Source organism: Pseudoalteromonas piratica, assembly GCF_000788395.1.
Lineage (GTDB): Bacteria > Pseudomonadota > Gammaproteobacteria > Enterobacterales > Alteromonadaceae > Pseudoalteromonas > Pseudoalteromonas piratica.
Window position 1 is genome coordinate 1,384,118 of the sequence record NZ_CP009889.1, and the last position, 230,686, is coordinate 1,614,803.

Below are 230,686 nucleotides of genomic sequence, written 5' to 3' on the forward strand. Positions count from 1 at the left end.
AGTTAATAAATGAAGAGTGCATCTACACTGATCCTCAGCTTTCATTGCCACGACTCGCTAAACGTTTAGGCATACCTCATACATTGTTGTCACAATTATTGAATGACCACTATCAAATGAACTTTAAACAGTACATTAATACTCAACGCGTCACCTTTGCACAAACACTGTTACTTGCAGAGCCGAACACCAGTATTGACGATATTGCAGAGCAAAGTGGCTTTAGTTCGTCTTCAACATTTTACAGTGCCTTTAAACATAAAACAGGCATGACTCCAAACAGTTATCGCACTGCCAAATTATAATTTAGGACTACCAGAATATAACTTAGCCTATTGATTATATTGGATTTAAGTAAAATTGAGCGGGTAAATAATTATGGAGCTCAATATTATGAAACAGACGTTTAAATGGTTAATGTTACTTATTCTGGTTGTGCATTTCACAGCACAAGCTCACGCAAAAGTGGATGAACAGCGTGAAGTAAGGGCGGTAATTCACAAATACATAAATGGCACTAGCAATGGTGAACCGGAATTAATAAAAAAAGCATTTCATGAGCGTGCTTCCTTACTACTCAGCCATCCTAATAAACCGTTTTGGCAAGTATCAGCTGAAGACTATGCTAGCTGGTTTGAGTCACCCAAGGGACAACACGCTGGTGCAATTTTATCAGTCACAATAGATGGTGATATTGCAATGGCACGAGCGTTAATCACAACGGGCTCACCTGTAAAGCAATATATTGATCAGTTCTTACTTAAGCGTTTTCCAAAAGGGTGGCAAATCGTTAGTAAAACGGCAACCCAATTGGTATCACAACAAGACAATTCACAATTAAAAAGCGCAATGAATAAACGCGTTTTATTTATTACTTCAAGTGCGGATCATCATGGCGAGTCTAGTTTACCAACTGGTGTTAGTTTTTCTGAGTTAGTCGAAGCATATGAGGTGTTTATTAATGCGGGTTATCAGGTTGATGTTGTCAGTACACTAGGGGGTAAATTACCTTTGGCTTATATCAACACATCAAACGAAAAGCACAAAAAATTTATTTATAACCAGGACTTTATGTATTTATTGGCGAATACGTTAGCACCCGAGCAAGTAGATGCGAGCCAATACTTAGCGGTGCATTATGTCGGTGGTGGTAATGCTATGTATCAGGTTGCCGAAAACAAAACGTTGCAAGCAGTAACAATGGCGGTGTATGAAAAAAATAACGGCATTGTTTCATCAGTGTGTCACGGTACAGCCGGCATTATTAACCTAAAGCTTAGTAATGGCGAATATCTCGTTGCTGGTCGCAAAGTAAGTGGTTACCCCACCGCATTTGAAAAAATAGATGCGGCTTATTATCAGCAATTTCCATTTGATATTGAAAAAACCATAACACAGCGTGGCGGTAAGTTTTCTTATGGAGAGCGCAACCAATCTTACGTACAAATCGATGGCCGCATTATTACTGGTACAAATTACCAATCATCAAAAGCGGTTGCTTTGGCGATGGTAAAAATGATGAATGATATGTAATTTCTATTTTTAGCATGATGGGCCTAAATTGCTAGGCCCTTAAGCCAAATCAAGCGCCCATTCGACCAAAAGCCACGGTTCATTGGGAGGCTTTTTACACATTAACAAGCTGTGTGACTTGTTATTTGCCCACACTATTTGCAACAATGACAGAATTGCTGTGTAAGTTATCAAATGAAACCGAATAAAGTATAAGGAATAAGATGATAAGGTTCATAATTGGATTTATAGTATTAACACTTTTCACCCTATCATCAGCTAATGCGAACGAAGTCGTTATTGGCAAAAGTGAAACTCTAAACTCGCAAGTACTTAACGAAACCCGAAAGTTATTCATTAGTTTGCCAGAAAACTATGACAAAACCGGTTATAACTACCCAGTATTATATTTTTCTGATGCACATGCCCATTTTGAAATAATGGCAAGTACTGTTAATTTCTTAACTAAGGCCAACAAAATCCCACCAATGATATTGGTAGGCATAGATACAAGTGCAAACCGTGTTCGTGATTTAACACCCATTGTTTATGATGAAGAAGAAAAAAACCACCCTTGGTTCAAAAGCGTAAACTATGGGGGCGCTAGTCAGTTTGCTAATTTTATAGAGTCTGAGCTAGTTCCGCACATCAACAAAAAATACAGAACGACCGACTTTAAGGTATTTTCTGGCCATTCGTTTGGCGGTTTATTTTCATTTTATACCTATCTTAACAAACCCAACTTGTTTGATGGATATATGGCAATTAGCCCATCTTTAGGTTGGGATAAAGAACGCTTGGTGGTTGCAGCTAAACACCAAATTGAACAAAAAACACTGTCTAAAGCTGCAATGTACTTAAGTAAAGGCAATGAAAAAGGCACGACAGGCGCGAGTTACACTGCAATTACGCAAGCCTTTGAATCTGTGAATATTGATTCGGTTAGCTCACAAGAGTTCCCTGACGAAAGCCATCTCACAGTTGTTTTTGATGCTCACTATCACGGGCTAACAACACTATTTAAGGCATGGCCTTTATCCTACGCGCAAAGCGCAAAAGGATTAGATGTTGTGATAACACACATTAACAATGTGAAAGATACATTTAAGATAAATTTTTCTTCCGAACGCTGGCTAATTAACTTAGGTAATAGTGAGCACTATAAGAAAAACTATAATAATGCTATTGAAGCATACAAACACAATATAAGCTTGTTCCCTAATTCAGACTATTCTTATTTTTTATTAGCAAGAACATATGAAGCAAACGGGCAACTTAAGATTGCGTTAAAACACTATGAAAAAGCAAATCAAATGGTTGACAGTAGCCATGCAAATAAACGTCGCTACCACGATGCAATTAGTAAGCTAAAAGCGAAGCTTAAAAACTAACACGTTTTACAAATAGCGGTAATCAATGGGGTCATCCATTGATTACCGTTATCAATTACAACACGCTACCCCATGGCTTAAGTGGTAGATTAATCTCTGATGATAAGTACCATTTTAAAATCATAGGTTCGCCTGCATCCGCAAAACTTTCAGAATTAACCGGTTTGCCTGAACCTAAATTAACTTGCGCATCGGTGTTTTTATTTAGGTTTAACACAAGCACGATTTTGCTGCCCTTTTTGATAAGTTTTGAAGTAAATCGCGCATTAACAATCGGAACGCGACGTTTTTTATTGGGAATGAGCAAACGTCTTTCACTCATATCATCTGCATAACTCGCTCGACTGCGGTAGTTATTTAAATGGAAAACTTCACCTTCAGCAGTCACTTCATAGTAATTAAAACCAATATCCACATCTCTTTTATTTACTGATATATCAAAAAAACCAGATATTGCACCTGTTAGCTCCATGTCTTCGGTAAATATAGGCGTTTCAATTTGAATACCGCCTTGCTTATCAATGCTGTCTTGAATTACTGGCCATGGCGCTAGGTTGCGTTGTTCGCTTCTATCCGTCATATCAACAATCTGCTCAATATATTGATTAGTCTGCAAAGAAGGCGCTTTTGCTAACAAATAATTCTCAGCCTCATTCGGTAATGCTTGAATATAAAAAGTCACAGCTTGTTGGTTTAGCGCTTGCAATGAGTTCGCAAATCGCCATTCGTTTGCCCCCATTACTTGGTAGTTCACCTTATTTTGCACGAGTTTTGGTTTAGGCTTGCCATATAACACATGGTCAAACCACTCAAATACCAGCTCATCTGTATCTTTTTCAAGGGCAACAGGGTCTAACTTATAATTACTGTGGTGAGAACGTGGTTTATTCTGAGCTGACCAATGGTTGTAAGGGCCAATTAAGAGTGCATGATTAGCATTAGAGTTATACTTATAATGCTCATGCAAGTAGTTTAACGCTGATATCTGACCGCCCTCAAAATACCCTGTAATAGTAAGAACAGGTATATTAATGCGCTTATATTCGTCTTTATGAGGCACCATACGTTGATAGTACGACCCGTCTTCAGGGTGAGCTAACCACTTTTGAAGCCATGGACTTGGTTTTTCAGCAATTTTATCAATATCAATAATTGCTCGACCACTTTTATACAGCGTATTTACGATATGATTCGTTCGCTGCCAGTCATTATAAACACTGTTGTCTACAGTTTTGTTGTTTGTCACAAATAAAGGCCATTCAAAATTACCTGTTAAAGCAATATTGTTTTCATACGGTAGCCCTGTGATTAAATTGGCCGCCACATAAGGTGCTATCGCCTTTAACCCCTTAGGCATATGCTTTGCGGTTGCCCATTGGGTAAAGCCATTATAACTGCCACCGTACATCACAACTTTGCCATTACTCCACACCTGTTCGGTGATCCAGTTAATTAAATGCGATGCATCTTCTCCTTCGTGTTCCCAAGGTACAATCGCTTCTTTGCTCGAACGCTTACCACGCGAATTAGCCACTATGCCAATATACCCATGTGCTGCGGCATGCATCGCAGATTTAATATGTGCAGCTTCATCAGCATAAATTGTAAACTGTAACGCTGTGCTATTTGGTTTTTTAAGACCGCGACTGCGAACAAGAGTAATGGATAGCTCAACACCACTTTTTAATTTAACTAACACATCTGGTTGAATGTAAAAGCGGCGCGCTTGTTCACGTTTTACAGTTTCATTTGTAATTGGAATGATTTCTTTAAGCACATGATATAAATGGGTGTTTACCGCAATATTTATCATCTCATCACGCGATAAGCTTTGTTTGTTTTGTACTTGCTTATAGATATTAAATACATAGTCATAGGCGTTAGACACCGACCAGCCTAGTGCTAAAGTCAATTTTACAAACGCTTCATCATCCAGTTTTTCAAATGTTTGACCAATCAGCTCACGGCTTACTTCTGCAAAAGAATCACGTAACTTACTTTTATCGTTTAACACCTGATTTATTTGGTGAAATAGCTGGAAATGAGAAAACTCTAACGTATTATTTTGCTTTTCAATGTGAGTCTCTACGGATGCAAAATCGCCTCGCAATGAAAGTAATGCAATTTTATTAAACATGGGTTGTTGGTCTACTTGTGCTGGCGTTAATTTTTTTGCAAATAACGTTAGCTCTTTTTTAAAATCTGTTGATGCTAAAATTGCTTCTGCATTTTCTGCTGCACTCAATTCGGTTGCGACAATAACCGGAGGGACAGGATATTGGTTACTCTGCTCAGCATAGGTATTTTGCAAAAAGTTTAGTAAGATGATTGCCAAATAAATCACCACTGACTTTAGACTTATTTTTTTCATTTGTGCTTCCATTTTAATAATGAGACTAAATCGTGAAGCACTCTACTGAACGCCAATTTTTAAGTCCTGACAGCGTGGTGAAAAGATGTGACTTTTTATGACAGCCTTGATTTTAAAGGGCTGCGTGATAGAACAAATGGATTAATATGCGCTGGCAAATTAAAGGTTTTGAGTTTAATGAACAACAACAAACCTTAATCACTGAGCACAATAAAGTTCGACTTGAACCGAAGATGTGTGAACTTTTAGCCTATTTTTGTCAGAATCAAAACCAAGTGATTAGTAAAGAGCAATTACTTGACGATGTATGGCATGGCCGTTATGTCAGTGATAACACCGTAAGTAAGCTCATCACAAAGCTTAGAAAAGCATTGCAAGATGATGCGCGAAATCCTGAATATATAACCACAGTACCAAAACGAGGCTATCGATTTGTCGCTACGGCAACCCCCGTTTTTGAAAAAGAAGATCAATGCGTAAAAGCCAATACTGCACCAGCCAAGCGTTTGAGTCTTAAATACATTTTGCTATTGCTCTTATTCTTTATCTTGTTTGTATCTCTATGGTTGTTTAACCATCGTACTGCCCCAAATAGTATTGTTTCAGCCAAAGCAGTTACATCAGATAAAGGCAGTGAATACTTTCCTAGCTTTGCCCCTGATGGCATTAGGCTCGCGTACATGAACCATGCTGGTGAGCGCTTCAAACTCTATGTAAAAAACATTTATTCAGGTGAACAAGTTGAAATAAACCATGGAGAACAAAGTGGCGTAGGCCCTGGCGTATGGAATAATGCGGGTACTAAGCTGGTTTATTTAGTTGCTACACAAGAATCTTGCCAATACTTTATGCGCGAGTTTAATGGCCTAACGATGTCTGCGCCTAAACTAATTTATACCTGTAAAGCAGGGAGTTTTGGTCAAATAAAGTTTACCCATGATGATAATGTGCTTATTTTTTCTGAATCTCCAGGTATGGGCAAGCCTTACTCGCTCTATTCACTGCACCTAGATGCAGGTAAAACACAGTGGCTACCACAACCCGATTTGCATTTAGGTGGCAATAGTCAGTTTGATCTTCACCCAACTGACAACAAGATTCTAATTTCTTCACCGAATGAACAGCAATGGGAAGGCTTTTATCAACTTGATTTAGACACACAGCAATTAACCTTACTGTTTGAGTTAAACGCGTATATTTGTTGTGGTATTTGGTCTCATGATGGCGAGCATGTTGTTATGATGGGTGAACACCCTGCCCGTGAAATTGTGCAATTTGAGCTTGATGGAAGCAACAAGACGGTACTGTTTACGGGCCCACAACAATTAAGTCGACCAGAGCGACATAGTAATGGAGTCGATTATGCGTTTACCGCATTTAAATATGACTTAAATGTTGATGAATATAATATTGCTGACAATAAAGCGTTATCGATTTTAAACGATACCTTTGATGAACGACTTGCTGTGTTATCACCCAACAACCAGCAAATCGCATACATTAGTTTAACCTCAGGCAATGAAGAACTGTGGCTATATAACCGAGAAACCCGTAAAAAGAAAAAAATCACCCAATACGGTGATGGCCGCCATTATGTTGATTTAACTTGGTCACCTGATGCAAATAAAGTAGCAGGGCTTACATTAAACGCGATTCATATTATTGATATACCCACAGGGGTAACACAGATACTGCCATTACCCGAAAAAGAGTTTCGTGGCGTGTCATTTCGTTCTGCCAATAAAGTCGCTTTTAGTATGAAAATTGGCGCAAACTGGCAAGTGGTTGAATTTAACTTAACTGACAATTCAATGGAGCGCCTTGAGCCAAAATGGCAGAGTGTTCAATACGATAAATTTGAGCATAATTGGCTTTGGGTTGATCAAGCTGGAAACTGGTATGTTGGCCAAAATAAAACCCCTTTGACCTTACCTAATCTACCACAGAGCGCTTTTTATGGTAGGCAGTTTGCTGTTAAAAAAAGTGGCAAACGTGTTGCGTTGTTTGATTGGCATCAGAGTAGCCTTAATATTTATAATATCGATACTCTCAAGCGAGTGTTCCAATTAAATAGCCAGCTAGGTCATTTTTCACTGCGTGGCGATCTATTACTTATCAATAAACCATCATCAGAATCCAATGATAGCGACATTTACCAAACATTTAGCGTATCTACAGAATGAAAAATAGGCGTGAGTGAAAATTGAAAAACTGCTGGTTGATGCTTGAAAAAATCAGCAGTAATTAACACCGCCTAACAAATAGAGCCTCTCATCCTTAAAAAGAGTTACCTACCCTAAACATAAAAACACCCAAACTAATTCAAATTAGAGTGGGTGTCTTTGTTATTAACCAAACGAAAGTGCATGTTTTGTTATAACCCAAAGATGCACTTCCTAAATTGACAAATCAGTTCTAAAGTCATTAGCATGATGTTTGAATTCTTTTGTGTTGCACTGTACTAATGAAATTTCTCCTCATACTATTCATCGCTTTTTTCTATTCTGCCAAAAGCTGGGCGGCTCCCGCAAAGATAGAAAACACCTGTCAAATTAACCCTAAACAGTGCTTACAGTTAGTAGAAGAGCGATTAAATGAGGGTGTCGAGCCAAAAACATCCGAATGGTACCGCTTCAAGTTTTTACAAATTCAAGCTTTATTTGAACTTGAGCAAGCGCAACCACTCTCCAAAGTACTCAATGAGCTAAATTCAATTTCACCCCTACCGACTTTTTTACAGCTCAAGGTTTACATTCTAAGCGCCAAAAATGCGATGTTTAGAAATAACGTGCAAGACTTTGAACGATATAAATCAAAAACATTTACCTTAATGAAAGGGTTAAATTTGGATACACTCGATCCATATTCACTGATCGAGTACGCAAATTTTCATATTTACTTAAAAGATTACCGAACAGGCATCGAACTGCTATTACCTTTAGAAAAGAAATTTAGAGATCACCCTAATAGTGAACTTAAAAAAACGATTTACACCAATCTTGGTAATATGCATGCCCTACAGAAATCGTATAAAAACGCTTTTCCATACTTTCAGCTCGCATATGAAAATGCTCAGTTATCTTTAAATAAGCACTATGCGTTAATGACTCATTACAACGTAGCTCGCAGCCATCAAATGCTTGAAATGCACAAGGAGGCTGAGCAAATTTTCTTAGATGTATTATCCGCAGAAAAAACGATTGGCCACCCTACTATCAAAAATTTATGCCACTACCGCTTGGCTATTTTTTACAACGAGCAAAACAATCAATCAAAGCTAAAGACACACCTTAAGCAGGTTGACCCAACCAAACTTTCCACAAAGTTATTGAAGCAATATCAGCAATTACTATCTGTTAAATAAGATGACATAAGGGTGAATACCAACCCAAATCAACTATTATCACTACCACAACTAGAATTCATAAAAAAGTCAGCGCAACGTCAGGCTTTTATTTCGGTGCTTACATATATTGTTCGCAGCCTCTTGGCATTTAATCTAACTTTTATTGCTGATACCAAAACAAAGAATATTTATGAAAAACAATTTTAAATTAAATTTTGCACTCACTTTCGTATTGCTGTGTAGCCTACCTACATTTAGTGAAGAACCTCCCTCTTACTCTCTTTTATATTCATATACAGAGTCTACTAAACGCTCTTTGTATATCAGTGACGAAAATGGAGAGAATAGCTTAAAAATAGGCAGTTTTACTTTAAGCGATGGTTACCCTGCAATTTCACCAAATGGCAAACATATCGCTTTTTACGGTAAGTATGATAAGTACAAAACCTGGTCTATCCACACTGTTGATTTAGATGGCAACAACTTTAAGCGTCTTACTCAAGTCAAAAATGTTTGGGATAGTTCACCAGTTTGGTCTCCTGATGGAAAACTCATTGTCTTCGCTCGAGAATATAAAGACCAAAATGGAATTTGGCAGGAAGAAATTTGGCGCATGAACCCAGATGGTTCGAATAAAAAGCAAATCAAAGGTCTTAAAGGCCGCTCGCCTGAGTTTATGAAGGATGGCCGCCTTCTTTTTCAAACAAAAGCAAGCCCGAGCCAAATTAGTATTGCCAATCTAGATGGCAGCAATCAAATTGTGTTAACCAACGATACTACCAATAATATGTCGCCCAAGATATCTCCTGACGGTTCAAAAATTGCTTTTATATCGAGTCGAGATGGTAATCAAGAAGTTTACATAATGAATCTTGATGGTCGTAATCAAAAACGAATGACACGCAACTCTATTGATGAGTGGGGCCCTAGCTGGTCAACTGATGGCACAAAGGTACTTTTTTCATCTGAAAACGTTTACGATTCTTTAGATATATTTAGTGTGAATATAGATGATCGTTCAATTCAAGAAGTACTAAGAAAAGGATCTCAGTTAACAACTATGTACCACGTGGACAAAAAACACTTAAAAAGGCTTATGAATAAAAATAAGCAATCTAAAAAATGATTTATAAAATATCGCCCAACAAAACTAGCATTGTGCTCAAAAATCTCCAACTGTAAAAAGTTAGCTAATTTATTAGCTACCCGTTGGACTAGACTTTTTTGAGCAGAATCTTGCTTATTGCGCTTGTACCTAAAACCCATAAATTGCTCATTCTATAAAAAATCTCAGCTGAATTTTAAATTTTTAGTGTGTTCTATAACCTATGCTTCGCTGTGAATGGTTATTAAACAAGCAGAGGGAATTATGGATAGTTGCTTTAATTTTATAGCGCTCATTGAGGAATACCAAAAACATAAAGGCATAGCGCATTTGAATTGGGAGGCTGGGAACAGCTTCTCCCTCAGTAATGAAGAGTTTGAAATTAATATTGGGTTTGACGAGCAATCTCAAACTATTCTGCTCGTTAGCTACGTAGGTGTAATTAATAATAGTAATAAAGAAGACACGTACTTAAGGCTGCTATTGGAAAACTATGCAAATCGTTCTGGTAGTAATGCTTTTTGGGGATTCTACTCCGCTGACGAAGCCACACTAACAATCAAAAAACCAGCTCATCACACAGACCAACACATGTTCTCTCAGTGGATCGAGCAATTATGTTTAGACACACAAAGCGCACGTCAGCTATTAAGTGAAATAGGCGAGTCAAGTGTGAAAACGAATCATACAGACTCGAGCAAAACTATCGCACTAAACCAGTTTATTACACCTTAATTAATCGTTTTATACAAAGTGCTCAATGTGCTTTCTCTCTTCGTGATTTAAGAGCGAATTAAGAAAGCCCGCCAATTGATAATTAGATGCCTATTACAAGGAAGATACTATGACGTTTGAACTAACAACATTTAGACAAATCTCACAAAATAAAGGCCTACAAGACACCGCTAACCTGATAGACAATCATGGCGGGAAGTTCGGAGATATTTCAAAATTAGGAGCGAGTGCAACTCCTCTACGTAACGAATTTGTTAAATCATTAGACCAATCAGGCATGATGAAAGGTTTGAGCCTAGCACATCAAACATCCTTAAAAAATAGCTTAACCCCCCTCACCATAGGTGAAGTAAGAGACGCCTTTAAATCATCTACCATTGATATTCGAGGTAACGACAAAGTCGCTGCTGCAAAAGAAAGCACTATTGCTCGCCAAGGATTGGAAGGAATGGGAAGTACAGCCTTTGAAGCCGTCAAAGAACACATAAGCGGCCAATTAGACCGTATTATCGATATGGAAAATAAACTCATTAGTTACAGAGAGCATAAGGCAGCAGGTACCTTAAGCACGTCAGAATTAACACCTGAAGAACAGAAAGTATTGAAAAAAATAGATAAACTATACACCGATACACCAATCGAAAAAGCATTAGCGCACAGAAAGGCAAGACTTCTCGAGAAAATAGACACTAACAAGATAAAAATTGCAGAGATATTTGGTGATTCATATGACGACATGAAAACTCGCCTTGACGCTTTTACCAATTTTTACCTGATTTCAACCGATGCGCATAGTAAGGAACGCTATTATTCAGCCCGTGCAAATGATGTCTTCAAAGATAGAGGAAGAGGAGACGACATAGAATGGCGTGATCGCGCCCCAAGTACAAAAGACAAAAACTCAGGAATTTCTGCCCAAGAGCATCGCCGAGAGTCACAAGAAAACGTGTTTGCGAAGTCAATTTTTCATGCCAAAGGCATTCTCACAGCCGATGTCGATACTAGCAATACAGTAAAAGCTTTCCGAGAAAACGGCGCGCCATTTATTGGGGGTGTCTCAGGTTCGCTTCTGTCAGAAATATTAGACATAGAATTTGCAGCTGATGGTAAAGAACCCAAAGTTGCAGATAGTGATGGCATTAGTGCTGACGAGCTAGCCAAACGTGAGTTGTTGCTCGGCGTTAAGAGTATGGAGCTTATTGCTTTGGGCCACCATAGTTTATCTGAATGCTTGCTCGCAGCACAAACACTTGGCTATTTCCAACACATCGAAAGCCCGCTGAAGAATTATCCAAAAGCGGTCTCTCAATTTGAACAATTTATGAGTGACGCTTTAAAAGATAAACCTGAGGCAGCCCCTGATGTTGCAATGGTTGCCGCAGAACAAGCTGCGCCCCTGGGCGGCATAGCAGATGACGCTGCAGCACCAATGATTGATGAAGTTGTTGTAGCAGCAAATAATGGTAACGAGCCTGCGGTGGCTGTTGCCCCCGCAGAGCCCAAAAAGTAGATAAATAGAATGGGGTCAGCATATGAGATTTACAATCAACGACTCTGACCCCATTGATTCTTTTATGACTCGTAATGCTAGTTAGCTAAATTTGACGCTGGCATATCAATGGGCAGGCTAATAGTAACCTTAACGCCTCCAAGAGTACTACTTGATGCGGTTATGTCACCATTATGTCCCTCAACTAGGCTTTTACAAATTGATAAGCCCAAGCCACTACCACCTGATTTTCTACTGCGCGACTTATCAGAGCGATATAGTCGTTCAAAAATTTTATTCAACTCTTTCTCAGATAACCCAGGGGCAGAATCTTCAATAACGACTTTTAAATACCTATCACTCACTGATGCCAACAACCTCACTTGCCCAGGAGTATTTGTATAACGACAGGCATTGGAGAATAAATTATTAAACACCTGTCTTATACGATCACTATCTATATTAGCTTTATCGCTTTCAGAAAGCTGTATGTTGGTTTCAACAGATAAACCCTTTTCTGACGCCAAAATAGTTAAGCTGTCAACTTGCTGAGTCACAAAAGATTTTAAGTCTACAGTTTCTATAACTAACTCCAATTCACCTTGATCTTTTTGCGCTAATAATGAAATGTCATCGATAAGGTTATTAAAGCTATCTATACGATCGTGCAAAAATTTATAAGCACTTTTAGGATCATCAATAAGGTTATATTCCAGTTGCTCCATTTTTAACTTTAACACTGCCAACGGTGTTCTGAGCTCATGGGATATATCAGCAAAAAACAGTTTTTTTTCATCCAAAAGTTGCTCACTTAACTTCTTTTGATGAGCTAAATTTCGGCTTCTCTGAACAATTAGCGCTAATGCGGCAAGAAATATCAAGCTAACAACAACGAAGATAAACAAGCTTTGTCTACTCTTCTTTTGTTCGAGTAAAATGCTATTTTGCTGCAATAAGCTTTGTTCCTGTAATTTCTGAACTTTTTGCTCTTTTTGACTCACTTTATAAAGCTGGGAGTATTGGGCAATTAAAGCGTTTTTATTTTCATTTGACTGTTGGTTATGCAGCGCTATTGAGTCTAATAAAATCTTCTTTGCCTCTTCAATTTTCCCCAGCTCCGATTTAATTTTAATGGCTAAGTTTAGTGAATCTATGTAGCTATAATAATCTAAGTCAACAGACTCATCTTCAAGAGCTAAGTCGATGTTGCGCTCAGCCTCTAACCAATTATTATTCTCAACAGCATATAAAGCTCTCATATAATGAACAATACCTTGGTGTTGTTCATCAATAACACTTTGACCAATCCCCTCAAATTTTTCCATTATCACTCTTAGGAATGCGTTATCGCCCATTTTCAATGCCAGCTTAGCTTGCACAAAATAGCTGTATATTAGTTTACCCTTATTATCATGCTTGATTAATGCGTGCTCAGACAATTGAAAGTGTCGCATCGCTTTCGAGTATTCTTCCATTTCTTGATATAACTGCCCCAAACGCTGATGCGCTTCGGAATATTCTCGCGGATATGATTGCTCATATAAATTTGATAAACCAAGCAAATAATTATCTTCCGCTTGCTTAAAATCTTTCAAACGAAAAAATATTGTTCCAATATTCATCAAAGTTGTAGAGTAATTTTCTATACTTCCCATCTGTTGAAATAATGGTAAAGCTTTCTGATAATAATTTAGAGCCGCAGATAAATCGCCTAGCTCTCGATAAGCATTCCCAACGTTATTATAAATACCCCCTAGCCTATTTTCGGCATTAAGCTTTTTATACCCTTCAACCAAACTCAAATAAGCGTCTATTGCTAATACCAGCTTATCCTGCATTTGATAAACTGTTGCTTGGTAGAATAAATTCGAAATTATTAACCTTTCATGGTCTGCTTTTCTTGATGCAGCAATAGCTCTAGAAGTTAATTTTTCGGCTGTTTTTAAGTCTATTCTATCGACATATACTCTGACCAAATAGAGTAAAAGCAAGCCCTCTTCATATGGGTTGTCGTATTTATCATGAAGCTTTAACCCTTGGTTTCCGAACTCTTCCGCCAAACTTGGATTGCTTTGCCATGTTTTTTTAACAATTTGAGAATAAATAGGAAGCTTCTTTTCATCCAGCTCAGTTTGTTCAAGCTGGCTAATCAACTCTTCTAAACTAACCTCTTTTTCTGAGCTCACCGCGTTAAACCCAGTTAACAGTATCAAAAGCAATACGATATATTTCATGAAAAAAGCCCTGTGATGGATTACGAGCCGATTATAACTTTCAATGGGGTTAGAGTCGTTGATTTTCTCTTGGGATAATGCGAGGTACTCGATGCAGGCCCAAATTATTGTAATTAAACTCGCACTTTTTCATAACGCTTTAAACCTTTTTGGCAAAACGCGCGTCATAAGGAGGTATTAATAAAAATATAAAGCTTTTCATTTGTTTAGTTCTGAGACGCCACTTCATTGTTTGGTGCAGTGTTCTTTAGCACCGTTTGATAATCCGTTGAATTGCGTCTTGTTGTTTACCAATAAAAGGCAATGCACGGCAAAAAGCTTTGTGTCTTTTTTGATGTTGTGAATTGTCGATTTTTTAAGTTTTAACAGTATTTAAATTACAGTTAAAACTCATTTTTAAGGGAGTAAAGTTATGAGGCGTTGTTGGTTACCAGTATTAATTGGGTTAGGCATTTTGCTTAGTGGTTGTAAAAACAATGAAAGTTTACAGTCAGTACTTACACAACAAGTTGCGAGTAACGCAGAATCATACGGCATTAATGCTTCCTCAGTAGTTGTTGTTAAAAATGGTAAGCAACTTTATAAAGGTCACCATGGCGTAATGGCGGTCAATAGTACAGAGAAGGTTTCTGACACTAGTATTTTCCCGATTTACTCAGTGGCTAAACTGTTTGCGAGTACCCTAACTATGCAATTAGCTGAACAAGGTAAGCTGCAACTATCAGACCCTATTTCACAGCACCTAGTTGGCTTACCTAGTGCATGGCAACATATTACAATTTCACAGTTAATCAATCATGCCTCAGGGTTACCAGAGTTTTATGATGTAAAAGACGGAAAGTTTATTGGCCCCGCAACCTTGCAAGAGGTAATTGATGACAACAAGAATAAACCTTTGATGTTTGAGCCTAATACACAAACACAATACAACCAAACAGGCTACTTACTTGTCCGTATGCTGATTGAGAAAATGTACCAGAAGAGTTATGAGCAAAGTGTCAAAGACAAAATATTATCACCGCTAGGGCTTAAAAATACGTTTCTAGATTTAAACAATGTGCCTAAAGAGCGTTTGGTTGCAGCCTATCGACCTAATAGTGGTAAAACATTGAAAACCAGTGAGTTCTTTTTTCCGCTATATGGAAGCAGTGCGGGTAGTATCTATTCTTCAGCTGAAGATTTGAGCCTGTTTATCACTGCGTTAGCACAAGGTAAGCTTGTATCGCAGGATAAACTGTTAGCTTTTTGGCAGCCCCATCAGCTTCACGATGATGAGAGCTATTTTGCTTCTGGTTGGGTAATCGATAACGCTGGTAACTGGCAACATGTGGGTCACGATGGCGGCGCTTCTTTACGGGTAAGGTTACTTTACCAAGATAACTTAGATGAGTTTTTTGTCGTGGTTTATTTAACGAACGGCAACAAAGACGGTGTTTGGTCATCAACATTAACAAACTCGGTTCAGCAGCACATACTACCTGACTATTACTCTCGAATAGCAACTTGGTTTTACTAAGCTACACGTAAAACTAATAGGCAAAGCATAATGGAAGCAGATATCACTAATTCGCCCGCCCCAAGCTTTTGATTTAGTGTATTGCCAACAAAAAAGGTTAGCGAACCATTGCTAACCTTTTAAAGACCATATCAGCTGTCCCTATTGATTCCACACCATCTTCTTAAGGTTGTTTCCATTTTGCATACGTATTCAGCGTGATGTTAAATTTTTAGTCTCTATATTTGTTTGTGTTTGAAAAAAATCAAAATAATAAAATAGAGAACACATATGACAACAAAAAACCTTCGCTTACTGTGCGCTAGCACCGCGTTTTGCTTTAGCGCATTTGCCAGTAGCCAAGCAATGGCAGCTCCAACAACATTTGTGCATTTATTCGAGTGGTCTTGGCCCGATGTGGCTAAAGAATGCGAAACCTTTTTAGGACCAAAAGGCTTTGCAGCCGTGCAAGTTTCACCTCCAAATGAACACGTTGCGGGCGATCAATGGTGGACTCGCTACCAACCAGTAACGTACGAATTAAACAGTCGTGGAGGCACCAGATCGCAATTTATAGACATGGTTTCACGCTGTAAATCTGCAGGAGTAGATATATACGTTGATGCAGTAATTAATCACATGGCAGCAGGCAGTGGCCAAAGCATCACAGGCACTGCTTTTTCAACAAAACAATTTCCTATGTATAGCGCCCAGGACTTTCACGATACCTGTGCAATCAATGGCGAAGACTACGGCACCAACCCTTGGCGCGTGCAAAATTGTGAATTGGTTGGTTTACCAGATTTAAATACCAGCTCACACTACGTGCAAACTCAACTCGCAAATTACTTAAATGATTTAGTTTCAATCGGTGTGAAAGGCTTTCGCTTAGATGCTAGCAAACATATGGATACCAATGAGATTGCTACAATTTTAAACATGGTTGATGGTTCACCCTTAGTATTTCAAGAAGTCATCGATCAAGGTGGTGAAGCGGTCTTTGCGAGCGAGTATTTTGGCAATGGATTAGTAACTGAATTTAAATACACCACCAAACTGGGCGAAACGTTTAAAACTGGCAAGCTCGCTTGGCTTCGCAACTTTGGCGAAGCGTGGGGAATGATGCCTAGTTACAAAGCAGTGGTCTTTGTCGACAATCATGACAATCAACGAGGTCACGGTGGTGCTGGTAATGTCGTAACATATCAAGATGGCGCGCTATACGATTTAGCAAACGTATTTATGCTGGCTTACCCGTATGGCTACCCAAAAGTCATGTCTAGCTATGATTATCACCACGACACTGATGCAGGCGGCCCAACTTATCCAGTTCATCAAGATAATAAACTCAACTGTTTTGCTGATGGTTGGCAATGTGAACATCGCCATCAACGTATTGCTGGCGCGGTTGATTTTAGAAACAACACAAATGATGTGTGGCAAATAGCAAATTGGTGGGACAACGGAAACAATCAAATTGCATTTTCGCGCGGTTCAAGTGGCTTTGTTGCCATCAACCGAGAGTCAGGCAATCTCCAACAAACGTTACAAACAGGGTTAAGTGAAGGGCAATACTGTGATGTGTTATCTGGCGAATTAGCAACTGACAAACTAACTTGCACCGGTAAAACCATAACAATTAATAAACAAGGGTTTGCCGCAGTCAATATCGAGTCGATGAATGCGGTTGCAACGCATAAAAACGCAAAAATCGAATCGCAACAAGAGAGCGATTGGCAACGAACAATAATATTTATTCGTGCCCAAACTCAATCAGGGCAAGATATGTTTGTTCGCGGTGGTATTGATTATGACTATGCACAATCAATTGGCCGAAATTGCAATCAATCCCCTGCTCTTTGCTCATTACCCATACGTCACAATAATTTACGCAATACAACAACGCTTGCTTGGAAACAAGGCGACACCGAGCTTGATTGGCAAGGAGCAGAGGCTAATCAAGGTGCTGGGGCTGAGGGAACGGCATTAGATTGGACAACCAATTTTTGGCCTAGTGCTTGGGGCGCAAAACGAACTGTTGAAGTCGATGGATATGGTGAAACCCCATTAAACCAATGGGGCGAACATTACTGGATGCTTGATATTGATATGAACTGCGATGCCACCGTTAACGGTTGGTTCGAAGTAAAAGCCTATGTCAAAAATGGTCAAGGTTGGGAGGCAGACATACAGCAAGCCAACAGACCTTACCAATCGAATAATCACTTTGCTCAATGCGGCAAAATGAACGTTTTTGAATTTGGTAAAAATAGCGCGACGATACTCGCTTTTTAAATTTTTCAATGGGGTCAGAGTATGACCCCATTGATGCTTATAGGCTTACTGTAATCCTAATAATAATGGTGCGAGTCACAATGACATTGCGGATCATCATTTAACTCGTCAGTACTGACGGTAATTCGACGGTCGTTTTGTGCATCCCACACTGTTGCACACAGCTTTTGACTATCAATATCAACAACCGACACAGGGTGGTTTTGATATTCAACCCACTCACCTATCTTTAAATTTTTCGTTTGCATCATTAACCCTCCAAGTATTTAAACAACTAATACGTTAATGAAGTCAATAACGATTAAAAAACACCCAAACCAAATCATGTTAGAGTGGATGTCTTTGTTATTTCTTTGTTATTTACCAAGTTGCTGTAGCAGCTAATAATGGTAACGAGCCAGTGATTGCTATCGCCCCGCAGAACCTAAAAAATAAGTTAACGGAAATCAGGGCAGGTTATGAGCTTTAGAATCAACGACTCTGCCGCCACTGACTAGCTGATTTAAAACATCGTATTTGAATGAGCCATTTGCGCAGGTATTTCTTGAATAACATCCCAATGCTCAACAATTTGACCATCTTTCACGCGGAATAAGTCATAGAATGCCTGAGGTTTTCCATTCCAGCGACCTTCACTTTGGGTCAATACAAAATTACCTTCGCCAAAAATACGGTGAACTTTATGGTACTCAAACATATTGTTTTGAGATGCGAGGTAAGCAAGCGCTTCATTCAAGCCATCTAAACCGTCTTTAACCATCGTATTGTGTTGGTCATACTGCTTTGCGCTGATGTATTCGGTGATTTTTTGCGGTGCTTTACCGAAAAAAACATCTTGCATAAAGTTAGCAATAAGCTTTTTGTTAGCCTCAGTTTGATCAATGTCTTCAACCTTTGTTGGTCCATCAAACTGTGACCTACCGCTAGCGGTTTCTTTAACAATTGGCGCAATCGCATCCCAGTGCTCGGCTACTTGTCCATTTTGCATGCGCCAGATATCAAAAGTGACCACTTCTTTAGCACCAAACGCTTCTGCGTTATTGTAGGTGTTGTGCATAATGATAAATTCACCATCTTGTAACAGGCGATGGTTTGTATAAGTTGTGCCCGCCTCTTTTAATTTAGGTAAAAAACCTAACACCGGTGCTAACCCTGTGGGAACATGCGGATTATGTTGAATATAATCCTCTCGGAAGTACTTTTTAACTTCTTCTGCATTGTAATCTTTAAAAAATGCATCTTGTGCTTTAATTGCTATTGCTTTCATTGAGTTACCTTGTTTTGACAGTTCTAACGTTGTTGAATTGGCGCTAGCACTACTCAATATTGACACCGAGGTGATGATTGCAGCCAAGAACTTACTAGTTGAATGTTTGATTTTCATGATTTGCCTTAACGTGATGGCTTGTGATTTCGTAAATTTATAATAATAACTAACCAATCATTTGATTAGATGCTATTAATTGATTATTTTATTAAGCTGTACTTAATAGTTGGTCAATTTAATGAGCATTTCATCCATTAATCGCCTAAAGCAAATGGCTATTTTTTGTAAGGTTATTGAATGTGGCAGTATGCGGGCAGCATCCGAAGCACTTAGTATGACCCCTTCAGCAGTAAGCCAATACATTACCCAGTTAGAAAATGAGCTTGAAGTTGCACTAATATATCGTTCAACACGCAGGCTTAGTTTGTCTGAAGCCGGTGAGCGCTACTATCAACACGGAAAAAGAATGTTGATGGCTGCAGAAGATGCAGAAGATGCCATTTACGAAGTAAAGCACTCTTTGGAAGGTGAAATTCGTATTTCTGCAACAGTAGGCATCGCATCTCACCCTTTGGCGCAAGGCTTAAAGGAGATTCTGGATAACAATATTGGCTTATCGATTACTGTCATAGCAAATGATAAAAGTATTGATCTGGTTGCAGAGCACATTGATATTGCCGTGAGAGTAGGCGAGCCTGAAGAGTCTAACTTTATCTATCATTCACTAGGAAAATTAGCTAAAAGTATTTATGCGAGCCCTGAGTATCTACAAAAGCACAGTAACCCTGTTCTGCCAAGCGATCTGAAAAAACACTATTGGTTAAAACACCTAAGCCAAGGAAAATTTTCGGATATCAGTCTTACTCATTCAAATAACGAAACATTTCAGTATCAACCTAAATATAGAATGCGCTTTAATGATATCAATGCGCTCACCAGCCATGTGCAAGCCGGGTATGGTATGGCTATTTTGCCTGATTTAGAAGTCCAGCATTTAATCAAGGCAGGAATGCTTGTAAAAGTGTTACCAGACTGGCAATTAGATCCCCTGAATTTATATGCGTTAACCATTGATAGAAAACAATCTTACAAAGTAAAAGCTGTTCTAAAAGCACTTAAAGAGTTTTTTGCTTAAATCAAATATATCAATGGAGTCACCCATGGATTTGGTGACCCCATTGATTGTTTCTTTGTAACAAAAGAATAACAGTCCCTTGAACAGCTAAATGCAAGCAGGTATTACTAAAATAAAAACAGTACCGATATTAATAAAATATGAAAATACTAAAAATTGCATTCACCCTCGTTGCGCTCGCAGTACTCGCAACGCCTGTCGTCATCTATACCCGCTATATTAATAATTACACATCACCTTACATAGATGTTGTGATTGACTCACAGGCATTAGGTGAAAGTAGAAAAGTCTTTATTCGCTTACCCGATAATCACGATGCACAAAAAAGTTACCCGCTAGTGATTAAAACCGACGGAAATTTTAATTTAGACCGATGGGCTGAAACCGTTACAAAATACGATGACGCGATTGTTGTAGCAATACCCAATCAATTTTGGACAGACACTCGAAACCGCGATTTGGTGCCGCCATTTGCAAGAAAGGACGTGAATATAGACGCACGCCCGGCCAATGAAACAGCCAGAGAGATCTTTGGCCGTGCAGACTCGTTTTTAGCCTTTATAGAAACTGAACTCCTCCCCTATTTAGAAAGTCGTTACAAATTATCAGACGATCGTGCTCTCAGCGGTTATTCAGCAGGCGGTAGTTTTGTGTTGTATACCATGATCACCCAACCCTCGCTATTTAACGCCTATTTCGCATTTAGCCCTGCTGCATGGTACGACGATTCTGTGGTTGTTAAAGAGTTTAAAAATAATCTGTTTAAGCTTGCAGGCACTCCTAAGTTCTTTTACTTATCCTTGGGTGACCAAGAGCCTTCTATTATTACAGGCTCATTTAAAGGGCTGATAGCAGCACTCGATGAAAATGCGCCAAAGAACTTAGTTTGGGCATATCAATTTACCAAAGAGGCCGATCACGGTAGCAACCCCTACAAGTCTATTCCCACAGCAGTAGCCGAATATTCAGCGTTTAAACAACAGCTGTAACGGCTAGGTGTTTCTATTTAAGTGGGTGATGAGACAAGTCAAAAGCATCACCCATTGATTCTAGCTGATCACAAATAAACGGAATCAGAACTCAAAATCAACGACTCTGACTCTATTGATTATAAACTTTACAACTCTGGCAAATTATTTTCATAGGGTTTACCAGTAAACTCTGCCATATTTTTGCACACATTTAACGCTATACCTCGTTCTTTGTGGTTTGCCACCGCAACATGAGTGCCATTGTTTAAAACCATATAAACACGGTACGTCTGAGTTGATGCTTGAGCAGTCATTGTTCTAAAGCCCTTTATATCTGCGAGGCGATAAACACGGTCGAAAATGGTGTATAGATTACTCGCCTTAAGCTGAATTGTTTGCGAGCTTAAATTTATACGACAAATATAGCCGCCAAACACACCAATCCAGCCCAGCCAACAAAATAAACCTGACACCCAAATCGGTAATGACCTAGCAGAACCAGAACCTAACACACTTGCAATACCAACAAGTAAAAACACTAAGCTCAGCAATCTTAACAATACCTTAGCAATACCAGTAACGCGATAAACCGCTTCATCATTAGATAGTTTCTGAAAGTACATCAAAACACTCCGTACTTAACCAATGCTCCGAGCACGGTAAACAAGAAAAAGGGCAGTGAAAACTTAATGATTGATTTACGATCCCATATTTCAATATACACATCGCGTTTATTACTGAGTGTTTCAGTTTGGCCAAATGGCTTAATGTCAGCGGCCTTTATATTATCAAAGCAAAGTGGGGTTTTGTTCGGCCAATTTGAGATGTTTTCTGTTACAGGTAACTTATAGTGCGCAGACAAAAACGCCAATAAAGCGTAAGCATCTTGGTAGTCATCTAACACATATTTTTGTTCTGCCACGGTTACTTGATAAGGGCCTTTCGTTCCAAGGCTGGTTAATTCGCATGTCAGCGCATTAAAAGGCGCTATCGCACTTCGTTTTTGAAAAAAATGCCAAAGGGATGTTGATAAATAAACTTGTTGGGTGGCGCTATCAAACTCCAATATTCGCTTTCGACTGAATAGCAACAATGAAATGCTACAAAAGAATATAGCCGAAATGATAAAAGCGATTACGCTTGTTTGATTCAATGCAATTGCCATCACCATACTCGTAATACCAGGTACAAGCGCAAGCAAAGCAAATAATTTCGAGGACATTTGACGTCTTGATGGCAAGGTAACATTGCCATTTGCCGTTATTTTTAGCAAGCGTCTAACCAATTTAGGCAGAGTTTGATAGTCCATTATTTCAACCATTAAAATTGAGACGTAAGACCCTGATACTTGTCTCAAAGATAAACAGAGCCAGCTTAATACCAGCAAAGATTACCATAAACAGTGTGTTAACTGGTTAAAAAGTTGCTAAGCACAATTAACCCACCTTACACAAAGTAGGTTAAGTAATTAACTAACGCGATAATATCTCAAAATGGCTGCGTAAAAGTAAAATATTATGCTGAAATTAGGTTACTTAACCACTCACCATACAAGCGAGCGGGAAGCGTCGCCAACGCGAGTTTATTAGGAATGCAAAAACAAAGATCAGGCACCACAGGCAAAATACTAAGCTCAAAAAAATCTCCACGCGCCACATCAAATTGGAGTGGGTGTCTTTGTTATTCCTTTGTTATTCCTCGATTTATTCAAAACGTCTTATTAAATTATTAAGGCGTTGATACTCCTGCATGACACTCAAATCAGGTGATTGCTCTAAAATTTTATTTAGACAATCTTTTAGCTCAAACGGAGGTCCGAAATTAGGTTCATCACAGAGTAAAGTATCAAGGAAAACCAAAGCTTCTTTAGGGTATAATTCAATAACTTCACTTGATTTTAAACAGTGTACAATATATTCAGTATTATCAATTCTTGTTAAGTTATGTCTAATTAATTTCATAGCATCTTCAAAATATTCTTTAGCATTGATACAAAGTAATGCTAATTGATTAACAGTTTGCTCTGAAGGGTTGATTTCTTTTGGCCATATTTTAATTAGAAAGTTCTTAATACGATGGTTCCAATACTCTCTATACTTGTCACCTGAATTAGACAAGGCGTCGCTTAAGGACGAAACCACTTCATATAGTGCATTCTCTGGTAAAGAACTAAATGCTGAAGCTAATTCTTTTGTTTTAAACTCTTCATATTTTTGAAGAGCTACATAAGTCAAAAATCTTGAATATTGCTCTTTTGTTTCACCTAAATCTTCATAGAAATTAGCTGTATCCAATAGTTCTGACTTGATACTTACTAAAAACGACTTATGTAATCTTGGCGACCATAAATAACTCCTCCAAGCTAAAGTCGCAACATCCCTATTTTCCCAGTTAAATAACGGTAAGATATGTTGTTTCGACCACTCGGGTGAAACTCTGTAAAGTGACAGTGCGTTGGTTACTACAATTACCCTAGATAAATTATAAACATCGCTTTCATTAGTCACTAACATCTCAAATCGTTCACGATATTTATCTTCAAGCCCAGCATTATCGTTAGGCTTTTCTTCATACCAACGAATAAATAAGCTTTCAGTTGTGATACCTATGGGATGATTTATTGCTGCTGTAATAACGTCATTAACTTCATCATATTCAAAGTCATATGGGGCGGTTAATAATCTATCAACAAAGGAAAAATACTGCTCTTCCCTTAGAGCCCTACAGTTCGTATTGTTTTTTAACCACCGTGATAAATTCCACGCAATATCTTTTAACTTGAGCTCATCCATTTCAAGAAAAACATTCGCTAAAGATCGCCAAGCTTTAATACTTAGTCGCTTTGACTCAGTCCAAACATTTAACGCTTGTCTCCAACGTTCAGGTATCCATATATTTTCTTCTTCAAGCACCAAGAGTGCATTTTTAGCCAAAGTAAAATTATTTTTGCATCGAATTGACCAATCATCGTCATCCCAATGATCGTGATCTGGTTTAGATTTCAACCATTCTATTAGTTCAGCTTCATTTGTTGGGCTAGGCGAAGTATCTCGATAGTAACTTCCATCTCCCATCCAGAATGGGAACTCTTCTTTTTGCTCTTCGTCCAACTCCCACTGGGGGTTTTCTTGCTTAATGTTTTGATAAACTTGCTCAGCTTCTTCATCAAAGACTAAGCCTGCCTGTTTCAGCTTTTCGAGGCGCAACCATTGTTCTCTAATAACTAAATGGTCAAACTCTTCTTCTGTTAATCCCTCTTTAAACCACTCTCTCCTTGGCCCTAAACAAATATTGGCCAACAAACGACTCGTATTTACAGCATCAAAACGTTGAGCCAAGTGCGGTAGTAACTGCAAAAGTTCTCTTTGTGAAGACACACTCCAAAGCCATCTTGCATCTTCTTGTTCAAGCCAGCCATTAATCTCTGCTGCCGTAATTAAAGCAAATTTAGAAACAGCGAAAAATGCTAACCTCTTGAAAATCGGAAAAGGTGTTAACCACCAAATTGACACTATACTTTTTGCTTTGGTGGCATCCTTTTCTAGTAACGAAAGCCAAGAGTCTCTGACAAGATCAATTAAAATAGTCCAATTGTTATAATCTTTATTTTGAGGGTGTTCAGAAATTGACGGCTGATGTATGTAGGTGTAGTCAGTGTATTCGTCAACCCCACCAAGAGCTGACTTTAATTCCATCAGCTCAATCAACAATGCATTTACGTCATAAAAGATTGAAGATATATCCGAGCCCCACGTATCAACCCTTGCTATATGCTCAACAGCAGAATGTGCAAATGAGGTGCTAAGATCAACCTCCCAATCAAGATACTTTTTCAGTCCATCTCTATACTCTTCGCCCAATGAGTTTAATGGTTTTCTAAAAGTAACTACTGGAGCTAAAGCTTTTCTAAGTTTACTTTTTAATGCAGGTGTAATTCCTGTATTTTTATATTCATCAGCCCAACTATAAAGGTTGTGATGATGGGGAGAATGAGCACAGTAACCAGCTAAAACTAAATTCCAAACTGTTAACATTTCCTCACTTAAAACTGCATCACTACTTTTTCGTATTAACTCTTCAAAATATGCGTTGTTCCCATCTTTTTTCTGTTTTATTTGTTCCGATATCTCTTTTTCAATCAAAAAATGAAGTTGACTATTTAACACTCCACCTCTCTTTTGAAGAAACAAAACCAGTTCAGGATTATTAAGGTGACATACAAGCCATTTACTAAGGCCTCGCATAACATTATCCCACTGCGGCTCGATATAAGAGGAATGAGATAAAGCCATTAAAGGTGATTGCGAGCTTCTTGCTGGGCGACAAAATAAACTGAACGTTGCTTCTGGTTTGATACCAGAATCGAAGATTCCAAAACGATTTAATTCTTCACCTTTTAATTCGATAGTGTCTAAAACTGACAACCAACTTAATGGCGGTGATGGAATGAGGTTTGAAAATGTCTTTGCTGGAATACCGCTTGGATCGCTTAGGGCCCAAGCTAATTTCCTTGCATATTCATTATAGTAGTCCGAACTAGTTGGTTTAAATGGTGCAGTAGTAGCGACTATTTGTTCTTTGCCACTAAGGCCATCTTTATAAGTATTTGACCAATTTATTAACGTCTTATGTAAGTAATAATGTTTTTGAAAACTCTTATATAAAATTGGTGTAACATTTTTTGCTTTCCACTGCTTATACTCATCGTCAAATTTGCCTTTCTTAAATTCTCCAAAAGCAAACATTTCCGGTGGTGACTCACCAAGTAGCCTATCAGCAGCTAGAGCATCCATCATATAACGAAGTACCGGATCATTTAGACTATAACCAACAAAACATACGGTATAGCTACGAAATAACTCGCTCACAAATCTGGCAGCCCAACGCTCTGTCAAATAAGCTAAACCAAAATCACCACTTGAAATTACCAAATGATCTAACTCAGCGCTGTTCAATGGCTCTGGTAAAAGGCCATGTAAGTAAACTAAACCATTCCACCTATTTTTGGGCACTGGCAGCAATGGAGCTTTATACACTGGATAATTCAACTTTTCTTGCTCACCAGCCTTATCGAAAATACGATCAAAATTTGTCGTTATTAATCTAGTTTTCTTATCCTTAGTTAATGACAGTTGAAGCAGTGCCCGGTGAGTAGATGTCGCATTGGTAAGTGAGTAATCAGGCTCTAAAAGCTTAGCCATTTCCTGACGAACGTCCCTCCGCCATTCGTTAGTTTGTTTTACAGCCTCCAATAACGACACAGCTGTATCAAATTGCCCAGCTTTTAAAGCTTGTTCTTGCACAGCATCAGGAGTTACCCCCATTTTTTCATACAGCTTCCAAACTAATCCGCCAAAGCCTGGTAATCCAGCAGGGAATGAAATTCCGGCACCACAAAAAAAGACCACTTTGCCTTCTTCATGTGCTTGGAGTAATTTTTCAGGTACTTCGGGTCCATTTTTAACAAACTGCATCTAACTATAGTTCCCTCTTAAATTCATAGGTTTCATTAACAGTAAAGTAAGTCACATTACTGTTCTTCGACTCAATTAAAGCAACAGCATAATCACTCTAACTGATATACAAAAACCTAAATCTTTTCTACAACATCCTACCCCAATTCCCCAAACAAAAAAAGCAGCCATAAGGCTGCTTTTTATTACATTCTATAACTAAGTCAAAGACTTACTCATCACGATACGTATCAACCGCAGGGCATGAACAGATCAAGTTACGGTCGCCGAACACGTCATCAATACGTGTTACTGTTGGCCAGAACTTGTCTTTTGCTACCGCTGGTACTGGGAATGCCGCGTAGAAGCGGTCGTATGCACGCTCCCACTCGTTACCTAGTACGTCAGCTTGCGTGTGCGGTGCAAATACTAATGGATTGTTTTCTACTGTCCACTCGCCTGATTCAACTTTTGCAATTTCCTTACGGATTGAGATCATTGCTTCGATGAAACGATCAATCTCTACTTTGCTTTCTGATTCAGTTGGCTCAATCATTAGCGTGCCCGCTACTGGGAACGACATTGTTGGTGCGTGGAAACCGTAGTCCATTAAGCGTTTTGCTACGTCCATTTCAGAAATGCCTGAGCTTTCTTTAAGAGGGCGTAAGTCAACAATACATTCGTGTGCAACGCGGTTGTTTTGGCCGCGGTATAAAATTGGGTAATGTTCGCTTAGCTTTTCAGTTAGGTAGTTTGCACTGATTATCGCTGTTTCAGTTGCTTGCTTAAGGCCTTCCGAACCCATCATTGCAATGTATGCCCATGAAATCGGTAGAATTGCTGCAGAGCCGTAAGGTGCTGCTGATACTGCGCCGTTACCTTCAGTTGTACCCGGTACGTTAATAACACTGTGGTTAGGCATAAATGGTGCAAGGTGCGATTTAACACCGATTGGACCAACACCTGGGCCACCGCCACCGTGTGGAATACAGAATGTTTTGTGTAGGTTAAGGTGCGAAACGTCAGAACCGATAAAGCCTGGGCTAGTTACGCCAACCTGTGCGTTCATGTTCGCGCCGTCCATGTAAACTTGGCCGCCGTGCTGGTGAACGATGTCACAAATCTCTTTAATTGTATCTTCAAATACACCGTGGGTAGACGGGTAAGTGATCATGATACAAGATAGGTTTTCTGAAACTTCTTCTGCTTTTGCTTTAAGGTCAGCAACGTCAACGTTACCTTGCTTATCACACTCAACAACCACAACTTTCATGCTTGCCATTTGTGCAGATGCAGGGTTAGTACCGTGTGCAGAGCTTGGGATTAAGCACACATTACGGTGACCTTCGCCGCGTGACTCGTGGTATTTACGAATTGCGATAAGACCTGCGTATTCACCTTGCGCACCTGAGTTAGGCTGCATTGATACTGCATCGTAACCAGTTACATCAACTAACCAGTCGTGTAACTCGTTGATCATTACTTGGTAACCTTCTGCTTGGTCTAGCGGGCAGAATGGGTGCATGTTTGCAAATTCAGGCCAAGTAATTGGGATCATCTCAGCGGTCGCGTTTAGTTTCATAGTACATGAACCAAGCGAGATCATTGAGTGGTTAAGCGCTAAGTCTTTGTTTTCTAGGCGCTTGATATAACGCAGCATTTCAGTTTCGCTGTGGTAGCTGTTGAAATTAGGGTGCGTTAAGAATTCGTCATCACGTACTAGGCTTGCTGGAATACCTGTGATGTTGTCAGCTGTTACTTGTGCATCAAGTGCTGCAACGTCAAGACCGTGGCCTGCGCCTAGGATGATGTCGAATAATTCAGCAACGTCTTCACGTGTTGTCGTTTCGTTAACTGAAATTGAGAATTCACCGTCGTGGTTTTTAGCAAAGTTAATCTCTGCTGCTTCTGCACGTGCAACAACTTCATCTTTGTTGCTGGTTACTGTGATGGTGTCAAACCAAGTATCGTGCTTAAGCGTAACGCCTTTTGCTTTTAAGCCTGTTGCTAAAATGCTGGCAAAACGGTTAATGCGTGATGCGATTGTGCGTAGGCCTTCTGCACCGTGGTAAACCGCGTAGAACGCAGCCATGTTTGCAAGTAACACCTGTGCAGTACAGATATTTGAGTTCGCTTTTTCACGGCGGATGTGCTGCTCACGTGTTTGCATTGCCATACGTAGTGCATCGTTACCTAAACGGTCTTTAGAAACACCAATAATACGGCCAGGTAGTGAACGCTTGTACTTATCGCGTGTTGCGAAGAACGCCGCGTGAGGACCACCGTAACCCATAGGTACACCAAAGCGCTGTGCAGAACCTAATACTACGTCTGCGCCTAGTTTACCTGGCGCTTTAAGTAGAATAAGTGACATGATGTCTGCTGCCACGCATGCGATTGCTTTTTTGTCTTGTACGTCTGCGATTAGGTCTTGTACGTCTACAACTTCACCCGTTGTGCTCGGGTATTGGAAAAGCGCACCGAAGATTTCGTGGTTTACTGCATCTGCTGCAGGGCCAACAACTACCTCAAAACCAAACTGCTCTGCACGTGTTGCAACAACGTCGATTGTTTGCGCGTGTACGTCTTCTGCAATAAAGAAGATGTTTGCTTTTTTCGCTTTCGATACGCGCTTAGCAAGTGCCATTGCTTCTGCAGCAGCAGTTGCTTCGTCAAGTAATGACGCAGACGCAAGATCTAAACCTGTTAAATCCATTGAAAGCGTTTGGAAGTTAAGCAGTGACTCTAAACGACCTTGCGCGATTTCTGGCTGGTATGGCGTGTATGCTGTGTACCAACCTGGGTTTTCTAACACGTTACGTAAAATTACGTTAGGTGTGTGCGTTGGGTGGTAGCCCTGACCAATATAAGATTTAAAAATCTTATTTTTGCTTGCTACTGATTTTAAGTAGCTAAGCGTTTCAACTTCAGTGCGGCTTTCACCAATGCTAAGACCTTGCTCTAAACGAATACTTGCAGGCACGGTTTCGTTCATAAGCTCTTCAACACTTGATACGCCCAGCTCAGCTAGCATTGCTGAAATCTGGTTTGCGTCCGGACCGATATGGCGGCGGATAAAATCTTGCTTTTGCTCAAGTTGTTCAAGCGATTTTACGTTTGACATGTGTCTAACTTCCTATGGCATTTACATACACGACTAGCTAACAATACTGTGTGCTCAGTACGGTTAGGCAGCTTTTCATCAGCGCACTATAAATGAGCTAAATGATTGGCTTTACTAATCAAAAATTTAATAAATATTTAAAATTTTTATCTTTAAATAAAAGATTTAAATATTTACTGAGTGTAAAAACATGAAAAGCTCCAAAATTGGAGCTTTTCACTGTAATTCGTTATACGAAGAATTAGTCTTCGTCGATCGAATTTTCGTAACCTTCTGCGTCTAGTAGGTTATCAAGTTCTGACTCGTCAGATGCTTTGATTTTGAATAACCAACCGTCGCCGTAAGGGTCTGAGTTAACTGTTTCTGGAGAATCTTCTAGTTCTTCGTTGATTTCAACGATAGTACCTGAGATTGGTGCGTAAATATCAGACGCTGCTTTTACAGATTCTGCTACTGCACAGTCTTCACCTGCATCTACTTCGTCGTCTACGTCTGGTAGGTCAACGAAAACCATATCACCTAATAGCTCTTGTGCGTGCTCAGAGATACCTACTGAGTAAACACCATTACCTTCAGCGCGAACCCATTCGTGTGAAGATGCATATTTTAAATCGGCAGGGATATTGCTCATTCTTATAAATCCTTCGGTTTAATTTTGTTATACCAAAATTGGTACTAAGGGGTATTAATACCCCATATCGATTTAGATTACTGATTTACCATTGCGTACAAAGCAAGGTTTTACAACTTTTACGTCAACGTGCTTTTTACGCATTTCAACTTGTGCAGTGTCGCCAGTTGAGCGTGGCACACGCGCAAGGGCAATACTGTGGCCTAGTGTAGGTGAGAATGTACCAGAAGTAATCACACCTTCGCCACCGTCAACAATTACTTTAAGACCAGCGCGTAGTACGCCTTTTTCTTCAAGCACTAAACCAACAAGTTTGTCAGTGCTTTTTTCTTCGCGCTGCTTAGCAACCACCTCACGACCGATAAAGTCACGATCTTCAGGTTCCCAAGCCAGTGTCCAAGCCATGTTCGCTGCAAGTGGTGATACCGTTTCGTCCATATCTTGGCCGTATAGGTTCATACCTGCTTCTAAACGTAGCGTGTCACGTGCACCAAGACCTGCTGGGCGTACGCCTGCGTCTAAAAGTGCTTGCCATAACGCTTCTGCACCGTCGTTATGAACAACGATTTCATAACCGTCTTCACCAGTATAGCCAGTTGTTGCGATAAATAAATCACCCGCTTGCACACCAAAGAATGGTTTCATACCTTCAACGGCAGCTTGTTGATTTTCGTCAAGAATTGTTGCCGTTTTTGCTTTTGCATTCGGGCCTTGTACGGCAATCATTGCATACTCTGGGCGCTCAGTAACTTCTACTTTATAGTCAGCTGCAACCGCACCAATGTGTGCTAAGTCTTTTTCACGTGTTGCTGAGTTAACCACTAGGCGGTACTCAGTCTCAGTGAAGAAATAAATGATAAGGTCGTCAATTACACCGCCTTCGGCGTTAAGCATACCTGTGTATAACGCTTTACCAGCAACTTGTAGTTTTTCTACATCGTTTGCTACTAGTTTACGTAAGAAAGGTTTTGCATCTTCGCCTTTAACGTCAACAATTGTCATGTGTGACACGTCGAACATACCGGCATCTTGACGAACAGCGTGGTGCTCTTCGATTTGTGAACCATAGTTGATTGGCATTTCCCAGCCGTGGAAATCAACCATTTTTGCACCCGCTTCAAGATGCTTGGCGTGTAATACAGTTTTTGAAGTCATAATATTCCTACACTTTCAAATCTACCCGCACAAGGTGCGGCGTGGCTTCAACAGGACAATTGTCCGGTTGAGGGAATAACATGGGCGGCGATTATACCGAAACAATATGGCTTTCGCACCCAGAAAAGTTATAAGTTTTACGCATTATGTAATTAATTTATTTCAATAATTTTTATTTATTAAATTGATTACAACGCTAAATATAAAATAGCGGTCAATCTAACCGCCATTAAGTTTGTTAAGCCTTTGCTTAAACTAGTAATTCTGCTTGCTCGCTAAAGCCTAGTGCATTAAATCGACTTTGCCATTTAGCGAGTTCGTCGCTTTTTGCGACTAGCTCAAAGCCCTTGTGACTTTCTAAATGGGTTGCCGTTAAAAACACATTACCCGCTTGGCGCGCGTATCGCTGTTGCTCACCGGTTAAAATAATACCTGCGGTTAGTGAAAATTCACTTAACAAGCTCTTAAAGGCGTTATCACCACGCAGCGCTAATATGCGTAAGTCATTACGGGTGATCACATCAATATCGTGCGACTCTTCCCCTTCACTTAGCGCAGCAACTAAAGCAGGTGCAATATCGTTATCAACAAAAATACGAAACGCCAGTTCAGTAAAGTAGTAAAGCTCAAGCGCAATCTCATTGCCATTTACTTTTGCTGTGCAACGAAGCCCCATTCCCGGCACAGTTAAATGACGTACATCACTGGAAATAAGTGTTTGTAAATACGGTAACGCAGCGCTGCCCGTCACATCAATAATGGTGCGGTCGTTCATTTGCGCAAATTCGTTTGCGCCCGTGTATGCATTTTGATGGCTACCAAATAGGTGAGGCACTTGTATTGTCATGCCCAATCTCCAGTGAAAATTAACAATCAAAATTATGTTAGGCCACCTTGCAACAATCAAATTGTATTTTTTTATAAATTGATAAATAATACTAATCATTAAACAAAAATAAATTTCAAAATGTAATGTGTGGAGTGCTTTATGAAAAATATCCCAACCGATAGCTTGCGCACCTTAATCACAGTGGTTGAGGTTGGCGGTTTTGCCAAAGCCGGTGAATTGCTTGGTTTATCGCAACCTGCTGTGAGTTTGCAGATTAAGCGTTTAGAAGAGTTATTAGGTAATAAGCTGTTTAAAAAGCAAGGCCAGCGCCAAGTACTTAACCAGCACGGGGAGATTTTACTGCCGCTAGCAAAGCAACTGCTTCAAGTAAACGACACCATTTTGCAAACCTTTAGCTCTGAAGTATTAGCAGGTAAAGTGCGTTTGGGTATTCCAAGCGAATTTGCAGCAACGGTGTTGCCTGCCATTATTGGTGATTTTGTAAGCCTCTACCCTGATGTTGCCCTAGAGGTAAAGTCAGAGCTCAGTAAAAAACTACGCCACAGCGATAACCGCGAACAATACGATTTAATATTGGCACTTTTGGAAGGCCCTGAGCAGTCTAAATACCCTATTTTTATGGATGATGAGCTAGTTTGGGTAGGTGATGTAAATAACATTAATACCGAAGTGGTTAATCTGATTGCCGCAGAAGAAGGCTGTATTTATCGCCGCCGCGCTATTGAAGCACTGGAAAAAGCCGGATTAAAATGGCGTATTGTATATACCAACGCCGACCTTGCTGGCATTAGCGCTGCATTAAAAGAAAACCTTGGCATTACAGTACTTGCCAAACACACGGTACCAAACGACTTAAACTGGGCAAAATCCACCAGTCAATTACCAGAACTTGGTGAAGTAGGTATTAGCTTAATCAAACAAAGCGAAGAGTCGCACGCAGTTGATAAACTCGCTGAGTTTATTCAATTACGATTAAAGTAACGGCTAGTTACTTTAATCGCCTGAGTACTCACCTTATAAAAGTAATGCTGATGTACGGCATTACTTTTGTATATGCACTTTTAATAACCACTATTAAATAACCACTGTTGCCAACACTAATATCACTCTGCTTTACCAAACTTTAAAATAAAACGACTGGTTTTACCTCGAATACCTTTCGCGAATACCGATTGTTCCAAATCATCGTTTGGGTTTTGCAAATAAAAGGCTTCTTCTTTTAAAACAAACCCCAGTGATTGCAGCTGATACTTCACTATATTTGCGTCAATTCGGTGTAAATCATTAGCAGCGTCATAACCAGAACCCGCCTTGGCATGATGATCAATAATGATCAGCTCACCTTCTGGTTTAAGTAAGTTTTTTATATGGCTAAAAGCCTCTCGATAATCCACAATCTTATCGCGCATAATTTGCCGTTCACCATTGCGATTTCGATGGGTGAAAAATAAGTCGTGATAGTTAATGCCCATAAACGCAATATCAATGCTTGACGAAGGCAACGGAATCTCGTTTATTGCGACCTGGTCAAAACGCATCATATTTTTGAGCGTTTGGCGCTTAGAGCGCGCCAACATCTCTTTTTTGCCAAAGCGCCAAGTAAGCGTATCGTTATGTGCATAGACTTTACCTTGCTCTCCCACAGCGCGGGCGAAAAGTTCGCTGTACCAACCCCCACCAGCGTAAATATCAAGTATGTTCTGCCCGCTGGCAACGCCAACAAAACGCATTATTTGGGCTGGCTTTCTATTTGCATCGTGCTGTTTATCAACATCTGAGCGATTAGGCTCAGTTAACAGTGTTTGTAATCGAGAGAGTGAGAGCGGTTCATAAGCAATACATGAAAAACTCATACAAACCATCATCAGCATAAGGTATTTAACGTGCATCTTTTCTCCTTAAAAGTTTTTGGTTCACACTCTTTAAGCATTTGAACGGCTTGCAGCTAATGATGATAATTCAGCATTCTCTGTTTTTGATAAATCTGGATTCGCATACCCTCTTCCGAGCAAAAAACCAAAAAATGCCCAAAGTGATGCGATACACGCCCCCACCAGTGAAACTGCAAATAATCCAAGTCCTAAGCCATCGGTTAACCCCGCGAATAACATGCCACTTACCGCATCGCCGCCGCGATAAACAGCTACATCAATTACCGGTTTTGCTTTAAAGCGCTCATCTACCGTCACTTGAGTAAACAGAATTTCCCTTGCAGGTCGGGTTAGTGAGTAGTTACCTGCGCGGCGCACAATTTGAATCACCAAAATCACCATCACGCTTGGCGCAAATGCCAAAATGAATAAACCAGCCATTAACAAAAGTGGCACTAGCGCCAAAGACACACCTAGCCCCGCTTTTTTAACCAAACGCCCAGAGACAAAAAATGCCATAACAAAGGTCAGCACATTCACAAACCAATCAATGCTTGCCAATATTTGTGTGCGCTCTGCCCGCGAATACGGCGCCAGTAGTTGTTTTTGTTCAAAGTAAATAAATGAGCCTATAAATACATAGAGCAAAATAAATGCGGCAATGCCTAACAGTTTTGGATTTGAAACGAGTGATTTAAACCCGCTTGCCCAGCCTTGTGCTAATGATGAGGTTGTTGCATCAAAGCTATGCTGCGTATTGTGAAGTTGCGTATGCTTTAAACGGTAAATGTATAAAGTAAGAGGCACCACCAGCATTAAGGCCGATGCGGCAATTAACATAAGCTGCCCTTCATCTAATACACTGCCAAAAAGTGATGGAATAGACGGGCCAATAATCGCCCCAGCGCTCGCGCCCGCTGCGATTACGGGAAATAAACGCGTACTTTGTTTTTGATTAAAGGTGTCGGACATAAAGCTCCAAAACACCGAAATGTGAAATAAGCTAAATGCGCTCACCCACACATAAAAGGCCTTTTCAATCAACACAGCGGAGGAAAACAGCGGCATTAACAAATAAAACACGATAAAACTGCCTGCAAATAAGCTATAAACGGTTGGCACTATGTACTTAAACTTGAGCTTATCAATCGCAAAGCCATAAACCGAAACAATCACTAAGCTAATAACAAACTGCATATTCCATAAAAAGCTCACCTCGCTGTCGCTCCAATCGCTGGCAAGGGCGTCTCGCACTGGGCGAAGCACAAAATACGCCGCCATTAAAATAAACGCCATAATAAATGCCGCGAGTGTGGCGGTTTGCTCGTTCGATTTAACCTGCGATAAGGTGTTTAATAAACCTGAAATACTCAATTTACGTGTTTGGCTGGTCATGCTATCACTCCTTACACGCTACTGATTTGCTTTGTCTATTTCGTGCGACAGCCACGCCAACATCTGTTTTTTATCGAACGTAAACGCATGTGAGGCATTAAGCTCTGCTACTTTTTTGAGCGTGTTTTTAATTGGCAACATAGCCTCTTGCTCGTTGGGCACCACTAGGTAGCGCAAATGGGGCGTTTCATCGAATAGGGCTTTCACAACCGCATTGGCAACATCATCGGGCGCTTTAAAACGGCTACGATCAGGGTTAGTAAATTTGGCAAAACGTTTGTATTCATCCTGATAGCGCGAATTGGCAAAATGATGCCCTTGTTTTTCCAAGCGACGTTTCAGGTTTTTCATAATATTGGAATTGTAATTTCCAGGCGCAATAACACTGACTTTCACACCAAACTTACGCATTTCTGCTGAGAGCGCTTCGCTAAATGCTTCGATGGCATGCTTTGTCATGCTGTAAGGGCCGAACATGGTGCTCGACATCAACCCTGAGATAGAACCGATATTTGCAATGCGCCCTTTGTTTTCGATGATTAATGGCGCAAACGCCTTGGTGATTCGATATGGCCCCATTACATTTACGTTGTCTTGAAAATCAATGTCGCGCTCGGGGATTTCAATTAATGGGCCAAACACCGCAACCCCTGCATTATTAACAAGGCCATGAAGCTGCTTGCCCGACGCTTTAACTGTGTTTACTGCTGCATCGATATCTGACTGAATAGTTACATCTAACCGTATTGCTTGCACATTTGTCAGTTGGTTCAATGCATCAATGTCTTTTTGCTTGCGTGCGCCAGCAAATACAAAGTGTCCTTGGCGTGCTAACGTTTCAGTGATTGTTCGGCCAATGCCAGAACTTGCACCAGTCACCAAAATGGCTTTTTGGTTTTGCACGCTTGCTGCTTTTGCATGTGATGCTTCAAGGGCGGCTTGTCTGTCATCAGCAAACGCGATGTGTGTGGTTAAAATAAAAAGGGTGATGAGTAAACGCATAATAATGTCCTGCTATTAAAAGTAAGACTCAGTGTTATGGGTTTTCTTGCGCGTATGTATTTACTCGACCAATCGCTTACAACTAGCGATTAAATTGTTGAAATGAGCGTTTTTATAAAAAGCGATAGAAAAGCTATTTTCGTCGACAGTAACGATGCGTTTGTCTACACACTAGCCCTTTGATTTAGTATTGAGATATAGTGAAAGCGATACCAAGTAGATTCAGAGCTGCCAAACTAAGATGTTGAATAAACTAAATAAAGCAAGCAACTCCATAACAACGCTTACCAGCACACGTATTTGGCTGTTAGCGTTTTGGATATTGGTGTTTTTACTGAATATGGGGCCACACTGGGAAAACTACGCATCATTTAAAGAAATAATAGAAACCATCGGCAGCATTGTGTTTGCGCAAGCCGTAGTTGCATTTGTAACCTTAAAGTTCTTAGTGCCCAAACTGCTTGATAAAGACCAAACGCCCCTTTTTATCGCCGCGTTATTGGGTGTACTTTTACTTGGTGCGTACTGGGTGATTGCAGTGCGCTATTTTTATATTGAACCGAGTTACCCAGAGACCTATCAAAATTTGCTGTATGTTACGCAGGACCAAGGTATTCAGTATCGTTTATTTAGCTTTTGGGCATTGAAATACATTGTCTTTTCGAAAATGCCACAACTGTTTTTCCCAACGGCGGTATTAATGGCAAGGCAGTTTTACAAAAAGCAAAGCTATATTTTGGAGTTAAAAGAGCAGAAAAACTTAGCCGAATTAGCCGCTTTAAAAAACCAGCTAAACCCGCATTTTATTTTTAATACGCTTAACAATTTGTATTTATTGGCACTGAAAAAATCCGACCAAACACCTTTAGTAATTGAAAAGCTGGCTGATATTTTAGATTACGTGGTATATCGCTGTAACGAGCGCTATGTGTCGCTTAATAGTGAGATTACACTTATACAAAACTACCTTGATTTAGAGTGCATTCGTAAGTCAGACACGCTCAAGGTGAGCTTTTCAAGCGAGATAAATTATCCCCATACCATCGCCCCTTTGCTGTTATTAAACTTGGTAGAAAACGCTTGCAAACACAGCACCAGTAATGAGCTAAATACCGCGTTTGTCGACATTGTTTTAACTTCAAATCGTGATGCAATCACCTTTGAGGTTAAGAACTCAATTCCAGAGCACAGTAAAACCAGTAACGATTCGCCCAGTGTGGGCTTAACCAATATGACCAAGCAATTGGAAATGCTCTACCCTAACGCATTTTCACTGACCATTGAACATACCAAAAATAGCTATTTGGCTACCCTCACTCTTAACATGGAAACAAAGTAAGTATGGCAATTCAAACTCAACAAACACGCTATCGCTGCATCATTGTGGATGATGAAGCACTTGGCCGCGAACTGATTGAAATGCACTTGGCGCAGTTTGCTGAATTTGAACTCGTTGCCAGCTGCAGCAGCGCCATTGAAGCACATCAACTCTTGCAAAACCAAAGCGTTGATTTATTGTTTTTAGACATTGAAATGCCGGTATTAAAAGGCACTGACTTTTATCAAAACCTTGCGCATAAACCCTATGTGATTTTTACTACCGCGTATCGCGACTATGCTATAGAAGGCTTTGAGCTCGATGCTGTGGATTACCTATTAAAACCCATTGTATTTTCACGCTTTTTTAAAGCCATTGAAAAGTTTAAACAGCGCATAACTAACTTACATCACGCTGAACCAAATGTGCCAACGCAACAAACGCCAAATGCGATGTTTGTGCGTGAAAACCGTAAGCAAGTACGCATTGTGTTTGAAAACGTTTTGTATATAGAAGGGTTAAAAGATTATATAAAAATCTTCCTGCGTGATGGCAGCCATATTATCAAAAGCAGTATGAGCGCGTTTGAAAGCCAATTGCCTGAAAATTTTGCCCGTGTGCACCGCTCGTTTATTGTTAATGTTGATCATATTAGCGCTTATGCGCACCAGTATTTAGAGCTAAACGAGATAGAAATTCCAATTGGCGAGCAATACCGTAAACATTTGAAAAATAAACTGGGTTAGCCGACTTTATAAACTATCAAAATACATTTTTAAACGCTCTTTACAAACCATTACAAACCAACAAAATCTTTACATAACATTTACGCTGTTGAACTCCCAGCCTACTTGTCTTCTATACTCTATTGCTTAACACTTTATTAATGATTTTTTAAATTCAATACTTCAGTTTTTTGAATGCAATAACACTGAAGTTGAAATAAGGTAGGTGCGTTGTGCTTTATAAATTCAATACTCTATTCACAATAAGTTTTTTAAGCGTAACGCTTGTTGGCTGTGGCGGAGGCAGCAGCGAAAGTAATACCGATAACGACGTCACCCCGCCTGTGGTTACAAATCAAGCCCCACAATTGGCAACCGCGATTACTGATCAAACAACCAACCAATCACAGCAGTATTCATTTGATCTCTCTCAAGGGGGGCAAACCTTCACCGACCCAGACGGCGATGAACTTACTTACTCGTTTAGTACATCACCGCAAACAAATGACTTTACCTTAAACGGTACTGTGTTATCCGGCACACCGGAACAAACTGAAGCCATTACCATCACTGTAACAGCAAGTGACCCCAGTGGTTTAACGGCAAGCGATAGCTACTTACTGACCATTAATGGTGCGCCACAAACAGCCAAAAGTATTCCTGATCAGTTAATTAACCTTGGTCAAAACGTTTCACTTGATATCAGTCAAAATCGTACAACCTTTGTTGATCCTGACGGTGATGAACTCACTTATGCATTTAGCACATCACCGCAAACCAATGACTTTACATTAAACGGCAGTGTTTTATCTGGCACACCGGCGCTTGCGCAAACAATCACTTTCACCGTAACAGCGACTGATCCTAACGGGTTATCAGCAAATGATAACTTTTTGCTGAACATTAACGGTGCACCAAAACTTACCAACAGTATTAGTAATCAGTCAGTGAATATTGGTGAGAATTATAATTTCGACGTCACTCAAAACGGCACTACTTTTGAAGATCTTGATAGTGAAATACTGATTTACAGTGTGCAAATCACTCCAACTAATGATGACTTAACATTCAACGGAACGCATTTATCTGGAGTGCCAAACCAAACAGGCGAATACACCATTGCTGTCACAGCAACCGATGATGGTGGATTGTTTGATTCAACTAGTTTTGTATTGTATGTGGTTGAACCAAATGAAAATAACTCGCCGATAGTGGCAAATCCAATTGCCGATCAAAGTGCAACGTTAAACCAAAACTTTAACTTTGATATGAGCCAGAACAATACCACCTTTAGCGATCCTGATGGTGATATGCTGACTTTTCAAGTCGCGATTACGCCGACGGATTCAGGCTTAACATCTGATGGCTTAATTTTGTCTGGCAACCCAAATCAAACTGGCGAGATTAATGTCACCGTAACTGCCAGCGACCCTGCTGGGCTTTCGGTGAGCGACACGTTTTCAGTTAATGTGTCAGCGCAAGTTAATACAAACAAACCGAATGTATTACTGATCATTGCCGACGACTTGGGTCAAGATTCGTCTAACCAATACAGCTTCTCTACCGACTTACCAAGTACCCCAACTATTGATGAAATTGCAGCACAAGGCATTGTGTTTGAGAATTTGTGGGTAAACCCAGTTTGTTCACCAACTCGTTCCACCATTTTTACCGGTAAATATGGCACACGTACTCAAGTGTTAGCACCGGGTGACGAACTGAGCCTAAGTGAAACGTCACTACCACAAGCGTTAAAAAATCACCCTGATACCGCAGAGTATGCCTCGGCAAAGATTGGCAAATGGCATTTAGGTGGCGACAGCAGTCACCCAGCCGCATTTGGCCTAGATTATTACGCTGGCATTTTTAATGGCGCCGTCAGCGATTACTATAACTGGGAATTAACCACAAATGGGCAAACCCTGCCACAAACCGAATACGCCACTACCGTACTAACCGATTTGGCAATCGACTGGCTAAATCAACAAACTACCCCGTGGTTTTTATGGATGGGTTACAACGCTCCCCACACCCCCTTTCATTTACCGCCAAATGAATTACATAGCCGCAACTTGAGTGGTGATGAAGCTGATATTGAAGCTAATCCTCGCGCGTATTATCTCGCAGCAGTAGAGGCGCTAGACAGTGAAATAAACCGTTTGTTAAATAGTTTAGATCAAGCTACACGCGATAATACCGTGGTGATTTTTATTGGTGATAACGGCACACCAACACAAGCGCGCTTTAGAGGTTCAGACTTATCTGGCAGTAAAAATAATATTAGTGAAGGTGGCATCCGCGTACCTATGATAGTGTCGGGCAAAAATGTCACGCGTCAAGGCCAACGTGAAGCCAATGTATTAAACGGCACCGATTTCTTCAGCACTATTTTGGCTATAGCAGGCCAAGAAGAAGTGGCCATTCACGACAGCTTACCCTTTAACAATTTACTTAATGATGCCAACGCAACACCACTGCGTGAAACCGCTTTTTCGCAAAATGAAGAAGCCTTCACCATTCGTAATGCCCGTTATAAGCTCATTGAGTACCTTGATGGTACGCGCGCTTTTTATGACTTACAAAATGATATTTCAGAGCAAACTGACTTGATATCAGGTGGCGCATCCCTACCAACAGACTTTTTCTATTTAGACAGTCAATTAAGTGCGCTTAGTAATGACGGCTGGATTGTTAATAAACACAATGAACAATCAAGTTATATGATGGATAGTGGTGCGTTTGTAGAAGTGAATGTACTGTCTGTGCAAGACAATGGCACGTCAACAACAGTAACCACCAATGCCACTCCAAATTACAAAGTAGTTGTGACCGATGAAGTGCTGACGGTTTATCAAAGCAAACCTGCAGCGGCTTATGCCAATGGCCAAGTATTGAGCCTCAATCAGCAAATTGATTACGGCCAAGATATTGGGTTGACAGCAAATTGCGGTAACACAGGCGGCGATGGATGGTGGCCACAAGCGGGTGCTGCATGCCCTGAGTCTCAATCAGGCATGGCGCTAACCTTTCCAAATAACCCGACCCCAACACAAACAGAGTGTGAGACAGGCCTTGGCCCTGTTGGGCTCTGGGTTAACGGCGTGCCCATTTACAATTGGTCTGATGCCAGCTCTTACAACAACCAAGATATTTGGAATAACTTTGCTCTACCATTTCGCTCTGCCGCAATGGATGTATGCAATGGCCACTCAGGCAACGGCATGTACCACCACCATAGTTATAACGCGTGCTTAAAACAACAGCTCGGCGATGAAGGCAAAGGACACTCCCCGATTTATGGTTACGCAGGAGATGGTTACCCAATTCACGGCCCGTATCATAGTAAAGACGTGCTTGCGAAAAGCTGTTGGAAGAAGCGTGATTATTCAGCAAACAGTGCAACTGGCTGTGGCAGCGAGGGCCAACGTACCTGTAAATTTATTGATGAAGAAAATATCAGTTTAGGCGTTGAAAACGTGACGGCTGGCCCTGCAACATCAGACATTATTAACTTTTTCACCGCGGGCGATGGCCCTGCTGTATCAGGTATTTATTATGAAGATTACTACTATGATGCACAGTGTACAGCACAAGGTGAAGAATACCTTGATGAACACAGTGGTCATGACCATGATGGTCTAGGTTATCACTATCACACCAGTGTGGATGAAAACCTATCGCCTGTATTCCCTCTGGTTAATGGCCCCGATTACTACGGCAGCCTTAATAGCAGCTCATTCCAGTGTTTTAGAAGGGAGTTTTAATTATGATGCGGTATTTAGTTTTACTTGCAGGTCTTGCCGTAAGCTTTTTCAGCCAAGCCCATGAGGTGCATGCCAGTAATATAGATGTGACGGTTGTTGAAAATCAGGTTGAGGTATTACAAACAACATCAGTGCATGACTCACAGCTCATTGCTAAGCAGCTTGGTGCCAAGGGTGATTCTCATCAATCTACCTTGGCTGCAATGTCGACAGGTTGGCAAATTCAAAGTGAAAATGGGTTATGCAATTTGAAAAAGCAGGCGTTTCGCCTCACTCATCATGAAAGCCAGTTGCAAATGCGCTATTTGTTTAACTGTGAGCAAGATGCTGCGACATCTTTGGCATTGCCTTGGTTCAATCTCGCGCCAAATGACCATTTTATTATTATGAAACTGACAATGAACAACCAGTCAGAAACAGTTATTTTTCAAAAACAAGATTTAGTGATCGACCTTACCATATAGTCCTTTCCAACGTTTTATGTGTTGCGTTTGAGCTACACATAAAACGTCTTTCTCCTGTCAATTGTGTGCATTTAAATGTGCTAATTCCCTCTTCAAAATAATTAGAAACATAATCCAACTTGTTGTTATTTCTAGATTACAGTAAGGTCATCGTTTGTTGGCGTGATGTGTTGTTGGAATAGAAGTAAGGAGCGCTTAGTTAATGAGCAGTATCATGGTGATCGAAGATCGCAAAGAAGTCCGCTTAAGTTTAGCCATGCTATTTGAGGATGAAGGCTACCACTGCGTGGAAGTCGATAATCCACATGTTGCCCAGCTGAAACTGAAAGAATCGGATGTTTCTCTCATTTTGCTCGACATGAACTTTGCTACCGACACCACCTCAGGGCAAGAAGGATTAGCCTTTTTAACCTGGCTGCAACGTTCTGATTTTAATCATATTCCCGTTATTGCGATGACTGCTTGGTCAAATACCGAATTAGTTGTACAGGCAATGAAACTCGGTGCCAAAGACTTTGTTGAAAAACCTTGGCGCAATCAGCAGCTTTTACACATTATCAAACAACAACTCGATTTAGCCCATCTGCAAAGTCAAAACTCTCTTTTAAAGCAACAGTTTAATACCTGCAATGAGTCGACCTATCAGTGGCGTTCAAGTTGTATGACATCACTTTTGAAAAAAATAAATACGGTTGCCAGTACCGATGTCAGCATCTTGCTTACAGGCGATAACGGCACAGGTAAAAGTGAACTCGCACGTATGATCCATCATGCATCCTCTCGTAACAACGAAGCATTTGTGTCGGTTAATATGGGTGCAATCAGCGAAAACCTATTTGAAAGCGAAATGTTCGGCCATAAAAAAGGCGCGTTTACCGATGCCAAGCAAACACGCGTCGGTCGTTTTGATTTAGCCCAACATGGCACCTTGTTTCTCGATGAAATTGCCAATATTCCGCTATCGCAGCAGGCGAAGATGCTGCGCGTGTTAGAAAGTGGCGAATACGAACCACTTGGCTCAAGCACAACCCAAACAACCAACACGCGTGTTATTTCAGCGACCAATGCTAATTTTGATGAGCTTATAAACGACGGACAATTTCGTGAAGATCTTTACTATCGCTTAAATACGATTGAGCTGCATATCCCCCCATTAAAAGAGCGTAAAGAAGACATTGTTGGTTTAGCTGAGTTTTTTGTAGAAAAGTGTGCCAGTCGCTATAAATTGGTGGCCAAACCTTTCTCTGACGAGGCAAAGCAAGCAATGCAGAATTACCATTGGCCGGGTAATGTGCGCGAAATGAGTCACCTTGTTGAACGAGCCATGTTGTTAAGCGAAGACGCCGTTTTGAGCACTGCTGATTTACACTTGAAAAAACAACACACCAATGCGCAATCTAACACGGACGATTTGCCCTTTATGACTTTGCAACAAGCTGAAATCAGCCTTATAAAACAAGCACTCAATAAGACTGAGCAGCACATTCCAAAAGCTGCCGAACTACTTGGTTTAACAAAAGCTTCAATGTATCGACGACTCGAAAAACATGGCATTGAAAAAAACTAAATTTTTTCAATTATCGCTAGAAAGCTATGTCAGTATCGTGCTGGGTTTTCTTTGCACTGTGATTATCTTATTACTTGGCTTTATAAGCTGGCAGGCTGCCTTCACACCAATTTGGCAAGGCGTTTTGTTGCTGACACTGGTTTGCTACAGTGTATGGCTTATTAATCGGGTTAAACGCACAGTATCAGCATCTTTTGCCCGTGCCTGTTTGCAACTTGATGCAATTAGCCAAGAAGATTATAACCAAATTGCCAAAGCACCATTTAAAAAAGGTGTGGTTTTTGAATTTCATCAACAATTGAAGCAATTGAGTGCACAGTTGTTGGCGCAAAAATCTCATTACGACCAACAAGCATTTTTGGTCTATCAATTAATTGCTGAATTAGATACACCGGTGCTCGTTTTTAATGCAAAACACCAACTAAGTTATGGCAATGACGCATTTTCCCAGCTCTATCAACAGCCTTGGCAGTTGTTACGTCATGCGTCAGCGGCGCGGCTAGAACTAAGCCACTCAGCCCATAAATGGCAGTTCAGTAATGAGCAACAACGCAAGAAATGGCAAATCAAGCACAGTGAATTTATTGACGATGGCGAACTACACCACCTTTTAGTGTTTATTAATGTTGAACCTGTGCTCAGACAAAGTCAGCTTGCAGCATGGCAACAACTTATTCGTGTGCTTGGCCATGAAATTCGCAATTCACTGACGCCAGTTTCATCTATGGCAGAAACCTTGGCTAAAAGAGCAAGCAATGAACGGGAAAAAATGGCGCTGGATGTTATCTCCGAGCGTTGCCATCATTTACAATCCTTTGTTGAACGCTACGCCAGTGTCAGTAAGCCACTGCAAGTGAACAAGCAAACACTGTCCGTTACAGAGTTATTGAGTGCTATTGGCGAAATGTTTCCCCAGCTCAAGGTAGCCCTTGATAGCAGATGCCACAGTATCTATGCCGACCGTGCACTGTTTGAACAAGTGCTAATAAATATTTTTAAAAATGCCGTTGAGGCTGACGCAACTACACTCATGTTAACAGTGATAAAACAAGGCAGCATTAACAAAATAACGCTCGAAGATAACGGCCAAGGATTTGCTAATTTAGATAACTTATTTGTACCCCTGTACACCACTAAGCCAGGCGGCAATGGCATAGGCTTAAGCTTATGTCGCAATATTGTTGAGCAGCATGGTGGCAGCATAACGCTTGCCAATCAACAAACAACAAAAGGCGTTATCGTTACTCTAACGCTGCCGCTAACCGACTAGAATTGCACACATTTTCGCCAAGCCAGTTCCGAAATCGAACTCAAAACCAGTTCGAAAACGGACTCGAACTCAATCAACCACTAGAACCTCATTATAAGCAATTGAAATAATTGAAATAATTTTTTGGCACATTTATCGCTATTACTAAACCAAGTTAAGCATAAATTAGCACTGATAATGATGAGACTTCGTCGAAGACTTCTTCAATAACAAACAGTGCACTAGTGATGGTGAGTTTTATAAGTGGATGTATTAAAAACAAAAAAAGCGTCAGCCTTTTATACAACAGGGTGGTTTAAACTGATGGCTTTGGTATTCGTCGCAAGCGCATTACTGGGCTTTATGTACACAAACTCGCATCAGGTAACGCTTAAGAAAAATGAAATCCTGTTAAGCACAGTTCAACAAGGTGATTTAGCCGTCACTGTAGAGGGCTACGGCAAACTTACGTCAAATAGTTTGAAACTGATAACCGCCCACAGCCGCGCCACGGTAGAAGAAATAATACTTAAACCCGGCTCGCACGTAACCCGTGATACTGTGATTGTTAAACTGGCAAGCCCGGAGCTCCATCATGCACTGTTAAACGCCGAGCAAGAATTAGCGCAACTCAATGCCAACTTACGCCAACTGCGAGTAAACCAGCAGCGCGAAATGCTTAATGAGCAGGCGCTTTTAACCGCAATTGAAGCCGAGTTTGAAACCGCTAAATTGCGCCGCGAAGCCGAGTACAAATTGCTTGAAAAAGGCATTGTCGCTGAATTTACCTATAAGCAAACCGCGTTAAATGAATCACAGCTATTAAAGCGTATGAACCTCTTTAAGGCGCGCCTTTCGCAGCTTTCACACGTGCACCAAGAAGCCATTAACATTCAACAAGAACGCATCAAACAATTAGGTGGGCAACTCAATATCGCAAAGCAACGAGTTGAGCAACTCAATGTAAAAGCAGGCATTGACGGTGTTATTCAGCATTTGCCTGTGCAACTAGGGCAAAGCCTTACTGCTGGCCAGGAAGTAGCGCTTATCGGTAGCATCAGTGATTTAATTGCACTAGTTCGCGTGCCACAACATCAAGCGCCTAAGCTTAAAGTGGGTCAAAGTGTATCGGTCGATACCCGAAGTGATACGATTGCAGGCCTTGTGAGTCGCATTGATCCTGTGGTGATTGATAACACAGTTGAAGTGGAAATTTCGCTAACAGAAGCATTGAGTGCCAGTGCACGCCCCGAGCAAACGATTGACGCACAGATTACCATTGAAACACTCAGCAATGTGCTTTACATCGAACGCCCAGCAAAACTCAATGCACACACTGAAGCCAATTTATATAAGCTTGACCAAGGTGCCTTGCTGGCAGCACGCACGTCAGTTAAAACCGGCAAAAAAGCAGGCCGTTACATCGAAATTACACACGGCGCATCGCGCGGTGAACAAGTGATCATCTCTGATCTAAATAACTATAAATCACAACACATTACACTTGAATAAGGGATTGCCAAATGACATTTTCTAGCACGCAAAAAAATGAAACCGTACTCACCATGCGCAATATTGCCAAGGTATTTGAAACTGAAGCCATGGAAACCCATGCACTTAAAAGCATCAACCTTGAAATCAAAAAAGGTGATTATGTGTCTATTTCAGGCCCATCAGGCTGTGGTAAATCAACCTTGTTGTCGATCATGGGTTTATTAGATATGCCAACATCAGGCGAATACTTTATTCAAGGGCATGATGTGAGCCAACTTTCGCTAGATCAAGCGGCAGAATTAAGAAATTCGACCATCGGCTTTATTTTCCAATCGTTTAACCTAATCGACGAGCTGTCGGTGTTTGATAACGTTGCGTTGCCGCTTCGCTATCATGCGGATAAGCCAAACAAAGCAACCATAAAGCAACGTGTACTGGCGTGCCTTGAGCAAGTTGGATTAAGTCACCGTGTTGATCATAAACCAAATCAACTTTCAGGCGGTCAGCAACAGCGTGTTGCAATCGCTCGAGCCTTGGTTGCACAGCCCGCTATTTTGTTAGTGGATGAGCCAACCGGTAACCTTGATTCAAAAAGTGGTGACAAGGTAATTGAAGTACTGGCCGAGCTTCATAAAGCGGGAACCACCATTTGCATGGTGACTCACGACCCACGTTACGCAGATTTGGCTGAAACGAAAATTCAGCTACTTGATGGCATGGTGTTAGAAGCGCCAAAAGCAAAAATCGCAGTGTAACTAAGATTCAGTATTGGGAGCTTTTATATGGATTTATCATTTTATCAACTAAAACAAGCCGCACTGAATTTAAAACAAAAGCCGACTTTTGTTCTCAGTGTAGTTGCATCTCTTGGTCTGGCATTAGGGGTGCTTTTAACTGTGTTAACGCTTGTGTATGCCATGCTGGTTAAGCCTTTACCTTACCCAAGCCAAGACGCGCTTTATCAAATAGAGTTACAACAATTTGATAGCTCGGGCAAACACAATGTAAGTGGCTTTAATTACCCAAGCTTAATTGATTTCTATCAACAACAAGGCATCTTCTCAAATGCAGCGCTTGTTGACTATGGCGTATCCACAATGGTGTCGCATGATGATGAGCCATTAATAAATGCAAGTTACATTACGCCTGAGTGGTTTGATTTACTGGGCGCAACAATGGCCAAGGGGCGCTACTTTTCAAAAGAAGAAGGCTTAAACAGTCATGCCGAAGTTGCCGTGATTAGTTTTGCTACCTGGCAGCAATTATTTGCTGGTAAAGAAGATATTCTGGGCACAACAATCAGCACCCGTAACAAACACTTTAAAGTTGTTGGTGTATTGAGCAAGCGATTTGTTGAGCCAGCACTTAAAGAAGTTGGCTATCAGTCAGATGTTTTTCTACCTTGGGATGCAAACCCAAGCAGCAAACGTCAAAGAGAAACCTGGTGGAGCCGTGCACATTACCGCTCTATCATAGGTACGCTTGATAACAGTCTTAATCAGTACCAAGCTGAAGAAAAAAGCTCAAGATACATTAATACAAAATGGCGCGAACAGGTTGCCGATGCAGATTACTTTAAAGGTTGGCATGTAGAAGCCAAGCTACACTCTTTCGCAGATAAAATTATTGGTGATACAAAACGCGCTGTGTATTTATTGCTGGCGAGTGTGGTGTTTTTAGTCGTCGTTGCGTTAATGAATATCACTAACCTGCTGCTTTCTCGTTTAGCTGAGAGCCACTATACCTTGTCGATTCATGCAAGCCTTGGTGCTAAGCCTAATTCTATTTTTAAACTATTGTTTATCGACAACAGCATACTTACGGCCTTATCACTTGTGGTGGCAATTGCTGTGAGTTATTTCGGCTGTGCGCTTTTACAACAGCATTTAGCCAGTATTTTACCGCGCCTAGATGAATTAGATATTGGTGGTTTTACTTTAATCGCCGCAACAATTATTGGCTTGTTGGTTGCCTTGCTGTTTTCGTTTATTGGCACACGATCGCTTAACTATAAATCATTGAATCAAGGCCTTATCAGCAGTGGTAAAGGCAGTACAGCTCAGGTATCTCAAATCACACGAAAAGCGCTTATGATAAGCCAAATAGCCATTGCCACAGTACTTATTTTTAGTGCAAGCACCATAGGGTTACGCGCTTATCAGCAAGTCACCTATGACGATGGAATGCATGCCGATAGCCTATTGAGCTTACAACTGCTTATGTATGCCGATAACTTACCAAGCTTTGCCGAACGCGATGTGCTACTTAATCAATTAAAGCAATCTCTCGAAGAACTGCCACAAGTAGAAAAGGTCAGTCGCGCAAGTTCGCCACTTACGTTTTCGCCAAATAGCTGGTCGTTGCTTGAGCTTGATTCTTTGCAGCGTGTCACTCCTATTGGTCGCAACATCGATAGCAACTACTTTGCGATGTCGGGGCAACGCCTACTCGAGGGAGAGTTATTTAGCGAAACCATGGTGAAAGACAAAGTACAACAGTTGATTATTAATCAACAGCTTGCTGAAATGCTTGCACCAAATGGCAGTGCACTTGGTAAGCGTTTATCGTTTGGCACCGATGCCAATAGCGATCAGTTTTTTGTGGTGACAGGCGTTGTATCTAATTTAAAAATACCAGGGGAAACATCTGTGCTACCTTGGGTCTATCGTCCGCTAAACGATGCGTTTAATATGACGATACGTTTAAAAGATGGTCAGTCATTAAACAAGCAAACCCTTGTTTCCACACTTGCCAATGTGTCGCCTATTTTCAGAATTTTTAAATTTGAAAAAGTAGCTGCACTTAAACAAAAACGCTTGTTTGCTTATCAGTTAGCGCTTGTTGTAACACTCGCCATAACCTTAATTAGCGTATTGCTTACCTTTATCGGTTTGTACGGTATTTTAAGCTATGTTGGCCAAATGCGACGCAGTGAAATTGCCACCCATTTAGCAATTGGTGCCAAAGGGAAAGACATCATACGCCTGATTATTAGTGATAACGTGATGGTAATTGTATTCGGTATTTGCCTCGGATTATTGGTGCTACTAGGTATCATGATTGTGTTTAATACGAGTGTCATGCAATATTTAACTGCAGCCCTGATTGCTAATTTAATTTCCACGTTAGCCATAGTGACAGTTATTTCGCTGTTAGCCTGCTATATCCCACTTAGGCAATATATCACGCGCCCAGTGATGGCATCTCTACGCGGTGACTTTGTGTAACGCTTAGGTCCTTAGATAACCAATAATGAGGTGCATACGTACCTCATTACTCGTTTTGTAACACAATGCATTATTTCAATCTGTATTTAAATCACGAGACCAATTTGGCACGAATTGATATGTCGTTGGCACGTTATGATTAACTGTCGCTGTGCATTTTTCCCTAATATATCCCCACACCAAGCACATTCAATACAAGGGCATAACGATGAAAAACACAGTACTTATTACAGGCGCATCCAATGGCATCGGTTTAGAGCTGGCACATATTCACGCTGAGAATGGGGATGATTTAGTCATTGTGGCACGTTCTGAAAATAAACTTACAGAATTAAAGCACACTCTCGAAACGAAACATGGTGTTAGCGTTCACGTTATTAGCGCCGACTTATCATTACCTGAATCAGCACAACAAGTATTTGAACGCACAACTTCGCTTGGTTTAAACATCGATATTTTAATCAACAACGCTGGTTTTGGCGGACATGGTAAGTTTGTAGAGCGAACGCTGGCAGACGATCTCGCCATGATGCAATTAAATATGATGACACTCACCAGCTTAACCCATTTATATTTGCAAGGTATGATAGCGCGAGATAATGGTAAAATACTGAACGTATCTTCAACTGCATCGTTTATGCCTGGCCCTCTGCAAGCGGTATATTACGCAACCAAAGCCTATGTTACCTCGTTTAGCCAAGCCCTTGCTGAAGAGGTTAAACATCACAATATTACAGTCACCGCGTTATGCCCAGGCACTGTTGATACTGGCTTTGTCGCAGCGGGAAACCTTGATGGATTAGATGCTTGGAAAAATGCCAAATCAGCACGTTCTGTTGCCGAATATGGTTACAAAGGTATGCAAAAAGGCGAATTAGTCACCTTTAACGAATCGTCACTTAAGTTTTTGATAAATTGGATCATCCCATTGCTACCACGTAAAATGGTATTAAACATGTCGCGCCAATTTATGGAAAAATAAGCAATTGATGTAATTTTTATCTAGCGGATCACATTATGAAACGAGCAAGCAAATTTACCATTCCACCCAATTGGAAAGTACTATTCAATGACCTTGGTATATCTCTGCATGAAGTGCTGGCACATGCAGGCTTGCCTCAACAATTATTTGAGCAAAATAAAGTCCAACTGACACCGTCCCAGTACTTTGACTTATGGCACGGCATTGAAGCGGTGTCTAACAATGATGAAATGCCACTTAAAGTTGCGGAAGTGATCAGCCTCGAATCGTGTGACGTGCCTATTTATGCTGCATTGTGCAGTACTGATCTGAATGCTGCTCTGGCGCGTTTACGTGACTACAAACCGTTAATCGGTCCTTTAACGTTAGATATTAAACAAGATGCGTCATCAACCACGCTCACCCTAGGTTGTTACGGCCATAAGGGTGAATTACCCAAAACGCTTAATTTAGTTGAAATGATATTTTTTACGCAATTAGCGCGTCTTGCAACCCGAGAGCGAATACCCGCTCAAAAAGTAGTACTGCCTTTGCTGCCAAAATCATTAGCTAAGTATGAAGCTTTTTTTGGTTGCGAGATTTCTCAAGGTGAAAATGCACAAATTAGCTTTTCAGCAAAGGATGCCGCCACCCCCTTTCTAACCGATAATCAGGCTATGTTGGCACTGTTTGATGGTGAGCTGCAAAAGAAACTAGATGCTATACAAAGTGACGATTCACTCTCAGAAAAAGTAGCCGCTGTTTTAGTTGGCTCATTACCGCAAGGTGAAAGCAGTGCTGATTTTGTAGCAAAACATATGGCAATGAGTAAACGTACATTACAGCGCAAACTCGCAAGCGAAAATCAGAGCTTTCAATCTGTATTACAAAACGTAAGACAGGAACTTGCTGCGCACTATCTCACTCAAACCAATTTACCAATGCAAGAAGTCTCTTTTTTATTGGGTTTTCATGAATACAACTCATTTGTACGCGCATATAACAGTTGGACAGGGTGTTCGCCCTCACAGATACGAAGCACTGCAAATCACTAAAATGTGACAATTGGTGCGCTTGAGAAATAGCACTCGTTTTCGCACAAACAAACTTTTCCTGTTATGGATAAAACCCTGACATAGCGCCCTTTTGTCGTTAGAGATTTTGAGTTTTATAAAATTTAATTAACAATCACCTAGATGCAAACCGCTTACTCTGATTGAATAGAACAGTGTGCATCTAGGTACTCTTTTATAAACATTTGCAGCTTAATTGAAAGCGCTAAATCAACTGATTCACCTATCTCAAAAGGTAAAAAGTGTGCTGCGCCAAGTACAGTTTGATATGCCAATTGAGTTGCCATTTCATCTGTTAAACCTGATTTAACACCCGAGTTCACCAATTGTTCAACGAGTATAGAAAATTCGTAATCAGGCTTGTTCTGAGTGACCACAGTAAAATGGTCTTGTCCAGTTTCATTGCGCATTGTAATACTTCTCTACATTAAAATTGGGTGATTACAGTTACACCTGGTGTATTGTTCTTATCCAGTTGGGTTAACACGTCTATTGATTGTGCAAGCGTGATCGTTTTCCCTAATAGTCTCTCAGGTTGCAGCTTACCGGATAAAATCATTGCTAACATGGCATCGTAACGGTGCGCCTGCATGCCATGACTGCCAATAATCTCAAGCTCATGAGCGATCACTTTATCCATTGGAATGCTTGGGTTAGCCTGATCAGCGAGCAGCAGCCCCACCTGAATATGCTTACCGAGTGTACGTAAACTGTTAATTGAATTCACACACGTTATTGGATGACCTAATGCATCAAGCGAGACATGCACACCACCTTTGGTCAAATCTTTAATCGCTAATGGCACATCATCGACTTGATTAGCATTGATGGTTGCAACAGCACCTAGACTTCGCGCGAGTGAAAGGGCATCATCATCTATATCAACTGCAATGACATTTGCGCCAATGGCGTTTGCAATCATCACAGCCGATAACCCAACACCACCACAACCGTGCACAGCAATCCAGTTGCCAGCAGTGACTTGACCTTGATCGACTACAGCGCGAAAAGACGTGACAAAGCGACAGCCTAAACTGGCCGCAGTAACAAAATCCATGCTTTCAGGCAAAGCAACTAAGTTAACATTGGCATGATCAACTCCCACATATTCGGCAAAAGAACCCCACTGAGTAAAACCAGGCTGAGTTTGACTACTGCACACCTGTTGATTACCCGAATGACAGTGTGAGCACGCACCACACGCATATATAAAGGGTACAGTTACGCGATCGCCCACTTTAAATTGCGTGACATCTCTGCCAACGGCGGCAATAGTGCCCGCAAATTCATGACCCGGTACGTGCGGTAATTCTATCCCTGGATCATGTCCCATCCAGCCATGCCAATCACTGCGACAAACACCTGTCGCCTCTACTTTTACCACCACACCATGATTTTTTGGCGTTGGATCTGCCACATTCATTATTTGCGGCGCTTGGACAAAGTTTTCATAAACAACGGCTTTCATAATCACCTCACATTAGTTACTTGCACACTTGCTACTTTACGTAATAGCGCTGAAATTACCTTGCTATTTTGAATTGAAAAAACGCTGATTTTGAAATAGTCTTTTATTTAGACAATTGAAATAGAAAGAGTCCTCCATTGAGCGAGCTAGATAAGACAGATAAACGCATTTTGGAACTACTGCAATCAAATGGTCGGCTTTCGAGCGCTAAGATTGCTAGTACATTATCGCTAAGTGAAACCCCTTGTTGGCGACGTATAAAACGGCTAGAAGAACAGGGGTATATAGAAGATTACCAGGCAAATCTGAATCGCCGTAAAGTGGGTTTTGGTGTTATGGCGTTCGTGCAATTGACCTATATAGAACATGATGAAAAAACCACCAAAGACTTCGAACAAATGATCCTCGCCTGTGATAGTGTTCTGGCATGCTACAACATGACAGGTGATGCTGATTTTTTACTGCAAGTTGTTGCAAAGGATCTGGATGATTACAGCGCCTTCATTGATAACGTGTTGCGAAAGCTTTCAGGTGTATCGAGCATACGTTCAAGCATCTCATTAAAAGAAATAAAATCATCATCACGATTGCCCATTAACTAAAATCCGCCAACAGAGTGCTCCTTTCAATAGTGGCAATGGTCAGCTACTGCAATATCTGACCATTGCCCCCTCTATTTAGATTGTAAATCCGCATGCAGACTAAATACGTCTTAGAGCAGATGCTTTGTCTTTATGTTTAATCACTCAGTTTAAACAAGCTTACCTTTAAAAAGACTTAAAAAATGAGGTTTTGTTATCTCAACAAATACATTCATCGCCGAATAAAAAATATCGTTAATACACTTGCTATCTCATTAACTTTTAGTGTTTTACCCTGTAAATAGCTGAATTTTGTCAATTTCATTTTCGAACACGCATTCCATTTTCGCGCAAAAACACACAAAAAAGCAGTCTGTATAAAAATTAAAAGCGCATAAAAACAAACACTTAACAAATGGCATGGTTTTTGTTATTGGTTTTAATAAATACATTAACAAGGACAGCACATGGATGTTATGACGCATTCCGAAAAACCTTGGTTGAATAAACTAAAAAACACAAAGTTATTCGCTATTTTTGCCTTCGCGCTACTGACATTAATTATTTGGCTTAAATCATCCTATAACGTTGGTGTACAGCGTGATCATATCAATATTAAGTCGGTTAAACGTGGGGATTTACCGCTTGTAATCAATACATATGGCAAGCTGATTTCACAGGATACGCGTATATTGACCACGCCGGTTGCTGCTACAGTTGAGAAAATTCACCTCAAGCCCGGTGCGCAAGTGAATAAAGACAGCATCATTCTCGAACTTGTGAATCCTGAACTAAACCAGAAGGTTGAAGCTGCTCAATTAGCATTACACCAAGCCAATACGAAGTTAAAAAAACTAGAGATAGAGCTACAAGACCAACAACTCCAACATCAATCTAATATTGCGTTATTAAAAGCCGAACTTAAATCGGCGCGCTTGCAATACACGGCTGAGAAAAACCTAGAAAACAGTGGCACAATTTCAAAATTACAAATTCAAACCTCAGCAATTACGGTTGAGCAACTTGAAGTGCGTCTTGCCATTGCTGAGCAACGTATTAATCATTTAAAAGCCATTAACCAGACTCGATTATCTGTTGAAAAAGAATTAGTTAAACTTGCTCAAAGTCAGTTGAGTTTACAACTTAAAAATAAAGAATCATTAATTGTACGCTCTAACATCGACGGTGTATTACAGCGCTTACCAGTTGAGCTGGGCGAAAACATTGTCGCAGGTAGCAAACTCGCAGAAGTTGGTAGTGTGAGTAACCTTGATGCAGAGCTCAAATTACCGCAAAGCCATGCCGCCGAAATTGCATTAGGAAACCCTGTAATGTTAACCGTTGCTATGCAACCTGTTTCAGCGGTTGTCAGCCGAATTGACCCAGTTGTGACAAATGGTTATGTCACGATTGAAGCTAAAATTGAACAACCATTACCAAAAAGCGCCCGCCCAGAGATCAATATTCAAGGGTTTATCACCTCAAATGTCATCTCTGACGCATTGTATGTTGAAACACCTGCCAATATCGCCAGCCATTCAAAAGTGGACATGTTTTTAGTAGATGATGGAGAGCAAATCGCAGAGGCAACCACTGTGTCATTTGGCCGTATTGCAGGCCAGTATATTGAAGTGCTAAATGGCGTAGAAGCTAACCAACAACTGGTGATTTCCGATATGCAGCAATGGCAAAACTACAAACAAATCGCACTGATTAATTAAGGGAAGAAGATGAATAATAAAAGCGTAATTGAGTTAACGAATATTACCCGCAAGTTTATTACTCAAGATATGACCACAACCGCGGTAGATAATATTAATCTTTCAATAAACCAAGGTGATTACGTTGCGATTACTGGGCCATCGGGTTGTGGTAAGTCAACCTTGTTATCGATTTTAGGATTGATGGATAAAGCCACATCTGGCAGCTACCTACTCAATGGCATTGATGTGAATAAGCTCAATACTGATCAGCTAGCTGAGGTAAGAAATAAAGAAATTGGATTTATATTTCAGTCATTTAACCTTATTGATGAGTTAACCGTGTGGGAAAATGTTGCCCTGCCATTGTATTACAGTGCAAGCAAAGGAGCAGGTGCTAAAAAAGCAGCCGTTGAAGCGTTAGACAAAGTCGAAATGCGTCATCGACTTAATCATTTCCCAACGCAACTTTCTGGCGGGCAACAGCAACGTGTTGCGATTGCCAGAGCATTGGTTATGTCTCCTTCCATTTTATTAATTGATGAACCAACAGGGAATTTGGACTCGCACAATGGCGACATTGTGATGGCAATGCTTAGCGACTTAAACAACCAAGGCACAACCTTATGCATGGTGACGCATGATGCTCGCTATGCTAATCAAGCAAAACGCCGAATTGATTTGTTTGACGGTAAAGTTTTAGGGTCTATTCAAAATATGGAAGTTGCTTAAATGAGTGCATATTGGTTAATGGAACTGCGCGTAGCCATGCGCGCACTGACAAAACGGCCACAATTTGTATTAACCGTTGTGATTACCTTAGCCTTATCCATGGCGACTGTGATCAGTGTGTTTAGCTTAAATAGCTTGTTGTTACTACAAAGCTTGCCATTTAAAGATGCACAGCAACAATATGTTGTCGACTTTAAGTTAGACTTTGCAGGCAAAACCTTTCCTTCACTGCCCGTGTTAAAAAGACGCTTTGTGGAAAACCAAACGAGCTTTGAAAGCGCTTCTCTTTATGTCGGTGAAACCCGAACATTAGAACTGCAACACCAGTTATTTAAGTTAGAAACAGCCTTTGTATCAGCCAGCTATTTTGACCAATTAGGCCTTGCAACAACCCATGGTAGAGCCTTTAACCACAATGAAAAACTAAATAACTTTACGCCATCAACGGTATTGTCTTACCAGTTATGGCAAGAAAAATTTTCTGCTTCTCCGGCGATCATTGGCCGTCAAATCAACATTGACGGCACTTTTTTTTCTGTTGTCGGCGTACTGAAAAAAGGGGTGCTATCACCTGATAATTTAGCCTCAGAACAGCCTCAATTGTACCTTCCTCTGGATTACAGCAATGCGGATTTGTTTGGCAATAAAAACATTTCTGAAGGTGACGCCAGTATCATTGCGAAAGGGAATGCTAACAACCACACATCTTACCTTAATGACGTTCAAAGCCTTGCAAATAAATTAAAAACGGAAATAAATAATCCATTGTTAAGCTTTGGCACACTAAAAGCGCATGTTACGCCTTTGCGAGAGGCGATTATTGGCGATTCTGACCGCCTTTCTTTGCTTTTATTGTTAGGCGCATTGATGCTGTTACTGGTTGCCTGCGCAAACCTATCGAATCTATTTATTGCGCGCTCTGTCGAATCGAAACAAGACTTCGCAATTCATGTTGCTGTGGGAGCAAAACACAAGCAACTGTTTAACAAACTGCTGATGGAAAGCTCTTTGTTATCGTTTGCCTCCGGCATCATGGCGTTATTAATTGCAGTATGGGCTATCGAACTGATTAAATTTATTGGCAGTGATTCATTACCGCGTTTAAACCAACTATCCATAGACAGCTATACCTTGCTTTTCTCAATGCTAATTTGTTGTTTGTTAGCATTATTCTTTTCGTATATCCCCTTTTGGTTATCACGTAACGCCTCGCTCAACCAGCAAATGCAAACCTCAGGAAAAGGTGGCGGAAAACAAAATTCAGCGCGCTCACGAGTAGCACTGTTATTAGGGCAATCTGCACTTGTGTCGATGCTACTGTGCTTTTCATCACTCTTTTTGCAAAAGTCACTCACAGAGCTTGAAAAAGTGACCGGGTTTAACACCGAACAAAGAGCAATTCTTACACTTGAGAGAAAGAATAAGGCCTTGTCAAAAGGTGAATTGGCCAGTGCGTTGCCTGCAGTAATAGAACAAATAAGGCAATTACCTGAAGTAACTAATGTGGCTTTAAGTAATTCAAGCCCTGTTATTATGGCGGGCGTTGTTTTTCCGGTACAAAAAAGCATTGACTCAGCGGAGTATATGCTGTCTGTAAATAAAGCTCAGCCTAATTTCTTTGATGTGCTTGGTATTGAGTTTATTAAAGGCTCAACCTTTAGTCAGAACAGTGCTGAAGCAACTTATGAAGTTATTCTCAATCAAAGTAGTGCGCGTCTTTTACTCGGTGAAAACTGGGCTATTGGCGATTCTGTGTTTGTTACAGGCCGCCCTTACAAATTGGTTGGCGTGATAAAAGACACCTTTCGAGCACGTTATTTACGATCTCAATTAGGCAATGAATTGGTGATTGTTCCCTATAACAAAATCAATGGCGACATGCTGCCATCAGAGCAAATCGTATTAAATATTTATCATGGAAAGTCAAAACATTTTAATTTCAGCAATATTGATAGCATTATCAATTCACCTACCAGTGCATTTAGCATTACTTCACTACAAAGCTTACAAGACGTTTTAGAAGAAGAAGTACATTTAGCCAAGACGACAGCTATTTTGGCGGCTTCATTCTGCTTGCTAACATTGTTGTTAGCTGCGATTGGCGTGTGGGGTATCGTTAACTACAGCGCAAAAATGCGCCATTTTGAATTTGGTATTCGAATGGCACTGGGCGCCAAAAAAGTACATTTACTTAAAATGATGCTGCTTGAAAATATAAAACCGCTTTCATTTGGCATGTTTTCTGGTGTTGCTTTAGCCACCCTCATTATCCAAGCTAATGCGGCTCACTTCTCTTTATTTGGCTATTTACAGGTCGGTTATTTAGCACCAATGATTATTGCCATGATACTCACCACATTGATAGCAATTATTAAACCCGTTACTCAGGTGGTAAATGACGCACCTATGAGCGCGCTTAAACGTGAACAATAAACTCTATTTATACTTAAACGCAAAAGGAAAAAGCATGAGAACAAAGCTTATCACACTCGTAACACTGTTAATGATGACATCATTAAATGTATCTGCCGCAATCGAAAAACAAACGCTGTCGGTAGCGGAAGAAGTGTTATTTCAACGTATGTTCTTGGAAAAAACACTTTCTATGCCTCAAGTTAAAGTATTTAACAAGCAAGGCGTATTGTTATATGGCACAAATAAAGCAGATGAAGAATTAAAAGTTAATATGCTTAAAGGGTTATCAGTGATAACTAATAAAGGCGAAAATAAATTCACTAGCCACCTTAAAGGGATTACCACAGCTGATGGCGCTGCAATCAATTTAGATGACTTTAAACAGGAGATTATCGTTGTTGAAAGTTATGTAGATTGGTTTGAAGATAGTAAAAAGCAGCGCAAAGATATTGAACACGTCTTATCAAAAGTGCAAAACAAAGATGTGCTTTGGCTGGTACTGGATGTTGATCCTAAAAAAATGGCCAATGCGAATGTCACTGTAACACATATCGAATAAGCTAATTAACCTCAAGGAGTACCCCGTACTCCTTATACCAACTTAATTAATCATTTGATCATTCTAGCGAGTTAAATGACCAGCTAATTAATGCAATTGGTACTATTTATCGACTTTACTTATGTTGGCTTTTTGTTAACATTTCAGGCACATAGGAAGGAAACACTCGTTGTATGAAGAATGATGAACACGCTGTAACGCGAATATTAGTAGTTGATGACCAAATTGATATTCGTACTACGCTTCGTTATTTATTAAGTGAAAAAGGTTATGTGGTACTGGATGCCAGCAGCCCTGCCGACGCATTATTGTTGCTAAAAAACACATCTGTCGATCTCGTTTTAACCGATATGAACTTCCGTAAAGACACAACATCAGGCCAAGAAGGGCTTTCATTTGTTGCAACTTTGGGACAACTCTATCCCGAGCTAACGGTGCTAGTCATGACTGCTTGGTCTACCGTGCCATTGGCAGTACAAGCTATGCAAATTGGTGCCCGTGATTTCATAGAAAAGCCATGGGAAAACCACCAGCTTTACGACATTATTGCCACCCAGTTAAAAATTAGCAAAAGCGTAAGCCATACAAACCCTTCGTTAAACGAAAGTAATGGCATCATTTACCAATCTGCTCTTTTTGAAAACCTAATGCAGCAAATTGAGAAAGTCAGCCTGTCTCATGCAAATGTACTTTTAACGGGTGAAAATGGCACTGGCAAAAGCTTACTCGCCCATCATATTCATCAAACATCACCACGTAATGAGTTTCCGTTTGTTAGTGTTAACTTAGGTGCAGTGCCAGAGCAATTATTTGAAAGTGAATTATTTGGACATAAACGTGGAGCATTTACTGGCGCCTTTGAAGACAGAGCCGGACGTATTGCTGCCGCCGGACAGGGCACCCTATTTTTAGACGAACTTGCGACCACATGTACACAAAATCAAGCAAAACTATTACGGGTGCTGGAGTCTAAAAAGTATGAATGTATTGGCAGTAGCGATACCAATATAATGGCATGTCGAATTATTTCTGCAACCAATGCAAATATTCGCGAACTTATCGCAAGCAATGAGTTTCGAGAGGATTTATATTACCGTCTCAATACGGTAGAAATTAGAGTCCCCGCCTTGCGCGAGCGCAAAGAAGATATCTTGCCAATTGCACAGTACTACCTTGAAACAATCGGTAAAGAATATCAAAAGCCTGAATTAACATTCAGTAAACACTGCCAAGATAAGCTTATTGCACATCCTTGGCCTGGCAATACGCGAGAATTAAAACATACCATTGAGCGCGCAATTATTTTTAGCGATTCAAGTGTTATTGAATTAGATCACTTATCACAAGATTCAGCGCCAGTCGAACATTCACAACCTGTTGCGCCACTCGCACAAGTGGAAGAAGCATTAATTATTAAAGCGTTGGAGCAAGCCAATGGTAATATCAATGTATCCGCAGAATTACTGGGGATCAGCCGCAGCGCATTATATCGTAGGATAGAAAAACATGGAGTCCAATACAAAAAATACCTCTAGTTTCGAGCAGCAACTCAACTTAAGGTTTGCAAGTTTATTGGCGTTACAATTGCTGTCACTTGGCTTATTTTGTGCCGTTTCTAGCTGGTCTTTTGTGCAAAACTTAACAATTGCATTACCCATTATGGTGATTGCAATTTGGCAGAGCAAAATAACCATTGGCAAGGTGCGTTCAATCTTGAATGTACTGGTGAATAGTTTCGAACACATCAACTCAAGTAGCTTTAACACATCCCCCCATTTACCTTACAAAAAAGGGGTGTTGCACTCGCTCAACATTGAATATGACAAATTACAAAGTCAGCTTAGGCATGCCAATTTTAGCCGCCAGAAAGATGCATACATCATGTATCAACTGTTAGAGCAATTAGACACGCCGATTTTCTTATTTGATCACCGCAAGCTCTTGGTCAATGCTAATCCCAAGTCAAAGTTATTTTTAGGTAATGATTGGCGCTTATTTAAAGGTGATAGCCTGGAGCATCTTGGCTTTAGTTTGACTGAAAACAATCAAATTGTTTGCCAACAGCACAATGATACTTGGTCGGTAAAAAGTTGTGTTTCGACATCTGAAGATAACAAATTTTATCTCGTTATTTTGCAAAATATTGAACAAGCATTACGAGCTAAAGAGCTCAGCGCATGGCATCAGTTAATCAAGGTGATCGGGCATGAAGTGCGAAACTCTTTAACACCCATTTATGCTCTAAGTAATGCATTGGCTGACGATTTCAAAGACGATAAGAATAAATATGAAGCTTTATCATTAATTGCAACGCGCAGTAAAAGTTTGCAATCTTTTATCAATAGAACAACTGAATTGGCCCATATCCCAAAACCCGCAGTTGAACAAATCGATATTAAGCAAAAGTTAGAAGATGTGTGTAATTTATTACCAAACATCAATTACAGTTTAAAAATTAATGCCCCTTTTATTGATGCTGATCCTGTGCAACTAGAACAAGTACTGGTCAACCTCATCAAAAACGCAGACGAAGCAATGACAGAAAAAGACGTTATTTCGATTTTAACCTATCAAACAAATAATGGCTGTCAGATTGAAATAACCGATAAGGGAACTGGTATTTACGAACAAAACAATTTATTTGTGCCGTTCTACACAACCAAAGAATTTGGCTCTGGCATTGGCTTAGCATTAAGTAAGCAATTGATTGAAGCTCATAATGGCAAAATTAGTATTAAAAACAATGCTGACAACATAGGTGTGACCGTTTCTGTTTGGCTACCATTCACTTTAAATCCACACTAAAACGTATTCGTTTAAAAAAGTCAGAACAGATTTCATAACGTATTCACTGATAAACAGCGCATGTTTATCAGTGAATACTTTTACTTCTTAAAAAGTGATAATTAGATTTTGGTTATTTAATGCCATTACTCAACGTGTTTACTTCAAAGAAAGCAAAATTCTGAAATATTTTTATACAAAGTTAGACTTAAAACCAGTCTCTTTATTACTCAAAAATACACCCACGTTTTTATTTTCGAAATCACGCCTCATAACTGAACCACAGCATAAGCAGTGTGTTTATTTCAATCAAAAGTGAAAACGTTTGAACATGCAAGTTTACAACCGTTCGATTATGGACACAAAACCGGACAAACTCGTTAAAAATGAAAAAATAACGATAAAAATCAACACCTTGAAAAACAAAGAATTAACTTATAAATTTCAAATGTCGCGACACACAACACTAAAATCACTTAGTTCAATTAAGTGGTATTAACAATAAAAATGTTTAAAACAAGGAAAATCAAAATGTCGAAAATTAATAAATTACTAGCAGGTCTTTCAACGTCTTCAATTGCACTTTTTGCAGCGAATGCATCTGCAGCTGTTGTTGTATGTGCGTGTGGTCGTGCGGGCGACGTTATTATTTGCGTTTGCAAAGCTTTTTAATGTTTTAGCTAAACTTAAAACCACAAAATCACCTTTGATCCAAAGGTGATTTTTAATAAATAAAAACAAAAATTTTATGAAAAAAATCATTCTATCAATGCTGTTTTTAGCATCCGTTTATTATGTTTCCAGTCAGTTCAGTTCGACGAAAGCTGCCCCGGTAGTTGAAGATTTGGGCGAAGCGACTGTGCAAAAAATTCTTGATTCACGCGAAAAAACTATCGGAAAAAGTATTAACTTATCGCATACACTTATTGGGCTAGATGGCGCAGAAACAACGTTTGCAGAATTTAGCGACCAACCGCTAGTAGTGATGTTTTGGGCGACTTGGTGCAAAGCATGTGAAATGCAATTACCACAAATGATTGAGCAACAGACATTAAACCCAAATACCAAGTTTGTTTATATTGCGGTCCGCTCAAAAGATGATGAAATATTAAAAGTAAACAATGGGTTAGATAACCAATTAGCTATTTACAGAAAAGGTTGGGAGGGTCAAGAAAGCGTGTTATCAGGTACAACATTACCTTTAACCTTTGTAATAGATAAACAAGGCACCATAATCGCAGAGCGCCAAGGCTTTTCAATGGCAAATGGTGTTGAATTTATCACAAATACTTTAAATAAGTCTGCCGCGGTAAAAATATAACCAAAGCACTTAAATACCCAGTGCATTAATCCATTCCCTGTTAGCGCCGAATAGTTAAACCAATTCGGCGCTTTTATACTAAAAGTTAAGGCTTATAAATATTGAACTTTTAGACTTAGTCACTCACTCCAAAAAATTCATTGAATGGTTTAAACTTTACAGGTCTGCGTGTGGACCAAACACTTCATAATGAATACGTTCGGTGCCTACTCCCATGTTCAATAACTGTGTTTTGATAAAGCGCATAAATGCAACAGGACCACATAAGTAGAAATGGGCTTGCCCATAAGGTAAGCGTGCATCGTTTAAATCAATAAGGCCGTGTAATGTGTTTTCCGGTAATTCGTTTGCTTCATTATGTTTTTCATACCAAGTATAGGTTTGCCAGTTATTCAACTGAGCTATTTCATGGGTACGCTGCTTAAACGAATGTTGTTGCTTTGAGTTACACGCATGCAAATAATACACATCGTGTTCATAATTTAGCGCCGATAAATACTCAAGCATTGACTGCATTGGCGTGACCCCTACCCCAGCCGAAATCAGTACCACAGGTGATTGCCTGTCCTGGAAGAAAAAATCTCCAGCAGGGGCGTTAACTGCAAGGGTGTCACCCACTTCAATATGATCATGCAAGTAGTTAGAGACAATACCTTGCGGCGCTGTTGTTTCTCGCTTTACCGAAATACGATAGCTCTTCCCATTAGGCTTATTTGATAATGAGTACTGACGAATTTCAGTAAATGGGTGATTGTTTGGTTGCACTGAAATACCCAAATACTGCCCCGGCACATAATCAATTACGGCTGTACCGTCTTCTGGCGTTAAAACAAAACTCGTTACCAATTCTGATTCTTTGATTTTTTCACTCACCACAAATGGGCGGCTACCGCGCCAGCCACCTTGGCTTTTTGCGCGGTTTTCATAAAGTTCTCCCTCGCGTTGAATAAACACAGATGCCAAAAAGTCATATGCGGTTGTCCACGCTTCTTCAACGTCGGCGGTAAATAGCTCCCCAGTTAATTCACGTAAGGTTTCAGTTAGGTGATGTCCTACTATTTGGTACATTTCAGGCTGAATATTAAAACTTGTGTGTTTTTGTGCGATACGCTCAACCGCAGTTTTTAATGCCCCCACATTGTCAATGTGCTGCGCATAAGCGGCAATGGCTTCAAAAAGCGCCGCTTTTTGCCTACCAGATTCTTGATTGCTCATATTAAAAATATGTTTAAGCTCAGGGTGATGTGTAAAAAGTCTTGTATAAAAATGTTCTGTTAAAGCGGGTCCTGTTTCTGTAAGTAAAGGCACTAAACTTTTAATAATATCAATATGACGTTGTTGTAACATGGTTTACCTCGTGTGTTGCAACGTGTTGTTAAAATTAAGAAATAAATAATTAGGGTCTGTTGACCTTAGGAATTAACGAAAACTATCTTGGCGAGGCGCGATTAATACCGGGAAATAAACCCAAACAAAAATTGCAAACGCGATAATCCAACCAAGTGCGCTCACTTGCCAAGCAAAATGTGAAAGTCCCAGTGCGGGTAGCAAAGCTCGGGTCACAGCCATTAAAAAAAGCAGCAAAAATGCCACACTCATAATGGCTTTAGGCAATAACATGCGTCCTGTATGACCCAACGAAACACGACTCATCATGGATAAGATCATTAACCCCATAGCACCCACAGTGATCACATGAAGCCCAGAGCTAAAAGGAATGAGCGGCGTAAAATAGCTAGCACCAAGTAAAATAAGACCAAGGCCGAGCGCACCGTAGGCGAGATGCAACGACCATAAAAGTGAAATACCGAGCGTTTTGTGACTTTGCCAAAAGCTAAGTTTTGCAAGGTGTAAACAACCCGCTGCAATCATTAAATATGCAGGAGATAGCGGTAAAGCAATATAGAAATGACTAAAAAACACCAGCGTACCAAGCAAGGATACAACCAATAACAGCGTATCCAGGAGTGGCGGATGTGACACTTTACTAAGCTTGGCACCGTTACGAGTGAAAAATGGAATAACGCGCCCACCCACAATGCCCATTAAAATGCCAAACATCAGCACCATGGTGCGGCCAAGATGCAATGCCTGCGCAGTATCTATGGTTAATTCGCTTATCAAAAGCGCCATCTCAAGTAACGCCATTACACTGAATAATGGGATAAACAAATAATTACGGCGATTTTTGGCAGCCAAAACAAGGTGCGCGTACACAGCGATAATGCTCACCCACCACACACCTTGTAAAATGGTTGCCAAAATGACGGTTGCGGTTGAATTTATAAAAAATAAAACACGAATAATTAACCACAAACTTAACAAAGCTAATAGAGGGGTTCCCTGAATGCTTGGCCTACCTGTCCACGTTTGTACTGCGGTTAATACAAATCCAGTGGCAATGGTGGCACCAAAACCAAATAGCATTTCATGTAAATGCCACACTGTTGGCGTTAAACCCGTGGGGTTGAGTTGCCACCATGCATTTAAAAAACCAAGCCATATAACCATTGCTAAAATTGAAGCAATTGCCCCTAGAATAAAGCTTGAGCGAAATGCCAATTGAAAAAAGGCATGTTCTGAAAAGGTGCTCACAGGCATGTTATCTTGTGTTTGAGGTTCTTGAATATTTAACATCGAACCACCTACACGCGAAGGCCTAAGCCATGTTGGCCAATGCAGCGCACCACATAACCTACTTTGAATAATGCAGGAAACACCATGGTGCCTATGTGCGCCGCGATTTGCTGCGTCATTGAAAAATACTCAGCAAATGGGTAACTGATCAGCAAACAACTCAAAAACAAACTCACCGGCACCAGCATTAACCAGTTACCCACTTGCTTAGTGAGACTAAACACATTTTTATTGTTGTTTTGTTTTGGCGTTAGCGCACGCTCATGATTGATTAAAGCAGTCTGATTAATAACTTGCTGCATAATTAAGCCTTTCTACTCGGTAAACTTAACCTGATATAGCAGCAATGGTGCCAAAATCATTTTTTTGTTATTTAACAGACATTTAAATGAATTTAAGAGGTTAAAAAAGCCTATAACAAGTCAATTTGACACACAAAAAAAATAAGTCATAATGACTCAACTGTGTTTAATTATAAAAACGTATGGCAATCAATTCTCATACCCTAGTGGAATTTGCAAAGGCGCAAGTCACCAGCCTCGACAACCAAGACAGATTTGAGCAACTGTTACAGACGCTTGCGACGGTGATTGAGTGTGACGCAATCGCGCTTTTGGCACTGCGTGGCGAAGTATTAAAACCGCTTGCTATCAAAGGGCTTACACCCGACACACTCGGCAGGCGCTTTGTCATTAACGAGCATCCGCGTTTCGCAGCAATTTGTGATGCCACCGCTTCCGTGCGTTTTGCAGCATCGAGTCCCTTACCCGACCCGTATGATGGGCTAGTTGCTGATCACCCAGGTGATTTACCAATTCACGCCTGCATGGGTTTACCACTTTATTTTGCCGAGCGTTTAATTGGCATTTTGACCTTTGATTCATTGATGCCTAACGCTTTTGACGATTTAGGCCAAGACAAGCTTGATGCCTTAGCCGCCATCGCTGCAGCCACCCTAAAAATAGCCCTCACACTCGATGAATTAGAGCAACGCAATTCACGCTCGCATTTACTAATGGCGGAGCTCAGTCAAGAAGCCATCGCCCGAGATGGCAACGAATTAATTGGCGACAGCCAAGCAATAGTAACGCTTAAACAAGAAATTAATTTAGTCGCTGTATCGCCTTTTAGTGTGCTTATTCAAGGCGAAACGGGCGTAGGTAAAGAGCTTATTGCACGGCGCTTACACTTACAGTCGAGCCGCGCCGATAAACCTTTGGTGTATGTAAACTGTGCTGCCCTGCCCGAAAACTTAATTGAAAGCGAGTTATTTGGTCATGTAAAAGGCGCCTTTACAGGTGCCGATAAAAATCGCGCGGGTAAATTTGTATTGGCCGATGGCGGCACTTTATTTTTAGATGAAGTGGGCGAACTGCCACTTGCTGCGCAAAGTAAACTGCTGCGCGCACTGCAATCCAATGAAATACAACCCGTTGGTCAAGATGACATTCAGTATGTTGATGTACGCGTAATTGCCGCAACCAACCGCGATTTAGCAGACGAAGTCAGTAACGGACACTTTCGCGCCGATTTATTTCACCGTTTAAGCGTTTACCCCGTTACTATTCCACCCCTTCGCGCTCGAAATGGCGATATTGCCTTGTTGGCAGGCTATTTTGTAGAACAATCACGGCGCAAACTTGGCTTGCAACAGCTTAAAATCGCCAAAGACGTTCTGCCCTATTTAAATGCCTATCATTGGCCGGGCAATGTGCGCGAACTAGAGCATGTGATAAGTCGTGCGGCACTGAAAGCCTCAGTAAGTACTCAATCACCCATAGTAATAATTAACCCGATTGATTGTGGTGAGTTAGTCCGAGAACTTTCAATTGACGGTGCTAATAGTGATGAGCCAAAGGCTAACCCAATGCAAACGCAGCAATTTTTATTAAAACAAGACGAAAGCTTAAAACAAGCCACCGAGCGTTTTCAAAGTGAGATGATTCGAAATACCCTGTCTACCCATAATGGCAATTGGTCAGCCGCAGCACGATCACTTAACACCGACCGCGCTAACTTAACCCGCCTTGCAAAACGGTTAGGCATTAATGTGACAAAACAGATTAGTTGATTTGACGCTTATGAGCGAATTAGTATCTTTGATAACTCAATTAAACATTGACCTCCCTTTTTATCATAAAGCCCATCCATGGGCTTCATGTTACTTTTCTTTGCTTCGCCAAAGATAAAGTAACCACAAATTTATCGGGAATAAATTTGAACAGCGAAGCTGGCCCTTAGGGCGAAATACACGGATGTATTTCGTAATAGAAAGGCGACCGCACTATCAAACTTAATCCTCAAAGCAACTTTGAATTTTTAGATAAACGCCATGAATCGGCATCCATGCCTCAGCATGGCTTGCTCGACCGCTTAGCTCCCTGTCTCGCATTATCAATTCAAACTTGATTTCGGGTTTGATATAAGCGGATGGTAATCTCAGCAACAGCCTTCAAGGTCGCAATTGAGCGAAAAACGGACGTTTAGATTTTTTAAACCCTTACTTTTCAGCCTCTGAATTTAAACCTTTCCCCCATACTCAAGAAAATGCGCAAAATGCGCACTATTAAATTGTTAGCAATTTAATTTAGCATGTGGGAAATTTATTAACCCCTTTTTGTGTGTTCGTGCGTTAATAAAAAACCATAACTAAAAATTTCAGGAAGAATATGAATAACAAAATTTTTAAATCTCTCTTTATTAGTTCACTAACTTTATCTTATGCAGTAGGTGCAGCAGAGTGCAGCGATGTGTCAGAAACTATTGCAAATAAAATAGAAAACAACTACGTCATACCAAATACAGCAACCAAGCTATCTCAGTTAATACGCTCAAAGGCCTTTCTAACGGGGTGTAGTCGCCTAAAATCAGCTGAAGATATTGCTGAGTTTATGACTTTAGAATTAAACAAAATTGCTAATGATAAACACCTCTCTGTTGTGTATGACCCACAATGGGTAAATGAACTAAAAACATATCGTTCATCAGCACAAACTGAGGTCTTTACAGATAGTCGAGTCATGGAGATTCCCACTGATAACTATGGTTTTAAAAAAGTTGAAATGCTCGATGGTAACATTGGTTACCTTGACATAAGAACGTTCTCTGACAGTCATTTAGGTGGTGAAACGCTTGAAAATGCGATGAAGTTTTTACAATATTCTGATGGTATTATTATTGATTTAAGGAACAACTTTGGCGGCAGTCCTTTTATGGTAACTTCGTTGGCAAGTTACTTTTTTGACTTAGATACTGTTCATTTATCGACTTTTGAAAGTCGTGAGAATGGCGTGTTAACTAAAACACAAGATTGGACTTCTCCTTATGTTCCTGGTCCTAGGTTTAAAGATACTCCTCTTTATATTCTCACCAGCAGTAATTCTGCATCCGCTGCAGAAGGCTTTAGCTATGCAATGCAAAGTTTGACTAGAGCAACCATTGTTGGAGAGGTAACTGCTGGTGCCGCTCATGCTAGAAGTGCAGAAATAGTTAATGAAAATTATATCCTCACATTGCCATCTTCACGACCTGTAGATCCAAGAACAAATGATAACTGGGAAAGAAAAGGCGTAAAGCCGAATATTGAAACAAGCAGTGACAATGCTTTTTATGTTGCTTATGCAGAGGTTCTGAACACTTTAATAAAAAGTAAGAATAGTAACATAGCTATACATCAATGGGTCTATCCCTTGGTAAAAGCTAAATCTAATCGATACCAGCCAAATCAGAATGACATCGACCAAATAATAGGTACGTATGGTAAGCGAAAAGTTTTCCAAGAAAACGGCAAACTTTTTTATCAATATTTAGATGATCCAGCTTTTGAAATCGAATTACTTGATAAAGAGACTATTATTTTTAAAGCGTTTACTGAAGCAAGGCTGCAAGCAATATATAAAGGTAAGCAAGTCATTTCATTGAAAATGCTCTCTGTTGGCGAGGATGCAAAAGAGTTTCAGAGAACGATGTAAAAATTGCTAACAAGGTTGTTAACACGGATAAAAAACAGTTGGCTATGTTCGTACCTCACAAATTTTAGCCAACTATTTTTAGCCGGTTACAACGGCGTTATATTTTAAGGAAAGCTCGGAATCAATGGGGTCAGAGTCGTTGATTTTACCCTTTCCCAACGACAGCTTCTGGCACAAATCAGAGTTTTAGGGAAAGCAAAATGACTAAAGTATTGTTTCTGGCCTTGTTATTTAGACTGTTTTCCCTTGAAGTAGTCGCTATTGAGAAATCTGAAAAAGTAGAGATAGTCGTGCAAGAAGAACTTGAAGATACATGGAGTTACAAAGAGTTTGAAAATGCAAATAGCAAAGCTATTTCTTTGTTTAGAAAGAATTTAGGGGTTGAAAAGTTTTCTGGAAATTCAAAGTATACTGAGTTGGTATATCTAACAGTTTTTTATGAACCGTCTAATGCTCATGGTTTTCCTGGAAAAACTGAATACGAAAAAATGTCTGCATTCGAAGAAAACGATATACCTCTAATAGCGGATATTTCCGATTCTTTTCATGTTGCTAGTGTTGTTCAAAATGGAGTTATGGATTTTCTCTTCTATATCTCTGATAGTGAACTTTTTATTGACGCTGTAAACCAGAACAACCAAAAGCTCCAAGATTTCAAAGTTGAACTGGAATTGGTTGATGATCCAAACTGGGATATATATAAAGACTTCCCATAGTGATAGTCCGTTATTGGCACTTTTCTGGCACTGAAATATTTTTATATACAAATCCATAATGCTTAGCTAACTCGGTCATCCATGACCTTGGTTTGAAGTAAGGTAAAACTTACTTTTGGTTACTTATCATCTTAGGCAATTTGATTTTCTAACATTTTAATTGCTAGTTAAACATCACAAATTTCGTAAACATTTTGCTTTATTAAACCTAAAGGAATGCTGGCAAAACCTGTTTTGCAATTTGGTCAAAAATGACGTCTTCTCTATCATGACCTGTTAGTGCGATAACTAAGTCGAGATCATTCACAATGATTATGCGGTTGCCTCCTGCTCCCCACGCAAAGTTTACGTTGTAATTTTTTTTGTTTAAAACGATGTCACTCTGATACCAAAAATAGCCATAGTTAAAGCTCTCTGGTATCCAACTTTGAGTTGGTTTTGTTATCGCGCCGAATGCGGCTTTCAAATACTCTTGAGAAAGAAATTTTTCATTATTTATGTTGCCTTTTTTGGCAAGCATATTGCCAATTTTAAGCATGTCACGAGAAGTTAAATCAGCGCCACTTTCTGCTACAGGCATTCCTTGAGGATCTAATTTCCATTTATAGCTTGTTATTCCCATCTTGTTGAAGAATTCATTTTCGATAAATTCTTTAGCTGTGCCTGGTACAACAGCATTGATTACATGCATAACTAAAATAGGATCTGGTGCTTGATAGTTGTATTTCTGGCTTTGTTTATTAATAGGTTGAGTTTTTTCGAAAAAAGCTTGAATTTGTGCTGTTCCAGAGTATTTTTCGCGGTTTTCTCTAAAATCTTTTAAATGTTCATCACTAAATTGCAGACCAGAACTCATGGTCAACACATGATGCAGCGTAACGAGTTCGATACCTGAAGCCAGCTTACTTTTATCTAGACCTTCAAAAAAACTTACCAAAGGTTTATGCAAATCGGTCATGGTTAAATAGCCAAGTTGTATCGCTCTAGCCAAAATTAAACTGGTGTAACCCTTTGTTGCAGAAAATTGGAAATGGGGTAAATCGATTCGTCCATTATTATAGTATGACTCAAATACAAGCGCCCCTTTGTGGCTAATAAGTAAACTGTCATATTTTCCGTATTTATTCTCCGCAAGCTCGTTAGCAAATCCCAAAAGTCGTGTTTTGCTTCCATCATCAATGCCTAGTTTTGCTACTGTTAAGTTATCTTTTAACTTCTCAGGCGCAGGGTTGATAAAGGCAGTTTCAAGTGGTTTCATATCCCAAAACGATATTTTTTCCTCTTCTGCTGAAACGCGTGGTGCTTTAAATTCAGCTTCTTTCGTCACCCCTTCAGGTGAGGTGATTAAAAACAATGCAGTGAGTATTTTGGCTTGGTAACTTTTCAACATGCTATCTCCTTTTAAAGTCGAAAAACGTTTGTGCTTTGCCATTTGTATTTAATTTCAAAATCAGATAGCAAAGCGAAAAATAAAGTAAATACACGGTACATTTGAACCTTTATCCAGCCAACTTAAATCACCTTAAATGTTCTTAAACCTTCCTTTAACATATTAAATTTATTAAGTTTTATACCTCTAAAACAAGATGAGACAAGGCGCCAGTTATACACGATAAAAAGTAAATGTTAATTAGTAGTGTTCGGGTATAATTCATTTCAGCAGAAATAATTTTTCGGATAGGACTTTGCAAAACAGTCAGAAATATCAATTAGGACGATGGCTCATCTGTCCAATGACGAATACACTTCAAAGCACTGACGAGCAAAAATCAATTGATAATAAAAGCATGCAAGTGCTTTTACTTCTGATAGAAAACTCAGGAAATAATGTAAGCAAAGAACAGATTATTAATCATGTTTGGCAAGGGAGTGTTGTTAATGACGAAATCTTGTCTGTCTCTATCAGTAAAATTAGAAAAGCATTAGGCGATAATGCTCGGCAGCCAACATTTATTAAAACAATACCGAATGTGGGTTATTGTTTGATATCAGATGTAATACCACTTACTGAGAATACGCTATCTGACGAGCAACCTTTAAATACCGTTAACCAACAAACTAACACTCTTAAATATGTTGTAATTAGTGGCATATTGTTACTCATTACAATCATTTCCATAATAAGTTTTTACGCCAATAATCAAGAATCAAAAACTCAAAACCTTGCAAATATTAGCTCAATTGCAGTTCTTCCCTTCGAAGATTTAATAAAAAATAAAGACAACATATATTATGCAGAAGGTCTTTCAGACGCGATTATCAATCAGCTCTCCCAAGTAAAAGATTTAAAGGTTATTTCTCGTGATTCCTCTTTCAATTTTAGAGCAAATAGGGATCCATCTATCATTGGTGATTCGCTTAAAGTCGAAGCGTTACTTGATGGCAACTTGCAGCAATCTGCAGATCAACTAAGAGTAAACGTACGCATCATTAGCACATTTGATGGACGCCTACTTTGGGCTAAAAGCTTTGATAACCAAGATACCAATGTATTCTTGTTACAAGATCAAATCAGCCATGAAGTACGCAAAGCTTTTCAACCAAGCAGCGTACCTCAGATATCGGCCAGTACAAAAATCGACAGCCAAGCTTACGAATGGTTTTTAATGGCGCAATATTTTTGGCGACAACGCACACCCACTTCACTATTAAAAGCAGAGACTTATTTTAAGCATAGCCTTGAATTAGAACCTAATTATGTGGATGCGCACATAGGGTTAGCGATTACTTATGGTCAATTTCACTATTACGCTAATTGGCGTGCAAAAGAATCTGTAGATAAAGGCTTACCCCATATTAGGCAAGCACTAACATTAAAACCAAACCATCCAATGGCACTTGCAGCTAAAGGAATGCTGTTAACGCTTAAGGCTAGCTACTCTGAAAACCCGCAGCCTCTATTAGATGAAGCACAAACACTGTTTGTGCATTCATTAGAGTTAGAAGACAACGCAACGACACGCCATTGGTATAGTTCATTACTCAACCGAATGGGTAAAGAAGCGCTCGTTATAGAGAATATGGAGCATGCAATTGCATTAAACCCGCTCTCCGCTTCATTAAAAAATGTATACAGCCAATATTTAGCAATTAGAGGAAAGGTAGATACCGCGCAAAAGCTTTATAACAGAGCGCTCATTTTGGAGCCTGATAGAGCGTCACGTATTATTGAATCCACCCATATATTTCGCAACACACCCAATTCAATTAATGCGATTGCTAAATGGCATTTGAACAATCAAGGTTTTTTTGAATATTGCTCGAGTGACGAATATTGTGAACAAGTTGTTTTTGCATATTTAAGTATTGGTTTGGATAAAGAAGCCAATAAGATACTGGCTCGTATGGTATCCAAACACGATCACTTTAAGCAGTCTTTAACGTTAATAAATTACGGACGAAATAATGAATTAATGAATGCGGTATCGTTATTGAAACAACTAAGTAAAAGGTACCCCAATAACTATAAATACAAGCATGGTGTCGCGATTGCAGAATACCGTGCGGGTTTATATACGCAAGCAAAAGAGTCATTATTAGATCTTTATCCACAGTGGCAAAATGCTCATACAATTGACGTAACCACTGATAATTATTCAGCTTTAACACTCTATGGCGCAACTTTATTAAAGCTAAATAAGCAAGAATCTGCTGACCAACTTTTAAATAATGTCGCACAATTTCTTCATTTGGATAAAGTGCAAGACAAAGCCCAAGCAGAAATGGTGTTAGCACAAATATATGCTCAATTATCTAAACCAGTTGAAGCCAAAGCGCATTTAAATATTGCATTGAACCTTGGTTGGCTTGAAACATTTGATCGCGAATGGTGGACATTAAAAGACAGCCACTTATTAAAACCCATAATGAATCAAATTGACGTTAAAGAATTAGTAGCAACGCATCAAGAAAACGTAAAGCAGTTAGCAAAAACAATTAGCTTGGAGTTTTAAAGCTTAATACGTTAAAGCATTTTTTAATGTGAAATCAATTAGCTTACATCAGATGGAATTAAGCATTAGTTAGCTGCACGGAAAATAGCGTTAAGCCACTTTATACGCTTTTAAAAAGCGGGCAACCGCTTTATCAACATGTTCTTGCACTTCTTGCTCGCTAATTGGCTCATTTGGTAGCAATACCGCTTTAATGTGCAAACGCCCTTTAATCATTTCAATTAATAGCTTTGCGGCATATTCAGCGTCGTCAACATCCAGCATGTTTTGCTGGTGTAAATGGCTTAAATATTTCGCCAGCGGAATACTGCCTCTTAACGGGCCAAAGTGATAGATAAGCTCCCCTACTTCTGGCAGTTTTGGCACAATATTAGTCACTAAGCGGAACAGTTTTATCATGGTCTCAGATAAAAAGCCTTGAGCAAAACCATAACACACACGGCTTAAGGCTTGTTGCGGCGGCAAGTCGTAATCAATATTAAGTAAAGTCCCCACTTGCACTTCGGCTTGTTGGCGAATAACCGCTAGCAGCAGTTTCTCTTTATTACCAAACTCGCTGTAGATATTACGCCTCGACCCGCCCGACTCACTAATAATCATTTCAAGTGAAGTATTGTCATAACCATGTTCTAAAAATAGTGTTTGGGCTACCGCGAGAATTTTTTTTCCGCGTTCTGATAACGGCTTAGCATTTAAAATTTGTTCTAAACTCAAGACTGTACCTATTAATTGAAAAAACATGGTTGACATTGGTACTGCATGGTACCAAAATATTTGGTACTTGGTAGTACCAAATCAATGTGTGTATTTAAATTTAGCACTTATTACAGGAACCGTTATGCGTTTACTTTACGTTGTCGCGTGTCTTATCACGCTTGTTGGTTGTTCAAAAGAAATCGAACATACCGAATCACCTATCCGCCCAATCGCATGGACAGCAGTAAAAACCTCAAACTTTGAGCAAGTGCGAACGCTTTCAGGCATTGTTGCACCCGTTGAAAATGCCAACTTAAGTTTTGAAGTTAACGGGAAAGTTGAAAAGGTGTATGTAAAACTGGGCGACACCGTGGCGAAAGGCCAGCCTCTTGCCAAACTGAATCAACTGACCTTTCAATTAAGTTTTGAATCGGCATCAGCGCAAGTAAAACAAGCCGAAGCAACGCTTCAAGAAGCTCAAAATGAATATGAGCGTTACAAAACGCTGAGTGAGCAAGGCTTAGTGTCAAAATCTGGCTTTGATAACTCAAAATCAGCGTTTGAATCAGCCAAAAGTGCTGTGGATGTCGCCAATGCCCAGCTCAATATTGCCCGTAAAAATGTGCAAGACAGTGAGTTACTCGCCCCCTACGACGGCGTAATCACTAAACGCTTAATTGAACCTTCACAGCAAGTTGCCGCAGGCCAATCAGTATTTGAGATTGAAGGTCAACACGGTTTTGAAGTACGCGTAATGGTGCCAGAAAGTATAATTCACGACTTAAACAGCGATATGACCTTAAAAGTAACTTACCCTGTGATGCCTCAAATTGCGATGAAAGGGCATATTTCAGAAAAAGGCACCCGCGCAGAATCAGCCAATGCATTCCCTGTTACAGTCATTTTAGATGAAGAGAATTCAGTGTTACGTGCCGGTATGACTGCCGAAGTAGAGTTTGTTTATCAAGGAATTGGCCGCACAGGCTTTACTGGGCCAAGTATTCGTATTCCGGTGAGTAGTCTGGGGGCCGATGTAAAACAAAAATCCTATGTATTTGTTTTTGATCCAAACACCCAACTGTTAGAAAAACGTTTTGTGCAAACAGAAAATGTTATTAACAACCAAGTGATTATTTCTAAAGGCTTAAAAGACGACGAAATCATTGCCACAGCAGGTATTGCATTTTTACGCGACGGCCAAAAAGTGTCGCTGCTTGATAACGCCGTACAGCGTTTTAATTAAGGAGCGGTAATATGAATATCACCGCTTTGGCGTTTAATTACAAAAAGCCCGTGCTGCTTGTGGTGGCGCTGTTAATGCTAAACGGCATTATTGCCTACTTCACTTTGCCGGCTCAAGAAGACCCCACTATTACCATCCGAGAAGCCATCGTTAGCACGCAATTTCCGGGCATGGCACCCGACCGTGTAGAGCAATTAATCACGCGAAAATTAGAAGAAGAAATCCGCAAAATTCCGGAAGTGAAAGAGATCAAATCCTCTTCTTCTACAGGGCTTTCAACCATTCACGTAAAAATTTACGACCGTTATTTTAACCTCGATAATATTTGGCAAGATTTGCGTAATAAGGTGAATAATGCCCAAGGTAAATTACCACAAGGTACCCACCCAACTTTCGTAAATGACGAGTTTGGTGATGTGTCGGTGATCACCCTTGCGCTCACAGCCGACGGCTTTGAAATGGCCGAAATGTACGATATTGCTCAACATATTCGCGACACCCTCTACGGGGTTGAAGGCACGAAAAAAATTGAGATTTTAGGTGCGAAAGCGGAACGTATTTACCTTGAAGCATCAAATGCAAAGCTAGCACAATTAGGCATCTCGCCACTGGCATTGATTAACGAGTTGCAAAAACAAAACATTGTGCAATCAGGTGGCAGTGTTGATACTGGTAGCCGTCGCTTTATTATTGAGCCCACCGGTAACTTTAATAGCATTCCAGACATTGAAAATACGTATATTACCATTCCTGGTACCGAGGATTTCATTGCCCTGAAAGACATCGTCACCATTAAAAAAGGCTATATCGATCCACCAGACAAATTGGCGTATTTTAATGGCAAACCCGCAATTTTCTTTTCAAATGCGATGTTGCCAGAGTACAACATCTTAGAATTTGCACCGCGATTTAAAGCCAAAATTGCAGAAATTGAGCAAACGTTACCCATTGGTTATCAATTGGATATTGCTACCTATCAGGCCGACCAAGTTGAAAAAACGGTGAAAGGGGTATCAATTAATGTGCTGCAAACACTGGCAATCGTGCTTGTTGTGGTAATTCTTTTCTTAGGGCTGCGCACCGGCTTAATTGTGGGTGCTATTGTGCCGCTCGTTATGCTGGTTACCCTTGCCATTATGCAATACAGTGGCATTAAGCTAGAGCGCATGAGCTTGGCAACCCTGATTATTTCGCTTGGTTTATTAGTCGATAACGGCATTGTTATTGCCGAAGACTTTAAGCGCCGATTAGAGCAAGGCATCGACCGCTACAATGCCATGGTGCAAGGGTGTAAAGAGCTGGCTATCCCGTTACTGAGTTCGTCAGCCACCACCATTTTGTTCTTTTTACCTCTAATGTTGGCTGAACATGTCGCTGGCGAATACACACGCTCAATTTCATTGGTGATCTTAATTACCTTGTTAAGTAGTTGGGTGTTGGCTCTCACTGTTACACCTATTTTGAGCTATTACTTTATAAAAGTGCCAAAAACCAGCGCTAGCGAGCAGTCTGAATTTGGAAAACTAACACCTTACTACAACAAATATGAACAGTTTCTTCACTGGGTGCTTAAACACAAAGTACTGTTCTTGGCTGCGATGTTTATGCTGCTAATTGGTGCCGGTGCATCAATGAAGTTTGTCGCTAAGCAATTTTTCCCAAATTCAGACCGTACGCAAGTACTTGTAAATATTGACTTACCACGCGGAACATCATCACGCGAAACCAATCGTCAGATGCAAGAAATTTTTAATTGGCTTAATAACAAAGAGCAGTTTGCTTACATCGAAAGCTTCTCGGGTTATGTTGGTTTTAGCGGGCCGCGTTTTGTACTCTCGCTCAACCCCGAAGATCCCGCTGAAAACAAAGGGTTCATTGTGCTAAATGTCGCTGCTGACACCGATATTGCACACCGTGTTTTAGAACTCGATAGACAAATTGAGGCGCGCTTTCCAAACACCTCAGCCCGTGTGCGCAAAATGTTCTTAGGGCCGTCGGATTCGTCTATTTTAAAAGTGCAGGTAAAAGGCCCTGATAAAGAGGTCATTTACCAAAAAGCACAAGAAATTATGGCTGTGTTACATGCTGCACCAAATGCAATTAATGTGCGTACTGATTGGGAAAACTTGATTACCAAAATTTCGGTTAAAGTAGATCAACACCGTGCTAAACGCGCTGGGCTAACCTCAAGTGAAATTGCACAAGCCCTTGAAAGTTACTTTAGCGGCGGTGTAATTACTAACTTCCGCGATCAAGATGAGATTATTCCAATTGTGCTGCGCGCAGGTGAAAACGAGCGTAATAGTTTAGACCGATTACGTACATTAAATGTTTACTCAGAAAAATCTGGTCGCGCTATTCCGCTGTTTCAGGTTGCCGACTTTGAGCCGATTAATCAGTTTTCAATTATTCATCATGAAGATATGTTCCGCACTATTAGCATAGAAGCGCGCAACACTCAGTTGTCTGCGGAAGACTTTAAACTGCTAGTTGATGAACAAATTCAACTGTTAAAACACGATTTACCGGTTAATCATGTTATTGAATATGACGGTGTTATCAAAGAATCCGCTGAGGGGCAAAAAGCACTGAGTGCTAATATGCCGATTGTGCTTGGCTTTATTATTATTTTATTGGTGGCGCAGTTTAACTCGTTTAGAAAAGCCATGGTCATTTCACTGACCATTCCACTGTCGTTTATTGGTGCCGTGATTGGTTTATTACTAATGCAAGCGCCATTTGGCTTTATTGTCACCCTTGGTCTTTATAGCCTTGCCGGTATTATTATCAATAATGCCATTGTCTTGATTGATCGTATCGCGATTGAACAAGCAGCTGGGAAAAGTGACTATCAAGCCATAATAGATGCATGTTTAACCCGCCTACGTCCAATTGCGATGACCACTATCACTACAATTATGGGTTTATTACCTTTAATCATAGGTAAAGATCCCTTGTTTTATGGCATGGCCTGTGTAATCGCCTTTGGCTTAGGGGTGGGCACGGTTTTAACCTTAGGTGTTGTACCAGCACTTTATGCTGGATTCTACCGCGTAAAAAAACAAAGCGAGTAAGTTAGCCTGAACTCGCATAAAGAATTCTTTTTAGCAGAGAGTTTTACTTATTACTGCGATAAATTTGTTTGTAATAAACTCGACTTTTTCACCCGAGTTCAGGTTATTAAAAAAGCACAAGGGTGACCTTGTGCTTTCACTTTAGGGAAATCAGCGCAAGCGCTAATTTTAAGTGATTACTAGATTAAAATGGGCAAGCAGGATGCTGAAAGATGATTTCAGATACGGCTTGCGCCATCAATAATTGTTCGTCTGGCAACAAGCCTGATACCGGTTCCAAGCTCACTGAATCAATGCGTTGCCCCGTAATTATCTCTGCAAATACCAAAGCCGTTAAGTACTTGCCAAGGGCTGATGCATGGTTACCGTCAGTGGCATGCAGTGCGATGTGCGGCATTAACTGGAGTACCCTATCCCACACCAAACCAACCGGCGCGATACAGCTTGCTTGCTGAGCGGTAATAACTTGATGAAGGCCATAAACATACTCTGCCTCTGTGTCATCCCCTCGTTGTGGGTGCTCAGGAAACAAGATTGGCGTCACTCCTGCGTCTTTCGCACTGGCAATCCATCTTTGCGCACCAGTTGTTGAATAATTGGTGGTGCGTGACTGCGAATATTTCTGTCCTTGTAAAATGATGTGAGACCAGTTGTCGTTCGCAAGTACGTCGAGTGAGCTGGTACTTTTAACGCTAACATCTAAAAATCCATGACCAATCATTTGGCTCTCAGCTGTTTTTTCGCCTGATATTTGCTTAATGATAGATGTCACCACACCACCTAACCCTGACACATGGCTGTTTCCTGTAATCGCAATACGATAAGCACTCAGGCTTTGGTTATTAGGTACCTGCACATTACTTTTTGGCTCAACGTGCTCATTTACCTGATCCCCAATAGGTTCAAAGGTTTTCGATGGGGTTGAAGAATCAGAGCAAGCAAAACTAAATATACTTAATAAAACTACCAGTAACACACGCATAAACTTACTCCAATGCCATACTTTGTTGATAAATCAAATACAGTTTATCCGCTAAATAATCTGATTCATGCGGAACAGAAAAGAGTTTTGATGATGCCACTGGGCTGGCACAACTTTGCCAAACATTGGTCACCGTACCAGTGCTACTTGTGGTTACCCCTGGGTGATTTGTTTGCTCAAATTGCGATGCGCAACCGTTAATTGCCAGCCAGTGGTTTAGTGTATTTTCAACACTGGCTATTTTGCCGCTAGCGCGGCCATTAATCGGTACATCTGTATCGCTAGGGCTATGCAAGTGGTGAATGGCAACCGCAGTGGTCGTTGAACAAGCATTAAAATCTCCCCTAAATTGCCCAGCCAGTGCCACGATACCATCTAATTTTTCTGGAATTTGGCATGCAAGGGTATACGCCATAAAGCCACCAGCAGAGTATCCAAGTATACGAGCCTTTTCGCCCTCAATAGTATAATTAGCATGGGCGTAATCAATTAAATCTGAAATGTAATGAGTGTCATCGCTGGTATTGGTATTCGTGCTGCTATCCCACTCCCAGGCACTCCCATTGCCATCTGGACTGATTACTAAATAGCCTTTTTCCGCTAGCATCGGCGCATCAAAAATACCCGCAACTTTTGCCATGTAACCCGGTGCGCCATGTAACGTAAGAATGAGTCCTTTATAATTTTTGCCAGTGTCGCCAAAAACTAAATTGTCACGCCCTTCAAACGTTAGGCAATTAGCTCCCTCTGGAATGGCACGTATACCGCATACTGCATTGTTGTTATTTTGCTCAACTATTGGTTCGCCACCTTTACTATCACTGCCGCCACAGCCTGAAATGATGCAACTCGTCAGTATCAGTATCTGGGTTATTTTTGTCATTATTTTGATCTCTGTGTTGGTATAAAAAGCGAGATTAAAACTAACCAAAAGCTGTTATTGTGGCTTAATTAAGTTATGATAATTTGATAATGAAATTATAATAATTAGCAAAATCAAAATGATAGGAACCTCATTTAGCTTCGGTGTGATTCAAATAGATGCGCAACAAAACACATTAACTGTTGAAGGAAAGGCGGTTGAATGCGAGCCGAAGTTATTTGAATTATTAGTTTTTTTCTGCCGCAATAGCGAACGAGCACTGTCGCGAGATGAACTGATTGAACACGTTTGGCAAGGCAGAGTAGTAAGTGATGCCGCAGTCAATCGCGCCGTGAGTCAATTGAGAAAACTAATCGAGCCTAATCCATCTCAGCCGATTTATATTTTAACCGTCAGCAAAATTGGCTATCGTTTTGCAGTGACACCCATCACAAATGACAACACATCACCGTCAAACTCTGAAACGACTCAGTCTAAACCCAATTTAAATATGTTAATTGGTGTTGTAGCGGCACTTTGTGTCTTTGCCATTTTCATTCTGCTAAAGCCCGCATCAAACAAACAAATCCTTCAGTTAACAGAACGGACTATTTTAACAGAGCAACTAGGTATTACCTTTAACCCTTTTTTCGATAACACGGCTAATACCCTTTACGCATTGCATAAAGAACATAATGATGGTGTGAGTAACCCTATTAAAATACACAATGATGGCAGCATGAGTCCCCTGTTCGCAAATGATGCCTATTACACCGATGTAATCGCGCAGGGTGAAAACGTTTATTTAGCAAGATTAACCGATTTAACCTCTCGGCAATGCGAAATAGTCAAGTTTAACACTCAAACTCAGGTTGTTAGCAAGCTGCTTGATTGCGGTAACAGTGTTATTTCAAATATGGTACTAGATGACAAAAATCGGTTAGTTTACCCCTATCGTGAAAACGATTCTGCCCCTTATAAGTTGATGGTGTTTAATACGCAAACCAAACGGCAACAACAACTCACCCACCCTGACAGTGTTGGTAATACGTTGGGTCATCGCGTTTTTGCGCTGAATAATAATGAATTGGCCTACATAAATTACCATGCAACCGAACCAGATAGCTTAGTGCTAATGGATTTAACCGATCAATCTATGCGTTACAACGCCCCCTTATTAGATGATGTTATTTCCCTTACGTGGCATAACCAAGTGTTATTAATATCAGCGAAGGATGGCTTATATCAGTTTGATACAGCAAATAAAGCGCTCTCACAACTCGATTATAGCGATACTTTTTACCGCATTTTTGCCAGCAATAACGTGATGTATGCTGAGCATTATTCAGTAATATCAAATTTGTATCAGATCCCAGAAAATTCAGAAAACGCCATGCCGCAAGCGCTCACCAAGCGTCAAGCCGCTATACTGCAATTCGCCCCCGCTCCGAGTGATAATCGCATTGCATATGTTGAATCGATAAACGGTAAGCTCAGTATAAAAATTACTGATGGCGATGGTGCAAAACCATTAACTTTTGATGGTAAGATCACCTACGTTACTAATCTTGCCTGGTCCTTCGATGCGTCTAAACTGGCCGCGAATATTAATGATTCGCTCTATATTTATGACTTTGCAAGCAGACAATGGCAATCTATAGCACATCAGTTTAGTGCAATTCACTTTGTTGGTTTTGATGCGAATAACACTTTACACGTGAGTGCTGAACATCAGCAAGCATGGAATATTTGGCAGTTTAATGCAGAGTTAAAAGCACCAAAGCAAATTACATTTAATGGTGGCTATAGTTTTTACTTCGATAAAAACGCTCTTTATTTCACAAAATTCAGTGAAGACGGATTGTTTAAACGAGGAATATCTAGCAATGAATCAGTAATCATTGACGATTTTCCATTATTGCAATGGCGGAGTTGGCAGCTCGCAAATGATCAGATTATCTATCGTAAAAACAACCAGCACATCGCTTTTAATATAAATAATACATCCGTAACACCTATCCCTAATTTAGATAAATACCGTGCCAGTGATTGCCGTCAATCGCATATCAATAAGGATTTTTACTGTCGTTTGCTCGATAACCAAGTCAGTCAATTATGGCGCATCAAAATTAGTTCTCACACACAATAAAAAAAGGCAACCAATTGGTTGCCTTGCTCCATTTGAGAATGGATCTATTATGACTCGGTAGTGGGGTTATTTACACGCGCCTGCATCTTGCCATACATCCCATGGGCCTGAGTTTTGCTCAGGATTTGCACCTTGCGTCCACCATTGGGCTGTATATAAGCGACCATTGTAAGATGCCTGTTCACCGGCAAGGAAAATAGCACTTGCACTCCATGCCACAACACCATTACATCCATTGCCACCTGTATCGCTTGTCACCGTAACTGATTGACTCTTGGTGTTCGTTAGCCCTTCACTGTCGGCAACTGTTAAGCTAACAGTATAACTCCCAGCTTGTGTGTAAGAATGGCTTGGGTTTGTAGCACTGCTTGTTACACCATCACCAAAGTCCCACGCATAGCTAACAACGCCTTTATCATCGCTTGCCGATTGTGAAAATGTCACACTCAAGCCTGATGTATTAAATGTAAAGTTTGCTACAGGAGCTTGGTTTTCACCGCCACCCGAGCATGCGCCAGTACGCTTCCACACATTAGTATAGACATCAGGTTGTGCACCTGTTGACCACCAAGTAGCCTCATATTGATTGCTTTGATAAGCCACTTTATCACCTACTTGATACGCGGTTGCAGCGGACCAATTAGCTAAACCATTACAGCCGCCACTGTTACCATCACTAATAGTGACACGCTGCGTTTTGCTGTTGGTTTGCCCTTTAGTGTCGGTAACCGTCAGCGTCACATTGTAGTCTCCTGCGACACTGTAAGTGTGACTTGGGTTTTGATTTGTGCTGCTTGCTCCATCACCAAATTGCCATGCGTAGTTTGTTATGCCTTTATCATCGGTTGAGCTATCACTAAACTGCGCCGTTTTACCAGAGACTTGTACCGCAAAACTGGCGACAGGCTTTGCATCACCATTACCGCCACCACAACTGCTAGCTGCAAGGTAATCATAGGCTGCTTTTGCTTGCACAATACCGTAACCGTATGAAGTATCACGCCCAGCTGCACCTTTATCTTTTGCTGTTGTATTTAGCGCGTCACGGATTTGTTGGTTTGAGCAGTTAGGGAAATGACTCCAAACAAGGGCAGCGACGCCCGATACATGAGGCGTTGCCATTGAAGTACCACTAATGCTTTTGTAACCGCTATTGATCCAGGTTGAATTAACACTGACACCTGGCGCGGCAATTTCAACTTGGCTGTTGTATTGTGAAAAAGATGCTTTGCTTTCACTGCTATCCACCGCTGCAACTGAAACCACTGCATCATATGAAGCTGGGTAGCTCATTGAACTGTTACCGTCGTTACCCGCTGCTGCAATGTGTAACATCCCTTGTGCATAACTATTTGCAAACGCTTGGCGCTCCGCGCTTGATTGACCTGAGCCACCTAAACTCATACTCGTTACATTCGCACCCGCCTGCTGACATTGTTCAATTGCTCGAATCAGATCTGAGCCATATGCCCAACGGCCTTGGTCGTTAAATACTTTTACAATGTGCAGCCCCAATTGATTTGATGGGTTTACCCCCACCACACCTTGGCCATTTCCACCAATTGCTGCAATGGTGCCTGCTACATGGGTACCATGACCGTTGCCATCGTTGTACCAATTACCCGTATCGTTACTGCCATAACCATCATTACCCGTAATACCACTAGATGGTAAATCTGGATGCCCGAGTTGATAACCAGTATCCATGATGCACACTTTGCGATTGCCAGTTAAGTTGTCACTTAACTGATTCGCCTGCACCATACCAATGCCATAAGGTGTGCTTTCAGCCAATAAATAACGTTTAGGATCTACTTCAACTGACTGTACATCAGTGCGTTGTAATAATTCATCTCGTTGAGATTGGGTTAACGCTACTGCCACAGAATTTGAACTTGGCAGAATATGAATTGCTTCTGTAGTTACACTGCTTGCTACTGACTGCAATTTGCTTAGTTTTAAATCATGCTTTAACACAGCGTCTGCTGTCATGGGTAATTCTAAATTTAGCGAGTCCGCTTTTAATGTAACAATGAATCGTTCTGCTTTTTCCGTATCGAGTGATACTTTATCCGCCGCGGTTGCTGTGCCTGCAACGGTACTGCAAAGTAATAAAGCGAGCGTTGTTTTATTTAATTTTGCTTTCATAACTATTGCCTTTAGTTGTTGTGAAGTTGCGCAAATGATTAACAAACCATTTACACCCAACAAAAAAGCAGAATAATGACAGCGATGTCAATTTTAAATTTAATGTAAATGAATGAAAATAAGTATAAAAACTGGCATGTAAAAGCCTTTTTACAAAGACGGCTAAATCAAAATTGTACCTATAAAAGGGTTTCAAGCAGAGAGCAAATACTCTACAACAAGAAATGTAAATATTATGTTACCGCCATTTATAACCTAACAATCTTTTACATAACTTTTTGCTATAAAAATTAGAACTTATCTGGCTGTTAATCACTATTTTTGCTTTCGTACATTACTTTGATGATTTAGAAAGCCAGAGCCTCAATCTCACAGCTATTTTGTAAATTGAAATAATTAGTAAAGCGCAGGTCAACGCACATCAATCAAACAATGAAATGTTAACTTGAGTCTTAGTTAATTCTCTTAAGCCACTCAATTTCGCCGCTAACAACCCTATCTAACCGTTTTTCATTTTTTGACAATTTAGTTTTAAAGAATAATTAAGATGGAACCATCAACAGGAAGCAAACAGAGGTTGTTATGACAGATACTTATTATCAAACAGTGCAAAGTCACGTTGAATACTCAGGTTTTTTAAGACGTTTTACAGCGCTTATTATTGATGGCTTATTATTTTCATTAGTTGTTAGCGCATTCGCATTTACTTTTTTTGACGATTACCTGTCATGGAGCCCTGTTAACTTTTTCGGTTTCAAGGAATTTATGAATCATGAAATCTTACCTTTTGTTTTAACGGTAATGTTCTGGGTATATAAAGCAGCTACCCCAGGTAAAATGGCAGTCGATAGCAAAGTCATTGACGCTGAAACAGGCGCGAAGCCCAGTGTTGGACAAAGTATTGTTCGTTATATTGGCTACTACATTTCCGCTTTACCACTTGGTTTAGGCTTTATTTGGGCAGCCATTGATGAAAAAAATCGTACATGGCACGACTTAATAGCAGGCACCGTAGTGGTGAAAGATACACACTAACCTTATCGACATTTCTTCCTGATTTTAGCCCGCGTTATGCGGGCTTTTTTATGTTCTCTTGTAAAAAGCGGATAAATAAGTCGAGTTTGGACGGTAATGCGCGATTGTGACCATAAAGAGCCCAAATCCCTTCTTCTTTATCGCGATAGCTTGGTAATACCTCAACTAAATCGCCGCATTTTAGTGCCTCTCCCACATAATAGTCAGGTAATTGAGCCAGGCCTAATCCACTGATTGCAGCATCTAATAAGCTCACTCCAGAGTTACATTTTAGTCGGCCTGTGACGCGCAAATTACGTGCTTTTCCTTGATATAAAAATCGCCAATAGTTATTACTACCCACTAAACACTGATGCAGGTTTAATTCTGAGAGGGTGTGGGGTTCGCCATATTTTTCAATGTATTTAGGACTCGCACAGACAAACATTTGCCGCGTCGCTAACTTTTTAGCAATTAGATTGGAATCACTTAAGTGACCTAGACGTATCGCGATATCAATACCGCCGTCAATTAAGTCGAGTTTTTGATTTGTCAGGATCAGGTCGATTTCAATATTTGCATGCAATGCTAAAAAGGCATTTACCAGTGGCGCAATATAACGCTCGCCATAAGTGACCGGCGCGGTAACTCTAATTTGCCCAGCAATGCCATGTTGAATATTGCTCACATTAAGCTCGGCTTGAGCGAGGCCTTCGACTAACGGCTTACAATCATAATAGAATTGCTGACCCATTTCCGTGAGTGAAACTTTTCGTGTTGTGCGTTTAAGTAGTTTTACACCAAGGCGTTGCTCCAGCGCATTAACCTTGCGACTAACATAAACGACTGATACGCCTTGTTTACTTGCTGCTGCAGTAAAGCTCTGTGTTTCTGCTACTGCAACAAATTCACTCACGCCTGCCCAGTCCATTTCACACCTTCAATTTCGTATTAATTAAATCCAATTATTACATATATGAAATAATAATTTTCAAATTAATATGATTATCTTTTATTAAGAAATAAATAAACTAGATTAAACAATGTTTATTCATCAAGGTATAAAACGGTAATACTTGTGAAAAGTAGCAAATCACAGGTTAGTTTTAATCTTGTATGAAATTAGATTAATGTAACAAATGAACTAGCCTTAGTAGCTTCAGCTAGTTCGTCAAATCACTTATGGGAAACACATTATGGCGTTAGAAATTAAACCAGGCCAAACATCAATCAAATCAAAAGCAGCAGTTGCATGGGCTGCTGGCGAACCACTAAAAATGGAAGAAGTCGATGTACAGCTGCCTAAAAAAGGCGAAGTACTTGTACGTATCATTGCAACCGGTGTTTGTCATACTGATGCATTTACACTTTCAGGTGATGATCCTGAAGGGATCTTCCCATCAATTTTAGGTCACGAAGGTGGCGGTATTGTTGAAATGGTTGGGGAAGGCGTTACCAGCGTTGCGGTTGGCGACCATGTAATCCCCCTTTACACTGCTGAATGTGGTGAATGTAAATTCTGTACTTCTGGTAAAACCAACCTGTGCCAAGCGGTACGTGAAACACAAGGTAAAGGGTTGATGCCTGATGGCACTTCTCGTTTTTCACTAAACGGTGAACCAATTTATCACTATATGGGCTGTTCTACTTTCTCTGAGTACACCGTACTACCAGAAATTTCGCTGGCAAAAGTAAATAAAGAGGCACCTCTCGAAGAAGTATGTCTACTGGGTTGTGGTGTAACTACCGGTATGGGTGCTGTGCTTAATACTGCCAAAGTTGAAAAAGGCGATACTGTTGCGATTTTCGGTCTAGGTGGCATTGGTCTATCAGCGATTATTGGTGCTCGCATGGCAGGTGCAAGCCGTATTATTGGTATTGATATCAACGAGTCTAAGTTTGATTTAGCAAAACAGCTCGGTGCAACAGATGTCATTAATCCGCAAAATTATGATAAGCCAATCCAAGAAGTTATTGTTGAAATGACTGATGGCGGCGTGGATTATTCATTTGAGTGTATTGGTAATGTCAATGTGATGCGCCAAGCACTTGAGTGTTGCCACAAAGGCTGGGGTGAATCGGTGATTATTGGTGTTGCAGGTGCAGGCCAAGAAATTTCGACACGTCCATTCCAATTAGTAACAGGTCGCGTATGGCGTGGTACAGCATTTGGTGGTGTGAAAGGTCGTTCACAATTACCAGGCATTGTTGAACAATACCTCGCTGGTGAATTTGGTTTACAAGAGTTTATTACTCACACGATGGCACTTGATGAGATTAACGATGCGTTTGACCTTATGCACAAAGGTGAAAGTATTCGCTCCGTTGTACATATGGACAAATAACCTGCGATAAAGGTTTTTCTATTTTCACAACAATTTTGTTCAAGCGCCTTACTCAAATTAGGCGCTTTTATAAGGGTTCAATATGTCTTTAGAAGTGTTAAGTAAAGCAAAAGTATGTGGTGGTTGGCATAAACAATATAGCCATTCATCTTCTCGTTTGAACTGTGATATGCGCTTTGCGATATTTTTACCGCCCAATGCAACAGCAGATACGCCCGTACCGGTGCTTTATTGGCTATCAGGGCTAACCTGTACTGATGAAAACTTTATGCAAAAAGCAGGTGCCTTTGCCAAAGCTGCAGAACTTGGTATTGCCATTGTCGCACCCGATACAAGCCCACGTGGTGATGATGTGGCCGATGATGACGGTTACGATCTCGGAAAAGGAGCAGGGTTTTATCTTAATGCGACACAAGCACCTTGGTCAGCCAACTATCATATGTATGATTACATTGTGGATGAATTGCCAACACTCATTGAACAGCATTTTCCTGTAACGAAAGTTAAATCTATTTCTGGTCACAGTATGGGCGGCCATGGGGCACTTACCATTGGCCTTAAAAACCAAAATAGCTATCGTGCTATCTCAGCATTTAGCCCAATTACTAACCCAATTAATTGTCCTTGGGGGCAAAAAGCATTTACGCATTACTTAGGCTCAAATAAAGAGTTATGGCTTGATTATGATGCCTGTGAGCTGCTTAAAATGCAGGCTTCAAGCTTACCGATTTTAGTTGACCAAGGTGATGCAGATGGCTTTTTAGCTGAACAACTAAAACCGGAAAACCTGCTCGATGCGGCAAAACAAAGTAATACTGAAATAACCTTGCGCATGCAACCTGGTTACGATCACAGCTATTACTTTATTCAATCATTCATTAATGAGCATCTTGATTTTCACAGCACGCATTTATTTTCCTAGTCTTCAATTGCAGGACTTTGATACTGAAAAGGACTAATAAGAAATGCAGTAAAGCTGGTTTAACACTGCTTAAACCAGCTTTATGTTAATAGGCTAGACTAGCTTTTTTTGAGGGGTTATAACGACGCAGCTTTTCACCAAATTGAGGAAAAAACATCAACACAACCAACAATGCATCGTTAAATAAAATGGTTGCGGTATAAATCATAGCAAGCCCTTCACTCTCACTATCGCCTATCATCATGTAATAACCATTTATTAAAAAATGCGCTGCACCATTGCACAGCAAAATTATCACCATAATATCAGCTGTTGCTACAAACTTACTCGCGGAACGACATAAACGTTGCATTACCAGAAGGACCAAGATTGCAGTGATACTGTCTAATAATGTGTAACTTATCGACACTGCTCGATAATCGAATTGCTGATCAAAAAAACGATAGAAATCGTAAAAGCTAGCGATCAACAAATCTGTTGCAGCATAAGAAAGAGCGACAATCGTTATGCATAAGGTAATAAAATTTGGTAGCTGACCTTTAAAACACCTTATAATTGCAATCACAGATGCCAGTAACATCAGCCAAGAAATGACAGCAGCTATTTGACTACCAAATGCGACAAAACTTTCACCAACCCGAAAAACTGACCAATACCAGTCAACAAAAGAATCATACATAGGCGTTATTCAGCATCACTTTTTTGCCATTTAGGCCGAGTAGTAAACATCACAAACGCAATGTACCAAGCAAAAAAAGCTAACACGAACATCACAAGTAATGCGGGACTAAACGACTCTGACATAAAATTAGACACTCACTTTAAAATAACAAAAACGCATTCTAACATTGGCTGAAAAGGTTAGCTGCCCCTGTTTGTAAACGAAGTTATCAGCAGACTTCACACTCTTCAGTTGATGATAAAAAGAAAGCGATGATAAGGTTTAAAAAGCCTTAGCGCTCTATGCTGTAATTTTAGATGTATTACAAAATAACGAATTTTGTCCAATACAGGTTTAACTTTTAAAACAGGACTGATGACACAAAACAAAAGGCGCTAAGAAGTTGTTCGAGCTAACACGCTTTAACGTATTTTCTAATAGGCTCGAGTCATTGATTAAATTTAAAAATTGTTTGGGATGCTCAGTACGAGAGAGTGGCCAGAGTCTCGTGCCTGAACCACCCGCAAGAATAACCGGTAGGATCATATGCTGCGATAGTGGAGGTATTAAACACCGTGTAATTCTATCACTTCAACGACCATTAGGTAACTTGATATAAAGTGATGAAGATTAACGTGAAGCCATTACACCACTATCTACCTGCAAAACCACCACAAGCCACTTCATATCGCGTGTTATTGAACACCTCGGCTGTTTGCTGATGATCGTTAAATACGCTCACGCATAGCCCCGAGTTGTCACTCTGAGCTGCTAAGGTATATTTAAACCCCGTTTTTATTTCCAGCATTTCATCAATCATAAACAACAAGGGTAATTTTTCTGGTGCATTTGCATTAATAAAATTTCGCTGACAAGTAATTTGCCAAGTTCGCTTTAAGCTTGAATTGATTGCTTCATTAAGATGACAAGAAGTCGCCGGCATATGATGTAAAAATCGACCAAATGCCTTCTTACAAAAATGGGTGTATTCTTTGGTATCTAAAATAAACGCATGCCATGCGACATCAACAACTTTTGATGGCATAGCAACAAATTGACCCTTAGCTAAATTACAGAGCAGGAAATACTCTTTTAGTCCTGCTAAAACAAGCTCACATTGTTCATCGGAGAGATGCTCAAAACGCTCTCGCAAGGACGAGGTTATACTGTCAGGTAAGCAAGCATTTTCAATAAACGCGTGTTGGTCACTTTTATAACTAATCGCAAAAAATAAAACAGTTATAATTATCAGCAACATACTAAAAATTATAAACACAGACATAACGCCTCAAATACTACGAAAGATTTAGTAGCAAATATATTAACTTAGTTAATCAGAAAAGTAACATAAAATTTACTTTTTAATTGTAATCAACTTTTTACAATTCGTTTTCTTTTGAAAACAGGCGCTTAAAAATTTTGTGTGTGCTATATGAAATTCGTTACGGTAACCTTTTTAAGACCCTGTAAAGACCTTATTTTTAAGGCTCTGTGGAAAAGGTAATGTGCTTTAAACTTGTTTGCTAGGAAGGTTTTGCGGCATCGCATTGCCAACAAAAATCAAACGCCGCACCATTTTGTTCATCGCAATTTTTGCAATGCCAATCAGGTTGCTGCTCTTGTGACATAATATTTGCGACAATTTCTTTCGCTTGCTCAAGTTGAAATTCAGAGGTCACCCAGAGTTCTGGCCAAGTTTCAAAACATGGGATCTCCCCTCGCCCGCCTGCAGAGAACTGATTTTTAATGTACGTTTTAATACCTGCACTTTGTAGCGCAGCCTCCATGTTCATTACCAGCGTTAAATTTTCATGAGTATAAACAAGTGTCATTAAAATCTCTTTACATCAGTAGATTACGTATTAACAATATCCAATATGTGGTAATAAGTATATTCCTTATAATACTGAGTTTGGCATGTCTTAACTGAGCTTTGCTTATTTTAGTCAAGCAAAAGATACAACGAACTGATAAGGGTATCACCTTTAGGCGCATGTTGATCTTTAACTAACATATCACCTTCTGAGAATATTAAAATGACCTATGAACAGGCCTTAAGCCAACTCATTACCTACGGCGAGCAAATTGACCATGCTTACCTTATTTTAGCAAAACAGCCAGCCATCAATGTATTACCACTAAGAGCAACAAAACAGCACTTGAAAAATGTGCTTAATAAATTTCTTAGTAATGACATTGATGACGATGATTTAACCCTTTGGGCTGCTATTATTGATAATCAGCAAGCGATTGACTCACATGAAATTGAAGACTTTTTATACGCTTTAACTAACAGCGAATTAATGGGAGAAATATCGCAAACGTCAATTCAAAAAATGATTAAGTTACTTTAATGGCTAAATAATTTGATTTAGATTAGGCTCTGTTTATGTTTATTGCTATTTTCAGCAAAGATCCAAAAACCCTATATTGTTATGGCACAAAACCCGATAAACTTAAGCAATCAACCATCATAAATTATAGCGATGCGAAGCAAGGCACAAATCAAGAGTGAATTGATCACAATTCCCATTCTGTTAGTGGCCATTATATTGGTAATAGCAGGTCACTTTATAATGAAGCCTATTTTCTATGATAAAGCGTGGGCTGAGTACAGTTTAGCGGCATTACCCTTTTTAATGTTTGCCCTTGTTATTGTGGCATTCAAATTGGCGCTGAAGAATGAACAAACATCCGAGCATGAAAACGATTAACGTATGAATACACTGCCTTCGTTCACAGCACCAACCATACCCGATGCACCCCGTTCTATCGCAAAAGGCAGCTCGTTGGCTGATTTGCTCAATGAGAACGCAATTTACTACCTAGCACGAAATATTGAACTCGTGCACACTGACTTTAACAGCACTGAATTTATCAAAGCCTGTCTGCAAGCGCCGAACGAACTCGCATTAATGGCCAAAGGTCAGTTTGTTGCTAAGCAGCTGCATCAATTTTTGCCTAAGCATTATGCAACCAGTATTGAAATACTGAGTAAAACACTGATTGACTGTGACGAAACATCCGAAGAATTTGGCCTTGCCGGTTTTTTCTATCTGCCTCACAGTTTTTATATTGCCAACTACGGTCGCGATGCTAAATACAATGATGGCGTTGACCCGTTTGATATTTCGATGCAAGCACAGTACACCTTAACGCAACGATTTAGCGCTGAGTTTTGTATTCGCCCATACTTAATTGAACAACAAGGGCGAACACTTGAAACACTGCAAGATTGGCAGTTTGATGCAAATCGTCATATTCGTCGCTTAGTTTCAGAAGGCACGCGGCCCAAACTGCCATGGGGAAAACGACTACCAGCTATCATTAAGGATCCCTCACCGATTATTCCCTTACTTACGCATTTAAAAGATGATTCAAGTTTGTATGTACGCCGTAGCGTAGCGAACAGCTTAGGTGATATCGCAAAAGATCACCCTGATTTGGTATTTGACTTGCTCGAATCGTGGGTAAATGCTGCAAACGACGATGTTAAATGGCTGATCCGCCATGCGGTTCGTTATTACGCAAAAAAACAACACCATCGCGCACTGGCATTGCGTGTTTTAGCAAAGTAAATAAGCATGTGCTTTTCTCAAAAGCACATCTTTCTACGCTGACAAAATAAATACACAGCAACCACTTCTTTGCCATTTATTGACTATACTTTACACAGAAATTAACGCGAAAGCGTGACACGCAGTTAACTAAATAAGCGTTTGTAAAGTGGATTTCAATGTCAAACAAAGGTACACCTAGTTTATTATTTTCTGTGTTGCTAGTATCACTGAGTGCACACAGTGATGAGGCAGATTTCTATAACCTTAAGCTGCAAGATTTACTCTCAATAAAAATTGCAACTAGCACCCTGACTGAAAAAGATATCTCTACAATTCCTGCACCCGTTACTATTTTTACACGCGACGAAATTGAATCCATTGGCGTGCGTTTTTTACATGAAATTCTTGAGTATGTACCTGGATATCAAGTTACGCGTTACAGTAATTATCCTTATGAATATTCAGCTTCCTCTCGCGGATTAACCTTTGGTGCATCTTCTAAAAAAATTCTCTTTTTGCTGGATGGCCATAAAGTTAATGATCCTCGCTCAGGTAATGCCGCATTGCTTGCTAACTTTTCGCTACACCATGTTGAACGTTTAGAGATTATTCGCGGCCCGGGGTCATCAATTTATGGCAGTAATGCGTTTACCGGTGTCATAAACATTATCACCCGTAAAAATGATAAAGAGGTGAGTATTGCAACAGGAAATGAAATTAACTATAACTTGTTTGCCGCTTATACCTATGTCATTGATGATTACTCTCTCAATATTCAAGCCAATAAAGTTAAAAGCCGAGGAGATGATTACCAAATTAAGGACGTATTTAGCGGACAACCATTTAACACAGATGACCCGTTTGACTTGTCTTCTTTGCAGCTTGCCTTAAGTAACGAGCGCAGCCGCTATCAATTGCACTATCGCGAAATTGATATGGCGAATTTTTACCATACAGCCAGAACCAGCAATCAATACAATTTTTCAACGCACAATGCGCTTTTTCTTTTTACCGAGCAAGACCTCAACGTGTTTAATAGTGTTACATCAACGCTTTCTGTCGATTACTTAAAAACAGAGCTCGTTAACGGAAATCAAAGCTCTGCCGCAGGCGCATTTTCAGGTGTCAGTCGTCCAGAAAGCACCGCACCTTTGCACGGCTATGGCGTGTTAGAGGCATACCGCATTCTGACGGCATTTAATAATGATTGGCGCATCAACCAAACCTATGAAATGCAATTTGGCATTGAATGGCAATACAATAAAGAATCTCGCGCTGAGGGTTTTACAAACTTCGACCTTTCAGCAATTTTATCTAGGCAATTTCCTGTCGATTACTACCCTGACCTTGATTACAAAATCAAAGTGGGTGGTGAACAATCACAACCTTTTTACGGTGCTTATGTGCAACTACAAGGAGATATGGGCAAAATCAATTGGATCTTAGGCGGCAGACTAGATGAATACCCTGATCTTGAATCACAATTTACCCCGCGATTAGGCTTGGTTTATCTAGCAGATAATAACTGGCAACTAAAATTACTGTATGGTGAAGCATTTCGTGCCCCTGAGCTAAGCGAATTAACATTGTTTAGTGGCATTAGTCGCTCAGGAAATGCCGAACTTGACAGTGAAAGAATTAAAACAACGGACTTGATTGCGCAATACACTGGTGAAGATCTATGGTTCTCATTGGATGTTTTTTACAACACGTTTGAAAACCCCATCATTAGTGGTTTTGTTAATGGGTTAAATGGGCAAGTGAATGGCGACAGTGAATACGGCCATGGCATCGAAGCAGAGTTAGTCTGGCAAATAGCTAACAATACCCGTTTACGTACCACTGCGACTCACTTTAGTAAATTGCCTCAATCGGCATTTAAAGACTCTAAAACCCTTGCAAGTGTGCAATTGGATCACCGCTTTGAAGCCCTACAAGTGGGTATTTCTGGCACTTTCCGTTCGTCACGACAAACGCCTATTAGCACAACTCAAACAAAGGAAATTGATGCATTTTGGTACTGGCGCAGTTTTATGCGCTATAACTTAAACAACAATGTTTCTTTAAGCCTGAGTATTAACAATTTGTTTGACGAGAGATTTTATAACCCATCTATCACTTCTTCACTTTCCGATGGTATTCCATTAAAAGGGCGAAATGGCAGCGTAACATTGCAATGGACATTTTAATTAAGGAAGCAATTTGAGTTATTTATTACGGCTTTGTTTACCCGTTTTACTAATGTTTTTTATTACGCCAACACTGGCAGAAAAAACGGTCCAAGAAGCAAAATTAAAATCAGCATTCGTTGGACAATTTACACAGTTTATTAGTTGGCCAACAACACCAACGCAGATTGAAATTGTGTACTACGGAAACGACGCTTTGTATTGGCAAAGTTTAAATGACATGGCTGCAAACATAAAAGGTGTCGGCCCTTTTAAACTGAGTAAGCTGACACAGTTATCCCAACTAGATAATTCGTTAGTGCACATTTTAGTAGTTGATAAGCAGCAAAACGCTAGTCTTGAATCACTTTATACACGCATTGGAAAGCGTCCAATCTTAGTAGTTACTGAAAATGTGATAGATAACAAACTAATTGGCATTAATTTTTACCAAACAAATAGCCAAACCTTGTCGTTCAAATTAAATCGCTACAACTTGCTTTATCAGGGCTTAAAAGTGGATAAAGATATTGTGTTATTAGGCGGCTCTGAGATTGATGTGGCTAATATGGTAAAAGAAATGTCGTTTAAGCTTTCAGAGTCAACAGGACTCATTGATAAACTTAACGACCACATTAATTCGCAAAAGCAAACGATTGCGCAAAAACAAATTTCCATTAATCAAAAGCAGCTCGAAATAGACGCAAAGAATAATGAATTCAACAAGCTGATCAGCAATCTAGAACAGATAGAAGCAAAATATCAAAGTGACTTAGCACAACTTGAAAAAGAGTTAAATGTTGCGCAACAAGCGCTTGATAAAAGTAAAGATTCACTCGCACAACGACAAGCCGAGGTCGTCAAAACACAAGCTGAGCTTGATCAAATCGAAAGCGATAAAATTGCATTAAGCCAACAAGTCATGGATAACCAAACACGCATTAATTCGCAACTCAGTACATTGGAAAAACTTGAAACACAACTGAGTGAAAAAGAGCTGGCGTTAATCAATAAAGAGCAACAAGTGCAAACCACCACTAATAACCTGATTATAAGCTTGCTCGCACTGATTGTGTTTGCCATTTTGGCCATCAGCCTTTGGTACTTTAATAAGAAAAAACATGCGCTTAACCAGATTCTGGAAAGCCACAATCAACAACTTGAAAAAGTAAATCAACAACTTGTATCAACACAAAAGCAGTTAGTTGAATCTGAAAAAATGGCATCGCTCGGTGGTATCGTGACTGGCGTGGCGCATGAGGTAAATACCCCGCTTGGTTCAGCAATTACTGCCATTTCCCATCTAAGTTCGATTACTATTGATTTAATGGGTGATTTTAAAGATAAAAAACTATCCAGTAATAAGTTTGAGAAAGTACTTAATGAGCAGGTAGAAGCGACTGACATAGTGTTTAAGAATTTATGCCGCGCAGCAGAGCTAGTTAAAAGCTTTAAACAAGTTTCTGTTGATCAAGTCTCTGAAATTGCTAGGGAGTTTGAAATTAAAGAATACCTTGATGAAGTAGTGATTAGCTTACGACACCAAATTAAACAACAAAATGTCACGGTTGAAATTAGCTGTAATGAGCCATTGCTAGCATTTACATACCCAGGTGTTTTATCTCAAATTTTGACCAACCTGATCATCAACTCAATAACACATGGTTTTAAAAACGGCACGCCCGGCAAAATCACCATCACCTTATCTTCAAAAAACGATTTCATTAATCTTGATTATCAGGATAACGGAACTGGTATTGATAGCGCATTAGGCGAGAAAATATTTGACCCTTTTTTCACAACTAATCGTCACGCTGGTTCAACGGGGTTAGGGTTAAGCATTTGCTACAATTTAACGAGTCAAAAGTTACTGGGGTCGATTCAATTCATTTATAGCGATGCAGGGGCACATTTTTTATTGCAATTTCCAAAACGTATTCACACTGAATCGAACAAAAAAACACATTAGATTTTCTAACAAGTTCAAATAAATTCTTTTCGCTCGAACTAGCACACCACATTCATTTATAGTATGGCGTTACACGCTCATTGCCGAGGAGTTTAAATGACCGAAATTGCCCCCTTGCTTTCACATATAAATACACAATGCCAATTACTGTTTGGCCAAGGAAATGTCGCCAATTACATTCCTGAACTCGCCAAAATTAAACCTCAGCAATTTGCCATGGCGGTACTCACTGTGGATGGTGAGACCTACACTACAGGCGATGCGAAAACACGCTTTAGCATTCAGTCCATCTCTAAAGTGTTAACACTTTCACTCGCATTACAGCGTTATGGCGAATCATTATGGCAACGCGTCGGCAAAGAACCTTCAGGAACAGCATTTAACTCACTGATTCAGCTTGAAATGGAAAATGGCGTACCGCGCAATCCATTTATTAATGCAGGAGCGCTTGCTGTGTGTGATGCTTTGCAATCACGTGTCAGTGCGCCATTACACCATTATTTAGAAACGGTGCGTCAGCTTTCTGGAAACAGTAAAATAAACTTTAATAAGGCAGTATCAAGATCTGAGTTTAAACATCGTTTTCGCAATGCAGCAATGGCCAATTTAATGAAGTCGTTTGATAATTTTGATAACGATGTTGATGCCGTGCTCAGCAATTATTGTAAATATTGCGCCATTGAAATGAATGTTGTAGAGCTTGCTAAAACCTTTAGTTTCCTCGCGAATAAAGGGGTATCACAAACTACAAAAGAGACCTTTATATCACGAAAACAAAACTCACAACTTAATTCTCTCTTGTTTACCAGTGGTTTATATGACGCAGCTGGGGATTTTGCTTATCGTATAGGCATGCCGGGTAAATCAGGTGTTGGTGGGGCAATTTTGGCCGTCGTGCCTGAGCGCTATACTGTGGTAGTTTGGTCTCCTGAGCTTAACCAATACGGTAATTCGGTTGCCGGTTTACATGCCCTTGAACTGTTTGCAAAAGAAATGGAAATCCAATTATTTTAGTTTTTCATGACCTCGGGCTGGCTCAAATACTCGAGAGACTGCCCTTTGGTTTCAGGTAAAAACCTGACAATTAATCCAAAAGCTAACAAGGCAAACACCCCATAAATTAAAAAGGTTATGGCAGCACCTAACGTAGCAAGTTCCCATGGGAAAACCAATTGCACTAAGAAGCTCACAAAGCCGTTAATTAACGCCAAAAATGAAATACCAATACTGCGCAACTCGCTTGGAAATACTTCTGAGAAAAACACCCACATTACAGGTCCAAGGGACATCGCAAATGACGCAACAAATGCGGTTATACCAAACAGTACAAGTTCAGCATTTATATCCGTAGCACGCATTAATATATCACTGCCAAACTGTCTAAATTGTTGCTCTCCAATTGCACCAACTACCGCATCTTTAAACGCAATATCTGAAGTAAACACCTGAGATGCGAGCGACGACAGGCTCGCACTGTCCAAAGTGTGATGTATCGTCAACAATTGAGATATATCACCATTATCTATCTGATACCTTGCTTGTTGAAAGCCATAGCTGCAAATAAGCATACTAACGCACACGCCAACTAAACCAATAGTAAGCAGTGGTTTGCGGCCAAATTGATCGATGGTGATTAAGGCAACAAGTGTAAACAACACATTAACCGCACCAATCCAACTAGCTTGTAGAAATGCTGCATCCGTGCCGATACCGCTTTGCTCAAAAATAACTGGTGCGTAAAAGAATATGACATTAATTCCTGAAATTTGCTGAGCAATTGCAAGGGTAATGCCCATCATTAGCGCCAATCTCACTTTACTAGAAAATAGCCCTTTTAACCGTGTAAAAAAGGCAGCTTGTTGGTTATCAATTATGCTTATTTCTTGCAGTTGCGCATCAACTTCTTTTTGCGAAAAGAGTTTGTTGAGTACAGCTTTTGCATCGGATTGGTGGTTATTCAGCACTAGCCATCGCGGACTTTTCGGTAGTGCAAACAGGGCTAAAAACCAAATCATCGCAGGCACTAGCTCTAAAGCAAGCATCCAGCGCCAGGTCTCTCCTTGCATGGCAAAAAATGTTAAGGTATTGCCTTCCCCATGGCCTAGCTGTAGCAGTAGATAATTTGAGAAATATGAGACAGATAAGCCAATCACAATATTCAATTGGTTAATCGACACCAACTTGCCCCGCGATTTTGCCAAACTAATTTCGGCAATATACATGGGTGTGATAAGCAGTGAACAAAATGCTAAGCCACCAATAAATCTTGCCAATAATAAACTTTCAAAGTCGGAGGCAACCGCTGAAAAGTAAGCAGAACAAACATACAGCAAGGCCACAGCAATAAGTGTATTACGACGACCAAATCGATCACTCAAGAACGCGGCAAAGAAACTTGCGATAATCGCACCGAGTGTTGGCGCGCTTACCACCAGTCCTTGTTGCCATTCATCGAGCGCAAACTGTTCAGAAATAAAGCCTATCGCACCCGATATTACAGATGCATCAAAACCGAATACAAACCCACCAAACGAAGCAATCAGTGCAAATTTGGCTGACGGTGAGATTCGATTAGTCAGCATGCACAGCTCCTAGCGAATCGCGAATCACTAACTCAGGCTTGAATAAGTGATTCATCGGTGTGGCTATCTTGGTATTGTAAATATTGCTCAGCACCCAATTAGCAGCCATTTCACCCATTTTTGCGATAGGGTTATCCACTGTCGTTAGTTTGGGATACAGGTAACGCGCGAACAATACATTATCGAAACCGATTATCGATAAATCATCTGGAATACTAAGCCCATGCTCGCGCGCAGCTGTCATCGCGCCAGATGCCATTTCATCATTCGCACATACTAAGGCAGTAAAGGAATCATTGTGCTTTATCAGGTTATTAAACCCTTCATAGCCCTCAGACTCATGATAACTGCCCTCAAAATACGCGCTGCTCTCAAACGAGATACCCGCTTCTTTAAGTGCTTGCTTGTGACCAGCTAAACGCTGCTGTGCATCTTCTTTAAAATGCGGGCCACTAATATAAGCAATATTGCGATGCCCTTGATCAACTGCAGCTTTGGTCGCTAAGTAACCACCTAGTTGATTATCGAGCACAATGCAACGCTCTTTCAATGATTCAATATTGCGGTTGATCAGAATGATCTCAATATTTTTATCGAGTAATGATTTCAAATAGTCCTCAGAAACCGCTTCAGCATTTAAAATAAGTGCATCACAACGGCGACTAATTAAAAATTCTATGGCTTGTTTTTCTTTTTCAGCTTCGCTGTGACCAGCAGTGATCACCACATGCTTACCGGCATCTCGCAGCATAGATTCAATTGAACTCATCATGTCACCAAAAAATGAACCATGCAGTTCAGACACCAATAAACCCACACTATTAGTTCGATTAGAGGCTAGGGATTGAGCAATTGCATTAGGCTTATAGCCAAGTTCAGCCATTGCTTTATGCACTTTTTCTTTAGTGCGCTCACTCACTCGGGCGTTGCCATTAATCACGCGTGAAACGGTGGCTAACGATACCCCTGCGGCTTTTGATACTTCGTAAATAGTTGCCATAAAATAGAAAACTGTGTCTACACTCGATAAATTTAATGGTTATTGGTTTGAATTTCTAGCGTTTATTAGCGCTTTGTACGAAAGTGCACTGTGTTTTAACGTACGTTTTTGCGAAGTGTAATCAACATGCACGATGCCAAATCGTTTAGTATACCCTTCTGACCACTCAAAGTTATCTAATAAACTCCAAACAAAATACCCTTTTATGGGAACGCCATGCTGTATTGCCTGTTCCACCGCAAGTAAATGTTCATCAATATAATCAACACGAGCGAGATCATTCACCTCACCGTCAATAATTTCATCATCAAATGCCGCACCATTCTCAGTAATATAAATGTTTGGCAAATCAAAACGATTATTTAAGTCAGTTAATAAATCAAAAAAAGCACTTGGTACAACTTCCCAGCCCATAGCTGTTTTTGCGTACTGGTTTGATTCGACTTCTTTAAACAGAACATTGTTGCCTGCTTGGTAAACCTTACGTGTGTAGTAATTGATGCCAATAAAATCGAGCGGTGCTGAAATAATCGCCATATCACCTTCCGCTATTTCTGGCTGCACCTCGTCAGGTAATAAATTTTTGATATCTGGATAACGCCCCTCTAACAGCGGCATTAAATACCATGTATTGAGATATTCATCCGCATAACGGCAGGCAACTGCATCCTCATTTGAGTCTGTGAACGGGTAACAAGGTGAAAAATTAAGCACAATGCCATTTTCAGTGGTTGGACATAAACGAGATAACACTTCCATCGCCAAGCCGTGTGCAAGCAGTAAATGGTGTGCAGCCAGTTTACCTGCTTTTTGGCTGGTGTATCCCGGGGCGTGTATACCCAACTCATAGCCTAAGTATGCAGAACAAAACGGTTCGTTTAATGTTGCGAATGAGTCAACATACGGAGAAATATATGGCGTAATAGTCTCGACATAATTAGCAAACTCGAAAGCTGTTTGACGATTTAACCAGCCACCTTGGCTTTCAAGATACTCTGGTAAATCCCAGTGGTAAAAGGTGACAAATATTTTGATCCCTTGTGCTTTTAAAGCCTTAAACAAGTTGATGTAAAATTTTACGCCTTCTAAATTGACTGTGCCATCTGCTAGCATCACACGGCACCATGACAAGGATAAACGGTATGCATCAACTCCAATATCAGCCATTATCGCCACATCATCTTGCCAATATTTTATATGTTCACAACTTATGTCACCGTTGCTGTTATCTGCGATCGTGCCATCTTTTTCACAAAAGGTGTCCCAGTTTGCCTTTAATCTTGAATTACGCGCACCTTCTATTTGGTATGACGACGTGGCCACACCAAAAATAAAATCTGGCTGCATCATGTTACTTGTTTTGGCTAAGCGAAAATGCTTCATGGTCATTAACACCTTGTTTTATTGAGATTTTAATAACAACCGCGTAAAAATTAGCGAATCAAAATCCGATTTCTATTTGATATTTTAAACGCTTTCTGCAATTATCAAACTATAAATGTAAGCGCTTACATGATTTAAATGTAAGCGCTTACAAAGAAAAAATCAACTGGAGATCATTGTGAGTTCACCCAATCCACTCAATCAGACTGTGCAGGTCGAGGAAAGCAACACCTCAAACACCCAGTTTGCGCTCGTTGCTTTAACCAGCCTCTTCTTTATGTGGGGCTTTATTACTTGTCTTAATGACATTTTAATCCCTTACCTTAAAGAAGCCTTTACCCTTAATTTCACCCAAGCAATGCTTATTCAGTTTTGCTTTTTTAGTGCTTATTTTATTATCTCGCTGCCTGCCGGGAAGTTGGTCGGTAAAATCGGTTATCAAAAAGGTATCGTCACCGGTTTAGCCATTGCCTGTGTGGGTTGTTTGTTATTTTACCCTGTTGCAACCTCCGGTATTTATGCACTTTTCTTAATGGCCTTATTTGTATTAGCCAGTGGTATTACGATTTTACAGGTGTCTGCAAACCCGTATGTCAGTGCTTTAGGTGACCCTAAAACAGCGCCTTCTCGTTTAACCTTAACCCAAGCGTTTAACTCATTAGGGACCACGGTTGCACCATTATTTGGCGCGGCTTTATTTTTCTCTGCTGATACCGCTAATCAAAGTCATGATGGTACCGCTGTTCAATTACCTTATTTAATTCTCGCAGCATCACTTATGGTGTTGGCGCTTATCTTTTTAGTATTAAAGTTACCTAAAATTACTAATCAAGAAACACCGCAAGTGACCCAAGGCTCTGCGTGGCAGCACAAGCATTTAGTACTCGGGGCTGTCGGTATTTTTGTCTATGTCGGCGCGGAAGTGGCCATTGGCAGTACCTTAATCAATTACATATCAAGTGCCAGTGCAACCCAAATGACTGAGGCTACCGCTGCAAAATACATCGCTTACTATTGGGGTGGAGCAATGGTCGGTCGCTTTATTGGTGCGGCCGTGATGCAAAAAGTCTCTGGCGGGACTGTACTTGCCTTTAATGCGGCACTTGCTATCGTATTCATTGTCGTTTCAATGTTAAGTTCTGGCCCTATCGCGATGTGGACCATGCTCGCTGTCGGTTTATGTAACTCAATTATGTTCCCTACCATTTTCAGCCTAGCTATTAACAACTTAAAAGAGCACACCTCACAAGGGTCGGGCATTTTATGTCTCGCTATCGTAGGTGGTGCTATCATCCCTGTATTCCAAGGTATCGCCGCTGATACCATTGGTCTGACTCTCTCGTTTATTATTCCTGCTGTATGTTACGTATTTATCGTATTCTACGGTGTGAAAGGACATGTGCCATCAACTACTCAAGGACAAAACAATGAATAAACACCTGTTCTCGCTATCTGCACTGTGCTTGGCACTGAGCGGTTGCATGTCTGGCAATGATAATGCCAAAACAACAAACACTAAAAATGATATTTGGCCAAAGATCACAAATCCGGTGAAACCCGACGCCAAACTTGAAACTAAAATTGATGCATTGTTAGCGCAAATGACACTCGAACAAAAAATTGCGCAAATGATCCAGCCCGAAATCCGAAATATCACAGTTGAAGATATGCGCCGTTATGGTTTCGGTTCTTACTTAAATGGCGGTGGCTCATTTCCAAATGGCGATAAGCATGCCACACCTGAAGATTGGATAAAACTGGCTAACGATATGTACATGGCGTCAATTGATGATTCTCTTGATGGCTCAACCATTCCTACCATGTGGGGAACTGATGCGGTTCACGGACATAATAATGTGATTGGGGCAACGTTATTTCCACATAATATTGGTTTAGGGGCAGCAAATAATCCAGAGTTAATGGAACAAATCGCCGCAATTACAGCTAAAGAAGTAATGGTAACTGGCATTGATTGGGTATTTGCACCAACAGTTGCAGTTGTGCAAGACGACCGCTGGGGACGCACCTATGAAAGTTACTCAGAAGACCCTTCGCTCGTTCGCAATTATGCTGCTTCAGTGGTTAAAGGCCTGCAAGGTGAAGTCGGTAAAGACTTTTTAGGCGATGAGCGTGTTATAAGTACAGTAAAACACTTTGTTGGGGATGGCGGTACAGTAGATGGTGATGACCAAGGCAATAACCTATCGTCTGAACAGGATTTATTTGATATTCATGCTCAAGGCTATGTGGGCGGCTTAAATGTGGGCGCACAGTCAGTGATGGCCTCATTTAACAGCTGGCATGGCGAGAAAGTACACGGCAGTAAATACTTACTCAATGACGTATTGAAAGTGAAAATGGGATTCGATGGTTTTATAGTCGGTGACTGGAATGGCCATGGCCAAGTAGCAGGATGTAGCAATGAAAGTTGTGCGCAATCGATTAATGCTGGTCTTGATATTTTTATGGTGCCTTCTGACTGGAAAGCTTTGATGGAAAATACCATCGCTCAAGTAAAGACAGGTGAAATTTCGCAATCGCGTATTGATGATGCAGTGCGCCGCATTTTACGCGTTAAATTACGCGCTGGTTTGTTTGATAAACCACGCCCGAAAGATAGAGCGCTTTCTGGTAAAACAGAATTAATCGGCCAAGCATCACACCGTGAAGTAGCTGCACAGGCCGTGCGAGAGTCACTGGTATTACTGAAAAACAACCAACAATTATTACCTTTATCACCTAAGCAGCGCATTTTAGTGGCAGGTGATGCCGCAGACAATATTGGTAAACAATCGGGTGGTTGGACAATCACTTGGCAGGGCACTAATAATCAAAATAGTGATTTCCCAGGCGGGTCGTCAATTCTTGATGGTCTGCGTTCACAAGTTAATAGCGCGGGTGGCATACTCGATTACAGCCTTGATGGCAGTTTTTCAGAAAAGCCTGATGTCGCAATTGTGGTATTCGGCGAGGAACCTTATGCTGAAGGTCATGGTGACCGTGCAACCCTTGAATACCAAGCTGGGGATAAACGCGACCTTGCCTTACTAAACAAATTAAAAGCCGAAAATATCCCCGTTGTTGCCGTATTTATTAGTGGTCGACCAATGTGGGTTAATGCTGAGTTAAATGCCTCAACAGCGTTTGTTGCCGCTTGGTTACCGGGTTCTGAAGGCGCGGCAATTGCCGACCTGCTGCTGCGTAAGGCAGATAACAGCGTTAATGTTGATTTTAAAGGTAAACTGCCATTTAGTTGGCCTATCAAGCCAAATCAACATGTCGACTTTTATAATAAAAATAGTGAACAACCATTATTTGAATATGGTTATGGCTTAACCACAACCTCAAACACAATTGTACCAAACGATTTACCTGAGCAATTCGAACGCAAAGCCGGCGATGTAAAGAGTGTGTCTATTCTTGAAGGTGAAGTGAAAAAGCCTTGGCAGGCATGGTTATTCTCAGGTGATAACAGTGAACAAATTATGTCGAGCACCTTGAGCCTTGAAGGCATCAATTACCGAACAATTGATAAGGTTATTCAAGAGGATGCACGCAAAATTTCAATTACTGGTGAGCACGCTGCAGGTCTTCGCTTTGCAAGTAAGAGTTATTTCAGAGAAGATCTCAGCAATTTAGTTTCAGACACAGCACAGCTTACCTTTGATGTGAAAGTAGACAGCAAGAAAGCCAAAGATGTATGGCTAACCATGAACTGTGAAGGTACCGCCGATAAACCAGGAAGTTGTCATAGCAAAATGGATATCAGCCACTTAATCAATGCAAAAGCAGACGGTCAATGGCATACACTTTCTGTTGATTTAGCCTGTTTTACGCAACAAGGCATCAAGTTTAATCAACTGGTTGTGCCGTTTGAAATTGGTTCATCGCAGGCACTTGAACTGTCACTCGCCAATATTAAAATTAGTCAATCAGACACACCCGCAATGCACATGTGTCAATAAACACCTTCCTAAATAAAAAGCCCCATCAAATCAATGGGGCTTTTTATTTACTAATCACATTTACAAAGCACTCAATTTCAAACATAGCTCCTTGGTTTTCCACTTGCCGACTGGTTATTTCACCATTAAGAATCTGAGTGACTAAGTTATAAACAATATGCATGCCTAAACCACTGCCGCCTTGATTACGTTTAGTGGTCACAAAGGGTTCAAACATACGTTCACGCACCTCTTCGGATACACCTTTGCCATCATCTTGGTAAACCACTACCAACTTGCCGTTATTAAGCGTCACAGAAATAGCTATATTGCCTTTTTTCTGGCCATCAAAACCATGTGTAACCGAATTTTGAATAAGATTCGACATCACTTGATACCAAGCACCAGGATATGTTTCTACCAATAATGTCTCTGAGCAGGCAATTGAAACTGTAATATCTTTTCCTTTCGTTAAAGGCGCTAACGATGTGCGCAGCTGTTCAAGGTATTCTAGGACCTGCACTTCACGCATTTGCTCTGAGGATTGATCAACCGCGACTTGCTTAAAGTTTGCAATTAATGCCTCTGCTCGTTCTAAATTACGCTGTACAAGCTGGTAGGCTTCTCTTTGCTTTTGCATTTCATTGACTAACGTCGCTTGGTTAAGTGTTTTATTCGCCAACTGTGACTCGATAAGTGAAATACTTTCTTGATTAGACGAAACACCTGTTATCGCAATACCTAAGGGCGTATTTATTTCATGGGCAACGCCTGCTACTAGGTTGCCCAGTGATGCCATTTTTTCACTTTCGATGAGGTCTTGCTGCATTTTTTCAAGCTCATCTAATGTTTGCAGCAACTGCTGGTTATTTTGTTCAAGTTGTAACGTGCGCTCTTGCACTTTTTCTTCTAATGAGTGATTGAGTTTTTCAAGTGCCAACTCATTTTCTTTAAGTTGCTTAATATCTTGTATCCCACCAGCAATACGCTGGGCAATACCTGCACTATTCCTGCTTACGACTTTTCCACGATCGCGCACCCACCGAAAGCCACCACTTTTATCCTTCATGCGAATAGCAATTTCGTAACTTTCAATCTCACCCGAAATACAACGCTCTAGTTTGTCTTCCAATAAAAGACAGTCTTTGGGGTGAACATAATGATTCAGTTCATCTAGTAGTACTTCATCTTTTTGTGAACCAAAATCAAGGTGACTACTGACACTAAAGCGGTGAATTGTATTATTCGCAATATCCCAATCCCACAAATCATCACCGCTCGCCCACAAGCTCAACTCAAACCGTTCTGTGAGCTGTTTCATTTTATTGTTGTCTTTGAGTACCTGTCGGAAACGTTTGACCCGAGAGTAAATAACCAACGAGCTGATAAGTAACGCTAAGATCACATAACTCAATTTAGCAAGATTAGAGGCCCACCAAGGCGGCACTATTGTCAGTTCAAGTTGATGCGCATCAGACGCATTGTTAAATCGGTCAACTAAATATGCTTCAATAATATAACTACCTGGGGATAGGTTGATCAGATCTATCTGGTTTCGACCTTGTTCAAGCTTGATCCACTTTTCACTTAACCCCAATACTCGGTAATACAAATGCGAGAGTTTGTCTGAGGCCAGGCTTGAAGAAGAATACGCCAGCGATAAGATATTTTGATCTGCTTTTAATACTAGCGACTTCGTTAACTCAGGTACTGTTGTTAACTCAGTAGAGTTAATTGGCGCTAACTCTTTTTCAAGCACATTAATAGCACTAAGCTGTACGCTCGGTTTATTACCCGCTTTTTCTATCGCGCTTGGATAAAATTGGTTAAACCCATTTGCTCCACCGATAAATAAACGTCCACTTTTTGTTTTCAATACGGCATTAAAATTGAACTCATTTGATTGTATGCCATCATTTCGCAAGTAATTTCGAATACGAAAGTCTGTGCTGTCTATCGCGCTTAACCCACCACTGGTGCCAACCCAAAAGTGTCCGTCATCATCCTTTACTAACGCCCAAATAGCGTTATTTGCTAATCCATGTTTGCGTTCAACAATCCGCGCCAAAGTCATATCTTGATTAACAATACTTAACCCTTTATCTGTGGCAGCCCAAATGCGTTGTTGCGCGTCTTGCTCAATCATAAACACTAAGTTTGAACTTAAGCCTTGTGCTTGGTTAATCGAAACCAATGATTGGCCATCATATCGAAATAACCCAAGCCCTATACTTCCAAACCATAAATCATTGCCATCAGTATATAAACCCGTAGCATGTGAGGGCGCATTTTCATTATTGGGTATAAAGTGACTAAACGTATTTGTTTTTGAATTGAAGGTGATTAACCCTTGGGTGCGAGAACTAAAGACCAGTTGCCCTTTATAACTAATCACAGAATTAAAACTCGTGACTTCATTTCCAGCAATGTTTGGCTTGACCAGCCAAGTGCTCTTCGTTTGTAAATCAAGCTTAGCTAAGCCCGCCCCCCGACTGGTAACCCACAACACATTATCTTGAATAAATAAATCGGTAATAAACGTGTTGTTAAATTTTTCAAGCGATGGGTAAACACTTTCGGCAGCATAGAAGCGTTTGTCTTTATAAAGATAAATTCCTTTTGACGTGCCTATCCAAAGTGCACCCTGTGCATCAATCGCGAAGCTTCTGACGTCATAAAACTCACTTACTCTAGCAGTTTTTTGAAAATTATATACATGACCAAACGCACTGCTTAACTCACGAAAATGATATAGTCCTTGCGTTTCTGTGCCAAGCCAAACATCCCCTTCTTGGCTTTTAAAAATGGCCAGTGTGGTATTTTCAGACAACCCTTTTTGATTGCTTACTTGACGCTTAAAATGATGATCTATTTCCCCTTGATAGGAGATTTGGAATGCCCCTTGACTGGAGGCAATCAAGACCTTATTGGCCTGCAAACTAACTTGAAATATCTCAGCCATTTCAGTAATTGGTAAAGCTTCGCACCAACGCGCTTTGAGCGGCATTAATTGATAAAAGCAGAGTTTATTTTGATTATCTAACACCGCGAGAGCGTTGTTAGATATAGCCATATTCTTAAAGTTACCGGGTAGCAAGAGTGTGTAGTCGTTTTCATCTAATGGTTTTACCAAAACACCTTTTGCTGTATTGGCAAACCATTTATTTCTATCTTTATATATTGCTTTTAATGTGTCGGATGTAAAAAGCTCATTACCGGCTATTACGTGAGATGACGCATCTAGAATAAATAGCCCTCTGTTTTCTGTAGAAATAATTAATACATCGTCATTACATGATAATGTTTTAATGCGCTCAACGGATTGGTTATGCTGAGTAATTGGGATGTATTCAAATTCGCTGGTACTAATATGGTAACGAGATAACCCCGTTTGCGTGCCTATCCATAGAGAATCTCCCTGTGCACATAAGGCAGTAATAAACCCTCCTGCAAGATTCAAGGCATTAGGTTGCGCCGGAAAAAAATGTTTAAATCGCTTTCCATCAAAACGATTAAGGCCAGACTGGGTGCCAAGCCAAATATAGCCAAATTTATCTTGCGTAATTGCGGTTACAGAGGCTTGGCTAAGGCCATTATCAAAGTTGTACTGCTGCATCACCTGTGCGATGTCATCAAATACAAAAGTGTCATGATTTTTCGCCATCAAAGGTTTTGACGATATGGCCAATAATAACAAAACACTCACCCAAAACATGCGGAGAGATAAGTGATGTTCTTTGCAGCGTGTAAAACGCTCGATTACCATTTTTTGCATTAATTAATAATGGTTAGCGTTATAAAATCCGTCAAATTTTGGCCAAAAAAAAGCCGCATCGAAATGCGGCTTGCTGACAACAAAGAAGCGTTAATTAAACGAGTAACGCATACCAAAGATATAACGTGGACCATACTGACGAGCAAATAAAAATTGCTCTTCGTAACGACCATAACCTTGCTCGGTTTCGTTATTCAAATTAATGCCATCTAGGAACACTGTAAAGTTCTCGTTAATATCGTAATTAACACTAACGTCAATTTGGCCGTATTCTTTGGCAAATTGCGGTGGCGCATCTGACGAGCCTTGAGCCTGGCCAACACCAATTAAGTAAGCGTCACGCCACGCATAGGTAAGTTTTACAGACAGACCATCTTTTTCATAAAACGCTTGAAAGTTTGCCGAATCACTCAAGCCTGTAAGTGGTGCTTGTTGTACTAAACTGTTCACATCAAATTCAACATCACCATCCACAAATGTGGCATTCACACCTAGGCCAAAGCCGGTGTCACCAATTAAGTGTTGAACGGCAAGCTCAATACCATCGACAGATTTACTGTCCGTATTTGTTGGCTGGCTAATATTCCAAACAATCAGAGGATCACCTGCTGCTGGCTCAATTTTACCGTCAGCATTTCCGTGCCCATTCGCTAACATCTGTTCAAAAATAGCCGTACTTGTCGCTTGTTCACCACGCGCCTCAATATCCGCAATGGCTTGCAAATAACGTGGGCCATTATAAATATCGTTTAGGCCATCGATGGTTGTTTCAGTGATGGTGGTTTGAATAAAGTTATCAACGTCTTTTTTAAAGTACCCAACCGATGCATAACTTCCCTCGGCGTAATAGTACTCAAGTGATAAGTCTAAATTGGTCGATTCAAACGGCAACAGACTTGTATTACCTTGCGAGCCAGTTCGAGCGCCAGGTTTTGGACTGCCACTTAGCATACGAACGCCCGCTAAGTTGCCAAGCGGTGCACGAGACATGGTTTTACCCCATGAGAAACGGGTTACGAGATCATCAGTTAAGTCGACGCGTAGATCCATCATTGGCAGCCAGATATCATAGCCTCCTGTTTGCTCCAGGAAGTTATCCGTGCCGCCCGCTTCATATTGCATAATCCACTCAGACGCACTTTCCCAGTTGACCTGTTTTTCGACCCTCTGGCGAACATTACTAGTAACGTCAGTATCTTCATAACGTACGCCTACAATTAGTTGCGCGTCGTAGTCGGCAATCGTAAATTCCCAATCAGTTTGAAGGTAAAATGCCATGGTCTCTTCAGTAACAGCACCTTCGCCATCAATACCATCGAAGTAAGGGTCAATAGAGTAAACATCGCCCCCCATAATATCTTCTGTTAGAAAAGCTAATTGGCGGGCTACAGCCTCATCAAAGTCGTAGCTATAGTAATAATGAGGGTTTAAGTCGCTCCCACCACCGCTAAACGCATCCAGTAAGTCACTGGTATCATGACGCGTAAACATGCTATCTGGGAAAATCTCAGTAAATGACGGATTAAAACCAGGGCCACCACGCAGACCACTCCATGCATTCGAACCACTCATGGTTTGATCCGTGAATGTACCGCCAAATTTAACCGTCACTAACGGGATATCAAACGCGTCGTTATACCAAGTGGTATGTAGTTGCAATTGTTCAATTTCAGATTTGCCCGGAGAGTGAATGAACTGGCTAAAGTTAGAATCAATTTCACCTGGCATAAGCTCGTTTGAACCATTACGCCAATTAATCATCGCATGCGGGATCTCTCCCGTACGATAATCATAAATCTTATTAACCAGCTGATCAGAACCTAAAATAACCTGACCGGAACTGCCAAGGCCTTTATCTTTGCCGTTGTCAGTCTCATTACTTGAATCGTGGTAATCAAGTTCCACTTTCCAATCATCGTTTATTTGCCAAACAAGATTCAAACCGATTGACTGCGAATCCACTTCTGTTGTGTCTTTGCTCGCAGTAAAGGAACCATCATTGCCGCTAATGTCAGCGAAAACAGCGGTGCCATTTTCGTCTAGTTCATAGCTATTGATATTGCCACCAAATTCATTCCAAATACCCCAACCAGCCACTTCAGTTGCCGTAATTGCATTGGTATAAGTGTAATCAAGCGTCGCAACAAGGCCATCAATTGGCTCGTATTGGAAGGTGACTTGTGCATTGGTACGCTCACGCTCAACGTCAGCAATGCTATAGTTCATGTCTTTAGGAAAGAAATGATTACCAATGCGGTTACCATCGCCATCGATTGCTCTTGGGTCAACAAATGTACCTTCTTCTAAGGTTGGTAAATCCACATTTGCTTGCCAACCTTGAATATTCGCTTCTTGGCGTTGAAAATCGCGCTCTTGACGAGAGAATGATACTCCAAAGCCAAATCGGTCATCGAAGAATGTATTACTGTAAATACCTGAAACTTCAGGAGTAACATCATCCCCTTTTTCATTCGAAGTATCGTAAATACCTTTGACGGTTGCACTGGCTTGCTGTCCAGGGCGTTGAAATGGTTTTGCAGTTACAATGTTTACCGTTGCACCTAAACCACCTGTTGGTTTTTCAGCGCGCGCTGTTTTATACACTTCGAGAGTGCTCACCCCTTCCGCCGCGAGGTTTTCAAGTTTATATGAGCGCGAATTACCCGTACCAGGCATTTGTCGGCCATTGAGTGTCACTAAGTTAAAACTTGGCCCAAATCCGCGTACTGTTATTTCACTGCCCTCACCGTTGGCACGGCTTACCGATACACCGGTTATACGTTGTAGCGATTCCGCAAGGTTAGTATCAGGAAATTTACCCATTTCCTCAGCGCTGATCGCATCCATCACACCAAATGCTTCGCGTTTGATATCCATAGCGCGGATCAGACTCCCTCTAATCCCTTTTACTTCAATTACTTCGACGTCTTTTTCAGTACTTGCTGTCAAGTCCTCTTGCTCTGCATGTATTGGCGTCGCAAGACTTGTACCTAATAAGCCAGCCACTAACATTGCTACTTGGCTTTTTTTATAGCTTTTTGTTTTCATAATCTTTCTACTTATCTTGTTTTGACTTTAGGCAAGCGAAACGCTTGCCACCAATAAACGTTAAGGGTTTGCAATGACTGCATTATCAATGCGATACACCGCACCTTCGCCAGTTCCCCATGCAGGAAACACCATCACTACATCAATCGCGCTGATATCAAGGCCACGACTAAAGAGCTCTTGCATTGTGAAAGTATAAGTTTGCCATTCACCTGTGCGCGGAGTTTCACCTTCAACACTGGCTGAAAGTGGTAACTCAACAGCCGTTGATGCATCACCAGATTCAATTTTAAAGAGCCACTGGCTATCTGGATTAATTGGCATATCGACTACTTTCATTTCAAAACGTACAACGCCTGTTTCTAGTAAGTTTGAAGCATCAAAATAAACACCATCATCGGCGAAGAAACCCATTACTGTAGGTTGCGAACCAATGACATACTGTGCAACAGTGCCATGCGCTTCATCATCTTGCTCTTCAGTTGGTGTTGACCCACCACAACAATCCCAAATACTCCAGTTATCAGCAACCGTATTCATAAATAGCGTAAGTTCATCAGAGGCTGGTTTTTCAGCGCTTGGATCGTAAATCTTGGCGTTATCTACACGGTAAGTTGCGCCTTCACCTGTGCCCCAAGCTGGGAAAATCATCACAACATCAATGGCGCTTACATCAAGGCCTTTTGACACTAAGCTTTGAATTGGGAATGTAAAGGTTTGCCATTGACCTGTGGTAGGCGCAACGCCTTCGATTGATTCAGTAATCGGTAATTCAACAGCTGTTGCAGCATTATCTGATTCTAATTTGATTAGCCAAGACGAATCTGGGTTTAAAGGCGCATCAACTACTTTCATTTCAAAGCTCAACACCCCATTCTCAATAATAGATGTAGCATCAAATGGCTTATCGCTACCGCCATTCGCAGAGCGTGTAATAAAGCCCATTACCGTAGGACTTGCACCAATTTTAAATTCAGCGACTAAGCCATGTGCATCGTCATCAAGCTCTTCAGTCGGTGTTGAACCACCACAACAGTCCCACATTGGCCAATCTGGATTTTCGCCATCAGCAAATAAAACTAACTCTGGTGATGTGCTTGGTGCGCCAATTTGTACCTCATCAACAAGGTATTCGGCACCTTCACCTGTACCCCAAGCAGGGAAAATCATTACCACGTCAAGCGCACTGATATCTAGACCAGCTTCTGCTAATACGCTGATTGGGAAAGTGTAGTCTTGCCACTGACCAACGACAGGATCAACACCCTCAACACTGGTATTGAGTGCAACTTCATATGCAGTACTTGCGCCAACACTTTCAATTTTGAATAGCCAAGAAGAATCAGGATTACTCGGAGCACTCACCACTTTCATTTTGAAACTAACAGTACCATTATCAATAATGCCTGATGCATCAAATGGTGATGCCTTGCCGTTGGCGTCGGTAATAAACTCTTCACGTGAGATAAATCCATTTACCGTAGGCTGATTGCCCACCGTAAACTGCATCACATCACCGCGCTCTTCGTCACTAACAATTGTCGGCGTTGAACCACCGCAACAGTCCCATGCAGGCCAGTTTGGATTAAGCGTTCCATCGAAAATATTAACATTGGTATCACCACCACCTACTGGTGGTAATGTTGGCGTTGGCGCTGCACCTTCAACTAGCGCATCGTCAAGTTTATCGTAACCAGGGCGAACTGTTTCACACCCTTTACCGGTATCAGGGTTCGAGGCACATTCGTAAACACGCACGTAATCGATTGCAAATGTATTGCCATTTGCAAATGCAGCTTCATCAATGCCTAATTCATTTACATTTTCAGGCCAATTGCCACCAACAGCAAAGTTCAGGATCATATAAAATTGCTGATCATAAGGCGCCGTTGTCCAAAAGGTTTTAAGCTCACCGGTTACCTGATCAAAATACTCAGTAAACCAGCCTTTATGTGCCAGTCCAACTGCTTCATCTTTACTGTTATAACGTACCTCAGATTTACGCTGAGTTGCATAAAGATAGTTATCAACATACCAACGAATTTCACCTTCTTGCCATTCAATCGCATAATCATGAAAATCATCAGCTGGGTTTGCACCGTCTGGCAACAAATAGGCCTTGCCTGAACTAGCGTTATTAGGCCATTCTCGACCGTAGTGAAGTGTGCCATAAACATTTGCTTCAGGTTGACCATCAACAGTACTGGCTTTTAAATTAACAGATTCAACAATGTCAATTTCACCTGAACGAGGCCAACCACCGTAAACTTCGTCAGTAGGCATCATCCAAAACGCTGGCCATGCACCTTGTCCCGCAGGCAACTTGGCGCGCATTTCAAAACGACCATATTTGAAATCAGCTTTGTAACGCGTATTTAAACGCGCTGATGTGTAGGGCTTTTCACTGCCTTCGGGAGCGGGTTTCGCAACAATATGTAATAACCCATCAGCCACAAATGAGTTTTCGTCGCTGTCGGTATAACATTGCTTTTCGTTATTACCACCACCGGCACAATTAACTTCATGACGCCACTTGTTGGCATCAATACTTGTGCCATCAAATTCGTCACTCCAAACCATTACCCAGTCACTAACTGGTTGAGTTGGGTCAACCTTAGTAAGATCTGTATCCGTATTGGTACTACCACCACAGCCTGATAAGGCTAATGCTGACAATCCCACTGCATAGGAAGCTATGTTTCTCGCTGCGTGTGTCATGTTTTCCGCCCCGATAGAGGATTAATGTTTATTTTTAATATAGTTAGTTGTCGTACATTTTGTAAAAAACCAAATGTAAGCGCTTTCATTTTTGAACAAAAATAAAAGCACGGAAATGTAAGCGCTTTCATTTAAATTAAGTCACGCAGTAAAAAAGATCAAATATTTTTTACAATTTAGTTAAAAGCGGTACTAGCAGGTTTAACAATGCATAGCAGAAAATTAAAAGAAAAACGGGGGCGTCGATTTGGCTTAGAATAACTATTTACCTCTTAAGTAATACTTCATCAAAACACGTTAAGTTTATATTTTTCAGTAGATTAAAAATTATAATTTTATGCAAACGTATGTAACGCTGTTAACTTGACTCAATATTGTATACTTTAGCGTTTTAATATTAACAACTACAAAAAATTGACAACATATTAAAGGAAATAACATTGAGCTCACCTAACCCAATTAATCAAACCGCTCAGGTTGATGTTGGCAACACCTCAAACACCCAGTTTGCGCTCGTTGCTTTAACCAGCCTCTTCTTTATGTGGGGCTTTATTACTTGTCTTAATGACATTTTAATCCCTTACCTTAAAGAAGCCTTTACCCTTAATTTCACCCAAGCAATGCTTATTCAGTTTTGCTTTTTTAGTGCTTATTTTATTATCTCGCTGCCTGCCGGGAAGTTGGTCGGTAAAATCGGTTATCAAAAAGGTATCGTCACCGGTTTAGCCATTGCCTGTGTGGGTTGTTTGTTATTTTACCCTGTTGCAACCTCCGGTATTTATGCACTTTTCTTAATGGCCTTATTTGTATTAGCCAGTGGTATTACGATTTTACAGGTGTCTGCAAACCCGTATGTCAGTGCTTTAGGTGACCCTAAAACAGCGCCTTCTCGTTTAACCTTAACCCAAGCGTTTAACTCATTAGGGACCACGGTTGCACCATTATTTGGCGCGGCTTTATTTTTCTCTGCTGATACCGCTAATCAAAGTCATGATGGTACCGCTGTTCAATTACCTTATTTAATTCTCGCAGCATCACTTATGGTGTTGGCGCTTATCTTTTTAGTATTAAAGTTACCTAAAATTACTAATCAAGAAACACCGCAAGTGACCCAAGGCTCTGCGTGGCAGCACAAGCATTTAGTACTCGGGGCTGTCGGTATTTTTGTCTATGTCGGCGCGGAAGTGGCCATTGGCAGTACCTTAATCAATTACATATCAAGTGCCAGTGCAACCCAAATGACTGAGGCTACCGCTGCAAAATACATCGCTTACTATTGGGGTGGAGCAATGGTCGGTCGCTTTATTGGTGCGGCCGTGATGCAAAAAGTCTCTGGCGGGACTGTACTTGCCTTTAATGCGGCACTTGCTATCGTATTCATTGTCGTTTCAATGTTAAGTTCTGGCCCTATCGCGATGTGGACCATGCTCGCTGTCGGTTTATGTAACTCAATTATGTTCCCTACCATTTTCAGCCTAGCTATTAACAACTTAAAAGAGCACACCTCACAAGGGTCGGGCATTTTATGTCTCGCTATCGTAGGCGGTGCTATCATCCCAGTATTCCAAGGTATCGCCGCTGATACCATTGGTCTGACTCTTTCGTTTATTATTCCTGCTGTATGTTACGTATTTATCGTATTCTACGGTGTGAAAGGGCATAAAACAGACGCTTAAGCGCACCATAACCCAATTTAAAAAGGCCACATAATGTGGCCTTTTTTTGTTGATTAAACTTTCTGAAGAGCCCCGTTAATACTTTAAAAATATACATTTTTTTAAACAAATCGTTATCACAAAGAAGAAAAAGCTCCATTGTTGTCTAGACTTTAGTGGAAACTAGATTTGTACAATGGACAGTATTAATGAAAGTAAAACTATCCCGCGAACAGCAAGAAAATAATCAAAAAGGCTTCACCTTAATCGAAATCATGTTAGTGGTGTCAATAATTGGGATCCTAGCATTAATTGCCCTGCCAAATTATCAAGGCTATGTTAATGAATCAAAAGCTGCCTCTTTGTTATACCGAGTTCATTCTATCGGCCTTGCCTACCAAGATGTAATAGCAACAGCCCCTGAAGCGCTCGCAACACCGGCCACACTTTCCAGTGCAAAGTTTGGTGCAGCACCTGCCTATTTGCCTGGGTTAAAAAATCAATTCACCGAAGAGTTTGATATTGAGTTTTCATCACAGCTCGTCAATCACTCAGGCTACTTTAAATATACAGGTCATGAAGCATTTCCCGTTTTATTTCTCAAAGCCAATAGCAAAAATGGTATAGCTGTCTTAAATGCATTCGATCATGTTACAAAATTACAGCACTCTTTTGTCACGCCCAATATTATGATTATTGCATTAGCAACGCCATATGAAAGCCACCAAACGAGTGGGCAAAGTGTTATAGCAAGCACAAGTCAATCTCAGCAAGGGACAACGTCTCACCCCACTGAAGGTAATCACAACTCTCCTTGTAATCCTGGATTTTATCTATGGCCTGCGAAACCTGGGCAACAATATGGCACATGTCATTCATCGCCCCCACCAAGTACAGCAAATAACAATGGTGCAGGGAACAATGGCGGTCACGGAAGCTCGTCTAGCCAAACGAGTTCTGTCACAGCAAATAATGGAAATATTGATAGTCATAGCAACACGCATGTTCAAGCTGGCTCTGGCAGCAGCAACAGCCATAGTACCGATACTGGTAGCCACGCGAGTTCTAGTTCATCAAGTAGTAGTGGCCAATCAAACGCTGGATCGCATTTAAATTGGCCACCAGGATGGGCCAAGCACCCTGATAAACATCAAGGACAGCATCATGGTCATCACTAAAAGATTGGGGAAATAAAATGGATTCTACAAATAAACGTTGGAAAGAAAATATTGCTGAAGCAATGAATGAAACTCAAAATAATCGACCTTCTAAGGCAAATACAACAATTATGCTACCCAGCTGGACTAGTTATGCAGTGTGCATTTTATTTGGATTTTTACTTGCTAAAACACTTGTCACTGGGGTGCAAACACACCATAAGAACCTCGATAGAGATTATCAAACTGGCGGTTCTGTTGCTTTGTTGATGGTAGCTGAAGACGTAGAACATTATAAATTAACCTACGGCAAACTGCCTGATGACCTGCCAAGTCCTATTGCAGCCGTGATAGATGTTTCATACGAGAAAATTAGCAATGATCATTTTCGTTTAACGATGCCTCATGGTAATTCCAATATTATCTTTGATGCCAAGGACGATAAAATTTACATGGACTAATTATGACTGAAAATAATGACATACATAGAAGTAATCAAACCTTTCAGTGGCTGCATCGCTTTTGTCTTGAAAATGCTAAAGGTCAAGAAATTAGCAACTTTTCTGACACTAGTTGCCCCGTTTCAGCATGGCAGAGCGCAGAACAGTTACTCGATGTTGATGCTAACACATTAACAAAAATGATCGCCGAACATTTTGATTTAACCATTGCTGAGAGTCCACAAAATATATCTGAAAAGCTACTACATTACGTACCGCTAAAAGTAGCGAAAGAGTATAGTATTTTCCCGCTTAGTTTAACTGATGGTCAACTCGTTGTAGCATCGCCCCATCCGTTCGATGCAGACATGGAATCAATGGTTGAGTTTTTAACAACCATTCCTGTTATATCTCAATTAGCGCACCCTGAGACCATTACAAAATGGACAGAGTTATATTATGAAGACGAGGCATTGTCTCAAAATGATATTGTTATCAAGTCTAATCAAACTAATACACTATCAACTCAAACAGACTCTATTTCTGCTAATTCAGCAATCGTAAAAATTGTTTCTGAAATGCTCTTGGAAGCATTTATCTTAAAAGCCAGTGACATCCACATTGAACCTTTTCATGGTGGCGGCATAGTTCGCTACCGCATTGATGGCATGTTACGGGTGATATCAGAGCTGCCAGTACAAGTATTTATTCCGATTATTCAGCGTATAAAAGCGATTGCTCGACTCAATTTAGCTAAAAAGATGATCCCTCAAGATGGCAGTGTAAACTTAGAGCTTAAAGGTCAAGATGTTGATTTACGTGTATCGACTCTACCGGTGAAAGGCGGTGAAAAAGTTGTAATCCGCCTTTTGATCAAAGCTGCGGTAAATCAACTCGACGAGATTGGCTTACAAGATAAAGAGCTCCAAACCTTCAAAAATTTATTGCAAAGCAGCGAGGGGATCTTTGTTATCACGGGTCCAACTGGATCGGGGAAAACCAGTACCCTTTATGCTGCTTTAAAAGAAATAAATGGCCCCGAAAAATGCCTAGTTACCGTTGAAGACCCTGTCGAGTATGAAATTGAAGGAATAGCCCAAGTTAATATCAACCCAGATCAAAACCTGACCTTTTCCGGCGCTTTAAGAAGCATTTTACGTCAAGACCCCGATGTCATATTGATGGGCGAAATTCGTGATGAAGAAACAGCCGAAATTACATTTAGAGCCGCGATTACTGGCCACTTTGTTATGACCACCTTACATACGAGTGACGCAATTACAACCATTCCTAGATTAATTGGCCTGGGAGTTTCTCGCCCAATTATTGCTGACTCTTTGAAAGGGGTCGCTGCGCAAAGGTTAGTGAGAAAGCTTTGTTCAAATTGCAGGAAAGAAGGCTCTTCAGCAAAGGATAAACACAGCGAACGCCTTAAACATATTTTTCCAAAACTAAATATGATGACAGCTGTGGGGTGCGAAAAGTGTGATCAAACAGGCTATAAAGGGCGCATGCCATTATTTGAAATCATTACAATGGATCATCAGCTAGCGGATGCAATAAGAAATGGTGAAAGTTCCAGTATGTTAAGAAAAATAGCGACTGATAGTGGCGCCAGAAACTTGCATCAAGTCGCTATTGATGCGATTTCAAAAGGGCTCACTTCAGCCGAAGAAATTAACAGAGTATTAGGTGACTCTTTTTGGAAAGCATGTTCTGAAAAGCCTTAAACACTATTGCATTTTTTAATCACAACAAAAAATTGACGATTTATGGGCTTATTGCCTATTGAAGCGACATAAAGATAATTTAATTTATCGGCTTTTAAAGGCAAACACGAAGATTTTAACGCTCTTGGATGGTTTGGTTTAAAAAATGCATACAAAGCGCAGTATGCATTAACAGATTTTAAAGTTACCACCATGAACAAACAAGCAAACATAGTCTATGTATTGAGCGGTTACGCAAAATGCGCAACATCAAACAACGAGAAGTACAAACTTGGTAATAAACACTCTATCGGCCTTTTGACAACCGACAAAAATTATCAAGAAAACCTCAAACAACTCAAACGTTTTGTTAAAGAACTCGGTTGGGAGTCCATTATGTTTTGTATGGTAGAAGAAGTGGGTGATGTAAATACATTGTCAAACAACGTTTTAATTTCTAGCTTTATTCGCGCCCAAGAAAACGGCCAATCGCTCGTCGTAAATGATCAGCCAATTACCGTACACTAATCTAACTGTGCTCTTAAGTTTAGGTGCTCGCAGGGCTCCACCAGCGAGCTTCCAATTGCCTCACTGCGTAGTTCCATTAAATATTAAATTTGAAAACAATACCTCCCCCCTGAAGCCCCCTTGCTTAACACTTAAAAGTCATCGGCGGTCGAATTGACCTTTTCTAAATTTAAATACATAGCTACATTTATCTAATAAAAGGTTGTTAAGAACTGCTTCGCATTTCTACATGCTCTAGAGAGATTATCGTGAAATTAGATGAAATATATAAAGTTGTATATATCAGTCACTCAACAATTTCGGATGATGTGTTGAGTAATGAGCTTGCGAATATTGAACAAATCGCATCAAGCAATAACAACCATAACGAAATATCTGGCTGTCTTGTTTACTGTAATCATATGTTTATTCAAGCTTTAGAGGGGCCTAAGTCGGATGTTTTAAATCTAATTGAATCAATTAAAGAAGATCAAAGACATTCTGGGTTAACACTTATTTATGCAGAAAACATTAAACAAAGAAGCTACAAAAGCTGGCGTCAAATGAAAGTCATTTCAGATGAGTCACTGCTAAGTAAATTTAGTAAGTCGCTAGAGGGGTTGGCATCTTTGCCTCTCAATACCTTACCTCCTTCAAAAATTGATGAAATTATATTTCATATGTCTGCCTTTGGTGAATTGTAGGTCTCATATGTTAGAAGCGAAATTGAATATTGATAATACCTACGTCAGGGTTGATGGAGTAGACACTCAGAAATGGCAAAAGCTCGTTGATATGCTTGCAGAACTTTTCAATGCTGCAAGTGCGGATATTGTCGAGTATAAAGGTGACCATTTTAATGTTTTAACGACCAGTGATAATGATGAAAATTTTCTTGAGCCAGGAAGTGGTTGGAGTTGGAATACAAAGACTTTTTGCAAGTACATAGTGGAAAAAAAACAATCCATTTATGTTCGAGATGCGCAAAACGATCAACATTGGAAAGATGCACCATTTGTGGTAGCTGGCAGTGTTTGCTCATATTTTGGCGAACCCATTCTCTGGCCGAATGGCGATGTGTTCGGTTCTTTTTGTGTCATTGATAACAAACCAACAAATTATTCAAACAAACTAAAAAAAGTATTATCACAGTTAAAATACATCATTGAGAGCGACCTTCAACATTGTTGTACGATGCAAGAATTAGCGCTTGTGACGGCTGAAAAAAATAACTCACTGCAGCAAGTTGCACATGAAAAAGAAAAAAGAGATGAAGTCCAACATCAACTTTACTCTCAAGAGGCTATTGTTTCTGCAACACTTAATGTTTTAGTAGATGCTGTTATAAGAATAGATGAACGAGGCACTATTTTAGCGATTAACTCGCAAACTGAATTAATGTTTGGCTTTTGTGAAAAAGAACTTATAGGACAGAACGTTAATTGTTTAATGCCTAAAGCCTACAAAGAAAACCATGATAGCTATATCAGCAATCACTTACACTCTGGCATTAAAAAGATTATTGGGACAGGTAGAGATGTAGAAGCGCAACGAAAAGATGGCTCAATTTTTCCCATACGTTTATCTGTTTCCAAAATTGAAATCGAAGGCGGTATACAGTTCATCGGTCTCATTGAAGATATTACCGAGAAAGTTGAATATGAAAATAAACTGAGGGAATTTGCGCTATACGACAGTTTAACCAAGTGTGCCAATCGAAATTTGTTGGCACAGCGTTTTGAGTATTTTATCGCTTCAGCCAGACGCAATAACAAAGAATTTACCATAGGCTATATAGATTTAAATAAGTTTAAACCTCTCAATGATACCTATGGTCACAAGTGCGGCGATGATGTGTTGGTTGAAGTGGGCAAACGCTTAAGGGGATATATTAGGGATACAGATTTAGTTGCCAGAGTCGGTGGTGATGAATTTGTTATTTTGTTTGCAGACCCAGTAACTGAACCCCGCGCTAGTCAAATGTTAAAAGACTGTATTGAACTCCCGATTCAATATAACTCACAAGAGCTGCATATCAGTGCGAGTGTGGGGTTTTCCACTTATCCTGAGGATGGTACTTCGATGGATGCACTTCTGGAAAAGGCAGATAAAAGAATGTATCTCAATAAAGATGAAAACTGACTAGTGCTACCCTTGCTTCATTTAAAGGAGACACGTTGCTATTTTTTCCCCATGTCAGCCATTAAACTTTCATTTCCAACCGTCTTCCATTAAGAAGAACCCTGACTATGTTTGCTTCCAATAAACTCTGCGCGATATTTTTGATTTGTACGGATATAAAAAATAGCGTCTTGGTTTCCAACATTCGTTATTTCGTGTTTAAAAGCACCGATTGACTCAAGGTAACTACCAGCAGTCAGCTCTATCGTTCGCTGCTCTGAGGAACTGTAATTAACTCTTCCTGAAACGAGTACTGCTCTAAACTCACTGGCTTCTGTCAGTATTGCTCCTTTGAAGTTCGTAGGAATTTTAAGCATTGAACCACCCAAATCTGAAGTACTTCCCCACAAATAACTCGACTCAGCACCTTCGACGTTAATATTCTTCAAGTCTTTCTCACCTAACCAAACGATATTATTTGTGTGAAGGTTTAGAGCGCGCTCGCCACTATCAAAAGCTTCTTTTGATGGCTTAACCAAATAAGGTCCAGAATCAATCTCTAGATAAATCAAGTTTGTTTCAGCATCTGAAGCGGTAATATGGTTTTCACCCGCGGGTTGAGTCCAAAATGAACCTTGCGGCATCCACATTTTATCAGCGTCAGGGCTAGCGTTGTGTAGTAGACCATCTATAACTACGCCTCTATAAGAAACATTGTGAATATGAGGTGGAGACTGAAACCCTTTTTTAAATCGAACAAGCATTCCAGTTGCTGTGTTCTGAGCTCTATCTCCCCAGAGGTTGGCTGCGCCCGGGCTTAAAGCGCCTCTTAAAGGGTTTAGGTAACCCCATTCAATATTTTCAGGTGTAATCACCTTTGATACTTTGTCTTTCGCAAATGCAACCCCTGATTGAAGGGCAAATGCAGAAAGACACAAATAAAGAGCTACAAACCGTTTCATTTGGAATACCTTAGAGAATGAGAGCGGCTTCTAGTATATGGCTTAATTTATTATTAATTAACGTAAAAATGGCAGAATCTTTTTCAATAGAAAATTGATAATAGCGGAATGCGGGAAATAAATTTGTAGTTTGGTATTTCTTTCTCTAAGAGGTGAATGGGGCTAAATGTAGTTTCAGTGATTTAATATTACACATTGGTTAGTGGGTAGCCGCAAACCTTATTGCTCAAAAGTTATACTAACCAACATTATTGCGCCCACTTTATGTGTTTATAGACGCAAAGGATTGAACATGAAATCAGGCTTACAACAAATCAAATAAGCCGTAATAAAAGGTTAATCGATTTTTTTAACATATGAACTTTCACTGTCCATAACAGAATAAATGAGTAGTAAGCGACTAGGATAAAAGGATTTTGAAGCAGAATCATACCGCCTCGCTCTTTCAAACACTTTATAAATTAAGCAGCTACACTAAATATTATCTTCAGCAAGCTTATAGTTTGATCAAATTTAATTTCGTAGTGATGTAACTGTGATTTACACAATTGTTCTATGGTGTCTTTTAAAACGAAGTTAAGTTCGCCATTTTGTTCAAACCAAGTGTGCTTCATGATGTCTTGCAAATGGGGAAAGCCTGTCATTTCGGCACAAATTTGGACATCAATGAAAGTGCTCTCGTTATTTATTTCAGCGCTGAACTCAATGTTGCTCTCATAGCGGCTATCCAAAATAATTGACCGCATCAAAAACATAAATAGGCTAGCAAAAAGTGTCGGATTAACGTTTACGTGTTCTTCGCCAGATAACTGGCTGACAAAACTAATCTTTCGCTGCTTCAATTGATTACTGAATAACTCATTTGCTTTTTCAATAAGTTGAGATACCGAAAGTAATTCTTTTTCTGAATGTTGAAGTGTTTTTAAGTCTTTTAAGCTTGAAGTAAGTACTGACTTGTAAGATTCTATTTTTTCTGCACGTTGATGTATTTCATTGCTCAATTGATGGGCCAAACTAGACTTTTTTGCCGTTGCTTTAATTTGCTGGCTTAGGCTTGAAATTTGCGCTGCTTCTGATTGTATTGACTCAAGCACATTATTTTCAAACTCTTTCGCTTCGTGCACTTCTGAAGCTGCTTGCATGACTGTGTCTTTGGTATGCAGCAAGGCTTTTTTCAAATTGATAATTAAATCTGCTCTTGTGGCTAAATCCACCAGCGAATGACGCGTATCAATAAAGTGTTTAAACCCTCGTTTACGTAACTCATTGCTTTCTATTGGTATCGGTTGTTCACTTATCAAAATAACGTCGAGTTGGCCCGAGTGACACATTTTGAGGAGCTTTGATTGCAATGATGTTTGAGCCAATAATAAATCATGTTCAATCACTAATAAATCGAGTGTTTTGTCGGTTTCAGCAGACATCAAAGCCGCATCTATGGTTTGAAAATGTGCCCTCGTAAAGCTTTTCAACTGAGGCAAAACCAAATCCATTAAACTGCTATTTTTAAAACATAACCCTATCTTAGTATTAAATGTTTCTCTTATTTTTGGCTTAAAGAAATTACCATTATTCGTACTCTTTTTATGCTGAAGTGCAAGTTTAATTTTTTGCTCAAACATATTCACTGAAAATGGCTTTACAATGTATTCGCTAACCCCCATTGCAATCGCCTGCTTTACCAAGTTGTGTTCAATAATGCCTGAAACAATAATAAACGGAGTATCTGACCCTTGAGATGCTTGTCTCACTTGTTTTAATAACGCTAAGGTATCGTACTTATCTGGGTACCAGTCACAAATAATTAAATCGGGTGGAATTTTTTTAAAGTGGCGCCAAGCATCTTCAACCCGCTTATAAAGATGAATATTTGAGAAATTTAACTCATGTAAGATAGATAATAATACCCCATTCATCTCTGGCATTTGCTCAAGAAGGAGTATGGTTAATTCATTCTCTTTCATTTATGCGCCTTACTGTGTAACGCTTGAGAGCCACTGATAGATTCGCCTTTTGAAGATAACGTCTTATTAAGTATAGAGTTATATCGAGAAGTTGCTGTGTAATTACAAAACTTAAAGTTACCGTCTTCGACAAACATTAATTAAGTCATCATTACTCAAGCAGATCCATTCAAGACGTGTCTAATTGTTAAAAGTTACCAACATTTTCAAACAAATTACCCAAAGTAGTTAAAAGCACGCATTGCTACGCTAAATGCAACTATTACTAACTGAGTAAACTAGGATGTTAACCGCTAAAGGGCTTTATAAATCTCTACTATTTTCTGTTGTGTCACTTACCCTTGTTGCCTGTTCAAGCGACAAAGAAATCGAAGTTTCGAAACCAAATGATGGTCAAACTTTAGCGCAATACGTCGCAAGCCAAGACTTTTCTGGCGCGGTGTTAGTCGCTAAAGATGGAGAAATTTTACTGAACCGTGGCTACGATTACGCCGAGCGTGCTAACAAAGTAGAAAACACCTCCGAGACCATATTTCGCATAGGTTCGATTAGTAAACAATTTACAGCGATGGCTGTATTGATTCTCGAAGAACGTGGTCTTCTCTCATTGGATGATACGCTTGCCATGTACCTAAATGACTATCCAAATGGTGAAACTATTACACTTACACATCTGCTCAATATGACCAGCGGCATTAAAAACTATACTGAAATGGGAAACTTCTCTTCTTACAAAAATACGTCGCTAACTCCGCTTCAATTAATTGAAAAATTTAAAGATGCACCGCTCGAATTTACGCCGGGTAGCCAGTTTAAATATTCCAATTCAAACTACGTGATTGCAGGTTATATTATTGAGCAAGTGAGTGGTAAAACGTATGCCCAGTTTATTGAGCAAGAGATTTTTCAAAAGCTCAATATGACTAACAGTAGTTATGGCAAAGATAAAATTGGCTATGATAATTTTGCACAAGGCTACAGCAACAATAAGCCGGTTGGCGGTATTTCAATGACAGTACCTTATGCCGCGGGCGCATTAGTGTCCACGGTGGAAGATTTATATAAATGGCATCAAGGTGTTGCCAACCGCATGCTAATTTCAGAAGAAGCTACACAAAAAATGTACACTGTAGGCTTAAATGGCTATGCCCTTGGCTGGAATATAAGTACTAATCGCCACAATGAAAAGTTCTATCAACATGGTGGCGGTATTGATGGCTTTGTGAGTTACATTTTACGCTCAGAAGACAATGGTTACTTTGTTGCTGTACTTGCCAATGAAGAGGAGTTCCCTTCAGGTAATATGGCTTTCAATATTATGAGCTTGGTGGATGTAGATTAAACTGCGCTTGGGCAACGCTTGTTGCCCCAATTACTTTTCGTGTAATCCTTGATTCATATTCTTACCACCAAGAAACTGTTTTCGCGGAGTGTAATTAATCCAATCCGTTTGTTTGATAATTTTATACTTGTCGTTGAACTGATGAACAATAACAAATAGCCAAGGCCCTAAAACTTGACCATTATATTTGAATTGATTGAAATACCCCTCAGTTATAACGTTACGACCGTCAATTACTTGCTTTGAAATAGTTAAAACGGGTTTGCCCGCGAGCATTTCAAATTGACCCTTATCCCATGCAAAAAAAGTTCTGATCTCTTTTTTATTATTAAGTGAATTGCCATAAATGATGTCTTCTAATTGAGCTTGTTCATCATAAAAAGCCATAAATCGCTCAAAGTCAGTTCGCTCGCTATATACCGTGTAATACTCATCCACCACATTTTGTAAAAGATGTTTCTTATTATCCGTTACAGAGCAAGCATGCAGCAAAAATGTGCTTACTAATATCAATAAAACCCTATTAAAAGTATCTTGCATTGGCTCAGAGCTCCATTAAAAGGCATGCGAAAAATAAACTCATAATAATGATAAATGGTTATACCATGCTTGAATCATCTTCTACACAGTGACTAAACAAAAAGAAACGTCACACGTAAAAAAGGCTCAAATAATTGAGCCTTTTTTACACTAACTTGAACTGAGTTAGAAAAAGTATTTATCAATTTCCGTTTGTGTCATTAAATGAATATCATCCGCAGGCGCCGCATTTATTGTGAAAAAATAAAACTCTGGGCCAAGTTCTTTGCCTAAGATTTCCCTAAAATACGTTAACTGCGCACCGTGAGCAGGGTCTTTTTGGCTTAGCTCTCCCGCGTCTTTATCCCCTTTACAACACCACGCATGCACACCCAATTTACCGCCAGCTTGATACTCTTTTGTGATGCCAGCTGCATATAAATCAACCCCGCCAGAATACGCTTCGCCATCTGCATTCATCACAGTCGTGTACTGACCTTGGCGTATTAGTCTGCCTGTGTGCATATTAATAGCATCGTTTACTGAACCAGCAACACTTTTAAACACAATGCGATTTACGCTTGGGTGGTCCAGCGATAAGTCTTGAAATTGAACATACGTTTTAGTGCCAAGTATGCCAGATAACACCGCTGAATTATTTGTCACAACTAGCTGGCTGCTTCCCCCTGAGATCAAGCTTTCATTAAACATCAAAGTAAGGTCATACTGCCCAAACGTTGTTTGATCTACAATACGTCCTGTAATTGTAAAGCCAGCATCTTGCTCAATTACTTGCAAATCCTCGCCAATCAGCGCATTTTCATTATCACTGTTCCTAACAACAGCCAAACTGCTTGTTGGTTTCTCTTCATCAAAGTCAAAACCAAGCTCAATAACGCCCTCTTCGTAACGGATATAAAGCGCACCCTCATCCATATCGATATCAAGTAACTCAATTGTTGAATTCTTACCATCTATTTGCACATTATTCTCTGTTACTTTCGTTTTATAGTCAGCAACGTACGCTGCAATATCTGCAGGTTTAATAGTATGTACTTCGGCCGTCGTAGTTGTGCTCGAATCTGAAGATGATGAACCACCACAACCTGCCAATAAAATAGCTGCTGCAATCATCGATGGGAAAAATAGCTTCATAATGCGTTCCGTTATGCTTAATAAAATCGCCGGCAAGATTATCACCGAAGCGTGTAAGATAACGTTTTGCTTTGTGAGCAACTGTAGTATGACGCTACATTTTAAGACAGCTTTTAACAAAGAAGTACTTGCTTCTTAAACGTTTAATGAAAGAGGGGAGGCCTTGTTTAGCGTATCAACAAGGCACGATAATAAATACTTATAACTGATTTAAGCCTTGTCGATTAATAAATGAAAACACGTGGCCAAGCACCTGTTGTTGCAGTGCTTTACGGTCAACACCTTCACGGTCTTTACATAACAATATTCCTTGCGCTTTAAAGTTATGTTCACACTCATTAATATAAATAAAATGCCCAGCGCCCTGTTCTATGCCAATTAGATCTGCATTTCTAATATGCTCAGCATAATATTGTGCATGTTGTTTAAACGGCAGAAAGTCATTTTCAACTGAGCCAATCACTAAGGTGGGTACTGTCACGTCCATCAAACTGGTTTCATTCACCGCGTGACCAAGCGCTGGATCAAGTGAGATAATTGCTTTAATACGCGCATCCACCATACTCGCTTGCACTTTACTGATTTTGTGAATTTTATCTTTTGTGTATGGTGTTGTTTGTTGCGTGTTATAAGCACAACTTTTATCGTTTTTCGCAGTATCTAACGCACAATAACGTTCTGATTTTCCGGCTTCTAGCTTCGCACCCGCAAGCGCTAATGCCGTGAAGCCACCAGCGGAGTGACCAAGCATTAATACATTACTGTTATCGATATCTAGATTAAGTAAGCCTTCGTTAGTTAATTGCTCAATAACAAAGCTAACCTCTTGCGGGCGCTGCCAAAAACGCGCAAGCACACTTGGATCTATGGTGTCTTTACCATATACCCACGATTCACCATAGTGAGCAACGCCCACAACAAGCCACCCCTGCGATGCGAGTGCATAACCTAACCAGTTCATTTCAATGGGTGAGCCAAATGCTCCATGCGAAATTAACGCAAGTTTACGTTTATTTTGCGATGCTGCTAAACAAATTGTCTTACCACATTGCAGCTCACCAGCCAAATACCAGAACTTAGTCTTCACGGGCTGATTAGTGGTGCTATTAAAAAAATCTACGTCAGTTGAGTGTAAGTTACCTGACTTTGTTATTTCTTTGGCTGAAACACTGTCAACAGACATTGCGGCAACTACAATACACACAAGTAATAAAAGTTGAGTTAACTTCATAAAATGCTAGTCCTTTTCTTTAGTTAGCTTCACTTTAACCAAAAACGAGTAAGCAAACTGTGCAGAAAGTGCGATTATGAATTAGTCATCACTTTCTACTGCGAAATACAGTTCGGTAATTAATTCTTGCGGCGGCGTATCTGCCGGGTTATTTAAGTAATACTGAACAATATGCTGATCTTTCAATCGTATTTGGTTTGGCAACACCCAATGCGCATACACCTGAGAAATGGTTTGCCACATTGTGCTGTGAGGTCCTTTATGGGTAAAGCATGCGTAACGCCCCACATGCAGCGTATAACTATCTAATTGTTGTGCTTGCGTTAATCCTTTTACAAATCCTGCAAAAAATTGGCTTTGTGTTTGCTCGCCAACCCAAGGGTTATCAATTGCCACACCGATAGGTTGAAGCTCTCTAAAATCAAGGGGTTCTGCAAGCTCGGCTAAACGCTGATACAACTGCCCTGCCACATTTGAAAATGATTGTTCGGTAAAACCTGTGCCATAGAGCCCCCAAATATTTGTATCGGATAGGTCTCGCCAAGTTGGCTCAAGCGCTGTGTTCTTCGCTAACTTTTTAGGCGGTAAATTACCCGCTCTTACATTAAGTGGTGATTTACCGTTTAAGATATCAGAGGGTGTGCAGCCAAAGTTAGTTTTAAATGCGCGGGTAAATGACGAGGGCGAGTCATAACCTACACTTAGTGCCACATCTAAGATATTATTGCCGCCGTTTTGTAATAAAAACATCGCTTTTTCGAGTTTCTGCCGCTTGATAAAGTCACCAAGTTGGAATCCTGTTGCAGCAAAAAACAGACGGTTAAAATGATACTTTGAAAATCCTGCGTAATCGGCCAGTCCTTCAATGTTTATTGCTTCTTCACTGTGATCATAAATATATTGTGCCACCTGGCTTATTATTGTGGCATTAAACTGTGAAGTGCTGTTTGTCATTGTTTTATTGGACGATTTTTATAATTATCTTACTAAAGTAGCTAATTAATCTTGAGGCGTCTACTGAATTATTAAGGCCAAAAAAAAGCCTTATTGATGCGCATCAATAAGGCTTTAAACTTTTAAATTAGAGTCTTACTCAAAGGGGAGTAAGAAAAATCTCATTAAAGCGTATCTTCTAACCACTTAAAGAACTCACGCTGCCATACAATGCCATTTTGCGGCGTAAGTACCCAGTGATTTTCTTCTGGGAACAGCATAAAGCGGCTTTTCAAACCACGTAATTTAGCTGCTTGGAACGCCGCAATACCTTGCTCAAGCGGTACGCGGTAGTCTTTAGCACCATGAATAACAAACATGGGTGCATCCCATTTTTCAATGTGGTTAATTGGGTTGAACTGACCATACGCTTTTTTCGCTGCTGCATTATCTTCCCAATATGCGCCACCTAGTTCGTTATTTACGAAAAACAACTCTTCGGTCGTGCCATACATACTGCGTAAATCGAAAATACCACAGTGCGCAATAAAGGTTTTAAAGCGGCCTTCGTGATTGCCCGCTAAATAAAACGCTGAGTAACCGCCGTAACTTGCGCCCACGGCACCAATGCGCGTGTTATCCACGTATGACTCTTTCGCAACATCATCAATCGCTGCAAGGTAATCTTCCATTACCTGACCGCCCCAGTCATTGCTAATGTCTTTGTTCCATTGCTCACCATGACCTGGCATACCACGACGGTTAGGCGCAACAACAATGTAACCCTGAGATGCCATTACCTGGAAGTTCCAACGGAATGAGTAGAACTGAGAAAGCGCAGACTGTGGACCACCTTGTAAATAAAGTAGCGTTGGGTACTTTTTGCTCTTGTCAAAGTTAGGTGGGTAAATCACCCAAGTTACCATGTCTTTGCCATCGGTGGTTTTTACCATGCGTTTTTCAACATTTGGTAAGTCTAGTGAAGCATATAAGGCATCATTTTCTTTGGTAAGCGCAGTAAGTTTTTTGCTACCAAGATCAAAGCGATAAATTTCACGCGCGGCATTCATGCTGTTACGCGTTACCACAAGCTTATCTTTTAGTACTGCAACAATACCATTTACATCAAACTGACCATCGGTAAGTTGTTTAATTTTAGGCTTGGCTTTGGTTTTAGTGTTAACCGACACTTGGAATAACTGCACCGTGCCTTTTGTTGGCGCCACAAAGTAAATTGTTTTACCGTCTGGGCTCCATTTGAAGCTGTTTACAGTACCATCCCAATGCGCAGTTAAGTTGTAGTCACGGTTTTTAACACGAACAATAATATCTTGTTTATCTGCTTCGTTGCCCGCTTCATCCATTTGTAACCATGCTAAATGGCCTTTTGGTGAAAACGCAGGGTACTTATCATAGCCAAGATTTTTCTCGGTAAGATTAGTCGTTTTCTTGCTTGCTAGGTTGTAGCGATAAATATCGGTATTAGTGCTTTGAACATAGTCAGTACCCGTTAGCTTTTTGCTCACGTAGTAAATGTTTTCACCTTTTGGGCCCCAAGTATAATCAGACGTACCACCAAACGGTGCGGTCGGGCTTTCAAACGGCATGCCCTGCATAATGTCGACTTTTTCTTCTGTTTTTAAGTCTTGATAGAATACGTGCTTAAAGCTACCGTCTTTCCACGTATCCCAATGGCGATAGTTCAAGTCATCAAAAACATACGCATTGGCTTTGCCAAGTTCTTTATGGCGATCCGTTGCTAAAATATCTTCTAACTTAACTTTTTCGTGAAACAACTTTTTGCTGCCATCAGGTGAGATACTTTTATCAATCACCACGCCTTGATAGGCTTCAAGTAATTGAGATTCGCCACCTTTCAGTGAAACTTGATACACTTTGCTGCTGAAATCGTTCTTCTCAACACTTGGTGTGGTTACTTTATAAATAAGGTGTGTTTTTTCTTTATTTAAACCTAATGCGCTTACACGCTTTAATTGCCAAAGTTTCTCAGGTGTCATAACCTCATTGGCGTAGGCACCGGCGCTGAGCGCTAATCCCAAGCTTACAGATACAATTGTTCGCAACATCGCGAAACTCCTTTAAAGAATAGACCTGCTAAGACTACAGAATTATCCCCGTATTTGAAAAGTGCTATGCGATTAAAAAAACAAAAAGCGGGTATAAAACCCGCTTAAACGTATGTATTTAAAAGTGTATGGCTAATTTTCAGCCTTTTAGCACACAAAATAACATCGAAGAAAAAAACCTTATGTTAAAGCTTAGGCTGCCTTAAGATAAGGTTCTCGCCCCTTGTGCTTATTGTTGCGTTGGTAACTGCCTTTGCCTTTTTTCGCTTTTTCTACTTTGCTTTTAAACAATGTACTGGTAACTAATGCTTTAATAGCATTGTCTTTAATCTCACCACGACCATGGTCATGCTGCAACTTTTTAACTTTGCTCATCACTTTCCTCTTGATTAAAAATGAGTCAATTAATTCGCCGCAATAGTATCTGAACATTTTAAATACACAAGCATTTCATTCTCTTTTTTTAAGTTTTTTAACCATGTATTATCGTCCGTTAAAAAGTGTATTTACTAGGCTACAAATGGCCAACATTTACTTACAACTTTCGCAATAATCATCCGCAATAATTACACCTATAAATACTTTCTCAATAGGTGCAACATGACGTTTTTAACCAAAGCCACAACCCTAACAGCAGCATTACTTTTAACTGCATGTGCTCATCATAATAATGTTCGACCAAGCAGTGACGGTAATCACTACATCGATTTATATGGCGAAACAAAATCTGACGTATCGGAAAAGGCTTTCGATCAAGCAAAATCGTATTGCAAAGAGTCGAAATCAACACCGTATGTTGTTTCTGAAAACGTTGATTATATTGGCAATATGGATGAAGAAGATTACTTAACAAAACGTAATATCGCGAAGGCGGTAGAAGCCGCAGGTACCGCTATGTGGATTTTTGGTCGCAGCCATGTGGACGATGCGGGTGCCGCTTTGAGTATTGGTGGGGATATTGCTGGCGACTCGCTTGGTCACCCTTATCAACTCCATTTAGTATTTAACTGTGGTTAATTTATATCACGAGTTAACGCTATTTTTAATGCTTAAAAAAGCGTAAAACAACTCAAAATAGCAAAACGAGGGCTTACCAGCATTGTTCAAAACACAACAATGAAGAGTAAGCCCAAAGCCTATGAGTGAGATAACCACCGCACAAAAAACGAGTGAATATTACCCATCACACTTATTAAATTCTTCATTCGCTTTTTCATAAACGGTGCAGAAGTCATCACTACCATTACTCGCTTTTATTTGTTGCCCATCAAATAATGCATTTATAACTTTAGATTTTGTGACTGTAAGGCGTTTATTTCTACATGATTTTACTGCCATATCACCGCATTCAGCAGCACTTGCAGCTTCTTTGAACTTAGAACAATTCTGTTTACCCTTACATTTTTTATAACTGATCGCTTCTTTACCCGGACACGCTGTGCGTGTGTATTTAATTTCACAGGTACCGGCTTGTGCAACACCACTAAATGCAAAGTAAGGTAAAGTGGTCATTAAGCATAAAATAAATACTCTCATTAATGTGCTCCTACGTTTTAAATTTACTCATTAGTTCTCGTTGAGTTTCTGCCATTGAGGCTAACTGTTGGCTAGCTTGATTATTTTCCTCAGCATGGGCCGCAGATAGCTCCGTGTTTTCTTGCATCTCCATCATATTTTCATGTTGACTCAACGCAGCGATACTCTGCTGCTCGGCAGCCGTTGCTATTTGTTGACTCATATCTTTAATTTTAGTGATGCCTGTAAGAATTGAGTTCAGCATTACATCAACACTTTGAATGCCATCAACGCATTGCTGTGTTTCACTTTGAGACTTAGACATTGTCTCCACAGCTTGCTTCGCACCTTGTTGTAAATTCTCGATTGCTTGTTGAATTTCTTGCGTCGCATCGTGGGCTTTTTGCGCTAACGTTCTTACTTCATCAGCTACCACGGCAAATCCACGACCTTGCTCACCTGCCCGAGCAGCCTCAATCGCTGCATTTAATGCCAATAGGTTTGTTTGCTCTGCTACACCACGAATAATATCGAGCACCGAGCTGATATTGTTGGTGTCTGCGTTCAGTGACTCAATGGCAGTGGCTGACTGAGTGATTGCATCATTAAGTAAATTAATATTGGCAATATTGGTATTGAGTACAACCTGCCCTTGCTCAGCATCTTGATTCGCTTGGTCTACTTGCTCTAACGTGCTGTGAATACTATTGGAAACCGATTGAACGGTGTCTTTCATCTCTGAAATAGAATCAGCCATAATTTGCATCTTTTTGTGTTGAGACGACGCACTTTCATAGCTTTGTTGCGCGATGGTATTGGTTTCCTCGGCTGTGGTAGCCAACCTATTCGAGTTATTAGATATTTCTTTTAACGTACTGCGTAATGTATTAACCAAGCTCTGCATATTATCAGCGAGTTCACCGAGCTCATCGTCACGCATTTTTGTAAATTGCACTGTCATATCGCCCGTAGCCGCTTGCTTAATCTGCTCCACGGCTTGAGATAAAGGTTTTTTGATCGATAGTGTTACAAAGTAGGCAACGATACCTGATAGCGTTAAAGTGAAGAGTGTCAAAATACTGGTAATGATTTGATTTTGTTTTACTAACTCAAGCGCAGTATTTTTAATATCAACACTATCCGCTTTAATATTCTCATTAAGTTGATGCAACGTTTCTCTCGCATTATCACCCAGTCGCTTCGCTTGTTTTAATTGCTCTGATACTTCTTTTTGTCGTTTTAAACTGTCAATTCTCGCTTTAATTGCACTTTCATTACCTACTAAGGCTTTTAAAAATCGTCCCAAGTTATCTTTCATCAAAATAACTGATTCATCATTACGTAAACTTGGTGCCTTTGAAAACGTGGCAAATAACTCTGTTATACGGTTGTTTGAGTCTTTAAGTGTTGATTCAATACTTAATATTTCAAATACAATGTTTGATGCAAGTGCACTGTTTGCCTCATCAACACTGGTTTCAACTTCAGTAACAAATTCACTAATCGCGTTATTAATGGCATCGTCATCGCTAAGTCCCTCCAGATCATAAGCAAGGCTTAGGCTTTCATCCCCCATATCACCAAACTCTCGGGCTCGCTCTTTAGTCACTTCGAGCAATTTAAGCATACTAAAGTAATCGTTAATGACTTCATCGGAAGCGCTTAAAAAGTCTTCGTTGTGTGATTTTGTCTGGGTAAATAATTCGGCGAGCTTTCTGTGATCTTTTATAACGGCTTCTAACCCGTTAACGGCTTGTGTATTCCCTAAATTGGCTTTTTCAATGATAGAACGTAAAGCCGTAGCTTGTTTAAGATTCTCTGTCGAAGCCAGTTCAACTAGCGCGAGTTCAGCGACTAGAATGTTCTCAGACAAATCAGCACCTGCGATTAACGCTGGTACACTTTTTTCGCTAACTTGCTCAACACCGGTACCTATTGTTCGAATACCGAGTAATGCAACAAGGTAAATAATAAATGAAAGCGCAAGTAAAATTGCAAAACCGCCAAATATTCTTACAGATACAGTGAGTTTCATAGAGCCGCTACTAACTTTAACCAATGTAATAGGTATAGCAGCTGGTTATCGTTTTTTCTAAAAAAGCGTACTTAATTCATTTTTATTTTGAAATACTTACTCATCATTTCTTCGACCGCACATTGTTTTTATCGGCTTATAGCAACAACAATATACTAGCGATAGATATTCCAAGCGGTAAAACCTTATTTGAACTGCCCACAGGCAACGGCCCTGATGGTATTGCTTATTCTCCAATAGTGTTGGAGTAAAACAAGTAATAATCAGATCAGATGCTAACAATCTGATGCGGTTTTTATTTGCCAAAGCTGTGGCAAAGTAAGTTTGCGCGTTTCTTTCGACAATAAGGGGTTTTCTAACGCGAGTAATACCCTCTCAGTGATGCCTAATTTATTGTTGAGATGCGCCACATTAATGTAACTTTCAAAAACACATTGAAAACTGCCATCAGCAACAGCCAGCTTTAAACCATGCTCTAAACGCTCGGCTAACGCGGGTTTTGACTTAGCAACAAAAAAGAAAATATACGAAGGGTAATGGATTAACATTGTAGGTTCTACCGCTAATTTATCATCTTGCAGTGTTTCAATTTCAACCAGAGTTTCATTAATTGCGCGAGGGAAATGATCTATTCTTCGACGCTTTAATAACTCAATCAAAGAATCATAGTGACTGGTACCAAGTACTAACATCTCATTGGACTTTAAAATAGTATAATCAGGCCAGTCATGTCCTTGACCTGCAATCATATCATTTAAAAAATGCGTCACGTCTTGATTCAAAAATTCATGTTTGCGTTCATTCAAAATTAAGGAAATACGGTACCCCATCATGCCGTTAAGCAGTGGCACCCTAATTGGAATAGCTTCAAGTTCTCTTTTAGCTGAGGTCACAGTCCAATAAACATCAATCACACCATGATTTAGCTCGATAAAAAATCGATCTTGCACCATCATTTCTTCTGTTTTAACTATCTCAGCAGCACCGTATTGTTCGCGTGTTTTATCAAGTGCTAATTTCAATAACTTTGTATAGTAGGCGTGAGAATTAAAGTCACTTTCACTACTTGGGATCACTCTAATTTTAGTTATTTCTTGAGGTGTTTGAGACAAGTTCCCTTCTGTCACAGCAATACTAGACTTTGAACAAAACATAGCAAAAACAAATAGCAAACATCGGAAATAGTAACTGTCATTTACAAGCATAAAAGTCCACTTTTCATCTTATAAGTCCAATCATTACATTCAGTTTAGGACAACAGAAAATTTAAACCGAGAATATTAAACATTATCCAGTTAAAAAAACTGGCTAATATTTTTTTGAAATGCAATTAAGTCCATTCACTTAATGTACGTCTAAGCCGTTTTCCCACTTTTAATTTATATTCCCATCAGCGGGAAGTTCCACATTAACCTAAAAATTCAAGCGATTGATTTAATTGGCTTTATTTTTTGGCACAGCGTTCGCTATAGCTTAACCACCAAAAGTTATGAAGTTAGTCAGATGGATATTAAACACAGCCTTGCGAGTAATAATAAAAAGAAACGTTGGCCGATGCCGCTCGCGATTATTTTATCGCTCAGTTTAGTTGTTGGGTTTGCGTCCTCGTTTAGTGATGGCGATGCAACAATTAACCGAAATGAGCTATTGTTTGCAGACGTCAATAGCGGTTCACTTGATTTAACGGTTTCGGGGTTTGGTCAACTGCGCTCTAAACACAGCCGCTTTATTACTGCGCGCTACCAAGCACAAGTAGAGCAAGTATTTCATTTACCAGGCAGTCGCGTAACAAAAGACACCGTGATTTTACGCCTATCAAATCCCACACTTGAGCAACAACTGAACCGTGCTCGTTTAACGCTTGCTCGTCAAAAAGCTAATTTTGAAGCGTTAAAACTTAGCCAAAAAAGTGAAAAGCTTAACCTTGAAGCAAATCTGACTTTACTTGAAAGTGAACTTGCTAACGCCAACTTACGCGCAGAGGCTGAGCAAAAACTGATTGAGCAAGGCATTGTTTCTACCCTAGATTATAAACGCTCTCAATTAGCGGTTTCGCAGCTCAGTAAACGTGTTTCTCTTGCCAAGCAGCAGCTCAGCCAAGCAAGTGATTTACACAATCAACGCTTACAAGTTGAACGCGAGTTAATGCGCGAATTTGAGCTCAGCTTTAACGCCGCGCAATTAGATGTCGACAAACTGAATGTGACCGCAGGCATCAATGGCATGCTACAAGCAGTCAATGTAGAGCAAGGCCAATCTGTCCAAATGGGTGCGCCATTGGCAGTGGTAGGCAGTGAGCATCAACTACTTGCTGATTTACATGTGCCAGAGCGCGAAGCAAGCCGCATTGAGGTCGAACAAAAAGCTGTAGTAAACACATTTGCAGGCACAGTGTCAGCAGTGGTTAATCGAATTAACCCAATTGTCAGCGATGGCCGTATTAGCATTGAACTTGAACTGACAGGCACTTTACCAAGTAACGCGCGACCAGAACTCACTATTGAAGGTGACATAATCACCGATGAACTCAATCACGCCCTTTATGTACGTCGTCCAAGCTTTATTAGCGGCGATGCAATGCGCCATATTTTTGTTTTAAACCCAAGCACAAATCAATTGATTAAAACCCAAGTTGAGTTTGGTAAACTAGCCGGCGATAACATAGTTATCAATTCAGGTGTAAACGCCGGTGACAGCCTTGTAATTTCAGACAGCTCTGATTTTAAACACTTGCAAACAATAACGATTACAAATAATTAAGGAAGCAATCATGGACAATACACCGGTAATTGAACTGACCAATGTGTCAAAAATTTACTTTAGCGACGACGTAGAAACCCACGCATTAAGCGACATCAACTTACAAATTCACAAAGGCGATTATATTGCCATTAGCGGCCCGTCAGGCTGCGGTAAATCAACCCTTTTAAGCGTGATGGGGTTGCTTGATGATGTTACTAACGGTAGTTATAAAATTGAAGGGGTTGATACCAGCAGTCTTAATATGGATACCCTTGCCGAGCTCAGAAATTTACACATTGGTTTTATTTTTCAATCGTTTAACTTAATTGATGAACTCAGTGTTTACGACAATGTAGCCCTACCGCTTTTATACCGTGAACCCGCATTGAGTAAAACCGACATTGATACGCGAGTAAATACGGCTCTAAAACAAGTGGAAATTGATCACCGTGCTAAGCACAAACCAAATCAGTTATCGGGTGGTCAGCAACAACGTGTTGCTATAGCGCGTGCACTCGCAGGCAGCCCAAGTATTTTATTAGTGGATGAACCTACCGGTAACCTTGATTCAAAAAATGGTGATGCGGTTATGGCGTTACTTGCCGAACTAAACGAACAAGGTACCACCATTTGCATGGTAACCCACGATCCGCGCTATGCAGGCTACGCAAAAAAGCAAGTTAAACTACTTGATGGCAAAGTGTTGAACACTGGTAACCAGACAGTTAGCGCAATTGATGTAGAAACACAATTGGAGGCGCACGCATGAGTGTCCAACGCCTAACCAAACAAATCAAACATGCCAGCAGTTCACTGCTGCAAGCACCAGGCTTTACCAGTGCCATAGTGCTCACTTTGTCGCTCACACTTGCCTGCTTTTTTGTGGTGATGAGTTTATTTAGTAGCTACTTTATCAAACCGCTTAATGTCGATGACGAAGCGCGCCTTGTAGTGGTTGAACAAGACAACGTTTATTCGGATAAAAATAGCCCAGGATATCAAAGCTTCCAGTCGATTATTCACTGGTACAACAACCATGACAATTTCGATAAAGTTGCAGCAATCAATATTGGCGAAGACGTGATCATGAATTTGCCAGGTCAGCCAAAATTGAATATGACCTTTGCCAGTGATGATTATTACGACATTACCAATATGCCGCTTGCTCTTGGCAGCTATTTAACACCACAACAACGCCTAGATGATAAAAGCACTGAAGTGCTAATTAGTTACCAAATCTGGCAAACCTACTATAACGGCGATAAAAACGTGTTAGGTAAAACCATTGAACTGGTGAATGCCCAATACAAAATTGTTGGTGTGGTCGGTAAAGAATACGCAAACCCATTTATGTTTAATCGCAGTAAAAGTGATCTATGGTTTCACTTCAGCTCAGACCTGCGTTTTTATAATGAGGATCGCCCAAGCCCTTGGTGGAACTTATTTGGTAGTCTCAAGCTTATTGGCACCTTAAAAGAGGGCGAAACAAACGAATCAACCAAAGCGTTTTTACATGCTCGTTTATTAGAAATAAAAAGTGAGTGGAAAGCGGTATTTGATGAAGTAGACGACATTGTGCCGATCGTCACGAATTTTCGTGAAAAGGAACTTAACGGCAACGATACCTTAGCAATTTTTATGTTAGTGGGCGTGGTCAGTCTGGTGCTTATTGCCCTATTAAATGTCAGTAACTTGTTTATTTCTCGCGCCGTTGTTAAACACAAACAACTTGCACTGCAGGCCGTTTTAGGGGCAAAACGCCGAGTTATTTTCACCAGCATCTTAGTTGAATCAAGCCTACTGATGGTGATCTCAGCATTACTAGGGCTATTTTTTGCGGCCTGGGGCATTAAACTTTTTAAGTTTTTAAGTGCAGGACATTTACCACTCGTCAATGCAATCAATCTCGACCTTACCGTTGTTAGTTCTGCCATTATTTGCTGTGTGGTATTTGCCTGGTTATTTGCCTTTATTACCAGCCGTTTAATCAACTTTGGTCAACTTAGAACACAAATTCAAAGTTCAGGTAAAGGTGGTGTAAGCCAAATCAAAGGTAGTACGGTAAAACTGCTAATTGCGTTGCAACTTTTCTTAGCGACAGCACTTGTGATTGGTGCCACCATGGCATTAAACAAAACTTTAGAAACGCTATTACGACCGCTTGGCAGTGAAGTTGAGAATCGCTACAGCACCATGCTTTTTATCAACGATCAGGAACGCACCCTCGAACAAAAATACAATGACTTAGAAAAAATCCGCAATGCAGTGGCAAACATTGATGGTGTTGTTAAAGTCGGTCATGGTGATAGCCCCGTAAATGATGGGCTTCGCTCGAGCACGGTAAAAGATATGTCAGGTAAAGAAACGGTCTTTATTCCACAAGCTTGGGTAGGTCGTGATTACTTTGATATTACAGGGCTTAAAATCATAGAAGGGCGTACCTTTAGCGAAGCTGCTATCCGCGGCGAAAAACACGAATTCTTAGTCACTAAAGCCGTTAATGATTTACTCAAACCTGGTGGCAGTTTAATTGGCGAAAAATTCTTAAGTTTTGACCCAGATAATCCAGTAGAAGTGGTAGGTATTACTGAAAACTTTAATCATCCTAAATTTTTCGATAAACACCAAGGACGACACTTTTGGTGGGCAGCACAACCCTATGCATTTGGCTTAATCATTCAAATGGAGCAAGGAAAAACCCTAAACCGAGAGCAGCTGTTGCAAGCAGCCCGTACGGTTGATAGCCGCATTGGTCTTTGGAAATTTGATGTACTGGAAGATGAATACGCCAAAATGGTTCATATGGAACGTATTACGTTGAGCTTGAGCATTGTTTTGGCGCTCTTTACCTTAGTGTTAGCTGGTATTGGTATTTACGGTGTACTCAGTTATAACCTTGGCTTGCGCCGCTATGAGTATGGAATGCGAATGGCACTCGGTGCAAAACGTAAACGTTTATATCAGCAACTGTTGTCAGACACCTTGTTACCTTTAGCGTTTGCCTTTATCGCTGCAATAGGTGTAATGATTGGCGGCTACATGATGTTTAAAACACAATTAGCAAATTGGTTGCTTCTCAACTGGCTATGGCTCAGTATAACTGCCATAAGCATTGTAATGTTTGCCCTATTTGCCACCTTGTTCCCAATGAGCAAGTTAATAAACGCAAAGCCAATGGCAGCACTTAGAGATAACTAACCCAAATTAGGAATAACTATCTCTTATCTTAACCCGTTAACTAAAATCTTAGCGGGTTAAGATTTTATACTTATAAACAATGGACCTATGAAAAGAATACTGATTATTGATGATCATGTTGATGTGCGTTTATCAGCGCGCATTGTACTTGAAAGCCATGGCTACTCGTGCACTGAAGCAGATCACCCCAATGTGGGCCTAGCTTTGTTACAAAACCAGCAAATCGACTTAATTTTGCTTGATATGAACTTCACCAAAGACACCACCTCAGGTGAAGAGGGGCTTGGTTTTTTAAAAGAGCTTAACCGCCAACAATTGACCATTCCTGTGATTGTAATAACCGCCTGGGCAAAGGTAGATTTAGCTGTTAAAGCGATGCAACTTGGCGCATCCGACTTTGTCGAAAAGCCGTGGAAAAACGTCAAATTACTCGAATCCATCGAAAACCAATTAACGCTAGAAAACACCAGCGATAGCCAACCAAGCAACGGTTTTTTAGCTTTGGGCGAACACTCAAAAAGTTTGATTAAAGCAGCAACCCGCATTGCAAAAACAGATGCAAATGTGTTGATCACCGGTGAAAATGGCTCAGGTAAAAGTTTACTTGCACAATACATTCACGATAACAGCCCACGCGCAAAGCACGATATGGTCAGTGTGAATATGGCTGCTATCCCGGATAATTTATTTGAAAGTGAATTATTCGGCCACAAAAAAGGCGCATTTACCGACGCCAAAGAAAATCGCGAAGGGCGTTTTACCCTTGCCAACGACAGCACCTTATTTTTAGATGAAATTGGCACCCTGCCAATGCCGCTACAAGCAAAAATGCTCCGGGTACTTGAAACTGGCGAATTTGAAATACTCGGCAGCTCCAAAACGCAAACCAGCAATGCACGCATTATTTCGGCAACCAATGCCGACCTTGAAAAAGCCATCAGTAATGGCGAGTTCAGACGCGATTTATTGTTCAGGCTTAATACCTTAGTACTCACCATTCCGCCGCTTCGCGAGCGCCAAGATGAAATTGCTTTACTTGCCAATCATTTTATTAAAAAACACTGTCATCGCTATGGTTTTGAACCGTTGCTACTTACAAATGCCGCGTTAGAAAAACTCAAAACGCACAGCTGGCCAGGTAATGTGCGCGAGTTATCTCATGTGTTAGAACGCGCAGTGATTATGACCGATGGCGACAGTATTGATGATACACATTTGCAACTCGAGCTCAGTACACAACATGAAAGTGTGCCTCTAATGAATTTAGAGCAAGCTGAAAAGCTAATGATCAATAACGCACTTAAACACTTTGATGGCAATGTTATTGCCGCGGGTGAGTTTTTAGGACTGAGTAAATCAGCCATTTATCGCCGCATCGAAAAATTCAATATTAGCGTTAAAGAGAGCAACTAATGCAAAAGCACTCGTTAGAACGCACAGTCATCGCTCTTTTTACCTTGCCTTGTTTAATTTTATTGGGGCTAATAATATTTTTAATTGTGCACTTTCAACTCGATTTTCTTGAAGGCACAACACTGATTATCGTCCTGCTCGCGCCAAGTGTTGTGGTATTTACTGCACTTTATCGTCGATTTTTTAATACCCTCGACAGCGTCGCTGTGCAGCTTGATGGCTTAGCCAATGAGGAATTTACGGTGTGGCACCTTGCTAAATACTCAGCAGGCAGGGTTGCAGGGCTTAAGCGCGATTTACACACTATTGCCAAGCGCATTCAGAATAAACGCCATGAATATGCGCAAAACGAAAGCTTTATTTTTGATTTTATTAACGAACTTGAACTCCCCATAATCGTGATTGATAGCCAATCGCAGGTTTATCACCATAATCAAGCGGCATCCGATTATTATCAAACTGCTAACTTGTTAGGTAATGATTTAGCCAGTCTAGGGCTCAGTGTCGATGCCGATAAATGGCAACTAAAACAAAATAATCAACGTCATAAAGTGGTCGCACATCCATTGCAAAGAGGCAATCGGCATTACCGCTTATTAGTATTTGTATCGATTGAGCAATCACTTAGGCATAACGAAAAAGAAGCCTGGCAAAAACTCGTACGCGTACTTAATCACGAAGTACGTAATTCACTCACACCGATTTATTCAATGGCGCAATCACTGCAAGAGTTACCAAACAACACTCAGTCTGACCTTCAAACCACAATGCTTAACGTAATTGAAAAACGCGCTGAGCACTTGTTGGAATTTGTTGCTAGCTACTCAAAGTTGTCGCAAATCCCAAGCGCAAAATTTGCTAGTGTCTGCACAAATGAAATTGCCAAACGCTGCGAGGCACTGTTCCCAAATATTGATATCATCAATGAACACAATGGTAATATTGAATGTGATATTGAACAGCTCGAACAAGCTTTATTAAATCTTGTTAAAAATGCCAATGAGGCCAACTTAGCCGCTCACACCTCTGGCGTGACTATTCGTATAAGCAAGACTAATCAGTGGCAAATTGCCGTTGAAGATAATGGTATTGGTGTGGATTTAAACGATAACTTATTTGTGCCATTTTACTCGACTAAACCTGAGGGCTCGGGTATTGGTTTAGTATTAAGCCGCGAGCTAATACGAAATCAAAACGGTGAGTTAATACTTACAAACAAACCTCACGAACAAGGTGCTGTTGCCACTATTACCTTTGCTAATTGATCATGCTTGATAAGCTAAATTCGCTTGCTAAGTACCCCTTTTCTTTCTTTTGTTGTCTGATGAGATAAAGGGGGGTAATTCTGAGTGGATCTTGTCGACGAGTCTAAGTCTTTTTCGTCCCTATAATATAAACAAAATAAAACCACATATAACACAAAGTTCTAAAAATCTAATACATACACCCTATCGCCAATAAAAATCATTCGCATTACGATCCATGTTCCTTTTTTAGTGTCAGAAAAATATTATGGAAAACGTATCTGAACAAATGATTTTTGCCAGTGACAATGTGACTGCATTTGTAACCCCTAAAAGTGAATCAACTTTTATTTTCAATCAACAAAACCTTGCTGATTATGAATCTGGTTCCATTCAAGCATTATCCTATGTACATCAAGCAATTAGTAGTAATCAAAAAGTGTTTAATGGCAAGCTCGCTAATGAACTCAAAGATCTTGTCAGCAAAGTAAACTTAGATTCACCCGTAGGCAATACACGACAAGCATTAGAAGAACTTAAACACATTTATTTAAACAATGCTGTGTATTTCCACAACCCAAAATATGTCGCCCATTTAAATTGCCCTGTAGCGTATCCCAGTGTGATTGCCGAACAAATTCTTAGCGCCATTAACTCATCACTCGATACTTACGATCAAAGCGGTGCTGGCACATTAATGGAACAAAAGCTCATTGACTGGACTTGCAAGCAAATAGGATTTAATAGCGAAGCAGATGGTATTTTCACAAGTGGTGGTAGTCAGTCTAATTTAATGGCGTTGTTAATCGCAAGAGACTACTACGCTCAAACATTTCAAAATACCTCGCTACGTGATTCTGGGTTAACTGAGCAAGCGACTCGCTATAAAATTTTTACCTCTGAAGTCAGCCATTTTAGTGTGCAAAAATCCGCAGCCATTTTGGGACTTGGTTATGACGCTGTTGTATCAATACCAGTCGATAACGCATTTAAAATGGACACCCATGCACTAAGGCACGCCATAGAAAAAACCATTGAAGAGGGTGACACCCCTATTTGCGTCGTTGCCACTGCAGGTACAACTGATTTTGGCAGTATTGACCCACTGCATGCAATTTCTCAATTATGTAAAGCACACAATATGTGGATGCATGTTGATGCTGCTTACGGCTGCGGGTTGCTGGTCAGTAACCAACATAAAACAAAGTTAAACGGCATTGAAAACGCGAATTCCGTTACCGTGGATTATCACAAATCGTTCTTACAGCCAGTCAGCAGTAGCGCGTTCTTTATGCAAAATGGTCAACATTTTTCGTTACTTACGCACCATGCAGATTACCTCAACCCATTAAACACGGATACTGAAAAAACGCCGAACCTTGTTGATAAAAGTCTGCAAACCACACGTCGCTTTGATGCCCTAAAATTGTGGCTTACCTTACGTGTTATGGGCGCTGAGCAAATTGGCAACGTGTTCGACAAAGTGATTAAGCTCGCTAAGCAAACACACGCGATATTAAATCAAGATGATGAGTTTGAAGTGATCCATCAACCAGAGATCAGCACCTTGGTATTTCGTTTTTACCAAAAAAACTTACCCAATGAGCTACTAAATACCGTCAACAATCAAATAAAGGAAAAATGCTTCAAAGCTGGAGAATGCGCAATTGCCCGCACGAAAGTAAAAGGCGTGCAATACCTTAAATTTACCCTACTTAATCCAACCACCAGCATTAAGCATATTTCTGAAATTTTATCTGAAATCAAAGCCCATGCGTATCTTGAACTCTCACAACAGGTAACGGACTAATACCATGCAACCAACCTATGATTTTATTGCGATTGGCCTAGGCCCCTTTAACCTTAGCCTTGCTTGTTTAACAGAGTCAATCAACGATTTAAACGGTTTGTTCCTCGAACAACGTAGCGAATTTAATTGGCACCCGGGATTAATGATTGACGGTGTTCATCTGCAAACTCCCTTTATGTCTGATTTAGTGACCCTGGCCGACCCAACTAACCCATATAGTTATTTAAATTATGCAAAACAAACAGGTAACTTATATCAGTTTTATATTCGTGAAGACTTTTTCTTACTGCGTAAAGAGTACAACCAATACTGCCAATGGGCGTCAAAATCACTTAGTAATGTGCAATTTGAGCGACAAGTCGTTCAGGTAGATTTCAATGAATCTGAGAGCCTTTATTGCATATTTGCTAAAGACAGTGCGGGTAATACACATCAATACTTTGCCAAACACCTTGTTTTAGGCACTGGGCCTGTGCCAAATTATACCGCTGCGGTTGATAAAAACGCAGACGATATTATCCACTCAGGGCAATACTTAGCTAATAAAGACGCGCTCACACAGGCTAAAAAATTGGTGATTGTTGGCTCTGGCCAAAGCGCGGCTGAAATCTATTATGACCTGCTAACAGATATTCGTTCACATAATTATGAACTCACTTGGGTAACACGGGCACCTCGTTTTTTCCCACTAGAGTATTCGAAGTTAACCCTAGAAATGACGTCGCCTAATTATGTGGACTATTACTATGATCTGCCGCAAGCAAAAAAAGACGCATTGATAGCAAATCAAAAACACTTATACAAAGGCATAAATAGCTCTCTTATTAATGAAATTTATGATCTCTTGTATCAGTTAAAGCTCGATGGTGATGTACCAACGCGGTTACTCACTAACAGTGAATTAAAATCGCAATCAGGCCACAGTTTAGCGTTTCAACAAACCGAGGCCGAGCACAGTTTCACACTTGAATTCGATAAATTAGTCATGGCCACCGGTTTTAGCTACCAAGACCCAGCCTTCTTAAGCGGTATTGAGTGTCAGATAAACCGCGATAACACAGGGCGTTTTGCTGTCGCACGAGATTATTCTATCGACAAGCAACAACGTATTTTTGTGCAAAATGCAGAGTTACACACCCATGGCTTTGTCACCCCAGATCTTGGCATGGCATGTTATCGCAATAGCCAAATAATCAACCAGATTTTGGGCTATGCACACTATCAGGTTGAAACGCATACCACATTTCAAGAGTTTTTAGCGTCTGAAGCAACGCCCTGCTCTGAAGGGGAAATTGTGTAATGCGTATTTCGCTTAAAACCAGTTTGATTTTACTGACACTCATCTCAGTAATCTGCGACACCATGATTTTGCCTTTTTATCCTACTTTCTTTGCTGATCGTTTTGGCATAGACAATAGCCATCATGTGGGAGCTTACATTGCTGCAGTGTGCTTTACCGTTATGTGTGCTTTCCCCTACTGGGCAAAACTCGCCAAACGCGTTCATGAGGTACATATTTGGGTCGTAACTCAACTCATAGCAGCCTGCTTAGGCATTGCGTGTTTTTTTAGTACTGACATTGTTTGGTTCTGGGTGATTTCGCTTGCGATGCTGGTATTTAAAGCCAGCTACCTACTGATATATCCATTTGTATTGCGTTTGGAAGATCAACAATCCCATTTAGGTATTGTTGGCCTGTTTAGCGTATTGATGCACTTTGGTGGTATTGGTGGCGCATTACTCGGTGGTTGGGTAATTGATTTAACTGATATCCAAACCATTTATTTGATTATGGCACTGGGCGATATTGTACAAGTAGGTGTTTGTCTATATCTAAGTAAACAACTCAAGCTGAAGTGGGCACTGCATCCAAAGGTTTCTTCGCCTGTATTGCGTAAAAAAATACCAAACTTTATTTACACCATAGGTGCGGTGTCATTGTTAGTGTATTTTGCCGGGTTTCTTGCGCGTCCTTATTTCACACTGTACTGGCAACATGTTAGTGGCATCAGTAGTACCTTTATTGCCGGATTAATGTATGCAATTCCCGCTTGGATGGCATTGCTTGGACTTATTCTCAGCAAAAGTCGCCGCTCACTTAACTGGACCAGTCAGCAACACATTCTTGCTGGGCTAGGGTTTGCAAGTATTGGTTTGTGGCTACAAGCATCGCCTGATTGGCAGAGTGTTATTGTTGGCCGTATTTTACTCGGCTATGCAATGTTTGTAATCACAGTGAAGCTTGAGGTGTTATTGTTTTCGCTCAGCCAACCTGAGCACTATGGCGAAGACTTTGCCAAAATCCATTTTATGCAAAACCTAGGGGTTATTGCCGCATCATTTTTAGTTGGATCTCTCGTACAACCCAACGCCTACGATACGCCATTTTTAGTTGCATCAGGGGCAATGACACTGACGTTTTTCGTCTTTATTGGCCTATTTAAAGTATTTACGCATAGCGCCACACATTCTCAACCATTACCGCAAAATCAGCCTACTTTAGAATCAGAGAAATCTTGAAATGAAACAGATAGATCATGTTACTTTGCAAAGCCCTCTTTTGGGCCAAATTAGCTTTAAGCCATTTTTACCAGACCACGACAGTAGCTTATTACACAGTTGGCTAACCCAACCCTATGCAAAATTTTGGGGAATGGAAAATGCTTCAATTGACGAGGTCAAAGCCTTTTATTCAACGCTGATAAACAGTGGACATGAAACAGCTTATCTTGGCTATATCAATGGTACTGCCCAGTTTTTGATAGAAATTTATGATGTGTCACAACACGAAATCGCCTCTCATATTGATATCACAGCAGGCGATATTGGCTTTCATATTTTATTAGCACCCAACACGCATCCTATTCGTGGTTTTAGCCATGATGTAATGCAACACTGTATGCAATTTATATTTGATGAATACCATGCAACGCGAATTTTAGTCGAGCCAGATTGTCATAATCACAAAGTCCACACCCTTAATTTAAGTGTTGGTTTTCGTCACCTTAAAACCGTTCGCTTAAAACAAAAACAGGCTTTGCTAGGCGAACTAACTAAAACCGCGTTTAATCACAGTAAACAGTATGCTAATCATTTAAATAGCTCAATTCAGTTAAATCACAGTTCGCCTGATGCGACACAATTCGCATCGCACATAAAAACAACACATTGGCAAAAAGCAAACCAACAGCTAATCGTTAAGATGATCACCGAGTTTTCTCATGAGCGGTTAATTACCCCGTTTGAGTTAAGTACAGGTAGTTATTTGCTAACCAACAGTAATGAGCAAGTGACTTATCACTTTTCTGCAAAACAATTACCCCTTGATCATCTTATGATCGATGCTTCAAGCCTAGTAAAAACAAATAACCAAGGCGAGCAGCAAGCTTTAGATGCCCTGGCGTTTCTTTTAGAATTTGCCTCAAAGCTCGGATTAGCAGATCAGCAACTGGCTACCTACTTAGAAGAAGTATCTAGCACCTTAAGTTCAGCCTGCTATAAATACGCAAAACGATCGTTCACCGCCTCCGAGTTAGTTCACCAGTCATTTCAAACGGTAGAGTCTGAAATGACCCATGGCCATCCTAGTTTTATTGCCAATAACGGGCGCATTGGTTTTGATGCAACAGATTTTCATCAATACGCACCTGAAGCCGCATCCCCAATACAAATTATTTGGCTAGCGGGTGCTAAAACACATACAGCATTTAATGCAATTAATGATATTAATTATCAGTCGTTAATCGATAGCCAACTGGATTTAAGTGAGCAGTTATTCTTTGAAAAACGGCTTGCTGAAAAAGGCTTACTACTGGATGACTACTACTTAATCCCTGTTCACCCTTGGCAGTGGGAAAATAAACTTGTTCACTTATATACCCGTGAGTTAGCAAATAATACGCTAGTCTGTTTAGGTGCTGGATTTGATAAATACTTACCACAACAATCTATCCGTACCTTATTTAACTTATCAAAGCCTAATAACTACTATGTGAAAGTAGCACTATCTATTTTAAATATGGGCTTTATGCGCGGTTTGTCGGCCAAATATATGGCGGTGACGCCGGCAATTAATCAGTGGGTCTATGATTTAGTGCTGAACGATACCACCCTATCTTCTCTTAATTTCGTACCGCTGCGCGAGCTTGCCACTTTGGGCTTTAGCGGCAGTCATTACGAAGATTGTCAATTAGGGGATACACCTTATAAAAAAATGATCGCAGCCCTTTGGCGTGATAACCCCACTAATTTAATCGACAATTCAGAGCAACTTGCAACCATGGCTAGCTTGCTGCATCAAGACAATAATGGCAATTCCTACATAGTGGCCAAAATAAACGCATCAAAACGCTCACCTGAGGCATGGCTAAAAGCGTATTTAAAAGCGTATTTAATCCCTCTGCTGCACTGCTTTTATAAATACAAATTAGTGTTTATGCCGCACGGTGAAAATTTGATTTTAAGATTTAAAGATCATGTGCCAGTAGGTGTTTTTATGAAGGATATTGGTGAGGAGGTGTGTGTACTTAATTCACAAGATGAATTACCCGAAGAAATCGCACGCATTACTATCACTATGCCAAAAGAGCTTGAACTATTGTCTATATTCACGGATGTCTTTGACTGTATATTCAGATACATGGTGCCATTACTCGCGCAAGAAAATTGCCTTACACCAAAGCAATTTTGGCAATTAGTTGCAACTGAAATTAAACAATATCAAGCAGCCCACCCTGAACTAAGTGAGCGCTTTGCACAGTACGACATATTCTGTGACGAGTTCGAACTCTCATGCTTGAATCGCTTGCAGCTTAAGAATAACAAACAAATGGTCGACTTAACGGACCCAGCAAATAGCTTACAATTTGCCGGAAAGTTAGCCAACCCCATCGCATTGTTTAAAGACTAAATGGCCATTCAAACCACTAAAGGGTGCCCTAAAGCTGTGTTGGCAACTTCACTAAGTACAGTGCCCGAGGTTAAACTAGTGGATGATAGTGACATTAATTTTCACTATCACCCCAGTGCTATCTCTTCACTTTATCGCACCTTGCAAGAAAAGTTCAGTTACACAACACGTGCATATCACATTGTGAATTTATGGCGCCAACTTATTTGGCAACCCATTTATTTATCTGTGGCCAGTTGCTACCGCGCCAAAATAAGCACAGATCTTCACAAGCTAAAACAAGTACAAACAGAAAACACATTGTATGGCTTGATGGTGACAAACATTGTGACTCACCACACACTGCAACATGCGATTAATGCCAATATCCATTCATTAAGAAGGTGTTTGGATCACGCCTTCAATACCATGAAGCAAGTCTGCCATCTCTCGTATGGACAGAGTGTAAAAATCGTTTGCGATATTCTGGCAAACGCCTTTGTCCGCGTGTCAGGTATCGCGCAAAGCGATGAATTAACCGCTGCACTGAGTGAGTGGCAACACGCCCTTTTTAATAAACAACATACTTTTATAGATAGGCAAAGCAATTCACAAAAAATCAAGCTAGCAACCTGCTGCTTACATATTCAAATCGAGCCCAATAACCCGTGTGAAAATTGCCCCAAAAATTCCATTAGGAGAACAACACATGCCAACTAATCGCTTGGTTTCCATTGATATCGCTCGTGGCATGAGTGTCATTATTATGATCTGTGTGCATACATTGTGGATGTATGCAGATAAAGACACCCAATCGAGCTCTTTGCTGGGTGATATTATTCACTTTCTCGGTAAAGGCACCGCGTCATTTCTTGTTGCTATGGGAATCTCATTGATGCTATCAAGGCGTCAATCTAGTCGTGATTTACTTTTTCGTGGCCTAACAATTCTCGCAATTGGTTACAGTATGAATTTTCTAAAATTCGTACTGCCCATTATGCTGGGTGTCATGCCGGAGTCATTTGTCGCTGCTTATGAGTGGCAAACACCTTTAAATTTCTTTCAATATCAGTACCTCATCTTAACCGGTGATATTCTTCAAATGGCAGGCTTCTCATTGATTATTCTCAGTGCTATTACGCAGTTTGTTAAGAATGAGTGGGGGTACCTTTTCGTTGCCTTGGCAATAGCTGTGAGCGCTAAGCCATTAAGCGGTTGGACGCCTGGCATTGACGGGTTAGATTATTTAGCCAAAGTACTGTGGGGCAATACCTATCAAATCTATTTTCCACTTTTCCCGTGGTTAAGCTGCATTTTAGTAGGCATGTTTATCGGCAAACGGTTTGTCCACAGTCAAAGCAGTGTCGCGTTACACAGCGACTGCTTGAAAATGGGCATATCTTTGACCTTACTTGGTGGCGGGTTGATGGCATGGAATTTTGATTATCATTTTGGCAATTTTTTCCATACTGGATTTGGTGGTATCGCCTATTTAATTGGAGTTAACTTAATCGCTTTATGGTGCCTCAATAAACTGCTAAAAAGCGTTATATTCGAACGATTACATGGCCTATTTAGTTACTGTTCGCAGCATGTTACTAGCCTTTATGTAACCCAATGGGTGTTAATTTGTTGGGGCATGGCGATTATTGGATACCAAACCATGAACTCGTTACAAACGATCATGTTAATGCCCTTAACAATTTCCCTAACGCTGCTTTGCCATTATGGCTATGTAACAGCTAGAACGAACCTAAGTCTTAACAAACATATATTGAAACGAGCACCGCAAGTTGAGTGATTTAGAGATTTAAAACCGCTTTTACATTTGCTAAATAGGTTTGCGACACCGGCACTTCGGTGCCATTTTGCAAAATAAGAATGAGCTTGCGCCCGTCTTTTTTAGTATCGCTCACAGCCTCTTTAGCTACCCACCAAGAACGATGTGTTTGAAAGCCGTCATAATGTTCAAGTTTAGAGAGCGCATCTTTAAAACGCATTAAAAGTAGGTGTTCACCTTTATCTGTTTTTACATTTAGGTAGTGGTCATCCATTTGCAAACAAATTAATTTCCCACGTTTAGCCAGCGGCAGTTCATTAATTAAGGTATCAACGGGCTGGCTTTGCATACTCTCAACTTTTTCAGAGTTCAGTGCGAGTTCTTGCGCATTTTGTTTAAGCAGTTGCTGTTGTTGCAACATTAACGATTTAATTGAACTTACACCTGCAATAATACCACCAATAACCGTGCAATATAAAATCGACATAGGCAATGATTGCAAATAGCTATTATCAAAATAGTTAAAAAAGAGATTAATAATAAAGGGCGCTAACAACCCCATTAAAACACTTGCTACTAATGTTGAGAGTATAAGTCGAACGGCTTTTTTGTTTATCCGTTCGGGCAAATTACTATCGAGCAATTTTGACAAAAAGAACATCGTTGGCGAGTAAATTACGTAGCCAGTAAAGCACATCACACACCAGAAGAATCCAGCATAAAAGATATCAATTTGGTGCATACCAAATGGGCGAAGAAACGTTAAAAACACCACAAAAATAGCAATAACAACTGCGTCAGTCGCTAAATCTCTTACGTCTAAAAACTCTCTTATCAATTGATTATTAAGGTTAATTTCACGATTCGCCAATTGTACATCCTGTTTTTTTTATTATTTCACGAAGTAATGAACTCGCTTTACGAAAGGTCGATTGAGCGCTGAAAAAAATCGTCATATTGTGATTCCAACGAGCAAAACGACGCTCATTAAAAAACAATTTATTTAAGGAATTACTATGAACTTTTTAACACTATCCACGCTTTCGTTAAGCCTTTTTATATTACCTGTATCTGCACAAACCGTGCAATTCAATATTGAAGGTATTCAACACGATAAAGGAAAGTTATATATCCAATTATTTAAAGGAGAAAACAACTTTAAAAAAGGTAAAGCACACAATGAAGCGATTGTTAATGCAAAAAAAGGGCAGCTAACAGTGACTTTCAATAATGTTGAACCTGGGGACTATGCCATTCGCTACTTCCATGATGAAAATAGCAACCGAGACTTCGACAATAATATGTTTGGCATGCCAATCGAAGGTTACGGTTTCTCAAATAATGCGCCGGTAAATTTTGGTCCGCCAAGCTACCAGCAAATGACCTTCATGGTATCGAATGTTACCGTTATTAATTCTTCAACAGTTAACTATTAAGGAGCAAAGTAATGCAAAGACGTGAAGCCTTAAAAAGTATGCTCGGTTTATCTGTTGCAGCAGCTGCTTGTAGTCCCTTCCCTGCGCTCGCAAATTTGGCGAGCGCAAATGAAGATATCATGGCGCAGTTTGCAACCAGTTTTGACAAGGCCGTTCTTAATAACCCTAACTTAATTGGTTTAAAAAGCATGTCTGGTGATATTCCTTGGCAAAACTTAACCATTGAAGGGAAATTACCAAAAGCGCTTCGCGGCAATTTTTATCGAAATGGGCCTGCGGTGCATCAGCGCAATGGACAACGCTACACTCATCTGTTTGAAGGTGATGGCATGATCCAACATTTTAACTTTACTGATACTGGCATTCAGCACCGCGCTAAGTTTGTAAAAACCAACAAGTACACTCAAGAGCAGGCCGCAGATAAGTTTTTATTCTCTGGACCAAATAGCAAATTACCCGGCAGTTTACCTGTCAATAAAACCGACATCATTAATGCTGCCAATACTAATATTATTCCGGTAAATGGCGAGCTATGGGCACTTTGGGAAGCGGGCTCTGCAACCGCAATAGATGCAAGTAGTTTGGACGCAAAAGGTCTTGTAAACCTTGGCGAAAACACTCGTTATGGTAATAGTTTAAAAGGGCTCGCCTTTTCAGCACACCCAAAAATTGAGGCGGACGGCACGATTTGGAATTTTGGCAGTACCGTTACGGGCGACATTGTACTTTACCATCTTAATAACCGCGGAATAACGCAAAAAGTAAACTTACTTAAAACCAATTACCGTGGCGGCATGTTACATGACTTTTTAATCACGCAGAATAATATACTCATCATCTTACCGTCACTTGATAGAGATAAAACCGATGAGCGTTTGTTCAGCGCAATTCGTTTTAACAACAGCTTGCCGATGAAGGTATTAGTCATAGACAAAAATACCTTAACACTGACGCGTGAATACCAAGTAGATGCAGGCTTTGCCTTTCATTTTGGTAATGCGTGGGAAGACACCGATGGTACGATTCGCTTTGATGCCAGCCTTTATCCAAATTGTGAAAATTTACATCATATGAGTGATTTAATGCGTGGTAAAACGTCGGATGCAACGCCTGCCAATACTGTATTGTTCACACTTTATAAAAACGGCAGTGCTCATAAACAAACCATTGCAGGTATCAGCGAATTTCCACGTGTATACGATCACTTAACAGGGTTACAAAATAATTTACTGGTGACACTATCATCAATACAAAGTGATGTATGGAGTGACAGTGTGCGCGTTATAAATGTGAATAATGGCAAGCAAGATACCTTTGTGTATGGCGAAGATTTTCTAGTTGAGGAGCATGTAATTGTTGATAACTCGCATCAAGAAGGCAATGGCTATTTAGTGGGCACAGCGCTTCATGTGCCATCAAAACGTACTTGCGTAAATGTGTTTAAAGTTGGTCATGTCAGTGATGGTCCCGTGTGTCGTGCTTGGTTAGGGCAAGCGTTATCGCTTGGCTTTCACGGTAATTTCCTGACGCTTTAACAATTCTTCACAATGCTTTATGGTGAACTTATCTATAATTCACAGCTCAAAACAGAGACTTATTTAAAAAAGGACGCACCATGAAGCCATTGTTTTATTTATCACTGTTAGCGCTTTCAAGTCTTGCATCTGCCAACAGCCACTTACCCAACCATCGTCATATTGCAATTACGGGTTACGGCGAAAGCACAGTAAAACCAGACATCGCGATTTTACATTTATCGGTAGAACATACTGATAAAAAAAGTGCTGAAGCCAAAGCTGAAGTAGACAAACGTTTTAATGCGCTGCTAAAAGGCTTAAAAAAGTTTGATATTAAAGAAAATGACATTGTTGCATCGCGCATTGCCACGTCACCACGCTATGAATACTCTCAGCAGCAGCGTAAGCAGTTACATGTAGGTTATTCAGCTAATCGTACAATTGAAGTAACGGTAAATGATTTAAGCATTCTCAGTGATGTGATGGATTTAGCATTAAGTGCTGAGGTTAATCAAATCCAAAATCTTGAGATGACCTCATCAAAAGAAAAAGAGTTGCAACAACAAGCTGTAGAACGTGCTATTGAAAATGCAAAAACTAATGGTGCTGCCCTCGCTAATTCGTTTGGCGCTGCACTTGGCAAGGTTTATAGCATTAATGCACAAAATCATGAGCAAATTAGGCACTATGGTAAGATGGAATATAGTGGCCGTATGCAGATGATAAGTAGCGAAACCGGAAATATAGTGTCTCCGGGTACCTACCTGCAAGACGACCTCACCTTTAAAGCCACAATTAATGTCGTGTTTGACTTAAAAGGTAAAAACTAATTATTTCCTCAATTACCAGCAAATAAGTTTAACGCTGGAATAAGTAAAAATAGCTGCTAGAAAATAAGGTGTTATCTAGCGCTTAGGTTAGTTATAGTGGGCAGCGAATAATGGCTGCCCCAGATTTTAAAATACACATGCGTAAATCCGATAAAAAATTAGACAACCAAATACGAAAGGTGCTCACCCCCCTTTGTGAAGAAGCCCTAAAGGACTTAGCCGGTTTTAGTTGGGTTACACATACAGTTAACTATCAAAAGTTTCCCCAATCATTACAAGTTGCATGTGTTTTTGAAGATGCAAATGCGTTATCGCACTTTAAAAACAGTGAACAACTTGACTCAACGCGCTCACAGATTGAAGGTGCCCTAAAACAAATAAATATAAACACAGCTGCAATTAAAGAATGCGTTATTTTTGTCACTAAACACAACGCGCCTTAACTTTTTTCTACCTTAAACGGAGTTTTATGATGCGATCGTTATTTTTCCTATTCTTACTATACTCAACTAGCTTAATCGCAAATCAAGACGTCATTATTGTCGACCGTGTAGTACCCAATAGCATTGAGTTAGCGTTTCCAAATGAACGCAATATTGAACCTGAGATCAGTGATTTTCAAATAAACAACTTCATACTAATGAGCAATGATGATGGCGAGCGATTTGCAGTTGTGACACTAACAAACTTATCAAGTGGTTCTCGTACATTAAATCATAATCACTTAATGGCGCAGGTCAGTAATGGCGAACGCATTAACCCATTACCGTTTAAACAAGCCTTTAAAGGTGATGAAACAATATCACTCACCCTTGGGTTTGGTGAAAATAAATTTCCTTTGCTTACAATCTATACTCGCGCAAAATAGCTTATAAAGCTGCATAGAAGGAGTCATGGAAGATGTTAAATTGTCATAACACTGGGCTAATCGTTATTGATATTCAAGGCAAATTAGCCACGCTAATGGAAGAAGGCGAGCAGTACATTGCTCAATGTCGTGCACTTATTGCCGGAGCGAAACAGCTCGATTTACCAATTATTTGGCTTGAACAAAATCCAGAAAAACTAGGCAGCACACACCCCAACATACTTTCCCTGTTAGATGGCATAAAGCCGATTACTAAATTTACTTTCGACGCCTGCCGTGAGCCTTCCTTTTTAGCGGCGATTGCCAAAGAAAACAAACCTAACTGGCTTATATGCGGTATTGAAGCGCACATTTGTGTTTATCAAACGGCTGCCAGTCTTTTGCAAAACAACTACCAAGTGCATTTAGTCAATGACTGTATTGCAGCACGTAAAGGCGAAAATAAGCAGCTCGCAGTGAATAAATTACAGCATTTGGGCGCACGCATTACGGGTTTGGAAATGGCACTGTTTGAACTTGTTAAAGATTGCCGCGATGAACGTTTCAAAGGCATTTTAAATTTAATTAAGTGAAGTTATTGCTAACATCGCAAGTGTGGTAGGCTAACCCAGTTTTTAAAAGAAGTACTTATTATGATCCCAAGTAAATACCAACGCTTTGTTTTTGCCTTTTTTATGGCGCTTTTGATGTCATGCCTTATGTCATTTGTCATCACGTTATTCAATGTAGGATTAGTCGATAACGTGCTCATTATTTGGTTAAAAGCGTGGGCATTTGCCTTTGTTGTTGCCTTTCCAGCGGTCACCTTAGTTGCTCCCATTGTGGCTAAGCTTACACAACTGTTTATTGCCAAAGATACATAAACAAAAACTAAATAAATCATTAAAAAACATAATGTTAATAATTGTAACGCCAGCTAGACGTTAGGTTACTTTTGCGGCACTATAAAACGCTTCCCTATCATAAAAATAAAGGAATATTATGGAAGCGCGTTTAATTAAAGCCTGCTTAATCTCATCAAGTGTGTTACTCCTTAGTGCGTGTGGCTCAAGTGATAAAAAGAATGAAGCCCCAACAATCTCCAGCAATATTGCAACAAGCTACCCAGAGCGAAGTGACGTTAATATTGCTATTACACTTACAGATAAAGATGGCAGCATTAAATCGTCAAATGTGGTGCAAAGCAGCGGCCCAACAGTTAACTTTACTTACGCAAATGGCGGTCTTAGTTTTACAGCGCCAGAAGTAACCGCAGATAGTCCTGTCGCATTTACCGTAACCGCAACCGACAACGACAACGCTCAGTCAACACTCAGCATCAATACGAATATTTTGCATGTAAACCGTGCGCCGCTTGCCAGCGAAAATAAAGTGGATGTTGAATTTAACCAGCCGCTTGAATTTGACCTAGGCATTACCGATCTCGATGGTGATGACGTTCAAGTAACAATAAAAACCGCTCCTGAGAGCGGCGAATTAGCGATACTTGAAGATAATCGCTTTACTTTTACACCCAGCTTGAACAATGCAAATGATCAGCAGTTTGAAATTACCTTAAGCGACGGTGAGTTAACAGCAACTCATATTGTTGATATTGATTTAATTGATACCAGTGCGCCTGTTATTCAGTCTTACACACCTGAAGAAAACGCGAAATTAATTGCCGCATCGTCTCAAATCGAAATCGCATTTGATGATGTACTAGCAGCTGAAAGTTTAACAGTGAACACCGATACCACTTGCTCTGGCAGTATTCAGCTTAGTCACGATGATTTTGTAACCTGTGCGCCAATAAGCCTTGCCACAGCTTCAACAGATACTAGCAACACAGTCGTTACCCTAACCCCAAGTGCGGCACTTGCCTACGCCAGTGACTACCAAGTAAAAGTCACTAATGGTGTTACCAATTTCCACGGCACTACACTGACAAATGAAACTCGCTTCTCATTTAAAACCGAAAACCAAGACTTACTGATCTCAGAAGTATCCTCATCCAAATATTGGGATGATAATCGCTGGATTGAGGTGTATAACGGCACTGCTAATCCAATTTCTTTAGCAAATTATCAAATCATAGCTGAAAGTATTAGTTACGATGACTGGAGTGATACGGGTGTAAGAACCTTTGCTTTGTCAGATAAAACCCTAGCATCTGGCGAGTTTATGGTGTTGCAAGCAAAGCATGGTAATGGTTACTGGCAACAAAGCGTTGCTGAGTCAGCGCAGTTAATGCTTATTTCAGACGAGTCTAATATTCACCCAGAATGGTATTACTCAGGTGGTTTTGTTGAACTACAAACAACCACAGGTAGCACCATCGATTTTGTTAGTTTTGGTGAAAACAGCTACCTCCCAACGGATGAAACGCAGTGGCAGGTGGGCGCAAATGCCTCTGCCATGGAACAAGACCTTGGCATGAGTGTGGTGCGCACAGTGCTTGATACTGACACTAACTCAGCACAAGATTGGCAAGTAAGCTATTACATGACCCCGGGTGGACAAAACGACGTAACGTGTAACAGCGACGAAGATAATGACGGTATTCCAGATTGCGCTGAGCAAGAAGGCGCAACCTTTGCAGGTCTGCCACTTTATGAATGGGGCGCGCGTGCCGGTCAGCGCGATATCTTTATCGAAGTGGATTACATGGAAAGTAACGACCCTGGAGTGCAACTTCACCGTCAAGCGCTCGATTCTGTTAAGGCATCTTTTGCTGAACAGAATATCGCTATCCACTTTGATGCAGGCGACTTATTCCATCAAGCTGAGGGCATTTCACCAACAGATTATGACTTAGGTGGCGGTAACCAAGTTGCCTTTTATGCGCAAACCAATTTTGCGGGTTCCGCAGACGCGCCGAGTATACTTGACCATAAAGTGCAAAACTTCGACATCAAACGTCGTCCAATCTTTCACTATATGCTGATGGCTAATAGCCAAAATGAAGATGGCTCAGCGGGTTCATCAGGACTGGCAGAAATTAATGGTAATGACTTTATTATTTCCATGGGTAACTGGGGATTCAGCTTAGAAACAGAAGTAAGCCGTAATATTGTGCACAACATGCAAGCAGGCACCATTATGCATGAGCTTGGTCACAACTTAGGGCTAGGCCATGGCGGTAATAACCACACTAATAACAAGCCAAATCACCACAGTGTAATGAACTACTTATATCAGTTAAGCGGTTTATCAACCATTGGTGACGATGAAGGCGATCGCTACCACCGTCGTTTTTACTTCGGTAATGCAAACTGTTTCCCTGAAGATAAACAGCTTACAAATGGTTTCACATCTGCACCAAGTGACTTTAAGCTTAGCTATTCCCATGGCCAAAACGCCACAATTGATGAGCTGCAAATTGATGAAAGTTTAGGCTTAGCGAACCCATCATCAAGTCCTGTAGATTTCGACTGTAACGGCAGCAACAGCGATACGCTGGTGAATTTTGATCTCAACAATGATGGTGAAATATCATCAGATCTTAATGACTTCGATGAGTGGGGCAACTTAATGCTAACCTTTACCCGTTACTGGAGCGGTGCTAACGGAGGCGCTACGCTGTCACCAAGTAAACAGCGAAAGCCACAGAACGTAATGCATTCTGACCTTCAAGACATCATTGTGGAACAAGCACCGTCGAAAGAGTTGTTAAACATGATATCAACTGCTGGTAAGTAATATGAAAAGAGTAACCCTTGCAATATTCGTGTTACTCTTGGTGGGCTGCTTTGATAGCAGCTCGCCAGACTGGCAACTCTCTGAAACAGGATTAAGTTTCAAAGCTAAATCTGTCGATTTTAGCAATAAAGCACCATCCAATTGCGGTGATTGCGAAATTAAACAAGTTTCACAACATTCACCGCTTGGCCCCTCATCAGTAAGCTATATCTACCAGCAAGGTAAACTGATTGCAGCATATGGTGAAAGTGCGAGCAACCAAGTCTCCATTTTAAATAATTCTGGTAAAACGGTATTTAACGTTAAGCTACACGATGATGTGTGGCAGCTTCAAAGCGATGCAAAAAACTATCCGTTAGGTGAAAACCAAATCGCCACAATTAGTGTATATGGTAAAACATATCTTTTTTTACCAAAAAAACTAAGCAACTCTGGGCTTGAGTATATTTGGCTGGCACAATCTAGTTAAAGTCAAAAACACACTATTGGGAGAAACAATGAAAGTATATTTATCAGGTGAAATTCACAGCGACTGGCGCGAGCAAATCATTTCTGGCTGCCAAGCGAAAAATCTCGAGATTACCTTTGTTTCGCCCAATACCGACCATGAATCCAGTGATGCTGCTGGTGATTGCCTAGGTGAAGAGAGCAATTCATTTTGGCGCGATCACAAATCCGCTAAAGTAAACGCGATTCGTATTCAAAACGCCATTAAATCGTGCGATTTAGCGATTATTCGTTTTGGCGATAAATACAAACAATGGAATGCGGCATTTGATGCAGGTTACTGCGCAGCACTTGGCAAACCTTACATTACACTGCACAGCGAAGACATTGTGCATGCATTAAAAGAAGTCGACGGCAGTGCGCAAGCATGGGCGACTTCACCATCACAAATTGTCGAAATTTTAGCATACACACTGAATCCATGAGCCTCAGTTTATTTGAGCCAATGTCACTTGGCTCATTAACACTTAAAAACCGCATTGTGATGGCCCCCATGACCCGTTCGCGTGCTACGCAACCCGGTAATATTCCTAACGATTTAATGGCGGAATATTATGCTCAACGTGCCAGTGCGGGCCTGATTATCACAGAAGGTGCCCCTATTTCGCCTGTTGCACGGGGTTATTCGCTCACACCAGGTATTTACACTGAAGCGCAAATAGCAGGCTGGCAAAAAGTAACACAGGCGGTGCATGATCGCGGTGGCAAAATTTTTATTCAGCTGTGGCATGTTGGCAGGCGCTCAAGCACTGCGATTGAAGGATTGCAACCACTAGCTCCCTCAGCAATTAAAGAACCCGATAAAGTGTATGGCCCACTGCCAAATGGCGAGTTGGGCATGATAGATACCACAACGCCTAAAGCCATGGATTTAAGCGATATTCAAACCACGGTAGATGATTTTGTTATTGCTGCTAAAAATGCCATGCGCGCAGGGTTTGATGGCGTTGAAATTCATGGTGCACATGGCTATTTACTCGATCAGTTTATGCGCCGGTATGCAAATCAGCGAAATGATATTTACGGTGGCACAATAGAAAATCGCATTCGCTTAACAGTAGAGGTTTGCAACGCCGTTGCCAGTGCCATTGGCAGTGATAAAGTGGGCTTGCGTATTTCGCCTTTTGTCACAAGCAATTATCAAACTCATGACAGTGAGATGCCAAAACTCACATTAGCGCTATTAAAAACACTTGCGCCATTACAATTAGCTTATTTACATTTGTCGGAAAATATTGGTAACAACCAGACAATCAGCGATTCATTTCGCAAGCAAATGCGAGTGCTTTACCCGCACCCAATAATGCTTGCGGGCGGACTGACACACCACCGTTCAGAACAGTTTTTAGCGCAAGGTGTTGCCGAACTATTCGCGTTTGGTACAGCATATATTTGCAACCCTAACTTGGTTGAACGCATGGCTCAAAATCAGCCGTTAACTAGATTACCAAACAATGCGCACAATACCTTTTATGGTGGTGGCAAGGAAGGTTATACCGATTATTGAAACAGTTGCAGTTTGCAACAAAAGCAATTACTCTAAAATCTCTCTCTCATCTACAAGGAATCAAGATGAACAAAAAACTCCTTTTAATTTCACCACTTATTGCAAGCTTAACAGCATGCGCAATGTTCCCTTTCGAAAAAGACGTGAAAGACGGTCATTTTCGTGTTGAGAACTTCAGTTACGATCATATGAACGACACCAAAGAATACGTATATTTAATGTGTCATAACAAAAAGCCAACGGGTTGGATTGCGGCAAGGCAATACCCAGCAGGCGAACACGACCTTTGGGTAAAAGCAACGTTTCAAAACGTTGGCGTTTTACACTCTTACCGTGAAGCGTTTGTTAACTTCAAAATGGATTTCCCCGAAGGTGGAAATTACCAACTTGCACACGAAATTAACAATGAAAACATTTCGGTATGGTTACAAGATGTAGAAACCAAAGAAAAAGCATCAGAAGTAGTCACAAAACCACTGGCTCGTCAAAATGTGGCTGACAACGGCAAACACATACAACAATGCAAACAAGGTACTGTATAAATGCAATTTGAGCGTTTAGGGCAGCATTCTCATAGTGATATCACAACACTGTTCACGCATGTGTTTAGTGATTCAGAGGGCGCGAACGCGGGCCTACAAATCGGTGCATTAACTGACCAAATGCAACGTGAATGTAATACCGATGAATTAATGCCCTTTATCGCTCATCAGCAAGGTACTTTATTTGCAGCTGTGTTTTTTAGTCAGCTTTATTTCAAACACCCTAGCAAAGTTAAAGCGATGATTTTATCGCCAATGGCGGTAGCGTCATCGCAACAAGGGAAAGGCATTGGCCAAGGGTTAATCCATTTTGCCTTAAACGATTTGAAAGCTTATGGCGTTGATTTTGTGGTCACCTATGGTGATCCCAAGTTTTACAGTAAAACGGGTTTTGAGCCGATGTCAGATCAACAACTTATCCCACCATTTGCGCTGTCTTTCCCACACGGTTGGCAGGCTGTTTCTTTAACGGGTAAGGCGCTCAGTGAACTGGTTGGTGAAATAAGCTGTGTTGCACCTCTAAACCAAGCTGAGTACTGGTAATACGATGAAAACCATAGGCCTTTTAGGTGGTATGAGTTGGGAGTCAACACTCAACTATTACAAAGCAATAAACCAAGGTGTTAAAGCGGAACTTGGCGGCTTAAATAGCGCACAAATTTTGCTTTACAGTGTTAATTTTGATCATATCGAAAAACTGCAACGTGCAGGTGAGTGGCAACAAATGGGCGATATGCTCAGTAAATCCGCAAAAGATTTAGAAGCCGCAGGTGCCAATTGTTTACTTATTTGCACCAACACCATGCATAAAGTCGCACACCAAATTGAACAGCAAATTCACATCCCCCTATTGCACATTGCCGATGCCACAGCTGCCCATTTAATTAATGATGGTGTATCTTGTGTGGGCCTATTGGGTACTGGGTTTACTATGGAGCAAGGGTTTTATAAAAACCGTCTTACTGAAAAATTTGGTATTCAAGTATTAGTACCTAATGAAGATGACCGCGCGTATGTGCACCGTGTTATTTATAACGAACTTTGCTTAGGCGAAATTAATGCGCAGTCAAAAGAGCGCTACCTAAACATTATTAACAAACTTTATCGCCAAGGTGCACAAGCGATCATTTTAGGCTGCACTGAAATCGCCTTGTTGGTATCGCAAAACGATACCGATATACCGCTTTACGATACCACTGCTATTCACGCGGATGCCGCTGTAAAATTTGCACTTAAACCTTAACGAGTTATTGGTGCTTACCTACTTGCCAGCCGTTATGTGTTAGGTGCTCTTTGCCCGCAGCAACAGCGCCGTCTTCCATGGTGGTCCCCATGCTGTCATTCCAGCGGTTCAAGTAACCAAACAGTGATATTACACCCAAAATCTCAACCACTTCGCCATCATTCCAGTGTTCTTTTAAATTAGCCGCAATCTCATCATTAACTGCATTCGGCACACTAGATGCTGCCAGCGCAAATTCAAATGCTGCTTTTTCAGCATCACTGTATAAATCCGATGTTCTAAATTGCCAAATATGCTTTAAACGCTCTTCACTGCCGCCATAACGTTCAGCCGCCAAAATAGTATGCGCTTCACAATAACGGCATCCTGTATTGGCGCTGGTGATATAACCAATTAAACGCTTTTGCTCTGCTGTAACGCGCCCTTCATTTGCCATTACGGCTTTATTTAAACTAATAAATGCACGGGCAATTTCCGGGCGAATTTGCATGGTTAATACGCTATTAGGGCAAAAGCCTAAGGTTTCATTAAAAAACTTTGCAAGTTCTGCCACTTCGCTGTCGTGGTCTTGTGATAAAGGGGTAACTAACGCCATGCTTATCTCCTGTTGATTATATTTATGTTGCATATGCAACATAAATATAATCAAGCCATCAACCTATGTCTAGTTTTTAGGCACATTTAATTATCGGTGTGTGGCAAAGGTAAATATGGTATTTTGCTTTTAAATCGCTCGCGAAATTAAAAAAATAACAAAGCACATGACAGCCAATAAACGACAAACCTCTTTTAAACTTTCTAAAAAGTTAGACAAGGCATTAGATTTATATCAACAAGTGCCTTACCGTATTGCCACCGCAAGTAACTTGCTCGCACTCGATAGAGACGCCAACGTAAAACACATCACTCACTTAGATACACGCGCCATTCGCGTACTGTTAAATATTGGCTCGTACGGTCCAATTAATGCGGCTGATATTGCTTACCAAACACGGCTCGACCCGTACTCAGTTACGCGTGCAATCAATGGGCTATTAAAAGAAGGGCTTATTCAAGCCGCCAACGACCATTCCACCAGCCGCAGTAAATTTGTTGAATTAAGCGAAGCTGGCACACCCATTTATCAGAATATTGCTAGCTACATGGCCAAACGTTGCGAAGATGTGCTCGATGGCATTAGTGATGAAGAGCAAACACTACTGATGACAGTGCTTGAGAAAATTGAGCTCAACACCGAGCGCATGCTGGCACAAAACGCGCAAACATTAAAAGACAATGGCGGCACCCCCACGCGCGACCAAAGTGAACAAATCCGTTGGTTTAAACGCACACAAAAGCAATCAAAATAAAGTAACCCCAATAGAGTAAGCAAATAAGGAAATACCATGATCCGACTCGCTAACAAGGACGATTTAGACGGCATTTTAAAACTCTATAACGAATTACGATCAAACGACCCAACATTGCCTCACGCACTTGCCGTTGAGCGCTGGCAGCAAATGATCAATGATGACAGAACCCATATTGTGGTTGCTGATATTAATGGCACGCTCGCAGCCACCTGCGCGCTCAGTATCAATTTAAGTATTGCCGTTGGCGCTCGCCCGTTTGGCTTAATTGAACATGTTGTAACGCGCCTTGATTTTCGCCGCCAAGGATTAAGCCAACAAGTGCTCAGCTATGCAATTGATTTAGCATGGCAGTTACACTGCTACAAAGTCATGCTGCTTTCTGGCGCAAAGCTTAATGGTGCCCACAAAGTGTATAGCGCAGTAGGGTTTGATGGCGATAGAGAACGGGGTTTTGTTATAAAAGCGCCAGATATGGCAGCGAAAAATACTGAATAAACATTTAAAGGCAAACGAATAGTGGATTTTTTTGCCTAAGATACGTTTTATAAATACTTTACATTGTTAGTGTAACAGTATGATGGTAATCTACTGAAATTATTGAATAAAACATTCTTAATGTATTTGAAATACTTACCAAAAAATGGATTTTATAATGAGCAGTACAGAAATGGAAACTTCCGAATCACAACACCACTATGTCGGTTTTTGGGCACGTTTTGGCGCCTCAATTATTGACACAATCTTAGTCATAATGATTACTTCCCCGTTACTTTATTCAATCTATGGCAATGAGTATTGGGAAACAGATCAATTCATAATTGGACTGCCCGATTTTCTTATTAGTTGGGTTTTACCACTAGTCGCGACTGTTCTTTTTTGGGTTTATAAATCGGCAACGCCTGGAAAAATGGTCTTAAAAGCCAAAGTAGTAGATGCTGAAACGGGCAATGCGCCATCTACTCAACAATCAATTATTCGTTATGTTGGCTACTACATTTCTTCATTACCCATTGGCTTAGGTTTTATTTGGGTCGCTTTTGATGCAAAAAAACAAGGCTGGCATGACAAAATCGCAGGTACGGTAGTCGTAAGTCAATAGAAATAAAGACTTAGAACTATCTTACTCAGAAAAATACCAAAACAATTGTAGCTAAAAAACAAAAGTTCAAATTAAGGAGAATAAGAACATGAAGAAACTCACAATGCTTTTCATCATTACTTTATTGGGAAGTAATGCCTACGCAAAAGATACGTCTAAAGAAGCTTTTATTGCAGATGGAAAAGTAAAAATTACTAATGCGTTATGTTCGAACCAAAAGTTTTTAAAATGCACTGGTGATTCCAATTCGTTATGCCAGTCGCAAATGAAACAAGTTGTTTTACCCCATTGTGTCAGTTCTAAGCTATCAGGCCTACCTGAAAAATTAACTCAAAAAGAAGCGCAGCTTGCAGCGAATACATTTGGTAAATGTGCAGCGATTGCATATCCAGCTTTAAATCAACTGGATATGGATGAATTTAGTAGCTGCATGACCAAATAAACCATAACACTTGGCCGGGTTATTCTGGGCAAATTTACTAATAGGGTCAGTAACTAAAAAATCAATGACTCTGACCCTATTGATATAGATGGTAGACATCATTCGCCTCAAGAGTTGGCCAGCTTTATTCAAGAACGGGTTTCATTGCTTTAACAAGCGCTTTATGTCGCTTAAATACACACTGGAGCTACTTTTCGCGGGCTATTAACTTCGCTTAGGTTCAACCCACTCAATTTGCCCATAGGCTGGAATTAAACTTAAAGGAAAACTTGTGTCGTATAAGGAAATATTGCAACTAAAACAAGAAAGTGATGCCCCTAAGCGTGGCTACATGTTTGAGCAATCATTAAGGGAAATTTTACCTTGGTCATATAGACCACCAATTACAGCATCTACGTCCTCAGAACAACTAGATGCTTTTTTTGAATGGAATTCTTGGCATTTTTTAGTTGAAGCTAAAGCAAAAAAAAAGGTGATAACCGCAGGTTCACATGACTGGGAGGACTTTGAACTAAAAATCAGAAAAAGAAAAGGGCAATGTATAGGGCTCTTTTGCTCTCTTTATGACGTTAATGACGAAGTGTTACGTAGTGCAGAAATGTTAAATAAGGAAGGGTTTACTACAATAGTTATTGCTGGTGCAGTATGGATTAAATTGTTTGAAAGCAATATACGTATTAGTGACTATATTAGATATTCTGTTTTCCAAGCTCGGTCAAAATTTAAACCTATATCTGATGATCTAGATAAGATTAAGGATTGGGTATTTAGTCGTGATGAGATTAACTTAAAAATACATGCGATATGTACAAAAGAGTCTTCCGTTTTTTTACGTAGACACAAAATTTCTCATCATGAAAACGTTTATGTTGAGAGAAAGGTAGATGAAAATCTAGCCTCATTCATTAACCTACTAAAACCGAGCAAATTAAATTCTAATGTTAAATCTCATACACATGATGGAAAGCTGTATTCATCAGATAGAGGAAAGCCTAAACAAATTACTTTAGTAAGAGATCTTTCTGGAGCGGGAAAAACAACACTATCAGTAAACTTGTCGCTTGATAATGATAACTATTTTGGCTCAGTAAAGGCAGCTCTACAAAATGATATTGATTGCTTTATTGATCGTCTCTTAGATATTGATGATAGTAACGGGCTTGAAAGTTTGTTATACGTTGATAAGCCAATAGTTTTTGTTATCGATTCGTTAGATGAATCTCTGGCAAATGCGCAAAAACGTAAAGAAGTAATGGCACTTATTAAAGGCATTGAAGAGCTAAATAACAAAGCTAAGTTAAGAGGGTTATTGTGCTACCCAATAATGTTGGTTTTTACTATTAGAGAGGATTTTTGGAGGGATTGGGAGTCGACCTTCGAAGGCTTGGAAAAGCATAACTTAAAAAAGAGATTTTCATATTTTAACTATGAAGAAACTATATTAGCTCTTAATAAATATTCTAATAGTTTTAATTACAATATAAAAACAAAGCTTAATAAACAACATTTAGATATTCTTTCACACCCATTCAATTTACAGATTTTCTCAGAAGCACATGAATATGAGGGTGATGTTTATATTGATGATGTAATGGATGATACTGTTTTAAAGTTATTCTTTGATAGAAAAAAAGACGATATACATAAAAGACCTATCTCTGGATTTTATCCAAATATTCTTATGGCATTATGTTCAAGCATTTCTGCATTTATTGCAAAGAGCTGCAAGAATGAAGTTTCTTATGATAAAGTTATCTCAATAATTAGAAATGACTATTCATCACTTTCAGAAGTGTCTGATTTAATTGTTAAAAACTTAATTTCTGAGCAAATTATTGTTAGAGATACAGCTAACACCAGAATGTTAAGATTCCGACACATGAAATTTGTTGAATATTTAACATCTTATTACATTGCTAGAACTCTACATACTTCAAATAACCCCAAAAAATTAGATGAGATGATAAGCTCACTAATCAATGAAGGCTTTTTATCTATTTATTACATTCACGAATTTATTCGCTCGATATGTAAAGCTGAATTCTATGAGTTATATGAAAATCTTATGGAGTATTATGCACATTCATCAGAATACATGAAAAGACTAGTGCATCAAAAAAGATTGTTTATATCAGGCGGGGAAAAAGTTAGTAACTTAGACATCGATACTATTGAAAAAGCGATGGCAAGAGGCGAAAGCGAGGTTTGTTGGGAAGGTTTTTTCGTTATTGCAGCAAAAAATAATAACAGAGATAAGAAAACAGTATTAAATGCTTTTGATATGGCATGGAAAGCTAATGAATCGAGAGTAGATCGTTGGAAAATATTAAATAAACTATCTCAGCATAAATTACTACTTGAACCTACAGTATTTAAGTCCGTAATGGCTAGCAATTCAACTAATGATTGGTATTCATTTATTGATGGTGTCATTTTGGCTGAACAGTTTAACGATTTTAAGTCAATTATGGATGAGTACAATTTCCCATGTTTATTGAAGCATTTGGCCTTAAAAGAAGGGAGTGAGTGGACAAGGGTTATTCAGCTTTTGGAATCTACATATCAAGGTCAAAAATATGAATTAGGGGCTTAAATCTACAAATCATTCAAACGCACTTAAAAACGCTGACTATTCTGTTTTTTCTCTAGATGTAACTCTCAGGAAACACCATGCACAAGAAATCACATTGGGAAACGGTTTACACTACTAAAGCATCAAGTGCGGTGAGTTGGTTTCAGCCCCATGCGGTGACCTCAATAGAATTTATAAACCGTTTAAATTGTGAAAAAAGTGCTGCCATTATTGATGTAGGTGGCGGTGCGTCCACTTTAGTTGATGACCTGCTGTTAAATGGGCATACAAATTTATCGGTGCTTGATCTATCTGGTGCTGCCCTTGCAACGGCTAAACAGCGCATTGGCGAAAATTCAGCAAATGTAAACTGGATTGAAGCGGATATAACAGACGTAACACTGCCCAAACAGCAATTTGATGTATGGCATGATCGTGCGGTATTTCACTTTTTAACAACACCTAAAGAGCGCAGCGCTTATATTAAAAACGTAATGCATGCGGTAAAACCACATGGCCACATTATTATTGCCACATTTGCAGAAAATGGCCCAGAAAAGTGCAGCGGCTTGCCTATTGTGCGTTACAGTGCAGAAAGCTTACACGCCGAACTTGGTGAGCATTTTGCACTTAAAGAACAACGCCATGAAACCCATAAAACGCCGTTTGGTACAACACAAGAGTTTGTGTTTTGTCACTTTGTGAAAAAGGGCTAGCAAGGATGTAGGAACATATCGCGTTCTCACCCGCTCGCCCTATTTACTTTGTTTGTTCTTTGCTTTTCACAGCAAATACATTATTCACTTGCTTAATTCACTCGCTTAAATAAGTCACCAAATGTGGCAATAGATAAGCTTTAATTGGGAAAAAAGTATTTATTTTCCGATTTTAGTGAATTAAGCGCTAAAAAAGCGGATAATTACAGCCATTATGTTTGCCTTGCTGCAACCACCTATTCGCGGCGACACACTTGGAACCTAATTCATGGAAATCAAAGTAAATTATCTTGATAACTTGCGCTTAGAAGCGCTGTTTGACGACTTTAACGTTATTGCCGATCAGCCTATTCGCTATAAAGGCGATGGTAGCGCACCTGGTCCATTCGATTATTTTCTTGCCTCATCTGCGCTGTGTGCGGCGTATTTTGTAAAGGTGTACTGTAACGCGCGCGATATTCCAACGAACGATATTCGCCTGTCGCAAAACAATATTGTTGACCCTGAAAACCGTTACAACCAAATTTTTAAAATTCAGGTAGAGCTGCCAGAGAGCATTTCTGACAAAGACCGTGAAGGTATTTTACGTTCAATCGACCGTTGTACCGTTAAAAAGGTAATTCAAACAGGCCCAGAGTTTGTTGTAGAAGCGGTTGAAAACCTCGATGAAGACGCACAAGCCATGTTAATGGGTCAGCCTGAGGGCGACACCAATACCATGATTTTAGGTAAAGACTTACCGCTTGAGCAAACCATTCAAAACATGACCAAGATTTTAGAAGACTTGGGTATGAAAATTGAAATCTCATCGTGGCGTAACATTGTGCCAAACGTATGGTCGCTTCATATTCGCGATGCAGCATCACCAATGTGTTTTACCAATGGTAAAGGCGCAAGCAAAGAAAGCGCGCTGTGCTCGGCACTTGGCGAATTTATTGAGCGTTTAAACTGTAACTTTTTCTATAACGATCAGTTCTTTGGTGAAGAAATTGCCAATAGCGATTTTGTCCATTACCCAAATGAAAAGTGGTTTAAGCCAGGCCCAGAAGACGAGCTACCAAACGAGATTTTAGACGACTACACGCTAGATATTTACGACCCAGAGCAAGAGCTGCGTGGTTCTAACCTGATTGACACTAACTCAGGAAATGTTGAGCGCGGTATTTGTTCAATTCCGTATACCCGTCATTCAGACGGCGAAACGGTTTATTTCCCGTCAAATCTGATTGAAAACTTATTTTTAAGTAACGGTATGAGCGCGGGTAACAACCTTGCCGAGGCCAAAGTACAGTGTTTATCGGAGATTTTTGAGCGCGCGGTAAAACGCCAAATCATCGAGCAAGAAATTGTATTACCAGATGTACCAGAAGACGTACTGAATAAATACCCAAGCATAGTTGCGGGTATTAAAGGGCTAGAAGAACAAGGCTTCCCTGTCGTCATTAAAGATGCCTCACTTGGCGGCCAGTTCCCAGTAATGTGTGTTACCTTAATGAACCCGAAAACGGGCGGCGTATTTGCATCATTTGGTGCGCACCCAAGTTTTGAAGTAGCGCTTGAGCGAAGCCTTACTGAGCTATTACAAGGCCGCAGTTTTGAAGGCTTAAACGATGTACCTAAGCCAACTTTTAACTCAATGGCAGTACAAGAGCCAGAAAACTTTGTTGAACACTTTATTGATTCAACAGGCACCATTTCTTGGCGTTTCTTTAGTGCCAAGTATGATTACGAGTTTGTTGAATGGGATTTCTCTGGCACTAACCAAGAAGAGTGCGATGCCCTATTCGGTATTTTAGAAGACATCGGTAAAGAAGCATATGTTGCTGAATTTACTGGCCTTGGTACCGCATGCCGTATTTTAGTACCGGGTTATTCTGAGGTTTACCCAGCAGAAGACTTAATTTGGGATAACACCAATAAAGCCCTTTTATACCGCGACGATATTTTAAACCTACATTCACTGTCTGACGATGAACTAGCTGATTTAGTTAATCGTTTAGAAGAGAGCGAGCTCGATAACTACATTGATATCATTACCCTAATTGGTATTGAATTTGATGAAAACACAGTGTGGGGTCAGCTTACTATTCTAGAGCTTAAGCTATTAATTTACTTAGCATTAGGCGATTTAGAAGAAGTAAACAACCTCGTTGAAAGCTTCTTACAGTACAACGATAACACCGTTGAACGCGGCCTATTCTACCAAGCGCTGCACGCAACACTGCAAGTAGCACTTGATGACGAGCTTGAGTTTGAAGACTACCAGCATAACTTCACGCGCATGTTTGGCGAAGAAGTAATGAATGCGATTATTGGCTCAATTAATGGCGATGTGCGTTTTTATGGTTTAACACCAACTAACTCACAGCTAGAAGGCCTAGATAAGCACCTGCGCTTAATCGAAAGCTACAAAAAGCTGCACAGCGCTCGTGCAAAATTAGCAGGCAAGTAAAATAAATTGGGGTAAGTCCGTTAGGGCTTACCCATTTTTATGGCTATAAAGCCAAGGTTTTTATTAAAAAGTGCACTAAGTAAAGGTCTATTGATAACGAAATTACTCACTAGTGCAGTTTTTTAGAAACGACCCCTAGTGTTGTTAAGCACTAAGCAGCCTTTTCAGCCAACTTGTCCAAGTTAGGCTGTTTTATATCTTCTTTTAGCGCCAATGCACCTAGGTAAATCAAACCAAGTGGTGGCACAATTGAAAGCACAGCGCCAACTAGCGCAATCACTTTAGGCGAAGTGGTTTTACGTTTACCTAAATAAAAGCTCAAGAAACCAACAAGCGGAACAAAAAGAATAAGCGAATAAAAAATTAATTCACCAATCAGTGTGCCATTAATATTCATGTGTAAATGTCCTTATTAACGTCAATATCAATATTTTGGCATAGCCATTTTGCTTATGCCGAATCCTGTTTATGTACTCTATTTGAAGATAACACATTCACCAACAAATAGCCTACATAAAATGCCATAATGAGTGCAAACAAATCAATCAAATACCCATTTCCACTTGCAAAGTCACCAAAAGGAAATGAAATTGAAATCGGTGCGATGTGTGGCAACACATTTTTATTGCAAACATGCCTAACACTTTGACTAATAAAAAAGAGTATTGAAACCACAAGTGCTTTTGCATTAGCAACATAACATCCGTAAGCGCCATATAATGGAATTAACACATACAGTAAACAGCTAAAAACAATGCTTTTTATGTGTTCAAGCTCATAAAAAATAACAATGCTTAATCCGATCAAGGCATATAGTGCATGTATTAAGCTGGCAAGTTTAAATTTCAAAGTGTTCCTTTTACTGATAATGGTTCAGATAAATTGCGTGCATTATTATAAATTCATCCAACGTTGCATCATGTTTTGATCATTGGCGTGTTCTGCTAGCGTTATATTATTCACAATGTAAGGCTTTAAAATAGCATAAGCCTCGTCGCGACTTTGGGTTTTAAGCAATAAGTGTCGGTAAGATCGAATTAAATAATAGCGCTGCATAGGTATAGCGCGGGCGTATTTTAATTTGAAAAGCTGAGCAATGACTTGTTGAGCTCGCCCGTATTCACCATCTTCAATTAATCGATAAAGCCATTGTGTACCAATATTTATCGCTGCATTTGCGTCATTACATTGACCACAATGTTCACTTTGCCAGGTCTCATCCATGTAATTTGAGATATAAAACGCATATAAAGGGTTAAATTCACGCACTGTGCCGCGCCCTAAAAAGCCCGCCATCTCTTGCACATCATTGCCACGATTTTTCAACATTCGGGCGTAAAGTACTTTAAAGTCACGTTTGTATTTATCGATGCCGGTATTTTTATCATGATACGCTTTCATTTCCTCGGGCGTATAATTCATTGGATCCAAATACTTAATTGGCACCGAATGCCACCACTCGGGCTTTGGTACAGCCACTTCAAATTCCGGCCACGATGGCCAGCTTTTTTGCTGCTCTGCTTCGCGCTCAACAAGCTCTTGATAGCTATCTCCGCAGCCTGTGGCAACTAACAACCATATGAACGACATTAAAAAAGAAATGAGTAATCGGCTATAGCGCATAATAATCCTTGTGATTTCACGAAAAAACACTATTTGCATCAGTATATAACTTAACTAAGGCCGAGAGCGACTTATCTTTAATACTTCTATAAAGCGATTAGAAAGCGCCCTAATTAATGCCTTTCAGGGTATCATCTATGTGCGATTGCGCTTCTTGGCTCAATTCTGAGTGATACAGCTTTGGTTTAGCTAGTAAGAATCCTTGATAATAATCCGCACGATAGCGCTGCAAAATAGCTAATTCTTCTTGGCTTTCAATACCTTCTGCAATCACTTTTGCCCCATTATCATGGGCAAGTTGAATTAAATGCTTAACGATGGTTTGTTTATATGGGTCGCGATGTAAATCACGCACTAAATCCATATCGATTTTTACGTAGTCTGGGCGGTATTTGTGCAACATATTCAGCCCCGACCAGCCAGAACCTATGTCGTCTAATGCCACACCAAAACCTGCATTGCGATAAAAGTTTAATATTCCACGCATTACCGATTCATCGGTTGCAGTGGTTGTTTCCGTAATTTCAAACACCACATCTTCAGGGCGAATACCCAGCGCGTTAATGGCCGAAGCCGTTGCCCGTAAACAGTATGATGGATCGTAGATGCTTGAAGGATTGAAGTTAATAAATAATTTTCCTTGCAGCCCTGACTTTTTAAAATGCGCTACCGCCGAGCGGCGCGCTATCAAATCAAGCGAAAACAATAAATCAGATCCCTCAGCTAATTTAAACGCATGAGACGGAGGCACAATATTGTTGAACTCGTCTTTAATGCGAAACAACCCCTCATAAGAAAAAGGACGCGTTTCACCATTTTCATCTATTTCAAAAATGGGTTGAAAATGGGTTTCATATTGGTCATTTTCAATCGATTGAATAATCCACTCACTATTTAGGCGGTTAATAAGCACACTTGCTGGCACGATACGACCAATATCGCTTAATGTCGGCTCACCGCCCTCTGTGGTGGTAATTTTTGTGGCGTTAAGTTCATTCGGTTCAAATTCACCAAAAAGTCCCAATAAAAAGCGATTCACTTGATCTTTTTTTACTTTCACATTAATGCAATGTGACTCTGTTTGTGCTGCAGGATAATTGCCATTGCCACAAAAAATAATCGCTTTATTTACGCTTTCAAAAGTGGGTAAAAACAGCCAGAACGTTGTTTCTGGGAATAAATAATTTTCGATTCTTTCACAATCAGCACAAAACATCAGCAACCTCCAAGCGTTGTCATTCTGATGTAATACGAGGCAGGTATTAGGATGGTTTAATAAGTAAGCAATCAGAGAAATGCCAGCAAAAGTATGGGCTTTGCATATAGCTTTAAGAGTCGCCTTTTAAATACACGCCAATTTGCTTGCCTGAATATCTATGATTCTTAAATCCCCCCTGTTTAATCATTGGGAAATCACCCAAAAACTCAACAATAAGCTGTTGAATTCGCAAAGACTCTGCGTCCATTTCTTTTGGCGCCACAATAAGCGGGGTGATCAGAAAATGCGAAAAGTCCTGTTCGCCATAAACAACTCGATAGCCCTTTGCCTCAAATGCTTGTTTGACGACACTTATTTTTTTATCGCTGAGCGAGTTTGTATGAAGGTGAATAGTCAGCTTTTCCACTGACGTGCATCCCACTAAAACAAGTAATGCAAAATAAGGTAGTGCGTATCTCATCCTTGCTACCGAATCTGTTTTTTAAAAAAGGCAGTAATCGCGCCCCGTCCTTTAATATTTTTATCAGATAATTAAGTACTCAGCTATGAATAGATATTTCAATACTATGATTTTATTTTGTAGTAGCTCAGACAATAAAAGAGCACCCTTGGGTGCTATGTTATTCGCTTACACTTGTCGCAAGTGTCTTAAACCGTGCTAACAGTTTATCAAGCACAAACGGGTCACTGTTTGCATGATCAAAGCTGATGCTAAGCGGCACAAACGGTTCGCCATTTATGATTTTACGTTGACCAAAATAAAATAACGGACGTCCGGTTTTTAACTTATTACGGTGAATTTGAAACGACGAAAACGCCATATTTGGTAAGTTGCCAATAAATGGACACAGTGCCCACACTTCTTGCGACAGCACTTCTAACTTTGCGTCATTGCAATCTACTGATTGACGGTAATAACGCGCAAACTCTGACCAAGATAATGACGTTACATTTTCTAAAATCACATCTTTAAAGCGCAGATCGCCACCCACTGCAATCGGGCAAAAGATTGGTAGATTGTCAAAACGGTACCATTTTCCGTTAATATTTCGGGTGGAGAAAATCCATTCACTTTTCAGCGCTTTTGCCAAACACCAAATCAAAAATCCTTGGAATGAAGCACCTTCTGCCGACTGATAATAACGCTGATATGTCTCTCTTGCTTTTGCTAAAGGCAAATCAAGGGTGATCGATAAATAAGGGTCGCTCACTAACTGATCATCATGAAAATAATCCATCGCCCAACGTTCATAAAACGACAGATCTTGCTCATCCAATAGCTGACCTTGGTATGTGTCTAGTAATGTATTTAGTTGCATTTGTCAGCCTCCAGTTCAGTCATCAGTTTGCGCCACGCTTTTACATTTTGCGGCCCTTGTAAGCGAATAAGTGAATTGCGAATAAAACGCCCAAAACGGGATTTGCCCAGTTTGGCAAGACGAATAACTTTATTTGATTCAGAAACGACCCAAGTGATTTGTTTTAGACGTTTCGCTTTAAAGTCGGCTAATGCCACATCGATGCTATAGGCATTTTGTAAGCAACGAGATAACGTGAGCACGTCGCTTAACGATTGTGCTACGCCTTGCTGTAAACTCGGGGGACAACCATGCAACGCGTCACCAATCAGTACACATCGATCGGTATATACTTGTTTCGACATGACCGATTTTAAACTGCCTTGGTGTATCATTTTTGCTGATTCAATTGCATGCAAAACGGTTGGATGATAATCGGCAAACACTTCACAAATGCTTTTTTTCGGGTCGTTGTAAAGTGCTTTAATATACTGGTTATCTGCCTGACCATAACAGTACACTTTGTTTTTGCTAATTGGATAAAACATAAATGCATCGGTATTGCCAACAAGATAACTAGGTTGCAAATTATCCGTTGGCATATTCACTAAAAAGCGCCACTGTGTCACGCCTAAGTCAGTAAGTTCTGGCTCAGCAAAAAGCAGCTCTCGAACACTTGAGTTGATGCCATCGGCACCAATAACTAGATCATAATCAACCACAGCACCATCATTAAAACGTACAGATTGCGCGCTTTTGTGTTTGCGCACATCAATGACTGAGCGACTAAACTGAATGTGATCTAAAATACCTTCAGCAAGCGTTTCAATCAGATCTTTACGCGTTAACGCCACAAAGGGCTGGCTGGCTAAAATACCCTCGTTTAGGCTAGCTTTTGCTAACACTTCCCGTTGCTGGGTTTCAAAGCGAACTTCGTGAACTTGGTGAGCTTTGGCTAAAATAGCCTGTTTTAAACCCAAAACCTCAAGCTGCTGCATCGCATTACCTGGTAAACAAATACCCGCACCTAGGGTATTTAAACTTAACTGCTTTTCAATAATATCAGCTTCAATTTCTTGACGTTGCAACTCGCGATACATCAATAAACCGGCAATCCCTGCACCTACAATTAATACTTTCATGTCTATACCTAAAAAAAGCCTCAGTTGAGGCTTTGGCTGGGGGATCCTGTTTTGAACAGGGAAACTTTAATCAACGTCTGATTTAAGGGTCGATGCAAATTGCTCAAGCTGATTAGCGAGGCGGATTTGTGCATCAATTTCCATTAATTTCAGAATGTGATCCATCACTTTACTTTTTTCAGACTGAACACGACCATGCTGCCCTTGCTCGGCAATATATAGGTCTGCACTCTTCGCAACGTCTGTTAGTTTATTTACCATGTTATTTTGCATTGTATTTCTCACTTGCGAGCAGTGAAATGCCGCATTTTAAAATTGAAAAATAGTCGCCATTAAAGGCATCGATAATTTGGTTTACGCGATCTTCACCGTATTGTTGTGTAATCGTATTAATCACCAGCTGATACATTATTTTTGTTTGCATTGGCGTCAGCTCTTGGCATTGGTGCTGATTAAACGACAGACTTACTTTATGCATAATGCTGTCCCTTAATAACGCCAATCGCGGGTGAATTTAAAACACTGAATGTCTCAACCAGTTTTTCATTGGTATAAAAAACCGAGCGCGAGAACCAAAAATTTTTTTCTGTTCCGCGTAAAAATTGCACTAGTTTTTTGATCTTGCTATCACATAGCTTTTCACAATGGCTCAAACTCACTTCTTTGCTATTAATCATAAGCTTGAGTACTTTATGCCTGTGATAAAATACGTTTAGTTGTGCTTCAAAATGCGTTTGACGAGATAACACCACTTGTGAGTAATCTTCATCAAATAAGCGCTCCATTAACGCTTGTGTATGCAGTGCAAATTCAGAAACAGACATTCCGGCACCATAAATTTCAGCATTTGGCATAGTGCATCCCCTCTTTAATTACGCGAGATAAACAGGCTGAAAATTGCTGTTTTTGCGTTTCAGACGGTATATGCACCCCTTGATTCGAATGTTCTATATTTAGCGCATTCAAACAAAAGTCCTCATCAAACTGCACCATGACACAATAGTGAAGTCCGGAGTATAAGAAGCATTTTATGGTTAGTTCGTCATGATTGATGACATCCACATCAATACTAACGCTGTCATTTTCATAGCTTTTTAACGCTGCTTCAAAACGTCTCGCTGCTTTTTTTATTAACAAACCTGTACCTCATTCATTCCCCAAGGCGATGCATTGTGATGAGCGAGCGGGTGAAAATCAAATTTCTAAAAACACAATTGAATTAAACATTTACAACATTTTTTTTACAGAAAACAAAAAATGATAGCGCTTACATAAATTGTGATTACAGATGATTACAGATTCAAAAATGAGCAAATTGCTCAAAAATCGTGTTTGCTGTAAACGTGCAAGATTTGGCAGGGAAATCCTTAGAAAAGGTGCGGATATATAATGTATACAGAAAATAAATTAGTTTGCTAATAAAAAAGGCTGATAACAACTTTCGGGACAAGGTTAATAAAAGAAAAATTAAACGTTAAAAAAACCATTAACATTGAAGAGAAAAGTTAGAACCTAAACTATCACTTAAAGATATAAGTAATTACAAAATGAAATATAGGATCAATATAAAATAACTAAAAAGCACTCAAAAAGCGTAATTTTCGCGCTATAAAACATTTCATTTACAAAAATATGACACAATTAGCGCTAAATGCTTTGTAAAAAAATGTAAACGAGCACCAATAAAAGCCTTTTTGTAACCAGTGCCATATCGTTATTCAAACAACATGGTTAGTTTATCAAACACAGTCGTTGTTTTTTATAAAACACGATGAAAGCCGTTATAAGTGAGATAAAAATAATGTGCCCAAGCAATTGTTGGCAGACAATAACCGGGCACATTATGTTAAGGAACTTGTTCAAGTAGCCGATTAAGGCAACGAGTAGCGCAGTATACGTTTAACCACTGAGCTATATTGCTTTAAAAAGCTGCCTGTATTGTATTGAATGCCGTGTTCGAGAAATACCTGTTGTACTTTAGGCGCAATTTCACGGTAGCGCTTAGCTGGCATATCAGGAAATAGATGATGTTCAATTTGAAAACTCAAATGTCCTGTTAATACATGAAACCAATTGCTGCCTTTGATATTGGAAGAACCCAACGCCTGGCGGTAATACCACTGCCCTTTCGTCTCGTTTTCACATTCTTTTTCACTGAATGTTTTTACATCACCAGTAAAATGACCACAAAATATAATGGTTGATGTCCATAGATTACGTAACAAGTTGGCAATTAGATTACCTATTAATACCCATAAAAAGAATGGACCCGCTAACAATGGAAAAATCAGGTAGTCTTTAATTAATTGGCGAGCGCCTTTGCTAAAAAAACGTGTTTTTAATTCACTGTGCGGCACTTTATAGTCGCGGTTGTCTTTTTTCTTCCCAAAAAACACACGCTCAGCAGCGAGTTCATGGTAAGACACCCCCCATTGGAATAGCACGCTGAGGTTTAAGTATGTGAAAAATTGCCAAAGGTTTTTTACACGCCAACGAAAATCGTTTGATAAACGCAGTAAGCCATAACCGAAGTCGCGATCTTTACCGATAATATTGGTGTAAGTATGGTGCTCAAAATTATGTACCCGATTCCAACTTTTACCGTCGCAGGCAATGTCCCACTCATACGCTTTGGAATTAATGTGCTTATCGTTCATCCAGTCATACTGGCCATGCATCACATTGTGACCTATTTCCATATTGTCGAGAATTTTTGCAGTCGCGAGTGCCAATACACCGACAAGCCAAAGCCACGGTGAAACAAAGCCTAGCACCAATAAAATACGACCTGACCATTCCAAAATTCGCTGCATCACAATTACACGACGAATGTAGTTTGCGTCTTGCTCACCCACTTTCGCCATCGTTGTTGCTTGGATTTCATTTAACTGTTGAGCGAGTAAATCATAATTAGGTTCTGCTACTGTGTTCAAGCCTTAAACTCCACATCTGACACGACTTGCGATACGCATAATTGAATTAGTTCCTCTCCGTAATCGGATAACTTACCGGTGCGTATATCACGCACTACCCCCTTTTTCTTTACACACTGGCATTGATGGCAAATGCCCATGCCACAGCCATAAGGCACATTAATGTTGTTTGCTTGAAACTGCGCCAATAGGGGTTGTTGATTGTCGGCACTGAATTTAATACCACCATGATCCACTTGAAAATGCGCTTTTTCATCTCCAGTTGAATGCAAATCAACCAGTGAAAAATGTTCACTGCTCAAGCTTTGCTGATGCATTAGTGCGTAGTCGCGAATCGTTTTATGAAAATCATTAGGGCCGCACACCATCCAATGCGTGTTATGGCAATCAGGTAATTTTTTAACAACATCACCATCAATACTTCGGCTCAGTAGGGTAAAAGTAAAATTTGGTAAACGATTGCTTAAGCTCTCAAGCTCCGCCACGAGTAAATGGGCATTTGGTTTCGCGTAATAAAACAAATGAATTGGCTGAGCCACCTCATGGAGTGCTTGATGCAACATTGCAATAAAAGGCGTAATACCTGTGCCTGCTGCAAATAAGCTAACAGCGTTAGACTGAGGTAATAAAAACGTTCCTTTCGGTTTGGAAATATTAACCCAAGCGTTAACAGTTAAACGTGACAAAAACGGGGTAAATAACCCAGCGTCCTGTTGCTTTATAACTAAACGAATCACCCCTTCATGCATTGCTTGATTGGGGCTTGAGGCAATAGTAAATACTCGGGTGCTTAATCGGCCGTTAATATCAATCGTTAATTCAATATGTTGTCCAGCTTGATGGGTCGGCCAGCGCGACTCTGTTTTAAGTTCTAGCGCTACCGTTTTATTGGCAATTAAGGTTACCGAGAGCACTTTGGCACGATAATACCCGTCGCGCCAACTGGGTTTAAATAATTGGATAACAGGCTCGAGATAACCAGCCATTGAACTATGATGAAAGAACTGTTTACTAAACCAATTTGTTAAGGGATTGAATATTAAACTCATTTAAACTTACACGTGTACGCCCAATCAGCGTACAAGTGTAAGCTGAAAAGTTTTTCGAAACAACCCCCTACCGTACCGAAATAGAGCTTTTACTTTAATGAGAAAGTGGTATTTTCGCTTGTCAAAGCGCTCTTTGTAGCACTTATAAATTCATTTTAAATATTAAAAACAGCACGTTAGAATTTCACTCAATTGACGAATACAAATTTAAATTACCTTTTAAAAGCGTATAAATTTTTTAATAAATCACTTCAAGAGTACAAAAAAGAACCAAATGTATACTCCCACCGTATTGCAGAGAACTACCTGATTGTTGGAGAGACAACATGCACTATCTCATCACCACTTCAAATTACGACGATTTCATGGCAATAAAAAACACCCTAGATCCGGTTTCTGACGTTGACAACATTTCTGAAATTTGTGGACGACAAAAGCACCCGTGGCATGTTTGGCTTACTCATAAATTCGCAAACATTGTTTTGGCAGAGATCTTGTTATTTGTCTCTTTGCTAATAACAACCGTGACATTAACTTACTTATTTGAATGGACAATGATGCTTAGCATCGCTTTTTTTATTGCAGTAAGTTTATTTTCTGTCTGGGTGAGCGGGTTAGTGGGGTGGCATACTCTACATTTATACATTATTTGCCAAAACCTCACAGAAAATGAGGAACACCCACTCGCATTACTAGTTGATGTCGAACAAGACAGCGAATTGAAACAGATCGTGTCAGGCTATTCATCGAGTAAGTTAACATTGCTTGACGAGTAAATTTTGATTAAGGGTTAACTGAATAGTTAACCCTCAATTACAACCAAATTAGTGTTTTACTGCACGCAAGTTTTAGTATCGTAATCACTAACCATGATGCAATGTGCTCTAATAATTAAAGCTTAAAGATACACATCCAAAACCGCGAACAATTAATTCAAATACTCAATATTAAGAAAAATACCTTATCCTAAACACCAACAAGCAGACTCAAATTTTGAATCTCAACTATAGTTAATACATTCTTATATAACAGGTATTTTTATGAAATGGCTTAAGGATATTGATAATAGCTTTGATTCATTGCTGACTGATTGTTACCGTCAGCGTGAAATGGAAATGGAGCGCCATATTAATCGCATTCGCTGTATTGGATTAATCGCTCTATTTCTTTTTGAAATTGGTATCAGTGTCTATGCCCGTGGTGTTGATTGGACCTTTATTTTTATTGATTTAGCCACCTTAACATTCACCTTGTTGATATGTTTAATCTTTCATAAATTAGCCAGTCAAAATAGCTATAAAGCCTGGCTAAAGTATTGCTCTATTTTATTTGATTACTTGATCATTTTACTTATTACGATAGAAATCGAATACTTAGCAGATCTAAAGCACTACATGCTCAACTTTAATCAAACGGAATTTGAGCTAATGATTATCAGCGTTCTGATTTTGTTTAATGTGACCAGTGCATTCAGGCAAGGAAAGCTCATTATTTATTACTCAACCGTATGCTGCTTAATTACTGCAACCATTATCTTAGAACAAAGCAATGCAAATATGGCGATTGAACTGCACGAACAATTTATTATTTTATGTTCAGGCTTGCTAACATGGTCTATTTCACACTATATCACTAGTACCTACACTCGACTTCGCCACAGAGAGCGTTTACTAAGATACTTGCCAGCAAAACTTGTGTCAGCCGTAGAAAGTGGCAAAGTTGATATTGAACCAGGAGGCGAGTGTAAAGAAGTTACCGTTTTAATGGCTGATATACGTCATTTTACCCCTCTTTGTGAGCAACATCGTCCTGAAGTTGTTACTCAAGTGCTTAATCGCTACTTTTCTGCAATGACAGATATTATTTTTAAACATGACGGTATGATAGATAAGTTTATTGGCGATGCCATTATGGCAGTGTTTGGCACACCACAAGCGCAGGGGAATAATGCTTTAAACGCGATACTTTCATCCCGTGAAATGCATCAAACGTTGACCAAATTAAACGAAGAGTTCAGTAAGGAAAATTTACCCACCATTGAAATGGGAATTGGCATTCATAGTGGTGAGGCCATTGCGGGTAATATAGGCAGCGAGTGCTGTATGGACTATACCGTTATTGGTGATACGGTCAATATTACCGCTCGTTTAGAGCGTAAGGCCAAAGAACTTAATGTTAAAAGCTTAATAAGTAAAGCAACTGCGCTGCAATCAGGCCTTACAACATTAACCCAAATTAAGGACGTGAGTTTAAAAGGTAAAAGCAGCTTAATTACAGTATTTAAAGATGAGGCATAAAAGCAAAATTGAGTTGATTTAAATCATCTGAAAAGCATTTACATTTAATCGACTTAAATAGCTACCGCCTTAAAAATTAAAACATCTGCTTTGGTATGCATTAGTGAATGTATTTCGTTGCATGGTAATGTGTAAAAAGTGCGCTAAGCTATGCATATACAGCGACAAAGGGCATAACGTGATTACAGGGTTAGTGTATCTCAGTGAAGCAACAACATTTTTTGATGAATTAGACCTTAACTGTCTTTTAATCAATGCTGCTAACACCAATCAAAAACACTCAATTACCGGCTTTCTTTATTTTAAAAATGGCCAGTTTGTTCAATATATAGAAGGCCCAACCAACGTATTAGATGAATTATTCTTGAAAATAAAATCGGACAAGCGCCACAGAGTCATAACGGTTATCGACCAAATAGCACTTGATGATAGATTATTCCCAGAATGGTCAATGGCGTATTTTGCCTCGCCAGATGATTCTGATTCGCTAGGTGGGCAAATCTTTTTAAATATGACTCGCTTTATTAGCGATTACGACATGACCCAAGGCGCTAAGAAAAATGCACTCATAAATCTGCTCGGAACAGTAAAACAACTCAATCACTCATAACTCATCACCATCAAATATTTGCAATATCAGTACCTTTTCCTCCCTTTGCAAGCTAAATTCACCTTATTAAATCCATACTTTTGAAGCATAACTTTGCCCGTTTAAAGACCAAATTAGCATAAAACGCTACTCTAAATAGTTGATAAAAATAGCAATGCTTCTAAACTATATATATCCCCTGCTCATCTGTAATTTAGTATGATTTTCAATCACCTTATGACCTGCATGCTCTTTATTTCGTTACTTATTTTGAGTGGGTTACCGTTTAAAACATACGCACAAACACTGAGCTCTGAAGCTGACCTTTTCTCCTTATCCATTCAAGAATTAATGGACATCGAAATTGATATCGCCTCCAACGATAAAAAAGGCATAAACGAACAACCAAGTGTCATAACATTAATCACTCGCAGTACCATTGAAAGTTCTGGTGCGCGTTACTTAAAAGATTTATTAAAACAGGTACCTGGGTTTTGGGTTGGCACCGATACCTTGGGCACATTCTCGGTAAGCTTTCGTGGTATTTGGGGCATGGAAGCGAAAATATTACTGATTATTGACGGCATTGAACAAAATGAAATGGCATTTGGCTCACTGGTTTTGGGAAATCGCTATCCTGTAAGTAATATCTCTCAGGTAGAGATCATTCGTGGTCCTGGGTCCGTTAAATATGGTGGTCAAGCTGCTTTAGCTGTAATCCGCGTCACCACACTCAACCAAGCAACCGGCGACAATAAACTAAACCTGATGACAGATATTGGTAAATCGGGTTTTCATAATGGCATTGTTGGTTTTACTCACTCGGGCGAAGTTACACTTAAATCTTCCCAGTTAGAATATGGGCTTTCTGGTAGTTTGGGCTATGGTGATTACAGTAATGCCACTTGGCAAGCGCTGGACGGTTATCAATTTAACCTGCAAAACAATAGCAACTCGCAACCGACTAACCTAAGCATGAATCTGCGCTATAACGGTTGGGATTTAAATGCGCAATATGAAAAGTTAAAACAAGAAGACCGCCTATTGTTTGGCGACTCGGGATTATTTTTTTCGCCAAACCAGCGTTACACGCAAGCCAATGAGTTAAGTTTTTTACATCAGGCGATTAGTTTGGGTAAAGAGTGGCGGCTTAATGATAAGCTCGCGTTAAGCAGTAAATTAACTTACACCAATCAAAAACCATGGAATAGCCAAGGACAATATGGTCATGATCTTTCACGCAAAATAAACCGCTCTCGTGTCGATGTACAAGGTCTGTATGCATTAGCTGATAACAGCAGCCTATTGATTGGCTCTCATTATTATTATGAGAAAGCCGAGGTGAGCCAATCTTACATTTTCGACCCAACGGTACGATATTTTGGCAGTAATAACGCGTCAAATAATGATTATTCGTTGTACGCCCAATACGAATCTGATTGGGATTTTGCCAACGTACTTGCCGGTATCCGCTACGAAAATCACGACTTAGCGGGGCCTGAGCTGGTACCTAGGCTGTCACTGACCAAAACTTGGGACAAGCTTCATACAAAATTAATCTACAACGAGGCATTTAAAATACCGCAATTTGATACTGTGGCTAGTGCACACAATGCAGGCACCCCAATATTAGATCCAGAAACCACTAAAAGTTGGGAAATGGAAACAGGTTATCAATTCACCGAAACGGCGTCACTCGTGGGTAATTTATATCTATTACAAGTAGATAATTTTATTGGTTTTAATCCGCAATCAGCCAGTAACACCACTCTTGGTGATTTTAGAACCATGGGTATGGAGCTGCAACTTAAGTGGCAATTAGATAAGCTCCATTTCAATGCGAATTATTCATACTTTACCGTTGAAAAAAGTAATATTGATTCCTTCACTATTCCATCAAACAAAGATGCGGTTTTGGGTATTCCAAACCATATGTTTAAGGCTGATTTCCACTATCGTTTTACTGCCAATTCGCGCTTTCATCTGCTAGGCAGGGTTGTATCTGGTCAATATGCTTGTACTAATGATCCAAACTTTATCTGCGGCGAGCCAGAAAAATTAGAGACGATTTATGATGTTGATGCTTTCTATCAATTTAGAACCACTCATACGTTATGGAATTTTGGCATCAAAAATCTCTTTAATAGCAATGTGTATGCGGTACAACCCTTTAAAGGGGGCCAGTCACCTATAAACTACGAAAGCACACGCGTAATGTTGGATTTTCAGTATTCGTTTTAACTAAAGCGCATGAGTTACTAATTTACACACGTGACTTGTTCAACCGTTAAAAGGGTGTTGCAGATGCGCTTTGCTTTTGCTACTTTTAGCATCCGTTAGGAAGTAAGGACGACCTTACCGCTCCATTTTCATCGGGGACGGCCCCACCCAATTTAATTAGGTGGCGTTATGTTTCTGAGTTATCTCGCGCTTTTTGGTGCATCACTTTTCGAAATTTTATGGGTTGCGTTACTCGGCGCTCATACATCTACAAAATCTCACTACTATGTTCTTATACTGTGCACTTGCATGGGTTTGAGCTTATATCTGCTTGGCGTTGCCAGTAAAACAATCCCAATAACGTTATCGTATGCTATTTGGGTTGGTCTTGGCATTTTAGGACAAGCAATTATTCAACATTTCGTGTTTAAAAACAGCTTGTCGATTACCGCTTGGGTATTTACATGCACCCTCACGTTTAGTGTTGTCGGGTTACTTTTTTCACAAACAAAGCATGGAGTTATGTAATGAAATTCATATTGCCACTCATTTTATCCATTTTATTTAGTTTTGCTAATGCAGCCTCTGCGAAAAACAGCAACCACCAGCATAAAGCACGCGTTGGCTTACACGGCATGCTGCTATTTTCAGATGGGCACTCGCTCTATGCATCGCATTTACCCATGTTTCATACTCCCCATGACATACAATTAATTGTGCGTTTTGAGCTCGCCAATAAAACAAATCAAATCGCGCTTAAAAAGGCACTCACTAATAAGCGTAACTACTGGACTTTAGCCCCAGAAAGGTTTGATTTAAACCAGTTAGCAAATACTAAAAAAGAAGGCATTTGGCAATTTACAGCTGACTTTTACGTGGATCATTTTGAACGAGGAGGAAAACGTCAGTTTTCTCAGCAACAAGTAATCGTAAAAGAGGTTATTTTCAGGCAACAACTTAACACCCTAATGCCACAAAACATTCAGTATGTTCGCCTCACACCAGATAATGTTTCAAGGCAATTTTATGCGCGCGTAATCGAAGGAAAGCCGGGGGTAGATCATTTATTCTGGGTAAATACTGCATCGAAGTTAGCCAAGGAATTTTCCGTTAACGCAGCAAGCGATTTGTTAAATGACCAAACAATAGCAACACTTTTAAAGGTGAACCCTAACTCGGTGCACAACTATTACATCGAGCATAGTGATTTAAAATGAATTTTCTTGTAATAAAACATCATCCTGAAGAGCGCTTAGGTAATCTCGCATGCTGGTTGCAAAAGCATAACTTCACTTGGCAAGAAATTGAGTTCCACCAAGCTTTACCAAAGAGTTTAGCGCCTTATCAAGGGGTTATTATGCTGGGCGGACCTATGCATGTTGATCCACATTCGCCCAAGTTATCTGCTGAAATATCGCTTATAAAAGATTGCATTAGACAACAAAAGCCATTGCTTGGAATATGCCTTGGAGCACAATTAATTGCTCACTCTCTCGGCGCAACTATTTCATCTATGACTGAGGCTGAAAATGGATGGCAACCCGTTACGACCAACGATAATCTGACAATGTTTGTTGCTCAGTGGCACGAGCAACAAATGAGCTTACCACAAGACGCGGTTTTACTTGCAAGTTCACCACAATGTAAGGTGCAAATGTTTCAATACCAACACTATGTGTTAGCCATGCAATTTCACCCTGAATGGAATAACCATGAAATAGCGCACTTACGAAATGCGTTTGGCAATGAATGTCCGCTTGAGCCCATCGAGAGCGAGATTGAAGCCCAGGTAAAAGCGTGGTTGTTTAAACAGCTCGATAATTGGATTACATCATGTCTTCGCATTTGTTAATTAACCACAAGGTCACTAAAAGTGGAGGTTGCCACTAAACTGTGTCGAATGAGTTAAATTCAGGTATAGTTACATAACTACCCATGTGATATGCATCAGCGCTTACAAAAAGAGTTAATAATGACAGCAAAACGACTTATTCCACTTATCTTATCTCATCTGATGGTTGGCATAATTGGCTTTGCCATTGGTATTTATACTTTACCTATTTTAACCGCCCCTGAAGCTCCATCAAGCAAACTAGTTGAGCAGCTATCGCAACAAAGTGTGTATCGTGCAGCATTTACTAAATCACTCAAAGACAGCGATTTTTTACACTGGGGTGAAGGCACGGTGACAATTGGCACCTCTCATATCACTTTGCAAGGTGAGCTATCACCTGGCCCCGACTTCAAGTTGTATTTGTCGCCGACATTTGTAGAAACAGAAGCCGATTTTAACAAGTTAAAATCATCAATGCGTGTGATTGGAGACGTAAATACCTTTTCAAATTTTGCAGTCTCAGTGCCAAAGGGTGTGGATGTGCATCAGTTTAATACCGTTATTGTCTGGTGCGAGAGTTTCGGTGAATTTATTACCGCGGCGAAATATCAATAACAACCTCTTCTCACTTGCAAGAATATAATGAGCTTTCACCGTTACAAATTAAGGCTGTTTAAAAAAGATAATGTTGTCACTTAAAGGGACAAATTATCTTTTCTATCTATGAAGGCCTAACCTAAGCAACCGTTTACCTTGTGTTAGTAAATTAAAAGACGATGCGACCGCCAACCGATAGCACTAAGCCTTATTAATCTCCGCTTTAAATCGTTTGGTGTACTCATTGAGCACATTTTCCCAAGCGTTTGCCGTTAACGAATCAAATGCATTATCAAATTCAGCCACTGTTTCAATAAAGCTATCTTGCCAAAGCGTAACGAGCTTATCGTCAATACCCATGTGTTTATGAAGCGAAATAATACGACCAGCATCTTCACCATTAAATACCGAGTCAAGCTGGTCAAGGTTTTCAATAATTAAGCTTACTGACTGCAAAATCATCTTTTGCTGACGCGCTAAATCTACGCTCGCGAATAACGCTGCTATCTTGGTATCACTATTGACCAATTTGTCATGAAACTGCGTATAAAATTGAAAATTATCAGATGTGGCGCGTACAAAGCTCTCTCGCAAAATATTTTTATCTTCATTGCTTGTGTCAAACTGAATACTTATTTTCGTGCCCTTTAACTTTTCGCTTTCGATGTCTAATTGACCATTAAGAGAGCCGGTAACTAAGTTGTGTACTATGCTCATACCAAGCCCCATGCCGCCAGAAGCACGGTCGGTGGTAAAAAACGGATCAAATACCTGCGCTTTGGTTGTTTCATCCATACCAATACCGTTATCAGATACAGACAAACTATAATTAAATGGTGAGCCGCCAAGTTGTATCGTGATAGTTTTCTGTGCAACCTCGAATTTTTTAGGAAATGCGTGTTTTATTGCATTTGACACTAAGTTGGTAACCACCTGCGCTAAACGCGATGGATAAGAAGTGACAACTAAATTTTCAGATGGTAAGCGTAAGTCTAATTTGATGCCTGCATTTTTGAGCATAGGTTTTAAGCTCGTCGAGATAGATTCTATCCACTCAACTAGGTTAACTTCACTTTTGGGATCAGAGTGAAAGTCAGTCGCCATTTGTTTGAAGTTAACCACTAGCTCACTTGCACGATTTAAATTAAATTCAACGCCCTCACTGGCTTCTTTGGCATCATGAATAAAGGATTCCAAATCATGCTTACTCAGCGCACCTTGCGTTAATTTTGTTTTTAGAAGATTAACACCAGATAGAACGGTTGAATTTCCGAGCATTGCGACACCGAGCGGCGTATTCACCTCATGGGCCACGCCAGCAACCAAACGCCCCAGTGATGCCAGTTTTTCTTGCTCAATAAGTTGTTTTTGTGAGTTTTTTAATCGTTTCAGTGCGGTTTCAAGTTCATGGGTGCGGTAGGCCACTTTTTGTTCAAGTGACTGATTCAGTTCAAAAAGTGCTTTTTCTTTTTCTGCCCGTTCAAGCTCGGCTGAAATACGACCAGCAAACAATTCAAACAAAGACGCAACATCGTCGGCATTTTTTATTGGTGCACTGTAAAGCGCTACTACAATACCAAAAACAGCTCCCTTTGAATCATGCAAAGGCGCGCCAACATAGCCATCAATTCCCATATCAACTAGCAGTTGATCTTTAGGGTATAAATTACAAATTTCACTAGGAAAGATACAAGTTGAATCATCACTCACATCAGCACAAGGTGTGTGCTCTAGCGAGTATTCAAAGTTATCTGCAAACTCATCACCTGCCACTAAAGACATTGTTTTCGATACATTTCGCTTAATATCTAACTTTGCAATAAAGGTAAATTGAGCGCCTATCGACTTATGCAACTGCATCGTCATGGTATCTAAAAAGTCTTTACCATAAGAAGACTTGAGTGATGTGATAATTTCGCCAATATTAAAATGCATTATCACCTCCCTCTTTTAACTTATTTATCAGTGCACACACGTGTTCTGTGAAGATTTCAACCAATTCAATTGCATTGCGATCAAGTTCATTATCAACTTCTAATACAACCACCGCCTCTACATCATCATACTTGTAGTAAATGCCTGCAAAATTGCCCTCATAAACAAGCGCTTTTTGCTTTATCACCTCGCTTATAAAGCTTTGCATATCAATCGTGCTAGCATTATCAATTTGTGCGTTTATAACGGTTTTATTAGTACTTCGAATATTAATAACCGACGCCTTGCGTTTATTAACAATAAGCTCTGCTTCATATGCGTGTAGCACATCCGTTAAATAACTTAATAGGTTGGTTGAGAAGGACTCAATATCACCAAAACGGTCAACCTTAAGTACTGAGCCTAGCAAGGCTTTAAGGGCATTTTTATAACTGTCTAAACGAGCAATATCGCGATAGGAACGAAGCGCAATATAAAATAAATGATGCAGGCTATCGATGGTAATTTCTGTTTTTGCTTTATAACCATCAATATCATAGTTTTTAATCACTTCTCCCTCAGGCGCAAGACCCGCTTGCCCTGTACGCAATACGATGCGCGTATCTTTATTACCCAGCTCAGTGCGAATGTAATTAACCAACTTTAGGCCTGCGTCGTCGGTTTCCATCACCACATCGAGAAGAATAACCGCAATATCCTGATGTTCACTCAACAGCTTTCTCGCATCACTACCACTATAGGCACTAATAAACTCTAGCTGACGTCCCATAAACTCAAATGATTTCATCGCGAGTTTAGTCGCCTTATGTACCTCAAGATCATCATCAACAATAACAACTTTCCAAGGTTTACGATTATTTATAACTTTTTCGGATTCTTCCGCCAGCCAATCCATGTCTAGTCCAATAACAATAATAATTAAGGGTTAACTTACCAATATACTCACTATAGCAAAAGGATCTAAATCAATGGGCATTTCATAAAATAAAAGTTTATAGATTAAGTACTTAAATTTTGACTACGCAATATACACTTGATTATTCCCCTTCTCTGAAAGGTAATTTATTGCTGTAAAATCTCTGCTTAAGAATAAGACGCCAGCCAAAATGACTTGTTGTTTCAACACTTTGTCATTTAACTATGATTAAATAATATCATTGCATTTCGAGGGCTATTTATGCGGGCATTCATTTTTTTACTCATTGTGCTACTTAGCGGCTGCCAAAGCATGTCAGATGCCAATGATTCTGAGGTAGAAGTCGGGGTGCGCCCTCACTATTTGATTTCGCAAATGGAGAATTCTGCACTTAAAACAGTGTTACAAACCTGTAAGGGTGAGCACTTTGAAAAATCTGATTTTTCTATCGGCCATCGCGGCGCGCCACTGCAATTCCCGGAACATACTAAAGAATCTTACCTAGCTGCTGCGAAAATGGGGGCAGGCATTTTGGAATGTGATGTCACATTTACCAAAGACAAAGCATTGGTATGTCGTCATTCGCAATGTGATTTACATCAAACCACCAACGTACTTGCTAAGCCGGCACTCGCAAAAAAGTGCCGTGTTCCCTTCACTCCTGGGGACAAAACCCTTGGCAAAAAAGCGTCGGTTGAATGTTGCACATCAGATTTTACACAAGCCGAGTTTTTACAACTATCTGGCAAAATGGATGGTGCCAATGTGTATGCTAAAACACCAGAAGAATACCTTGCAGGCACACCTAATTGGCGCACTGATTTTTATTCCGCGACAGGCACTTTGATGACTCACCAGCAAAGTATTGCGTTATTTAAACGCCTAGGGGTAAAAATGACACCAGAACTTAAGCAGCCGAAAGTTACGATGCCGTTTGAGCATATGTCACAAACTGAATACGCAAAACAGCTTATCAATGAATACAAAAAAGCAGGTATTTCTCCAAGTGATGTGTTTGTGCAATCGTTTGAACTTGGCGATTTAAAGTATTGGATTCAACACCATCCAGAATTTGCCAAACAAGCGGTGTATTTAGACGGTGGCTATGAACAAAGCGGTTTTAATCATAATAACCCCGAAACATGGCAGCACAGCATGACTGATTTAAAAGCTATGGGCATTAATATAATTGCCCCTCCCCTTTGGGTATTAGTCAGTTTAGATGAAAACAATCAGCTGATTGAATCCGCCTATGCCATTGAGGCAAAAAAAGCTGGGCTCAAGATAATCACATGGACATTAGAACGATCAGGGCTGCTTACTCAAGGCGGTGGCTTTTATTATCAATCAGTGAAAGATGCCATCAAAAATGAAGGTTTTGCTTTCGAGTTGCTGGACTTCCTGGCCAAACAAGTCGGTGTAATTGGGGTGTTCAGTGATTGGCCTGCGACCACCACATTTTATAGTAACTGCGTGTTAGCGCGCAGTTAAATTAGAGCCGTTAAAGAGTAAAATTAATGGCCATTACTTTGCTTTTTAATCACACAGAATAATTGGTTAAGTGCGCCGTGCTTTTGCAATTGGACTTAACTTAACCCAGCGAAACAAGTACATAATAATTAACTTAGTAATAGCGCTCGTGAGAGCCAATACTAATAACGGCCAACCTTGGTTTAACCCCATGCTGAGCGCGAAAGCAATGGTTGAGATATCCATCATCAAAATAAACTGACTCATTTTTAAATCTACCGCGCCGGTAGAACCAGAATGGACAATCACACTAATTTGGTGCGCATAGCCCTGCGCAATTAATACGGATACGAATAAAATAATGGCGGTAGAAATATACTTGCCGTGATCAGCAATCGTATCGCCAACACACAATCCAATCAGTGCCGCCACTAAACACATTGACGCCATCCCCATACTAAAAAATGCTAGAGGTGTCTTTCGGTCGCGCCAAATTTCAATCAAAATACCCAACACGAGCAGAGATGCCACAAGCCTCGGCCACACAATATAATGATTAAATGGTTCGATGGAGTAACCATAAATAAAAAACGATAAATACGCTAAAAAACTCACAGAAAACTGATTAAGTGATAGTAACGCTGTAGGTGAGCATGTCGATTGCGCAGACTGTTTACGATGCCAAATGGTTTTGAGTTGCGAATAAACACCATACACACTGACAATAATAAACACTGTATTCAGAGTACCAAACAGATTATAAAGCATCTCAGCTCACCCTTAAGACTTAACATTGTCGACAATATTAATTTAAAGCATGCCAAAAATCGCATTTTAACGATTTATATGCATAATACTGTCGACAATATAAAGGTGTAATTCACTCAAATTTTAAGTACGCTTTTTATTAAGGTAATACACAGTGAGAGTATCTATCCAACAACTTTAGTGAGTGATTGCAACGCAGCTATTATTAATGTGTTAAGACGTTATATTGTCTTTTTTTAGTAGGTGGTTAGCAACGAAATAGTAAAGCACAAATGCACCAATAATGATCACAGGCACACCAAGGTTATTGTGAACAATAAACGGGGTATAAAGAGTGATTGGCAGAATCATCACACTGTAGAATAAGTAGGCTAGCCAAAACAGTTTAACTCGCTTTAGTCTTAGTCGTGTGTTGCAGTTTTCACATTTAAAGTACAAAGGAAACGCTGCGAACGATAATTTAAAAGGGTTTAATTTATGCTGGCAATGAGGGCATTTTTTCATGTGTTGCTTTTTGAACCTAATGGCGCTTTGAATAAAATTATAAAACATAGCACCATTAAAGCCCTTTTTTATGAGATTAAAATCCGCTTTCGTTGCTTGCACAAATACTAAATAATCGCGCACTATCACTTTTTATAATTGGCTTAATTAAGTGCATTTTTCACAAATAGCTGTGTAATTTGCTAATGACTTTTTGAAATACTTATAAGACACTCATCAAGTATAAAAGAAAAACAATACAGCAGATATTTGCTTACTTTTTAATAAAAATAAGCAAATGCAACTGCCAGTTGACAACATTCCATGTCCACTTGCTAGTGTGCAACCGCCGTAAAACCTAGTCTGTAGCGAAATCTACAACAAAGGGAAAGTAACATGATCCTATCAGAGAAAATTTCACAATGCAGAAAGCAACTGGGCTGGTCACAAGAAGAATTAGCTGAAAAAATGGGCGTATCACGCCAATCGGTTTCTAAGTGGGAGAGCACTAACAGCATTCCCGATTTAAACAAAATTATCAAACTGGCTGAGCTGTTTAATGTCTCAACCGACTTTTTGTTAAAAGACGAAATCGAAACAGTTCAACATCTCACAGAAGAAACGAATAGCAACCTTGCCCAAGTAAGTCTTGAGCAGGCACTCGATTTTATTAAATCGAAAAAAGAACAGGCTATTTTAACAGCGAAAGGTGTGGCATGTTTTGTTTGTTCCGCAGTACCACTTTTCTTTCTATTAGCACTTTCAAATACCCCAAGCATTGCACTTAATAAACAAGTAGCAACCGTGATTGGCATTATCGCAATTTTCTTAATGATTGCAGCAGGTGTAAGACTTGTTATTAATACAAATCGCTTTGAACGTAGGCTCGCGCCTATCGAAAAAGGAAAATTTGAGCTGATGTATGGTGTTCATAGCGCATGTGCTGAACGACTTGATAACTTAACACCTAGTTATAACAATAAAGTATCTTTAGCAGTTACCCTGTTTATTTGCAGCACCATCCCCTTGCTCTTAGCAGTCATGCTAGTTGGTCGCGCTGATATCACTTTGCTTATGCTTGCCGTCTTATTGTTTTTAGTGACGCTCGGTTTGTGGATTGTTATTCCCGCAGCAAGTGAGGTTGAAGCCTATAAACACGTATTAAACGAAGGGGATAAAAACCGCGAACTCACCCAAAGTGAACGCAACGCCTTAAAACTTGCACCATTTTATTGGCCCTTAGTGGTCGCTATTTTCCTAGCATGGAGCTTATGGACAATGAACTGGGGCGTTACTTGGATTATTTGGCCTGTAGCAGCCGTGCTATTTGCCGCCCTGGTGGGGTTAATGGGCTTAATAAGCAAAGACTCTGATTAGTATTCACAGCATGCAACCTGTTTAATCACCAAGCTGGTTGCATGCTTTAAAATATGCAGCATTCATAGAGAAACTTCACATTCTTCATAAAGCCTTTTAGAATACAGCTCAATTTAATGTGAGAGTGATATGTTTAAGCCATTCGTACAATTGGTTTTATTAATAACATTGTTATTTGCCTTTACTGGGCAAGCAGTGGCAAACCATTATGCGCTATCGGTAGAGTCACTTAATGACACTCACACTATTAGCTCGCAAATTGATGCCACGTCCAACGGAAGCGAAGAGAGCGACGACTGCTGCGATGTTGAATGCTGCGAAAGCGACTGTATTTGCCCAGCCAATACCTGCGCATCATTTTTATATTTGTCACCGCTGGCACAGCATCCTGTGCAGCTCATTAATAACACGTTCCACCAACACTATATGAGCTCACCGCTCAACCGAATAGAGTCCCCATTTAGACCTCCCATTTTTAGTGCCTAGGGTTAGTCCCTTTAAAATCCGTTACAAAAGGTTTTAATGCACACTTTTTAGGCGTGCACGGCATATATTTGAGGTAAAAATGTACACACAAAAATCACGTTTAGCACTCGCGCTAATGCTATCGCCATCACTTTTAGTTGCTGGTGAAGGCCATCATGATGAGCATCATCACGAGCATGGCGAAAAGACAATTGAAAAAATCCAAGTGACCGCATCCCGTTTAGGTCGCATCGTCACGGAATCTGCAACCCGTATTGAGCTAATAAACGGCGAAGAAATCCAAGAAAAAGCGCTGATGCGCCCAGGTAATATTTCAATGTTGGTGGCCGAAACAGGTGGCGTACGCGTGCAAAACACATCGCCTGCGCTTGGCAGCGCGAATATTCGTTTACAAGGGCTGTTCGGCCGTTACACCCAGTTATTAAGCGATGGTTTACCACTTTACGGTGGTCAAACTGCCTCTATTGGTTTATTACAGATCCCGCCCACCGATTTAGCTAATGTGGAAATTATAAAAGGCTCAGCCTCATCGCTTTATGGCGGTTCAGCGTTGGGCGGCGTTATCAATTTAATTTCGCGTACACCAAACGATGAATTTGAAGGCGAGGTATTACTGAACGCCACCTCAAAAGACGGGCAAGATATTACAGCCTATTTTGCTGCACCAGTGAACGATAAAACCCGTGTGTCAGTTACCGCTGGCGTGCACAATCAACAGCAGCAAGACTTAGATAACGACGGCTGGTTAGATATGGCAGCGTATCAGCGTGCCACTGTCAGACCGCGCATGTATTGGGAGAGCGAGCACGGAGCTAACCTGTATGTAACAGTTGGTGCGATGCACGAAACTCGTGAAGGCGGTACAAAACAAGGCGCAGTGATGCCAGATGGTAATCCGTATGCACAAAACCAAGATACACAAAGACTCGACACCGGTTTTATCTTTGATAGCCCACTGAGTGATGAGATGAACCTCAATATTCGCGGCTCTGCAATGCAGCAAGATCATCAACATGTGTATGGCTCAGTATTGGAAGACGACAGTCACAAAAGCTATTTACTTGAATCAAGTGTCTCTGGCTACGCTGACTCTCTTGCATGGCTTGTAGGCACAGCATATCAATCAGACAGATTTGAGTCTGATGACTTCGCTATGTTTAACTACAGCTATCATGTACCCGGGTTATTCTCTCAAATTGATTATGATGCAACAGATGATGTGTCGATGTCACTGAGTGCGCGCAACGATTGGCACAGCGAATATGGCACCCAATTTAGCCCGCGCGCATCCATACTCTATCGCCCTGAAAACTGGACTATTCGCGGCTCATACGGAAAAGGGTTCTTTGCCCCTACGCCGTTTATTGAAGACATTGACGATACTGGTTTATCGCGTTTAGCACCGCTTAAAAACCTGCAAGAAGAAACCGCATCAACCGCATCCATTGATATTAGTTACACCCTTAATAACATTGAGTCGAGTGTTACTTTGTTTTCCTCTGAAATCGATAATGTCACCGAATTACAGCCCATCAACCCTGAGGAATTTGGTGGTAAAACGGTACGCATTACAAATGCCGAAGGACAAACTGATATTCATGGTGCAGAGTTATTACTGCGCTATCGCTGGCACGATATAAAACTGACCGGCAGCTACTTGTATCTTGATGCCAGTAAACAAAATAGTAATGGCATGTGGAGTGTACCGCTTGATTTAACCCCCAAGCATTCTGCAGGTGCAGTTATTATGTGGGAAGAGCATGGTAGTCATTTAGTCGGGTTTGAAGCTTACTATACAGGCACACAACATTTAGAAAATAACCCATACCGCGACAAGAGTGAGGCATATTGGCACCTAGGCCTTTTAGGTCAAATTACCATTGGCAGAGTAAGTTACTTTTTAAATGCAGAAAATTTACTCAATGTACGTCAAACAAAAACGGACTCGCTCTTACTACCACAGCAAGACCCAAGCGGGCGTTGGACGACTGATATTTGGTCTCGCAATGATGGCTTTACGGTTAATGCGGGCATTCGAATTAAATTTGGTCACTAAACCTTAACTTCGCGTTGCAAAGCAAGCCTAAGGCTTGCTTTGCTACGTTTTTGTAAATTAAAACCAGAATCACATGCGACTATTGATAATCAAGAAGGCTTAACCCTTCTTTTTCACACACGGTTTTAATTGCACTGTGCTGTGCGAGATTTTTTAAAAAACGCCCTAGGTTATTAAACGCAAGCGGTGGCTTTTTAAATTCATCCACCCAGACACACAACATAAATAAGAAAAAATCACAGGCAGTCACACTTTGCCCAATCAAATAATTTTTATGTTTTAGTTCATTATCAAGCAGCGCGAGCATATCGGTAATGCGGGATTCTTGCGCCTCAACAATTTGTGCTGTTTGCTGTGCATCTAGGGTGTGTTTTTCAGGGTAAAAATACACCATAAGTTCAGCTTGAACTGTATTGGTTAAGTACATCATCCACTGAAAAAATACCGGGCGGTTACTATCACCTAATGGCGGGATCAAATTAACATCTGGGTGATTTTCAGCTAAGTGAATGCAAATAGCAGGGCTTTCAAAAATGGCAGTGCCGTTATCAATTAAGGTGGGAATACGCCCCGCAGGGTTTAATGCCAAATACTCTGATGATTTTTGTTGATTACTTTTTCTGTCTACTTTAATCAAGTCATACTCTACGCCTAACGCTTCAAGTATAAAATGCGGTGCCATACTGGCATTAAGCGGATAATAATATAACTGATACACAGAACATTCCTTTTAAATGAATAAAAAATTTAAACCATATAGTTAGAAATATACGAGTTTATAACTGGAACTAATTAAGCATTACGACATAAGTCGATTAGTGCGACTACAGAAATATCAAAGGCTACAATTTGGCCCATTGCTGCCTTAAACCGAATAAGTGAATCAAACCGATTGTTAAACAAATGGTTGAACTCCAAAGCCAAAATTCAGCACTTCTTCCCATAGGTTGATAAATCAAAAAAAAGCCCGCTATCCCACGCGCCAAATAGATAAAGGAGATTAAAATCAACGCTAAGCGAATCAATGGTAATTTTTTGATAAGCCCAGCAGCGGAAAATGCATATGCTGACCACGTTGTAAGAATAATAAAGATAACGCTGGTGACGATTGTTGGCTGGATGCTGCCTTTTTCGGCAAGTTGTGCCATCTCTTCACCAGCGCCAAAAAAACGATACCAAGGTGCACCAAAATAAATACACCCTAAGTGCAATAGCGCAGCAAAAGCACTTAACGAGCCGCCAATAACTAAGTATTTATTCATTTACTTCCCATCCTTTAAAACATTTATGCAGTTACCAGGTTTTATATAAACTTACACATACCTAAACCAAGCGGCTCACCTGTCCGAGGTTGATAACCAAATTGCTGATAAAACGCCTCTTTTCCATGAGCGGCTAATAAACCAACTGTCGCTCCTGGAGTTATCTGCTTACTCAAATAGCGTTCAATCTCTTGCATTAGGCTTTTACCAATTCCTGCGCTTTGAAAGTCGGGGTCAACGACAATATCTAGTAAGTAAAAATACATTGCACCATCGCCAACAACCCTGCCATAGCCGACTAAGGTGTTATCTATTTCTATGCAAATATGAAATAGCGAGTTTTCTAAGCTTTTTGCGACAACTGATTGCGCGGGGTTTTGCCATCCCACTTTATTTCTGATCGCCATAAAATCAGTAATATTGGGAGCTTGATAATGTTTAGTGAATGACATCTTGTTCCCCCAAATACATTGCTAGCTAGATAGGTTTTGCCAAAAAAAACAAACTAAAAATAAACTCACGCCTGCAAAAAGAAACGTTTTTTGCACTGTACTTTTTATGAGTGTTGGCAATCTAAACGAAGAAGATAACAATTGATTTAATGGGGTAAAAAAGAATTTGGGGGCAAGACCAAGGCTAACTAAAATAAGAAAAATTGAAAAAAGGGTTACTAAGTCGATTAGGTGCAGGCCGTTATAAACAAAATCATATGCACCAGTAGATAGAAACAAAAATCCAATTACAAAACACAGTGCGGTTGCGACACTTTCTCTTTCTGATTTCACTTCGAACACCATTTTCCCTATTTTCGGGAAATTTATATCATGTTTTGTAAGGCATTGTCAGCAAATTAGTTTTTAGTGAATTGTTACCAAATATTAAGGTTAACAACAAAAATAAAGTTGATTTCATGGAGGCATGTTTTATCAAGGTTACTTTCTGTTATGCTAGCCATTCTTTTAATTGCACAATCAACGTATCTGAAGACCCATGAAGTCGCTTAAAATCTTAATTTTTGCTTCAATATTTTTTATAAGTCCTGCCTTTGCCAACCAACTAAAACCTTTTACCAGTGACGGCTGCAGTGCTTTCCCAGATGGCACTTTTGAACAAAATACACTGTGGTTAAGTTGTTGCGTGTCTCATGACCTCGCGTATTGGCAAGGTGGTACTTATCAGCAGCGCAAAGACGCTGATATTGCCCTAAAAGAGTGTGTTGCGAAGGTAGGCGAAAAGCAAATCGCAAATTTAATGCTCGCGGGAGTACGTGTCGGTGGTTCACCTTTTTTTCCAACCACATTTCGCTGGGGATATGGTTGGCCATACCCTAAACTCTATGGTCAACTTAGCAAAAATGAAAAGGAACAAGTGAATACGCAACTAGCAAAAATAAAGCGTGATAAGCCAAGCTTAGCCACGCTGAAAAAGTCATTTTAGCGTTATTATTGTTTGCTAAATGGTGCGGTTAGGTTGAATTCCAGCAACGTATTATTTGGAATATTAACCGTATTTCCCCGGGTAAGTAACGAAATCCCCGCACCTACTTTAGCACCATCTTTCGCTCCCTTAGAGCCATTAGCTAAACCACCAATTGCCGCTAATCGTGCCGTTCGTCCAACAGTAGATTTGCCCGTGCCTTCAGTGACAGCCTGCGCAGCAGAGGTTTTTATCGTATGCAGTTGATTATCAATCATAATGTCAGTGAATGTAAAAGTAAGTGAAGACTTGCCTGCAAGCCGACCCGATTGATTTGAATCCGTTATAACGCCATACACAGTTGCACCTCTAGGTGCGACTGTTACGCCATTTGCAACTAAGTCAGCCTCTAAGCTCGCTGTAAATTTTTTTCCGACCGCGCTATTTTTGCTATTTATCGTTTCTAATGTGCGAACCATAATTCGCGTGCCTGCAGGCACAATTAGTTCGCCACCTTGCGCTTGTGGCTTATCTATCTGAAGTGATTGAATTTTATCTTGGCTAAACTCCAATTGCTGACCGGCTAACTCAAAAACTACTTTGCCATTATCTTGTGAAATTACTTTGCCATTGAGCACTTGCCCATCGGTTAAGGTGATAGTATCAGCCTGCACACCCGCCAAATAGCACATCGAAAATAATGTTAACAATACCTTTTTCATTTTTTGTCCTTTTCCTGTTTTATTTAAAGTTGGTAATTAAACTCGATACGATGATCCCCATCCGCTAAATCAACTGCTTTATTCCAGTTAGCAAAATAACGAATATTTGCTCTTGGGCTAAGTTGATAAGAGGCGACAAACTCATGCGTTAAAATCTGGCTATCGCCAGCATAATAAGTGTCTTTATAACGATCACTTCCTGAAACTGTAGTGAGCCAAAGTGGATTGTAATTAAGCCAAATTTTATCGCTAATAGTAATTTTTCCGTAAAAGCCAATGGCAGCAAATGCACCGGGTATTTTATAGCCGTCGTCTTTATCATTCTCTACTGTTAAACCGACACCAGCCAAAGGATAAAGCTGAAAGATGGAAAATTTTGGTAGGGCTTGAATAAAGCTATAAGAAGTATCTAAGGTTTCTTTATCGATATTTGCGTTTACATCAACTTGTGTGCCACGACCATTTTCAGTATTCACACTGAAGTTACGAAATCGGAACCCATCAATTGAATTATCAACCGAATTAAATAGTGGCTTTTCATTATCGCGGATACCTAACAACTCGCCAGCAATGCCCTTTAGCTCGATGATATTCATTCCCATAGTGATATCACTGCCAGTCTCATAAGTTTGCCCTACTTTGAGGTTAAACCCTTTATCTGTCAGCCCGACACCGGCTTGCGTATAAACAGCCAAAGGGTCTGACATATCTTGTAGCTCTTGCTCTTCAGCGTTTGCTGAAAAACCAATCATTGCGAATAACATGAGAACGAACGCGTGTTTTTGCATTTTCGACTTTTCCTCTGTCTATTAAAAAGGCAGCTAATTAGCTGCCCTTGAGATAGTAGATATTATTTGTAGAATTTGCTATCTACTTGCTTATTGCTAAAAGGCACAATTTCAAATGCAGGGTTAAACTCTACAAGCGAGCTTGTTAGCTTTTCAACAACGGTTATGTCACCTTTAAATTCAACTTTCTTTTGATCGACTAATTCTTGAAGCTTAGCCTGACCAAATAAAATTTGTTTAAATGCAGCATCGTCTAATACCAATTCTGCGTCAGCCGCTTTTGGCTTATCTAATTGGATATTACTTAAGTTTCCGTTAGACATTTCTACATAGTAATAGTCATCAGTACCTTTTAAGTTCACGCTCAGTGTAAAAGGCGTATTTTGCGCTTTTAACGAATCTACTTGAACAGCAATGAAATCAAGTAACATACCCACATCCATTTCAGATACCACATCTGCCGAAGCGGATTTCGGTGCGCCAGGTGACACTTTACCTAAACGCAGTTCTTGAGCACCCGTTAAGTAAATATTGCGCCAACCTGCGCCCTCAGCTTGATAACCAAGTTGTTCATAAGTATCTGCAAGAAGGCTACGTGCTAACATATTTTCTGGTTCAGCCATAACCACTTTGTTCAAAGCTGTAGCAACAAAACGATACTCACCTTTGTTAAAGTCTTTTGTAGCGCGAGAAAGCACTTCTTTTGCACCACCCATGTATTCAACAAACTTTTTAGCTTCTGCTTTTGTTGGCAACGGATTTAAGTTAGCAGGGTTCATATCAAAATAGCCTAAGTACATATTGTACACAGCACGCGCATTGTGCGAATAAGTTCCATGATACCCATTGGTGTGCCAAGACTTGAAAATGCTCTCAGGCATCACTTCATAAATGGCATCGCCTAGATCTTGTAACACATAGCCGTTGTTAGCTAATCGCAACGTTTGGTTATGTGTAAAACCATACGCATCGCGTTGCATTTTCAGATAATCTTGAATCGCTTCATTACCCCAAATCGGCGATGAATGCGAGCCAAACAGTGTTTCAACTTCACCGCCAAAGTAGTGCAACATTTCATTAATTGTTTTCGACCACTTGAGTGAATCACGCACTTTCGCACCACGTAAGGTATAAACATTGTGCATACCGTGGTAAGTGACCTCACCTGTCCAAAGCGCTTTCATTGATGGGATATAAGTAACCATTTCAGATGGCGCCTCTGTGCCTGATGCATCAAGGAAAACCATTTCTACACCATCAATGGTAAGTGTTTCAATTTTACCTTTGTGGTTTAGCTCATAATCAGGTTTTACGTAGGTGATTTCACCGTAAGAAATACCTTTTGCCAAAGCAGCATCAACAATGCCCTGCTCACTTCGACCCAGTGTTGCACCATACTGATAAGCCGCCCTACGTGACATAGCATTACCGGCAAGCACGTTTTCATCTACAGCTTCTTTAGTGATATTTTTTGAGCCATAAACTTTTACATCAGGAAAGGCTTCTTGAATAGCACGTGCGCCGCCAAAGTGGTCAGCATGAGAATGCGAATAAATCATTGCAACAACCGGTAACTCTTTGCCAGAAGGTACATTGTTAAAGAAAAATTTAAGCACCTGCGCTGCAGCTTCTTTCACCGTAAGTACGTCGTAAACAATCCAGCCTGTATCACCTTTAATAAATGTTAAAGATGCTAAATCGGCACCGCGTACTTGATATACTTTCCCTGGCAGTACTTCATAAAGACCTTTAGCGCCTTGGTTTAAAACAGCCTGACGCCAAAGCGATGGATTAACTGTATCTGGTGCATCATTAGCACTGTTTAAATCAATAAAATCAAAGCTGTTGCGAATAATATCGCCCGTTTCTTTGTCAAATTCAGCGATAAGTCCAGCGCTGTCATTTTTGAACGCTGTTGTGTCAGCAAAGTTTAATTGCTTAGCAAGCCCTTGATTTGCTTTGATGGTTGCCGCTGTTGCTGGTTTACCATTTACATTTTTTAAATTAAGGGCATGTTCATCAGCTGAAATGTTTGCACTTGCAAGGCCTAAAATAATACTTATTGTTACTAAATTACGTTTCATAAGTTTCTCCGTTTTTTTATTTTTACCATACTAAACAACTAATAGATCATAAGAAAAGACTAAAAGTACATTTATTATTTAAAACAAATAGGTGCGCCTAACATTAATGTGTGTTTGTACTGTCTGTATTAACACACCTTGTTTTTCTCTGTCTCTTAAAAACTAACTTACTGTTTATTAACCTTTAATGAAGCAAGGTTTGAAAAACCTTAAATCGAAACGCGTCACTATTGCACTTAATTAAATAACACCCACTTCCTAATTGATTTAAGTAAATAGTTTCGCTTTTAGTAAGCCTTTTAAAACTAGAAAAGATAAATTTGCTTATCTGTAAAATAAAATTGTATACATTATATCTTATATAGTTTACATTTGATTTACATTCACAACAACAGGTAGCAAATAACAATGAAAACAATCACACCCTTAGCCATTGCAGTATCGGCTATTCTCGTTTCAAGTGTTGCAAACGCAAAAGGTAAGCCAACTCCCGATTCAGTATTACCACATCAATTCACTTGTAGCCCAAGCTTAAAGTTTCAAGCGCAAGATATGACACAACAACAGTTTATAGACAGTTGTGCACTTGTTGGCGCTGAAGAAGAATACTTCCATCAACGATTAGAAACGGGTTATCAACCTGTAGCAGGAGATTTAAACGAAGATCTTTTAATGGTTATTTTTGATAATTACCGTCAATACGATCGCTACGGCTATCGCTTCTTTGGTATTAATACTAATAATGGTGGCATGTACATCGAAGGCAATGCTGAAGACCCAAATAACCAAGCCACATTTTATGCTCATGAAGCGGATTGGCTTCGCCCTGAATTTGCAATTTGGAATTTAGAGCATGAATATGTTCATTATTTAGATGGTCGTTTTGATTTAAAGGGTAACTTCTCAGACTATCCTGAAAATACTGTGTGGTGGAGTGAAGGATTAGCCGAATACATTTCACTTAAAGATAACAACCAGGATGCCATTGCATTAGTCCAAGGTAACCTACAAGACCGCACTTTAGATCAAGTCTTTAATACTAACTATTCAAATACGAGTGATGAAATTTACCGCTGGGGTTATCTTGGCGCACGCTTTATGTTTGAGAATCATATGGATCAAGTTCGAAATATTCGTACTGCGGCGCGTGATGGAAATTGGGCAGAATATCAAACAATTCTGGCAGACACAGCTGCAAATAACGAACAACAATGGCAAAACTGGCTAGTAGCATTAGCAGGTAATTAATACCAAATTCATTAAAATCACAAGGATGTGAGTTTTCATTGGAGTATCTATGAAAAAATACGCATTTCTCATTGCGGTTGGTTTACTTAGTAGCATGCCATGTATCGCACAAACACTTAATCCAAAACCCATAATAAATGCAATTGAGCACAGCTTAAGTCAAAGCCAAACTTCCGAAAACCCTGACTTACGCCAACCTATTGTCAGTGTAAAGGGGCATTACAACCCATTTACGGGGACCACATTCATCATTAACTTCGCAGAATTAGCGACGACTGAACAGCTTAATAAACAATTACTCAATTTAGCATCAGAAGAAAAAAAAGCGTCATTTCACGCAGCCCAACATGAAGCTAAAACCCTATCTCATCACGTATATCAATTAGAAAGAAAAATTAAAGCAATCGAGAAAGGTAATAGTAATGCAGAGCAACTTACCAGTTTGCGCCATCAGTTAAGCGAACTGACATTTTCCAAAGCAAAAATAAACAATCAATATCGCAACGCCAAAATGGCCGTATTCAATGACATTATTGGCACAAACACAGTACACAATATCGAGCGTCAATTATCAGCTAATGTATGCCATTTAAATGATCAACAAAAGCAGTCGCTGAATACGCTTACCTTAGTATTAGTTGATGTTCAAAATAGCCCACATGAAATTACATGGCATTTTTCAGATTTATTCACGTGTCAGGATAACTCATTGGCTGAACAGATAAAGTTTGCCAATACAAAACAAGTATCTAGATTTTAAATAGGGAACTAAACTGATCAGATTTTCGAATTCTCACTAAGCGCAAAAGTTAATCCTTACCTATACTTGTGAGTAAAGTGTTGCTCATAACTTAATGACTTTCTCATGTACTCACTATAGGTAAGCCAATGTTCAATTTTGTAGCGCGAAGTTTAAGAATAAAGTTACTGTTAGTCTTTATCATGATGCTACTTGCGTTCACCAGTGTGCATTTGGTTATAAGACAACATTGGACAATTCCACAATTAATTGCTCTTGAATTAGAAAAAGATAGAAAAGATATTTACCAGCTCAATTCCGCCCTGGCACGTGTATTTAACGAACTTGAGATGTTAGTTTATGATAATGCCGTTTGGGATGAGCTTTATAACGTCGTAATCAACAGCGACGTAGAGTACTTAAATGAAAACTATTTTATTCCAAAGTCATTCGTCTCACTTAAAATTAACGGAATGAGCTTTTTTGACAGTAAGCAGGCCCTAATTGCAGAGCTTGCTATTGATCAACAAAATACCCCATTAGCTCACTCCCCTTTTAACGTACTAGCAGACCCACTAAAAAATAAACTGTTAATAAGCCCACAAGAACTTGCCGCCAATAATAATCAAGTGTTATTTAAAAAAGGGTTTATCAATATTAACGGTAAATTAGTGCTGTTTATGAGTGGCAGTGTTTTACCTTCCTCTGGTATGGGAGAACTTGCAGGTACCATGTTTGTGTGGAGCTATTTTGATAGCAAAATAGAGCAACAACTGTCTGAAATTATTCAAGCACCTGTTACCTCGTTATCATTTTCACAAGCATCTAAGGTTAGCCCGCTCATCGCTTTTAGCGAGGTCGACACAGTAAATAGCATACGCAACGAGCAATCGAATATTAACGTAATATTTAACGATGTTTTTAATCAACCTGCACTCGTGCTTAGCTACCCGAAACCAGAACGTATGTTCAACGATCACCTTTTTGAAACTTCTATGGTCATTGCCCTTGTAATGTCATTGCTTATTTTATTGGTGATTTATTTTATCTTGACCATCATGATTATTTTACCGCTTAGAAAGCTGCGAAGCACCGTTAAAGAAGTCATGGACAGAGGTGATTATAAGCTATCAACACATATTGAACGGGCTGATGAAATTGGCCGTCTAGCGTACCTCATTGATATTTTATTTAGCAAAGTAAACGTGCAACAAACCGCGCTGAAACGAAATAATCGACAACTTAAACGCTTAAGCGATACCGATCCTCTCACTGGCATTGCAAACCGAAGAGCAATGATGCAAGTTTTAGCACACACCACTGAACAAGATATGCCTATCAGTGTCATCATGTTAGATATCGATTTTTTCAAAAAATATAATGATCACTACGGCCATCAACAAGGTGATTTAGCAATAAAAAGTGTTGCCAAGTCACTCAAAAAGCATGTTCAACGCAAAACCGACATTGTTGCACGCTATGGGGGGGAAGAGTTCGCAATCGTGTTACTTAATACCAGTCTTCATGATGCTCAAACGCTTGCCTCAACAATGTGTGAGTCAATTGAAGCACTCAATATTGAACACCAGCATTCATCGGTTTCTTCCTATCTAACGGCATCATTTGGCGTAACAAGCTGCGAATTGTTTCGTGATTTTACCATTGAGACCCTGTTTCACCAGGCAGACAACGCACTTTATAAAGCCAAAGAGCAAGGTCGTAACCGCGTTGTCAGTTTCTCCATAACGCCCCATCAACATGCTGTTTAGATTAGTAAAAGTTAATAAATGTGTTTGGAAACTACTTGGACATTATTAAGTAGAAATTATTTGGAGGGCTAACAACTGAGGTGAAATTGCTAGGCCCTTTTATAAATAAGGCGTTAAAGTAGGTGCCATATTTTCCGGTAACCAGCGTAACATGACCGCTTTAAACTGCTCGCTTTGATTAACATTATTCAAAACATTATTGATTGCTTTTACTGTTTCATCGCCTTGGGCATTTTTACTGCAACCAATATAGCCCTTAGAAACCGCTTTCGCTTCCAATACACTCAGCTGAATAAGCGAATCTTGTTTATCCATCGTAGTTTTTAAAAAAGTATGCTCACTAGGGTAACCTACAATAATATCAACGCGACCTTTCATCAGCATATACGTTAAACTTTCAAGCGTATCGCGCCCTGCACGCGCTGAAACTTGTGGCTCAGGTGATAAAGCAATAATTTCATCAATTTCTTTTCCAAAAGAGCGATTAAGCGTAGTTCCAATTGTTAAACCATGATTTAAAATCAAACGCGTTAAAGACACAGGGCTTTTACTGTCTAACCCAAGTTTTTCTGCCGTTGTTTTTCGCATTGCAATAGCAGGAGATAACCCTAATGTTGAGTACTCATCGGTGAAACGTATGAATTTTCTACGTTCATCATTGCGATAAAGCGACGCCATACAATAAACTTCGTCGTCTTTATTAATTGCTTTTACCGCGCGACTTGCCGGCATAACATGCCGTTTAAATTGATATCCAACTAAATTCGCTGACACTAAGTCAATTACTAGCTCATCTCGTCCTTGGCCCGAAAAATCGCCTTCTAAAATATAATAAGGAGGATAATCAACCACAATCCAGTTAATCACACCAGCAAGGCAATACGTGGGGAGCAGCAATACAAGTAACAAAATTCGCACTTTTCTCGCCTCTAATACAACCACTTACTAAGTTTAGGCTATCACGTTGAAAATTTTCAGTAATATTTATTTTTACTATTAAATTAAGTGCTTATGCTTTGATGGTATTAAAAAATATCTGACCTACTTTCTCAATTTATGCACAAGGAGAAAATGGCACCCCATGGCTTTCTAAAAACATCTTTGCTAAATTGCTAACCCGCGGCTGCACAACACTTTCAGTCACAAAGAGAAAAACCATGATTGTAGATAATGTGCTTCCCAGCGACTATGCTGAAATGCTCGACGTTTGGGAAAACTCAGTCCGAGCAACGCATGACTTTATTACAGAAGAAGACATTGCGTTTTTTAAACCCATTATTTTAGAGCACGCGTTTCCAGTGGTAACGCTAAAGTGTATTAAAAATGATGTGGGTGCAATATTAGGATTTATTGGCGTTCATCAAAACAAAATTGAAATGCTGTTTGTGCTAAATGCAGCACGCGGCCAAGGCATTGGTTCAGCATTACTAAAATTCGCCAAGGATCATTTAGCGGCCACTAAAGTAGATGTTAACGAACAAAATCCAAGTGCAGTTGGTTTTTACCAACATCATGGCTTTTGTATTACATCACGTTCGCCACTAGATGATATGGGTAAACCTTTTCCAATATTGCATATGACGTTATAAACCATTGTGAATAGCTCGGTTTGGCGTAAACACTTTGTGAGAACTAAGGCCCAAAGCTAATAACTTTGGGCTTTTGCGTTTTACGCCGCAATCAAACAATAATAAATGGAATAGACCATGCGGAAAATCGAGGTTTTACCTTACAACCCAAGTTGGGCTTCACAATTTAAAAATGATGCTGCGTTAATCACCTCAATTCTTTCTAGCAATTTAATTGCAATTGATCATATTGGCAGTACAGCTGTGCCAAATCTAGCAGCAAAACCGGTTATTGATATTTTACTGGAAGTAAACTCGCTCGATGTGCTCGATACGTGCAACGAAGCGCTTCAACACATTGGATACAAAGCCAAAGGTGAGAATGGCATTACTGGCCGCCGCTATTACCAAAAAGGTGGAGATAATCGCAGTCATCATATCCATGCGTTTGTAAAAGGGGATGAACAACTCTTTAAGCACCGTGTTTTTCGCGACTACCTTATTGCATTTCCGTCAATCGCTAACGACTATGCAAAAGTAAAACTTAATGCTGCAACAAATTGTAACAATAACAGTGCGTTATATTGCGAAATGAAAAATGATTTTATTGCTGAGCATTTAGCAAATGCAGTAAAGTGGGCAAATCAAATTAAATGTTAAGAATATCACTCAACACTTTGTTTTAAGCTAACCATAGTTAGTGACTTTTACCTTTAAGCGATTAGTTTAAGCGCTATTAATAACAGGAAAATAATGGATAATAACGCCCTCTCAGTCGATACATTTAATCGTTTAGCAAAGCAATATCAAGATAAGTATATGGACTTCGACCATTACTTTGATAGTTACGATACCTTTTGCCAGTTATTAAACACCAAAAACGCTAGCGTACTCGAAATTGGTTGCGGCCCCGGTAATGTAACTCGATACCTGCTAAATAAACGAAGCGATCTTCAGATCACAGGCATAGATCTGGCACCCAATATGATTGAACTTGCCAAAGCGAATAATCCAACAGCTCACTTTAAAGTGATGGACTCACGTAATCTAAGTGATTTAAATCATCACTATGACGCTGTATTTAGCGGCTTTTGCACACCTTACTTAAATAGCCAAGAAGTTGAAAATCTGATTAAAGAAGTGTCGAAGTGTTTGAACGTGGGTGGCCTTTTCCATATCAGCACTATGGAAGGTGAAAGTGCTCGCTCAGGCTTGCAAACATCCAGCAAGGGCGATCAAATGTACATTTACTATCATACCTTTAGTGACCTTGCAGCCATGCTTGAAAAATATGCGTTTGATATTATTAAGGTTGACCGTAAAGTGATGAATTCAGATGCAACAACACCTGATACCGATCTCTTCATTTACGCTAAAAAACGCGCGCAATAGGAAGTACTATGTTTAACCAACACGTGCTCTACGTCACCATAAATAAAGATCACATCACGATTGATAACTTTGACGCTAACAAGCAGGAAGTGATCACTGGCGCGTTTTCTAATGCGCGTTTAGCTATCGCACATTTTCAAACTTGCGAAGCTCAGTTAAAAGAAGCCATCAGCCGCGTACAAAGCAAATCATTGCTGCAAAGCCTTACATTAGTAATGCATCAACAAGTACTCAACGACGGTGGTTTATGTGAAATTGAAGAGCGTATTTTACTTGAGCTTGGGTTAGGCGCTGGTGCAAGCAAAGTATTTATCTGGCAAGGTGAACCACTTACCAGTGAGCTGATAAAGCAAAAAATTTACGAGAAAGGACAATCATGAAACTTGAAATGCACGTAGTTGATGCGTTTACAAATGAGCTGTTTAAAGGCAATTCTGCGGCTGTAATCATCACAACTGAATGGCTGCCAAAACACAAAATGCAGGCCATTGCGAGCGAGAACAATTTATCCGAAACCGCATATTTAGTAAAAGATAGCAAAGGTGTTTTTCATATTCGCTGGTTTTCACCGCTCACTGAGATTGATTTTTGTGGCCACGCAACACTTGCTTCCGCCTTTGTTTTATTTTCGAAGCACCCTGAAATATCAAAGCTTAAATTTTTCGCAAGTGCGGTAGGCGAAATGACTATCGTTAAAAACGCCCTTGGCCGCATTGAAATGGATTTTCCAAATCGCCAACCAGTGCTTGTTGCCACCAGCGACATTCCCAAAGCTTTGCTTGAGGGGCTTTCACACCCGCCTATTGAGGTGCTTAAAAACAATCAAGCTTACTTCGCCATTTATGATAATGAAGCGACTATCAATGCGATCACCACCGATTCTGACAAGCTCAAACAGCTGGCCCCTTTTGATGTTACGGTGAGTGCACCAAGTAAAGACTTTGATTGCGCATCACGTTATTTTTGGCCAGCCAATGGCGGTGATGAAGACCCTGTAACCGGCTCTATTCACACAGGCATCGCACCTTACTGGGCTGAGAAACTTAATAAGCAACAGATTGTGGCGCTGCAAGCATCAAAACGCAGTGGCATTTTGTACTGTGAAGTAAGCGATGAGCGTGTAAAAATATCAGGTGATGCAGTGCAATACCTTTCAGGCACCATTACAGTTTAAATAAGTTCCGCATTAACATCACTTCAGCTTGTTCGGCTTAGCTTTTAGGCGTTTACCTGCAAGGTTTAAAAAACGCTGAAACGTAGGACAAACTAAATGATGAGGCGCGCTACACTCAGCAGCGTGCCTTAAACCATCGCGTATCGCAGTCATCGATTTTATTTGCTTATCAAGCTCATCTGCCTTTTCTAGCAATAATGAACGATTCACCTCAACACCATTTGGCAATAGCATTTTAGCAATTTCATCGAGCGATAACCCCACGTAGCGCCCCAAATTAATCAGCGCTAATTTTTCGATCACTTGCTTGTCATAATAACGGCGCAAACCATTGCGCCCTGCTGAGCGAATAAGTCCTTTCTCTTCATAATAGCGCAGTGTAGAAGGCTTAAGCCCTGACTGCTTTGCCACTTCTGCAATATCCATTAATACCCTTCCTACAACACTTGACTTAAAGTCGACTTGAAGTAATAGACTTATTCTATTCGTTAACAACACAGGCGTAAATAATGACATTTGATAATATGTGGGATGTGCGATTTGCAGAACAGGAATATGCGTATGGCACTCAGCCAAATACCTTTTTACAACAGCAGATTGCACAACTTAAGCAAGGTAAATTGCTCACGTTAGCCGAAGGTGAAGGTCGCAATGCTGTATTTTTAGCAAAGCAAGGTTTTAAGGTGGTTGCCGTTGATGCATCTGTTGAGGGAATTAAAAAAGCAAAACATTTAGCTGCCATAAATAGTGTGGAAATTGAATTTATTCATGCCGATTTGACCACATTTGATCTTGGTGAAAACCGCTGGGACAGTGTGGTGTCGATATTCTCACCACTCGCAGAAACAGAACGGCATCACTTGCATCAAAAAGTGGTAAAAAGTTTAAAGCCAAATGGTACTTTTTTAATGGAGGCTTATACGCCAGAGCAAATTAAATTTGCGACCGGTGGCGGTAATGATGTCTCAACCATGCTTACCAAAGAGCAAGCTAAACGTGAATTAAAGGGACTCGATTTCAAGTTACTGCAAGAAATAGAACGCAGTGTCATTGAAGGCAAGTTTCACACAGGTAATGCGTCAGTGTTGCAAGTAATTGCTAAAAAAGCGATATAAATCAGTACTCTAAAATGATACAAAGGCGTTCATGCCATTTATTTTAATACGCAAAAGGAAGTTAAAATGCGTTTATCCCTGACTTTAGCGCTAATTTTAGCAATTAGCAGTGGCGGACTTTTAGCCAGCACCAATAACACAATTTATGATGAATTACGGGACCGCAATATTCCTGTTACGGTTTCTAAGCCTATAAATTCAGCAAGTTGCACGCAAAAAAATCAATGTCCGGTCGCCATAATTAGCGCAGGTTACGGCATTAAGCATACAAAGTATCAATTTATTGAAGCCCTGCTTAAACAGCGTGGATTTTTAACCATTGCCGTTGGTCATGAGTTGCCAAGCGATCCACCACTATCGACCACTGGCAATTTATACCAAACACGCAGTGAAAATTGGCAGCGTGGCGCAGCCACTTTGCGTTTTGTAAGATCTTTTCTTGGCGAAAAATTTGTTGGGTATAACTTTAATGCGCTCACGCTTATAGGTCATTCAAATGGTGGGGATATTTCGTCGTGGCTTGCAAATGAACACGTCGATTTTATTGAGCGTGTGATTACCATTGATCATCGCCGTGTGCCACTTCCGCGAAATCACAATATCAAAGTGCTATCAATTCGTGGCAGCGATTTCCCAGCAGATGAAGGCGTGCTTTACACACCAAGTGAATTAAGTGAATACCCTGTCTGTATCGTTAAAATTGATAAGTCTCGCCATAACGATATGTACGATGGCGGCCCGACTTGGTTAAAAGAAGCCATTATCGACAAAATCGCGCTATTTTTAACTAATAAGCCCTGTGACAATAAGCGTTAATACAATGACAAAACAAAGCTTGTTCAATACACAACGCCTCAACATAAAAGCTCTGAATACACCGCTCGGAAGCAGTGAACTATGCCAACTGGTGTGTATTTTAAGTGATGAGGTTACCGAACATTTGCCGCCAAGTTTTCAGGGAATAACAAGCGAACATGCAGCCAAAACATGGTTAAACGAACAAGTACAAACTAGCCAAGTATACGGTCTTTACTTAAATGACGTGGTGCAACTTGCAGGGCTTTTAATTATTTATGTTGAAAATCATCAAGCCCATATTGGCTATTTGTTTGCAAAATCACATTGGGGTAAAGGCTTAGCAACTGAGTTGCTGGCGGGTTTAATTGCCTATGGTAAATCACACAATGAGTGGCATGTTATCAATGGCGGTGTCAGCAAAGATAACAGAGCCTCAGCCCATGTACTAACAAAACAGGGCTTTGTTGAAACACCATCAAATAATAGCGACATGCTGCACTTTGAGTTAACTCTGTAACACTATGCAAAAATTACTAATTAGCAGCTGCTTGATGGGTAAGCCTGTGCGTTACAACGCAACTTCGGTATCGTTTGATTTATCAAAACTAAAAAGCCATTTCACGCTTGTGCCATTTTGCCCCGAGGTAAGCGCAGGTTTACCCACGCCAAGACCTCCCGCCGAAATCACACATTCAAACATAACACATGCGATTATTGTGAAACAAAATGATGGCCTTGATGTAACAAACGCATTTGAACAAGGCGCAAAACTCGCTTTAGCACATTGCCAAACACATCATATTAAATTCGCATTATTAACCGAATTTAGCCCCAGCTGCGGCAGCACTCAAATCTATGACGGCACATTTAAAGGCATTAAACAGCGCGGCCAAGGGATCACAGCAAAGTTATTAAGCAAACATGGCGTTAAAGTATTTAATCAATTCCAAGTTAATGATTTAATTGAGCTAGCTAAAAAGGACAAGGACCATTTCAGTGCTCACTATTGATTACAGCGTTGCCAAACCAGAAAACGCAATGGATATTGCAGCCCTTCATACCAAAAGCTGGCAAAGTACTTACCATACAATGCTAAAAGCGGAGTATTTAAGTGAAATAGCACCGAGCGAAAGGCTTGCAGTGTGGCAATCGCGTTTTAGTCACGATAACGACAAACAACATGTGATTATTGCAAACCATCACAGCAAACTTGTCGGCTTTATTTGTGTTTACGCAGATCATAGCGAGGAGCATGGCAGTCTTCTTGATAACCTACATGTCGATAGCAACTACCATGGCAACGGCATAGCCAAACAATTAATTACCTTGGCAATGACATGGCTAAAAGAAAACGCTAAGTACCCAAGTGTTCACCTTGAAGTGTTATCTGGCAATCAGCACGCCATTAAGGTTTATGAAAAGCTCGGCGCGAAACGCATAAAAGAAGGTGTATGGCACGCACCTTGTGGCTCGCTGGTTGATGAGTATGTTTATTTATGGCCAAAAATTCCGTTATAAGTAACCAAACACTTACACTATAGAACTTGTTCAGTAGCCTGTCGTAAAACTGTCAGGGGGTTGTCAGATAGATGTCGTAATAACGTCTAGTATTTGTCGCTGTAATCTGTACACTCATTTTCTATGCTCAGCCTTATCAATAGCACCTGATAAGGAACAACCCAATGAGTCTATTTGTGAAACTTGATAATAAGAAAATACAACAACTACGCTTGCAACATTGCTGGAGCCAAGAAGAGCTTGCAGTGACAGCAGGTTTAAGTATTCGCACCATTCAGCGTGTTGAAAAAAATGGCAATGCCTCGCTTGAAACAAGCAAAGCGCTTGCAGCTGTGTTTGAACTCACACCGGCACAATTGCAGCAACAATCCACCATTGAACATGTTGCCTTTCACTTTTTAGTTAAATATGGCTGGATAGCCGCATTTGCTATTTCGAGCATTCTATTTGGTTTATGGATTGTCGATATTCTGATCCCAACGCTAAAAGGCGCTAATTTTGACGCACAATACGAATTACATGGTAATTTCCGCTATTTGGATTTTGGTGGCATTAGCTTTGTGATAGGGTTTGTCTGGTTGAGCATTAATGTGTTTGTGGATTTTCAAACACGTAAAAAACAACTTTCCAGCTCAACCTCTTCTATTTAAGGATAAATATGTATTCAGCAAGCTGCCTTTGTGGCGAAGTTCATATGACCATAAACGGTGCAATTAGCGATATTATTCATTGCCACTGCTCGCTTTGCCGCAAATCAAGCGGCACCGCCTTTGCCACAAATGGTTTTATCACAACAAAGTCGCTTAGCATCACTAAGGGGCAAAGCTTTATAAATGCCTTTGAAGTAAAACCAGGCAGAAAACGTCATTTTTGCAAACAATGTGCGTCTCCACTTTATAGCTCAAACGCGGATGACCCAACTCGTTTACGCCTTCGTCTTGGCGTGCTAAATAGCGATATCACTGAACGACCAATGTCACATAATTTTGTCGATTCAAAGGCTAATTGGGATAGCTTAAATGAAGATCTCCCGCATTACTCTGAATTTGAACCGAGTCGTGCAAAGTAACTGGGAGCCACTAAATGAGCAAAGTTGTTTTAATTACAGGCGCGTCGCGTGGTATTGGCGCCGCCACCGCCAAGTTACTCGCACAACGTGGTTATAATGTTGCTATCAACTATGTTAAAAACGCCGATGCCGCAACAGATGTTGCCAATGAGATAAAACAAAACGGCGGAATGTGTGACACATTTTGTGCAGATGTAACTAATGAGTGTGACGTAATTCAATTGTTTAACGATGTTGAATCTCGCCTTGGGCCAGTTACTCACTTAGTAAATAACGCAGGTATTCTTTTTAAACAAAGTACACTTTCAGACATTTCCCTCGAGCGCTTTTTAAATACCGTTAACGGAAACCTTACCAGCACGTTTTTATGTGCCAAAGAATTCATAAAACGTTGCCCAAGTGATGGCGCAATGGTCAATGTCTCGTCGGGCGCAGCGCTGTCGGGTGCACCCTTTGAATATGTCGATTACGCAGCAGCAAAAGGCGCGGTCGATTCACTCACACGAGGCCTTGCGTTAGAAGTCGCCGAGCGCGGTATTCGGGTAAACGCTGTGCGTCCTGGGCTAATTTATACTGATATTCATCGTGACGGTGGTGAGCCAGAGCGTGTTGACCGACTTAAAGAAAAAATTCCACTTAAGCGTGGCGGGCAACCTATTGAAGTGGCAAATAGCATCGCTTATTTATTATCAGACGACGCCTCGTTTATTACGGGTAAAATCCTTGATGTAACTGGCGGGATTTAAACTTAAGCTCGATAAATTAACGCTTAACAAATAAATTTAAGGGACAAATAAAAACTAAAAATGGCATTTCTTTTATACATTGCAGCAATGGCTTTACTGGTGTTGGCCATCGCGCATTCTTATTTAGGTGAGCGCTATATTTTAATCAGGGTGTTTAAGCGCGATAATTTACCAAAATTGTTTGGCAATGATGACTTTACCAAACGCACATTGCGTTTTGCATGGCATTTAACGTCAATTGCTTGGCTTGGCCTTGCTGGTATTTTAGTGGTGTTAGCCCAGCCAACAATTGAGCCAAAACCGATTTTACTCATTATTTCAGCCACATTTTTTATTCACTTTATAGCGGCTTTATTTGGTTCTAAGGGTAAACACCTTTCGTGGATTTTATTTGCTTTGATCACGCTTTGCACAGCGCTTACTGCCATTCAATATTTTTGAGCTCACTTTTCTAACTCACTGTTTTAAAACCCTCGCACACTTTAAGAGAAAATAATAAGCAATTTATTGCATGGCCCCATGGCCTATGAAATAGATGAGTAATAGCAGCCATACTTTTTCGAATCCCATTGCCAAAATTTAATTCGACATCGAATTAAAAAACCATAATAGCCGCCTAAGAATATATTTAAAAAAAACTTAAAAAATATATTTACTAATAAAAAACAGTAGCTTAAACAACCAAAACAGTATGATTAAGATTTGCACACTTGAACTTAGAACTCAAATCATTAGAATTGTAATTGATTTTAACTGAATGAGGTAAATATTATGCGTACTAAAAGGGATCTATTTGGTTACCTATCTTTTAAAGTAATTGCTGCGCTAAGTTACTTATTAGCATTGGGTTCTATAGCTAAAAAGCGTGTTTTTACGGACTCTAAAAAACACTATTCACACCAACACAGCAAATCACATAATTAATTAGTACTAAAACAAAATGTTCGATTACGCTACTTTTTCTATTTTATTATATTTCGCCCTGTTAATTTTTATTGGCGTATACGCCATGAAAAAATCCACCTCAGATAATGGCGAGTACCTACTCGGTGGGCGTAATGTTAGCGCCAAAGTGACCGCGCTTTCTGCGGGTGCCTCTGATATGAGTGGTTGGATGCTAATGGGGCTGCCAGGGGCTGCCTATGTCAGTGGATTAGGCAGTATTTGGCTTGCAGTAGGGCTTGTGATTGGTGCATATGTTAATTACCATATTGTGGCGCCAAAATTACGTGTATTTACTGAACTTGCAGATAATGCATTAACTATTCCCGAGTTCTTTTCAAAGCGTTTTGCCCTTGAAAAAGGCAACGTAAGGCTGATCTCATCCATCGTGATTATTGTGTTTTTCACAGTTTATACCGCATCAGGCCTTGTTGCTGGCGGTAAATTGTTTGAATCAGCCTTTAATATCGATTACACCATCGGCATTGTCGCAACAGTAAGCATTGTGGTGCTTTACACTGTATTGGGTGGTTTTTTAGCCGTTAGCCTAAGTGACTTTATCCAAGGCGTAATTATGCTAATCGCATTAATTGCTGTGCCAATGGTGACCTTTAGCCATTTCGATGCCGATGCAGCGAGCAATTTTAGTCAATCGTTGTCGTTTGATTTTGGCAAGACTGAGCTTATCGCCGCCATCAGCCTTATGACTTGGGGGCTTGGCTACTTTGGTCAGCCGCATATTATTGTGCGTTTTATGGCAATTGATAGTCACGAAAACCTTGCCAAAGCACGTAAAATTGGCGTTTCGTGGATGACCCTTTCAATTATCGGCGCGTTAGTAACTGGCCTTGTTGGTGCGAGTTTTATTGCTAACAGCAAACAGTCGGTATCGGACCCTGAAACTATTTTTATCTTCTTATCGCAATTTTTATTCCACCCGTTTGTTGCTGGTTGGTTATTAGCGGCCATTCTTGCCGCTATTATGAGCACCATTTCGTCACAATTATTAGTGTCGTCGAGCTCGCTGGTTGAAGATATTTATAAAAGCTATTCCAAACGACAACCAAGCAGCCAAGAACTATTAACCATCAGCCGTATTTGTGTATTGGTTGTTGCTGTAGTGGCATCGCTGATTGCGCTCGATAGTAACAGCAGCGTGCTTAACTTAGTGTCGAACGCTTGGGCTGGCTTTGGTGCCGCATTTGGCCCACTGGTGATCTTTAGCCTGTGGTGGAAAAAGCTCACTCACAGCGGCGCTGTGGCTGGCGTGGTTGTTGGGTCGCTTACGGTGTTGCTTTGGGCGTATGTGCCGCTACTTGAAAACGGCGAAACCTTAAGTGTTTATTTTTACGAATTACTGCCAGGTTTTGTAGCAAGTTCAATCGCCATTGTCTTGGTTAGCTTAAACACCCAACAACCTGATCAACAAGCGATGAAATGGTTTAACGCAACACATAACAAGCTTCAAGAGGCTTAATTTATGCAAAACACACTTAAAAATATCGGCTGGCAACGGATTGTTATCAAAGTAGGCAGTGCGCTCATTGCCCCCCATCGCGATGGATGCAGCAGCCAATATTTATTAAGTATCGCTAACTTTATTGTGCGCTGTCGCGCTGCTGGTATTCAGGTAGTACTTGTATCTTCAGGCTCAGTGGCCGCAGGCGCGCATTTGTTTAATAACGTCGACAGCTCATCGATGACTGTTAAAAAAGCCATGGCGGCGGCAGGTCAGTCTGAAATGATGGCAACGTGGGATAGGTTATTTGATTTTAATACCGCCCAAGTCCTGTTAACCCATGCAGACTTGTGTGTTCGCGATCGCTTTGAAAGTGTGCGCGATACATTAACTGCACTGTTAAATAACGATATTTTACCTATCGTAAACGAAAACGATACCGTCACAACCGACAAACTAAAAGTGGGCGATAACGATAATTTATCGGCCATGGTTGCCAGTGCCGCCTATGCTGATGCACTGATTATCTGTTCGGATATTAATGGGCTTTATACTGCGAATCCGCATGTAGATAAAAGCGCGACACTTATTCGCGATGTCGCGCGAATTGATGCAAATATTTATTCAATGGCAGGCGGCGCCACCAGCGATGTGGGTACGGGCGGCATGAAAACCAAGGTGCAAGCTGCAGAAAAAGCAGTATCCCATGGCATTAATACCTACATTGTAAATGGATTTAGCGAATCGACGTTCAATGAGTTATTACAAGGCAATAATCCTGGTACCTTGTTCCATGCCATTGATAACCCAATGCAAGACCAAACTCATTGGATGAAACACACCACCAAAGCACAAGGTGAGTTAGTGGTTGATGATGACTTCGCGATGCAAAAACAAAGCGACAATTTGCTTGCGCCGCAAGACTTAGTGAATGTGATTGGTGATTTTTCAGCAGGCGAAGTAGTGCTATTAAGAAAAGAAAACGGCGATAAACTTGCCAAAGTTAAAAGTAACTACAGCAGTTGCCTACTTAACTTTGTTGCCGAGCAAGATAACGATGATTTATCAGAAAAGCTCCATGATGCGTCAGCGCCAATCTTATCCAATCAGTTTGTGCCGTTAGGCAGTTAACGCGTGTAATTGTTATACCCTATCCAATGCAATTACTCCCCTACAAAAGGGTTAGCAATCAGTTAACCCTTTTTACATTAAGCGTTTATTGTTTATCACCTTGGTGAAAAGGCGTTTTTGCAATAAATTGCGCTACTTGCGCATAGAAAGTGTCGTTGTAAGATGCGTTACTTATGGCAAAGTGCACATTACGCGGGACTTGCTCTGGTAATAAGTCCATCACAATGTGCTGTTTTACCTCTGGCGCTAAACTGACCGAATCAAACGCTGCCTTGTTGGACAAAAGCAACCTCAAACGCTCTTTTTCGAGCAAAATAAACGCCCGCTCAACATCGTTGTAATAATACACCCGCTTTCCTTTTAACCACTGCTTTTCATAAGTGCTAAGCACTTCGCCTCGCAGCACACCGACAGTTAAAGATGGCTTATCATCATCTGAAAGTGGATTTTCAATTGCCCCGCGTTTATAAAATAACACGCGTTTTTGGCTAGTACCGTAAGCAATAAAACGCGCATGTTGTTGCCGCTTTGGGTTTGCTATAAGCCCCGGCAATATATCAATTTCACCTTTTTCTAATAACAAAAGGCAACGGCTAAACGGCGCTTTATTTATTATCACGAGTTCGCGCTCGAGGTAGTGGCTGAGTTTTTCTAAGTAGTGGTAGTGACTGTTCGGTGCAGAGCTCAACTCTGAATGGGTAATATCAAGGCAAGTGGTAAGCGTTGCTGGCGCCGCATTTGCCAAAAATGAGACGGTTGCAAGTAGAACAAAAAGACAAGAAGACATCATGGTGAGCAATTAGATTAAACGCGCTGTCCCCCTAGTGTATTTAAAAGTGTAAGTGCAAGATCACGAAAAAAATTCATATAAATAATCAGCATAAAATTACGCATAAATACGCAGCACAAATCCAATTTTCAAATAGTTACAATTAACTTTCGAAAAATTATTCCTACTTTATAAAAACTCGGTGTTAATTATTTGTAAATGCATTATTTACTTTTTTGCTCACTATGCTAAAAATGTATGCGAACACTTCACACTAACTAGGAGAATAAAATGACATTACGTACTTTTGTTACGCCTAGTGAGCTACATGAATGTTCGTCTGACTATCACTTAAGTGAGTGGTTTGACGAATAACCAACCCTAACAATTTCAACAACACACTTACGTTTTGCGTTTTTTAGCGCAGACGCTTTATTGATTTTTGTTAGGAAATTCCTATGAATAATAAGAACTACTTCATTGTAGCATCACTACTATTGGGCTTTTCGCTCTCTCACACAGCTTACGCATGTACCTCTACCGAATCTGAACCAAACGACCTTGAAAGTCAGGCCAATGTAATCGATTGTGCTAATACAACCCTTGCAGGTAGCTCAAAACGCGGCGACATTGATTGGTTTAGTTTTAGCACCAGTGAAAATGGCGAAATCAGCATTCGCTTAGATCATGATAGTCGCGACGATTTTGATTGGGCATTGTTTGGCGAAACAGGCAACGCAATTTTAACGGGTGAGACAAGTAATGTACCTGAACTTGGCAGCATTACCGCAGCAGCGGGTAATTACTATGTAAAAGTAACACGTTACTCAGGACGCGGTTGGTACGACTTAACCGTTAATTACCCAACCGAGCCAACACCACCTGCTGAAGATTGCGGTTACGGCTTTACTCCCGCGATACCAAGTGACTTAACTTATTGGCAAACAGGCAACGCTAATGATGCGTGTGGCGCACTTACCAGCGGTCAAGGCGCAACCTTGCTGATGGGTGGCGGCACCGATGTTGATAGCGCATTTACAGGCCGTGTTTTACCACATATTGGCAACAATCAAGATGTGGTCATTTTAAGAACATCAGGCTCAGATGGCTACAATGACTATTTAAGCGGGTTACTGAATGCCGATTCGGTTAACACCCTATTAGTTGATTCGCGAACACTTGCGAACAGTGACTATGTTGCATGGACAATTAAAAGTGCCGAATTTGTCTTTATTGCCGGTGGCGATCAGGCTGATTACCTCAACCAATGGCACAATACGCAGCTGCAAGATGCACTTCAGCACGTTTATGATAAAGGCGGTGTTATTGGTGGCACATCAGCAGGTATGGCACTACTAGGTGGTTCGGTTTACGACCCTGATGGCATTCTTGGCGCTATCTCAGACGAAGTAGTGACTGACTTTTGCCATGACACCATCAATATTAGCCAAGGCATGTTTAGCAATAACTTGCTTGCCAATACCCTCACCGACACCCACTTTGCAGAGCGCGACCGTCTTGCCCGTTCAGTGGTGTTTTTAGGGCATTTAGCTGCTGGCAGCAATGTGATTGCGGCAGATGAAAACACCTCTTTATATGTTAAAAGTAATGGCGAAAGCTTAGTTGACGGCAGCGGTGCTGTGTATATTTTTAAAGAAACGGCAACCACCGAACGCCAACAACTAAGCTGTAACGCACCGGTTATTTACAACAACATTGAACGATTAAAGCTGATTGCCAATCAGCAAATTAATCTCAACACAGGAAGCCATAATGGCGAAACCCTGAGTGTATCGATAGATGGCACCAGCAATCGTTATTATTCACCACTTAACCCTTATTAAGCAGGTGTATTGATTATGGAAGCTGAAAAATCCCTTAATCAAATCATTAAACACCTAATTTTACAAAAAGAGATCCGTTCGCAGTTTGAGCTCTCTTACGAATTAGGCTTAATGGGCTTTGCTGATATTTCACAGTCGCGTATTTCACGCATGCTTACGCGCTTGGGTGCGGTGCGTATGCGTAACAGCAACCACCAGCTGGTGTATCGCCTACCTTCAGATGTCGGCATGCCGGGGCTAAAACAGTCGATTGAAAGTGTGGTATTAGCGTGTGATAAAAACGAAGCACTGGTCGTGATAAAAACCCAAGCTGGCGGCGCTAAAATTGTAGCCCGCGTGCTTGATCACTTGCACGATAGTTTGGGCATTAGCGGCACAGTCGCAAGCGATGATACCTTGTTTATTATGCCAAAACCTGCGCAGTGCACCACGCTACTGTGCAATCAAATTTGCGACATTTTAGACTTTTATCAAGCAGCATAAGAAAAGGCGTATCACACAGTGATACGCCTTTGTTTACGTAATACAACAACCACATCGCAAAACGAACATACCTCAAAACGTGCAAAGCACAATTAACAAAATTAATCGTTAAAAATTAGCGCTGCAAAACACCTTTTAAAGCATGTTGTCTATCCGCTCGATTGCTATGGGTTAGAGTTTCCACAATGAATTTATTTTGTCAGCAAAGGATTAGGTTAGCGCAAACGTGAGAGTCAACGGGCAGAGCTTATACAACACACAACTGTGTTAACGCGCCACCATCACCTTGCTGACAGGCGCTACAATAACAAGGCAAAACCCCCGCCTCAAGCGGCACTTTGTACAGTAAATCAGCAACTGAATAAATACTGCATAAAATGCTTAAACCACCCAAAATACAACCGTTTAAAATCAATTTAGTAAATATAAATCAATAGATTAGCATCATTAATGCATTTTCAAATGGGATAATTATTTGTGTATATTTTTAATAATATTTATATCAGTTAACAAATAAGGGCATTATAAAAAGCAATAAAAAACGCAGCGTTAAACACAGCTGCGTTTTTTATTTTTATATTTGTATATGTTTAGCTTTAACACATCGAGTTAGTCACTTTGCAGTGCATCAATCGGATCAAGCTTAGAGGCCTTAATCGCAGGGTAAACGCCAAAAACAAGGCCTACCAACGCACAAATGCTAAACGATAGCACGATTGCGCTCAGCGACCACGACACCGCCCACTGGGAGTAAAAAGCAATCAGCTCTGACAGTGCAATACCAAAGAATACACCCAGTAAGCCACCTAAAATGGAAATGGTAAAACTCTCAGTAATAAACTGCACTTGAATGTTCTTTTGCGTTGCGCCAATGGCCCGCAATAAACCTATTTCTTTAGTGCGCTCAAGCACAGTGGCTAGCATAATATTCATAATGCCAATGCCGCCCACCAGCAGTGAAATCCCCGCCACGCACGACATCACAATATTAAAAATTTGCTGGGTTTGCTTTTGCTGCGCTAATAACGCGGCAGGCACAATCAGTTTGTAATCATCAATATCGTTATGACGCCCTTTCACTAAAGCATCAATCGCTTGCGCTGCCATCACTGGGCTAAAGCCCGGTTCGGTAGCAAGTTTAACACGGGTAATTTCGGGGTCGAGTAATTCGCTTTTAAATCGGTGGATCGCCGTTTTAAGTGGAATAAAAATCTGGTTTTGTTCATCACCTAATTTAACGCCCTGAAATTCTTTTTTCTTTAAAAATGGCGCTTCAAGAATCCCCACCACTTCAAACCACAAATGGTTAATTTTGACTGATTTGCCTACTGCATCGCCAAGTGGAAATAAGGTACGTGCGGTATTTGCACCGAGCAGCGCCACTTGCGAAAAGTGCTGACCATCTTGCTGATTAAGCAAACGCCCAGCACTTAAATCA

200 protein-coding genes (2 of these 200 cut by a window edge) are annotated in these 230,686 nt (G+C 40.2%); 126 read left to right on the plus strand and 74 right to left on the minus strand.

Features of this window, described 5'->3' with window-relative positions:
* The 3 genes from OM33_RS20870 to OM33_RS20880 all read left to right on the plus strand — a co-directional run.
* On the plus strand, positions 1–305 hold the final stretch of the coding sequence (locus OM33_RS20870; protein ID WP_040136501.1) for a helix-turn-helix domain-containing protein. It extends 718 nt beyond the left edge of the window; 305 of the gene's 1,023 nt are visible here — the last part of the coding sequence; the start codon falls outside the window, past its left edge; the stop codon is at positions 303–305.
* An 88-nt stretch (positions 306–393) separates the two neighbouring features.
* The gene (locus tag OM33_RS20875; protein ID WP_040136503.1) at positions 394–1,533 is read left to right on the plus strand and encodes a nuclear transport factor 2 family protein; all 1,140 of its coding nucleotides are present in this window, start codon (positions 394–396) and stop codon (positions 1,531–1,533) included.
* 203 nt (positions 1,534–1,736) lie between these two features.
* Positions 1,737–2,903 (plus strand): alpha/beta hydrolase-fold protein, encoded by a 1,167-nt coding sequence (locus OM33_RS20880; RefSeq protein WP_040136505.1) that lies wholly within the window; start codon positions 1,737–1,739, stop codon positions 2,901–2,903.
* 55 nt (positions 2,904–2,958) lie between these two features.
* On the opposite strand, the gene OM33_RS20885 is transcribed toward OM33_RS20880, so the two are convergent.
* Positions 2,959–5,274 carry a CocE/NonD family hydrolase gene (locus OM33_RS20885; RefSeq protein ID WP_052141230.1) on the minus strand — a complete coding sequence of 772 codons (2,316 nt, stop codon included), beginning with the start codon at positions 5,272–5,274 and terminating at the stop codon, positions 2,959–2,961.
* A 146-nt stretch (positions 5,275–5,420) separates the two neighbouring features.
* Between OM33_RS20885 and OM33_RS20890 the strand changes: the two genes are divergently transcribed.
* The 5 genes from OM33_RS20890 (at position 5,421) to OM33_RS20910 (ending at position 11,970) form a co-directional block, all read left to right on the plus strand.
* Positions 5,421–7,457 (plus strand): winged helix-turn-helix domain-containing protein, encoded by a 2,037-nt coding sequence (locus OM33_RS20890; RefSeq protein ID WP_040136507.1) that lies wholly within the window; start codon positions 5,421–5,423, stop codon positions 7,455–7,457.
* Positions 7,458–7,738: 281 nt separating this feature from the next.
* Positions 7,739–8,638, plus strand: a complete 900-nt coding sequence (locus tag OM33_RS20895; RefSeq protein ID WP_040136509.1) for a tetratricopeptide repeat protein — start codon at positions 7,739–7,741, stop codon at positions 8,636–8,638.
* Positions 8,639–8,810: 172 nt separating this feature from the next.
* Positions 8,811–9,746: a TolB family protein gene (locus OM33_RS20900; RefSeq protein ID WP_040136511.1), complete on the plus strand. Its 936-nt coding sequence runs from the start codon at positions 8,811–8,813 to the stop codon at positions 9,744–9,746.
* 216 nt (positions 9,747–9,962) lie between these two features.
* Positions 9,963–10,460, plus strand: a complete 498-nt coding sequence (locus tag OM33_RS20905; protein WP_199922575.1) for a type III secretion system chaperone — start codon at positions 9,963–9,965, stop codon at positions 10,458–10,460.
* A gap of 109 nt (positions 10,461–10,569) precedes the next feature.
* On the plus strand, positions 10,570–11,970 hold the full coding sequence (locus tag OM33_RS20910) for a hypothetical protein (RefSeq protein ID WP_040136514.1): 1,401 nt from the start codon (positions 10,570–10,572) through the stop codon (positions 11,968–11,970).
* A gap of 77 nt (positions 11,971–12,047) precedes the next feature.
* On the opposite strand, the gene OM33_RS22235 is transcribed toward OM33_RS20910, so the two are convergent.
* On the minus strand, positions 12,048–14,183 hold the full coding sequence (locus OM33_RS22235) for an ATP-binding protein (protein ID WP_052141231.1): 2,136 nt from the start codon (positions 14,181–14,183) through the stop codon (positions 12,048–12,050).
* Positions 14,184–14,595: 412 nt separating this feature from the next.
* On the opposite strand from OM33_RS22235, the gene OM33_RS20920 reads away from it, so the two are divergent.
* Together OM33_RS20920 and OM33_RS20925 are read left to right on the plus strand one after the other, a co-directional pair.
* Positions 14,596–15,699 (plus strand): serine hydrolase domain-containing protein, encoded by a 1,104-nt coding sequence (locus OM33_RS20920; protein ID WP_040136516.1) that lies wholly within the window; start codon positions 14,596–14,598, stop codon positions 15,697–15,699.
* A gap of 270 nt (positions 15,700–15,969) precedes the next feature.
* Entirely contained in the window at positions 15,970–17,973 is a 2,004-nt protein-coding gene (locus OM33_RS20925) for an alpha-amylase (RefSeq protein ID WP_040136517.1), read from the plus strand.
* A gap of 56 nt (positions 17,974–18,029) precedes the next feature.
* Here the strand turns inward: OM33_RS20925 and OM33_RS20930 are convergent, their stop codons facing one another.
* Positions 18,030–18,224 (minus strand): hypothetical protein, encoded by a 195-nt coding sequence (locus OM33_RS20930; RefSeq protein ID WP_234402749.1) that lies wholly within the window; start codon positions 18,222–18,224, stop codon positions 18,030–18,032.
* Positions 18,225–18,475: 251 nt separating this feature from the next.
* A complete protein-coding gene (locus tag OM33_RS20935) occupies positions 18,476–19,357 on the minus strand; it encodes a nuclear transport factor 2 family protein (RefSeq protein WP_052141232.1) in 882 nt (293 codons plus the stop codon).
* Positions 19,358–19,478: 121 nt separating this feature from the next.
* Between OM33_RS20935 and OM33_RS20940 the strand changes: the two genes are divergently transcribed.
* A complete protein-coding gene (locus tag OM33_RS20940; protein ID WP_040136519.1) occupies positions 19,479–20,375 on the plus strand; it encodes a LysR substrate-binding domain-containing protein in 897 nt (298 codons plus the stop codon).
* 140 nt (positions 20,376–20,515) lie between these two features.
* Entirely contained in the window at positions 20,516–21,364 is an 849-nt protein-coding gene (locus OM33_RS20945) for an alpha/beta hydrolase (protein WP_040136521.1), read from the plus strand.
* 128 nt (positions 21,365–21,492) lie between these two features.
* Here the strand turns inward: OM33_RS20945 and OM33_RS20950 are convergent, their stop codons facing one another.
* From OM33_RS20950 to OM33_RS20980, 7 genes are all read right to left on the minus strand, one after another.
* Positions 21,493–21,969: a hypothetical protein gene (locus OM33_RS20950; RefSeq protein ID WP_040136523.1), complete on the minus strand. Its 477-nt coding sequence runs from the start codon at positions 21,967–21,969 to the stop codon at positions 21,493–21,495.
* Complete coding sequence (locus tag OM33_RS20955; RefSeq protein ID WP_040136524.1) at positions 21,969–22,655, minus strand: hypothetical protein; 687 nt, start codon at positions 22,653–22,655, stop codon at positions 21,969–21,971. The genes OM33_RS20950 and OM33_RS20955 overlap by 1 nt, the downstream gene beginning before the upstream one ends.
* A 394-nt stretch (positions 22,656–23,049) precedes the next feature.
* Complete coding sequence (dsr1, locus tag OM33_RS20960; protein ID WP_040136526.1) at positions 23,050–26,820, minus strand: anti-phage defense-associated sirtuin Dsr1; 3,771 nt, start codon at positions 26,818–26,820, stop codon at positions 23,050–23,052.
* A 211-nt stretch (positions 26,821–27,031) separates the two neighbouring features.
* The gene (gcvP, locus tag OM33_RS20965; protein ID WP_040136528.1) at positions 27,032–29,923 is read right to left on the minus strand and encodes an aminomethyl-transferring glycine dehydrogenase; all 2,892 of its coding nucleotides are present in this window, start codon (positions 29,921–29,923) and stop codon (positions 27,032–27,034) included.
* Positions 29,924–30,164: 241 nt separating this feature from the next.
* On the minus strand, positions 30,165–30,554 hold the full coding sequence (gene gcvH, locus OM33_RS20970; RefSeq protein WP_010558681.1) for a glycine cleavage system protein GcvH: 390 nt from the start codon (positions 30,552–30,554) through the stop codon (positions 30,165–30,167).
* 72 nt (positions 30,555–30,626) lie between these two features.
* The gene (gene gcvT / locus OM33_RS20975; RefSeq protein WP_040136533.1) at positions 30,627–31,709 is read right to left on the minus strand and encodes a glycine cleavage system aminomethyltransferase GcvT; all 1,083 of its coding nucleotides are present in this window, start codon (positions 31,707–31,709) and stop codon (positions 30,627–30,629) included.
* Between the two features lie 250 nt (positions 31,710–31,959).
* Entirely contained in the window at positions 31,960–32,556 is a 597-nt protein-coding gene (locus OM33_RS20980) for an aminomethyltransferase family protein (protein ID WP_040136535.1), read from the minus strand.
* Between the two features lie 141 nt (positions 32,557–32,697).
* On the opposite strand from OM33_RS20980, the gene OM33_RS20985 reads away from it, so the two are divergent.
* A complete protein-coding gene (locus tag OM33_RS20985; RefSeq protein ID WP_040136537.1) occupies positions 32,698–33,540 on the plus strand; it encodes a LysR family transcriptional regulator in 843 nt (280 codons plus the stop codon).
* A 122-nt stretch (positions 33,541–33,662) separates the two neighbouring features.
* Here OM33_RS20985 and OM33_RS20990 read toward each other — a convergent pair whose 3' ends face one another.
* From OM33_RS20990 to OM33_RS21000, 3 genes are read right to left on the minus strand one after another with little or no spacing between them, the layout of a single operon-like run.
* On the minus strand, positions 33,663–34,448 hold the full coding sequence (locus OM33_RS20990; protein WP_040136539.1) for a class I SAM-dependent methyltransferase: 786 nt from the start codon (positions 34,446–34,448) through the stop codon (positions 33,663–33,665).
* Positions 34,449–34,481: 33 nt separating this feature from the next.
* Complete coding sequence (locus OM33_RS20995; RefSeq protein ID WP_040136540.1) at positions 34,482–35,825, minus strand: NTP/NDP exchange transporter; 1,344 nt, start codon at positions 35,823–35,825, stop codon at positions 34,482–34,484.
* An 18-nt stretch (positions 35,826–35,843) separates the two neighbouring features.
* Entirely contained in the window at positions 35,844–36,827 is a 984-nt protein-coding gene (locus tag OM33_RS21000; protein ID WP_040136542.1) for an SDR family oxidoreductase, read from the minus strand.
* Positions 36,828–37,068: 241 nt separating this feature from the next.
* Between OM33_RS21000 and OM33_RS22240 the strand changes: the two genes are divergently transcribed.
* From OM33_RS22240 to OM33_RS21055, 11 genes are all read left to right on the plus strand, one after another.
* Positions 37,069–38,166: a sensor histidine kinase gene (locus OM33_RS22240; RefSeq protein WP_052141233.1), complete on the plus strand. Its 1,098-nt coding sequence runs from the start codon at positions 37,069–37,071 to the stop codon at positions 38,164–38,166.
* Between the two features lie 2 nt (positions 38,167–38,168).
* The gene (locus OM33_RS21010; protein ID WP_040136544.1) at positions 38,169–38,891 is read left to right on the plus strand and encodes a LytR/AlgR family response regulator transcription factor; all 723 of its coding nucleotides are present in this window, start codon (positions 38,169–38,171) and stop codon (positions 38,889–38,891) included.
* Positions 38,892–39,103: 212 nt separating this feature from the next.
* The gene (locus OM33_RS22245; protein ID WP_052141234.1) at positions 39,104–42,634 is read left to right on the plus strand and encodes a sulfatase-like hydrolase/transferase; all 3,531 of its coding nucleotides are present in this window, start codon (positions 39,104–39,106) and stop codon (positions 42,632–42,634) included.
* A 2-nt stretch (positions 42,635–42,636) separates the two neighbouring features.
* On the plus strand, positions 42,637–43,098 hold the full coding sequence (locus tag OM33_RS21020; RefSeq protein ID WP_040136546.1) for a hypothetical protein: 462 nt from the start codon (positions 42,637–42,639) through the stop codon (positions 43,096–43,098).
* A gap of 202 nt (positions 43,099–43,300) precedes the next feature.
* On the plus strand, positions 43,301–44,665 hold the full coding sequence (locus tag OM33_RS21025; protein ID WP_040136548.1) for a sigma-54-dependent transcriptional regulator: 1,365 nt from the start codon (positions 43,301–43,303) through the stop codon (positions 44,663–44,665).
* Complete coding sequence (locus OM33_RS21030) at positions 44,646–45,935, plus strand: sensor histidine kinase (RefSeq protein WP_040136549.1); 1,290 nt, start codon at positions 44,646–44,648, stop codon at positions 45,933–45,935. The genes OM33_RS21025 and OM33_RS21030 overlap by 20 nt, the downstream gene beginning before the upstream one ends.
* Positions 45,936–46,178: 243 nt before the next feature.
* Positions 46,179–47,426 carry an efflux RND transporter periplasmic adaptor subunit gene (locus OM33_RS21035; RefSeq protein ID WP_040136552.1) on the plus strand — a complete coding sequence of 416 codons (1,248 nt, stop codon included), beginning with the start codon at positions 46,179–46,181 and terminating at the stop codon, positions 47,424–47,426.
* Positions 47,427–47,437: 11 nt separating this feature from the next.
* The gene (locus OM33_RS21040) at positions 47,438–48,163 is read left to right on the plus strand and encodes an ABC transporter ATP-binding protein (RefSeq protein WP_040136554.1); all 726 of its coding nucleotides are present in this window, start codon (positions 47,438–47,440) and stop codon (positions 48,161–48,163) included.
* 27 nt (positions 48,164–48,190) lie between these two features.
* Complete coding sequence (locus OM33_RS21045; RefSeq protein WP_040136556.1) at positions 48,191–50,635, plus strand: ABC transporter permease; 2,445 nt, start codon at positions 48,191–48,193, stop codon at positions 50,633–50,635.
* A gap of 208 nt (positions 50,636–50,843) precedes the next feature.
* Positions 50,844–51,617 (plus strand): SDR family NAD(P)-dependent oxidoreductase, encoded by a 774-nt coding sequence (locus tag OM33_RS21050; protein ID WP_040136558.1) that lies wholly within the window; start codon positions 50,844–50,846, stop codon positions 51,615–51,617.
* Positions 51,618–51,652: 35 nt separating this feature from the next.
* The gene (locus OM33_RS21055) at positions 51,653–52,651 is read left to right on the plus strand and encodes an AraC family transcriptional regulator (RefSeq protein WP_040136560.1); all 999 of its coding nucleotides are present in this window, start codon (positions 51,653–51,655) and stop codon (positions 52,649–52,651) included.
* Positions 52,652–52,803: 152 nt separating this feature from the next.
* Here OM33_RS21055 and OM33_RS21060 read toward each other — a convergent pair whose 3' ends face one another.
* Positions 52,804–53,079, minus strand: coding sequence for a pyrroline-5-carboxylate reductase dimerization domain-containing protein (locus tag OM33_RS21060; protein WP_040136562.1), 276 nt, complete (start codon positions 53,077–53,079; stop codon positions 52,804–52,806).
* 17 nt (positions 53,080–53,096) lie between these two features.
* Positions 53,097–54,137 carry a zinc-dependent alcohol dehydrogenase family protein gene (locus tag OM33_RS21065; protein ID WP_040136564.1) on the minus strand — a complete coding sequence of 347 codons (1,041 nt, stop codon included), beginning with the start codon at positions 54,135–54,137 and terminating at the stop codon, positions 53,097–53,099.
* 137 nt (positions 54,138–54,274) lie between these two features.
* On the opposite strand from OM33_RS21065, the gene OM33_RS21070 reads away from it, so the two are divergent.
* From OM33_RS21070 to OM33_RS21105, 9 genes are all read left to right on the plus strand, one after another.
* Positions 54,275–54,739 carry an Lrp/AsnC family transcriptional regulator gene (locus OM33_RS21070; RefSeq protein ID WP_040136565.1) on the plus strand — a complete coding sequence of 155 codons (465 nt, stop codon included), beginning with the start codon at positions 54,275–54,277 and terminating at the stop codon, positions 54,737–54,739.
* A gap of 446 nt (positions 54,740–55,185) precedes the next feature.
* On the plus strand, positions 55,186–56,439 hold the full coding sequence (locus OM33_RS21075; RefSeq protein ID WP_040136567.1) for an efflux RND transporter periplasmic adaptor subunit: 1,254 nt from the start codon (positions 55,186–55,188) through the stop codon (positions 56,437–56,439).
* A gap of 9 nt (positions 56,440–56,448) precedes the next feature.
* Complete coding sequence (locus tag OM33_RS21080; protein ID WP_040136569.1) at positions 56,449–57,150, plus strand: ABC transporter ATP-binding protein; 702 nt, start codon at positions 56,449–56,451, stop codon at positions 57,148–57,150.
* Positions 57,151–59,583, plus strand: coding sequence for an ABC transporter permease (locus tag OM33_RS21085; RefSeq protein ID WP_040136572.1), 2,433 nt, complete (start codon positions 57,151–57,153; stop codon positions 59,581–59,583).
* Positions 59,584–59,617: 34 nt separating this feature from the next.
* A complete protein-coding gene (locus OM33_RS21090) occupies positions 59,618–60,124 on the plus strand; it encodes a hypothetical protein (RefSeq protein ID WP_040136574.1) in 507 nt (168 codons plus the stop codon).
* Between the two features lie 173 nt (positions 60,125–60,297).
* Positions 60,298–61,659 (plus strand): sigma-54-dependent transcriptional regulator, encoded by a 1,362-nt coding sequence (locus OM33_RS21095; protein WP_040136576.1) that lies wholly within the window; start codon positions 60,298–60,300, stop codon positions 61,657–61,659.
* A complete protein-coding gene (locus tag OM33_RS21100) occupies positions 61,631–62,929 on the plus strand; it encodes a sensor histidine kinase (RefSeq protein ID WP_040136578.1) in 1,299 nt (432 codons plus the stop codon). Before OM33_RS21095 ends, OM33_RS21100 begins: the two co-directional genes overlap by 29 nt.
* A 510-nt stretch (positions 62,930–63,439) precedes the next feature.
* Entirely contained in the window at positions 63,440–63,580 is a 141-nt protein-coding gene (locus tag OM33_RS22675; RefSeq protein WP_199922576.1) for a hypothetical protein, read from the plus strand.
* Between the two features lie 76 nt (positions 63,581–63,656).
* On the plus strand, positions 63,657–64,229 hold the full coding sequence (locus tag OM33_RS21105) for a TlpA family protein disulfide reductase (protein ID WP_040136580.1): 573 nt from the start codon (positions 63,657–63,659) through the stop codon (positions 64,227–64,229).
* Between the two features lie 156 nt (positions 64,230–64,385).
* Here the strand turns inward: OM33_RS21105 and hmpA are convergent, their stop codons facing one another.
* The 3 genes from hmpA to OM33_RS22865 all read right to left on the minus strand — a co-directional run bounded on the left by hmpA (position 64,386) and on the right by OM33_RS22865 (position 67,168).
* Positions 64,386–65,576: an NO-inducible flavohemoprotein gene (hmpA, locus tag OM33_RS21110; protein ID WP_040136581.1), complete on the minus strand. Its 1,191-nt coding sequence runs from the start codon at positions 65,574–65,576 to the stop codon at positions 64,386–64,388.
* 72 nt (positions 65,577–65,648) lie between these two features.
* Positions 65,649–66,866, minus strand: coding sequence for an NnrS family protein (locus OM33_RS21115; protein ID WP_040136583.1), 1,218 nt, complete (start codon positions 66,864–66,866; stop codon positions 65,649–65,651).
* A gap of 8 nt (positions 66,867–66,874) precedes the next feature.
* On the minus strand, positions 66,875–67,168 hold the full coding sequence (locus tag OM33_RS22865; RefSeq protein ID WP_234402750.1) for a hypothetical protein: 294 nt from the start codon (positions 67,166–67,168) through the stop codon (positions 66,875–66,877).
* A 182-nt stretch (positions 67,169–67,350) separates the two neighbouring features.
* Between OM33_RS22865 and norR the strand changes: the two genes are divergently transcribed.
* The 3 genes from norR (at position 67,351) to OM33_RS21135 (ending at position 71,553) form a co-directional block, all read left to right on the plus strand.
* On the plus strand, positions 67,351–68,937 hold the full coding sequence (norR, locus tag OM33_RS21125) for a nitric oxide reductase transcriptional regulator NorR (protein ID WP_040136584.1): 1,587 nt from the start codon (positions 67,351–67,353) through the stop codon (positions 68,935–68,937).
* Positions 68,938–69,535: 598 nt separating this feature from the next.
* Positions 69,536–70,837, plus strand: a complete 1,302-nt coding sequence (locus OM33_RS21130; RefSeq protein WP_040136586.1) for a S41 family peptidase — start codon at positions 69,536–69,538, stop codon at positions 70,835–70,837.
* 200 nt (positions 70,838–71,037) lie between these two features.
* Complete coding sequence (locus OM33_RS21135) at positions 71,038–71,553, plus strand: DUF695 domain-containing protein (RefSeq protein ID WP_040136588.1); 516 nt, start codon at positions 71,038–71,040, stop codon at positions 71,551–71,553.
* 208 nt (positions 71,554–71,761) lie between these two features.
* Here the strand turns inward: OM33_RS21135 and OM33_RS21140 are convergent, their stop codons facing one another.
* A complete protein-coding gene (locus OM33_RS21140) occupies positions 71,762–72,943 on the minus strand; it encodes a serine hydrolase domain-containing protein (RefSeq protein WP_040136590.1) in 1,182 nt (393 codons plus the stop codon).
* A 343-nt stretch (positions 72,944–73,286) separates the two neighbouring features.
* Between OM33_RS21140 and OM33_RS21145 the strand changes: the two genes are divergently transcribed.
* Entirely contained in the window at positions 73,287–75,506 is a 2,220-nt protein-coding gene (locus OM33_RS21145) for a winged helix-turn-helix domain-containing protein (protein WP_040136592.1), read from the plus strand.
* A 90-nt stretch (positions 75,507–75,596) separates the two neighbouring features.
* Here the strand turns inward: OM33_RS21145 and OM33_RS21150 are convergent, their stop codons facing one another.
* Entirely contained in the window at positions 75,597–76,220 is a 624-nt protein-coding gene (locus OM33_RS21150; protein ID WP_040137088.1) for a TetR/AcrR family transcriptional regulator, read from the minus strand.
* Between the two features lie 25 nt (positions 76,221–76,245).
* Here OM33_RS21150 and OM33_RS21155 point away from each other — a divergent pair, with 25 nt between their 5' ends.
* Complete coding sequence (locus OM33_RS21155; RefSeq protein ID WP_234402751.1) at positions 76,246–77,445, plus strand: efflux RND transporter periplasmic adaptor subunit; 1,200 nt, start codon at positions 76,246–76,248, stop codon at positions 77,443–77,445.
* An 11-nt stretch (positions 77,446–77,456) separates the two neighbouring features.
* Positions 77,457–80,519, plus strand: coding sequence for an efflux RND transporter permease subunit (locus OM33_RS21160; protein WP_040136594.1), 3,063 nt, complete (start codon positions 77,457–77,459; stop codon positions 80,517–80,519).
* Between the two features lie 184 nt (positions 80,520–80,703).
* On the opposite strand, the gene OM33_RS21165 is transcribed toward OM33_RS21160, so the two are convergent.
* Positions 80,704–81,501: a hypothetical protein gene (locus OM33_RS21165; protein ID WP_052141236.1), complete on the minus strand. Its 798-nt coding sequence runs from the start codon at positions 81,499–81,501 to the stop codon at positions 80,704–80,706.
* Between the two features lie 4 nt (positions 81,502–81,505).
* Positions 81,506–82,384 carry an alpha/beta hydrolase family esterase gene (locus OM33_RS21170; protein WP_040136596.1) on the minus strand — a complete coding sequence of 293 codons (879 nt, stop codon included), beginning with the start codon at positions 82,382–82,384 and terminating at the stop codon, positions 81,506–81,508.
* A gap of 118 nt (positions 82,385–82,502) precedes the next feature.
* Between OM33_RS21170 and OM33_RS22250 the strand changes: the two genes are divergently transcribed.
* Positions 82,503–84,512: a winged helix-turn-helix domain-containing protein gene (locus OM33_RS22250; RefSeq protein ID WP_052141237.1), complete on the plus strand. Its 2,010-nt coding sequence runs from the start codon at positions 82,503–82,505 to the stop codon at positions 84,510–84,512.
* Between the two features lie 66 nt (positions 84,513–84,578).
* Here OM33_RS22250 and OM33_RS21180 read toward each other — a convergent pair whose 3' ends face one another.
* Complete coding sequence (locus tag OM33_RS21180) at positions 84,579–86,660, minus strand: S8 family serine peptidase (RefSeq protein WP_040136598.1); 2,082 nt, start codon at positions 86,658–86,660, stop codon at positions 84,579–84,581.
* Positions 86,661–87,242: 582 nt separating this feature from the next.
* Between OM33_RS21180 and OM33_RS21185 the strand changes: the two genes are divergently transcribed.
* Positions 87,243–87,695: an RDD family protein gene (locus OM33_RS21185; RefSeq protein ID WP_052141238.1), complete on the plus strand. Its 453-nt coding sequence runs from the start codon at positions 87,243–87,245 to the stop codon at positions 87,693–87,695.
* A gap of 34 nt (positions 87,696–87,729) precedes the next feature.
* Here OM33_RS21185 and OM33_RS21190 read toward each other — a convergent pair whose 3' ends face one another.
* The gene (locus OM33_RS21190; protein WP_040136600.1) at positions 87,730–88,605 is read right to left on the minus strand and encodes a LysR family transcriptional regulator; all 876 of its coding nucleotides are present in this window, start codon (positions 88,603–88,605) and stop codon (positions 87,730–87,732) included.
* Positions 88,606–88,870: 265 nt separating this feature from the next.
* Between OM33_RS21190 and OM33_RS21195 the strand changes: the two genes are divergently transcribed.
* Positions 88,871–90,019, plus strand: coding sequence for an S-(hydroxymethyl)glutathione dehydrogenase/class III alcohol dehydrogenase (locus OM33_RS21195; protein WP_040136602.1), 1,149 nt, complete (start codon positions 88,871–88,873; stop codon positions 90,017–90,019).
* Positions 90,020–90,101: 82 nt separating this feature from the next.
* Positions 90,102–90,941 carry an S-formylglutathione hydrolase gene (fghA, locus tag OM33_RS21200; protein WP_040136604.1) on the plus strand — a complete coding sequence of 280 codons (840 nt, stop codon included), beginning with the start codon at positions 90,102–90,104 and terminating at the stop codon, positions 90,939–90,941.
* Positions 90,942–91,026: 85 nt separating this feature from the next.
* On the opposite strand, the gene OM33_RS21205 is transcribed toward fghA, so the two are convergent.
* The 4 genes from OM33_RS21205 to OM33_RS21215 form a co-directional block, all read right to left on the minus strand.
* A complete protein-coding gene (locus OM33_RS21205) occupies positions 91,027–91,620 on the minus strand; it encodes a hypothetical protein (protein ID WP_040136606.1) in 594 nt (197 codons plus the stop codon).
* A 336-nt stretch (positions 91,621–91,956) separates the two neighbouring features.
* The gene (locus OM33_RS22420; protein WP_081991245.1) at positions 91,957–92,148 is read right to left on the minus strand and encodes a sugar phosphate nucleotidyltransferase; all 192 of its coding nucleotides are present in this window, start codon (positions 92,146–92,148) and stop codon (positions 91,957–91,959) included.
* A 106-nt stretch (positions 92,149–92,254) separates the two neighbouring features.
* Entirely contained in the window at positions 92,255–92,884 is a 630-nt protein-coding gene (locus OM33_RS21210) for a glycine-rich domain-containing protein (protein ID WP_199922577.1), read from the minus strand.
* Positions 92,885–93,125: 241 nt separating this feature from the next.
* Positions 93,126–93,434: a putative signal transducing protein gene (locus OM33_RS21215; RefSeq protein WP_040136607.1), complete on the minus strand. Its 309-nt coding sequence runs from the start codon at positions 93,432–93,434 to the stop codon at positions 93,126–93,128.
* A 204-nt stretch (positions 93,435–93,638) separates the two neighbouring features.
* On the opposite strand from OM33_RS21215, the gene OM33_RS21220 reads away from it, so the two are divergent.
* The 6 genes from OM33_RS21220 to glsB all read left to right on the plus strand — a co-directional run bounded on the left by OM33_RS21220 (position 93,639) and on the right by glsB (position 100,313).
* A complete protein-coding gene (locus OM33_RS21220; protein ID WP_040136609.1) occupies positions 93,639–93,956 on the plus strand; it encodes a hypothetical protein in 318 nt (105 codons plus the stop codon).
* Positions 93,957–94,178: 222 nt separating this feature from the next.
* Entirely contained in the window at positions 94,179–94,316 is a 138-nt protein-coding gene (locus OM33_RS23020; protein ID WP_324607050.1) for a hypothetical protein, read from the plus strand.
* Positions 94,317–94,319: 3 nt separating this feature from the next.
* Complete coding sequence (locus tag OM33_RS21230; RefSeq protein WP_040136614.1) at positions 94,320–95,180, plus strand: DNA alkylation repair protein; 861 nt, start codon at positions 94,320–94,322, stop codon at positions 95,178–95,180.
* A gap of 158 nt (positions 95,181–95,338) precedes the next feature.
* Positions 95,339–97,351, plus strand: a complete 2,013-nt coding sequence (locus OM33_RS21235) for a TonB-dependent receptor plug domain-containing protein (protein ID WP_040136616.1) — start codon at positions 95,339–95,341, stop codon at positions 97,349–97,351.
* Between the two features lie 13 nt (positions 97,352–97,364).
* Positions 97,365–99,299 carry a YfiR/HmsC family protein gene (locus tag OM33_RS22255; protein WP_052141240.1) on the plus strand — a complete coding sequence of 645 codons (1,935 nt, stop codon included), beginning with the start codon at positions 97,365–97,367 and terminating at the stop codon, positions 99,297–99,299.
* A gap of 96 nt (positions 99,300–99,395) precedes the next feature.
* Positions 99,396–100,313: a glutaminase B gene (gene glsB / locus OM33_RS21245; protein ID WP_040136618.1), complete on the plus strand. Its 918-nt coding sequence runs from the start codon at positions 99,396–99,398 to the stop codon at positions 100,311–100,313.
* On the opposite strand, the gene OM33_RS21250 is transcribed toward glsB, so the two are convergent.
* Genes OM33_RS21250 through OM33_RS21260 form a run of 3 tightly spaced genes read right to left on the minus strand, consistent with a single transcriptional unit; the run spans position 100,310 to position 104,264 of the window.
* Positions 100,310–101,881 (minus strand): sugar porter family MFS transporter, encoded by a 1,572-nt coding sequence (locus tag OM33_RS21250; RefSeq protein WP_040136621.1) that lies wholly within the window; start codon positions 101,879–101,881, stop codon positions 100,310–100,312. The genes glsB and OM33_RS21250 overlap by 4 nt on opposite strands.
* A complete protein-coding gene (locus OM33_RS21255; protein ID WP_040136623.1) occupies positions 101,871–102,881 on the minus strand; it encodes a LacI family DNA-binding transcriptional regulator in 1,011 nt (336 codons plus the stop codon). The genes OM33_RS21250 and OM33_RS21255 overlap by 11 nt, the downstream gene beginning before the upstream one ends.
* A gap of 39 nt (positions 102,882–102,920) precedes the next feature.
* Positions 102,921–104,264, minus strand: coding sequence for a GH1 family beta-glucosidase (locus tag OM33_RS21260; protein WP_407681053.1), 1,344 nt, complete (start codon positions 104,262–104,264; stop codon positions 102,921–102,923).
* A gap of 175 nt (positions 104,265–104,439) precedes the next feature.
* Between OM33_RS21260 and OM33_RS21265 the strand changes: the two genes are divergently transcribed.
* Positions 104,440–105,699 (plus strand): sugar MFS transporter, encoded by a 1,260-nt coding sequence (locus tag OM33_RS21265; protein WP_081991247.1) that lies wholly within the window; start codon positions 104,440–104,442, stop codon positions 105,697–105,699.
* Positions 105,692–108,229: a glycoside hydrolase family 3 protein gene (locus OM33_RS21270; protein WP_040136626.1), complete on the plus strand. Its 2,538-nt coding sequence runs from the start codon at positions 105,692–105,694 to the stop codon at positions 108,227–108,229. Before OM33_RS21265 ends, OM33_RS21270 begins: the two co-directional genes overlap by 8 nt.
* A 43-nt stretch (positions 108,230–108,272) precedes the next feature.
* Here the strand turns inward: OM33_RS21270 and OM33_RS21275 are convergent, their stop codons facing one another.
* The 3 genes from OM33_RS21275 to OM33_RS21285 all read right to left on the minus strand — a co-directional run bounded on the left by OM33_RS21275 (position 108,273) and on the right by OM33_RS21285 (position 117,749).
* Positions 108,273–111,905, minus strand: a complete 3,633-nt coding sequence (locus tag OM33_RS21275; protein ID WP_199922578.1) for a sensor histidine kinase — start codon at positions 111,903–111,905, stop codon at positions 108,273–108,275.
* Positions 111,906–112,073: 168 nt separating this feature from the next.
* Positions 112,074–115,031, minus strand: a complete 2,958-nt coding sequence (locus OM33_RS21280) for a TonB-dependent receptor (RefSeq protein WP_040136628.1) — start codon at positions 115,029–115,031, stop codon at positions 112,074–112,076.
* A gap of 60 nt (positions 115,032–115,091) precedes the next feature.
* Positions 115,092–117,749 (minus strand): glycoside hydrolase family 16 protein, encoded by a 2,658-nt coding sequence (locus OM33_RS21285; protein WP_040136630.1) that lies wholly within the window; start codon positions 117,747–117,749, stop codon positions 115,092–115,094.
* 440 nt (positions 117,750–118,189) lie between these two features.
* Between OM33_RS21285 and OM33_RS21290 the strand changes: the two genes are divergently transcribed.
* From OM33_RS21290 to OM33_RS21325, 7 genes are all read left to right on the plus strand, one after another.
* Positions 118,190–119,425, plus strand: coding sequence for a sugar MFS transporter (locus OM33_RS21290; RefSeq protein ID WP_040136632.1), 1,236 nt, complete (start codon positions 118,190–118,192; stop codon positions 119,423–119,425).
* Positions 119,426–119,613: 188 nt separating this feature from the next.
* Entirely contained in the window at positions 119,614–120,582 is a 969-nt protein-coding gene (locus tag OM33_RS23090; RefSeq protein WP_052141243.1) for a type IV pilin protein, read from the plus strand.
* 17 nt (positions 120,583–120,599) lie between these two features.
* Positions 120,600–121,022 (plus strand): hypothetical protein, encoded by a 423-nt coding sequence (locus OM33_RS21300; RefSeq protein ID WP_040136634.1) that lies wholly within the window; start codon positions 120,600–120,602, stop codon positions 121,020–121,022.
* Positions 121,023–121,024: 2 nt separating this feature from the next.
* The gene (locus OM33_RS21305) at positions 121,025–122,731 is read left to right on the plus strand and encodes a GspE/PulE family protein (protein ID WP_052141244.1); all 1,707 of its coding nucleotides are present in this window, start codon (positions 121,025–121,027) and stop codon (positions 122,729–122,731) included.
* Positions 122,732–122,923: 192 nt separating this feature from the next.
* Complete coding sequence (locus OM33_RS21315; protein WP_040136638.1) at positions 122,924–123,238, plus strand: hypothetical protein; 315 nt, start codon at positions 122,924–122,926, stop codon at positions 123,236–123,238.
* Positions 123,239–123,486: 248 nt separating this feature from the next.
* On the plus strand, positions 123,487–123,921 hold the full coding sequence (locus OM33_RS21320) for a BLUF domain-containing protein (protein WP_040136640.1): 435 nt from the start codon (positions 123,487–123,489) through the stop codon (positions 123,919–123,921).
* 7 nt (positions 123,922–123,928) lie between these two features.
* Positions 123,929–125,359 carry a sensor domain-containing diguanylate cyclase gene (locus OM33_RS21325; protein ID WP_040136642.1) on the plus strand — a complete coding sequence of 477 codons (1,431 nt, stop codon included), beginning with the start codon at positions 123,929–123,931 and terminating at the stop codon, positions 125,357–125,359.
* Between the two features lie 89 nt (positions 125,360–125,448).
* Here the strand turns inward: OM33_RS21325 and OM33_RS21330 are convergent, their stop codons facing one another.
* Together OM33_RS21330 and OM33_RS21335 are read right to left on the minus strand one after the other, a co-directional pair.
* A complete protein-coding gene (locus OM33_RS21330; protein ID WP_052141245.1) occupies positions 125,449–126,300 on the minus strand; it encodes a DUF4437 domain-containing protein in 852 nt (283 codons plus the stop codon).
* A gap of 461 nt (positions 126,301–126,761) precedes the next feature.
* Positions 126,762–128,264, minus strand: coding sequence for a response regulator (locus OM33_RS21335; protein ID WP_040136644.1), 1,503 nt, complete (start codon positions 128,262–128,264; stop codon positions 126,762–126,764).
* A 283-nt stretch (positions 128,265–128,547) separates the two neighbouring features.
* Between OM33_RS21335 and OM33_RS21340 the strand changes: the two genes are divergently transcribed.
* Positions 128,548–129,606, plus strand: coding sequence for a serine hydrolase domain-containing protein (locus OM33_RS21340; RefSeq protein WP_052141246.1), 1,059 nt, complete (start codon positions 128,548–128,550; stop codon positions 129,604–129,606).
* 30 nt (positions 129,607–129,636) lie between these two features.
* Here the strand turns inward: OM33_RS21340 and OM33_RS21345 are convergent, their stop codons facing one another.
* From OM33_RS21345 to OM33_RS21370, 6 genes are all read right to left on the minus strand, one after another.
* Positions 129,637–130,146 (minus strand): nuclear transport factor 2 family protein, encoded by a 510-nt coding sequence (locus tag OM33_RS21345; protein WP_040136646.1) that lies wholly within the window; start codon positions 130,144–130,146, stop codon positions 129,637–129,639.
* Between the two features lie 165 nt (positions 130,147–130,311).
* Positions 130,312–131,280, minus strand: a complete 969-nt coding sequence (locus OM33_RS21350) for a hypothetical protein (RefSeq protein WP_040136648.1) — start codon at positions 131,278–131,280, stop codon at positions 130,312–130,314.
* Positions 131,281–131,479: 199 nt separating this feature from the next.
* On the minus strand, positions 131,480–132,511 hold the full coding sequence (locus OM33_RS21355; protein ID WP_234402752.1) for an alpha/beta hydrolase family protein: 1,032 nt from the start codon (positions 132,509–132,511) through the stop codon (positions 131,480–131,482).
* 81 nt (positions 132,512–132,592) lie between these two features.
* Positions 132,593–133,465: an AraC family transcriptional regulator gene (locus OM33_RS21360; RefSeq protein WP_040136650.1), complete on the minus strand. Its 873-nt coding sequence runs from the start codon at positions 133,463–133,465 to the stop codon at positions 132,593–132,595.
* A 164-nt stretch (positions 133,466–133,629) separates the two neighbouring features.
* Positions 133,630–135,531, minus strand: coding sequence for a S9 family peptidase (locus OM33_RS21365; protein ID WP_040136652.1), 1,902 nt, complete (start codon positions 135,529–135,531; stop codon positions 133,630–133,632).
* A 192-nt stretch (positions 135,532–135,723) separates the two neighbouring features.
* Positions 135,724–135,906 carry an alternative ribosome-rescue factor A gene (locus tag OM33_RS21370; protein WP_040136653.1) on the minus strand — a complete coding sequence of 61 codons (183 nt, stop codon included), beginning with the start codon at positions 135,904–135,906 and terminating at the stop codon, positions 135,724–135,726.
* 225 nt (positions 135,907–136,131) lie between these two features.
* Between OM33_RS21370 and OM33_RS21375 the strand changes: the two genes are divergently transcribed.
* The gene (locus OM33_RS21375) at positions 136,132–136,548 is read left to right on the plus strand and encodes a hypothetical protein (RefSeq protein ID WP_040136656.1); all 417 of its coding nucleotides are present in this window, start codon (positions 136,132–136,134) and stop codon (positions 136,546–136,548) included.
* A 159-nt stretch (positions 136,549–136,707) separates the two neighbouring features.
* On the opposite strand, the gene OM33_RS21380 is transcribed toward OM33_RS21375, so the two are convergent.
* From OM33_RS21380 to OM33_RS21390, 3 genes are all read right to left on the minus strand, one after another.
* Positions 136,708–137,067, minus strand: coding sequence for a hypothetical protein (locus OM33_RS21380; protein ID WP_040136657.1), 360 nt, complete (start codon positions 137,065–137,067; stop codon positions 136,708–136,710).
* Between the two features lie 10 nt (positions 137,068–137,077).
* On the minus strand, positions 137,078–139,081 hold the full coding sequence (locus OM33_RS21385) for a methyl-accepting chemotaxis protein (protein WP_040136659.1): 2,004 nt from the start codon (positions 139,079–139,081) through the stop codon (positions 137,078–137,080).
* A 275-nt stretch (positions 139,082–139,356) separates the two neighbouring features.
* Positions 139,357–140,193, minus strand: a complete 837-nt coding sequence (locus tag OM33_RS21390; RefSeq protein WP_199922579.1) for a hypothetical protein — start codon at positions 140,191–140,193, stop codon at positions 139,357–139,359.
* A gap of 391 nt (positions 140,194–140,584) precedes the next feature.
* On the opposite strand from OM33_RS21390, the gene OM33_RS21395 reads away from it, so the two are divergent.
* The 11 genes from OM33_RS21395 to OM33_RS21445 all read left to right on the plus strand — a co-directional run bounded on the left by OM33_RS21395 (position 140,585) and on the right by OM33_RS21445 (position 156,177).
* Complete coding sequence (locus OM33_RS21395; protein ID WP_040136661.1) at positions 140,585–141,841, plus strand: efflux RND transporter periplasmic adaptor subunit; 1,257 nt, start codon at positions 140,585–140,587, stop codon at positions 141,839–141,841.
* 10 nt (positions 141,842–141,851) lie between these two features.
* Positions 141,852–142,592 (plus strand): ABC transporter ATP-binding protein, encoded by a 741-nt coding sequence (locus tag OM33_RS21400; RefSeq protein ID WP_040136663.1) that lies wholly within the window; start codon positions 141,852–141,854, stop codon positions 142,590–142,592.
* The gene (locus tag OM33_RS21405) at positions 142,589–145,021 is read left to right on the plus strand and encodes an ABC transporter permease (RefSeq protein ID WP_040136665.1); all 2,433 of its coding nucleotides are present in this window, start codon (positions 142,589–142,591) and stop codon (positions 145,019–145,021) included. Before OM33_RS21400 ends, OM33_RS21405 begins: the two co-directional genes overlap by 4 nt.
* A gap of 87 nt (positions 145,022–145,108) precedes the next feature.
* A complete protein-coding gene (locus tag OM33_RS21410) occupies positions 145,109–146,434 on the plus strand; it encodes a sigma-54-dependent transcriptional regulator (RefSeq protein WP_040136667.1) in 1,326 nt (441 codons plus the stop codon).
* Positions 146,434–147,699, plus strand: a complete 1,266-nt coding sequence (locus OM33_RS21415; protein WP_040136668.1) for a sensor histidine kinase — start codon at positions 146,434–146,436, stop codon at positions 147,697–147,699. Before OM33_RS21410 ends, OM33_RS21415 begins: the two co-directional genes overlap by 1 nt.
* A 247-nt stretch (positions 147,700–147,946) precedes the next feature.
* Positions 147,947–149,488, plus strand: a complete 1,542-nt coding sequence (locus OM33_RS21420) for a pyridoxal phosphate-dependent decarboxylase family protein (RefSeq protein ID WP_234402753.1) — start codon at positions 147,947–147,949, stop codon at positions 149,486–149,488.
* 4 nt (positions 149,489–149,492) lie between these two features.
* Positions 149,493–150,788: a lysine N(6)-hydroxylase/L-ornithine N(5)-oxygenase family protein gene (locus OM33_RS21425; protein ID WP_040136670.1), complete on the plus strand. Its 1,296-nt coding sequence runs from the start codon at positions 149,493–149,495 to the stop codon at positions 150,786–150,788.
* Positions 150,788–152,008 (plus strand): MFS transporter, encoded by a 1,221-nt coding sequence (locus OM33_RS21430; protein ID WP_052141248.1) that lies wholly within the window; start codon positions 150,788–150,790, stop codon positions 152,006–152,008. The genes OM33_RS21425 and OM33_RS21430 overlap by 1 nt, the downstream gene beginning before the upstream one ends.
* A 1-nt stretch (position 152,009) precedes the next feature.
* Positions 152,010–154,397 carry a GNAT family N-acetyltransferase gene (locus tag OM33_RS21435; RefSeq protein ID WP_052141249.1) on the plus strand — a complete coding sequence of 796 codons (2,388 nt, stop codon included), beginning with the start codon at positions 152,010–152,012 and terminating at the stop codon, positions 154,395–154,397.
* Positions 154,398–155,096, plus strand: a complete 699-nt coding sequence (locus tag OM33_RS21440; protein ID WP_040136672.1) for a hypothetical protein — start codon at positions 154,398–154,400, stop codon at positions 155,094–155,096.
* On the plus strand, positions 155,086–156,177 hold the full coding sequence (locus tag OM33_RS21445; RefSeq protein ID WP_052141250.1) for a heparan-alpha-glucosaminide N-acetyltransferase domain-containing protein: 1,092 nt from the start codon (positions 155,086–155,088) through the stop codon (positions 156,175–156,177). The genes OM33_RS21440 and OM33_RS21445 overlap by 11 nt, the downstream gene beginning before the upstream one ends.
* 1 nt (position 156,178) lies before the next feature.
* Here OM33_RS21445 and OM33_RS22265 read toward each other — a convergent pair whose 3' ends face one another.
* The gene (locus OM33_RS22265; RefSeq protein ID WP_052141251.1) at positions 156,179–157,027 is read right to left on the minus strand and encodes a LytTR family DNA-binding domain-containing protein; all 849 of its coding nucleotides are present in this window, start codon (positions 157,025–157,027) and stop codon (positions 156,179–156,181) included.
* A 145-nt stretch (positions 157,028–157,172) separates the two neighbouring features.
* On the opposite strand from OM33_RS22265, the gene OM33_RS21455 reads away from it, so the two are divergent.
* The 14 genes from OM33_RS21455 to OM33_RS21520 all read left to right on the plus strand — a co-directional run bounded on the left by OM33_RS21455 (position 157,173) and on the right by OM33_RS21520 (position 168,287).
* Positions 157,173–157,592, plus strand: coding sequence for a DUF2141 domain-containing protein (locus OM33_RS21455; RefSeq protein ID WP_040136674.1), 420 nt, complete (start codon positions 157,173–157,175; stop codon positions 157,590–157,592).
* A gap of 11 nt (positions 157,593–157,603) precedes the next feature.
* Entirely contained in the window at positions 157,604–159,127 is a 1,524-nt protein-coding gene (locus tag OM33_RS21460) for a carotenoid oxygenase family protein (RefSeq protein WP_040136675.1), read from the plus strand.
* Between the two features lie 80 nt (positions 159,128–159,207).
* The gene (locus OM33_RS21465; RefSeq protein WP_052141252.1) at positions 159,208–159,939 is read left to right on the plus strand and encodes an SIMPL domain-containing protein; all 732 of its coding nucleotides are present in this window, start codon (positions 159,208–159,210) and stop codon (positions 159,937–159,939) included.
* Between the two features lie 110 nt (positions 159,940–160,049).
* Positions 160,050–160,382: a hypothetical protein gene (locus OM33_RS21470; RefSeq protein WP_052141253.1), complete on the plus strand. Its 333-nt coding sequence runs from the start codon at positions 160,050–160,052 to the stop codon at positions 160,380–160,382.
* Between the two features lie 26 nt (positions 160,383–160,408).
* Entirely contained in the window at positions 160,409–160,807 is a 399-nt protein-coding gene (locus tag OM33_RS21475; RefSeq protein WP_040136677.1) for a hypothetical protein, read from the plus strand.
* Positions 160,808–160,839: 32 nt separating this feature from the next.
* Entirely contained in the window at positions 160,840–161,379 is a 540-nt protein-coding gene (locus OM33_RS21480; protein ID WP_040136679.1) for an isochorismatase family protein, read from the plus strand.
* A gap of 60 nt (positions 161,380–161,439) precedes the next feature.
* Positions 161,440–161,670, plus strand: a complete 231-nt coding sequence (locus tag OM33_RS21485; RefSeq protein ID WP_040136681.1) for a DUF2798 domain-containing protein — start codon at positions 161,440–161,442, stop codon at positions 161,668–161,670.
* 118 nt (positions 161,671–161,788) lie between these two features.
* On the plus strand, positions 161,789–164,488 hold the full coding sequence (locus OM33_RS21490; RefSeq protein WP_081991253.1) for an Ig-like domain-containing protein: 2,700 nt from the start codon (positions 161,789–161,791) through the stop codon (positions 164,486–164,488).
* Between the two features lies 1 nt (position 164,489).
* The gene (locus OM33_RS21495; RefSeq protein WP_040136683.1) at positions 164,490–164,957 is read left to right on the plus strand and encodes a hypothetical protein; all 468 of its coding nucleotides are present in this window, start codon (positions 164,490–164,492) and stop codon (positions 164,955–164,957) included.
* Between the two features lie 28 nt (positions 164,958–164,985).
* On the plus strand, positions 164,986–165,420 hold the full coding sequence (locus OM33_RS21500) for a YtoQ family protein (RefSeq protein ID WP_040136685.1): 435 nt from the start codon (positions 164,986–164,988) through the stop codon (positions 165,418–165,420).
* Positions 165,417–166,502, plus strand: a complete 1,086-nt coding sequence (locus OM33_RS21505; protein ID WP_040136686.1) for an alkene reductase — start codon at positions 165,417–165,419, stop codon at positions 166,500–166,502. Before OM33_RS21500 ends, OM33_RS21505 begins: the two co-directional genes overlap by 4 nt.
* A 65-nt stretch (positions 166,503–166,567) precedes the next feature.
* A complete protein-coding gene (locus OM33_RS21510) occupies positions 166,568–167,044 on the plus strand; it encodes a hypothetical protein (protein WP_052141254.1) in 477 nt (158 codons plus the stop codon).
* A complete protein-coding gene (locus OM33_RS21515; RefSeq protein WP_040136688.1) occupies positions 167,045–167,587 on the plus strand; it encodes a GNAT family N-acetyltransferase in 543 nt (180 codons plus the stop codon).
* Between the two features lie 4 nt (positions 167,588–167,591).
* Positions 167,592–168,287: an aspartate/glutamate racemase family protein gene (locus OM33_RS21520; protein ID WP_040136690.1), complete on the plus strand. Its 696-nt coding sequence runs from the start codon at positions 167,592–167,594 to the stop codon at positions 168,285–168,287.
* A gap of 4 nt (positions 168,288–168,291) precedes the next feature.
* On the opposite strand, the gene OM33_RS21525 is transcribed toward OM33_RS21520, so the two are convergent.
* Positions 168,292–168,882 carry a carboxymuconolactone decarboxylase family protein gene (locus tag OM33_RS21525; RefSeq protein ID WP_040136692.1) on the minus strand — a complete coding sequence of 197 codons (591 nt, stop codon included), beginning with the start codon at positions 168,880–168,882 and terminating at the stop codon, positions 168,292–168,294.
* Positions 168,883–169,048: 166 nt separating this feature from the next.
* Here OM33_RS21525 and OM33_RS21530 point away from each other — a divergent pair, with 166 nt between their 5' ends.
* The 7 genes from OM33_RS21530 to OM33_RS21560 all read left to right on the plus strand — a co-directional run bounded on the left by OM33_RS21530 (position 169,049) and on the right by OM33_RS21560 (position 176,920).
* Positions 169,049–169,636, plus strand: coding sequence for a MarR family winged helix-turn-helix transcriptional regulator (locus OM33_RS21530; RefSeq protein ID WP_040136694.1), 588 nt, complete (start codon positions 169,049–169,051; stop codon positions 169,634–169,636).
* A gap of 36 nt (positions 169,637–169,672) precedes the next feature.
* Positions 169,673–170,134, plus strand: a complete 462-nt coding sequence (locus OM33_RS21535; protein WP_040136697.1) for a GNAT family N-acetyltransferase — start codon at positions 169,673–169,675, stop codon at positions 170,132–170,134.
* A 157-nt stretch (positions 170,135–170,291) separates the two neighbouring features.
* Positions 170,292–170,738, plus strand: coding sequence for an RDD family protein (locus OM33_RS21540; RefSeq protein WP_081991255.1), 447 nt, complete (start codon positions 170,292–170,294; stop codon positions 170,736–170,738).
* A gap of 88 nt (positions 170,739–170,826) precedes the next feature.
* Positions 170,827–171,180 (plus strand): hypothetical protein, encoded by a 354-nt coding sequence (locus OM33_RS21545; RefSeq protein WP_040136699.1) that lies wholly within the window; start codon positions 170,827–170,829, stop codon positions 171,178–171,180.
* Between the two features lie 271 nt (positions 171,181–171,451).
* Positions 171,452–173,773, plus strand: a complete 2,322-nt coding sequence (locus tag OM33_RS21550; protein WP_040136700.1) for an NACHT domain-containing protein — start codon at positions 171,452–171,454, stop codon at positions 173,771–173,773.
* A gap of 77 nt (positions 173,774–173,850) precedes the next feature.
* A complete protein-coding gene (locus OM33_RS21555) occupies positions 173,851–174,468 on the plus strand; it encodes a class I SAM-dependent methyltransferase (protein ID WP_040136702.1) in 618 nt (205 codons plus the stop codon).
* A 268-nt stretch (positions 174,469–174,736) separates the two neighbouring features.
* Entirely contained in the window at positions 174,737–176,920 is a 2,184-nt protein-coding gene (locus OM33_RS21560; protein WP_040136704.1) for an OsmC domain/YcaO domain-containing protein, read from the plus strand.
* Positions 176,921–177,071: 151 nt separating this feature from the next.
* Here the strand turns inward: OM33_RS21560 and OM33_RS21565 are convergent, their stop codons facing one another.
* The 13 genes from OM33_RS21565 to OM33_RS21625 form a co-directional block, all read right to left on the minus strand.
* The gene (locus OM33_RS21565; protein WP_040136706.1) at positions 177,072–177,317 is read right to left on the minus strand and encodes a hypothetical protein; all 246 of its coding nucleotides are present in this window, start codon (positions 177,315–177,317) and stop codon (positions 177,072–177,074) included.
* Positions 177,318–177,370: 53 nt separating this feature from the next.
* Entirely contained in the window at positions 177,371–177,769 is a 399-nt protein-coding gene (locus OM33_RS21570; protein WP_040136708.1) for a hypothetical protein, read from the minus strand.
* Between the two features lie 45 nt (positions 177,770–177,814).
* Positions 177,815–178,543: a hypothetical protein gene (locus OM33_RS21575; RefSeq protein ID WP_040136710.1), complete on the minus strand. Its 729-nt coding sequence runs from the start codon at positions 178,541–178,543 to the stop codon at positions 177,815–177,817.
* A gap of 109 nt (positions 178,544–178,652) precedes the next feature.
* A complete protein-coding gene (locus tag OM33_RS21580; protein ID WP_040136712.1) occupies positions 178,653–179,759 on the minus strand; it encodes an EAL domain-containing protein in 1,107 nt (368 codons plus the stop codon).
* 112 nt (positions 179,760–179,871) lie between these two features.
* On the minus strand, positions 179,872–180,222 hold the full coding sequence (locus tag OM33_RS21585; RefSeq protein ID WP_040136714.1) for a hypothetical protein: 351 nt from the start codon (positions 180,220–180,222) through the stop codon (positions 179,872–179,874).
* A 160-nt stretch (positions 180,223–180,382) separates the two neighbouring features.
* Positions 180,383–181,081, minus strand: a complete 699-nt coding sequence (locus OM33_RS21590; protein ID WP_040136716.1) for a hypothetical protein — start codon at positions 181,079–181,081, stop codon at positions 180,383–180,385.
* Complete coding sequence (locus tag OM33_RS21595; protein WP_040136718.1) at positions 181,072–182,202, minus strand: FAD-dependent monooxygenase; 1,131 nt, start codon at positions 182,200–182,202, stop codon at positions 181,072–181,074. Before OM33_RS21595 ends, OM33_RS21590 begins: the two co-directional genes overlap by 10 nt.
* A gap of 66 nt (positions 182,203–182,268) precedes the next feature.
* Positions 182,269–182,475 carry a hypothetical protein gene (locus OM33_RS21600; RefSeq protein WP_040136719.1) on the minus strand — a complete coding sequence of 69 codons (207 nt, stop codon included), beginning with the start codon at positions 182,473–182,475 and terminating at the stop codon, positions 182,269–182,271.
* Positions 182,465–182,680 (minus strand): hypothetical protein, encoded by a 216-nt coding sequence (locus tag OM33_RS21605; protein ID WP_040136721.1) that lies wholly within the window; start codon positions 182,678–182,680, stop codon positions 182,465–182,467. The genes OM33_RS21600 and OM33_RS21605 overlap by 11 nt, the downstream gene beginning before the upstream one ends.
* Positions 182,673–183,056: a hypothetical protein gene (locus tag OM33_RS21610; RefSeq protein ID WP_040136722.1), complete on the minus strand. Its 384-nt coding sequence runs from the start codon at positions 183,054–183,056 to the stop codon at positions 182,673–182,675. Before OM33_RS21610 ends, OM33_RS21605 begins: the two co-directional genes overlap by 8 nt.
* Positions 183,043–183,339, minus strand: coding sequence for a hypothetical protein (locus OM33_RS21615; protein WP_040136724.1), 297 nt, complete (start codon positions 183,337–183,339; stop codon positions 183,043–183,045). The genes OM33_RS21610 and OM33_RS21615 overlap by 14 nt, the downstream gene beginning before the upstream one ends.
* Before the next feature lie 734 nt (positions 183,340–184,073).
* Positions 184,074–185,066: a fatty acid desaturase family protein gene (locus OM33_RS21620; RefSeq protein WP_052141289.1), complete on the minus strand. Its 993-nt coding sequence runs from the start codon at positions 185,064–185,066 to the stop codon at positions 184,074–184,076.
* Positions 185,067–185,131: 65 nt separating this feature from the next.
* Positions 185,132–186,184: a flavin reductase family protein gene (locus tag OM33_RS21625; RefSeq protein ID WP_040136728.1), complete on the minus strand. Its 1,053-nt coding sequence runs from the start codon at positions 186,182–186,184 to the stop codon at positions 185,132–185,134.
* A gap of 326 nt (positions 186,185–186,510) precedes the next feature.
* On the opposite strand from OM33_RS21625, the gene OM33_RS21630 reads away from it, so the two are divergent.
* From OM33_RS21630 to OM33_RS21665, 8 genes are all read left to right on the plus strand, one after another.
* Positions 186,511–186,960 carry a hypothetical protein gene (locus OM33_RS21630; RefSeq protein WP_040136730.1) on the plus strand — a complete coding sequence of 150 codons (450 nt, stop codon included), beginning with the start codon at positions 186,511–186,513 and terminating at the stop codon, positions 186,958–186,960.
* Positions 186,961–187,224: 264 nt separating this feature from the next.
* Positions 187,225–188,481, plus strand: coding sequence for an adenylate/guanylate cyclase domain-containing protein (locus OM33_RS21635; protein ID WP_040136732.1), 1,257 nt, complete (start codon positions 187,225–187,227; stop codon positions 188,479–188,481).
* Positions 188,482–188,659: 178 nt separating this feature from the next.
* Positions 188,660–189,091 (plus strand): BLUF domain-containing protein, encoded by a 432-nt coding sequence (locus OM33_RS22270; protein ID WP_052141256.1) that lies wholly within the window; start codon positions 188,660–188,662, stop codon positions 189,089–189,091.
* Positions 189,092–189,316: 225 nt separating this feature from the next.
* On the plus strand, positions 189,317–191,311 hold the full coding sequence (locus OM33_RS21645) for a TonB-dependent receptor plug domain-containing protein (protein ID WP_052141257.1): 1,995 nt from the start codon (positions 189,317–189,319) through the stop codon (positions 191,309–191,311).
* A 168-nt stretch (positions 191,312–191,479) separates the two neighbouring features.
* Positions 191,480–191,818, plus strand: coding sequence for a DMT family transporter (locus tag OM33_RS21650; protein ID WP_040136734.1), 339 nt, complete (start codon positions 191,480–191,482; stop codon positions 191,816–191,818).
* Positions 191,818–192,507, plus strand: coding sequence for a hypothetical protein (locus tag OM33_RS22275; RefSeq protein ID WP_052141258.1), 690 nt, complete (start codon positions 191,818–191,820; stop codon positions 192,505–192,507). The genes OM33_RS21650 and OM33_RS22275 overlap by 1 nt, the downstream gene beginning before the upstream one ends.
* A complete protein-coding gene (locus tag OM33_RS22280; protein ID WP_052141259.1) occupies positions 192,504–193,142 on the plus strand; it encodes a type 1 glutamine amidotransferase in 639 nt (212 codons plus the stop codon). Before OM33_RS22275 ends, OM33_RS22280 begins: the two co-directional genes overlap by 4 nt.
* A 120-nt stretch (positions 193,143–193,262) precedes the next feature.
* Complete coding sequence (locus OM33_RS21665; RefSeq protein WP_040136736.1) at positions 193,263–193,739, plus strand: DM13 domain-containing protein; 477 nt, start codon at positions 193,263–193,265, stop codon at positions 193,737–193,739.
* 183 nt (positions 193,740–193,922) lie between these two features.
* On the opposite strand, the gene OM33_RS21670 is transcribed toward OM33_RS21665, so the two are convergent.
* Complete coding sequence (locus tag OM33_RS21670) at positions 193,923–195,656, minus strand: ATP-binding protein (RefSeq protein ID WP_234402754.1); 1,734 nt, start codon at positions 195,654–195,656, stop codon at positions 193,923–193,925.
* Positions 195,646–196,551: a DUF3369 domain-containing protein gene (locus tag OM33_RS22285; RefSeq protein ID WP_052141260.1), complete on the minus strand. Its 906-nt coding sequence runs from the start codon at positions 196,549–196,551 to the stop codon at positions 195,646–195,648. The genes OM33_RS21670 and OM33_RS22285 overlap by 11 nt, the downstream gene beginning before the upstream one ends.
* Positions 196,552–196,833: 282 nt before the next feature.
* On the opposite strand from OM33_RS22285, the gene OM33_RS21680 reads away from it, so the two are divergent.
* Complete coding sequence (locus tag OM33_RS21680; protein ID WP_040136738.1) at positions 196,834–198,063, plus strand: glycerophosphodiester phosphodiesterase family protein; 1,230 nt, start codon at positions 196,834–196,836, stop codon at positions 198,061–198,063.
* Positions 198,064–198,129: 66 nt separating this feature from the next.
* Here the strand turns inward: OM33_RS21680 and OM33_RS21685 are convergent, their stop codons facing one another.
* Positions 198,130–198,810, minus strand: a complete 681-nt coding sequence (locus tag OM33_RS21685; protein WP_040136739.1) for a hypothetical protein — start codon at positions 198,808–198,810, stop codon at positions 198,130–198,132.
* A gap of 879 nt (positions 198,811–199,689) precedes the next feature.
* On the opposite strand from OM33_RS21685, the gene OM33_RS21695 reads away from it, so the two are divergent.
* The 3 genes from OM33_RS21695 (at position 199,690) to OM33_RS21705 (ending at position 203,212) form a co-directional block, all read left to right on the plus strand.
* Positions 199,690–200,670, plus strand: a complete 981-nt coding sequence (locus tag OM33_RS21695) for a helix-turn-helix domain-containing protein (RefSeq protein WP_040136743.1) — start codon at positions 199,690–199,692, stop codon at positions 200,668–200,670.
* A gap of 129 nt (positions 200,671–200,799) precedes the next feature.
* A complete protein-coding gene (locus OM33_RS21700) occupies positions 200,800–201,156 on the plus strand; it encodes a hypothetical protein (protein ID WP_040136745.1) in 357 nt (118 codons plus the stop codon).
* A gap of 79 nt (positions 201,157–201,235) precedes the next feature.
* A complete protein-coding gene (locus OM33_RS21705; RefSeq protein ID WP_040136747.1) occupies positions 201,236–203,212 on the plus strand; it encodes a TonB-dependent receptor plug domain-containing protein in 1,977 nt (658 codons plus the stop codon).
* A 79-nt stretch (positions 203,213–203,291) separates the two neighbouring features.
* Here the strand turns inward: OM33_RS21705 and OM33_RS21710 are convergent, their stop codons facing one another.
* From OM33_RS21710 to OM33_RS21720, 3 genes are all read right to left on the minus strand, one after another.
* Complete coding sequence (locus OM33_RS21710; protein WP_040136749.1) at positions 203,292–203,930, minus strand: glutathione S-transferase family protein; 639 nt, start codon at positions 203,928–203,930, stop codon at positions 203,292–203,294.
* Between the two features lie 124 nt (positions 203,931–204,054).
* Positions 204,055–204,474 (minus strand): hypothetical protein, encoded by a 420-nt coding sequence (locus OM33_RS21715; RefSeq protein ID WP_040136751.1) that lies wholly within the window; start codon positions 204,472–204,474, stop codon positions 204,055–204,057.
* Positions 204,475–204,515: 41 nt separating this feature from the next.
* On the minus strand, positions 204,516–204,926 hold the full coding sequence (locus tag OM33_RS21720) for a GNAT family N-acetyltransferase (RefSeq protein ID WP_040136753.1): 411 nt from the start codon (positions 204,924–204,926) through the stop codon (positions 204,516–204,518).
* A 538-nt stretch (positions 204,927–205,464) separates the two neighbouring features.
* Here OM33_RS21720 and OM33_RS21730 point away from each other — a divergent pair.
* Complete coding sequence (locus OM33_RS21730; protein ID WP_040136758.1) at positions 205,465–205,911, plus strand: hypothetical protein; 447 nt, start codon at positions 205,465–205,467, stop codon at positions 205,909–205,911.
* Positions 205,912–205,916: 5 nt separating this feature from the next.
* On the opposite strand, the gene OM33_RS21735 is transcribed toward OM33_RS21730, so the two are convergent.
* The 3 genes from OM33_RS21735 to OM33_RS21745 form a co-directional block, all read right to left on the minus strand.
* Positions 205,917–206,612 carry a hypothetical protein gene (locus OM33_RS21735; protein WP_052141261.1) on the minus strand — a complete coding sequence of 232 codons (696 nt, stop codon included), beginning with the start codon at positions 206,610–206,612 and terminating at the stop codon, positions 205,917–205,919.
* 23 nt (positions 206,613–206,635) lie between these two features.
* Complete coding sequence (locus tag OM33_RS21740) at positions 206,636–207,400, minus strand: hypothetical protein (protein WP_052141262.1); 765 nt, start codon at positions 207,398–207,400, stop codon at positions 206,636–206,638.
* Between the two features lie 62 nt (positions 207,401–207,462).
* Positions 207,463–209,484: an alkyl/aryl-sulfatase gene (locus tag OM33_RS21745; RefSeq protein WP_040136759.1), complete on the minus strand. Its 2,022-nt coding sequence runs from the start codon at positions 209,482–209,484 to the stop codon at positions 207,463–207,465.
* A gap of 408 nt (positions 209,485–209,892) precedes the next feature.
* Between OM33_RS21745 and OM33_RS21750 the strand changes: the two genes are divergently transcribed.
* The 3 genes from OM33_RS21750 to OM33_RS22290 all read left to right on the plus strand — a co-directional run bounded on the left by OM33_RS21750 (position 209,893) and on the right by OM33_RS22290 (position 213,240).
* On the plus strand, positions 209,893–210,732 hold the full coding sequence (locus OM33_RS21750) for a collagenase (protein WP_052141263.1): 840 nt from the start codon (positions 209,893–209,895) through the stop codon (positions 210,730–210,732).
* Positions 210,733–210,781: 49 nt separating this feature from the next.
* A complete protein-coding gene (locus OM33_RS21755) occupies positions 210,782–211,492 on the plus strand; it encodes a hypothetical protein (protein WP_040136761.1) in 711 nt (236 codons plus the stop codon).
* Between the two features lie 128 nt (positions 211,493–211,620).
* Positions 211,621–213,240: a sensor domain-containing diguanylate cyclase gene (locus OM33_RS22290; RefSeq protein WP_052141264.1), complete on the plus strand. Its 1,620-nt coding sequence runs from the start codon at positions 211,621–211,623 to the stop codon at positions 213,238–213,240.
* 99 nt (positions 213,241–213,339) lie between these two features.
* Here the strand turns inward: OM33_RS22290 and OM33_RS21765 are convergent, their stop codons facing one another.
* Positions 213,340–214,158 (minus strand): transporter substrate-binding domain-containing protein, encoded by an 819-nt coding sequence (locus OM33_RS21765; RefSeq protein WP_052141265.1) that lies wholly within the window; start codon positions 214,156–214,158, stop codon positions 213,340–213,342.
* A gap of 239 nt (positions 214,159–214,397) precedes the next feature.
* Here OM33_RS21765 and OM33_RS21770 point away from each other — a divergent pair, with 239 nt between their 5' ends.
* The 5 genes from OM33_RS21770 to OM33_RS21790 all read left to right on the plus strand — a co-directional run bounded on the left by OM33_RS21770 (position 214,398) and on the right by OM33_RS21790 (position 217,374).
* Positions 214,398–214,829 carry a GNAT family N-acetyltransferase gene (locus tag OM33_RS21770; RefSeq protein WP_040136764.1) on the plus strand — a complete coding sequence of 144 codons (432 nt, stop codon included), beginning with the start codon at positions 214,398–214,400 and terminating at the stop codon, positions 214,827–214,829.
* A 117-nt stretch (positions 214,830–214,946) separates the two neighbouring features.
* Positions 214,947–215,468 carry a GrpB family protein gene (locus tag OM33_RS21775; protein WP_040136766.1) on the plus strand — a complete coding sequence of 174 codons (522 nt, stop codon included), beginning with the start codon at positions 214,947–214,949 and terminating at the stop codon, positions 215,466–215,468.
* Positions 215,469–215,561: 93 nt separating this feature from the next.
* A complete protein-coding gene (locus OM33_RS21780) occupies positions 215,562–216,200 on the plus strand; it encodes a class I SAM-dependent methyltransferase (protein ID WP_040136768.1) in 639 nt (212 codons plus the stop codon).
* 8 nt (positions 216,201–216,208) lie between these two features.
* Positions 216,209–216,580 carry a hypothetical protein gene (locus tag OM33_RS21785; protein WP_040136770.1) on the plus strand — a complete coding sequence of 124 codons (372 nt, stop codon included), beginning with the start codon at positions 216,209–216,211 and terminating at the stop codon, positions 216,578–216,580.
* The gene (locus OM33_RS21790) at positions 216,577–217,374 is read left to right on the plus strand and encodes a PhzF family phenazine biosynthesis protein (RefSeq protein WP_040136772.1); all 798 of its coding nucleotides are present in this window, start codon (positions 216,577–216,579) and stop codon (positions 217,372–217,374) included. The genes OM33_RS21785 and OM33_RS21790 overlap by 4 nt, the downstream gene beginning before the upstream one ends.
* A gap of 18 nt (positions 217,375–217,392) precedes the next feature.
* Here OM33_RS21790 and OM33_RS21795 read toward each other — a convergent pair whose 3' ends face one another.
* A complete protein-coding gene (locus tag OM33_RS21795; protein WP_040136773.1) occupies positions 217,393–217,800 on the minus strand; it encodes a helix-turn-helix domain-containing protein in 408 nt (135 codons plus the stop codon).
* Positions 217,801–217,883: 83 nt separating this feature from the next.
* Here OM33_RS21795 and OM33_RS21800 point away from each other — a divergent pair, with 83 nt between their 5' ends.
* From OM33_RS21800 to proB, 11 genes are all read left to right on the plus strand, one after another.
* Positions 217,884–218,489 carry a class I SAM-dependent methyltransferase gene (locus OM33_RS21800; RefSeq protein ID WP_199922581.1) on the plus strand — a complete coding sequence of 202 codons (606 nt, stop codon included), beginning with the start codon at positions 217,884–217,886 and terminating at the stop codon, positions 218,487–218,489.
* 66 nt (positions 218,490–218,555) lie between these two features.
* Complete coding sequence (locus OM33_RS21805) at positions 218,556–219,305, plus strand: alpha/beta hydrolase (RefSeq protein ID WP_040136775.1); 750 nt, start codon at positions 218,556–218,558, stop codon at positions 219,303–219,305.
* Positions 219,306–219,309: 4 nt separating this feature from the next.
* Complete coding sequence (locus OM33_RS21810; RefSeq protein WP_040136777.1) at positions 219,310–219,804, plus strand: GNAT family N-acetyltransferase; 495 nt, start codon at positions 219,310–219,312, stop codon at positions 219,802–219,804.
* Positions 219,805–219,808: 4 nt separating this feature from the next.
* Entirely contained in the window at positions 219,809–220,297 is a 489-nt protein-coding gene (locus OM33_RS21815; protein WP_040134636.1) for a DUF523 domain-containing protein, read from the plus strand.
* Positions 220,284–220,805, plus strand: a complete 522-nt coding sequence (locus OM33_RS21820; protein WP_052141266.1) for a GNAT family N-acetyltransferase — start codon at positions 220,284–220,286, stop codon at positions 220,803–220,805. The genes OM33_RS21815 and OM33_RS21820 overlap by 14 nt, the downstream gene beginning before the upstream one ends.
* A 164-nt stretch (positions 220,806–220,969) precedes the next feature.
* Complete coding sequence (locus tag OM33_RS21825) at positions 220,970–221,455, plus strand: helix-turn-helix domain-containing protein (protein WP_040134640.1); 486 nt, start codon at positions 220,970–220,972, stop codon at positions 221,453–221,455.
* Positions 221,456–221,463: 8 nt separating this feature from the next.
* Entirely contained in the window at positions 221,464–221,874 is a 411-nt protein-coding gene (locus OM33_RS21830; RefSeq protein ID WP_040136779.1) for a GFA family protein, read from the plus strand.
* A 14-nt stretch (positions 221,875–221,888) separates the two neighbouring features.
* Positions 221,889–222,620, plus strand: coding sequence for an SDR family oxidoreductase (locus OM33_RS21835; protein WP_040136781.1), 732 nt, complete (start codon positions 221,889–221,891; stop codon positions 222,618–222,620).
* Positions 222,621–222,680: 60 nt separating this feature from the next.
* Positions 222,681–223,061 (plus strand): hypothetical protein, encoded by a 381-nt coding sequence (locus OM33_RS21840; protein ID WP_040136783.1) that lies wholly within the window; start codon positions 222,681–222,683, stop codon positions 223,059–223,061.
* 499 nt (positions 223,062–223,560) lie between these two features.
* On the plus strand, positions 223,561–225,039 hold the full coding sequence (putP, locus tag OM33_RS21845) for a sodium/proline symporter PutP (protein WP_040136785.1): 1,479 nt from the start codon (positions 223,561–223,563) through the stop codon (positions 225,037–225,039).
* Positions 225,040–225,042: 3 nt separating this feature from the next.
* Positions 225,043–226,152, plus strand: coding sequence for a glutamate 5-kinase (proB, locus tag OM33_RS21850; RefSeq protein ID WP_040136786.1), 1,110 nt, complete (start codon positions 225,043–225,045; stop codon positions 226,150–226,152).
* A gap of 85 nt (positions 226,153–226,237) precedes the next feature.
* Here the strand turns inward: proB and OM33_RS21855 are convergent, their stop codons facing one another.
* A complete protein-coding gene (locus tag OM33_RS21855; protein WP_040136787.1) occupies positions 226,238–226,942 on the minus strand; it encodes a type 2 periplasmic-binding domain-containing protein in 705 nt (234 codons plus the stop codon).
* Between the two features lie 437 nt (positions 226,943–227,379).
* Here OM33_RS21855 and OM33_RS21860 point away from each other — a divergent pair, with 437 nt between their 5' ends.
* Entirely contained in the window at positions 227,380–228,765 is a 1,386-nt protein-coding gene (locus tag OM33_RS21860; protein WP_040134644.1) for a Type 1 glutamine amidotransferase-like domain-containing protein, read from the plus strand.
* A 15-nt stretch (positions 228,766–228,780) separates the two neighbouring features.
* Positions 228,781–229,248 (plus strand): arginine repressor, encoded by a 468-nt coding sequence (locus tag OM33_RS21865; RefSeq protein WP_040134645.1) that lies wholly within the window; start codon positions 228,781–228,783, stop codon positions 229,246–229,248.
* Between the two features lie 609 nt (positions 229,249–229,857).
* Here the strand turns inward: OM33_RS21865 and OM33_RS21870 are convergent.
* Positions 229,858–230,686 carry the 3' portion of an ABC transporter permease gene (locus tag OM33_RS21870; protein ID WP_040134647.1) on the minus strand. 407 nt of this gene lie beyond the right edge of the window, so only the last 829 of its 1,236 coding nucleotides appear in the window; its start codon lies beyond the right edge, outside the window; its stop codon occupies positions 229,858–229,860.

Excerpts from the sequence above, each read along its gene's own strand:
- OM33_RS21060 (WP_040136562.1), bottom strand. The coding sequence starts at position 53,079 with ATGCGCAATGAAACTGGACAAGACCATTTTACTGTGGTCACTCAGAAC.
- OM33_RS21055 (WP_040136560.1), top strand. The coding sequence starts at position 51,653 with ATGAAACGAGCAAGCAAATTTACCATTCCACCCAATTGGAAAGTACTA.
- OM33_RS21530 (WP_040136694.1), top strand. The coding sequence starts at position 169,049 with ATGACAGCCAATAAACGACAAACCTCTTTTAAACTTTCTAAAAAGTTA.
- OM33_RS21135 (WP_040136588.1), top strand. The coding sequence starts at position 71,038 with ATGACTAAAGTATTGTTTCTGGCCTTGTTATTTAGACTGTTTTCCCTT.
- OM33_RS21650 (WP_040136734.1), top strand. The coding sequence starts at position 191,480 with ATGTTTCTGAGTTATCTCGCGCTTTTTGGTGCATCACTTTTCGAAATT.
- OM33_RS22250 (WP_052141237.1), top strand. The coding sequence starts at position 82,503 with ATGATAGGAACCTCATTTAGCTTCGGTGTGATTCAAATAGATGCGCAA.
- OM33_RS21165 (WP_052141236.1), bottom strand. The coding sequence starts at position 81,501 with ATGCGTGTGTTACTGGTAGTTTTATTAAGTATATTTAGTTTTGCTTGC.
- OM33_RS21380 (WP_040136657.1), bottom strand. The coding sequence starts at position 137,067 with ATGAGAGTATTTATTTTATGCTTAATGACCACTTTACCTTACTTTGCA.
- proB (WP_040136786.1), top strand. The coding sequence starts at position 225,043 with ATGCAAAACACACTTAAAAATATCGGCTGGCAACGGATTGTTATCAAA.
- OM33_RS21255 (WP_040136623.1), bottom strand. The coding sequence starts at position 102,881 with ATGGCAACTATTTACGAAGTATCAAAAGCCGCAGGGGTATCGTTAGCC.
- OM33_RS20900 (WP_040136511.1), top strand. The coding sequence starts at position 8,811 with ATGAAAAACAATTTTAAATTAAATTTTGCACTCACTTTCGTATTGCTG.
- OM33_RS21010 (WP_040136544.1), top strand. The coding sequence starts at position 38,169 with ATGGCAATTCAAACTCAACAAACACGCTATCGCTGCATCATTGTGGAT.
- OM33_RS21345 (WP_040136646.1), bottom strand. The coding sequence starts at position 130,146 with ATGCAAGATACTTTTAATAGGGTTTTATTGATATTAGTAAGCACATTT.
- OM33_RS21285 (WP_040136630.1), bottom strand. The coding sequence starts at position 117,749 with ATGACACACGCAGCGAGAAACATAGCTTCCTATGCAGTGGGATTGTCA.
- OM33_RS21000 (WP_040136542.1), bottom strand. The coding sequence starts at position 36,827 with ATGCGTTTACTCATCACCCTTTTTATTTTAACCACACACATCGCGTTT.
- OM33_RS20990 (WP_040136539.1), bottom strand. The coding sequence starts at position 34,448 with ATGCACGTTAAATACCTTATGCTGATGATGGTTTGTATGAGTTTTTCA.
- OM33_RS21445 (WP_052141250.1), top strand. The coding sequence starts at position 155,086 with ATGCCAACTAATCGCTTGGTTTCCATTGATATCGCTCGTGGCATGAGT.
- OM33_RS21325 (WP_040136642.1), top strand. The coding sequence starts at position 123,929 with ATGTTAGAAGCGAAATTGAATATTGATAATACCTACGTCAGGGTTGAT.
- OM33_RS21105 (WP_040136580.1), top strand. The coding sequence starts at position 63,657 with ATGAAAAAAATCATTCTATCAATGCTGTTTTTAGCATCCGTTTATTAT.
- OM33_RS21605 (WP_040136721.1), bottom strand. The coding sequence starts at position 182,680 with ATGCATAAAGTAAGTCTGTCGTTTAATCAGCACCAATGCCAAGAGCTG.
- OM33_RS21685 (WP_040136739.1), bottom strand. The coding sequence starts at position 198,810 with ATGCTTTATAATCTGTTTGGTACTCTGAATACAGTGTTTATTATTGTC.
- OM33_RS21610 (WP_040136722.1), bottom strand. The coding sequence starts at position 183,056 with ATGCCAAATGCTGAAATTTATGGTGCCGGAATGTCTGTTTCTGAATTT.
- OM33_RS21715 (WP_040136751.1), bottom strand. The coding sequence starts at position 204,474 with ATGAATAAATACTTAGTTATTGGCGGCTCGTTAAGTGCTTTTGCTGCG.
- OM33_RS21400 (WP_040136663.1), top strand. The coding sequence starts at position 141,852 with ATGGACAATACACCGGTAATTGAACTGACCAATGTGTCAAAAATTTAC.
- OM33_RS21235 (WP_040136616.1), top strand. The coding sequence starts at position 95,339 with ATGTCAAACAAAGGTACACCTAGTTTATTATTTTCTGTGTTGCTAGTA.
- OM33_RS21080 (WP_040136569.1), top strand. The coding sequence starts at position 56,449 with ATGAATAATAAAAGCGTAATTGAGTTAACGAATATTACCCGCAAGTTT.
- OM33_RS21600 (WP_040136719.1), bottom strand. The coding sequence starts at position 182,475 with ATGCAAAATAACATGGTAAATAAACTAACAGACGTTGCGAAGAGTGCA.
- OM33_RS21740 (WP_052141262.1), bottom strand. The coding sequence starts at position 207,400 with ATGCAAAAACACGCGTTCGTTCTCATGTTATTCGCAATGATTGGTTTT.
- OM33_RS22420 (WP_081991245.1), bottom strand. The coding sequence starts at position 92,148 with ATGATCCTACCGGTTATTCTTGCGGGTGGTTCAGGCACGAGACTCTGG.
- OM33_RS21300 (WP_040136634.1), top strand. The coding sequence starts at position 120,600 with ATGGATTCTACAAATAAACGTTGGAAAGAAAATATTGCTGAAGCAATG.
- OM33_RS21455 (WP_040136674.1), top strand. The coding sequence starts at position 157,173 with ATGAACTTTTTAACACTATCCACGCTTTCGTTAAGCCTTTTTATATTA.
- OM33_RS21465 (WP_052141252.1), top strand. The coding sequence starts at position 159,208 with ATGAAGCCATTGTTTTATTTATCACTGTTAGCGCTTTCAAGTCTTGCA.
- OM33_RS21770 (WP_040136764.1), top strand. The coding sequence starts at position 214,398 with ATGATTGTAGATAATGTGCTTCCCAGCGACTATGCTGAAATGCTCGAC.
- OM33_RS21330 (WP_052141245.1), bottom strand. The coding sequence starts at position 126,300 with ATGAAACGGTTTGTAGCTCTTTATTTGTGTCTTTCTGCATTTGCCCTT.
- OM33_RS22240 (WP_052141233.1), top strand. The coding sequence starts at position 37,069 with ATGTTGAATAAACTAAATAAAGCAAGCAACTCCATAACAACGCTTACC.
- OM33_RS21790 (WP_040136772.1), top strand. The coding sequence starts at position 216,577 with ATGAAACTTGAAATGCACGTAGTTGATGCGTTTACAAATGAGCTGTTT.
- dsr1 (WP_040136526.1), bottom strand. The coding sequence starts at position 26,820 with ATGCAGTTTGTTAAAAATGGACCCGAAGTACCTGAAAAATTACTCCAA.
- OM33_RS21050 (WP_040136558.1), top strand. The coding sequence starts at position 50,844 with ATGAAAAACACAGTACTTATTACAGGCGCATCCAATGGCATCGGTTTA.
- OM33_RS21185 (WP_052141238.1), top strand. The coding sequence starts at position 87,243 with ATGACAGATACTTATTATCAAACAGTGCAAAGTCACGTTGAATACTCA.
- OM33_RS21560 (WP_040136704.1), top strand. The coding sequence starts at position 174,737 with ATGGAAATCAAAGTAAATTATCTTGATAACTTGCGCTTAGAAGCGCTG.
- OM33_RS21155 (WP_234402751.1), top strand. The coding sequence starts at position 76,246 with ATGGTTGACATTGGTACTGCATGGTACCAAAATATTTGGTACTTGGTA.
- OM33_RS21665 (WP_040136736.1), top strand. The coding sequence starts at position 193,263 with ATGACAGCAAAACGACTTATTCCACTTATCTTATCTCATCTGATGGTT.
- OM33_RS21090 (WP_040136574.1), top strand. The coding sequence starts at position 59,618 with ATGAGAACAAAGCTTATCACACTCGTAACACTGTTAATGATGACATCA.
- OM33_RS21800 (WP_199922581.1), top strand. The coding sequence starts at position 217,884 with ATGACATTTGATAATATGTGGGATGTGCGATTTGCAGAACAGGAATAT.
- OM33_RS21230 (WP_040136614.1), top strand. The coding sequence starts at position 94,320 with ATGAATACACTGCCTTCGTTCACAGCACCAACCATACCCGATGCACCC.
- OM33_RS21720 (WP_040136753.1), bottom strand. The coding sequence starts at position 204,926 with ATGTCATTCACTAAACATTATCAAGCTCCCAATATTACTGATTTTATG.
- OM33_RS20905 (WP_199922575.1), top strand. The coding sequence starts at position 9,963 with ATGGTTATTAAACAAGCAGAGGGAATTATGGATAGTTGCTTTAATTTT.
- OM33_RS21590 (WP_040136716.1), bottom strand. The coding sequence starts at position 181,081 with ATGCAACTAAATACATTACTAGACACATACCAAGGTCAGCTATTGGAT.
- OM33_RS21860 (WP_040134644.1), top strand. The coding sequence starts at position 227,380 with ATGAATAATAAGAACTACTTCATTGTAGCATCACTACTATTGGGCTTT.
- OM33_RS21260 (WP_407681053.1), bottom strand. The coding sequence starts at position 104,264 with ATGAAGCATTTTCGCTTAGCCAAAACAAGTAACATGATGCAGCCAGAT.
- OM33_RS23020 (WP_324607050.1), top strand. The coding sequence starts at position 94,179 with ATGAAGCCTATTTTCTATGATAAAGCGTGGGCTGAGTACAGTTTAGCG.
- OM33_RS20995 (WP_040136540.1), bottom strand. The coding sequence starts at position 35,825 with ATGACCAGCCAAACACGTAAATTGAGTATTTCAGGTTTATTAAACACC.
- OM33_RS21500 (WP_040136685.1), top strand. The coding sequence starts at position 164,986 with ATGAAAGTATATTTATCAGGTGAAATTCACAGCGACTGGCGCGAGCAA.
- OM33_RS21700 (WP_040136745.1), top strand. The coding sequence starts at position 200,800 with ATGTTTAAGCCATTCGTACAATTGGTTTTATTAATAACATTGTTATTT.
- OM33_RS21540 (WP_081991255.1), top strand. The coding sequence starts at position 170,292 with ATGAGCAGTACAGAAATGGAAACTTCCGAATCACAACACCACTATGTC.
- OM33_RS21705 (WP_040136747.1), top strand. The coding sequence starts at position 201,236 with ATGTACACACAAAAATCACGTTTAGCACTCGCGCTAATGCTATCGCCA.
- OM33_RS21220 (WP_040136609.1), top strand. The coding sequence starts at position 93,639 with ATGACCTATGAACAGGCCTTAAGCCAACTCATTACCTACGGCGAGCAA.
- OM33_RS21520 (WP_040136690.1), top strand. The coding sequence starts at position 167,592 with ATGAAAACCATAGGCCTTTTAGGTGGTATGAGTTGGGAGTCAACACTC.
- OM33_RS21420 (WP_234402753.1), top strand. The coding sequence starts at position 147,947 with ATGGAAAACGTATCTGAACAAATGATTTTTGCCAGTGACAATGTGACT.
- OM33_RS21335 (WP_040136644.1), bottom strand. The coding sequence starts at position 128,264 with ATGAAAGAGAATGAATTAACCATACTCCTTCTTGAGCAAATGCCAGAG.
- OM33_RS21215 (WP_040136607.1), bottom strand. The coding sequence starts at position 93,434 with ATGACACTTGTTTATACTCATGAAAATTTAACGCTGGTAATGAACATG.
- OM33_RS20950 (WP_040136523.1), bottom strand. The coding sequence starts at position 21,969 with ATGTACTTTCAGAAACTATCTAATGATGAAGCGGTTTATCGCGTTACT.
- OM33_RS21780 (WP_040136768.1), top strand. The coding sequence starts at position 215,562 with ATGGATAATAACGCCCTCTCAGTCGATACATTTAATCGTTTAGCAAAG.
- OM33_RS21435 (WP_052141249.1), top strand. The coding sequence starts at position 152,010 with ATGAAACAGATAGATCATGTTACTTTGCAAAGCCCTCTTTTGGGCCAA.
- OM33_RS21365 (WP_040136652.1), bottom strand. The coding sequence starts at position 135,531 with ATGTTGCGAACAATTGTATCTGTAAGCTTGGGATTAGCGCTCAGCGCC.
- OM33_RS21315 (WP_040136638.1), top strand. The coding sequence starts at position 122,924 with ATGAACAAACAAGCAAACATAGTCTATGTATTGAGCGGTTACGCAAAA.
- OM33_RS21405 (WP_040136665.1), top strand. The coding sequence starts at position 142,589 with ATGAGTGTCCAACGCCTAACCAAACAAATCAAACATGCCAGCAGTTCA.
- OM33_RS21190 (WP_040136600.1), bottom strand. The coding sequence starts at position 88,605 with ATGGACTGGGCAGGCGTGAGTGAATTTGTTGCAGTAGCAGAAACACAG.
- OM33_RS20980 (WP_040136535.1), bottom strand. The coding sequence starts at position 32,556 with ATGACAATACAAGTGCCTCACCTATTTGGTAGCCATCAAAATGCATAC.
- gcvT (WP_040136533.1), bottom strand. The coding sequence starts at position 31,709 with ATGACTTCAAAAACTGTATTACACGCCAAGCATCTTGAAGCGGGTGCA.
- OM33_RS21815 (WP_040134636.1), top strand. The coding sequence starts at position 219,809 with ATGCAAAAATTACTAATTAGCAGCTGCTTGATGGGTAAGCCTGTGCGT.
- OM33_RS21775 (WP_040136766.1), top strand. The coding sequence starts at position 214,947 with ATGCGGAAAATCGAGGTTTTACCTTACAACCCAAGTTGGGCTTCACAA.
- OM33_RS21545 (WP_040136699.1), top strand. The coding sequence starts at position 170,827 with ATGAAGAAACTCACAATGCTTTTCATCATTACTTTATTGGGAAGTAAT.
- OM33_RS21595 (WP_040136718.1), bottom strand. The coding sequence starts at position 182,202 with ATGAAAGTATTAATTGTAGGTGCAGGGATTGCCGGTTTATTGATGTAT.
- OM33_RS21515 (WP_040136688.1), top strand. The coding sequence starts at position 167,045 with ATGCAATTTGAGCGTTTAGGGCAGCATTCTCATAGTGATATCACAACA.
- OM33_RS20930 (WP_234402749.1), bottom strand. The coding sequence starts at position 18,224 with ATGATGCAAACGAAAAATTTAAAGATAGGTGAGTGGGTTGAATATCAA.
- OM33_RS20890 (WP_040136507.1), top strand. The coding sequence starts at position 5,421 with ATGCGCTGGCAAATTAAAGGTTTTGAGTTTAATGAACAACAACAAACC.
- OM33_RS21195 (WP_040136602.1), top strand. The coding sequence starts at position 88,871 with ATGGCGTTAGAAATTAAACCAGGCCAAACATCAATCAAATCAAAAGCA.
- OM33_RS22675 (WP_199922576.1), top strand. The coding sequence starts at position 63,440 with ATGTCGAAAATTAATAAATTACTAGCAGGTCTTTCAACGTCTTCAATT.
- OM33_RS22865 (WP_234402750.1), bottom strand. The coding sequence starts at position 67,168 with ATGCAGCAAGTTATTAATCAGACTGCTTTAATCAATCATGAGCGTGCG.
- OM33_RS21095 (WP_040136576.1), top strand. The coding sequence starts at position 60,298 with ATGAAGAATGATGAACACGCTGTAACGCGAATATTAGTAGTTGATGAC.
- OM33_RS21280 (WP_040136628.1), bottom strand. The coding sequence starts at position 115,031 with ATGAAAACAAAAAGCTATAAAAAAAGCCAAGTAGCAATGTTAGTGGCT.
- OM33_RS22280 (WP_052141259.1), top strand. The coding sequence starts at position 192,504 with ATGAATTTTCTTGTAATAAAACATCATCCTGAAGAGCGCTTAGGTAAT.
- OM33_RS20935 (WP_052141232.1), bottom strand. The coding sequence starts at position 19,357 with ATGAAAATCAAACATTCAACTAGTAAGTTCTTGGCTGCAATCATCACC.
- OM33_RS21485 (WP_040136681.1), top strand. The coding sequence starts at position 161,440 with ATGATCCCAAGTAAATACCAACGCTTTGTTTTTGCCTTTTTTATGGCG.
- OM33_RS21565 (WP_040136706.1), bottom strand. The coding sequence starts at position 177,317 with ATGAATATTAATGGCACACTGATTGGTGAATTAATTTTTTATTCGCTT.
- OM33_RS21735 (WP_052141261.1), bottom strand. The coding sequence starts at position 206,612 with ATGAAAAAGGTATTGTTAACATTATTTTCGATGTGCTATTTGGCGGGT.
- OM33_RS22275 (WP_052141258.1), top strand. The coding sequence starts at position 191,818 with ATGAAATTCATATTGCCACTCATTTTATCCATTTTATTTAGTTTTGCT.
- OM33_RS21415 (WP_040136668.1), top strand. The coding sequence starts at position 146,434 with ATGCAAAAGCACTCGTTAGAACGCACAGTCATCGCTCTTTTTACCTTG.
- OM33_RS21305 (WP_052141244.1), top strand. The coding sequence starts at position 121,025 with ATGACTGAAAATAATGACATACATAGAAGTAATCAAACCTTTCAGTGG.
- OM33_RS21625 (WP_040136728.1), bottom strand. The coding sequence starts at position 186,184 with ATGAGTTTAATATTCAATCCCTTAACAAATTGGTTTAGTAAACAGTTC.
- OM33_RS21730 (WP_040136758.1), top strand. The coding sequence starts at position 205,465 with ATGAAGTCGCTTAAAATCTTAATTTTTGCTTCAATATTTTTTATAAGT.
- OM33_RS21480 (WP_040136679.1), top strand. The coding sequence starts at position 160,840 with ATGTTAAATTGTCATAACACTGGGCTAATCGTTATTGATATTCAAGGC.
- gcvP (WP_040136528.1), bottom strand. The coding sequence starts at position 29,923 with ATGTCAAACGTAAAATCGCTTGAACAACTTGAGCAAAAGCAAGATTTT.
- OM33_RS21355 (WP_234402752.1), bottom strand. The coding sequence starts at position 132,511 with ATGAAGTTAACTCAACTTTTATTACTTGTGTGTATTGTAGTTGCCGCA.
- OM33_RS21475 (WP_040136677.1), top strand. The coding sequence starts at position 160,409 with ATGATGCGATCGTTATTTTTCCTATTCTTACTATACTCAACTAGCTTA.
- OM33_RS21825 (WP_040134640.1), top strand. The coding sequence starts at position 220,970 with ATGAGTCTATTTGTGAAACTTGATAATAAGAAAATACAACAACTACGC.
- OM33_RS21555 (WP_040136702.1), top strand. The coding sequence starts at position 173,851 with ATGCACAAGAAATCACATTGGGAAACGGTTTACACTACTAAAGCATCA.
- OM33_RS21075 (WP_040136567.1), top strand. The coding sequence starts at position 55,186 with ATGGATGTTATGACGCATTCCGAAAAACCTTGGTTGAATAAACTAAAA.
- OM33_RS21145 (WP_040136592.1), top strand. The coding sequence starts at position 73,287 with ATGACGAATACACTTCAAAGCACTGACGAGCAAAAATCAATTGATAAT.
- OM33_RS21635 (WP_040136732.1), top strand. The coding sequence starts at position 187,225 with ATGAAATGGCTTAAGGATATTGATAATAGCTTTGATTCATTGCTGACT.
- OM33_RS20895 (WP_040136509.1), top strand. The coding sequence starts at position 7,739 with ATGAAATTTCTCCTCATACTATTCATCGCTTTTTTCTATTCTGCCAAA.
- OM33_RS21370 (WP_040136653.1), bottom strand. The coding sequence starts at position 135,906 with ATGAGCAAAGTTAAAAAGTTGCAGCATGACCATGGTCGTGGTGAGATT.
- OM33_RS21180 (WP_040136598.1), bottom strand. The coding sequence starts at position 86,660 with ATGAAAGCAAAATTAAATAAAACAACGCTCGCTTTATTACTTTGCAGT.
- OM33_RS20985 (WP_040136537.1), top strand. The coding sequence starts at position 32,698 with ATGAAAAATATCCCAACCGATAGCTTGCGCACCTTAATCACAGTGGTT.
- fghA (WP_040136604.1), top strand. The coding sequence starts at position 90,102 with ATGTCTTTAGAAGTGTTAAGTAAAGCAAAAGTATGTGGTGGTTGGCAT.
- OM33_RS21585 (WP_040136714.1), bottom strand. The coding sequence starts at position 180,222 with ATGAGATACGCACTACCTTATTTTGCATTACTTGTTTTAGTGGGATGC.
- norR (WP_040136584.1), top strand. The coding sequence starts at position 67,351 with ATGGCAATCAATTCTCATACCCTAGTGGAATTTGCAAAGGCGCAAGTC.
- OM33_RS21460 (WP_040136675.1), top strand. The coding sequence starts at position 157,604 with ATGCAAAGACGTGAAGCCTTAAAAAGTATGCTCGGTTTATCTGTTGCA.
- OM33_RS21360 (WP_040136650.1), bottom strand. The coding sequence starts at position 133,465 with ATGACAAACAGCACTTCACAGTTTAATGCCACAATAATAAGCCAGGTG.
- OM33_RS21755 (WP_040136761.1), top strand. The coding sequence starts at position 210,782 with ATGAAAAAATACGCATTTCTCATTGCGGTTGGTTTACTTAGTAGCATG.
- OM33_RS21805 (WP_040136775.1), top strand. The coding sequence starts at position 218,556 with ATGCGTTTATCCCTGACTTTAGCGCTAATTTTAGCAATTAGCAGTGGC.
- OM33_RS21695 (WP_040136743.1), top strand. The coding sequence starts at position 199,690 with ATGATCCTATCAGAGAAAATTTCACAATGCAGAAAGCAACTGGGCTGG.
- OM33_RS22290 (WP_052141264.1), top strand. The coding sequence starts at position 211,621 with ATGTTCAATTTTGTAGCGCGAAGTTTAAGAATAAAGTTACTGTTAGTC.
- OM33_RS21750 (WP_052141263.1), top strand. The coding sequence starts at position 209,893 with ATGAAAACAATCACACCCTTAGCCATTGCAGTATCGGCTATTCTCGTT.
- OM33_RS21115 (WP_040136583.1), bottom strand. The coding sequence starts at position 66,866 with ATGTTAAATATTCAAGAACCTCAAACACAAGATAACATGCCTGTGAGC.
- OM33_RS22285 (WP_052141260.1), bottom strand. The coding sequence starts at position 196,551 with ATGGATTGGCTGGCGGAAGAATCCGAAAAAGTTATAAATAATCGTAAA.
- putP (WP_040136785.1), top strand. The coding sequence starts at position 223,561 with ATGTTCGATTACGCTACTTTTTCTATTTTATTATATTTCGCCCTGTTA.
- OM33_RS21085 (WP_040136572.1), top strand. The coding sequence starts at position 57,151 with ATGAGTGCATATTGGTTAATGGAACTGCGCGTAGCCATGCGCGCACTG.
- OM33_RS21375 (WP_040136656.1), top strand. The coding sequence starts at position 136,132 with ATGACGTTTTTAACCAAAGCCACAACCCTAACAGCAGCATTACTTTTA.
- OM33_RS20880 (WP_040136505.1), top strand. The coding sequence starts at position 1,737 with ATGATAAGGTTCATAATTGGATTTATAGTATTAACACTTTTCACCCTA.
- OM33_RS21830 (WP_040136779.1), top strand. The coding sequence starts at position 221,464 with ATGTATTCAGCAAGCTGCCTTTGTGGCGAAGTTCATATGACCATAAAC.
- OM33_RS23090 (WP_052141243.1), top strand. The coding sequence starts at position 119,614 with ATGAAAGTAAAACTATCCCGCGAACAGCAAGAAAATAATCAAAAAGGC.
- OM33_RS21680 (WP_040136738.1), top strand. The coding sequence starts at position 196,834 with ATGCGGGCATTCATTTTTTTACTCATTGTGCTACTTAGCGGCTGCCAA.
- OM33_RS21840 (WP_040136783.1), top strand. The coding sequence starts at position 222,681 with ATGGCATTTCTTTTATACATTGCAGCAATGGCTTTACTGGTGTTGGCC.
- OM33_RS21505 (WP_040136686.1), top strand. The coding sequence starts at position 165,417 with ATGAGCCTCAGTTTATTTGAGCCAATGTCACTTGGCTCATTAACACTT.
- OM33_RS20940 (WP_040136519.1), top strand. The coding sequence starts at position 19,479 with ATGAGCATTTCATCCATTAATCGCCTAAAGCAAATGGCTATTTTTTGT.
- OM33_RS21410 (WP_040136667.1), top strand. The coding sequence starts at position 145,109 with ATGAAAAGAATACTGATTATTGATGATCATGTTGATGTGCGTTTATCA.
- OM33_RS21425 (WP_040136670.1), top strand. The coding sequence starts at position 149,493 with ATGCAACCAACCTATGATTTTATTGCGATTGGCCTAGGCCCCTTTAAC.
- OM33_RS21430 (WP_052141248.1), top strand. The coding sequence starts at position 150,788 with ATGCGTATTTCGCTTAAAACCAGTTTGATTTTACTGACACTCATCTCA.
- OM33_RS20885 (WP_052141230.1), bottom strand. The coding sequence starts at position 5,274 with ATGAAAAAAATAAGTCTAAAGTCAGTGGTGATTTATTTGGCAATCATC.
- OM33_RS21620 (WP_052141289.1), bottom strand. The coding sequence starts at position 185,066 with ATGGCGAAAGTGGGTGAGCAAGACGCAAACTACATTCGTCGTGTAATT.
- OM33_RS21205 (WP_040136606.1), bottom strand. The coding sequence starts at position 91,620 with ATGTATGATTCTTTTGTTGACTGGTATTGGTCAGTTTTTCGGGTTGGT.
- OM33_RS21575 (WP_040136710.1), bottom strand. The coding sequence starts at position 178,543 with ATGCGCTATAGCCGATTACTCATTTCTTTTTTAATGTCGTTCATATGG.
- hmpA (WP_040136581.1), bottom strand. The coding sequence starts at position 65,576 with ATGTTACAACAACGTCATATTGATATTATTAAAAGTTTAGTGCCTTTA.
- OM33_RS21645 (WP_052141257.1), top strand. The coding sequence starts at position 189,317 with ATGCTCTTTATTTCGTTACTTATTTTGAGTGGGTTACCGTTTAAAACA.
- OM33_RS20925 (WP_040136517.1), top strand. The coding sequence starts at position 15,970 with ATGACAACAAAAAACCTTCGCTTACTGTGCGCTAGCACCGCGTTTTGC.
- OM33_RS21020 (WP_040136546.1), top strand. The coding sequence starts at position 42,637 with ATGATGCGGTATTTAGTTTTACTTGCAGGTCTTGCCGTAAGCTTTTTC.
- OM33_RS21785 (WP_040136770.1), top strand. The coding sequence starts at position 216,209 with ATGTTTAACCAACACGTGCTCTACGTCACCATAAATAAAGATCACATC.
- OM33_RS21795 (WP_040136773.1), bottom strand. The coding sequence starts at position 217,800 with ATGGATATTGCAGAAGTGGCAAAGCAGTCAGGGCTTAAGCCTTCTACA.
- OM33_RS20955 (WP_040136524.1), bottom strand. The coding sequence starts at position 22,655 with ATGGACTATCAAACTCTGCCTAAATTGGTTAGACGCTTGCTAAAAATA.
- OM33_RS21045 (WP_040136556.1), top strand. The coding sequence starts at position 48,191 with ATGGATTTATCATTTTATCAACTAAAACAAGCCGCACTGAATTTAAAA.
- OM33_RS20910 (WP_040136514.1), top strand. The coding sequence starts at position 10,570 with ATGACGTTTGAACTAACAACATTTAGACAAATCTCACAAAATAAAGGC.
- OM33_RS20945 (WP_040136521.1), top strand. The coding sequence starts at position 20,516 with ATGAAAATACTAAAAATTGCATTCACCCTCGTTGCGCTCGCAGTACTC.
- OM33_RS21440 (WP_040136672.1), top strand. The coding sequence starts at position 154,398 with ATGGCCATTCAAACCACTAAAGGGTGCCCTAAAGCTGTGTTGGCAACT.
- OM33_RS21025 (WP_040136548.1), top strand. The coding sequence starts at position 43,301 with ATGAGCAGTATCATGGTGATCGAAGATCGCAAAGAAGTCCGCTTAAGT.
- OM33_RS21395 (WP_040136661.1), top strand. The coding sequence starts at position 140,585 with ATGGATATTAAACACAGCCTTGCGAGTAATAATAAAAAGAAACGTTGG.
- OM33_RS21835 (WP_040136781.1), top strand. The coding sequence starts at position 221,889 with ATGAGCAAAGTTGTTTTAATTACAGGCGCGTCGCGTGGTATTGGCGCC.
- OM33_RS21865 (WP_040134645.1), top strand. The coding sequence starts at position 228,781 with ATGGAAGCTGAAAAATCCCTTAATCAAATCATTAAACACCTAATTTTA.
- OM33_RS21065 (WP_040136564.1), bottom strand. The coding sequence starts at position 54,137 with ATGAAAGCCGTTGTTTATGAAAACTTTGTCCAAGCGCCGCAAATAATG.
- OM33_RS21350 (WP_040136648.1), bottom strand. The coding sequence starts at position 131,280 with ATGAAGCTATTTTTCCCATCGATGATTGCAGCAGCTATTTTATTGGCA.
- OM33_RS21170 (WP_040136596.1), bottom strand. The coding sequence starts at position 82,384 with ATGACAAAAATAACCCAGATACTGATACTGACGAGTTGCATCATTTCA.
- OM33_RS21630 (WP_040136730.1), top strand. The coding sequence starts at position 186,511 with ATGCACTATCTCATCACCACTTCAAATTACGACGATTTCATGGCAATA.
- OM33_RS21855 (WP_040136787.1), bottom strand. The coding sequence starts at position 226,942 with ATGATGTCTTCTTGTCTTTTTGTTCTACTTGCAACCGTCTCATTTTTG.
- OM33_RS21100 (WP_040136578.1), top strand. The coding sequence starts at position 61,631 with ATGGAGTCCAATACAAAAAATACCTCTAGTTTCGAGCAGCAACTCAAC.
- gcvH (WP_010558681.1), bottom strand. The coding sequence starts at position 30,554 with ATGAGCAATATCCCTGCCGATTTAAAATATGCATCTTCACACGAATGG.
- OM33_RS21040 (WP_040136554.1), top strand. The coding sequence starts at position 47,438 with ATGACATTTTCTAGCACGCAAAAAAATGAAACCGTACTCACCATGCGC.
- OM33_RS21490 (WP_081991253.1), top strand. The coding sequence starts at position 161,789 with ATGGAAGCGCGTTTAATTAAAGCCTGCTTAATCTCATCAAGTGTGTTA.
- OM33_RS21745 (WP_040136759.1), bottom strand. The coding sequence starts at position 209,484 with ATGAAACGTAATTTAGTAACAATAAGTATTATTTTAGGCCTTGCAAGT.
- OM33_RS21140 (WP_040136590.1), bottom strand. The coding sequence starts at position 72,943 with ATGTTGAAAAGTTACCAAGCCAAAATACTCACTGCATTGTTTTTAATC.
- OM33_RS21525 (WP_040136692.1), bottom strand. The coding sequence starts at position 168,882 with ATGGCGTTAGTTACCCCTTTATCACAAGACCACGACAGCGAAGTGGCA.
- OM33_RS21340 (WP_052141246.1), top strand. The coding sequence starts at position 128,548 with ATGTTAACCGCTAAAGGGCTTTATAAATCTCTACTATTTTCTGTTGTG.
- OM33_RS21510 (WP_052141254.1), top strand. The coding sequence starts at position 166,568 with ATGAACAAAAAACTCCTTTTAATTTCACCACTTATTGCAAGCTTAACA.
- OM33_RS22235 (WP_052141231.1), bottom strand. The coding sequence starts at position 14,183 with ATGAAATATATCGTATTGCTTTTGATACTGTTAACTGGGTTTAACGCG.
- OM33_RS21385 (WP_040136659.1), bottom strand. The coding sequence starts at position 139,081 with ATGAAACTCACTGTATCTGTAAGAATATTTGGCGGTTTTGCAATTTTA.
- OM33_RS21470 (WP_052141253.1), top strand. The coding sequence starts at position 160,050 with ATGGCTGCCCCAGATTTTAAAATACACATGCGTAAATCCGATAAAAAA.
- OM33_RS21030 (WP_040136549.1), top strand. The coding sequence starts at position 44,646 with ATGGCATTGAAAAAAACTAAATTTTTTCAATTATCGCTAGAAAGCTAT.
- OM33_RS21250 (WP_040136621.1), bottom strand. The coding sequence starts at position 101,881 with ATGCTGACTAATCGAATCTCACCGTCAGCCAAATTTGCACTGATTGCT.
- OM33_RS21130 (WP_040136586.1), top strand. The coding sequence starts at position 69,536 with ATGAATAACAAAATTTTTAAATCTCTCTTTATTAGTTCACTAACTTTA.
- glsB (WP_040136618.1), top strand. The coding sequence starts at position 99,396 with ATGACCGAAATTGCCCCCTTGCTTTCACATATAAATACACAATGCCAA.
- OM33_RS20920 (WP_040136516.1), top strand. The coding sequence starts at position 14,596 with ATGAGGCGTTGTTGGTTACCAGTATTAATTGGGTTAGGCATTTTGCTT.
- OM33_RS20875 (WP_040136503.1), top strand. The coding sequence starts at position 394 with ATGAAACAGACGTTTAAATGGTTAATGTTACTTATTCTGGTTGTGCAT.
- OM33_RS21270 (WP_040136626.1), top strand. The coding sequence starts at position 105,692 with ATGAATAAACACCTGTTCTCGCTATCTGCACTGTGCTTGGCACTGAGC.
- OM33_RS21810 (WP_040136777.1), top strand. The coding sequence starts at position 219,310 with ATGACAAAACAAAGCTTGTTCAATACACAACGCCTCAACATAAAAGCT.
- OM33_RS21160 (WP_040136594.1), top strand. The coding sequence starts at position 77,457 with ATGAATATCACCGCTTTGGCGTTTAATTACAAAAAGCCCGTGCTGCTT.
- OM33_RS21495 (WP_040136683.1), top strand. The coding sequence starts at position 164,490 with ATGAAAAGAGTAACCCTTGCAATATTCGTGTTACTCTTGGTGGGCTGC.
- OM33_RS21210 (WP_199922577.1), bottom strand. The coding sequence starts at position 92,884 with ATGTCTGTGTTTATAATTTTTAGTATGTTGCTGATAATTATAACTGTT.
- OM33_RS21535 (WP_040136697.1), top strand. The coding sequence starts at position 169,673 with ATGATCCGACTCGCTAACAAGGACGATTTAGACGGCATTTTAAAACTC.
- OM33_RS21670 (WP_234402754.1), bottom strand. The coding sequence starts at position 195,656 with ATGCATTTTAATATTGGCGAAATTATCACATCACTCAAGTCTTCTTAT.
- OM33_RS21580 (WP_040136712.1), bottom strand. The coding sequence starts at position 179,759 with ATGTTTTGTGCTGATTGTGAAAGAATCGAAAATTATTTATTCCCAGAA.